At 69.5% G+C, this 222786-nt stretch carries 232 protein-coding genes, 5 tRNA genes and 1 other RNA gene (1 of these 238 cut by a window edge); 190 read left to right on the top strand and 48 right to left on the bottom strand.

Annotated features, from left to right (window positions below; translation table 11 throughout):
- On the top strand, positions 1-1386 hold the 3' portion of the coding sequence (locus CSX12_RS15215; RefSeq protein WP_124896334.1) for an MFS transporter. The gene continues 60 nt to the left of window position 1, outside the view; only the last 1386 of its 1446 coding nucleotides appear in the window; its start codon lies beyond the left edge, outside the window; its stop codon occupies positions 1384-1386.
- Positions 1387-1520: 134 nt separating this feature from the next.
- Here the strand turns inward: CSX12_RS15215 and CSX12_RS15210 are convergent, their stop codons facing one another.
- Positions 1521-2180 carry an SDR family oxidoreductase gene (locus CSX12_RS15210; protein WP_124896333.1) on the bottom strand — a complete coding sequence of 220 codons (660 nt, stop codon included), beginning with the start codon at positions 2178-2180 and terminating at the stop codon, positions 1521-1523.
- A 128-nt stretch (positions 2181-2308) separates the two neighbouring features.
- Positions 2309-3781, bottom strand: a complete 1473-nt coding sequence (locus CSX12_RS15205) for a DUF6421 family protein (RefSeq protein WP_124896332.1) — start codon at positions 3779-3781, stop codon at positions 2309-2311.
- Between the two features lie 72 nt (positions 3782-3853).
- On the opposite strand from CSX12_RS15205, the gene CSX12_RS15200 reads away from it, so the two are divergent.
- Positions 3854-4309, top strand: a complete 456-nt coding sequence (locus CSX12_RS15200; protein WP_017201655.1) for an Lrp/AsnC family transcriptional regulator — start codon at positions 3854-3856, stop codon at positions 4307-4309.
- Between the two features lie 7 nt (positions 4310-4316).
- Here the strand turns inward: CSX12_RS15200 and CSX12_RS15195 are convergent, their stop codons facing one another.
- Positions 4317-5342 (bottom strand): DUF5937 family protein, encoded by a 1026-nt coding sequence (locus tag CSX12_RS15195; protein ID WP_124896331.1) that lies wholly within the window; start codon positions 5340-5342, stop codon positions 4317-4319.
- A gap of 45 nt (positions 5343-5387) precedes the next feature.
- On the opposite strand from CSX12_RS15195, the gene CSX12_RS15190 reads away from it, so the two are divergent.
- The 3 genes from CSX12_RS15190 to CSX12_RS15180 are packed head-to-tail and all read left to right on the top strand — an operon-like array spanning position 5388 to position 7086.
- On the top strand, positions 5388-5753 hold the full coding sequence (locus tag CSX12_RS15190; RefSeq protein WP_124896330.1) for a cupin domain-containing protein: 366 nt from the start codon (positions 5388-5390) through the stop codon (positions 5751-5753).
- Positions 5754-5769: 16 nt separating this feature from the next.
- Complete coding sequence (locus tag CSX12_RS15185; protein WP_124896329.1) at positions 5770-6060, top strand: DUF4287 domain-containing protein; 291 nt, start codon at positions 5770-5772, stop codon at positions 6058-6060.
- Between the two features lie 51 nt (positions 6061-6111).
- On the top strand, positions 6112-7086 hold the full coding sequence (locus tag CSX12_RS15180; protein ID WP_124896328.1) for a 1,4-dihydroxy-2-naphthoate polyprenyltransferase: 975 nt from the start codon (positions 6112-6114) through the stop codon (positions 7084-7086).
- 381 nt (positions 7087-7467) lie between these two features.
- Here CSX12_RS15180 and CSX12_RS15175 read toward each other — a convergent pair whose 3' ends face one another.
- Positions 7468-7779 carry a DUF4229 domain-containing protein gene (locus CSX12_RS15175; protein ID WP_124896327.1) on the bottom strand — a complete coding sequence of 104 codons (312 nt, stop codon included), beginning with the start codon at positions 7777-7779 and terminating at the stop codon, positions 7468-7470.
- A gap of 9 nt (positions 7780-7788) precedes the next feature.
- Entirely contained in the window at positions 7789-8727 is a 939-nt protein-coding gene (locus CSX12_RS15170) for a hypothetical protein (RefSeq protein ID WP_124896326.1), read from the bottom strand.
- Between the two features lie 419 nt (positions 8728-9146).
- On the opposite strand from CSX12_RS15170, the gene CSX12_RS15165 reads away from it, so the two are divergent.
- The 5 genes from CSX12_RS15165 to CSX12_RS15145 all read left to right on the top strand — a co-directional run bounded on the left by CSX12_RS15165 (position 9147) and on the right by CSX12_RS15145 (position 15007).
- On the top strand, positions 9147-10127 hold the full coding sequence (locus tag CSX12_RS15165) for a glycosyltransferase family 2 protein (protein ID WP_124896325.1): 981 nt from the start codon (positions 9147-9149) through the stop codon (positions 10125-10127).
- Positions 10124-11473 carry a polysialyltransferase family glycosyltransferase gene (locus CSX12_RS15160; RefSeq protein WP_124896324.1) on the top strand — a complete coding sequence of 450 codons (1350 nt, stop codon included), beginning with the start codon at positions 10124-10126 and terminating at the stop codon, positions 11471-11473. The genes CSX12_RS15165 and CSX12_RS15160 overlap by 4 nt, the downstream gene beginning before the upstream one ends.
- Before the next feature lie 20 nt (positions 11474-11493).
- Positions 11494-12654 carry an acylneuraminate cytidylyltransferase gene (locus tag CSX12_RS15155; protein WP_124896936.1) on the top strand — a complete coding sequence of 387 codons (1161 nt, stop codon included), beginning with the start codon at positions 11494-11496 and terminating at the stop codon, positions 12652-12654.
- 92 nt (positions 12655-12746) lie between these two features.
- A complete protein-coding gene (locus CSX12_RS15150; protein WP_124896323.1) occupies positions 12747-13619 on the top strand; it encodes an N-acetylneuraminate synthase family protein in 873 nt (290 codons plus the stop codon).
- Entirely contained in the window at positions 13616-15007 is a 1392-nt protein-coding gene (locus tag CSX12_RS15145; protein WP_124896322.1) for a DUF6716 putative glycosyltransferase, read from the top strand. The genes CSX12_RS15150 and CSX12_RS15145 overlap by 4 nt, the downstream gene beginning before the upstream one ends.
- A gap of 16 nt (positions 15008-15023) precedes the next feature.
- Here the strand turns inward: CSX12_RS15145 and CSX12_RS15140 are convergent, their stop codons facing one another.
- The 3 genes from CSX12_RS15140 to CSX12_RS15130 all read right to left on the bottom strand — a co-directional run bounded on the left by CSX12_RS15140 (position 15024) and on the right by CSX12_RS15130 (position 17861).
- Positions 15024-15851 carry an SDR family oxidoreductase gene (locus CSX12_RS15140; protein WP_124896935.1) on the bottom strand — a complete coding sequence of 276 codons (828 nt, stop codon included), beginning with the start codon at positions 15849-15851 and terminating at the stop codon, positions 15024-15026.
- 187 nt (positions 15852-16038) lie between these two features.
- Positions 16039-16818, bottom strand: a complete 780-nt coding sequence (locus CSX12_RS15135) for an ABC transporter permease (RefSeq protein ID WP_124896321.1) — start codon at positions 16816-16818, stop codon at positions 16039-16041.
- Positions 16815-17861: an ATP-binding cassette domain-containing protein gene (locus tag CSX12_RS15130; protein ID WP_124896320.1), complete on the bottom strand. Its 1047-nt coding sequence runs from the start codon at positions 17859-17861 to the stop codon at positions 16815-16817. The genes CSX12_RS15135 and CSX12_RS15130 overlap by 4 nt, the downstream gene beginning before the upstream one ends.
- 63 nt (positions 17862-17924) lie before the next feature.
- Here CSX12_RS15130 and CSX12_RS15125 point away from each other — a divergent pair, with 63 nt between their 5' ends.
- The 3 genes from CSX12_RS15125 to arfB all read left to right on the top strand — a co-directional run bounded on the left by CSX12_RS15125 (position 17925) and on the right by arfB (position 19583).
- Positions 17925-18911, top strand: a complete 987-nt coding sequence (locus CSX12_RS15125; RefSeq protein ID WP_124896319.1) for a WYL domain-containing protein — start codon at positions 17925-17927, stop codon at positions 18909-18911.
- A gap of 86 nt (positions 18912-18997) precedes the next feature.
- Positions 18998-19073: transfer RNA gene (locus tag CSX12_RS18525), tRNA-Met, on the top strand.
- A 69-nt stretch (positions 19074-19142) separates the two neighbouring features.
- On the top strand, positions 19143-19583 hold the full coding sequence (gene arfB / locus CSX12_RS15120; RefSeq protein WP_017201640.1) for an alternative ribosome rescue aminoacyl-tRNA hydrolase ArfB: 441 nt from the start codon (positions 19143-19145) through the stop codon (positions 19581-19583).
- On the opposite strand, the gene CSX12_RS15115 is transcribed toward arfB, so the two are convergent.
- A complete protein-coding gene (locus CSX12_RS15115; RefSeq protein ID WP_124896318.1) occupies positions 19549-20196 on the bottom strand; it encodes a TetR/AcrR family transcriptional regulator in 648 nt (215 codons plus the stop codon). The genes arfB and CSX12_RS15115 overlap by 35 nt on opposite strands.
- Positions 20197-20267: 71 nt before the next feature.
- On the opposite strand from CSX12_RS15115, the gene tet(42) reads away from it, so the two are divergent.
- Positions 20268-21554 (top strand): tetracycline efflux MFS transporter Tet(42), encoded by a 1287-nt coding sequence (tet(42), locus tag CSX12_RS15110; RefSeq protein WP_241160479.1) that lies wholly within the window; start codon positions 20268-20270, stop codon positions 21552-21554.
- Between the two features lie 3 nt (positions 21555-21557).
- On the opposite strand, the gene CSX12_RS15105 is transcribed toward tet(42), so the two are convergent.
- Complete coding sequence (locus tag CSX12_RS15105) at positions 21558-22373, bottom strand: nucleotidyltransferase domain-containing protein (RefSeq protein WP_241160478.1); 816 nt, start codon at positions 22371-22373, stop codon at positions 21558-21560.
- A 130-nt stretch (positions 22374-22503) separates the two neighbouring features.
- Here CSX12_RS15105 and CSX12_RS15100 point away from each other — a divergent pair, with 130 nt between their 5' ends.
- Entirely contained in the window at positions 22504-22743 is a 240-nt protein-coding gene (locus CSX12_RS15100; protein WP_124896317.1) for a helix-turn-helix domain-containing protein, read from the top strand.
- Entirely contained in the window at positions 22740-23966 is a 1227-nt protein-coding gene (locus CSX12_RS15095; protein WP_124896316.1) for a HipA domain-containing protein, read from the top strand. Before CSX12_RS15100 ends, CSX12_RS15095 begins: the two co-directional genes overlap by 4 nt.
- A 46-nt stretch (positions 23967-24012) precedes the next feature.
- On the opposite strand, the gene CSX12_RS15090 is transcribed toward CSX12_RS15095, so the two are convergent.
- From CSX12_RS15090 to CSX12_RS15075, 4 genes are all read right to left on the bottom strand, one after another.
- A complete protein-coding gene (locus tag CSX12_RS15090; protein WP_124896315.1) occupies positions 24013-26091 on the bottom strand; it encodes a DUF2156 domain-containing protein in 2079 nt (692 codons plus the stop codon).
- A gap of 52 nt (positions 26092-26143) precedes the next feature.
- Positions 26144-26956 carry a tyrosine-protein phosphatase gene (locus CSX12_RS15085; RefSeq protein ID WP_124896314.1) on the bottom strand — a complete coding sequence of 271 codons (813 nt, stop codon included), beginning with the start codon at positions 26954-26956 and terminating at the stop codon, positions 26144-26146.
- Between the two features lie 124 nt (positions 26957-27080).
- The gene (locus CSX12_RS15080; protein ID WP_124896313.1) at positions 27081-27734 is read right to left on the bottom strand and encodes a thioredoxin domain-containing protein; all 654 of its coding nucleotides are present in this window, start codon (positions 27732-27734) and stop codon (positions 27081-27083) included.
- A 70-nt stretch (positions 27735-27804) separates the two neighbouring features.
- Positions 27805-28233, bottom strand: a complete 429-nt coding sequence (locus CSX12_RS15075; RefSeq protein ID WP_241160477.1) for a hypothetical protein — start codon at positions 28231-28233, stop codon at positions 27805-27807.
- Positions 28234-28308: 75 nt separating this feature from the next.
- Between CSX12_RS15075 and CSX12_RS15070 the strand changes: the two genes are divergently transcribed.
- From CSX12_RS15070 to CSX12_RS15060, 3 genes are read left to right on the top strand one after another with little or no spacing between them, the layout of a single operon-like run.
- Positions 28309-28659 carry a PLD nuclease N-terminal domain-containing protein gene (locus CSX12_RS15070; RefSeq protein WP_017201630.1) on the top strand — a complete coding sequence of 117 codons (351 nt, stop codon included), beginning with the start codon at positions 28309-28311 and terminating at the stop codon, positions 28657-28659.
- 14 nt (positions 28660-28673) lie between these two features.
- Positions 28674-30323 carry a 2-succinyl-5-enolpyruvyl-6-hydroxy-3-cyclohexene-1-carboxylic-acid synthase gene (gene menD / locus CSX12_RS15065; protein WP_124896931.1) on the top strand — a complete coding sequence of 550 codons (1650 nt, stop codon included), beginning with the start codon at positions 28674-28676 and terminating at the stop codon, positions 30321-30323.
- Between the two features lie 16 nt (positions 30324-30339).
- A complete protein-coding gene (locus tag CSX12_RS15060; protein ID WP_124896312.1) occupies positions 30340-31182 on the top strand; it encodes a polyphosphate kinase 2 family protein in 843 nt (280 codons plus the stop codon).
- Between the two features lie 37 nt (positions 31183-31219).
- Here the strand turns inward: CSX12_RS15060 and CSX12_RS15055 are convergent, their stop codons facing one another.
- The gene (locus tag CSX12_RS15055; RefSeq protein ID WP_124896311.1) at positions 31220-32473 is read right to left on the bottom strand and encodes an isochorismate synthase; all 1254 of its coding nucleotides are present in this window, start codon (positions 32471-32473) and stop codon (positions 31220-31222) included.
- 56 nt (positions 32474-32529) lie between these two features.
- On the opposite strand from CSX12_RS15055, the gene CSX12_RS15050 reads away from it, so the two are divergent.
- From CSX12_RS15050 to CSX12_RS15030, 5 genes are all read left to right on the top strand, one after another.
- Entirely contained in the window at positions 32530-33093 is a 564-nt protein-coding gene (locus CSX12_RS15050; RefSeq protein WP_124896310.1) for a hypothetical protein, read from the top strand.
- Positions 33090-33809, top strand: coding sequence for a class I SAM-dependent methyltransferase (locus CSX12_RS15045; RefSeq protein ID WP_124896309.1), 720 nt, complete (start codon positions 33090-33092; stop codon positions 33807-33809). Before CSX12_RS15050 ends, CSX12_RS15045 begins: the two co-directional genes overlap by 4 nt.
- A 46-nt stretch (positions 33810-33855) precedes the next feature.
- Positions 33856-34917, top strand: coding sequence for a polyprenyl synthetase family protein (locus tag CSX12_RS15040; RefSeq protein WP_124896308.1), 1062 nt, complete (start codon positions 33856-33858; stop codon positions 34915-34917).
- Positions 34918-34977: 60 nt separating this feature from the next.
- A complete protein-coding gene (locus CSX12_RS15035; protein ID WP_017201623.1) occupies positions 34978-36351 on the top strand; it encodes an FAD-dependent oxidoreductase in 1374 nt (457 codons plus the stop codon).
- A 70-nt stretch (positions 36352-36421) separates the two neighbouring features.
- Positions 36422-37459: an alpha/beta hydrolase gene (locus tag CSX12_RS15030; RefSeq protein ID WP_017201622.1), complete on the top strand. Its 1038-nt coding sequence runs from the start codon at positions 36422-36424 to the stop codon at positions 37457-37459.
- Here CSX12_RS15030 and CSX12_RS15025 read toward each other — a convergent pair.
- Both CSX12_RS15025 and CSX12_RS15020 read right to left on the bottom strand, forming a co-directional pair.
- A complete protein-coding gene (locus tag CSX12_RS15025; protein ID WP_124896307.1) occupies positions 37450-38082 on the bottom strand; it encodes a GntR family transcriptional regulator in 633 nt (210 codons plus the stop codon). The genes CSX12_RS15030 and CSX12_RS15025 overlap by 10 nt on opposite strands.
- 529 nt (positions 38083-38611) lie before the next feature.
- Positions 38612-38905 (bottom strand): hypothetical protein, encoded by a 294-nt coding sequence (locus CSX12_RS15020; RefSeq protein WP_124896306.1) that lies wholly within the window; start codon positions 38903-38905, stop codon positions 38612-38614.
- 96 nt (positions 38906-39001) lie between these two features.
- Here CSX12_RS15020 and CSX12_RS15015 point away from each other — a divergent pair, with 96 nt between their 5' ends.
- Positions 39002-39295, top strand: coding sequence for a hypothetical protein (locus CSX12_RS15015; protein ID WP_124896305.1), 294 nt, complete (start codon positions 39002-39004; stop codon positions 39293-39295).
- A 70-nt stretch (positions 39296-39365) separates the two neighbouring features.
- Here CSX12_RS15015 and CSX12_RS15010 read toward each other — a convergent pair whose 3' ends face one another.
- Positions 39366-39854, bottom strand: coding sequence for a YajQ family cyclic di-GMP-binding protein (locus tag CSX12_RS15010; protein ID WP_017201618.1), 489 nt, complete (start codon positions 39852-39854; stop codon positions 39366-39368).
- Positions 39855-39900: 46 nt separating this feature from the next.
- On the opposite strand from CSX12_RS15010, the gene CSX12_RS15005 reads away from it, so the two are divergent.
- Together CSX12_RS15005 and CSX12_RS15000 are read left to right on the top strand one after the other, a co-directional pair.
- Positions 39901-40080, top strand: a complete 180-nt coding sequence (locus CSX12_RS15005; RefSeq protein ID WP_124896304.1) for a hypothetical protein — start codon at positions 39901-39903, stop codon at positions 40078-40080.
- Positions 40081-40199: 119 nt separating this feature from the next.
- Positions 40200-40661, top strand: coding sequence for an NUDIX domain-containing protein (locus CSX12_RS15000; RefSeq protein WP_241160476.1), 462 nt, complete (start codon positions 40200-40202; stop codon positions 40659-40661).
- A gap of 70 nt (positions 40662-40731) precedes the next feature.
- On the opposite strand, the gene CSX12_RS14995 is transcribed toward CSX12_RS15000, so the two are convergent.
- Positions 40732-41163 (bottom strand): hypothetical protein, encoded by a 432-nt coding sequence (locus CSX12_RS14995; protein WP_124896303.1) that lies wholly within the window; start codon positions 41161-41163, stop codon positions 40732-40734.
- A gap of 186 nt (positions 41164-41349) precedes the next feature.
- Between CSX12_RS14995 and CSX12_RS14990 the strand changes: the two genes are divergently transcribed.
- From CSX12_RS14990 to CSX12_RS14895, 21 genes are all read left to right on the top strand, one after another.
- Positions 41350-42558, top strand: a complete 1209-nt coding sequence (locus tag CSX12_RS14990; RefSeq protein WP_124896302.1) for a maltose ABC transporter substrate-binding protein — start codon at positions 41350-41352, stop codon at positions 42556-42558.
- 70 nt (positions 42559-42628) lie between these two features.
- Complete coding sequence (locus CSX12_RS14985; RefSeq protein ID WP_017201614.1) at positions 42629-44233, top strand: ABC transporter permease subunit; 1605 nt, start codon at positions 42629-42631, stop codon at positions 44231-44233.
- Between the two features lies 1 nt (position 44234).
- Positions 44235-45140, top strand: a complete 906-nt coding sequence (locus CSX12_RS14980; protein ID WP_017201613.1) for a sugar ABC transporter permease — start codon at positions 44235-44237, stop codon at positions 45138-45140.
- A gap of 57 nt (positions 45141-45197) precedes the next feature.
- Positions 45198-45350 (top strand): hypothetical protein, encoded by a 153-nt coding sequence (locus tag CSX12_RS18520; RefSeq protein WP_164479593.1) that lies wholly within the window; start codon positions 45198-45200, stop codon positions 45348-45350.
- Positions 45351-45464: 114 nt separating this feature from the next.
- Positions 45465-46505 carry an ABC transporter gene (locus CSX12_RS14975; protein WP_124896301.1) on the top strand — a complete coding sequence of 347 codons (1041 nt, stop codon included), beginning with the start codon at positions 45465-45467 and terminating at the stop codon, positions 46503-46505.
- 68 nt (positions 46506-46573) lie between these two features.
- On the top strand, positions 46574-47005 hold the full coding sequence (locus CSX12_RS14970; RefSeq protein WP_124896300.1) for a hypothetical protein: 432 nt from the start codon (positions 46574-46576) through the stop codon (positions 47003-47005).
- A gap of 367 nt (positions 47006-47372) precedes the next feature.
- The gene (locus CSX12_RS14965; protein WP_026049632.1) at positions 47373-48020 is read left to right on the top strand and encodes a hypothetical protein; all 648 of its coding nucleotides are present in this window, start codon (positions 47373-47375) and stop codon (positions 48018-48020) included.
- 229 nt (positions 48021-48249) lie between these two features.
- On the top strand, positions 48250-48618 hold the full coding sequence (gene rpsL / locus CSX12_RS14960; RefSeq protein ID WP_017201609.1) for a 30S ribosomal protein S12: 369 nt from the start codon (positions 48250-48252) through the stop codon (positions 48616-48618).
- 5 nt (positions 48619-48623) lie between these two features.
- Complete coding sequence (rpsG, locus tag CSX12_RS14955) at positions 48624-49094, top strand: 30S ribosomal protein S7 (RefSeq protein WP_017201608.1); 471 nt, start codon at positions 48624-48626, stop codon at positions 49092-49094.
- Positions 49095-49205: 111 nt separating this feature from the next.
- Complete coding sequence (fusA, locus tag CSX12_RS14950) at positions 49206-51320, top strand: elongation factor G (protein ID WP_026049631.1); 2115 nt, start codon at positions 49206-49208, stop codon at positions 51318-51320.
- A gap of 169 nt (positions 51321-51489) precedes the next feature.
- Complete coding sequence (gene tuf, locus CSX12_RS14945) at positions 51490-52680, top strand: elongation factor Tu (RefSeq protein ID WP_017201606.1); 1191 nt, start codon at positions 51490-51492, stop codon at positions 52678-52680.
- Positions 52681-52797: 117 nt separating this feature from the next.
- Positions 52798-53451 carry a VanZ family protein gene (locus tag CSX12_RS14940; protein WP_124896299.1) on the top strand — a complete coding sequence of 218 codons (654 nt, stop codon included), beginning with the start codon at positions 52798-52800 and terminating at the stop codon, positions 53449-53451.
- A 255-nt stretch (positions 53452-53706) separates the two neighbouring features.
- Positions 53707-54699, top strand: coding sequence for a hypothetical protein (locus tag CSX12_RS14935; protein ID WP_124896298.1), 993 nt, complete (start codon positions 53707-53709; stop codon positions 54697-54699).
- The gene (locus CSX12_RS14930; RefSeq protein ID WP_124896297.1) at positions 54696-56504 is read left to right on the top strand and encodes a nucleoside-diphosphate sugar epimerase/dehydratase; all 1809 of its coding nucleotides are present in this window, start codon (positions 54696-54698) and stop codon (positions 56502-56504) included. The genes CSX12_RS14935 and CSX12_RS14930 overlap by 4 nt, the downstream gene beginning before the upstream one ends.
- On the top strand, positions 56501-57637 hold the full coding sequence (locus CSX12_RS14925) for an aminotransferase class I/II-fold pyridoxal phosphate-dependent enzyme (RefSeq protein WP_124896296.1): 1137 nt from the start codon (positions 56501-56503) through the stop codon (positions 57635-57637). Before CSX12_RS14930 ends, CSX12_RS14925 begins: the two co-directional genes overlap by 4 nt.
- Complete coding sequence (locus tag CSX12_RS14920) at positions 57634-58260, top strand: sugar transferase (protein WP_124896295.1); 627 nt, start codon at positions 57634-57636, stop codon at positions 58258-58260. Before CSX12_RS14925 ends, CSX12_RS14920 begins: the two co-directional genes overlap by 4 nt.
- Positions 58253-58915, top strand: a complete 663-nt coding sequence (locus CSX12_RS14915) for an acetyltransferase (RefSeq protein WP_124896294.1) — start codon at positions 58253-58255, stop codon at positions 58913-58915. The genes CSX12_RS14920 and CSX12_RS14915 overlap by 8 nt, the downstream gene beginning before the upstream one ends.
- Entirely contained in the window at positions 58912-59844 is a 933-nt protein-coding gene (locus tag CSX12_RS14910; RefSeq protein WP_124896293.1) for an NAD-dependent epimerase/dehydratase family protein, read from the top strand. The genes CSX12_RS14915 and CSX12_RS14910 overlap by 4 nt, the downstream gene beginning before the upstream one ends.
- Positions 59841-60977 (top strand): glycosyltransferase family 4 protein, encoded by a 1137-nt coding sequence (locus tag CSX12_RS14905; protein ID WP_164479592.1) that lies wholly within the window; start codon positions 59841-59843, stop codon positions 60975-60977. The genes CSX12_RS14910 and CSX12_RS14905 overlap by 4 nt, the downstream gene beginning before the upstream one ends.
- A complete protein-coding gene (locus CSX12_RS14900) occupies positions 60974-62302 on the top strand; it encodes an O-antigen polymerase (RefSeq protein WP_124896291.1) in 1329 nt (442 codons plus the stop codon). The genes CSX12_RS14905 and CSX12_RS14900 overlap by 4 nt, the downstream gene beginning before the upstream one ends.
- Positions 62299-63321, top strand: coding sequence for a hypothetical protein (locus CSX12_RS14895; protein WP_124896290.1), 1023 nt, complete (start codon positions 62299-62301; stop codon positions 63319-63321). Before CSX12_RS14900 ends, CSX12_RS14895 begins: the two co-directional genes overlap by 4 nt.
- On the opposite strand, the gene CSX12_RS14890 is transcribed toward CSX12_RS14895, so the two are convergent.
- Positions 63300-64454, bottom strand: coding sequence for a hypothetical protein (locus CSX12_RS14890; RefSeq protein WP_124896289.1), 1155 nt, complete (start codon positions 64452-64454; stop codon positions 63300-63302). The two genes, CSX12_RS14895 and CSX12_RS14890, sit on opposite strands and share 22 nt — an antisense overlap.
- Positions 64451-65704, bottom strand: a complete 1254-nt coding sequence (locus CSX12_RS14885) for a nucleotide sugar dehydrogenase (protein ID WP_124896288.1) — start codon at positions 65702-65704, stop codon at positions 64451-64453. Before CSX12_RS14885 ends, CSX12_RS14890 begins: the two co-directional genes overlap by 4 nt.
- 90 nt (positions 65705-65794) lie before the next feature.
- On the opposite strand from CSX12_RS14885, the gene CSX12_RS14880 reads away from it, so the two are divergent.
- The 33 genes from CSX12_RS14880 (at position 65795) to rplQ (ending at position 86677) form a co-directional block, all read left to right on the top strand.
- Positions 65795-67606, top strand: a complete 1812-nt coding sequence (locus CSX12_RS14880) for a DUF4012 domain-containing protein (protein WP_124896287.1) — start codon at positions 65795-65797, stop codon at positions 67604-67606.
- Positions 67603-68931 (top strand): hypothetical protein, encoded by a 1329-nt coding sequence (locus CSX12_RS14875; protein WP_124896286.1) that lies wholly within the window; start codon positions 67603-67605, stop codon positions 68929-68931. Before CSX12_RS14880 ends, CSX12_RS14875 begins: the two co-directional genes overlap by 4 nt.
- A gap of 33 nt (positions 68932-68964) precedes the next feature.
- Complete coding sequence (locus CSX12_RS14870; protein ID WP_124896285.1) at positions 68965-69177, top strand: hypothetical protein; 213 nt, start codon at positions 68965-68967, stop codon at positions 69175-69177.
- An 873-nt stretch (positions 69178-70050) separates the two neighbouring features.
- Positions 70051-70359 carry a 30S ribosomal protein S10 gene (rpsJ, locus tag CSX12_RS14865; protein WP_017201594.1) on the top strand — a complete coding sequence of 103 codons (309 nt, stop codon included), beginning with the start codon at positions 70051-70053 and terminating at the stop codon, positions 70357-70359.
- An 8-nt stretch (positions 70360-70367) separates the two neighbouring features.
- Positions 70368-71027, top strand: coding sequence for a 50S ribosomal protein L3 (gene rplC, locus CSX12_RS14860; RefSeq protein WP_017201593.1), 660 nt, complete (start codon positions 70368-70370; stop codon positions 71025-71027).
- A gap of 2 nt (positions 71028-71029) precedes the next feature.
- Positions 71030-71692, top strand: a complete 663-nt coding sequence (gene rplD / locus CSX12_RS14855) for a 50S ribosomal protein L4 (protein WP_017201592.1) — start codon at positions 71030-71032, stop codon at positions 71690-71692.
- Complete coding sequence (gene rplW / locus CSX12_RS14850) at positions 71689-72012, top strand: 50S ribosomal protein L23 (protein ID WP_017201591.1); 324 nt, start codon at positions 71689-71691, stop codon at positions 72010-72012. Before rplD ends, rplW begins: the two co-directional genes overlap by 4 nt.
- 20 nt (positions 72013-72032) lie before the next feature.
- Positions 72033-72872: a 50S ribosomal protein L2 gene (rplB, locus tag CSX12_RS14845; protein WP_017201590.1), complete on the top strand. Its 840-nt coding sequence runs from the start codon at positions 72033-72035 to the stop codon at positions 72870-72872.
- Positions 72873-72884: 12 nt separating this feature from the next.
- Complete coding sequence (rpsS, locus tag CSX12_RS14840; protein WP_017201589.1) at positions 72885-73166, top strand: 30S ribosomal protein S19; 282 nt, start codon at positions 72885-72887, stop codon at positions 73164-73166.
- Positions 73166-73564 (top strand): 50S ribosomal protein L22, encoded by a 399-nt coding sequence (gene rplV, locus CSX12_RS14835; protein ID WP_017201588.1) that lies wholly within the window; start codon positions 73166-73168, stop codon positions 73562-73564. Before rpsS ends, rplV begins: the two co-directional genes overlap by 1 nt.
- Complete coding sequence (gene rpsC, locus CSX12_RS14830; RefSeq protein ID WP_017201587.1) at positions 73564-74319, top strand: 30S ribosomal protein S3; 756 nt, start codon at positions 73564-73566, stop codon at positions 74317-74319. Before rplV ends, rpsC begins: the two co-directional genes overlap by 1 nt.
- The gene (rplP, locus tag CSX12_RS14825) at positions 74319-74738 is read left to right on the top strand and encodes a 50S ribosomal protein L16 (RefSeq protein WP_017201586.1); all 420 of its coding nucleotides are present in this window, start codon (positions 74319-74321) and stop codon (positions 74736-74738) included. Before rpsC ends, rplP begins: the two co-directional genes overlap by 1 nt.
- A complete protein-coding gene (gene rpmC, locus CSX12_RS18870) occupies positions 74738-75055 on the top strand; it encodes a 50S ribosomal protein L29 (protein ID WP_124896284.1) in 318 nt (105 codons plus the stop codon). The genes rplP and rpmC overlap by 1 nt, the downstream gene beginning before the upstream one ends.
- A complete protein-coding gene (rpsQ, locus tag CSX12_RS18865; protein WP_017201584.1) occupies positions 75055-75387 on the top strand; it encodes a 30S ribosomal protein S17 in 333 nt (110 codons plus the stop codon). The genes rpmC and rpsQ overlap by 1 nt, the downstream gene beginning before the upstream one ends.
- Complete coding sequence (gene rplN, locus CSX12_RS14810) at positions 75384-75752, top strand: 50S ribosomal protein L14 (RefSeq protein WP_017201583.1); 369 nt, start codon at positions 75384-75386, stop codon at positions 75750-75752. The genes rpsQ and rplN overlap by 4 nt, the downstream gene beginning before the upstream one ends.
- A gap of 2 nt (positions 75753-75754) precedes the next feature.
- Positions 75755-76114: a 50S ribosomal protein L24 gene (gene rplX / locus CSX12_RS14805; protein ID WP_017201582.1), complete on the top strand. Its 360-nt coding sequence runs from the start codon at positions 75755-75757 to the stop codon at positions 76112-76114.
- Complete coding sequence (gene rplE, locus CSX12_RS14800; protein ID WP_017201581.1) at positions 76114-76704, top strand: 50S ribosomal protein L5; 591 nt, start codon at positions 76114-76116, stop codon at positions 76702-76704. The genes rplX and rplE overlap by 1 nt, the downstream gene beginning before the upstream one ends.
- 184 nt (positions 76705-76888) lie before the next feature.
- A complete protein-coding gene (gene rpsH / locus CSX12_RS14795) occupies positions 76889-77287 on the top strand; it encodes a 30S ribosomal protein S8 (RefSeq protein ID WP_017201580.1) in 399 nt (132 codons plus the stop codon).
- Positions 77288-77293: 6 nt separating this feature from the next.
- Complete coding sequence (gene rplF / locus CSX12_RS14790; RefSeq protein WP_124896283.1) at positions 77294-77830, top strand: 50S ribosomal protein L6; 537 nt, start codon at positions 77294-77296, stop codon at positions 77828-77830.
- Positions 77831-77832: 2 nt separating this feature from the next.
- Positions 77833-78192, top strand: a complete 360-nt coding sequence (rplR, locus tag CSX12_RS14785) for a 50S ribosomal protein L18 (protein WP_017201578.1) — start codon at positions 77833-77835, stop codon at positions 78190-78192.
- A gap of 20 nt (positions 78193-78212) precedes the next feature.
- A complete protein-coding gene (gene rpsE / locus CSX12_RS14780) occupies positions 78213-78893 on the top strand; it encodes a 30S ribosomal protein S5 (protein ID WP_269430495.1) in 681 nt (226 codons plus the stop codon).
- Positions 78893-79078, top strand: a complete 186-nt coding sequence (rpmD, locus tag CSX12_RS14775; RefSeq protein ID WP_017201575.1) for a 50S ribosomal protein L30 — start codon at positions 78893-78895, stop codon at positions 79076-79078. Before rpsE ends, rpmD begins: the two co-directional genes overlap by 1 nt.
- The gene (rplO, locus tag CSX12_RS14770; RefSeq protein ID WP_017201574.1) at positions 79078-79725 is read left to right on the top strand and encodes a 50S ribosomal protein L15; all 648 of its coding nucleotides are present in this window, start codon (positions 79078-79080) and stop codon (positions 79723-79725) included. The genes rpmD and rplO overlap by 1 nt, the downstream gene beginning before the upstream one ends.
- A gap of 183 nt (positions 79726-79908) precedes the next feature.
- On the top strand, positions 79909-81231 hold the full coding sequence (gene secY / locus CSX12_RS14765; RefSeq protein ID WP_017201573.1) for a preprotein translocase subunit SecY: 1323 nt from the start codon (positions 79909-79911) through the stop codon (positions 81229-81231).
- On the top strand, positions 81228-81872 hold the full coding sequence (locus CSX12_RS14760; RefSeq protein ID WP_017201572.1) for an adenylate kinase: 645 nt from the start codon (positions 81228-81230) through the stop codon (positions 81870-81872). Before secY ends, CSX12_RS14760 begins: the two co-directional genes overlap by 4 nt.
- Position 81873: 1 nt before the next feature.
- A complete protein-coding gene (gene map, locus CSX12_RS14755) occupies positions 81874-82725 on the top strand; it encodes a type I methionyl aminopeptidase (protein WP_124896282.1) in 852 nt (283 codons plus the stop codon).
- Complete coding sequence (locus CSX12_RS14750) at positions 82725-83393, top strand: thioredoxin domain-containing protein (RefSeq protein ID WP_124896281.1); 669 nt, start codon at positions 82725-82727, stop codon at positions 83391-83393. Before map ends, CSX12_RS14750 begins: the two co-directional genes overlap by 1 nt.
- Before the next feature lie 160 nt (positions 83394-83553).
- On the top strand, positions 83554-83775 hold the full coding sequence (infA, locus tag CSX12_RS14745) for a translation initiation factor IF-1 (RefSeq protein ID WP_017201569.1): 222 nt from the start codon (positions 83554-83556) through the stop codon (positions 83773-83775).
- A 61-nt stretch (positions 83776-83836) separates the two neighbouring features.
- Positions 83837-83953: a 50S ribosomal protein L36 gene (gene rpmJ / locus CSX12_RS14740; protein ID WP_005050492.1), complete on the top strand. Its 117-nt coding sequence runs from the start codon at positions 83837-83839 to the stop codon at positions 83951-83953.
- A 193-nt stretch (positions 83954-84146) separates the two neighbouring features.
- Positions 84147-84521, top strand: coding sequence for a 30S ribosomal protein S13 (gene rpsM / locus CSX12_RS14735; RefSeq protein ID WP_017201568.1), 375 nt, complete (start codon positions 84147-84149; stop codon positions 84519-84521).
- A gap of 31 nt (positions 84522-84552) precedes the next feature.
- Positions 84553-84951 carry a 30S ribosomal protein S11 gene (rpsK, locus tag CSX12_RS14730; RefSeq protein WP_017829189.1) on the top strand — a complete coding sequence of 133 codons (399 nt, stop codon included), beginning with the start codon at positions 84553-84555 and terminating at the stop codon, positions 84949-84951.
- Between the two features lie 130 nt (positions 84952-85081).
- On the top strand, positions 85082-86071 hold the full coding sequence (locus tag CSX12_RS14725) for a DNA-directed RNA polymerase subunit alpha (RefSeq protein WP_017201565.1): 990 nt from the start codon (positions 85082-85084) through the stop codon (positions 86069-86071).
- Positions 86072-86104: 33 nt separating this feature from the next.
- Positions 86105-86677 (top strand): 50S ribosomal protein L17, encoded by a 573-nt coding sequence (gene rplQ, locus CSX12_RS14720; protein ID WP_124896280.1) that lies wholly within the window; start codon positions 86105-86107, stop codon positions 86675-86677.
- A 236-nt stretch (positions 86678-86913) separates the two neighbouring features.
- Here the strand turns inward: rplQ and CSX12_RS14715 are convergent, their stop codons facing one another.
- Both CSX12_RS14715 and CSX12_RS14710 read right to left on the bottom strand, forming a co-directional pair.
- Positions 86914-88488, bottom strand: coding sequence for an AMP-binding protein (locus CSX12_RS14715; protein ID WP_124896279.1), 1575 nt, complete (start codon positions 88486-88488; stop codon positions 86914-86916).
- 92 nt (positions 88489-88580) lie between these two features.
- Positions 88581-89801, bottom strand: a complete 1221-nt coding sequence (locus CSX12_RS14710) for a PAS domain-containing protein (RefSeq protein ID WP_124896278.1) — start codon at positions 89799-89801, stop codon at positions 88581-88583.
- 164 nt (positions 89802-89965) lie between these two features.
- Between CSX12_RS14710 and CSX12_RS14705 the strand changes: the two genes are divergently transcribed.
- The 12 genes from CSX12_RS14705 to CSX12_RS14650 all read left to right on the top strand — a co-directional run bounded on the left by CSX12_RS14705 (position 89966) and on the right by CSX12_RS14650 (position 101108).
- Complete coding sequence (locus CSX12_RS14705; protein WP_124896277.1) at positions 89966-90985, top strand: tripartite tricarboxylate transporter substrate-binding protein; 1020 nt, start codon at positions 89966-89968, stop codon at positions 90983-90985.
- A gap of 1 nt (position 90986) precedes the next feature.
- Complete coding sequence (locus tag CSX12_RS14700; RefSeq protein ID WP_225855737.1) at positions 90987-91556, top strand: tripartite tricarboxylate transporter TctB family protein; 570 nt, start codon at positions 90987-90989, stop codon at positions 91554-91556.
- On the top strand, positions 91556-93103 hold the full coding sequence (locus CSX12_RS14695; protein ID WP_017201559.1) for a tripartite tricarboxylate transporter permease: 1548 nt from the start codon (positions 91556-91558) through the stop codon (positions 93101-93103). The genes CSX12_RS14700 and CSX12_RS14695 overlap by 1 nt, the downstream gene beginning before the upstream one ends.
- A gap of 36 nt (positions 93104-93139) precedes the next feature.
- Complete coding sequence (locus tag CSX12_RS14690) at positions 93140-93937, top strand: sulfite exporter TauE/SafE family protein (protein ID WP_017201558.1); 798 nt, start codon at positions 93140-93142, stop codon at positions 93935-93937.
- Positions 93938-93967: 30 nt separating this feature from the next.
- Positions 93968-94438 carry a MaoC family dehydratase N-terminal domain-containing protein gene (locus tag CSX12_RS14685; RefSeq protein ID WP_124896276.1) on the top strand — a complete coding sequence of 157 codons (471 nt, stop codon included), beginning with the start codon at positions 93968-93970 and terminating at the stop codon, positions 94436-94438.
- Positions 94438-94839 (top strand): MaoC/PaaZ C-terminal domain-containing protein, encoded by a 402-nt coding sequence (locus CSX12_RS14680; RefSeq protein ID WP_124896275.1) that lies wholly within the window; start codon positions 94438-94440, stop codon positions 94837-94839. Before CSX12_RS14685 ends, CSX12_RS14680 begins: the two co-directional genes overlap by 1 nt.
- A 10-nt stretch (positions 94840-94849) precedes the next feature.
- Positions 94850-95983 carry a UDP-N-acetylmuramate dehydrogenase gene (locus CSX12_RS14675; RefSeq protein WP_124896274.1) on the top strand — a complete coding sequence of 378 codons (1134 nt, stop codon included), beginning with the start codon at positions 94850-94852 and terminating at the stop codon, positions 95981-95983.
- Positions 95980-96690, top strand: a complete 711-nt coding sequence (locus CSX12_RS14670; RefSeq protein ID WP_124896273.1) for a FadR/GntR family transcriptional regulator — start codon at positions 95980-95982, stop codon at positions 96688-96690. Before CSX12_RS14675 ends, CSX12_RS14670 begins: the two co-directional genes overlap by 4 nt.
- Positions 96691-96837: 147 nt before the next feature.
- Positions 96838-98265, top strand: a complete 1428-nt coding sequence (locus CSX12_RS14665; protein ID WP_124896272.1) for a four-carbon acid sugar kinase family protein — start codon at positions 96838-96840, stop codon at positions 98263-98265.
- Positions 98262-99152 (top strand): NAD(P)-dependent oxidoreductase, encoded by an 891-nt coding sequence (locus CSX12_RS14660; protein ID WP_124896271.1) that lies wholly within the window; start codon positions 98262-98264, stop codon positions 99150-99152. The genes CSX12_RS14665 and CSX12_RS14660 overlap by 4 nt, the downstream gene beginning before the upstream one ends.
- Before the next feature lie 39 nt (positions 99153-99191).
- Positions 99192-100613 (top strand): GntP family transporter, encoded by a 1422-nt coding sequence (locus CSX12_RS14655; RefSeq protein ID WP_124896270.1) that lies wholly within the window; start codon positions 99192-99194, stop codon positions 100611-100613.
- Between the two features lie 93 nt (positions 100614-100706).
- Positions 100707-101108: a VOC family protein gene (locus tag CSX12_RS14650; protein WP_124896269.1), complete on the top strand. Its 402-nt coding sequence runs from the start codon at positions 100707-100709 to the stop codon at positions 101106-101108.
- An 83-nt stretch (positions 101109-101191) separates the two neighbouring features.
- On the opposite strand, the gene CSX12_RS14645 is transcribed toward CSX12_RS14650, so the two are convergent.
- Together CSX12_RS14645 and ald are read right to left on the bottom strand one after the other, a co-directional pair.
- Positions 101192-102403 (bottom strand): pyridoxal phosphate-dependent aminotransferase, encoded by a 1212-nt coding sequence (locus CSX12_RS14645; protein WP_124896268.1) that lies wholly within the window; start codon positions 102401-102403, stop codon positions 101192-101194.
- Between the two features lie 81 nt (positions 102404-102484).
- Positions 102485-103579: an alanine dehydrogenase gene (ald, locus tag CSX12_RS14640; RefSeq protein WP_017201549.1), complete on the bottom strand. Its 1095-nt coding sequence runs from the start codon at positions 103577-103579 to the stop codon at positions 102485-102487.
- A 107-nt stretch (positions 103580-103686) separates the two neighbouring features.
- On the opposite strand from ald, the gene CSX12_RS14635 reads away from it, so the two are divergent.
- Positions 103687-104205, top strand: coding sequence for an Lrp/AsnC family transcriptional regulator (locus CSX12_RS14635; RefSeq protein WP_083512966.1), 519 nt, complete (start codon positions 103687-103689; stop codon positions 104203-104205).
- A gap of 26 nt (positions 104206-104231) precedes the next feature.
- Here the strand turns inward: CSX12_RS14635 and CSX12_RS14630 are convergent, their stop codons facing one another.
- On the bottom strand, positions 104232-104663 hold the full coding sequence (locus tag CSX12_RS14630) for a hypothetical protein (protein ID WP_017201547.1): 432 nt from the start codon (positions 104661-104663) through the stop codon (positions 104232-104234).
- Between the two features lie 126 nt (positions 104664-104789).
- On the opposite strand from CSX12_RS14630, the gene CSX12_RS14625 reads away from it, so the two are divergent.
- Entirely contained in the window at positions 104790-105191 is a 402-nt protein-coding gene (locus tag CSX12_RS14625) for a hypothetical protein (protein WP_017201546.1), read from the top strand.
- Between the two features lie 62 nt (positions 105192-105253).
- Here the strand turns inward: CSX12_RS14625 and aceB are convergent, their stop codons facing one another.
- Both aceB and aceA read right to left on the bottom strand, forming a co-directional pair.
- Positions 105254-106900, bottom strand: coding sequence for a malate synthase A (gene aceB / locus CSX12_RS14620; protein WP_124896267.1), 1647 nt, complete (start codon positions 106898-106900; stop codon positions 105254-105256).
- A gap of 105 nt (positions 106901-107005) precedes the next feature.
- Positions 107006-108331, bottom strand: coding sequence for an isocitrate lyase (gene aceA / locus CSX12_RS14615; RefSeq protein ID WP_124896266.1), 1326 nt, complete (start codon positions 108329-108331; stop codon positions 107006-107008).
- A 133-nt stretch (positions 108332-108464) separates the two neighbouring features.
- Here aceA and CSX12_RS14610 point away from each other — a divergent pair, with 133 nt between their 5' ends.
- From CSX12_RS14610 to CSX12_RS14575, 8 genes are all read left to right on the top strand, one after another.
- Positions 108465-109937, top strand: a complete 1473-nt coding sequence (locus CSX12_RS14610) for a helix-turn-helix transcriptional regulator (protein WP_124896265.1) — start codon at positions 108465-108467, stop codon at positions 109935-109937.
- Positions 109938-110061: 124 nt separating this feature from the next.
- Positions 110062-111615: a glucoamylase family protein gene (locus CSX12_RS14605; protein WP_124896264.1), complete on the top strand. Its 1554-nt coding sequence runs from the start codon at positions 110062-110064 to the stop codon at positions 111613-111615.
- 35 nt (positions 111616-111650) lie between these two features.
- Positions 111651-112277: a TetR/AcrR family transcriptional regulator gene (locus CSX12_RS14600; RefSeq protein ID WP_124896263.1), complete on the top strand. Its 627-nt coding sequence runs from the start codon at positions 111651-111653 to the stop codon at positions 112275-112277.
- A 254-nt stretch (positions 112278-112531) separates the two neighbouring features.
- Positions 112532-113635: an ABC transporter substrate-binding protein gene (locus CSX12_RS14595; protein ID WP_241160475.1), complete on the top strand. Its 1104-nt coding sequence runs from the start codon at positions 112532-112534 to the stop codon at positions 113633-113635.
- The gene (locus CSX12_RS14590; RefSeq protein ID WP_124896261.1) at positions 113635-114432 is read left to right on the top strand and encodes an ABC transporter ATP-binding protein; all 798 of its coding nucleotides are present in this window, start codon (positions 113635-113637) and stop codon (positions 114430-114432) included. The genes CSX12_RS14595 and CSX12_RS14590 overlap by 1 nt, the downstream gene beginning before the upstream one ends.
- Positions 114425-115273: an ABC transporter permease gene (locus CSX12_RS14585; protein WP_017201538.1), complete on the top strand. Its 849-nt coding sequence runs from the start codon at positions 114425-114427 to the stop codon at positions 115271-115273. Before CSX12_RS14590 ends, CSX12_RS14585 begins: the two co-directional genes overlap by 8 nt.
- 111 nt (positions 115274-115384) lie before the next feature.
- Entirely contained in the window at positions 115385-116764 is a 1380-nt protein-coding gene (locus CSX12_RS14580) for an NtaA/DmoA family FMN-dependent monooxygenase (RefSeq protein WP_017201537.1), read from the top strand.
- Positions 116757-117641: a ribokinase gene (locus tag CSX12_RS14575; protein ID WP_124896260.1), complete on the top strand. Its 885-nt coding sequence runs from the start codon at positions 116757-116759 to the stop codon at positions 117639-117641. The genes CSX12_RS14580 and CSX12_RS14575 overlap by 8 nt, the downstream gene beginning before the upstream one ends.
- Before the next feature lie 2 nt (positions 117642-117643).
- Here CSX12_RS14575 and CSX12_RS14570 read toward each other — a convergent pair whose 3' ends face one another.
- A complete protein-coding gene (locus CSX12_RS14570; protein ID WP_124896259.1) occupies positions 117644-118249 on the bottom strand; it encodes a PadR family transcriptional regulator in 606 nt (201 codons plus the stop codon).
- 103 nt (positions 118250-118352) lie between these two features.
- On the opposite strand from CSX12_RS14570, the gene CSX12_RS14565 reads away from it, so the two are divergent.
- Together CSX12_RS14565 and CSX12_RS14560 are read left to right on the top strand one after the other, a co-directional pair.
- Positions 118353-118907 carry a flavin reductase family protein gene (locus CSX12_RS14565; RefSeq protein WP_124896258.1) on the top strand — a complete coding sequence of 185 codons (555 nt, stop codon included), beginning with the start codon at positions 118353-118355 and terminating at the stop codon, positions 118905-118907.
- Positions 118904-119302, top strand: coding sequence for a riboflavin kinase (locus tag CSX12_RS14560; RefSeq protein ID WP_124896257.1), 399 nt, complete (start codon positions 118904-118906; stop codon positions 119300-119302). The genes CSX12_RS14565 and CSX12_RS14560 overlap by 4 nt, the downstream gene beginning before the upstream one ends.
- A gap of 80 nt (positions 119303-119382) precedes the next feature.
- Here CSX12_RS14560 and CSX12_RS14555 read toward each other — a convergent pair whose 3' ends face one another.
- A complete protein-coding gene (locus CSX12_RS14555) occupies positions 119383-120036 on the bottom strand; it encodes an amino acid deaminase (RefSeq protein ID WP_241160474.1) in 654 nt (217 codons plus the stop codon).
- Positions 120037-120153: 117 nt separating this feature from the next.
- Between CSX12_RS14555 and CSX12_RS14550 the strand changes: the two genes are divergently transcribed.
- From CSX12_RS14550 to CSX12_RS14525, 6 genes are read left to right on the top strand one after another with little or no spacing between them, the layout of a single operon-like run.
- Positions 120154-120792 carry an HAD family hydrolase gene (locus CSX12_RS14550; RefSeq protein WP_225855740.1) on the top strand — a complete coding sequence of 213 codons (639 nt, stop codon included), beginning with the start codon at positions 120154-120156 and terminating at the stop codon, positions 120790-120792.
- A gap of 42 nt (positions 120793-120834) precedes the next feature.
- A complete protein-coding gene (gene phnD, locus CSX12_RS14545) occupies positions 120835-121824 on the top strand; it encodes a phosphate/phosphite/phosphonate ABC transporter substrate-binding protein (RefSeq protein ID WP_124896254.1) in 990 nt (329 codons plus the stop codon).
- A 1-nt stretch (position 121825) separates the two neighbouring features.
- Positions 121826-122650 carry a phosphonate ABC transporter ATP-binding protein gene (phnC, locus tag CSX12_RS14540; protein ID WP_241160473.1) on the top strand — a complete coding sequence of 275 codons (825 nt, stop codon included), beginning with the start codon at positions 121826-121828 and terminating at the stop codon, positions 122648-122650.
- A complete protein-coding gene (gene phnE / locus CSX12_RS14535) occupies positions 122647-123459 on the top strand; it encodes a phosphonate ABC transporter, permease protein PhnE (RefSeq protein WP_124896253.1) in 813 nt (270 codons plus the stop codon). The genes phnC and phnE (CSX12_RS14535) overlap by 4 nt, the downstream gene beginning before the upstream one ends.
- Positions 123456-124271, top strand: coding sequence for a phosphonate ABC transporter, permease protein PhnE (gene phnE, locus CSX12_RS14530; RefSeq protein ID WP_124896252.1), 816 nt, complete (start codon positions 123456-123458; stop codon positions 124269-124271). Before phnE (CSX12_RS14535) ends, phnE (CSX12_RS14530) begins: the two co-directional genes overlap by 4 nt.
- Positions 124258-125124, top strand: coding sequence for a MurR/RpiR family transcriptional regulator (locus CSX12_RS14525; protein WP_124896251.1), 867 nt, complete (start codon positions 124258-124260; stop codon positions 125122-125124). The genes phnE (CSX12_RS14530) and CSX12_RS14525 overlap by 14 nt, the downstream gene beginning before the upstream one ends.
- Before the next feature lie 6 nt (positions 125125-125130).
- On the opposite strand, the gene CSX12_RS14520 is transcribed toward CSX12_RS14525, so the two are convergent.
- Positions 125131-126639, bottom strand: a complete 1509-nt coding sequence (locus CSX12_RS14520; RefSeq protein WP_017201531.1) for a PucR family transcriptional regulator — start codon at positions 126637-126639, stop codon at positions 125131-125133.
- A 97-nt stretch (positions 126640-126736) separates the two neighbouring features.
- Here CSX12_RS14520 and gabT point away from each other — a divergent pair, with 97 nt between their 5' ends.
- The 8 genes from gabT (at position 126737) to poxB (ending at position 137299) form a co-directional block, all read left to right on the top strand.
- On the top strand, positions 126737-128098 hold the full coding sequence (gene gabT / locus CSX12_RS14515; RefSeq protein WP_124896250.1) for a 4-aminobutyrate--2-oxoglutarate transaminase: 1362 nt from the start codon (positions 126737-126739) through the stop codon (positions 128096-128098).
- A gap of 90 nt (positions 128099-128188) precedes the next feature.
- Positions 128189-129571: an NAD(P)/FAD-dependent oxidoreductase gene (locus CSX12_RS14510; RefSeq protein WP_124896249.1), complete on the top strand. Its 1383-nt coding sequence runs from the start codon at positions 128189-128191 to the stop codon at positions 129569-129571.
- Entirely contained in the window at positions 129571-130455 is an 885-nt protein-coding gene (locus CSX12_RS14505) for a universal stress protein (RefSeq protein WP_124896248.1), read from the top strand. Before CSX12_RS14510 ends, CSX12_RS14505 begins: the two co-directional genes overlap by 1 nt.
- Positions 130455-131999: an APC family permease gene (locus CSX12_RS14500; protein ID WP_017201527.1), complete on the top strand. Its 1545-nt coding sequence runs from the start codon at positions 130455-130457 to the stop codon at positions 131997-131999. Before CSX12_RS14505 ends, CSX12_RS14500 begins: the two co-directional genes overlap by 1 nt.
- A gap of 43 nt (positions 132000-132042) precedes the next feature.
- The gene (locus CSX12_RS14495; RefSeq protein WP_124896247.1) at positions 132043-133509 is read left to right on the top strand and encodes an NAD-dependent succinate-semialdehyde dehydrogenase; all 1467 of its coding nucleotides are present in this window, start codon (positions 132043-132045) and stop codon (positions 133507-133509) included.
- A 99-nt stretch (positions 133510-133608) separates the two neighbouring features.
- Positions 133609-134973: an NAD-dependent succinate-semialdehyde dehydrogenase gene (locus tag CSX12_RS14490; protein ID WP_124896246.1), complete on the top strand. Its 1365-nt coding sequence runs from the start codon at positions 133609-133611 to the stop codon at positions 134971-134973.
- 111 nt (positions 134974-135084) lie between these two features.
- Positions 135085-135522 carry a pyridoxamine 5'-phosphate oxidase family protein gene (locus CSX12_RS14485; RefSeq protein ID WP_124896245.1) on the top strand — a complete coding sequence of 146 codons (438 nt, stop codon included), beginning with the start codon at positions 135085-135087 and terminating at the stop codon, positions 135520-135522.
- Between the two features lie 52 nt (positions 135523-135574).
- Positions 135575-137299: a ubiquinone-dependent pyruvate dehydrogenase gene (poxB, locus tag CSX12_RS14480; protein WP_017201522.1), complete on the top strand. Its 1725-nt coding sequence runs from the start codon at positions 135575-135577 to the stop codon at positions 137297-137299.
- Positions 137300-137326: 27 nt separating this feature from the next.
- Here the strand turns inward: poxB and CSX12_RS14475 are convergent, their stop codons facing one another.
- Entirely contained in the window at positions 137327-140125 is a 2799-nt protein-coding gene (locus CSX12_RS14475) for a hypothetical protein (protein WP_124896244.1), read from the bottom strand.
- Between the two features lie 25 nt (positions 140126-140150).
- Complete coding sequence (locus tag CSX12_RS14470) at positions 140151-141980, bottom strand: HSP90 family protein (protein ID WP_124896243.1); 1830 nt, start codon at positions 141978-141980, stop codon at positions 140151-140153.
- Positions 141981-142194: 214 nt separating this feature from the next.
- Between CSX12_RS14470 and CSX12_RS14465 the strand changes: the two genes are divergently transcribed.
- From CSX12_RS14465 to CSX12_RS14425, 9 genes are all read left to right on the top strand, one after another.
- Positions 142195-142267, top strand: a tRNA-Trp gene (locus CSX12_RS14465).
- A gap of 40 nt (positions 142268-142307) precedes the next feature.
- Positions 142308-142580, top strand: coding sequence for a preprotein translocase subunit SecE (secE, locus tag CSX12_RS14460; RefSeq protein ID WP_017201518.1), 273 nt, complete (start codon positions 142308-142310; stop codon positions 142578-142580).
- Positions 142581-142622: 42 nt separating this feature from the next.
- A complete protein-coding gene (gene nusG / locus CSX12_RS14455; protein WP_017201517.1) occupies positions 142623-143660 on the top strand; it encodes a transcription termination/antitermination protein NusG in 1038 nt (345 codons plus the stop codon).
- A gap of 330 nt (positions 143661-143990) precedes the next feature.
- Positions 143991-144422: a 50S ribosomal protein L11 gene (rplK, locus tag CSX12_RS14450; protein ID WP_017201516.1), complete on the top strand. Its 432-nt coding sequence runs from the start codon at positions 143991-143993 to the stop codon at positions 144420-144422.
- An 11-nt stretch (positions 144423-144433) separates the two neighbouring features.
- Complete coding sequence (gene rplA / locus CSX12_RS14445) at positions 144434-145123, top strand: 50S ribosomal protein L1 (RefSeq protein WP_017201515.1); 690 nt, start codon at positions 144434-144436, stop codon at positions 145121-145123.
- A gap of 193 nt (positions 145124-145316) precedes the next feature.
- On the top strand, positions 145317-146132 hold the full coding sequence (locus tag CSX12_RS14440) for an amino acid ABC transporter substrate-binding protein (RefSeq protein WP_124896242.1): 816 nt from the start codon (positions 145317-145319) through the stop codon (positions 146130-146132).
- A gap of 3 nt (positions 146133-146135) precedes the next feature.
- Complete coding sequence (locus tag CSX12_RS14435; RefSeq protein ID WP_017201513.1) at positions 146136-146801, top strand: amino acid ABC transporter permease; 666 nt, start codon at positions 146136-146138, stop codon at positions 146799-146801.
- Positions 146788-147591 (top strand): amino acid ABC transporter ATP-binding protein, encoded by an 804-nt coding sequence (locus CSX12_RS14430; RefSeq protein WP_017201512.1) that lies wholly within the window; start codon positions 146788-146790, stop codon positions 147589-147591. Before CSX12_RS14435 ends, CSX12_RS14430 begins: the two co-directional genes overlap by 14 nt.
- Positions 147592-147638: 47 nt before the next feature.
- Positions 147639-147995 carry a DUF1801 domain-containing protein gene (locus CSX12_RS14425; protein WP_017201511.1) on the top strand — a complete coding sequence of 119 codons (357 nt, stop codon included), beginning with the start codon at positions 147639-147641 and terminating at the stop codon, positions 147993-147995.
- Positions 147996-147999: 4 nt separating this feature from the next.
- On the opposite strand, the gene CSX12_RS14420 is transcribed toward CSX12_RS14425, so the two are convergent.
- On the bottom strand, positions 148000-148659 hold the full coding sequence (locus tag CSX12_RS14420; protein ID WP_124896241.1) for a LysE/ArgO family amino acid transporter: 660 nt from the start codon (positions 148657-148659) through the stop codon (positions 148000-148002).
- A gap of 70 nt (positions 148660-148729) precedes the next feature.
- Between CSX12_RS14420 and CSX12_RS14415 the strand changes: the two genes are divergently transcribed.
- The 6 genes from CSX12_RS14415 to CSX12_RS14390 all read left to right on the top strand — a co-directional run bounded on the left by CSX12_RS14415 (position 148730) and on the right by CSX12_RS14390 (position 152790).
- Entirely contained in the window at positions 148730-149611 is an 882-nt protein-coding gene (locus CSX12_RS14415) for a LysR family transcriptional regulator ArgP (protein ID WP_206427100.1), read from the top strand.
- Positions 149612-149779: 168 nt separating this feature from the next.
- Entirely contained in the window at positions 149780-150400 is a 621-nt protein-coding gene (locus CSX12_RS14410) for a SipW-dependent-type signal peptide-containing protein (protein ID WP_124896240.1), read from the top strand.
- 7 nt (positions 150401-150407) lie between these two features.
- A complete protein-coding gene (locus CSX12_RS14405; protein ID WP_124896239.1) occupies positions 150408-151025 on the top strand; it encodes a SipW-dependent-type signal peptide-containing protein in 618 nt (205 codons plus the stop codon).
- Positions 151026-151043: 18 nt separating this feature from the next.
- On the top strand, positions 151044-151649 hold the full coding sequence (locus tag CSX12_RS14400; protein WP_124896238.1) for a signal peptidase I: 606 nt from the start codon (positions 151044-151046) through the stop codon (positions 151647-151649).
- Positions 151646-152296, top strand: coding sequence for a hypothetical protein (locus CSX12_RS14395; protein ID WP_124896237.1), 651 nt, complete (start codon positions 151646-151648; stop codon positions 152294-152296). Before CSX12_RS14400 ends, CSX12_RS14395 begins: the two co-directional genes overlap by 4 nt.
- Positions 152293-152790 (top strand): hypothetical protein, encoded by a 498-nt coding sequence (locus CSX12_RS14390; protein WP_124896236.1) that lies wholly within the window; start codon positions 152293-152295, stop codon positions 152788-152790. Before CSX12_RS14395 ends, CSX12_RS14390 begins: the two co-directional genes overlap by 4 nt.
- 24 nt (positions 152791-152814) lie before the next feature.
- Here CSX12_RS14390 and CSX12_RS14385 read toward each other — a convergent pair whose 3' ends face one another.
- The gene (locus tag CSX12_RS14385; protein WP_017201504.1) at positions 152815-153495 is read right to left on the bottom strand and encodes a YqaJ viral recombinase family protein; all 681 of its coding nucleotides are present in this window, start codon (positions 153493-153495) and stop codon (positions 152815-152817) included.
- 292 nt (positions 153496-153787) lie between these two features.
- Here CSX12_RS14385 and CSX12_RS14380 point away from each other — a divergent pair, with 292 nt between their 5' ends.
- The 3 genes from CSX12_RS14380 to rplL all read left to right on the top strand — a co-directional run bounded on the left by CSX12_RS14380 (position 153788) and on the right by rplL (position 156067).
- Positions 153788-154753 carry a hypothetical protein gene (locus tag CSX12_RS14380; protein WP_124896235.1) on the top strand — a complete coding sequence of 322 codons (966 nt, stop codon included), beginning with the start codon at positions 153788-153790 and terminating at the stop codon, positions 154751-154753.
- Between the two features lie 393 nt (positions 154754-155146).
- Positions 155147-155635 carry a 50S ribosomal protein L10 gene (gene rplJ, locus CSX12_RS14375; RefSeq protein ID WP_017201502.1) on the top strand — a complete coding sequence of 163 codons (489 nt, stop codon included), beginning with the start codon at positions 155147-155149 and terminating at the stop codon, positions 155633-155635.
- A gap of 48 nt (positions 155636-155683) precedes the next feature.
- Entirely contained in the window at positions 155684-156067 is a 384-nt protein-coding gene (gene rplL, locus CSX12_RS14370) for a 50S ribosomal protein L7/L12 (RefSeq protein ID WP_017201501.1), read from the top strand.
- 75 nt (positions 156068-156142) lie between these two features.
- On the opposite strand, the gene CSX12_RS14365 is transcribed toward rplL, so the two are convergent.
- Entirely contained in the window at positions 156143-157147 is a 1005-nt protein-coding gene (locus CSX12_RS14365) for a LacI family DNA-binding transcriptional regulator (RefSeq protein ID WP_017201500.1), read from the bottom strand.
- A gap of 281 nt (positions 157148-157428) precedes the next feature.
- Between CSX12_RS14365 and CSX12_RS14360 the strand changes: the two genes are divergently transcribed.
- The 8 genes from CSX12_RS14360 (at position 157429) to CSX12_RS14325 (ending at position 166467) form a co-directional block, all read left to right on the top strand.
- Positions 157429-158745, top strand: a complete 1317-nt coding sequence (locus CSX12_RS14360; RefSeq protein ID WP_017201499.1) for an ABC transporter substrate-binding protein — start codon at positions 157429-157431, stop codon at positions 158743-158745.
- A 103-nt stretch (positions 158746-158848) separates the two neighbouring features.
- Positions 158849-159988, top strand: a complete 1140-nt coding sequence (locus CSX12_RS14355) for a sugar ABC transporter permease (RefSeq protein WP_017201498.1) — start codon at positions 158849-158851, stop codon at positions 159986-159988.
- Complete coding sequence (locus tag CSX12_RS14350) at positions 159985-160947, top strand: carbohydrate ABC transporter permease (RefSeq protein ID WP_017201497.1); 963 nt, start codon at positions 159985-159987, stop codon at positions 160945-160947. The genes CSX12_RS14355 and CSX12_RS14350 overlap by 4 nt, the downstream gene beginning before the upstream one ends.
- A 121-nt stretch (positions 160948-161068) precedes the next feature.
- Positions 161069-162445: a cystathionine beta-synthase gene (locus tag CSX12_RS14345; protein WP_124896234.1), complete on the top strand. Its 1377-nt coding sequence runs from the start codon at positions 161069-161071 to the stop codon at positions 162443-162445.
- A 73-nt stretch (positions 162446-162518) separates the two neighbouring features.
- Entirely contained in the window at positions 162519-163673 is a 1155-nt protein-coding gene (locus tag CSX12_RS14340) for a cystathionine gamma-synthase (protein ID WP_124896233.1), read from the top strand.
- Positions 163674-163774: 101 nt separating this feature from the next.
- Complete coding sequence (locus tag CSX12_RS14335; protein ID WP_206427099.1) at positions 163775-165172, top strand: multidrug effflux MFS transporter; 1398 nt, start codon at positions 163775-163777, stop codon at positions 165170-165172.
- A 30-nt stretch (positions 165173-165202) separates the two neighbouring features.
- On the top strand, positions 165203-165832 hold the full coding sequence (locus CSX12_RS14330) for a phosphatase PAP2 family protein (RefSeq protein ID WP_069188211.1): 630 nt from the start codon (positions 165203-165205) through the stop codon (positions 165830-165832).
- A 29-nt stretch (positions 165833-165861) separates the two neighbouring features.
- Positions 165862-166467, top strand: a complete 606-nt coding sequence (locus CSX12_RS14325) for a GNAT family N-acetyltransferase (protein WP_124896232.1) — start codon at positions 165862-165864, stop codon at positions 166465-166467.
- Positions 166468-166531: 64 nt separating this feature from the next.
- Here the strand turns inward: CSX12_RS14325 and CSX12_RS14320 are convergent.
- Positions 166532-166619, bottom strand: a tRNA-Ser gene (locus CSX12_RS14320).
- Between the two features lie 169 nt (positions 166620-166788).
- On the opposite strand from CSX12_RS14320, the gene mpaB (CSX12_RS14315) reads away from it, so the two are divergent.
- The 13 genes from mpaB (CSX12_RS14315) (at position 166789) to CSX12_RS14270 (ending at position 177512) form a co-directional block, all read left to right on the top strand.
- Complete coding sequence (gene mpaB, locus CSX12_RS14315) at positions 166789-167862, top strand: daptide biosynthesis RiPP recognition protein (protein WP_346773342.1); 1074 nt, start codon at positions 166789-166791, stop codon at positions 167860-167862.
- Entirely contained in the window at positions 167862-168908 is a 1047-nt protein-coding gene (gene mpaB / locus CSX12_RS14310) for a daptide biosynthesis RiPP recognition protein (protein WP_124896230.1), read from the top strand. The genes mpaB (CSX12_RS14315) and mpaB (CSX12_RS14310) overlap by 1 nt, the downstream gene beginning before the upstream one ends.
- Positions 168905-170164, top strand: coding sequence for a daptide-type RiPP biosynthesis aminotransferase (gene mpaD / locus CSX12_RS14305; protein WP_124896229.1), 1260 nt, complete (start codon positions 168905-168907; stop codon positions 170162-170164). The genes mpaB (CSX12_RS14310) and mpaD overlap by 4 nt, the downstream gene beginning before the upstream one ends.
- Positions 170161-171351, top strand: coding sequence for a daptide-type RiPP biosynthesis dehydogenase (mpaC, locus tag CSX12_RS14300; RefSeq protein WP_124896228.1), 1191 nt, complete (start codon positions 170161-170163; stop codon positions 171349-171351). The genes mpaD and mpaC overlap by 4 nt, the downstream gene beginning before the upstream one ends.
- Entirely contained in the window at positions 171352-171486 is a 135-nt protein-coding gene (gene mpaA1, locus CSX12_RS18860; protein WP_017201487.1) for an MpaA1 family daptide-type RiPP, read from the top strand.
- Positions 171487-171529: 43 nt separating this feature from the next.
- Positions 171530-171655, top strand: a complete 126-nt coding sequence (gene mpaA2 / locus CSX12_RS18855; RefSeq protein WP_017201486.1) for an MpaA2 family daptide-type RiPP — start codon at positions 171530-171532, stop codon at positions 171653-171655.
- 34 nt (positions 171656-171689) lie between these two features.
- Complete coding sequence (mpaA3, locus tag CSX12_RS18920; protein ID WP_017201485.1) at positions 171690-171809, top strand: MpaA3 family daptide-type RiPP; 120 nt, start codon at positions 171690-171692, stop codon at positions 171807-171809.
- Positions 171810-171873: 64 nt separating this feature from the next.
- Entirely contained in the window at positions 171874-172692 is an 819-nt protein-coding gene (gene mpaM / locus CSX12_RS14295) for a daptide-type RiPP biosynthesis methyltransferase (RefSeq protein ID WP_241160471.1), read from the top strand.
- The gene (gene mpaP / locus CSX12_RS14290) at positions 172689-174371 is read left to right on the top strand and encodes a daptide biosynthesis intramembrane metalloprotease (RefSeq protein WP_124896227.1); all 1683 of its coding nucleotides are present in this window, start codon (positions 172689-172691) and stop codon (positions 174369-174371) included. The genes mpaM and mpaP overlap by 4 nt, the downstream gene beginning before the upstream one ends.
- Complete coding sequence (locus CSX12_RS14285) at positions 174368-175090, top strand: ATP-binding cassette domain-containing protein (protein WP_017201483.1); 723 nt, start codon at positions 174368-174370, stop codon at positions 175088-175090. The genes mpaP and CSX12_RS14285 overlap by 4 nt, the downstream gene beginning before the upstream one ends.
- A complete protein-coding gene (locus CSX12_RS14280) occupies positions 175087-175815 on the top strand; it encodes an ABC transporter permease (protein ID WP_124896226.1) in 729 nt (242 codons plus the stop codon). Before CSX12_RS14285 ends, CSX12_RS14280 begins: the two co-directional genes overlap by 4 nt.
- Positions 175812-176546: a hypothetical protein gene (locus CSX12_RS14275; RefSeq protein WP_124896225.1), complete on the top strand. Its 735-nt coding sequence runs from the start codon at positions 175812-175814 to the stop codon at positions 176544-176546. The genes CSX12_RS14280 and CSX12_RS14275 overlap by 4 nt, the downstream gene beginning before the upstream one ends.
- 75 nt (positions 176547-176621) lie before the next feature.
- Positions 176622-177512, top strand: coding sequence for a rhodanese-related sulfurtransferase (locus CSX12_RS14270; RefSeq protein WP_124896224.1), 891 nt, complete (start codon positions 176622-176624; stop codon positions 177510-177512).
- 25 nt (positions 177513-177537) lie between these two features.
- Here the strand turns inward: CSX12_RS14270 and CSX12_RS14265 are convergent, their stop codons facing one another.
- From CSX12_RS14265 to CSX12_RS14255, 3 genes are read right to left on the bottom strand one after another with little or no spacing between them, the layout of a single operon-like run.
- On the bottom strand, positions 177538-179829 hold the full coding sequence (locus CSX12_RS14265) for a DUF3488 and transglutaminase-like domain-containing protein (protein WP_124896223.1): 2292 nt from the start codon (positions 179827-179829) through the stop codon (positions 177538-177540).
- Complete coding sequence (locus CSX12_RS14260; RefSeq protein WP_124896222.1) at positions 179786-180976, bottom strand: DUF58 domain-containing protein; 1191 nt, start codon at positions 180974-180976, stop codon at positions 179786-179788. The genes CSX12_RS14265 and CSX12_RS14260 overlap by 44 nt, the downstream gene beginning before the upstream one ends.
- An 11-nt stretch (positions 180977-180987) precedes the next feature.
- A complete protein-coding gene (locus CSX12_RS14255; protein WP_017201477.1) occupies positions 180988-181977 on the bottom strand; it encodes a MoxR family ATPase in 990 nt (329 codons plus the stop codon).
- Between the two features lie 146 nt (positions 181978-182123).
- On the opposite strand from CSX12_RS14255, the gene ffs reads away from it, so the two are divergent.
- The 16 genes from ffs to CSX12_RS14175 all read left to right on the top strand — a co-directional run bounded on the left by ffs (position 182124) and on the right by CSX12_RS14175 (position 201615).
- An RNA gene (gene ffs / locus CSX12_RS14250) (signal recognition particle sRNA small type) lies at positions 182124-182220 on the top strand.
- A gap of 73 nt (positions 182221-182293) precedes the next feature.
- Entirely contained in the window at positions 182294-182905 is a 612-nt protein-coding gene (locus tag CSX12_RS14245; protein ID WP_124896221.1) for a rhomboid family intramembrane serine protease, read from the top strand.
- Positions 182902-183597 carry a hypothetical protein gene (locus CSX12_RS14240; protein ID WP_124896220.1) on the top strand — a complete coding sequence of 232 codons (696 nt, stop codon included), beginning with the start codon at positions 182902-182904 and terminating at the stop codon, positions 183595-183597. The genes CSX12_RS14245 and CSX12_RS14240 overlap by 4 nt, the downstream gene beginning before the upstream one ends.
- A 62-nt stretch (positions 183598-183659) precedes the next feature.
- Positions 183660-185777, top strand: coding sequence for a phosphate acetyltransferase (gene pta / locus CSX12_RS14235; protein WP_124896219.1), 2118 nt, complete (start codon positions 183660-183662; stop codon positions 185775-185777).
- A complete protein-coding gene (locus tag CSX12_RS14230; protein WP_017201474.1) occupies positions 185774-186994 on the top strand; it encodes an acetate kinase in 1221 nt (406 codons plus the stop codon). The genes pta and CSX12_RS14230 overlap by 4 nt, the downstream gene beginning before the upstream one ends.
- 100 nt (positions 186995-187094) lie before the next feature.
- The gene (locus CSX12_RS14225) at positions 187095-187853 is read left to right on the top strand and encodes an HAD-IA family hydrolase (protein ID WP_124896218.1); all 759 of its coding nucleotides are present in this window, start codon (positions 187095-187097) and stop codon (positions 187851-187853) included.
- Entirely contained in the window at positions 187850-190357 is a 2508-nt protein-coding gene (locus CSX12_RS14220; RefSeq protein WP_124896217.1) for a glycosyl hydrolase family 65 protein, read from the top strand. The genes CSX12_RS14225 and CSX12_RS14220 overlap by 4 nt, the downstream gene beginning before the upstream one ends.
- A gap of 44 nt (positions 190358-190401) precedes the next feature.
- Entirely contained in the window at positions 190402-192618 is a 2217-nt protein-coding gene (locus CSX12_RS14215) for a DNA polymerase III subunit gamma and tau (RefSeq protein ID WP_206427098.1), read from the top strand.
- A complete protein-coding gene (gene recR / locus CSX12_RS14210; RefSeq protein WP_017201469.1) occupies positions 192618-193211 on the top strand; it encodes a recombination mediator RecR in 594 nt (197 codons plus the stop codon). The genes CSX12_RS14215 and recR overlap by 1 nt, the downstream gene beginning before the upstream one ends.
- A complete protein-coding gene (locus CSX12_RS14205; RefSeq protein WP_124896215.1) occupies positions 193208-194125 on the top strand; it encodes a DMT family transporter in 918 nt (305 codons plus the stop codon). Before recR ends, CSX12_RS14205 begins: the two co-directional genes overlap by 4 nt.
- 206 nt (positions 194126-194331) lie before the next feature.
- Complete coding sequence (locus CSX12_RS14200) at positions 194332-195612, top strand: aspartate kinase (RefSeq protein WP_026049624.1); 1281 nt, start codon at positions 194332-194334, stop codon at positions 195610-195612.
- A gap of 578 nt (positions 195613-196190) precedes the next feature.
- Complete coding sequence (locus CSX12_RS14195) at positions 196191-197261, top strand: aspartate-semialdehyde dehydrogenase (RefSeq protein ID WP_017201466.1); 1071 nt, start codon at positions 196191-196193, stop codon at positions 197259-197261.
- A gap of 88 nt (positions 197262-197349) precedes the next feature.
- A complete protein-coding gene (locus tag CSX12_RS14190) occupies positions 197350-198822 on the top strand; it encodes a malate:quinone oxidoreductase (protein WP_017201465.1) in 1473 nt (490 codons plus the stop codon).
- A gap of 8 nt (positions 198823-198830) precedes the next feature.
- A complete protein-coding gene (locus CSX12_RS14185; protein WP_124896214.1) occupies positions 198831-199484 on the top strand; it encodes a thymidine kinase in 654 nt (217 codons plus the stop codon).
- A gap of 118 nt (positions 199485-199602) precedes the next feature.
- Positions 199603-200325 carry a GntR family transcriptional regulator gene (locus tag CSX12_RS14180; protein WP_124896213.1) on the top strand — a complete coding sequence of 241 codons (723 nt, stop codon included), beginning with the start codon at positions 199603-199605 and terminating at the stop codon, positions 200323-200325.
- 9 nt (positions 200326-200334) lie between these two features.
- Positions 200335-201615 carry an alpha-hydroxy acid oxidase gene (locus CSX12_RS14175; protein ID WP_124896212.1) on the top strand — a complete coding sequence of 427 codons (1281 nt, stop codon included), beginning with the start codon at positions 200335-200337 and terminating at the stop codon, positions 201613-201615.
- Between the two features lie 25 nt (positions 201616-201640).
- On the opposite strand, the gene CSX12_RS14170 is transcribed toward CSX12_RS14175, so the two are convergent.
- The 5 genes from CSX12_RS14170 to CSX12_RS14150 form a co-directional block, all read right to left on the bottom strand.
- The gene (locus tag CSX12_RS14170; protein ID WP_124896211.1) at positions 201641-202483 is read right to left on the bottom strand and encodes a DUF1295 domain-containing protein; all 843 of its coding nucleotides are present in this window, start codon (positions 202481-202483) and stop codon (positions 201641-201643) included.
- A gap of 53 nt (positions 202484-202536) precedes the next feature.
- The gene (locus CSX12_RS14165) at positions 202537-203292 is read right to left on the bottom strand and encodes an HAD-IIB family hydrolase (RefSeq protein ID WP_124896210.1); all 756 of its coding nucleotides are present in this window, start codon (positions 203290-203292) and stop codon (positions 202537-202539) included.
- A 108-nt stretch (positions 203293-203400) separates the two neighbouring features.
- Positions 203401-203477, bottom strand: a tRNA-Pro gene (locus tag CSX12_RS14160).
- A gap of 57 nt (positions 203478-203534) precedes the next feature.
- On the bottom strand, positions 203535-204476 hold the full coding sequence (locus CSX12_RS14155; protein ID WP_124896209.1) for a metallophosphoesterase: 942 nt from the start codon (positions 204474-204476) through the stop codon (positions 203535-203537).
- Complete coding sequence (locus CSX12_RS14150) at positions 204467-207028, bottom strand: transglycosylase domain-containing protein (RefSeq protein WP_225855745.1); 2562 nt, start codon at positions 207026-207028, stop codon at positions 204467-204469. Before CSX12_RS14150 ends, CSX12_RS14155 begins: the two co-directional genes overlap by 10 nt.
- Positions 207029-207115: 87 nt before the next feature.
- Here CSX12_RS14150 and CSX12_RS14145 point away from each other — a divergent pair, with 87 nt between their 5' ends.
- On the top strand, positions 207116-207340 hold the full coding sequence (locus CSX12_RS14145; protein WP_017201457.1) for a hypothetical protein: 225 nt from the start codon (positions 207116-207118) through the stop codon (positions 207338-207340).
- On the top strand, positions 207337-207795 hold the full coding sequence (locus CSX12_RS14140; RefSeq protein ID WP_124896208.1) for a RidA family protein: 459 nt from the start codon (positions 207337-207339) through the stop codon (positions 207793-207795). The genes CSX12_RS14145 and CSX12_RS14140 overlap by 4 nt, the downstream gene beginning before the upstream one ends.
- A 112-nt stretch (positions 207796-207907) precedes the next feature.
- Here the strand turns inward: CSX12_RS14140 and acs are convergent, their stop codons facing one another.
- Positions 207908-209875, bottom strand: a complete 1968-nt coding sequence (gene acs, locus CSX12_RS14135) for an acetate--CoA ligase (protein ID WP_124896207.1) — start codon at positions 209873-209875, stop codon at positions 207908-207910.
- Positions 209876-210278: 403 nt separating this feature from the next.
- On the opposite strand from acs, the gene CSX12_RS14130 reads away from it, so the two are divergent.
- The 12 genes from CSX12_RS14130 (at position 210279) to CSX12_RS14075 (ending at position 220808) form a co-directional block, all read left to right on the top strand.
- Positions 210279-211286 (top strand): TadA family conjugal transfer-associated ATPase, encoded by a 1008-nt coding sequence (locus CSX12_RS14130; protein ID WP_124896206.1) that lies wholly within the window; start codon positions 210279-210281, stop codon positions 211284-211286.
- The gene (locus CSX12_RS14125; protein WP_241160470.1) at positions 211283-212179 is read left to right on the top strand and encodes a type II secretion system F family protein; all 897 of its coding nucleotides are present in this window, start codon (positions 211283-211285) and stop codon (positions 212177-212179) included. The genes CSX12_RS14130 and CSX12_RS14125 overlap by 4 nt, the downstream gene beginning before the upstream one ends.
- A 43-nt stretch (positions 212180-212222) precedes the next feature.
- On the top strand, positions 212223-212420 hold the full coding sequence (locus CSX12_RS14120) for a DUF4244 domain-containing protein (RefSeq protein ID WP_017201452.1): 198 nt from the start codon (positions 212223-212225) through the stop codon (positions 212418-212420).
- Positions 212420-212809 (top strand): TadE family type IV pilus minor pilin, encoded by a 390-nt coding sequence (locus tag CSX12_RS14115; RefSeq protein WP_124896204.1) that lies wholly within the window; start codon positions 212420-212422, stop codon positions 212807-212809. Before CSX12_RS14120 ends, CSX12_RS14115 begins: the two co-directional genes overlap by 1 nt.
- Positions 212809-213138 carry a helicase gene (locus CSX12_RS14110; protein ID WP_124896203.1) on the top strand — a complete coding sequence of 110 codons (330 nt, stop codon included), beginning with the start codon at positions 212809-212811 and terminating at the stop codon, positions 213136-213138. Before CSX12_RS14115 ends, CSX12_RS14110 begins: the two co-directional genes overlap by 1 nt.
- 76 nt (positions 213139-213214) lie before the next feature.
- Entirely contained in the window at positions 213215-216091 is a 2877-nt protein-coding gene (gene topA / locus CSX12_RS14105) for a type I DNA topoisomerase (protein WP_124896202.1), read from the top strand.
- Complete coding sequence (gene tmk, locus CSX12_RS14100; protein ID WP_124896201.1) at positions 216088-216717, top strand: dTMP kinase; 630 nt, start codon at positions 216088-216090, stop codon at positions 216715-216717. Before topA ends, tmk begins: the two co-directional genes overlap by 4 nt.
- 62 nt (positions 216718-216779) lie before the next feature.
- Positions 216780-217937, top strand: coding sequence for a DNA polymerase III subunit delta' (locus tag CSX12_RS14095; RefSeq protein WP_026049622.1), 1158 nt, complete (start codon positions 216780-216782; stop codon positions 217935-217937).
- Positions 217938-217945: 8 nt separating this feature from the next.
- On the top strand, positions 217946-219487 hold the full coding sequence (locus CSX12_RS14090; protein ID WP_124896200.1) for an alpha/beta hydrolase: 1542 nt from the start codon (positions 217946-217948) through the stop codon (positions 219485-219487).
- A 69-nt stretch (positions 219488-219556) separates the two neighbouring features.
- Positions 219557-219629: transfer RNA gene (locus CSX12_RS14085), tRNA-Thr, on the top strand.
- Between the two features lie 67 nt (positions 219630-219696).
- On the top strand, positions 219697-220278 hold the full coding sequence (locus CSX12_RS14080; RefSeq protein WP_124896199.1) for an isochorismatase family protein: 582 nt from the start codon (positions 219697-219699) through the stop codon (positions 220276-220278).
- Entirely contained in the window at positions 220275-220808 is a 534-nt protein-coding gene (locus CSX12_RS14075; RefSeq protein WP_124896198.1) for a DUF1697 domain-containing protein, read from the top strand. The genes CSX12_RS14080 and CSX12_RS14075 overlap by 4 nt, the downstream gene beginning before the upstream one ends.
- 3 nt (positions 220809-220811) lie before the next feature.
- Here the strand turns inward: CSX12_RS14075 and CSX12_RS14070 are convergent, their stop codons facing one another.
- Positions 220812-221036: a hypothetical protein gene (locus tag CSX12_RS14070; protein WP_017201444.1), complete on the bottom strand. Its 225-nt coding sequence runs from the start codon at positions 221034-221036 to the stop codon at positions 220812-220814.
- 25 nt (positions 221037-221061) lie between these two features.
- On the opposite strand from CSX12_RS14070, the gene CSX12_RS14065 reads away from it, so the two are divergent.
- Positions 221062-221577 carry a CGNR zinc finger domain-containing protein gene (locus CSX12_RS14065; RefSeq protein WP_017201443.1) on the top strand — a complete coding sequence of 172 codons (516 nt, stop codon included), beginning with the start codon at positions 221062-221064 and terminating at the stop codon, positions 221575-221577.
- A 9-nt stretch (positions 221578-221586) separates the two neighbouring features.
- On the opposite strand, the gene CSX12_RS14060 is transcribed toward CSX12_RS14065, so the two are convergent.
- Positions 221587-222132 (bottom strand): type 1 glutamine amidotransferase domain-containing protein, encoded by a 546-nt coding sequence (locus tag CSX12_RS14060; RefSeq protein ID WP_017201442.1) that lies wholly within the window; start codon positions 222130-222132, stop codon positions 221587-221589.
- Positions 222133-222304: 172 nt separating this feature from the next.
- Here CSX12_RS14060 and CSX12_RS14055 point away from each other — a divergent pair, with 172 nt between their 5' ends.
- Positions 222305-222778 (top strand): hypothetical protein, encoded by a 474-nt coding sequence (locus CSX12_RS14055; RefSeq protein ID WP_124896197.1) that lies wholly within the window; start codon positions 222305-222307, stop codon positions 222776-222778.
- Positions 222779-222786: the final 8 nt, after the last annotated feature.

Here is a 222786-nt window from a genome sequence, read left to right as displayed (position 1 = left end):
AACGTGACGACGAGCTTCCTCTGGTTCGCCCTCACGTTCTGGGTGTACATCGAGACGCAGTCGGTGCTGGCCACCGGCATCATCGGCGGCGCTTACATGCTGCTCGTGGCGTTCTTCGCGATGGTGTTCGGCACGATCGTCGACCGGCACCGCAAGCACCGCGTGATGCTGCTGTCGAGCGTGATCTCCGCCGCCGCCTTCCTGATCGCCGGGGTGCTGTACCTCTGGCAGCCGGAATCCGCGCTGCTGGACCTCGGCGGGCCGTGGTTCTGGCTGTTCGCCGGCGTGATCCTGTTCGGCGGTGTCATCGAGCAGCTGCGCAACATCGCGCTCTCCACCACGGTGACGCTGCTCGTCCCGGAGGAGAAGCGCGCGAACGCCAACGGTCTGGTCGGCACGGTGCAGGGACTGGCGTTCCTCGTCACGAGCGTGTTCTCCGGGCTGTCGATCGGCTTCCTCGGGATGGGCTGGACGCTGGGGATCGCGATCGTCGCGATGGCCCTCACCTTCGCGCACCTGCTGTTCATCCGCATCCCGGAGGAGGAGCCGGAGGCCGACCCCGAGGCCAAGAGCGCGATCGACTTCCGCGGCAGCGTGCGGGCCATCCGCCTCGCGCCCGGCCTCTTCGCGCTGATCGTGTTCTCGACCTTCAACAACCTCATCGGCGGCGTCTACATGGCGCTCATGGACCCGTACGGCCTGACGCTCTTCGACGCGCAGATGTGGGGGTTCGCTCTCGCTTTCGCCTCCACGGGTTTCCTGATCGGCGGCGGACTCGTGGCGAAGTTCGGCCTCGGTGCGAGACCGGTGCGCACGATGCTGCTCGTCGTGATCGCGATGGGCCTGCTCGGCTCGGTGTTCATGCTGCGCGAGTGGTGGCCGCTGTACGTGGTCGGCATGTGGATCTACATGGCGCTGGTGCCGCCCGTCGAAGCGGCGGAGCAGACCGTGATCCAGAAGGTCGTCCCCTTCGCCCGACAGGGCCGGGTGTTCGGCACCGCGGCGGCCATGGAGGCTGCGGCCGCACCGGTCACGGCCTTCCTGATCGCCCCGATCGCCGAGTTCCTCGTGATCCCGTACATGAAGACGGCCGAGGGTCAGCGGCAATGGGGGTGGCTGCTCGGGGAGGGAGAGGCGAGGGGCATCGCCCTGATCTGCCTGTTCGCCGGACTCATCATGGTCGTCGCGGCGACGCTGGCGTTCTTCACCCGGTCCTATCGCAGGCTCACCGAGCTGTACGCCGAGGCGCCGGAGCAGGAGGTCGGGCCGGACGGTGACGCCGACGGTGATGCCGATTCCGACGTCGCGGGGGAGGCGCCGTCGGACCGAGACCCGCGCCGGGAGGCCCCGCCGGTCGTGCCCGGAATGCCGCCCGAGTCCCGGTGAGCCCAGACGATTCCCCGAGCCCCGGACGATTCCCGGACGCTTCAGTGGAGAATCCTCCGCAGATCGTCGCTCCGTCGCCGGAACGTCACCGCCCGTCCGAGCCGGACTGGCCGGACCGACCTTCCGCCCGTCCGTCAGTCGAGGTCGAACACCCGGTCGTTGAGGTCGACGGCGTCCGCATCCCAGAGCGTGACCACCCGTGCGGCCAAGACCTCGGGATCGAGCGCCTTCGCCCGGAACACGACGGATGCCGCACGCAGCGGCTCGGCGGCCTCGCGGGCCGCCTTGGCGTACCCGTGTGCGACCGCGCGCGCCCAGGCTTCGCTCGCGGCCTTCACCGCGGCATAGTTCGCCCCGCCCGCGAGCGGCCTTGCGACCGCCGTCGACGACACGATCGCGAACCGGCCCGCTCCGGACGCGCGCAGCGCCGCATCGAACGCCCGACTCGTCGCTCGCACGGCATCGAGCGCCGGCAGCAGTTCGGCGAAGTCATCGTCCGACTGCCCGGCGAGCCCACCTCCACCGCGCCAGCCTCCGACCAGCGGGATCACTCCGTCCACACCGCCGATCTGCCCGGCCAGGGCCGTCATCTCGTCGAGCGAGGTCGCATCCGCGAGGAACACCTGCGCACCCGCACCTGCCAACGGCTCCAGTCGTGCGGCCGAGCGGCCGGTTGCGATCACGTGGGCGCCCGCCGCGTGCAGGGCCTGTGTCAGGGCGAGTCCCGCTGCACTGGTCGCTCCGGCGAGCACCACGGTACGTCCGTCCAGTCTCGCATCGATGGCTTCATCCATGTCGCTCACTCTTCCGGTCAGGAGTGCTTCTGCGGCCGGAACCCGCGGAGATCCGCAGAACAGGTTCCGGCCGCAGCGCGGTGCGCCCCAGCGTCACATCGGTCGCGCGCCCTCGGCGCGCGGAGTCGTCAGTCGTCCGTTCCTCGGATGCCGACCGTCGACTCGATGACGGGCTTCATCTTCTTGTCGAGGGTCTCGAAGAACATCGACAGCGGGAACTCGTCATCCAGCACGGCGTCCGTGTAGCCCTTCGGCGCTCCGGCCAGCACCTCGTCCGACAGTCCGCGTGCCCACCGCGAGGCGGGGTGCGGGGTGAGCGTGCCGCGGACCAGCTCGTAGGCGGCGAGCCAGTGCGCGACCTTGGGGCGGTCGATCGAGTGCCAGTACAGGTCGTCGATCGCGTCGCCGAGGGCCACGACGGCGTCCGGCACGTTCTCCCAGTCGAAGGCGAGCGCCGTGTCGGTCCAGTGCAGCACGCCGCGCTGGTGCAGCCACGCGAACAGGAGCTGGCCGCCCACCGCGTCGTAGTTGCGCACGCGCGTGCCGGTGATGGCGAAGCGGAAGATGCGGTCGAAGATCACGGCGTACTGCACCAGGTGCGCGTACTCGTGCATCTCCCGCTCGGTCTCCGTGAGCTCCTCGCCCGCGGCGACCCTGGCGTCCAGCGCCCGCTCGATCTTCACCGACTCGCGGAACGCCGTCATGTCGCACCGCATCTCCTCCAGCGAGTAGAGGAAGAACGGCATCCGCTGCTTGATCATGAACGGGTCGAAGGGCAGGTCCCCGCGCATGTGAGTGCGGTCGTGGATGATGTCCCACATCACGAAGGTCTTCTCGGCGACCTCCTGATCCTCCAGCATCGCCGCAGCGCGCTCCGGGAGGTCGAGGTTGGTGATCTCCGAGGCCGCACGGACCACGCGGCGGTAGCGGGCCGCCTCCCGGTCCTGGAAGATCGCGCCCCAGGTGAAGGTCGGGATCTCGCGCATGGCGACTGTCTCCGGGAACAGCACCGCGGAGTTCGTGTCGTAGCCGGGCGTGAAGTCGACGAGCCGCAGCGAGACGAAGAGCTTGTTGCCGTAGTCGCCGGCCTCGAGCGCCGCGATGAACTCCGGCCAGATGGTCTCGACGATGAGCGCCTCGACCAGGCGGTCGCTCGAACCGTTCTGGGTGTACATCGGGAAGACGACGAGGTGGCGGATGCCGTCGACGCGGTGCTGCTGCGGCTGGAACGCCACCAGCGAGTCGAGGAAGTCCGGCACACCGAAGTCCTCCGCCGCCCAGCGCTCGAAGTCGGCGACGGACGCCGCGAGGTACTCGGCGTCGTGCGGGAAGGCGGGGGCGAGCGCGCGGATCGCGGCGGTGATCTCCCCGACGAGGGCGGTCGCCCGGTCCTTGGTCGCCGAGTTTGTCGAAGCGCCAGGGATCGAACCGTCCTTGATCTGCAGCTCACGGATGGCGATCGCCGCCTGCTTGAGCTGCGCCCAGGCGGCGGAGTTCTCGACGCTTTGCGCCTGCGCTGAGCCTGTCGAAGCGTCCTCGACGACCTCGGGTTCGCCGACGATGGCCTGAACAGCGGAACTGTTGGCGGAAACGAGGGACATCGGAACCTCCGATCGCGGGAAATGGCGGAAAGATTCCGGTAATAGCGGAATCCTGACGATAATCTTACAGCTATGGATGATTCTGTCGACCGCGCGATCCTGGCCGCGATCTCCCGAGACGGCCGCGCCACGCTCTCCCAGCTGTCCGATGCGGTGGGCCTGTCGGTGTCGGCCGTGCAGTCACGGCTGCGGCGCCTGGAGACGCGCGGTGTGATCAGCGGCTACCGGGCGATCCTCGACCCGGAGCAGGTGGGCACGCCCCTGTCCGCCTTCATCGAGATCACCCCGCTCGACCCGGCGCAGCCGGACAACGCCCCCGAGCTCCTGGAGCACCTCGATGCGATCGAGGCGTGCCACTCCATCGCGGGAGACGCGAGCTACATGCTGTTCGTCCGCGTGCCGACGCCGCGGGCGCTCGAGGAGCTCGTCCGAGACGTGCGTCTGGCCGCCAATGTGAGCACGCGCACCACCGTGGTGCTGCAGACCTACTACGAGCACCGGCCGATCATCCCCGTCGCCGCCGAATAGTCGAGGCTCAGAGCACCGCGCCCACCATCGCCTCGCCGAGCGGTGTCCGCAGGTGGAGCATGCGCGCCCCGTCGCGTTCGCTGGTGACGAGCCCCGCGCCGCGGAGGACGGCGAGGTGGTGCGAGGCGGTCGAGACGGCGATGCCGGCGTCGGCGGCCACTTGCGACGTGGTGCGCGCCGTGCCGGCCGCCAGGAGGATGCCGCCGCGGACCGCGCCCAGCAGCGCACCCAGCGCGGCGGCGATGTCGGCGCTGTCGCGGGCCCACCCGGCTGTGACGCCGCGCGCCGGATAGAAGAGCGTCGGCTGCGCCGGTGGCTCGGTGAGGACCATGCATCCCCACGACGACATGACCGACGGCACCAGCACCAGCCCGCCGCCGCGGCAGTCGACCTGCTCGCTGTGACGGCGCAACGCGACCCGTACCGCCCCTCCGCCCCACGACACCTGCGGATGCAGATCGCCCGCCATGCTCGCGATGCCTGCGGTCGCGATCGTCCGCGAACGGACGGCGACGTCGGCGCGCAGGAGACGCTCGAGCTGCGGCCAGACCGGCGAGAGGGCGGCATCCCACACCGCGGCCCAGGCGTCGGCGATCATCCCCCGGGCTCGCGCGGGATGCTCCTGCATCTCCCGCAGCGCCTGCTGTCGGGCTCCCGCCGAGCGCCGCACCATCTTGCCGAAGTCGACGCGCATCGGATCGAGCGGTGCGGCGCGCAGCTCGTCGAGTTCGATCTCGGGTGTCAGGTCCCAGCGGGGCGCCGTCGTCAGGAAGTCCGGCAGGTAGCCGTCGTCGCCGACCACCGTGGCGAGGAGCGCGAAGTCGTCGCGCGGGAGGCGATCCCGCACCGCGCGCAGCCAGCCCCACTGCAGCGGGTGGGCGGCGGGCCTGCGCAGCACCCGGACCGCGTGCGCCAGTTCGTGCCCGGGGGAGATGCCGAATCGCACCGCCTCGACATCCCCGGGGCTGAGGTGGAACTCGACCCGATGGTCCGGGTGCTCGACGCCCTCGACCGGGCCGGAGTTTCGATCCACATCGAAACTCTAGGGAGCGGTCGACGTGCTGTCGAGACTGGACCCATGAACAGCAGCTCGCTCTCCTCCGGCGTCGTCGTCCCCGGCGCCGAGATCCGGATCGGCACGGGGCGCAGTCGACGATTCGTCGGCGCGGAGCACGGCGCGGCGGTCTCCTACTTCTGGGTGGAGAATCAGCCGGGAGAGGGGCCGGGGCTGCACTGGCACCCCTACCCGGAGACCTGGGTCGTCGTCGAAGGCGTTGCCTCGATCACCGTGGGCGAGGAGACTTTCCTGGCCGGCGCGGGCGACACCGCGACAGGTCCGGCGTTCGTCCCCCACCGCTTCGTCAATGCGGGTGACGGCGAGCTCAGGATCCTCGGCATCCACGCGTCCCCCACCATCATCCAGACCTTCCTCGACGAGGACTGACCCACCAGGAGCACCCGTGTCCTTCCAGGCATACCTCGACAACATCGAGACCAAGACCGGCCTCACGCCGCGCCAGTTCATCGACCTCGCTGCCGAGAAGGGGTTCGACAGCACCACCAAGGCGGCTCCCATCGTCGCCTGGCTCAAGGAGGACTATCAGCTCGGTCAGGGCCATGCCATGGCGCTCGTCCACGTGATCACCAAGGGGCCGCAGATCAGCGACAAGCACGTGGGCAGCGGCGGCACGCACGCCGATGCGTCGAACACACTGTGGCTCGACGGCAAGGACACCAACCCCGACCGCTGAGCCCGCCCCCGCGGACGAGGGCGCATCGGCGCGACGACTAGGATTCCGTGGGTGGCAGCATCCTCTCAGCGCAAGAAGAAGAACCGGCGCGCCCAGCGCACGACGAGCCGCACGAGCGGCAATCCGGCCAGGCGCCCTGTGGTCGAGGCGGGTCCGGTGACGGCATCCGACTGGATCGGCGCGGCGCGACTGCGCACCCTCCCGCTCGCGATCGCCCCCGTGGTCATCGGCACGGGAGCGGCGCGCAGCACGGGGCCCGAGTTCCACTGGGTCATCGCGCTCGCGTGCCTCGCTGTGGCCGTGCTGCTGCAGATCGGCGTGAACTTCACGAACGACTACAGCGACGGCGTGCGGGGAACGGACGCCCACCGCGTCGGCCCGGCCCGGCTCACCGCCTCCGGCCGAGTGCGGCCGCGCACGGTGCTCATCATCGGGCTGATCTTCTTCGCCCTCGCCGCCCTGGTCGGACTCGCGATCGTGGTGCGGACAGGGCAGTGGTGGATGCTGGCCGTCGGTGCCGCGTGCATCGTCGCCGCCTGGTTCTACACCGGAGGCAAGCGCCCGTACGGCTACTACGGCCTGGGCGAGGTGTTCGTGTTCGTGTTCTTCGGGCTCGTCGCGACGCTCGGCACCACGTGGGTGCAGATCTTCGACCTGCCGCAGCAGGCGTGGCTGGGCGCGATCGCCGCCGGGCTGTTCGCGTGCGCGGTGCTGCTCGCCAACAACCTGCGTGACATCGACCAGGATCGCGAGGTCGGCAAGCGCACGCTCACGGTCCTGATCGGCCGCAGAGCGACCCAGGTGCTGTTCACCCTGTTCGTGCTCGCCCCGTTCGGCATCGCCGTGCTGCTCGCGCTGCTGTTCCCGATCGCGTGGATCTCGCTCCTCGCGCTGCTGGCCGGGCTCCCCGCGATCCTGATCGTGTGGACCTACCGTCAGCCCAAGGAGCTGGTCACCGCCCTCGCCCTGACCTCCCTGACGTCCCTGCTGTACGCCGTCGCCCTCTTCTGGGCCTTCGCCGGCTGACCCGCCCCTCGCATCCCGCGATTCCCCGCACAACTTCGGAGATTCGCCGCGACATGCCGGGACTCCCCGCACAACTTCGGAGATCCGCCGCGAGACGCCGGGGTGAAGGATGGATGCCGCGGCGTGTCGTCCCGGATCTCCGAAGTTGTGCAGGCCGGGCGGGGCCGTGCGGAGCGGGAGGGGCCGACGGGGCGGGCCAGCTCGTGCCGGGGGCGGAGCGGGCCGGCGGGAATGCCGCGGCACAACTTCGGAGATTCGCCGCGACATGCCGGGGCGAAGGGTGGATGCCGCGGCGTGTCGTCCCGGATCTCCGAAGTTGTGCGTGGCGGGCGGGGCCGTGCGGAGCGGGCGGGGCCGGGCGGGGCGGAGGAGCCGGGGTGGTCAGGGGCGGGTGGGGGAGTCGCTGTCGGAGGCGGGGGGCTCGGCGTCGATGACCGCGTCCTCGGTCTCGGCGTCGGCCTGGGCGCCGGTCGTGCGGGCCTCGCGGCGTTCGTGAAGGCGCGCCGAGGCGTCCGTGAGAGGTGCACGCAGGAACAGCATCGAGATGCTGACGCCGATGAGGGCGGCGAAGATCGCGGCGAGCCACCAGAGCTCGCGGAAGATGGGGAAGAAGAGCCAGAGGATGGCGAGCGGGACGAGGAACGCCAGCAGCCGCAGCACGGAGTAGACGAGGAGGGGTGCGGACTTCTTCACCCTCCCAGTCTACGTTCGCCGAGGCGAGGGGTCCGTGCGCCCGCCGTCGATACCGAGGCGGGAGAAGGGGATGCCCCGGACGACCCGGTGCCAGGGGTGCTCTCCCAGGGACCAGAGCAGGCGGGCGTCGGGGTCGAGGGCGAGGTCCTCGCATCCGACCGGCAAGGGTACGCGGTCCTGTCGCAGCGTGTCACGACCACCGCTCCACAGGGTGCCGGGTCGCAGGTCGTCGGACTGGGACACGAAGTAGCGGTCGCCCCAGCGGACGACTCCCTGCATGCGCGGTATCGCCGGGGCGAAGCGGTCGACCTCGACGAAACCGGAGCTCGTCGTCGCGCCCTCGTCCTCGGGGAGGGTGAACTCGCCGATGCGTCCGCTGTCGTCGGTGCGGTGCTCTCCGATGAGCACGCGCGGCACGGGGGTGCCGTCGTCCGCGAACACCCGACCGAGATACGAGCAGCGCAGGGCCACCGGATGCACGCGGGTGCGCACCGCGACGAGCGCGGTCGTCCGTCCGCCGCGGCGTCGGCTGCCCGCCACGCGTTGCGCGACCGCACCGCGGACCTTCCGGATGCCGCCCAGGTCGAACTCCCAGATGCCGCGACCCGTCGCGGCGACGAACAGTCGATCGCCGAACCAGGCGAGACCACCGGCGTGGATGGGGGCCGGCCGCAGCTCCCCCTCCTCATCCGTGAGCGCGAGCAGCACGTCGAGGTGTCGGGAGCGCTCGAGGTCGACGAACGTGACGCGCGAGGCGAGGTGCACGCCGTCCAGTCTCTGCCGGAACCAGGTGACGGCGACGGTGCGGCGACCCTGCCACGTGCCGAGGTCGATGCCCTGCGGGTACCAGCGCCGGGTCCAGGTCCGCGCACTGAGCCACCGCAGGTCGACCGTGTCGCGCTGCCGGTGTCGCACCGGGCGCCAGGTCGATCCGAAGGGCCAGAGCATGCCCTCCATCGTCGCCCATCTCGACCAGGGGCGCGAACCCGCGGCGGCGGCCCGAGGCCTCCCTGGTGCGCGATCTGCGCTGACTGACATGTATCATGTTACTCGTGGTCGTGACCCTCTCGAGGGAAGCGCACGACCGGAGAGACGTCTCGGGGCCGGCTGATGGGGGTTGGCGGGTCCCGCGACGATGAGGCCACCTTCGGGCGGTCTCATCCCGAACGCCTCGCGTTCGGCAGTGCGATGCACTGGGAGGTGTGGTCCCGTTCGGGTGCGGGGCCACACCTCAACGCCGCCCCGTCTCACGCTCCTGCCTCCGGGCGTCCGGCGCCGGCCGCGAAACCCGGTGTTCACCTCCGCGTCGCCATCCGGCAAGGCGCTCCTGACACCATCCCCGGACACCACCTGTCCCCGGGAGCCCTGTGCGCACACCCCTCGTCACCGTCATTCTGCCCGCCAAGGACGCCGGGGAGTACATCGGGACGACACTCGAGACCCTCACCCGGCAGTTCGAGGACCCCTCGTCCCTGAAGCTGGTCGCGATCGACGACGGCTCGCGCGATGACACCGGCGCCCTGATGCGGCAGTACGCGGAGCGCTTCCCGCACGCGGAGGTGATCAGGAACCCCACGGCCCGAGGCCTGGCGAGCGCCCGCAACCAGGGTCTGCTGCGCGTCGAGAGCGAGGCGTTCTGCTTCCTCGACGGCGACGACTGGATGCAGCCGCGGCGCCTGAAGGTGCTCTCCTCCCGGCTCCGCGCCCTCGACGCCGACTTCCTGCGCACGGATCATGTGCGGGTCACGGGGCAGCAGCGGACGCTCGTGCGCGCGCCGCATCCCTGGCGTGAAGAGCTGCTGCCGCCGCGGGAGGCGATCCTGCCCGAGCACGAGTCGACCATGGTCGACTACCCCTACGCCTGGGCGGGCATCTTCCACCGGCGCGTGATCGACCGCGGTCTGGCCGCGTTCCCCGAGGGGCTGTTCACGGCGGAGGATCGCCCCTGGATCTGGCGGCTGCATCTGCAGGCCCGGTCGTTCGCGGTCGTCGACGCCCCGGCGCTGCTGTACCGACGCGGCGTGGCCACGTCTCTCACTCAGGCGCGGGATCGACGGCAGCTGGACTTCGTGCGGGCCATGGACGAGGTCATCGCGATGGTCGAGCGAGATGCGGAGGCCGAGCGGTTCACCCCCAAGGTCGTCTGGACGGCGCTCGCCCTCAGCTCGCACCACCTGGTGCGCGCGCGGCGGATGAGCCCGTCGGTGCGGACAGAGATGCGGGCCGGGATCGGGCGGATGCTGCGACGGCTTCCTGCCGGGGAGACGGCGGCCGTGCTCGCGCGCTTCGACGGTCCGCGGCGTCGGGTGCTGGCGCGACTGCTCCGACAGGCGGGACGGTCGGCATGACGCAGCTCTTCGCCCTGCACAGCGCGTACGGACTCGCGAGCGCCGCCGCGGCCATCGACGACGGGCTTCCGGGCGACGGCTCCGAGCGCCTCCTGGTGCCGTTCACCTCCTCGCGAGTGCCCGAGACGGCGGTCGGCATCGCGGATGATCCGGTGCTGAGATCGCTGCGTGCCCGCTTCGACCGCATCGAGCCGCTGGAGGACGTTCTCGGGCCCCAGCATCCGAGCTCCTGGCAACCGGAGGAGGCCGACCTCCCGATGCTGGAGCGGCTGCTCGTCCGCGCCTGGGGGCTCGATCCCGACGACCTCGAGGTGTTCGTGCAGAGTCCTCAGGTCGCGCCGGCCCGCACGCTCATGACGCTGTTCCCTCGGGCGCGGATCACGATCGTGGGCGACGGTCTCATGACGTACTCGCCGATGCGCGTGCGGCTGCCGTATCCGGTGGCGGCGCGCATCCGGCGTGTCCTCCACGCCGACGTGGTGCCGGGTGTGCGTCCGCTGGTCGGGTCGCCGGACGCGGAGCTCGTCCCGGTGGCGCCGGAGCGGTTCGCCGCGGTGCTCCGGGAGACGGACGAGGCCGGCAGGGCCGCGGTGCCCGGGACAGACGGGGCCTCGACCGTGCTCGTGCTCGGTCAGTACCTCTCCGCACTGGGCCTCATGACACCGGCGCAGGAGATCGATCTGCAGGCTTGGCTGGTCGACCGGGCGGCCCGCTGGGCGCCGCAGCGCATCGTCTTCAAACCGCATCCCGCCGCCCCGCCACTCGTGACGACGGCCGTGCGGGACCGCGCGGTCGCGCACGGGATCGACTTCGTCGAGTACCGGGGTCCGCTCGCGGCGGAACTGCTCGCAGAGCGCTTGGACGCGGTGGCGGTCGTCGCGGGGTTCTCCACGGCGCTGCCCACCGTGCGCGCGCTCTTCGGTCGCGAGATCGGCTCCGCGGGACTCGACGGGGTCCTGTCGGGGTTGACGCCGTTCGAGAACAGCAACCGGATCCCGGCCACCCTGGTCGACGCCCTCACCCGGGACGGCTCGCCATACACCGCGCCGGAGAGGCTGCAACTCCTGGTCGACGCCGTGGGGTACGCGATGCAGCCGGAGGTCGCGGGGCATCTGCGCGGGCGTGCTGAGGAGTTCCTCGACGGCCTGGATCCGCGGGAGCGCGACCGGTACTTCTCGGCGCGCCGACTCGGCGAGCTGCGCCTGCCCGGAGCCCCGCGGGAGAACCTGCTGCGGCGGGCGGTGCGGCCGGCGGGAGGAGTCGGCAGGATCGAGGAGTGGCGGCTCACGGCACTCGGGGCGCGAAGACGCCTCGGGCGGGCATGGCGGGCGCTGCGAGGACGATGACGATGACGAGGGAGCGGATCATGGCGGAGCACGGACCGAGGACCGTGGCGGTCATCCCGGCGCGCGGCGGATCGAAGCAGGTGCCCCGCAAGAACGTGCAGCGGGTCGGCGGGGTGCCTCTCGTCGAGCGCGCCGTGCGGACCGCGTCGTCCGCCGACGGCATCGACCTCGTGGTGGTCTCCACCGACGACGACGAGATCGCCGCGATCGCCGAGGCGGCGGGCGCCCGGGTGGTCCGTCGCCCGGCGGAGATCGCCGGAGACACCGCGACGTCGGAGAGCGCGATCCTGCACGCCCTGGATGCCCTCGAGGATGACGGCACGCCGGTGGACGTCGTCGCCTTCCTGCAGGCGACCTCGCCGTTCATCCCGAGCGACGCGCTCGCCGCCGCCGTGGCGGAGGTGCGCGCCGATCGCGCCGACAGTGTCTTCGCGGCACACGAGACCTACGGCTTCCTGTGGCGCGACGACGAGCAGGGTGCGGCGGTGGCCGTCAACCACGACGCCGCCCACCGGCCGCGTCGGCAGGACCGCGAGCCGCACCTGCTCGAGACCGGCGCCTTCTACGTGTTCCGTGCCGACGGCTTCCGCGAGAGCAGGCACCGGTTCTTCGGCAGGATCCGCGCCGCGCGCGTGCCGGAGTGGACGGCGATCGAGATCGACGACGCGGATCAGCTGCGCATCGCCAGGGCGCTCGCGGCCCTGCACGACTCCGCCCCGTCGATCCCGGTCCGCGCGGTCGTCACGGATTTCGACGGCGTGCACACCGACGACACCGCGATCGTCGACGCAGACGGCGGAGAGCGCGTGCGGGTCAGCCGGGAGGACGGCATGGGAGTCTCGCTGCTGCGCCGTGCCGGCATCCCGATGCTGATTCTGTCGACCGAGGTGAATCCCGTCGTCCGCGCTCGGGCCGACAAGCTCCGCGTGCCCGTGCTGCACGGCATCGACGACAAGGAGTCCGCGCTGCGGAGCTGGGCGGAGCAGAACGCGGTGGCGCTTGCCGACATCGCCTACCTCGGCAACGACGTGAACGACCTGCCGGCGATGCGGATCGTCGGGTGGCCGGTCGCGGTGGCCGATGCGCATCCCCTGGTGCGCGAGGAGGCGCGGGTGGTGCTGACGCGTCGGGGTGGCGACGGCGCGGTGCGGGAGCTCGTCGAACGCGTGTTGTCGAGCTGACCGCCGCCGGTAACCCGGTCGTCGCACGGTGTTCACCCGCGGCCCGTAGTCAGGAGGGAAGGGTGTCTTCCCGCCCGACGACCGGAGGAATCATGACTGTCAGCATCGGCTCACGAGTGATCGGCGGCGGCCGTCCGGCCTACGTCATCGCGGAGATCGGCCTGAACCACAACGGCGACGTCGACATCGCGAAGCGCCTGATCGACGTCGCCGCCCGCGCCGGTGCGGACGCCGTGAAGTTCCAGAAGCGCACCCCGGAGATCTCCACGCCCGAGCACATGCGCGATGTGCCGCGGGAGACGCCGTGGGGGCTCATGAGCTATCTCGAATACCGCCGGCGCGTGGAGTTCGGGCGCGCGGAATACATCGAGATCGGCGACCACGCCACGATGCGCGGACTCGACTGGTTCGCCTCGCCGTGGGATGTGCCCAGCGTCGAGTTCCTGGAGGATCTGAACGTCGTCGCCCACAAGGTCGCCTCGGCCAGCCTCACCGACACCGAGCTGCTGCTCGCCCTCCGCGAGACCGGCAAGCCCGTGATCCTGTCCACCGGGATGTCGACGATCGCGCAGATCGATCGCGCGCTCGACACGCTCGGCACTGATCGGGTCGTGCTGATGCACGCCACCTCCACGTACCCGCTCGAACCGGAAGAGGCGAACCTGCGCGTGATCGCGACCCTGCGCGACCGGTACCCCGGGATCCCGGTCGGATACTCCGGCCACGAGCGCGGACTGCAGATCTCGCTCGCCGCCGTGGCGATGGGCGCGGTCGCGGTCGAGCGCCACATCACGCTGGACCGCACGATGTGGGGCTCCGACCACGCCGCCTCGCTCGAGCCGACCGGACTGGAGCACCTGGTCCGCGACATCCGGGTGATCGAGCGCGCCGTCGGCGACGGGGTCAAGCGCGTCTTCGAGAGCGAGCAGGCCCCGATGGCGAAGCTCCGCCGCGTGCCCGCATGACCGATGCCGCCGGCATCCGGGTCGTCGCGGTCGCCGACGCCGACTCGTTCGTGAAGTGGGCGGCGTCGCTGCTGGGATCCATCCCCGGCCTGCGCCCCCACCTGCTCCTGGTGCGCACGCCGCTCACGGTCAGTGCAGCCCAGGAGCGCACAGCGCTCGCCGGAACGGGGATCGGCCAGGACGACGTCACCCGCATCGACTTCGCCGCAGCGACCGCGTGGTTGGACCGTCACCGCCCTGACGTGGTCCTGCTGGCGGGACGGGGTCCTTTCGTGCGTCTCCTCGGTCGCGTGATCGATGCCCTCCCACACCGGCCGGTCACCGTGTCCGGGCTCCCCGGCATGGCGATCCCCGCGCAGCGCGGGGCCCTCGACTACCGCAGGCACACCGACCTGCTGATCGTGCATTCGCATCGGGAGATGCGCGCGTTCGCCGAACTGGGGGAGCGGATCGGGGTGCGCACGCCCACGGCGCTCGCCACCCTGCCCTTCGCGCGGCGGCGCCAGCGGATGGTGTCCGCCGAACGGGTGCGCGTCGAAGCGACCGCGTCGGCGAGAAGCAGCGTCGCGATCGCCGAGCGTCCGTCACCGGCGGCGGCCCCCGTGCGACCGCCGGCCACCGACATCGTGTTCGCCGCGCAGGCCCTGGTGCCGGTCGCCAGGGAGGAGCGCGCGCGGATCGCGGCGATGCTCGTGCGGGCGGCGGAAGCGGATCCGGGACGACGCGTCGTGGTGAAGCTGCGATCGCGTCCAGGAGAGGCGGAGACGCACCTCGAGCGCGACCCCTACCCCGCCCTGCTTCCCCGTCGCCGCCCCGCGAACCTCGTCTTCTCCTACGTCTCCATGGCCACTGCCTTGGAGACCGCCGCCGGGCTGGTCACGGTGAGCTCCACCGCGGCGATCGAGGCCACGGCCCTCGGCGTGCCCGTGATCGCGCTCGACTCCTTCGGTGTGCGCAAGAGCCTGCTCAACACGGTCTTCGTGGGCAGTGGTCTCCTCGGCGGGCGCGACGAGGTCGTGGCAGGACGCTTCCGGCATCCGCACCCCGACTGGCTGCGCGACAACTACTTCCATCCGGAGAGCGATGCGACCTGGTGGGAGCGGGTGGAGCAGCTGGTCGCCTTGCGTCGCTCGGGGTCGCTCCCCGCCCGTCGTGTCCCCTCCCCGCGCGGGGGCGCGCTGCACGAGGCCTGGCATCGGGCGAGTGTGCTCGGTGCGGAGGACCGCACCGTGAGCGGGGCGCTGGCGCTCGCCGTCGGCACGCCGGTCACCCGGGCGCTGGCGGCCGTGCGCGGCCGGGGCGGGTCGTCGGAGGCGAGCACCTGGTCCGATGCTGCGACCGACTACACGCTCGAGCCGAACCCGTTCCACGACTCGATGCGACGGTGAGCAGACGGCGTCGCGGTCAGACCGTGCGCCAGTCGTGGCTCTCGATCGCCGCACCCGCCTGCGGTCCCATCTGCAGCATTCCTCCGTCGATCACGACGGACGCTCCCGAGATGTAGGCCGCCTCGGGCGAGGCGAGGAACGCGATCAGGGCGGCGACCTCGCGCGCGTCTCCTGGGCGTCCGAGCGGGATGCCCGGCCGGTCCTCCGCGTGCGGGTCGGTGTCGGTCTGCCCGGTCATCGGGGTCGCGATCTCGCCCGGTGCCACGCTCACCGCACTGATCCCGTACCGGCCGAGCTCGAGTGCGAGGTTCTTCATGAGCCCGCCCAGGCCGTGCTTGGCGGTGTCGTAGGCGCTGGCTCCCGCCATCGGCTGGTGCTCGTGCACGCTCGTGACGGAGATGAGCCGCCCGCCGCGACCCGCGGCGACCATGGCGCGCGCCGCCCGCTGCAGGCACACGAAGGCGCCGGTGAGGTCGGTGTCGAGCACACGGTTCCACTCGTCGAGCGTGACGTCGAGGAACGGCGTCTGCAGTCCGGCTCCGGCATTGTTGACGAAGACGTCCACCCCGCCGAGCTCCGCGATCAGACCGTCGATCACGTCGCCGCAGGCCGGGATGTCCGAGACATCGAGCCGCGTGACCACCGCCCTGGCGCCGTGGCTGCGTACCTCCTTGGCCGTCTCCTGCGCCCCGGCCTCGTCGGTGTGCCACGTGATGCCGACGTCGATGCCGGCGGCCGCCAGGGCCACGGCGGTCGCGCGGCCGATCCCGGAGTCGGCCCCGGTCACGATCGCCCGGCGTGCCTCGGCCTCGAGCCGGGCCTGCGGGTCGCCGGCCTCCGCCATCGGCGTCGGGGTCTTGTCGTTGTGCTGAGATTCGGACATGTCGGCCTCCTGCTCGGGCGTCATCGGTGCGAGCGACGCTACGGCGAGGGCCCGGAGCCGTCGAACCGGTTGACGTCGCGACGACGCCGCGCTAGCCGCACGGGTGCCCCCGCGACTCATGGCCGCGGGGTCACCTGTGCATCGGGACTCAGCTGCTGCGGCGGATCGCCCGCACCCCCACCACGAGGCCGACGACCGCGACCGCCAGGGCGGACACCCAGCCCCAGAGCACTGTGATGTCTGCGAGATCGCCCGCGAACAGGGCGCGCTCGGCCTGCACCACCCAGTTCACCGGGTTGACCGACGCGACGACCCGCATCCAGTCCGGCGCGGCGTCGAGGGGCAGCAGCATGCCCGACAGGATCAGCAGCGGGAAGATCAGCGACTGCTGCACCCCCCAGAACAGCCACTCGCGGTCCTTGGTCGCGAGCGCGAGGGAGTACGACAGGGAGCCCAGGCCCACACCGAACACGGCGAGCAGCGCCAGTCCGATGAGCAGCCCCGGGATGTCGGCCGCGAAGCCGAACGGCCAGGCGATCAGCACGATGATCAGCGCCTGCACGACGATCGGCGCGATCTCCTTCAGCGCGCGACCCACGAGCAGCGAGGAGCGGGCCAGCGGGGCCACCAGCGTGCGCTCGTGGGAGCCGGTCATCATCTCGTACTGCAGGTTCGACCCGGTCGAGCCGGTGCCGAACAGCACGATCATCACCAGGACGCCCGGGACGAACCAGGCCAACGTCTCCCCGGCCGGACGCCCGGAGTCGCCGATCAGCAGCGGAGCGAACAGGCCGAGGAAGACGAGCGGCTGCAGCAGACTGAAGATCAGGGTGAACGGATCGCGGAGCACGGGCTTGAGCTCGCGGCTCAGCACGTTCCTGGTGTCGCGCGCGAGGTTCGGGCGCACGAGGGTGTCGGTGGTGGTCATGAGCGGACTCCTGTCGTGCTGTCGTCGGAGGCGGCGGGCGCCGCTTCCAGGGCGGATGCCTCATCCGGGGCATCCGTACCCTCTCCGGCTTCGCGCAGGGTGCGGCCGGTGAGGGCGAGGAAGACGTCGTCCAGGGTGGGCGGCACCCCCGTCGCGCGGCGGACGAGGATGCCGGCGGCGTCGAGCTCACGCACGATCACCGGAAGCAGCCGATCGCCGTCCGGAACCGCGAGCGAGATGGCGGACCCGTCGATCGTGACCTCGGCCGTGCTGAGCCGGGCGACCACGGTGCGGGCGCGCTCCGCCTCGGCGGCATCGTCGAATCCGAAGGTCAGCACGTCGCCGGCGAGCGTCGCCTTCAGGGAAGCGGCGTCGTCATCCGCGATGATGCGTCCCCGGTCCATGACCATCACGCGCTCGGCGTAGCGATCGGCCTCCTCCAGGTAGTGCGTGGTGAGGAAGACCGTGGTGCCGTGCTGGGTGCGCAGGTCGAGGATGTGCTCCCACAGATTCGCCCTGCTCTGCGGGTCGAGTCCGGTGGAGGGCTCGTCGAGGAAGAGCAGCGGCGGGGCGTGCATGAGCCCGAGCGCGATGTCGAGCCGACGCTTCTGCCCGCCGCTGAGCTGCTGCACGGTCCGCGTCGCGAACGAGGTGAGGTCGAGCGACTCGATCAGCTCGTCCGCCCGCCGTGCGCTGTCGCGCTTGGACATCCCGTAGAAGGCGCCCTGGCTCAGCAGCTCGTCGCGCACGCGCTGCGAGAAGCTGCCGCTGGTGAGCTGTCCGACGTAGCCGATGCGCGCGCGCACGCCCGCCGCGTCGGCGTGGATGTCGTGACCGACCACCGTCGCGTGTCCCGACGTCGGTGGGATCAGGGTGGTCAGCATCCGCAGGGTGGTCGACTTGCCGGCGCCGTTCGGGCCGAGGAAGGCGACGAGCTCCCCGCGCACGGCGGTGAAGGAGACGTCGGTCACGGCGTGGACCGGCGTCTTCTTGACGGTGAAGACCTTGCTCAGGCCTTCGGTCTCGATGAGGGATTCGTTCATGGGAGCGAGCGTACGAACCCATGCGGACAGATCCTGTCCGCATTCTCTGGCACCCTGGGGCGCATGACCGACACCACCTCCCGCGCTCTGGCTCTGCTCAACCTGCTGCAGACGCACCGGCACTGGCCGGGGACCGAACTCGCCGCCCGGCTGGGGGTGACCGAGCGCACCGTGCGCCGCGATGTCGACCGGTTGCGGGAGCTGGGATACCGCGTGGAATCGACCCCTGGCGTCGCCGGGGGATATCGGCTGGAAGCGGGGAGCGCCGTCCCTCCGCTGCTGCTCGACGACGACGAGGCGGTGACCATGGCGATCGGACTGCGGGTCGCCGCCACCCAGCAGCTCGTCGGCGGACCCGAGGTCACCCTCACCGCGCTCGCCAAGCTGGAGCAGGTGCTGCCTGCGGTGCTGCGCCAGCGGGTCAACGCGCTCGCCGCATCCGTCCAGGCGCCGCGGATCGGTGAAGGCCCTGTGGTCTCGCCCGCGATCATCGGCGAAGTCGCCCTCGCCACCCGCGACACCGAGCGGCTGCGGCTCCGCTACATCGACGGCGCGGGGCGCGAGAGTGTGCGTCGCGTCGAGCCGCACGCCCTGGCACCGGCCGGCCGCAAGTGGTTCCTGCTGTGCTGGGACCTCGACCGGGAGGACTGGCGCACGTTCCGGGTCGACCGCGTCGTCGCGGTGGAGCACACGCGTGTGCTGTTCTCGCGACGGGACATCAGTGCGGAGGAGATCGAGGAGCGGGTGCTGGTCGCCTCGTCGTGGTCGCCGCAGAAGGTCGAAGCGGCAGCGGTGATGGAGCTGCCTCTCGCCGAGATGCAGGACGTCTTCGGTCCCTGGGGGCAGGGGGCGACACCCGTGGGCGAGGACCGCACACGGTGGCCGTTCGGCGGCTCCGACTGGCGCGAGGCGATGTACGCGCTGCTCTGGATCCCCGCAGGTGTCGAGTACACGGTGGCGCTGGCCGAACCGCATCGTTCCGAGCTGCGCGAGGCTGTGGCGCGACTGCTGCGCGCGCTCGACGCCCCGGACCCGGATGACGCCGGGTGACCGCCCTCGTCATCCGCCGACTCATGGTGTTATCCCAGGCAACGGTCCTGGCGGGTCGGATCACGGCCCGGTAACGTCGACCCCATCGCGGCGATCCGGGTGGTCCCGGGCCTCAGCTCATAACTGACGGCGTTGCGGGTTCGACTCCCGCCGTCGCGTCCACTCCCGCTCCCGTCCCCGGGTCCCGTGGCCGCGGCCGCGAGTCCGCTCCCGAGAGCGGATGATGGAGTCATGCCCTCTGCGTATCGTCCAGGACTGCGGGTCTCGGCGGGTCTCACGATCCCGGAGACCGAGCTGTCGTGGCGCTTCTCGCGCTCGTCCGGACCGGGAGGGCAGGGCGTGAACACGGCCGATTCGCGCGTGGAACTCGTCTGGGATGTGGCGAACTCCGCCGTGCTCTCACCGCATCAGCGCGAGAGGCTGCTCGACCGGCTGCACGGGCGCCTGACCGCGGGCGTGCTGACGATCGCGGCCTCCGAGCACCGAGCGCAGCTGCGCAACCGGGACGCCGCACGTGAGAGGCTCGTCGCCCTGGTGGCTGAAGCACTGCGTCCACCGGCACCGCCGCGCCGACCGACGAAGCCGAGTCGCGGATCGAAGGAGCGCCGGCTGCAGGCGAAGCAGCGTCGCACCGACGTCAAGAGTCTGCGGCGGCGTCCTCGCGAGGACTGACGCCGGCCGAGTCGTCGAGGTCGGCCTCGACCCGCGCCCAGCCGTTCTCGAGGATCGCGAACCCCGCTTCCAGCGTCGCGAAGGGATCGTCGCTCTCGTTGACGAGCAGCTGCATCTGCAGGATGAACCGCGCGTACACGCGGATCTCCGCCGTGGGCTCGTCGAGGCCCAGCTCGTCGGCGATCGCCTCCGACAGGGCGTCCTCGTGCCGGAGCCACATCTTCGCGGCGTAGTCGCGCAGCGCCGGGGTCTCGTTCAGGAAGCGCATGAAGGTGCGGGTGACCTCGTCGCCGTGCTCATCGACGTTCGCGCGCAGCTCCGTGACGTGGAAGTCGTGGATCGCCCGGTTGATGGTGCTTCCGAGCGGGCGGTCGCGGACGGCGGAGACGAGGCGGTCGCGCTGTTCGTCGTCCTCGTCGAAGACGAGGGCCTCTTTCTGCGGGAAGTGCGCGAACACGGTGGTCGGGGAGACGTCTGCGGCGTCGGCGACCTCGCGGATGCTGACGTCGTCGAAGCCGCGCTCGAGGAACAGGCGGGTCGCGACGTCGGAGATCGTCTTGCGGGTCGCGGCCTTCTTCCGCTCGCGCCGGCCGAGGGGCTGTGGGGTCGTCATGTCGAGCAGTCTACCGTGAACCGACTACAAAACTGGCTTGACACCAAAACTGGTATCACTACACTTTCGGTATGACTTCACCCAACCTCCTGACGCGCCGGGAACAGAACCGCGCGTGGATCATGCTCATCGTGCTGACGATGCTCACCGTCATCGGCATGACGGTCGTCCTTCCCGTCCTCCCGTTCGTCGTGCTGCAGTACGTCTCGCACGAGAGCGGCCTCGCCATCTGGGTCGGTGTGCTCGAGGCGGTCAACGGCCTCTGCGCCTTCCTCGCGGCTCCCTTCCTCGGACGGCTCTCCGACCGCTTCGGACGCCGCCCGGTCATCATCGTCGCCGCGTTCGGGGCGGCCCTGTCCATGGCGCTGTTCGGCGTCGGCGGAGCCCTCTGGATCCTCGTGCTCGCCCGGGTGATCCAGGGTCTGACCGCGGGAGACCTCCCCGCGCTCTTCGCCTATCTCGCCGACATCACTCCGCCGGAGAAGCGTGCGCAACGGTTCGGTCTCCTCGGCGCGCTCTCCGGCATCGGCACCATGATCGGCCCGGCTCTCGGAGGACTGCTCGCCGCCGTCAGCATCCAGCTCCCGGTGTTCCTGACCGCCGCCGTCGCCCTGACGATCGCTATCCTCAGCATCTTCCTGCTCCCGGAGAGTCTGAAGCCGGGCAACAGGATCGCCGCGATCACGCTGCGCGATGTGCAGCCCTTCGCCGTCTTCAAGGAGGCGTTCGGACGCAGGGAGCTGCGCGGGCTGATGATCGGATTCGCCCTGCTCGCCCTGCCGTTCGGCTTCTTCGTGAACAACTTCAGCGTGCTCGCCCTGGACTCGATCCAGTGGGGGCCGACGCAGATCGGACTCCTCACCGCCGCCGTGGGGATCATCGACATCCTCATCCAGGGCGTGCTGCTCGGCTTCCTGCTTCCGCGGATCGGGGAGCGCGGTGTGATCGTGAGCGGCATCGTGGCGCAGATGATCGGTCTCGCGGCGCTCGCCGTCGTGGCGTCGCTCTTCGCCCAGCCGTGGGTGTTCATCGTCGGCGCCCTCATGCTCGCAGCCGGCCAGGGCGCGTCGCAGGCCGCGATGGACGGGGCGATGTCGAACGCGGTCGGGGACGACGAGCAGGGCTGGCTCGGCGGGGCGACCCAGTCGCTGAACGCGGCGATGGGCACCGCCGCCCCGCTCATCGCCGGTGCGCTCTATGCGTTGGTCAGCCACGCCGCGCCGTACTGGCTCGGTGTCGCCCTCATGGTCGTCGCGGTGATCGTCGTCAGCCGGGCGCACATCGCGAACACCGCGAAGCGTCCGGCCGGCGAGACGACGGGCGACGCTCCCGCGGCACTCGTGGAGACGGCCGGCTGAGGTTCAGTTCGAGGGGGTTGCCGGGCGCGGCAGCCCCCTCAGCCGCGCGATCGACGCCAGCAACTGTTCCGGCGAGGTTCCGATGCTTCCGAGCACCGCCGCGGCTGTCGCGCTGAACCCCGCCGTGTCGATCGGGAGCCGTGCCACGTTCGGCACCAGTCCCTTCTCGTTCGTCACCCACTGGCCGGCGGCCGCGTGCCAGGTATGGGCGATCAGCATGGCCGTCGTGGTTCCGCACAGCGCCACGTAGGCGGCATCACCCGTCTTCGCGCCCTTCGTGGCTGCGTTCAGCAGGAAGTCGACCTGCCAGAGATCCTCGACGAACGCCGCGCGGAGGGCGTCGGGGTACGGATTCACACTGCGAGCCAGCGCGACGAGGATCCCGTCCGGGTCGCAGAGAGGCACGCCGGTCGCCACCTCACCCGCATAGGCGACGTCGAGGAAGCCGAGCGGGTGTCCCGGCTGGGAGTGGAAGGCGAACTCGCCACGGACGGCGCGGGCACACTGCTCCTCGACGCGGATCACGTCGCGGAGGATGAGGTCGACCGGTGCGCCGTCGACGATCAGCCAGGCCCCGCTGTCGACCCAGGGTCCCCATCCGCCGCGGTCGGCGATCTCAACGTCTTCACCGGTCCATCCGCTCGCCGCCTCCGCGATGGCGGTCAGGTCGACGTCGGCTTCCACGTACAGCCCCAGATCGATGTCGGAGTCGGGACGGTGCGTCCCGCGCGCGCGGCTGCCGCCCAACGCGACGGCTCGCACCCCGTCCACCCTGCCCAGGTCGTCGGCCATGGAGCGGAGGCGGTCTTCATCGAGCACGACACGATCGTACTCATGCGGATTTTCCGGTGCGGCCGCTACGGCTATCCGGAAATCGACATACCGTTGCGTTATCCGGAAAACGTAATAGCCTGGGACTATCCGGAAAACGTAATAGGAGGGAGCTCCCGTGACCGACCAGAGGATGAAGATTCGCGCGCCCGGCGACATCGGTCTCGTCATCCAGCAGGCGAGGCTCGCTCAGGGCGTGTCTCAGACGGCACTCGCCGAGAGTCTCGGGATGTCGCAGCGTGCGGTCAGCGAGATCGAGTCGGGAACGCCGACGATCTACATGCGGAAGATCTTCGATCTCCTCCGAGCGACCGGTGTGCAGCTCTCGGCGCAGTGGGAAGACGATGATGCCGCATGAAGCTCGCCGTCGAACTGTACGACACAGTGATCGGACACCTGGAGGGTCCGGATGCCCGAAGTTTCGACTTCGTCGGAGCGAGGGAAGCGACCGAGGTCTTCGGCATGAACAGTCGCGTGCTGTCCGTCGCGATCCCCCTCGTCCGCGTGCTCCCGCGCCATCTGGCGGGGAGGAGGCGGAACTGGTTCGGCGAGTTGCTTCCCGAGGGGGACCAACTCGCCTACATGCTCGCTCAGAGCGGGATCAGACGAGGTGACACTCCGGCATTCCTGGCGCGGTATGGACGCGATGTCGCAGGAGCAGTGCAGATCTGGGATGTCGAAGATCCGAGTGAACCGAGAAGGCCGGGACTCCGTGTCCTGGACGCGCGCGGCGTCCGCGACCTTCTGGAGCATCCTTTGCGCGACCCGCTCGCGAACGCCCCGGGGGTGGGGAAGTCCTCGCTCGGTGGCGTTCAGCCCAAGATCGTGTTGGCGCGCGCGGGCGAAGAGTGGAACCAGGTGGTCGGAGGGTACCCGTCAACGCATATCCTCAAGCCTCAGCTGGAGAAAAAGCCGACCGTCATCTTCGACGAGGAGTACGGGTCGCGGCTGGCTCGCGGTCTCGGCCTTGCGCGGTTCGATACTCATATCGAGGAATTCGACGGCCTTCCGGCCCTTGTGATCGAGCGATTCGATCGGACGGGGGGACAGCGTGTCCACCAGGAGGACTTCAGCCAAGCACTGGGTGCTTCGGGGAATCAGAAGTATCAGGAGATCGGCGGTGTGGTGAGCCTGGAGCGCGTCGCACAGACCCTTCGCAGCGTCGCCGGTGCAGAAGACATCCACGCGCTCGCGCGCATGACGACGCTCGGGCTCGCGATCGGCAATCTCGACATGCACACGAAGAATCTCGGCCTGCTGCATCCGCCATCTGGAGATGTATCGCTCGCGCCTGCGTACGACGTGGTGCCGATGGCACACCACATCGATACCGACGGGAAGGTGGCGTTGGCGGTCAACAAGAAGTACCGCCATGCCGACCTCACCGCCGAGGATCTCATCACCGAACTGCGTGTGTGGGGGGTGCGGCGTCCTGAGGCGTTGGTGCGGACCATGCTGGAAGAACTGCAGTCGTTGGTGCAGAGCCAGGCCCCGCTGGCGGGTGCGCACCCCGGCCTTCAGGATGAGATCCTCCGCTTCGTCGGCAACCTGCTCGACGGTCGCGCTGCAGGAGCTCGCTGACGGGCGCACTGACGGTGCCGCGCGTTCGGTGAGGATCCCGCCGGCGTCAGTCCGTCCCGCCGCCGCGGACGAGCTCGAGGCCGGCGCCGGCGAACTGTCGCAGGGTCGCATCGGGCAGGAAGGCCCGGGTGAGCGCACCGCCGATCCGCGTGAGGTCGCTCTCGTCACGGAACAGCAGGTACATGGTCTCGTAGCGGGGGTGGAACTTCTGCTTGAACCGGTGCAGCGAGCCGAAGCCGTACACCGGTTCCAGCGCATCGGCGAGCCGGTCGCTGAGCGCCGCGATCATCCCCGCGTCCGGGGGATAGTCGTGGGCGAGCGGGGCTCCGGAGAGCGACATGAGCTGCGCGCCCTCGTCGGAGAACTGCTTCGCGGATGAACCGATCAGGAACTCCATCACGGGACCGAACCCGCCCTCGCGCCGCCGCATGAGGTCGAGGGTCCAGCCGCGGATGACGCCGCCGGGGCCGTGGACGGGCAGCCACGACAGGAAGCCGTCGACGTCGCCGTTGGGAGCGATCGCGAGGGCGAGGCGGACCTCCGGATCCTCCGCCTCCTCCAGCGTCCCGAGCGTGAAGCGCATCTCGGGGAGGTCCTTGTCGCCGACCCAGGCTTCGGAGATCGCGCGGAGCTGCTGCTGCACACCCCAGGACTCCTTCTTCAGCTGCGTGAGGCGGAAGGTCATCTCCTCACGGCCCGCCCGGTTGAGCGAGGTGCGCACCGGACCCCAGCGCTTGCCCGTGAACTCGAGACCGGGCAGGTCGACGATCGTGTCGTCGGCCACGACGAGGCTGCGCCACGTGGACGGGACGGCGGCGCGCGTGTCCTCGTCGGCACTGAAGAAGCACGGCACGAGGCCGGCGAGCTCGGCGGCGTGGATGAAGTCGGCGACGGCCTCCGGGCGAGCCTGTGCCGGGCCGATCGGGTCGGCGAGCGCGAGGGCGACCCCGTTGCGGCGCTGATAGGCGACGATGCCTCCGGAGACCCTGGCGTAGCTGTTGCCCTCCCAGGTGGTCATCCACGAGAGGGTGCCGCCGCCGTGGGTGCGCAGTTCCTGCTTCATGTCGTCGACGGTCGGAGGCGGCTGGATGCCGAGCCGGGACCGCCGTCTGGCGCGGAACGCACGGCGCACCCACACCAGGTACACGAGCATGATGATCCAGAGGAAGCCGTTCGCGAGGGCGAGCTCGGTGTCGCCGTCCCAGCGGACCTCGACCTGGGCCTGGCTGAACACCGTGATGAGGATCAGCACGAGGGCGGCCACGACCACGTTGAACGCCCCGAGCAGGATCGCCAGCACCCACGACCACCGCCGTCCGCGGCGCAGGCCGTTCACGAGGACGAGGATCACGACCACGTCGATCGCCAGGTCGATGAATCCGCCGGAGACGGGGTCGGTCGGACCGAACGGCCCGTCCGTCGGCACGAGGGTCGTGATGATCTCGACCGCGCCGAGGACGAGGATCGCCATCACCGCGATGAGCCGCTGCTCTCTGACCGTGGTGTGCCGCACCCGCAGCGAGCGGTCGACGACGAGGATCAGCAGCACCGCGAGCAGGTGCTCGAGGTCGGCGACCTTGCCCCAGAAGAGCATCGCCACGAAGACGAACCCCAGGAGGATGAGCCAGCCGCGCACCCGCCAGGGCGGACGGAAGAGGCCGACCGCGGCGGCGATGCAGGCCATCGTCCCGCCGGATGCGCCGACGTCGAGGGCCTGCGCCTGCTCGGTCGCCCAGGCCCAGGGGAACTGCGACAGCAGGAGCAGCAGCAGGGCGGTCGCGAAGATCGCGAAGAGCTGTCCGATCCCGTAGTACGCGAGCGCGACGCGGGTGCCCCGGCGGAACTCCAGGAACGCCATGCCCCAGAACCCCGCGATCGTGAAGAGGTACACCCAGGGCTCGTTGACGAAGAAGGTGCCGGTGAGCGGCGTCCACCAGCGGCCGTCGGCGAGGTTGGGCAGGCCGTACGCGACCGTGGGGAACAGCTCCGAATCCTCGAAGGGCTTCCACAATCCTTGCCAGATGACCCCCACGACGAGGATCAGGCCCACCATGGTGAGGGTGGCGGGGATCCGCGCGGCGACGGCGACGACGGGGTGGGGCGACGCGGCGTGCTCCTCGGTCATGCGCTCAGCGTAGCGAGGGGTGCTGTCACCGCGGGAGGGATTCGCGGGCGGATCAGGCGTCTTCGCCGCGCAGCACCCGGCGCAGCTCGGCGATCTCCTCGTCCGTCAGGCCGCCGTGGCGCAGGTATCCGGCGACGTCGCCGTGATGCGTGGCGATCCAGTCCATCGCGGTCTCGATCGCCGATGCCGGGGCCTTGGTCGCGAGGGTGTCCAGCTCCGGGGTGAGCGGGATGCCGAGGGCGGTGATGAGGCCGGTGAGCGCTTCCGCGAAGCCGCGCGCGAGGTTGGTCTCCGTCTGGGTGTAATCCGCGACGACGGCGTCCCGGGGAACCTCAGCGAGCAGGAGGAGGAGCGCCGAGGCGAGGCCGGTGCGGTCCTTGCCCGCAGTGCAGTGGATGAGGACGCCGGGACGATCGGTGCGGGAGGCCGCCAGCACGGTGCGGGCGATGGTCGCGAACTGCGCGGAACTCCCCTCCAGGATCGCGACGTACAGGTCCTCCAGCGTCGGCACGTGCTGCAGCAGCTCCGCCACCTGGGTCACCGACATCCCGGAGCGCCCCGCGGCGGGCATCATCCGCTTTACCATCTCGTCCATCGCGCCGCCCTGCATGGGGAGCTCGAGCAGCGTCACGCTGCCGTCCTCGGGAAGACGGTCCGCCGAGCGGGCGCGCTCCGCGTCGGTGCGCAGGTCGATCACGGTGCCGATGCCGAGGCTGGCCAGGGCGCGTCGTCCGTCGTGGGTCAGGGCGCCGAGCGCGTCCGAGCGGAACAGGAGCCCGGAGGCGAGCTGCCCGCCGCCGGAGATCGGGAGCCCGCCGAGCCCGCGCGCGTTGTGCGTCACCTGCAGAACCGAAGTCACATCCATCGTCGTCCGAGCCCTCTCCCTGGTCGTGGTCTCAGCGTATCGACGACTCCGTCGCGTCTCGGGCCGGACGACGAGACCCCCTCCTGGTGATGTTCCGCCAGGAGGGGCTCTCGACTCGAGGGTCTCAGCCGTTCACGGCCTTCTCGATCGCCTCCTCCAGGTCGTCCCACTCCTGCAGCACGACCTGCTCGCCGTCGACGAAGAACGTCGGGGTGCTGCTCACCTGCAGCCGGTCGCCGTCGCTCTTGTCCGCCTGCACGCGCTGCGCGGTGGCGGGGTCGGCGACCGCGGCGTCGTAGGCGGCCATGTCGAGCCCCAGCTCCTCGGCGAACGCCCGGAACACCTCGGGGGTCTCCTCCGACTCCTCGCCCCACTGCGCCTGGGTCTCGAACAGCCGGTGGTACATGTCCTCGAAGCGATCCTGCCCGGCGGCGGCTTCTGCGGCGATGGCGGCCTGCGTGGAGTTGACGTGTCCCGGCAGGGGGAAGTACCGCACGACATAGGTGATGTCTCCGGCGTACTTCTCGCGGAGCTCTTCGACCACCGGATAGAAGGCGCCGCACGCTTCGCACTCGAAGTCGAGGAACTCCACGACGGTCACCGCGTCCTCCCCGCCCTCGTCGAGCACATGCGAGTCGGTGCGGACGGTCTGCTGCGGCTCTCCGCTCTCGGCCGGAGGGGCGGAGCTCCGCTGCGAGAGGGCGAACACGATCCCGGCGATCAGCAGGACGATGGCGACGGCGATGGCGATCAGGGTCGCCTTGACAGAGGTTTTCATGGGGTCTCCAGACACAGGGGTACGACGAGGGATGGATGCCGCCGGGACGGCTCGATGCGCGCGTCGCGGGTCAGGTGCGGGAGATGGAGAGCTGCGTGAGGGTGAGCGCGGGGACGAGGAGCAGAGGACCGGCGCGGGGCGGTGCCACCGTGCGCGGTGCGCGTGCGCCGAGAGGGCGGGACCGCCGCCCGGCGAGCCGTCGGAACAGGAGGGCGAGCGCGACGCAGCACAGCGCCGCGATCACGCACAGACCCGCGTCCGAGGAGAGGACGTCGATCACGCTCGCATCCGCCGCGGCGTCCGGGCCCGAAGCGGCGACCGCCGGATCGGAGACACCGGCCGCGAGGCACAGCGTGGCGTGCACGTCGGCGGTGCCGTGCGAGGTGGACCAGGCGCCGACGACGAGGAGGAGCGCGAGGCCGACGGCGGTGATCATCCGGGCGATCAGCCGCCGCTCGTCCCGCGCTCGCGGCATCCGTTCCGGCGATGTGGGCAGCATTTCCCGCGCAGTCTAGCAACGGCGCCTCTGCCCCTCCCGGGGCCCGTGCGTCCCGGACGTGCCTACACTGGAGGGGTGGCGAGACTACTGATCATCGGCGGCTTCCTCGCCGCCGTGTTCTGGGTGTACAGCATCGTCGACTGCGCCGTGCAGCCGGCGACGCGGCACCGGGGTGTGTCCAAGACCGCCTGGATCTTCATCGTGGTGCTCCTGCCCGTCATCGGCGGCATCCTCTGGTTCGTGATCGGCCGTCGGCGCGCGAACGATTCGGGTGTGCGTCCCGTCATCGCCCCCGACGACGACCCCGCCTTCCTCCGCAGCATCAGCAAGACCGAGCAGGACGCCCGCATCCGCCGCCTCGAGGAGGAGCTCGCCCGTCTCGATGAGGAGAGCGACGAGCCTCCGGCCACGGACCAGCGCCCGTGACCTCGTCGCCGGCGATGGATGCCGCGGCGTCCCTGATCGCCGACCTCGTCGCCCAGGGTGTGCGCGACCTCGTGCTCTCTCCCGGTTCCCGGTCGCAGGCGCTCGCGCTCGCCGCGGTGCGTTTCGCAGAAGAGGGTCCGGTGCGGGTCCACGTCCGCATCGATGAGCGCGTCGCCGGTTTCACGGCGCTCGGGATCGCCCGCGAGACCGGTGTGCCCGCTGCCGTCATCTGCACGTCGGGCACGGCCGTCGCCAATCTGCTGCCCGCCGTGATGGAGGCGTTCCACTCCGGCGTTCCGCTGCTCCTGCTCACCGCCGACCGTCCTCCGGAGCTGCGCGGCGTCGGAGCCAACCAGGCGACCATCCAGGACGGGCTCTTCCACCCCTGGGTGCGCGATCAGCTCGACGCGCCCGTGCCGGGGGACGGCGACTGGTCCGGTCTCGCCGAGCGCGCCGTCGCCGCGGCGATGGGCGCCCGTGCGGGGGAGCACGCACGGCCCGGGGTCGCCGGTCCCGTGCACCTGAACCTGCCGTCGCGGGAGCCGCTCTCCGGCGAGCTGCCATCCGTCGCGGTCACGCCGGGCGAGGCGCCCCGCCGCATCGCCGGCGAACCGTGGGTACTCGCGCGCGGACCGCGCACGGTCGTGGTCGCCGGTGCCGACGCCGGACCGGATGCCGAGGAGCTCGCGCATGCGGGCGGCTGGCCCCTGATCGCGGAGATCGTGAGCGGTGCGCGATTCGGTCGCCAGCTCGTCCACGGCTATCGCCGCCTGCTCCGCCGCGATGACCTCGGCGGGCGCATCGAGCGCGTCGTGGTGCTCGGCCACCCCACGCTCAGCCGTGAGGTCGCGGCGCTGCTGTCGCGGACGGATGTCGAGGTCGTCGCGCGCCACCGCGGCGGCGAGCAGCTCGACCTCAACCACCGCACGCGCGGTGTCGAGGCGGTCTCCGTCGCACCCGGTGCCGTCGACCGCGACTGGCTCGGGGCGTGGCTCCAGGCCTCGGCGGCCGAGGTCGTCGACCTGAGCGAGAACGCCCCGGACCCGGAGGGTCTCGCATCCACCGACTTCGCCGCCAGGCGGGAGGCCGTGCGGGCCGAGCTCGACGCGGTCCGCCGCCCGCTCGACAGGGAGCTCCTCGTCGATGCCGTCTGGCGCGCCACCTGGCCGCACGACCGGCTGGTCTTCGGGTCGTCCCGGCTGGTCCGGGTCGCCGACCAGGTGCTCGGCGGAAAGAAGGTCCCCGTGCACGCCAATCGCGGCCTCGCCGGCATCGACGGCACGATCGCCACCGCGACAGGCATCGCCCTCGCCAGCCAGGCGGCCGGCGCCCCCGGCGTGACCCGTGTGCTGCTCGGCGATCTGGCGTTCCTGCACGACGTCGGCGCGCTGCTGCTGCCGCCGGACGAGACCGAGCCGCGGCTGCAGGTGATCGTCGGCAACGACGGCGGTGGCACGATCTTCGACGCGCTCGAGGTCGCCGCCTCCGCGCGACCGGCCGACCTGGATCGGGCTTTCTACACGCCGCACAACGTCCGCATCGAGCATCTCGCCCTGGCCTACGGCTGGGAGTACCAGCGCGTCACCACCCGCACGGCGCTGGATCAGGCGCTGACCTCGCCGCGCGGCGGCCGTCAGATCATCGAGGTCCCGCTGCCGCGCTGACTGGCAGGATGTGCGTATGAACGCGCACACCTGGACGCAGACGCTCCGCGTCGGCAGCGGTTTCCGCCTCGCCGACCTCGACCCGGACAGCAAGCCGGGATACGACCACGGCAAGTCCCAGGGGCAGGCCGACCTCGCGGCAGGACTCGACGACCTCAACGGGCTGCAGGAACGGCTGTTCGCCGAGAGTCGCGTCGGCACGGCGAAGGACTCCGTGCTGCTGGTGCTGCAGGCCATGGACTCCGCCGGAAAGGGCGGCATCGTGCGCCATGTGGTGGGCGGGGTCGACCCGCAGGGCGTGGCGCTCGCGGCCTTCAAGGCCCCGACGGCCGAGGAGCGCGAGCATGACTTCCTGTGGCGCGTCGAGAAGCGGCTCCCGGAGCCCGGGTTCATCGGCGTGTTCGACCGTTCGCACTATGAGGACGTGCTGATCGGCCGGGTCAGGCAGCTCGCCCCGCCGGAGGAGATCGAGCGCCGCTACGACGCGATCAACGAGTTCGAGGCCCGGGTGGCCGCATCCGGGACGCGCATCATCAAGGTGATGCTGCACATCTCCCCGGAGGAGCAGAAGGAGCGCCTCATGGAGCGCCTGGAGCGGCCGGACAAGTATTGGAAGTACAACCCCGGCGATGTGGACGAGCGGATGCTGTGGCCGCAGTACATGCAGGCGTACCAGACGGTGTTCGACCGCACCTCGACCGAAGCGGCGCCCTGGTACGTGATCCCGGCGAACGCCAAGTGGTACGCGCGCCTCGCGGTGCAGGAGCTGCTGCTCGCCGCTCTGGAGGACATCGACCCGCAGTGGCCCGGCGCGGACTTCGACGTCGAGGCCGAGAAGAAGCGGCTCGCCGCCAGCTGACCCTGCCCCGTCCCGGTACGCCCGTCCGGGACCGGCGTCAGGCGAGAGCGTCGACGAGGGGACGGAACTTCACGCGCGTCTCCAGCAGCTCGCTCTCCGGGTCGGAACCCGCGACGATCCCCGCGCCGGCGTACGCGGTGACGCCGATCGCGTCCGCCTCGGCGACGAACTGGGCGCACCGCAGCGCGATGGCCCACTCGCCGTTGCCCTCGGCGTCGACCCAGCCCACCGGGCCCGCATAGCGTCCGCGGTCGAACGGCTCGAGGTCGCGGATCGCCGCGATCGCCGCTGGAGTGGGGGTCCCGGCGACCGCGGCCGTGGGGTGCAGCGCGCGCACCAGGTCGAGCGCGGACTCGCCGTCGGCCAGTTCGCCCTCCACGTCGGTGGCGAGATGGAACAGGTTCGGCAGCTTCAGCAGGAACGGCTGCTCGCTCGCCGCGAGCGCCCTGGTGTGCGCGCGCAGCGAGGCGAGCACGCTCTGCACCGCATACTGGTGCTCGTCGAGGTCCTTGGTGCTGGAGGCGAGGTGCGTGGACGCCTCGGTGTCGGCGTCCGCGTCGGCGCCGCGCCCGATCGTGCCGGCGAGGACCCGGGCCGTCACGGTGCCCTGCTGCACCGTCACCAGGGTCTCGGGGCTCGCGCCGATCAGACCGTCCACCGCGAAGGCCCAGGTGTCGGGGTACCCCGTCGACAGCGCTCGCACGAGGCGGCGCAGGTCGGAGCCGGCGGGGATCGTGCCGATGAGGTCGCGGGCGAGGACGACCTTGCTCAGCTCGCCGTCCGCGATGCGGGAGAGCGCGCGCCGCACGGAGTCCTGATATCCCTGCGGGCTCTGCGCCCCCGGCCCGACCGTGCCGGCCCAGTGCGGTCCATACGGCTGCGTGGCGAGCGGGGTCGCCGCCCGGGGGTCGGACGCGAGACGGATCCGGGTCTCCCAGAAGCGGTGCCCGTGCCTGCCGAGCACGCGGGTCGGCACGATGAGCACGCTGTCGGCGGCCGACTCCTCGTCGAAGGCGAACGCCCCGAACGCGACGAGCCCGGTGCCGGGCAGTCCGACCGGATCGGAGATCTCCGCCTGGGCCGAGATGCCGCGCCAGACCGTGGCCAGCGCTTGCGAGCGGGGCGTGCCGGCCGCAGGACGCGGGCGTAGCTCCGCAAGCGGCTCCCCGACGGCGACGATCCCGTCTCCGCGGCGCAGCCAGGCGAGCGGACGAGCGGGGTCGGCGTACGCCAGGAGGTCTTCGACCGGGTCGATCTCGCGGGTCTCCACGACCAGGTGGGTGGTGTGCACGTGTCCAGCCTATGCCGCGTCGCCGACCCGGAACCGCGTCGTCGTAGGGTGAACGGATGAGCGACGCGCGTCCCGCACCCGGCACCGAGATGGTCTTCCAGTGGCGGAAGTGGGACGGCTCCCCGCACTGGCGTCACGAGTGCGTGTACCTCGGCTCGGACCACTGGGGAGACTGGGTCGGCCAGCCCGCCGGATGGCACAGCATCCGTCCCGGTGCGGAGTTCCACGCGGCGGGTCCGAACGTCACGCTGGTCCCGGCGAGCGCGGACCATGCGCTGACCGTGAACCGTCGTCATCCCCGCGGCATGCGCATCTACATCGACCTCGGCTGGGACATCCGCTGGTCGGACGATCCGCTGCTCGCGACGGGCATCGACATGGATCTCGACGTCGTGCGGGTCGAGGGTGCCCGGGGCACCTGGGTCGACGACCGCGACGAGTGGGCGGAGCACAGCGTCCGCTACGGCTACCCCGCCGCCGTGATGACGCACCTCGAGGCCCTCGCGCTCGACCTGGAGGAGCGGGTGCGCGCACAGACCGCCCCGTTCGACGACGCGACGGCGGATCCGTGGCTCGACCGCCTCGAGGCGCTGAACCTCGCGCCTAGACTGATCCCGTGACCCCGAACGAGAAGAACCGCGCCGACCTCGGCAAGGACCCCGCCCGCGTGAGCGGCATGTTCGACCAGGTCGCCGCAGGCTACGACCGCACGAACACCGCGATGACGTTCGGCAACGACGTCCTGTGGCGCGCCGCCACCACGCGCGCGGTCGCTCCCAAGCCGGGGGAGCGGATCCTCGACCTCGGTGCCGGCACCGCGTCGTCGTCGGCGTCCCTCGCGCGCAGCGGTGCTCAGGTGGTCGCGGCCGACTTCTCGCCCGGGATGCTCGCGGAGGGCGAGCGACGGCACGGCGCCATGCGCAACCTGTCGTTCGTGCAGGCCGACGCCACTGACCTGCCGTTCGGCGACGGGGAGTTCGATGCGGTCACGATGTCGTATGCGCTGCGCAACGTGAACGATCCGAAGAAGGCGCTGCGCGAGCTGTACCGCGTGACCAAGCCGGGCGGCCGACTCGTGATCAACGAGTTCTCCACCCCGCCGGGCAAGCTGTTCCGCAGTGCCTACCGCTTCTACAACGCGCAGGTGCTGCCGCGCGTCGCCCGGGTCGCGGGCACCAACGGCGACGCCTACGACTACCTCAACGAGTCGATCCGCGAGTGGCCCGACCAGAAGAAGCTGTCGGCCTGGATCCGGGAGGCGGGCTGGGCCGACGTCGCGTACCGGAATCTCTCGTTCGGCATCGTGGCCCTGCACAGAGCGCGCAAGCCGGAGTGATCTCCGCGGACGAAACCGCGTCAGCCGACGCAGGTAGGCTGGGACCGTGACTTCGAGCCCCATCGCCCCGGGTTCGCGACTGGCGAGCCGTCTCGGCTTCAGCGATCGCGTCTTCATCGGCCCCGCCGCCCGCCGCGTCGCCCGCGCCATCGAAGACGGACTGGAGCTGGTCGAGACCGGACTGGCCGAGGACGTGCGCGTCGCCGATCCGCTCGCCGACGCCGCCAGCCGCTACCTGTACGAGGCGGGCGGCAAGCGCATCCGGCCCGTCCTCACGCTCCTGGCCGCACAGCTCGGCGACGGCAACACGGCCGAGGTGATCGATGTCGCGAAGGCTCTGGAGATCACCCACCTGGGCTCGCTGTATCACGACGACGTCATGGACGGCGCGGACCGCCGCCGCGGTGTCCCGGCCGCGCACGCGGTGTGGGGCAACAACATCGCGATCCTCACCGGCGACATCCTGTTCTCGCGCGCCAGTCAGCTCATGTCGCGCCTGGGGGAGCGGGCCATCCGACTGCAGGCCGACACGTTCGAGCGCCTCGTCCTCGGACAGATGCACGAGACCCTCGGACCGCAGGAGGGCGACGACCCGATCGCGTTCTACATCCAGGTGCTCGCCGACAAGACCGGTTCCCTGATCGCCGCGGCGACCCAGGGCGGCGTGATCTTCTCCAACGCCTCCTCGGCGTACGAGGAGCCGCTGCGCGTGTACGGCGAGAAGATCGGCGTGGCCTTCCAGCTGCTCGACGACGTCATCGACCTGTCGGCGAAGCCGGAGGAGACCGGCAAGGTGCCGGGAACCGACCTGCGTGCGGGCGTTCCGACCATGCCCTACCTGCTGCTGAAGGCCGAGGGCGACGCCGCGTCGGTCGACCTCGCGGCGCGCATCGACGACGGAGTGGCGCTCATCGCGGACGGAGCCGATCCGGCCATCCTCGACGGCCCTCTGGACGAGCTCCGCGATCACGCCGTGACGCAGAAGACGCTCGAGCTCGCGCATTCCTGGACGCGCGATGCGACCGACGCCCTCGATCCCCTCCCGCGCGGCACCGTCCGCGAGGCGCTGACACGATTTGCTGAGACCCTCGCCGAACGCTCCAGCTGATTCCGCGCGGGCGCCCCTCGGGCTGCCCGCCGGCTGCGTCGGCATACGAAAGGACCTCCCATGACCAAGCTCAGACTGGCCATCGTCGGTGCGGGACCCGCCGGCATCTACGCCGCGGACATCCTGCTGAAGGCCGAGCGCAAGTTCGACGTGTCGATCGACCTCTTCGAGCAGCTGCCGGCTCCCTACGGGCTCGTCCGCTACGGCGTCGCGCCCGATCACCCGCGCATCAAGGGCATCATCACGGCGCTGCGCGATGTCCTCGATCGCGGTGACATCCGCCTGTTCGGCAACGTCCGCTTCGGCGAGGACATCACCCTCGACGACCTCAAGAAGCACTACAACGCCGTGATCTTCGCGACCGGGGCGATCCGCGACACCTCGCTCGACATCCCCGGCATCGACGCCGTGGCCTCCTACGGGGCCGCGGACTACGTGAGCTGGTTCGACGGGCATCCGGACGTGCCGCGGGAGTGGCCGCTGGACGCGGCCTCCGTCGGGGTGCTGGGCAACGGCAACGTGGCGCTCGACGTCGCCCGCATGCTCGCGAAGCATGCGGAGGACCTGCTCGTCACCGAGGTCCCGGCGAACGTCTACGAGGGGCTGAAGGCCAGCGCGGTGACGGACGTGCACATCTTCGGACGCCGCGGACCCGCGCAGGTGAAGTTCACACCGCTCGAACTGCGCGAGCTCGGCGAGCTGCGCGATGTCGACATGGTCGTGTACGACGAGGACTTCGACTACGACGAGGCCTCGAAGGATGCGGTCGCCAGCAACAAGCAGGTCATGGTGATCGACCGGATCCTGCAGTCGTGGCGCAAGCGCGACTCGGTCAACAACGCCGGCGGGACGGCATCTCGGCGTCTGCACCTGCATTTCTGGGCGAAGCCGGTGGAGGTGCGCAAGGACGAGACGGGTCGCGTCGCCGCTCTCGTGTACGAGCGCACGAAGCCCGATGGTCAGGGTGGTGCCGTGGGCACGGGAGAGCTGCGCGAGGTGCCGCTGCAGGCTCTGTACCGCGCGATCGGCTACTTCGGCTCCCCGCTGCCCGGCGTGCCGTTCGACAAGAAGCACGGGGTGATCCCCAATCGCGAGGGCCAGGTGCTCGCGAAGGACTCCAACGAGCAGGTGCCCGGCATCTACGCCACGGGCTGGATCAAGCGCGGACCGGTCGGACTGATCGGGCACACCAAGTCCGACGCGATGGAGACCGTCCGGCACATCATCAACGACCAGGGGTCGTGGTGGCACCCGGAGGACCCCAGCGAGGACGCGATCCCGGCCCTCCTCGCCGAGCGCGGCGTCGCCTGGACGGACCTGGACGGCTGGCATCGCCTCGACGAGCACGAGATCGCCCTCGGAGCGCCCGAGGAGCGCGCCCGGATCAAGGTCGTCCCGCGCGACGAGATGGTGCGCGTGTCCCGAGGCGAGTAGCGCCCTCCCGGACCCGCATCCCCCTCCTGGGCGTCTGCTCGGCTAGCCTGGCGGCGAGGGGGAGGAACGCATGGCGGATTGGATCCCTGATGTGCTCGGTGACGAGTTCGAGCAGCTGACGCTCGACCTCGGCACCGACGAGCAGGGCCCGGTGGTGGCGACCCTGGTGCGCGCCCTCCCGCCCGAGCAGGAGTGGTGGGACCGGGTGCGCGGCCGGCGTCGGCTTCTCGACGGAGTCGATGTGCTGTACGTCCACGGCTGGTCGGACTACTTCTTCCAGAAGCGGCTCGCCCGGTTCTGGACGTCACGCGGCGCCCGGTTCTTCGCGCTCGACCTGCGCAAGTACGGTCGCAGTCTGCGCGAGGGACAGACGCCCGGTTACATCGCGGACCTGGCGATCTACGACCAGGACATCGGCGCGGCCCTCGAGGCGATGGGACGCGGGCTGGGCGGCAACGAGTCCGCGCGCGGCCTCGTCCTCTTCGGGCATTCCACGGGCGGGCTCACCCTGAGCCTGTGGGCGTCGCGGCATCCGGGGGTCGCAGACGCGGTGGTGCTGAACAGCCCCTGGCTGGAGTTCCAGTTCGCGCCGGCGCGCGCGGCGCTGGCTCCCGTGGTGGAGCTTCAGGCGCGGATCCGACCGATGGAGGTCGCGCCGCAGGTCGACCTCGGCTATTACACGCGCGCGCAGCAGGAGGTCGCCGACCCCGACGATCCGATGGAGATCGACACGGCGTGGCGGCCCGTGCAGACGATGGCGGTGTACGCGGGGTGGCTGCACGCGATCCTCACCGGCCACAAGACCGTGGCGGCGGGGCTGTCCATCTCGGCGCCGGTGTGCGTGCTGCTCTCGGCGCGATTCGTGCCGCCCACCCGCTGGTCGGAGGAGCTGACCTCGGCGGACTCCGTGCTCGTGGTGGACGACATCGCCCGTGCGGCGCTCCGGCTCGGCCCCTCGGTCACCGTGGAACGGATCGACGGCGCTCTGCACGACGTCTTCCTCTCCCGCCATGCCGCTCGGGAAGAGGCCTATGCGCGGCTCGAACGCTGGGTCACCGGCTGGCGTGCATCGGCCGGCCTGCGTCGGCCCGAGCCCCGTCAGACGTAGTACATCTCGCGCGCCAGACGCTCGGCCGCGTCGCCGTCGCCGCGGCGGATCGCGTCACGGAAATCGATGTAGATCTGCTGCATCCGGAGGCGGTCGCCCCGCGGGACCGCCCAGCCGCGCAGATTGCGCGACAGCACCATGCTCGCGTCGGCGATGAGGGAGCGGTGCTGCGCGTTCCCGCAGTGCTCGCCCAGGTACGAGAACACGGCCCACCGGGTGAGGGAGGTCCTCGCGCTGTCGTCGATCGACGCGTACATCGTCGCGACGAGCTCGACGACGTGCTCCCGCTGCGCCGGTGTGATCCGCGGCGCGGCCAGCCGGGCGGCGATGCCTCCCTGATGACCGGCGAACACCAGCGACTGCGCGACCGTCTCAGCGGTGACGGGCGTGACCTCGGTGTAGCGGCTGGGGTACATGGTCACCATCCCCAGGCGTTCGAGGCGTTGGAGAGCCTCGCGCACCGGTGTGCGCGACACGTGCAGCTCCTCCGCGACGTCGACGTCGCGGATGCGTTCCCCGGCGGCCAGCGTGCCGTCGATGATCCGCCTGCCGATGTAGTGGTAGACCTCCTCAGCCAGAAGCTGCTTGCTCTCGCCGATGCTCGTCGACCGAATACGCTGCATGGACCTGCCCCCAGTTGTCCTTCAATCCCGGGCGCCCCATGATTCACCCGGGAGGGAAACTACATCATGAAGTCGCGTCTGATGCCAATGAGCCCCGTCCGGCCGTGATCCGCGTGGGGGCGCGCAGCACGGGACGGGCGGGGTCCTTCTCACTCGAGGGTCTGTGGCCGGCGGGCGCTTCCGCATCCGCCGACCACAGGAGACGCACGCGCGTGGAACCGCTGTGGCCTCGTCCCCACGAGGGCTGGCTCGCAGTCCCGAAGAGCGTCGCCGGCGACGGGTGCCCGTCACGCGGTGGTTGCGTCATCGGTCGCATCGAGTCGACCGCCTCCAGTCTTGAGCACCACAACCGGTATATCGGTATGCAATCTCGCGAGAGCACGCAGAGGGGGTCGGAGGCCGTGGCATCCGACCCCCTCTCGGGCCTGGGACCGCTGGGCCCGTGAGCGTGCTCCGCACCGAGAACAGGCATTCTGTGTGGGGCGTGCGGGAACGCCCGCAGACCTCATCGGCAGGCACCGGGTCCCGATCAGGGGAGGTCGTCGAGGACGAGCTCCCCCCGAGCGTTGAGCGCCGTCATCATTCGCTCGATGCGGTGGCTGTCGACCTTCGGAAGGTCCTCGGAGTCGAATTCCAGGATCAAGGGGATGCTCGGGTGCATCCACGCGGTCATCCTGCCGGCGCGCCCCTGGGCTGCGGGCCAGGTCATCATGAAGCTCTCGTGACGACGCAGCTTCGTGCCCATCACGATCTTCAGGTGGACCAGCGTTTCGTCGTCCACTTCGATCGCAGGCCGCGAACTGTTGTACTCGAGCTTTCCCATGAGCAAAGGATACGCGCGGCGGTTCCCCGCGGTGTCCGTCGCCCCGAGCTGGACTTCAACGGGACTCGCAGCTTCGGAGGCCGTTCGTGTGCTGGGATGGGCGACATGCAGACGATGGAGCGGACCGAGATCATCATCGACGGCGACAGCACGTTTCTCGCCCAGGACCAGGACCTCGACCGCATCCTCAGATCTGTGGAGGCCGCAGCGAACGGACCGGCGGCCTTCGTGGAATTCGTCGCCGTGGGCAACCGTCGGGTGCGCGTGCTCGTCACCCCGCGTTCGCGCATCGTGGTCACGACCGCGACCGTCCAGTTCGACCCTCGTGACACCGGTGACGAGGCGACGCCGTTCGGCGGTCTCTTCGACTTCGATCCCGATCGACTGTGAGCCGTGATCAGGGGCACGCGGTCATCCCCGCGCCGCCACCTGTCTCTCGCCGACCGGCCCGACGGGCTGCTTACCGGTAGTTGATGAACTGCAGGTCGACGTCGAGGTCGGAGCCCTTGAGGAGCGCGATCACGGACTGCAGGTCGTCGCGGCTCTTGGACTGCACGCGCAGCTCGTCGCCCTGGATCTGGCTCTTGACGCCCTTGGGGCCCTCGTCGCGGATGATCTTGTTGATCTTCTTCGCGTTCTCGGAGGAGATGCCGTCCTTGAGCGTCGAGACGATGCGGAACTCCTTGCCGCTCGCGAAGGGCTCGCCCGAGTCCAGGCTCTTCAGCGAGATGCCGCGCTTGATGAGCTTGGACTGGAACACGTCGAGAACCGCCTTGGCCCGCTCCTCGGTGTTGGCGATGATCAGGATGCTCTCACCGCTCCAGGCGATCGACGCACCGGTGCCCTTGAAGTCGTAGCGCTGCTCGATCTCCTTGCGGGCCTGGTTCAGGGCGTTCTCCGCCTCCTGGTGATCCACCTTCGAGACGATGTCAAATGAGCTGTCAGCCATGACTCCACTGTAACCGGGGCGCGAGCGCGTGTCCCATACTGGCGAGATGAGCCTGCGTCGCGACAGCGAGAGCCCGAAGCGCGCAGCCCGGCGTGCCAGGGAGGCGCGCTGGCCGATCCTCAGGACGATTCGCAAGATGGATGCGAACGACTGGGAGCTCCGGGTCATCGTCCCGTTGTTCACGCTCTTGCTCGTGCTCGCCGTGATCATGGGCTGGGTTCGGTAGGAGCAAGGGAAGCCCCGGGCCCCGACGGCCGTCAACGGCTGCCGATCCACGCAGGTCGCTAGTCCGCTCGCTGTCGAGTGCTCCCCGCAGGTGCCGCGCCCATTGCTTAGACTGCCCGGATGCCGATGTCCAGCTATGTCCAGTCGATTCGCGCGCGGATCGGTCAGGACTTCTTGCTTCTCCCTGGCGTCACGGCCGTCATTCGAGACGGCGAGCGGTTCTTGCTCGCCCGGCACGCGCATTCCGGGCTCTGGAGTCTGATCGGCGGTGGGGTCGAGCCCGACGAAGACCCCGCGGACGCTGTGGATCGAGAGGTCTTCGAAGAGACGGGAGCTCGGATCCGGATCACCGGTGTCATCGGCGCCTACGGTGGAGAACCTCTGGCAGTCACGTATCCCAATGGTGATCAGGTCGGCTACGTGACGATCGCGTACGAGTGCGAACTGCTCAGCGAGGCGACGCCGGACCTCGACGAGATCATGGAACTCGGGTGGTTTCCACGTGAAGTCATCTCCGCTTTGCCGCGGCGTGACTGGATCGATCGTGTGATCCAGGATGCGCCGGGAGATGCCGGTCGCTGACGAGCGTCACCGGCTCTGCGGCCGGATGCGTCGGTCGGTTCGGCTACTCCTCCTACACCGGCGCCGGTGCTCAAGGGGTCACGGCATAGACATTGGCCGAGATCCGGGTGGCTCCGTCCGGCGTCGGATAGTCGTCCGGAACCGTCACGAAGTGTCCGGCGGGACCGCTCAGCTCGACGGGCCCCTGTTCGCCTCCGCAGGCCATGAGCCAGAGGTCGTTGTCCGGATAGGCGAGGACGCAGACCGCCCCGACCTCGACGCCGCGCAGCAGCCAGATCGATGTGCCCTCGTGCTCGCCCACCAGTCGTGCCGAGGGCAGGTCCGCGACGTCGCCGGAGTCCTCCGCCACCACCGAGTCCGGCACCATATCGGCGGGTTCGGCCTCGCGGTCCAGCACGTCGTAGCTCGTGGCGAACGCGGTGCAGCCGCTGAGAGCGACCGCGGACGCCGCCAGTGCGACACCCGCCGTCATCCGCGCGACATGGAGCGAAGTGATTGCCATGCGCCGAGTCTACGAGTCGCGTCCCGCCCGAACTGGTGGAAGCGTTTTCATGCATCGATGCCCTCGTCTCGACGGTCACGGGTTGATATCGACGCTGTCCGTCGTTGCAAACGGTGTCGTTTTCGTTGCATACTGTAAGCGCTTGCAGTACATGCAGGCCAACAGCACTGAGAGAGGCACACACCAATGAAGGTGAACAAGAGGGGCATCGTCGCCGCGGGCGCGATCGCCATCGTTTCGACTCTGACGCTTGCCGGCTGCGCCGCGGGGAACAGCGGCGATGAGACCTCCGACTCCCAGGACGGCGGAAAGCTCGTCGTCTGGGTCGACGCCGAGCGCGTGGACGCCCTGCAGGGCGCGGCGGACGCCTACGAGGAGAAGACCGGCGTCAAGGTCGAGCTCACGGGCAAGTCGGTCGACGACATGAAGGACGACTTCATCCAGCAGGTGCCGACCGGCAAGGGCCCCGACATCGTCATGGGCGCGCACGACTGGCTGGGCGAGCTCAGCACCAACGGCGTCGTCGCTCCGATCGAGCTCGGCGACAGCTCCGAGGACTACCTCCCGGTGGCGCTGCAGGCGGCCACCTACGAGGGCACCGTCTACATGCTCCCGTACGCGGTCGAGAACATCGCCGTGCTGCGCAACGCCGACCTCGTCCCGGAGGCTCCGACGAGCTTCGACGACATGGTGTCGAAGGGCACGTTCGTCGTCGAGCAGGGCGCCGAGGGCAACCCGTACCACCTGTACCCCTTCCAGACGGCCTTCGGTGCTCCGGTCTTCGGCACGGACGAGTCCGGCAGCTACGACCCGACCGACCTCCAGCTGGGCAGCGAGGGCGGCTTCGCCTTCGCCGACTGGCTGGGCGCGCAGGGTGCAGCGGGCACGCTGAACACCGACATCGACGGTGAGATCGCCAAGCAGCAGTTCCTCGACGGGACCGCGGCCTTCTGGCTGACCGGCCCGTGGAACGTCGGAGCCGCGACGGACGCCGGCATCAACGTCGCGATCGACCCGATCCCGAGCCCGACCGGTGAGACCGCGTCGCCGTTCGCCGGCGTCAAGGGCTTCTTCGTGAGCTCCGAGTCGAAGAACAAGGTCGCCGCGAACGACTTCCTCGTCAACTACCTCGGCACCGAAGACGTGCAGCTCGAGCTGTTCAAGGCCGGCAACGTCCTGCCCGCGCTGACCGCCGCCGCCGACTCCGCCGCCTCCGACCCGATCATCGCCGGCTTCCAGGCCGTCGGCGCCGACGCCGTGCCGATGCCCGCCATCCCGGCCATGGGCTCGGTGTGGCAGTTCTGGGGCGTGGCCGAGGCCGCGATCATCAACGGCGCGGACCCGACGACGACGTGGCAGAAGCTCGTCGACGACGTGACCGCCGCGATCAAGTAACAGCCGGAACCACTGACTCTGCCGGGGTGGGCGTCTTCGCCCGCCCCGGCAGGATCATGACGAGGACGACATGACAGACACCGACGAGCGCACTGCTCCTCCGACCCGACGTCAGCGCCAGGCGGCGAAGATCGCCGAAGCGGCATCCGGACCGATCGGCTGGATGCTGCTGAAGATCCTGCTGCTGGCCGTGGTCGACGCGATCGCGCTCTATGCGGCCTTCGTCCTGTTCGCGCACCAGGAATGGCTGATCCTCGGGATCGTCGTCGCGGTCGCCATCCTCGTCAACTACATCTACTTCTCCCGCAAGCGCATCGCGGCGAAGTACCTCACTCCCGGCATCATCTTCCTGGTGGTGTTCCAGGTCTTCACCCTGCTCTACACCGGGTACATCGGGTTCACGAACTACGGCACGGGCCACAACGGCACCAAGGATCAGGCCATCTCCTCGCTTCTCGCCTCGGCGCAGGAGCGGGTCGAGGATTCGCCCACCTACCCGGTCACGGTCGTCGAGCAGTTCGGCACCTATGGCCTGCTCGTCACCGACCCCGACTCGGGCGACGCCCTGGTCGGCACCGCGGAGCAGCCCCTGCAGGAGGTCGATGCCGAGTTCGAGGGCGGCAAGGCCGTCGCGACGGACGGGTGGACCACCCTCCCGCTCGCCACCGTGTTCACCCTCTCAGAAGAGCTCGAGAAGCTCTCCGTCCCGTTCAGCGACGACCCCAACGACGGCAGCCTGCGCGCACCGGACGGACAGAAGGGCTACCTGTACGTCTCGACGCTCGCCTACGACGCGGACGCCGACACCATCACCGACACGACCACCGGGGCCGTCTACTCCGACACCGGTGACGGCGCCTTCACGGCCGAAGACGGAGAGCAGCTGCTGCCCGGGTGGCAGACGACCGTCGGCTTCGACAACTTCGTCCGTGCCGTCACCGACTCGTCCATCCGCGGACCGCTCATCTCGGTCACGCTGTGGACGTTCGCCTTCGCGCTGATCTCGGTCGCGACGACGTTCTTCCTCGGGCTCCTGCTCGCGCTGGTGTTCAACAACACGCGGATGCGGTTCCGCAACGGCTACCGCATCATCCTGATCCTCCCGTACGCGTTCCCCGCGTTCCTGTCGGCGCTGGTCTGGGCCGGGATGATGAACGAGAGCTTCGGCTTCATCAATCAGGTCATCTTCGGCGGGGCCGACATCCCCTGGCTCACCGACCCCGCTCTCGCGAAGGTGTCGGTGCTGCTGGTGAACCTGTGGCTCGGGTTCCCCTACATGTTCCTCGTCTGCATGGGGGCGCTGCAGGGCATCCCGGAGGACGTGAACGAGGCCGCCGTGATGGACGGCGCGAACCCGTGGCAGGTCTTCCGCCGCATCAAGCTGCCGCTGCTGCTCGTCACCGTCGCGCCGCTGCTGATCTCGTCGTTCGCGTTCAACTTCAACAACTTCAACCTGATCTACATGCTCACCAACGGCGGACCGCGCTTCAGCGATGTGTCCATCCCGGTGGGGCACACCGACATCCTGATCTCGATGGTCTACAAGGTGGCCTTCACGGGCCAGACGCGCGACTACGGCCTGGCATCGGCCTTCACGATCCTGATCTTCATCGTGGTCGCGACGATCTCGATCATCAGCTTCCGCAAGACCAAGGCCCTCGAGGAGCTGAACTGACATGAGCACCGCCACCAGCACCTCCGAACAGCGCCTCGCCCCGCGCCGTCGCAGCTTCGGCGCGTGGTTCGCCGACACCGGATGGCGACACCTCGTCGCGATCGTCGTCAGCGTGTTCGCCCTGTTCCCGCTGCTGTACGTCGTCTCCGCGTCGCTGAACCCGAAGGGCACGCTGACCGGCTCGAACCAGCTGTTCTCCGCGATCGGCATCGACAGCTACGTGCGCATCCTGAGCGATCCGCAGAACCCGTACGGCACCTGGTTCCTCAACACGCTGCTGATCGCCGTGGTCACAGGCGCCGTGACCGTGTTCATCGGCGCCTGCGCGGCATATGCCTTCTCGCGCATGCGCTTCGCGGGACGCCGCGTCGGACTCGTGACGATCGTCGTCGTGCAGATGTTCCCGCAGCTGCTCGCGGTCGTCGCGATCTTCCTGCTGATGTCGACGTTGGGGGACTGGTTCCCGGCGATCGGGCTGAACACGCACACGGGGCTGATCCTGGTGTACCTGGGCGGAGCGCTCGGCGTGAACACCTACCTCATGTACGGGTTCTTCAACACGATCCCGAAGGAGATCGACGAGGCCGCCCGCATCGACGGCGCCGGCCACGCCCGCATCTTCTTCACGATCATCCTGCGGCTCGTGGCCCCGATCCTCGCGGTCGTCGGCCTGCTGTCCTTCATCGGCACGGTGAACGAGTACGTCATCGCGAGCGTGATGCTCGTCGACGTGGACCAGCAGACGCTCGTCGTCGGTCTCACCAAGCTCGTCGCGAACCCGCGCTATGCGGACTGGTCGGCCTTCTCCGCCGGCGCCGTGATGGCCGCGATCCCCGTGATGATCCTGTTCCTGTTCCTGCAGAAGTACATCGTCGGCGGCCTGACCGCCGGAGCGACGAAGGGCTGAGGCCGGAGCGCGGCGTTGCTCCCGGCGTCCGGGGTGCTTCGGCTCTACCGTGGGGGCATGGCACGGGTGGGTGGACGCAACCTCGGGGTGAGCTGGTTCGCCGGCGTGGTGTGCATCGGCATCGTCGGCGCGCTCGTCTGGCTCTCGCTGCCGATGCTCCCGGTGCTCGCGGAGTTCGCCGGGACCGCTCTGCGCACCGCGCTTCCCTGACCGCGGAACCTCTGCGGGCGCCGTGCGTATGACGACACGTCGGCACGCCTCCGGGGGCGGCGGTTCGTGCGGCGGTAGCCTCGCAATGCACATTTCCGATGAGAGGCGCACCCCATGAGTGACCCCGACGTTCCCCAGCCCGAGAAGCCGGCTGACGTAGACGACGTCGTCGGCAGCGCGAATGCCGGCCTCGACGCCGCCGCAGCCGCGGGTGCAGATGTCCGCGGCACGAACGATGCCGCGGAGAGCACGCCTGCCGCGCAGCCCATCGACCCCGACCTGGCCGCGTTCGAAGAGGCGGAGCGGGACCACCCCGGCACCTTCGCCGCGCCGGCCCCGGCTCCCGCCCCGCCTGCTGCTCCCGTGCAGGCCGAGCCGCAGCGCGACATCGTCCACGACGCGCGGTCGGATGCCGACGCCGACACCGCCTCGTTCTACCCTGAGGCGACCGTGGCAGCACCCGTGCCGTTCGGGCACGAGGATTCCCGCATGGCCGACGCCGCCTACTCGACGCACAGTGACGACACGGACACGCGCATCGTGCCGTCCGAGCCGCTCGTCGCCGCTGCCGCCGTGCAGCCGCAGCAGCCTCAGCCGATCTTCGTGCAGGCGCCGGAGCCGCCCCGTGACCGCGGCAACCGCGGCACCGCCGGTGCGATCGGCCTGCTCGCCACGCTCGTGTTCGCCATCCTGTACCTCGGCGCGGCCCTCGGCCTCGGCGCGATCGCGGGTGACGTGACCGGTGAGAACATCGGCCAGACCGCCATCGCGCCGCTCACCACGTGGGGATACTGGACGCCGGTCGTGGTTTTCTTCCTCGGCTTCTGGCTGCTGGGTGCGATCATCAACCGCGGTCGCTGGGGCCTCTGGGTGGTGTTCGGCATCATCGTCGGCGTCATCGCCTATGCCGGGCACATCCTCGGTCAGCTGTTCGAGGCTCCGTTCTGGAAGCTCACCGCCGCCGAAGGACTCGACGTCGTCGGCGGGCAGCTGCTCGCTCCGCTGGCCATCGCCGCCTTCGTGTTCGCGCGGGAGCTCACCATCTGGTTCGGCGCGTGGGTCGCCCGCAGCGGCGCCAGGAAGACCGAGCTCAACGCCGAGGCGCAGCGCGAGTACGAGCGCACCCTCGAAGCCGGCCCGACGCTCGCGAGGTAATCACGAACTCCACCACGCCGAACCCCCGCGGACCCGAGTCCGCGGGGGTTTCGGCTGTCCTCGCCACGGTGTTCGCGACCATCGGGTTCTTCGCTCTCGCGGTGTTCGGCCTCGGGGCGCTGAGCGTCGCGACCGACACGGACATCATCGCGGTGCCGAACCTGGGTCAGGCTCCCGGCGCGATCGGCATGCTCGTCGCGGTGATCTCGTTCGCCCTCATGCTGTTCTCCACACTGCGGCGATCGCAGCCGTCGTATGTCGCCACGATCGCGATCGCCCTGCTCGCCGGCATCCTGCACCTCGTCGCGGTCTGGATGACGGTGCTCTTCGGCACGGGCAGCTTCGTGCTCGCGACCGCCGTCGCCGGAGATCTCGTCCGCGGGGGAGCGAGTGCGATCCTGGTGCTCGCGGGACTCCTCGCCGGGTGGGGCGGCATCGCGCTGCGCCGCACCCGTGCCGAGCACCCGCGCTGGCCGTGGGAGCGCGACGACGAGGAGTGACGGCGCGCCGCTACCTCCTGACGATCCGACGACCACGACGATCCGCCGCCCCTGCGACGACCCGCCGCCCCTGCGACGACCCGCCGACCCTGCGACGATCCGCCGCCCCTGTGACGATCCGCCGCCCCTGTGACGATCCGCCGACGATTCGACGGCATCCCCTCGGCGAATCGTCGTACCTTCCGGGAATTGTCACCGGAGCCGACGGCATCCCCTCGGCGAATCGTCGTACCTTCCGGGAATTGTCACCGCAGCCGACGGCATCCCCTCGGTGAATCGTCGTGCCTTCCGGGAATCGTCCCGACGGCCACTCGCCGTGACCGCGGAAATCGCGGCGGTGACAGGCGACGCGCCGTACGCTGGTGGGGTGGAGCGCTCATTGGAGACGCAGGTGGACCAGGCCGTCGAGGCCTGGCTGCGCTGGGTGCCGCGCTGGGAGCCAGCCACCCACCGCGGCAGGGTCGCGCCGTGCCGCCGGTGCCTCGGTTCTCCGATCCTCTCGGCCGCGGGCATCGGGGCCAACACCCCGCACGGCGTGCAGCACGGACTCTCCACGCGCATTAAGACGATCGTCGATCACGCCGTGGCGGAGTACACCGCACGGAACCTGCCGATGCTGCAGCGCGAACTCGATCAGCAGGCCGCCCGCAATCGCGCGCGCAGCTACCGGCCGACGGAGGACCTGGATCCCGAGTTCGACGGACTGCCCCTCGACCCGGAACCCGTGCCTGGCGCACCGTTCCTGTTCACGATCGCGGGCCTGGCCGACGACTCCGCCGCGGAGCTGCCCGCACTGCCGCCGCTGACCGAGGAGGCCAAGGTGGCCCTGCGCCAGGAGGTGGCGCTCGCCGACGAGTACGCCAACATGGTCGGACGCGAGATCTGCGGCATCCTGCTGCGACACCGCATCCACATCCAGGCGGCCATCTCGCAGCACGTCGAGCCGCAGATCGAGGCGCTCCTCGCCGAGCTCACCGAATCCCTGGACTCCCCGTTCGACCCGGATCTGCCCTGACGACCTCGGCGCTGCCTGTCGAGGTCGCGCTCATTTGACCGGCACGTTACGCGGCATTACACTTGACCAGGTGTGTGCACGTCTCGATGTGCGCGCTGGGCGTCGGCACCATGCCGGTCCGCCCCCACGGCATACCCACCACACCAAAAGCACGTCGGTTCCGGCGTGCCGGTGGGTCATGATGTGAAACCCATCACGCTGTCACCGTGCAGCACTATGAGGAGAGAACGTGCCAACCATTCAGCAGTTGGTTCGCAAGGGTCGCTCGCCCAAGGTCACCAAGACCAAGGCGCCGGCGCTCAAGTCGAACCCGCAGCAGGCCGGGGTCTGCACCCGCGTCTACACCACCACCCCCAAGAAGCCGAACTCGGCGATGCGCAAGGTCGCTCGTGTGAAGCTCCGCAACGGCACCGAGGTCACCGCGTACATCCCCGGTGAGGGCCACAACCTGCAGGAGCACTCGCTGGTGCTCGTGCGCGGCGGTCGTGTGAAGGACCTCCCCGGTGTGCGTTACAAGATCGTCCGTGGCGCCCTGGACACCCAGGCTGTCAAGAACCGTAAGCAGGCTCGTTCCCGCTACGGCGCGAAGAAGGGTTGAGTTAGATGCCTCGTAAGGGACCGGCCCCGAAGCGCCCCGTCGTCAACGACCCGGTATACGGCGCACCGATCGTCACCTCGCTGGTGAACAAGATCCTCGTCGACGGCAAGAAGTCGCTGGCCGAGTCGATCGTCTACGGCGCCCTCCGCGGTGTCGAGGCGAAGAACGGTCAGGACGCCGTCGCCACGCTCAAGAAGGCGCTCGACAACGTGCGCCCGACTCTCGAGGTCCGCAGCCGCCGCGTCGGTGGCTCGACCTACCAGGTGCCGGTCGAGGTCAAGCCTCACCGCGCCAACACCCTCGCTCTGCGCTGGCTCGTGAGCTACGCGAAGGGTCGTCGTGAGAAGACGATGACCGAGCGTCTGCAGAACGAGATCCTCGACGCGTCGAACGGCCTGGGCGCCGCGGTCAAGCGCCGCGAGGACACGCACAAGATGGCCGAGTCGAACCGCGCGTTCGCTCACTACCGCTGGTAACCCGTTCGACGGGCTCAGGGACCGATCCGCGTTCCTGGGCCCGTCGCACCCCCTCTTCGCAGTACACCTGCTCTTCGCAGTACACCTGCTCCAAACGATAAGGACACTCCTGTGGCACAAGACGTGCTCACGGACCTGAGCAAGGTCCGCAACATCGGCATCATGGCGCACATCGATGCCGGCAAGACCACGACGACCGAGCGCATCCTGTTCTACACGGGCGTCAACCACAAGCTCGGCGAGACGCACGACGGCGCGTCGACCACCGACTGGATGGAGCAGGAGAAGGAGCGCGGCATCACGATCACGTCTGCCGCCGTGACCTGCTTCTGGAACAAGAACCAGATCAACATCATCGACACCCCCGGCCACGTGGACTTCACGGTCGAGGTGGAGCGCTCGCTCCGCGTGCTCGACGGTGCGGTCGCCGTGTTCGACGGCAAGGAGGGCGTCGAGCCCCAGTCCGAGACCGTCTGGCGCCAGGCCGACAAGTACAACGTGCCCCGCATCTGCTTCGTCAACAAGATGGACAAGCTCGGCGCGGACTTCTACTTCACGGTCGACACGATCGTCAGCCGCCTCGGCGCCAAGCCGCTCGTCATCCAGCTGCCCATCGGTGCGGAGAACGACTTCATCGGAGTCGTCGACCTCATCGAGATGCGTGCGCTGGTCTGGCCCGGCGACGCCAAGGGTGATGTCACCATGGGCGCCAAGTACGAGGTCCAGGAGATCCCGGCCGACCTGAAGGACAAGGCTGAGGAGTACCGTCAGCAGCTCCTCGAGACCGTCGCCGAGACCGACGACGCGCTGCTCGAGAAGTTCTTCGGCGGCGAGGAGCTCTCGGTCGCCGAGATCAAGGGCGCGATCCGCAAGCTGACCATCGCCTCGGAGATCTACCCGGTCCTCTGCGGCTCCGCGTTCAAGAACCGCGGCGTCCAGCCGATGCTCGACGCGGTCGTCGACTTCCTGCCGAACCCCCTCGACGTCGGTGCCATCGAGGCGCACGACCCGAAGGACTACGACACGATCATCGAGCGTCACCCCGACGCGAACGACCCGTTCTCGGCTCTCGCGTTCAAGGTCGCCGTGCACCCGTTCTTCGGTCGCCTGACCTACGTTCGCGTGTACTCGGGACACCTCGACTCCGGCTCCGCGGTCATCAACTCGACCAAGGGCAAGAAGGAGCGCATCGGAAAGATCTTCCAGATGCACGCCAACAAGGAGAACCCGGTCGACTCGCTGACCGCCGGCAACATCTACGCGGTCATCGGCCTGAAGGACACCACCACCGGTGACACCCTGTCCGACATCGCGAACCCGGTCGTCCTCGAGTCGATGACGTTCCCGGAGCCGGTCATCGAGGTCGCCATCGAGCCGAAGACCAAGGCCGACCAGGAGAAGCTGGGTCTCGCGATCCAGAAGCTCGCTGAGGAGGACCCGACCTTCCGCACGGAGCTCAACCCCGAGACCGGTCAGACGACCATCAAGGGCATGGGCGAGCTGCACCTCGACATCCTCGTGGACCGCATGAAGCGCGAGTTCCGCGTCGAGGCGAACGTCGGAAAGCCCCAGGTGGCCTACCGCGAGACGATCCGCAAGGCCGTCGAGAAGCACGACTACACGCACAAGAAGCAGACCGGTGGTTCGGGTCAGTTCGCGAAGATCCAGTTCACGATCGAGCCCCTCGACCTGGACGCTGAGAAGACCTACGAGTTCGTGAACGCCGTTACCGGTGGTCGCATCCCTCGTGAGTACATCGGCTCGATCGACGCCGGTTTCCAGGACGCCATGAACGTCGGAGTCCTCGCGGGCTACCCGATGGTCGGCGTCAAGGCGACCATCGTCGACGGTGCGGCGCACGACGTCGACTCCTCGGAGATGGCGTTCAAGATCGCGGGCTCCATGGGCTTCAAGGAGGCCGCTCGCCGTGCCAACCCCGTGCTGCTCGAGCCGCTGATGGCCGTCGAGGTCCGTACTCCCGAGGAGTACATGGGCGACGTCATCGGCGACCTGAACTCGCGTCGTGGCCAGATCCAGTCGATGGAGGACGCCGCCGGCGTCAAGGTCGTCCGCGCCCAGGTCCCGCTGTCCGAGATGTTCGGATACATCGGCGACCTGCGCTCGAAGACCTCGGGCCGCGCGGTCTACTCGATGGAGTTCCACAGCTACGCTGAGGTGCCCCGCGCTGTGGCCGACGAGATCGTCCAGAAGACCAAGGGCGAGTAATCGCTCTTCTGGGAGCCCTGGGTTGCTGAGCCTGTCGAAGCAACCCGGGGTTCCCAGGTCACCTACAACTTCACATTCCCTCTCTACTAAACTGAGAACCTAACCCGTAGAGAACCGGTCGCAAACCAGTGCCCGGTCACCCCTACAACGACGTCCTGAGGAGGACCCAGTGGCTAAGGCCAAGTTCGAGCGGACCAAGCCGCACGTCAACATCGGAACGATCGGTCACGTCGACCACGGCAAGACCACGCTCTCCGCAGCGATCTCGAAGGTGCTTGCTGACAAGTACCCGTCCGACACCAACGTGCAGCGTGACTTCGCTTCCATCGACTCGGCGCCGGAAGAGCGCCAGCGTGGTATCACCATCAACATCTCGCACATCGAGTACGAGACCCCGAAGCGCCACTACGCGCACGTTGACGCCCCCGGCCACGCCGACTACGTCAAGAACATGATCACCGGTGCGGCTCAGATGGACGGCGCGATCCTCGTGGTCGCCGCCACCGACGGCCCGATGGCTCAGACGCGTGAGCACGTGCTGCTCGCCAAGCAGGTCGGCGTTCCGTACCTGCTCGTCGCGCTGAACAAGTCCGACATGGTCGACGACGAGGAGATCCTGGAGCTCGTCGAGCTCGAGGTTCGCGAGCTGCTCGCGAGCCAGGGCTTCTCCGAGGACGCCCCCGTCGTGCGCGTCTCCGCTCTCAAGGCCCTCGAGGGCGACGAGAAGTGGGTCGACGCGATCCTCGAGCTCATGCAGGCCGTCGACGACAGCGTGCCGGACCCCGAGCGTGACCGCGACAAGCCGTTCCTGATGCCCGTCGAGGACGTCTTCACGATCACCGGTCGTGGCACCGTCGTCACGGGTCGCGCCGAGCGTGGCACCCTGGCCATCAACTCCGAGGTCGAGATCGTCGGTCTGCGTCCCACGCAGAAGACGACCGTCACCGGTATCGAGATGTTCCACAAGCAGCTCGACGAGGCCTGGGCCGGCGAGAACTGTGGTCTGCTGCTCCGCGGCACCAAGCGTGAGGACGTCGAGCGCGGCCAGGTCGTCGTGAAGCCGGGTTCGATCACCCCGCACACGAACTTCGAGGGCACCGCGTACATCCTGTCGAAGGACGAGGGTGGCCGTCACAACCCGTTCTACACGAACTACCGCCCGCAGTTCTACTTCCGCACCACCGACGTCACCGGCGTCATCTCGCTGCCCGAGGGCACCGAGATGGTCATGCCCGGCGACACCACCGACATGTCGGTCGAGCTGATCCAGCCGATCGCCATGGAGGAGGGCCTCGGCTTCGCCATCCGTGAGGGTGGACGCACCGTGGGCGCCGGTACGGTCACGAAGATCGTCAAGTAAGCACCTGCTTCCTTCGCACAGGGGTCGAGCCTTCGGGCTCGGCCCCTGTGTCGTTCGTCCGGACGGAAACCGGCGACTTCGCGGGGAATGCACGGATGCCGCCGCTAGCATCGACGGGTGACTGAGATCGTCGTCGGACCGCCGCCTCCCCGCAGCCATGCGCGCCTCTGGATCTCGACGATCCTCCTCATCTTCTACGCCGGCTTCGTGCTGCTGGTCACCATGTGGCCGCAGCCGCAGCAACTCGAGTTCGACGGCATCGCCGCCCGCGTGCTCCGGGCCCTGCACAACCTCGGGGTGCCGGAGGCGTTCGGCTACAACGCCCTCGAGTTCACCGCCAACATCGGCATGTTCGTCCCGCTCGGATTCCTCCTCGGGCTCGCCCTCGCCCGCCGCGCCTGGTGGGTGGCGATCTTCCTGCTGCCCGGCTTCTCCGCGGCCATCGAGTTCGTGCAGGGGATCGCCCTCGACGAGCGTGTCTCCACTGTGCTCGATGTGCTCGCCAACACGATCGGCGGCTACCTCGGGCTGCTGTTCGCGATGATCCTGCGCGCCATGATCCATGCGCGCGACCGCACCAAGATCGAGCGCGAGCTGTGGGAACGCCGCGCGGCCGCAGCCCAGCTGCAGCAGGAGAACGCGCGTCGCGCTGCCGCGGCGGCCGCTTCGCCCGCCCCTGCCCGGTACGTGGAACCCGATCCGGTCACCCGCGTGCTCGACGCCGACTTCTGGGACACCGGAGACGCGCCAACGGTGCGGCTGCCGCTCTGAGGGCCTGGGTGCGGTCGGCCGTCTTGACCCCCTAGGGTGGTCTTGACGGCCGCGCTGACGTGCCCCTCGGAACCGGAGCCGATCGTGGGGACAAGGCCGGAGTAATTCATCCAATAGGATAAATAGACCGCAAGGTTGCGGAGAGAATCGTCATCCCCGGTATCGGACGCGCCGAAGTGTCGTGCGACACCGATGTATTGGGATGCTGGTCAGACCATAGTCGTACCGTGCCCATGTGGTTCGAAGAGGAGAAGCATGTCGCCGGGGGAGTGGTTCGTCGCTGTCAGACGCACGTGGCTGGGAATGCTCACCGTGTTCCTCCTGTGCGTCCTCGGTTCGGGGGCACTGCTTCTCGTGACGCCGCCCGCTTACGAGGCCGAGTCGGAGATCGTCTTCAGCGCCGACCCCGGGGCCACGAACTTCGTCCCGCGGACCGTCGCGACGAATGCTGCAGTGCGGGCACGCTCGGCGAGCGTGATCGCGACCGTCGCCGAAGAATTCGATGTGAACCGGTCGGAACTCGCCGACGGCGTCTCCGCGACCTGGATCGCCGACACCTCGATGACCGCCATCACGGTCTCTCACACGGACCCCCGCCTCGCGGCCGATCTCGCGACCGCGATCGCGCAGACCGCGGCGGACCAAGCCGGATCCGACGTCCGCGCTCGCGCCTATCCGGCGGCGGTGCCCGAGTCGCCGGTGCGGCCGCAGGTCGCGACGACGCTGGCCGTGGGCGCCCTGCTCGGGATCGCCCTCGCGATCGTCTACGCGGCCCTGCGCTTCACATTCTCCCGCCGCATCCGCTCCCTCGCCGACGCCGCGGATCTGACCGGACTGCCCGCCTATGCCTGGCCGAACGGCGAGCCCACGGCCGAGCAGACCCACGAGCTCCAGCTCCTCACCGGGGTGTGGGCGGGGGAAGAGGGCACCATCGCCCTGCTGCCCGTGGACGCCACGATCGACACGGCGACCGTTGCGCGGCGCATCAAGGCCGGTGCTGCCGGACTGACGGTCGTGCGGCTGCCGCTGACCCGAAAGGGCTTGCCGGACGCAGCGGCTCTCCAGCGCGCCGGAGCGCTCGTCCTCCTCATGAAAGTCGGCGAGACGAGCAGACGTGCCGCGGACACGCTGGGGCACCTGCGACGCGAGGGTGCGACGAACCTGCGAGGGGTGATCGTCGTCGGAACCGGGACGAGACGGCGCGCGACGAGCACGATGAGTGAGCCTGCAAACGGAGAACGTGCATGAACACAGTGGAAGACGCCGGGCGTCCGAAGGTCAGCCTCTTCGCTCTGGACGGACTCGCCTGGATCGTCGCAGGGCTGCTCGTGGTGCTGCTGCGCTACGACTTCCTGGTGCCGGCGGTCGTCTGGCCGTTCACCGCGATCGTGATCGTCGGCCTGATCGGCGCCCAGTTCGCGGCAGGCTTCATCCTGCACCTGTACCGCGGACGGTACCTGTACGGCTCGATCGAGGAGGTCCGAGCGCTCGGACTCGCCGCGCTGATCGTGGGAATCCTGCTGGGGGGCGCGCTTCTCGTATGGATGCGCCAGCCCGCTGAGGCCCTTCGCAGTGCGCTGTCCGCCACGGCGATCGCGCTGATCCTCATGCTGGTCTTCCGCTACGTGCCCCTCGTCTTCAACCGGAGTTCCAAGGAGATGCCGGGTGGGGCGCGCAAGGTGCTCGTGTTCGGTGCGGGCTGGGTCGGTCAACAGCTCATCAGCCGGATGCTGAACGAGAGCCAGGAGCCGGTCTTCAGCCCGGTCGGTCTCATCGACGACGACGTGAAGAAGCGCAACCTGCGGGTGAAGGGCGTCCCGGTTCTGGGAACCCTGGCCCAGCTGAAGGCGGCCGTGGAGATCAGCGGTGCGACCGAACTCGTCATCGCGGTCGGACGCGCCGATGCCGCACTCCTCCGACGTGCCACCGATGCCGGCAACGCCGCGGGCCTCAACGTCCTCGTTCTCCCCGAGCTCGACAAGGTCCTGCAGGGCGCCAGCCGCGTCCGCGACCTGAGAGACGTGCGCATCGAGGACCTCATCGGGCGCCAGCCCGTCGACACGGACGTCAAGTCGATCGCCGGCTACGTGACGGGAAAGCGCGTTCTCGTCACGGGCGCAGGCGGATCGATCGGCGGCGAGCTGTGCCGCCAGCTGGCGCAGTTCGGACCCGAGACGCTCATCATGCTCGACCGTGATGAGAGCGGTCTGCAGGGGAGCCAGCTCAGCATCTCCGGTCACGGGCTGCTCGACACCGACGACGTCGTCCTCGCGGACATCCGCGATGTCGAGTCTCTGCGCGAGGTCTTCCAGCGCCACCGCCCCCAGGTCGTGTTCCACGCCGCGGCTCTGAAGCACCTCCCCATGCTCGAGCAGTATCCCGAGGAGGCGTGGAAGACCAACGTCCTCGGCACCCGGAACGTGCTCCAGGCGGCTCTCGATGTCGATGTCGACACCTTCGTGAACATCTCCACGGACAAGGCGGCGAATCCGTCGAGCGTTCTCGGTCATTCCAAGCGGGTGGCGGAGAAGCTCACCGTCTGGGCGGCGAACACGTCCGGGCGGCGCTATCTTTCCGTCCGCTTCGGCAACGTCATCGGAAGTCGCGGCAGCATGCTCCCGATGTTCCGCAGACTGATCGAGGCCGGCGGTCCGGTCACGGTGACGCACCCGGAGGTCACGCGCTACTTCATGACCATCTCCGAGGCGTGCCAGTTGGTGGTCCAGGCCGGCGGTATCGGCCGGCCCGGTGAGGTGCTGATCCTCGACATGGGCGAGCCCGTGAAGATCCTCGACATCGCGAAGCGGATGATCGCGATGTCCGGAGAGTTCGTCGAGATCGTCTACACCGGCTTGCGGCCGGGAGAGAAGCTGCACGAGGAGCTGATCGGCGCCGATGAGGTCGTCGAGCGCCCGTTCCACCCGCAGATCCAGCACACCTCCATCGGAAGCATCAGCCCGCAGGCTCTCGATCTCCAGGGATGGATGGGGCGGCTGCGCCCTGAGGACGCCGGCGTGAGCATCCCCGCCGGAGAAGGAGACCTGCAGCGATGAGCGACCGCATCTACATGTCTTCGCCTGACGTCGGCGAGCTCGAGGAGAAGGCGATCGTCGCCGCCCTTCGCTCGGGGTGGGTCGCTCCGCTCGGCCCGGACGTCGATGCCTTCGAGCGCGAGATGAGCGCGCGGGTGGGCGTGCGCCATGCCGTCGCGCTGAGCTCCGGCACAGCGGGCCTCCACCTGGGCCTGCTCGCTCTCGGCGTCGGCTCCGGCGACATCGTCCTGACATCGAGCTTCACGTTCGCCGCCACGGCGAACGCGATCGCCTACACGGGAGCGACGCCGTACTTCATCGACGCCGATCCGATCACGGGAAACCTGGACGTGGATCTGCTGGGCGACGTCATCGCGGAGCTCGAGTCGAAGGGGACTCCCGCAAAGGCGATCGTGCCTGTCGACCTGCTCGGCAAGGTGGCCGATCTCGAGGCGATCGATCGTCTCGCGCGTGAGCACGAGATCCCCGTGCTGACGGACGCCGCCGAATCGCTGGGCGCCCGTCGCAACGGCCGCGCCGCGGGAAGCTTCGGGCACGCATCCGTCTTCTCCTTCAACGGCAACAAGATCATGACGACCTCCGGCGGCGGGATGCTGCTCACCGACGACGCGGAGATGGCGGATCGAGTCCGCTATCTCGCGACCCAGGCGAGGCAGCCGGTCGCTCACTACGAGCACACCGAGATCGGGTACAACTACCGGCTGAGCAACCTCCTGGCAGCGCTGGGCCGCGCGCAGCTGTCCCGGCTCGACGGGATGATCGCTCGACGCCACCGCTGGCGCGACGAGTATCGGCAGCTCTTCGCCGCCGTCGACGGCGTCACGATCTTCGGAGGTGAGGACGACGCCGAGGACAACGCCTGGCTCACAGCGGTGCTCGTCGACGAGGCGGTCACGGGTTGGAACGCTTCCGAGCTCTCCGCACATCTGGGTTCGCACGACATCGAGTCCCGGCCGCTGTGGAAGCCCATGCACCTGCAGCCGGTGTTCGCCGATGCGCCTGCCGCCGTCACCGGAGCCTCCGAGCGCTTCTTCCGGTCGGGGATCACCCTGCCCTCCGGCTCGGCCCTTTCCGACGAGCAGATGGCCCGCGTGCAGGATCTGATCCGCGGTTTCCTGGCGGAGCGCGCATGATCACGGTCCTGTCCGACGCACTGAAGCGGGTGCTGGACATCGCCGTGGCCGCGGTCGTCCTGATCCTCACGCTGCCCGTGCAGATCGTCGTGGCGGCGATGATCATGGTCAAACTCGGACGCCCGGTGATCTTCCGTCAGCCGCGCCCTGGTCGGCACGGCGAGGTCTTCACTCTCTACAAGTTCCGCACCATGCGACCGCTCGACCCCGCTCGCGGGCTGGCGAGCGACGAGGCCCGGCTGACCCGCTTCGGACGTCTGCTCCGCGCCACGAGCCTCGACGAGCTGCCGACGTTCTGGAACGTGCTCTTCGGAGACATGAGCCTGGTGGGACCGCGACCGCTTCTGGTGTCGTACCTCGACCGGTACACGCCCGCGCAGGCGCGACGTCACGAGGTCCGACCAGGAGTGACGGGTCTGGCGCAGGTGAGCGGACGGAACTCCGTCGACTGGGACGAGCGTCTGCAGCTCGACGTGGAGTACGTCGATCGACGCTCGCTGGCCCTGGATCTCTGGATCCTCTGGCGCACCGTCGCGGTCGTCATCCGGCGCGATGGCGTCAGCGCGAACGGGCACGCGACGATGCCCGAGTTCCGTCCCGGTCTGCGAGACGCGGATGCATGAGCTCGTCATCCTCGGCGCGGGAGGGTTTGCCCGCGAGACTCTCGATGTCGTGGAGGCCGTCAACGCGCTGTCTCCGACCTTCGATGTGCGGGGCTTCGCCGACGACGCTCCGAGCGACCTCGCTCTGCAGCGCCTCGCGGAGCGCGGGCATCGGCATCTCGGCCGCATCGACGACGTGCTCGCCGCGCATCCGCGGGCGAGCGTCATCATCGCCGTGGGATCACCCGAGCACCGCGCAGCGATCGCCGCACGCGTGCCGAACGAGCGTGCCGCGACAGCGGTGCACCCGAGGGCCTCGGTCGGCGCCCGCACCGTGATCGAGCCGGGCACCGTCATCTGCGCCGGCGTGCTCGTCTCCACGAACGTCAGGATCGGGCGGCACGCTCACCTCAACCCCGGTGCGATCGTCGGCCATGACAGCGTTCTCGCCGACGCGGTGTCGCTGAACCCCGGCGCCGTCGTCTCCGGAGACGTCCGCATCGACGAGCGTGTGCTCGTCGGCGCCAACGCCGTCGTGCTGCAGGGGCTCCACATCGGCGCGGGCGTGACGGTCGGCGCGGCCGCCTGCGTCACGAAGGACGCCCCCGCAGGGGTGACACTGGTGGGAGTGCCCGCTCACGACCACCGAACAAGAGGAAAGAGTCAGAGCTCGTGAAGGTAGTCATCACCGGCGGAGCCGGGTTCATCGGTTCCAACCTCGTGCGGAGGTTCAACGACGAGGAACCCGATGTCGACGTGCACGTGCTCGACGACTTCAGCACCGGTCGCGACGGCAACCTGACGGGCACGAGGATGACGCTGCACCGCGGATCCGTCGCGGACGCCGACGCCGTGGCCGCCGCCACGGTCGGCGCGGACGCGATCGTTCATCTCGGCGCACTGGGCAGCGTGCCGCGCTCCATCGACGATCCGATGGCGTCGCACGTCGCCAACCTCACGGGCACTCTGACCGTGCTCGAGGCAGCAAGGCGCGAGAACGCCTATGTGGTGATGGCGTCGTCGAGCTCGGTGTACGGTGCGAACCCGGCGCTTCCGAAGTCGGAGTTCGACTGGACGAGGCCGATGAGCCCGTACGCGGCGACGAAGCTGGGCGGCGAAGCCTACGTGCTGGCCTATCAGTACTCCTACGGTCTGCCGACCCTCGCCTTCCGCTTCTTCAATGTGTACGGGCCCTATCAGCCGGCGGACCACGTCTATGCGGCCGTCATCCCGCGCTTCGTCGATGCGGCGCTGGCCGGACGACCGCTGACCATCCATGGCGATGGTCTGCAGTCACGCGACTTCACCAGCGTCGACACGGTGACGCATGCGCTGCTGGTGGCCGTTCGCGACCGGGTGACCTCGGAGCACCCGGTGAACCTGGCGTTCGGCACCAACACCACGCTGCGCGAACTCGTGTCCGTGATCGAAGAGCAGGTGGGTGTGCAGGTGGCCGTCGACCATGTCGACCCACGGCCCGGCGATGTGCGCGCTTCGCAGTCCGACGGCGTGCGGCTCCGCGAGCTGTTCCCGGACGTCCGCCCCGTCCCGCTCGAGGCGGGCATCGCGAAGACGGTCGCGTGGTTCCGGAGCAAGGACTCGTGAGCCCCGCCGGCCCGGCGCGGATACTGATCGGGGTCACAGCGGACGTCTCGGTCGGCCTGTTGTCCGGGCTGCCGCAGCGACTCGCTGCAGACGGGTGGGACGTGCACGTCGCGAGCTCGCCCGGACAGCGACTCGAGGCGCTCGGTGCGGAGCAGGGCGTGACCGTGCATCCGCTCGCGATGGCACGCGAGATCGATGTGGCCCGCGACCTCCGGGGGCTGCGCGACTGGATGGGGCTGATCCGTCGCGTGCGACCCGACGTCGTCTTCGTCGGCACCCCGAAGGCCGGTCTGCTCGGAATCACCGCCGCACGGCTGGTGGGTGTGCGGACCCGGGTCTATCACCTCCGAGGTCTGCGCCTCGAGACCGCCTCCGGGGTGATGCGCCGCGTCCTCGCATCGATGGAGCGGCTCACGATCCGCCTCTCGACGAAGACACTGGCGGTAAGCCCGAGCCTGCGGCAGCAGGTCGTATCGCTGGGGCTCGCGTCAGAGTCCCGCGTGACCGTGCTCGGTCACGGCAGCTCCAACGGTGTGGATGTGGAGCGCTTCGCCCCCGGTCGCCCGGTGGCGGAAGTGGATGGTCTGATTCCCGGGGTGCCGGTGATCGGCTTCGTCGGTCGACTCAACCACGACAAGGGGCTCGAGGTCCTCGCAGAAGCGTGTCGGCTTCTCGACGACGAGCGCGTCGACTACCAGCTCCTGATCGTCGGCGGCGTCGACGGTGCGGAGCTCACGCCCTTCTCCCGGCTCCGGCGACCGCCGATCGTGCTCGGGGCGGTCGACGACACGTCGATGTACTATCCCGTGATGCGCGCGCTCTGCCTCCCCACGTTGCGTGAGGGCTTCCCGAACGTCGTGCTGGAGGCGGGTGCGACGGGCATTGCGGTCGTGACGACCGATGCGACGGGTGCGGTCGACTCCGTGATCCCCGAGCGCACGGGACTCCTCGTGCCGGCTGGCGATGCGGGAGAGCTCGCCGTCGCCCTGCGCCGCGTGATCGAAGAACCCGATCTCGCAGCGGAGCTGGGGGCGGCGGCGCGTGACTTCGTGGTCGAGAACTTCCGTCGCGACGCCGTTCACGCCTCGGTGTCCGGGTTCCTCCGAGACGAGATGGTCCGGGACCGTCCATGAACGGCGCGCTCAACGGCCTCGGCGCGCTCATCGTGGTGGCTCTGCTCATCGGGCTCACGGTGCTGACCTGGTTCGTCGCTCGCCGCGCGTTCCTCCCCGTGGCGGTGCACAACGGGGTATGGGTGGTGACGCTGACCCTCGTGGGGTCGGGACTCATCGCGTACCACGGCGCTTCCCTCGCAGCATGGGGCGTGCTGGTCGTCGGGCTCGCCTTCTTCTCCGTCGGTGCCTGGGGCGGGGCCGCACTCGCATCCCGCACCGCGCGGAGGGCTGATCTCGCTCCGCGGGACCACGCGCTCGTGAGCAGGCGGACGCTGGTGATCCTGTCGGGCGCGTATGTGCTCGGTTTCGGCACATACCTCTGGACGATCATCCAGCGGTTCGGCTGGGAGACGTTCTGGCTGCATCCCGAGCGGATCCGAGGCGCTGCCGAGTCATACCTCGCCGATGTCCCGATATGGGCGCGGTTGCTCATGTACGTCGGCCCGCTCCTGCTCGCGATCCTCATCGTGCCGGGGTCGGTGCGTGGCGGGTTGGAGTGGTGGTGGCGCGTTCCCGCCGCGGTGCTCCTGGCCGTTTCGATGCTCGCTCTGCTGCAGCGGACCAACCTCTTCGCCGGTGTGCTCCTCGCGATCGGCGCTCTCCTCCTCCTCTACGGCAGGGCACGCGGAGCCGACGCGTCGGGCGCCTGGTACCGGCGTCCGTGGGTGCCGGTCGTGGTGATCGGAGTGATCGGTGCGGCCGCGCTCCTCGCCTTCCAGCTGCTCGCCGGCGCGCTCGGCAAGACCGGAGACGTCGGCGAGAACGTCTCGCCGGTGCTGGCCTCGTCCGGGCTCTCCAGCCCCTTCATCTATCTGACTGCCGGAGTGCCCGCCTTCCTGTCGCTGGTGGACTCGACGAACGGCGCGTGGCCTCCTGCCGGGGGCGTGCGGGTCGTGTACGGCGATTACAACCCTCAGACGTTCGGCACGGCGTTCTTCGAACCGGTCCTCAGCCTCCTTCCGGGCTTCCGCACGTGGAACCCCGTGGCACCCTTCACTGACGTGGGCACACTCACGAACGTGTACACCTGGCTGGAGCCCTTCTACCGGGACTGGCGAGTGATCGGGGTCGCCATCGGCGTCGCGCTGATCGGCGCACTCGTCGCGTATCTCTGCGCCACGCGGAAAGCGTCGGCGACTCGCTGGTGGCTCGCCGCACTGCTCGTCTCGACGCTGTTCCTCGCCACGTTCACCCAGAAGACCAACAACACCCTCTACCTGGTGACGGCAGCGATCGTGGTGGTCCTGGGTGCCGTGAACGCGCGAGGGCAGAGGCGAACATGAAGACGCTGCACACGTACACGAGTTACGGCCGGTCCGCAGGGAGTGCGCGGGTCCGTGTGTTCGATTGGCTCGACCGGGTCGACGTGCCTGCGGTCTCCCATTCGTATCTCGACAGCGCCAGCAATTCACCGCGCTCTCTGCTGAGGTCGCCGCTTCGTCTGCTCGAGGCCGAGTGGCGACTGCGCCGCGCGCCGTCCGGCGGCGCGACGGTGCTGGTGTCGCGGCAGGCGAGTCCGCTGAGTCGCGGCGGCGTGGAGGGGCGGCTGCTCCGAGGCGCCGGATTCGGCGTCTACGACTTCGACGACGCCCTCTACCTCGACCGCCGAGGCCCGCTGCCGAAGGCCGCGATCTGGCGCTCTGCCGTGGCCGCGGCGGACCGGGTCATCGCGGGCAATGCGACCCTTGCGGAGCAGGCGAGCCGAGTGAATCGCGACGTGACCGTCATCCCGAGCTGCGTGGATCCTGCGCAGTACACGCGCAAGACGGACTTCGACATCCATTCCGCACCTCGCGCGGTGTGGATCGGCTCACCAGCGACCGAGCACTACCTCCTGGACATCGAATCCGCCCTCCTCCGCGCACACGAGGAGACGGGCATGAGACTGAGCGTCATCAGCGCGGGGAGCGCGACGCTCGGCGCTCTCGACGCGATCGTGGACAGGGTCGAGTGGTCTCCGCAGACCTTCGGCGCCGCACTCGCAGGCGCTGACCTCGGGCTGATGCCGACACCGGATTCGGCGTGGGCGCGCGGCAAGTGCGGGTACAAACTGCTGCAGTACGGTGCCGCCGCCCTGCCCATGATGGGCGACCCGGTCGGAGTCAACGCGGAGATCCTGGAGCGAGGCGACGGGCTCGCGCCGCGGTCCACGGCGGAGTGGACGGATGCGCTGATCGGCTTCTTCTCCGAGAGCGCCGGGCGCCGCCGGGGACGCGGCGACGCAGGTCACCGCGCCGTGCTCGAGCATTACAGCTTCGCGGCGTGGGAGGAAGCCTGGCGTCAGGCGGTCACCGGCGTGTGACCCGAACGCCGCGCGACGAAGAGCCAGTAGAGCGAGGACAGCAGCGTGGACAGGGCGTAGGCCCAGATCGCCCCGCTCAGCCCTCCCAGCAGCGCTCCGAGCAGAGGACCGACGACGCCGAGCGCCGTCTGGACAAGTCGGGCGGCGAGAAGGTCGCCTCGTGACGCGCGCAGGCGGGACACGATGTAGAACGTGTGCCCGACCATGTTCGCCATGACGAAGACCGCCGTCGGTACGGCGAACGGCACGAGGTCACGGAGAGTTCCGAGCGGCCAGGAGGTCTGGCTCAGCAGAAGAAGCACTCCGGCGGCGGCGGCACCGAGGACGACGCCGCCCGCGATGACCGCGGTGACGGTGGTCAATGACATGCGCAGGCGGGCGATACGCGGCCGGATCGGATTCAGCAGCAGGCGCACCGGTGCGGCGACGTTCGACACGGCCCGGTACACGCCGAAGGGCCCCACACCCAGGATCGGTGCCAGGGCATAGGGGGTGCCGATCGAGGAAGCATCCATGATGAGCGAGTCGCGAACGAGCGGGGCGATGGCCGCACGACGCTCACGGACCCACCGCACGAGCGCTCCCGGTCGGCTCAGCGCCGGCCACCGCGAGAACGCGGCCGCGGCGACGCTCGACGCCGCCCAGGTACCGAGCACCCACGCGAGCTCGCCGCCGTGGAGGAGGAGCGTCACGGCGCACAGCGCGATGGCGACGACCGCGCCCACCACGTCGCCGAGGACGGAACCGCGTGTGTCGCGATTCTCGACCGCGTAGAAGCGTGCGGTCGAGCGATACGCGCTGCCGCCGATCGCGAGTGCCACGAGCCACCAGTACGGCGCGAGCGGGGAGGGGGTCACCGCGACGACGAGGCCCCCGGCCGCAGCGAAGATCAGGGCGAACTCCGTCGACGCGCCGCTGAAGTCCGACCAGGCCGCCGGCACGCCGGCTCGTGAACGGGTCGCTGCCTCGCAGATCAGCGAGAGCGCGAGCGACAGGGCGAAAGCTCCGGCGAGGTAGACGATCGAGAAGAGTCCGAAATCGGCGGGAGCGAGCGTGACGAGGCCGAGGACCTGAACGGAGAGCGTCGCGACCGCAGCGGCCGTGGACGTGAGGATCAGGCGCAGAGAGCTCACAAACGGACGACCCGCGGCCCCGTCAGACGGCCCTTCGTGTCGAGCACCGGCGTCGGCGAGTCGTTGAGCAGCGCGACGTCGAAGTCCGAGTGATCGGTCACGAGGATGACCAGATCCGCCGCCTCGATCTCTGCGGCGGAGAACTCCACGCGCTCCACGGCGGTCGGCCATCGGTGCGCCTCGACGTGCGCATCCGCACCGCGGATGGAGGCGCCGAACGACGTGAGCAGCTCGATGAGGCGCAGAGAAGGCGACTCGCGGATGTCAGCGGTGTCGCGCTTGTAGGCGAGTCCGACGAGCAGGATCGTGGAGCCGTTGAGCGAGCGCTGGTCCTCGTTGAGAAGTTCCATGGAGCGCTGTGCGACGTAGTCGGGCATGTGATCGTTGACGTCGTTCGCGAGCTCGACGAATCGGAAGCTGCGGCCGAGCTTCCGGCGGACCTGCCAGGAGAGGTAGCTCGGGTCGACCGGCAGGCAGTGTCCGCCGACGCCGGGCCCAGGCGTGAACTTCATGTACCCGAAGGGCTTCGTGGCTGCCGCGTCGATCGACTCCCAGATGTCGACCCCGAGGTCGTGTGCGAAGACGGCCAGTTCGTTCACCAGTGCGATGTTGACGTGGCGGAAGGTGTTCTCGAGAAGCTTCGTGAGCTCCGCCTCCTTGGGCGTCGTCACGGTGACGGTCTCGTCGACGAGCTGATCGTAGAAGGCCTTGACCTTGCCGAGCGAGGGCTCATCGATGCCGGACACCACCTTCGGGGTGTTGACGAAACCCCACTTCGGGTTGCCCGGGTCGATGCGCTCGGGGCTGTACCCGACCGCGAAGTCGCGTCCGGCCACGAGACCGGAGCCGGCCTCGAGAAGGGGGACGAGGATCTCCTCCGTGGTGCCGGGGTAGGTCGTGGACTCGAGGACGACCGTCGCGCCTTGGGTCAGCCGTGTCGCCAGCGACTCCCCCGCGGACTCGATGTAGGAGATATCGGGCAGCCCCTCCCGCAGCGGCGTCGGGACCGTGATCACAGCCACATCGAAGCCCTCGGCATCGTCGTAGTCGGACGAGGCGAGATACCTGCCGGTGCCGATCGCGTCCGCCAGCTGCTCGGACGAGATGTCGTCGACGTAGGACTCGCCTCCGCGCAGCGCGGCGATGCGCACTGCGTCGACGTCGAGGCCGACCACCGTCATCCCCACCTCGACCGCTCGCATGGCCACCGGAAGACCGACATAACCCTGACCGACGACAACAGCTTTCACGTGCACTCCTCCATGGTGTGGTCGAACCCCGCCATGGGCGTGCGACGCCGTCTGCGTCGTTGCTCAGGTTCCCCTCGGTAGTATATTGCGGTGACCCGAGACTCCCGACGCGCGCGTCGAGCCCAGAACGAGCAGACGAGCCGACGGCGTCGAAGGACTCGGATCATCCTGTGGATCGTGGGCGTCGTCCTGGCGCTGCTGATCGCCGTCGCCGTCATCGCGGCCATCCTGGTGCCGAAGGCCCTGGACGCCAGAGACAAGCTCGAGGCCTCCGTGCCGCTCGCGCAGAGCATCCCTGGCCTGATCGCCTCCGGCGACACGGCCGGCGCTCAGGCAGCCGCTGAGGAGCTGACGAAGACCGCCGCCTCGGCCCACGAGCAGACGAGCGGTTTCCTCTGGGAGTCCCTGGAGTGGGTGCCGGTCGTCGGACCGAACCTGCACGGTGTGCGCATGGCGACCGGTGCGGTCGACGAGCTGGCCACGAAGGCGCTCCGTCCGGCGGCCGACATCGACATCGCGTCGCTGCGACCGACCGACGGCGGGCTCGATCTGCAGGCCATCCGCGGCATCGGCGATATCGCACACGCCGCTGACGATGCGGTGCGCAACGCGTCCGCCATGCTCGCCGACGTCGATCGTGATGCGCTGCTCGGACCTGTGGCGTCGGGTGTCGATCGCATCGAGAAGGTCCTCGGGCCGGCGGGCACCACCATCGAAGGCGCCCTTCCTCTCATCGACGCCCTCCCCGAGATCCTCGGTGAGGGTGGCCCCCGGGACGTCCTCGTGATCTTCCAGAACAACGGCGAGGTCATGTCCGGAGGCGGGACCATCGGATCGCTGGCTCAGGTGCACATCGACAACGGCGCGATCTCGATCGTCAATCAGTCCTCGGCCTCCGGGCGCGATTTCCCGAACTTCATCCCGCCCGTCGGCGGGGTGACGGATGAGGAAGCCGACCTCTACGGGAACCTGTTCGGCAGCTACGTGCAGGCGCTCACCCGCTCGCCTCGCTTCGACCGCACGTTCGACATCGCACGAGACATGTGGCGGGAGGCGAAGGGCGTCGAGGTCGACGCCGTCGTCGCGCTCGACACGGTGGCGCTGAGCTACCTCCTCGTCGCCACGGGCCCCGTCGCGATTCCCGGCGGCCCCGAGATCTCCAATGCGAACGCCGTCGCCATGCTGCTCGGCGACCTCTACAACACCTACGAGCCGGCCCAGGTCGACATGATCAACCAGGTCTTCGCCGGTCTGACGCTGCAGAAGCTGATGGGTGGCCAGGTCGACTTCGCCAAGCTCGGGTCCGTTCTCGGGCTGGCGGCGAAGGAAGGACGAATCGCGATCTGGAGCGCACGCGAGTCCGAGCAGCAGCTCATCATCGGCACGCCGCTCGACCGACGCGGACCGACCGCGACGGAGGGTGCGGAGGCGTTCGGTGTGTACTTCATCGACCGCACCCCCGGCAAGATGCAGCGCTACATGACGCAGGCGATCGACGTGAGTCAGCCGGTCTGCGCCGCGGACGGGCGCCGTCATGTCTTCGTCACGGTGACGCTGGGCAACACCGTCGACCCGTCGGTCGTGTCCGCTCTGCCGGAGTATGTGACCGGCAACGGACTGGAGACGCCGAAGGGTTCGATGCAGGTCGAAGCTCTCGCGTTCGCGCCTCCGGGGTACGCGCCGCTGAGCCAGAGGACCGACACGTCCCTCACTCGCGACGAAGTGCATCATGACAAGGAGTTCACGGTGGGGACCATGCGTCTCTACCTGGCGCCGCAGGAGACCAGGACGCTCACCTACGAGTTCGTCGCCGACTCCACGGACGCCACGAAGATCGAAGTGGACACGACTCCCGTCGTCACCCCGACCACTCTGACCGAGAACGCCGTCACCTGTCAGTGACCGCCGTGAAGGGCGATTCCGGCCCCCTCCTGCGGCGTCTGGACGCGGCAGCCGACGTCATGGCCGCCGTGATCCTGGCGTACCTGATCGTCTTGCCGGTGGGGCACAACGTCCTCCTCGTCTCGCTGCTGCTGCTGTTGGGTGTCTGGTGCGTCTGGCGGTTGCTCCGTCGTCCTCGCCGGGTGCCTCCCCTCCTGCTGGCTGCGGCGGGCTGCGCCGGCGTCGCCATGATGATCGGAGTGATCGGCGGCATCGGCAACCCGGGCTTCACCCACTCGCTCATCAGCTGGGTGGCCGCCCCCGTTCTCTTCTCGGTGTGGGCCACGCAGATCGACCAGCGCATCCTCCGCCTCTTCCTGCGTTCCGCGGCCTGGGCGACGGTCGTGCTGGCCGCGCTGGTGCTCGCGTTCTGGGCGGCCGGCGCCCTGGGGATCGATCCAGCGTGGTGGATCAGGGCGCCCTTCGACGCCGACATCTCCGGCAGCTGGCCCAACGTCATCGTCGGCATGTACGGAGCATCCTCGCTGATCGCAGTCGGGCCCCTGTGGATCGTGGGGATGTTCTTCGAAGGGAAGACGCTTCCTCCTCGAAAGCTGATGATCGCCGCCGCCGCTCTCGCGACGCTCGCCGCCGTGGTGAGCACGCGCCGAGCTGCGCTCGCCCTGGAACTGCTCGTCCCCATCCTGATCTTCCTCGCGTATGTCGCTCTCGTCGGCCGAGACTGGTTCACCCGGCGCCATGTCCGCGCACTCGGCGCGACCGCTGGCGTCGCGGCGATCGCGGCGATCGCGGTCCTCGTGACGCCGGCCGGGCAGCGCATGAGCGCCGGTGTGCTGGCTCTCGTCACCGGTCAGGGAGGCACTCCGGACGAAGACCTTCGGATCGAACAGATCGGGAGGCTGTGGACGTCGTTCCTCGAGTCCCCGGTATTCGGTCACGGCATCGGCGCCGTCATCCCGGGCTACGCGCGCAGTGAAGACAGGCCCTGGAACTTCGAGATGCAGTACAACCTGCTCCTGTTCCAGATCGGCGTCGCCGGCGTGATCCTCCTCATCGCCAGTGCGGTCCTCGTGGTGTGGGCGGCTCTGCGGGTGGTGTCACGCCGGGGCGATGCGAGGCCTGCGGTCTTCACGACGAGCGCCGGCGCTCTCGCGGTACTCGCCGCGAATGCGCTCAACCCTCTCCTTCAGGCGCCGGGGCACTTCTGGGCCGTGTTCCTGTTCGTCGGTGCGGTCGCGGCGTTCTGGCCGGTCGACGGCCACGCCGAGGAGCTGTCATCGGGGGTCATCACCCCTGGTGACGACGCGGCGCTTCGTGCAGACTAGGCACACATCGCACACCGCCTCCGAAGGGGAATCATGGGTGTCGAGGACGCCGTCAACAAGGGCAAGGACCTGTACGAGCAGAACAAGGACAAGCTCGCCGAAGCCGTCAAGAGCGAGCAGGCCGAGGACATCAGCGACAAGGTGCTGGACGGGGTCGCGGACTTCGCCAAGAAGATCGCCCCGGGCGCCGCGGACAAGATCGACGAGATCCGCGAGAGTGCCGACAAGGCTGTCGGCAACGAGTAGGACGACGAGCATCCGCTGAGAGCGGCGGTCACCCGTATCGAGGGGGACCGCCGCTTCTCTGCGTGCGGGGGAGTGCCGGGCGGCAGGCCCACGGTGTGGCGGATCCACGGATGCATCGAGTAGGATCATGTCGACCGCCTGGGGATCTTGCGGTCGGGGAAGCCGAAGGGGTTCGGTTTCCCGAAGCACGCGGTGTTCCGCGTACAAAACTGGGGAATGACGATCTTGGGGATCATCGTGCGACGCGCGCACTCTGTGCGCCTGAGCGTCTCCCTGCCTGCGCGGCGGGTCTTCTTCCGCCGCGCCCTCGGTCGAGGAGTTCGGCGTCCCTTCACGCCGAGCTGCTCGCGTTCGGTGTGCCCCCTCGCACTGAACGCCCTCCCCAAGCGGGGCGAGGCATGGGGATGCCTCGCCCCGCTCTCACCGTCGTTCTGAGCTGACCAGGAGCGGTGTCGAGGGCTCTGAGCCAAGCGCGACACGCCCGGGTTTGCGGAAGTGAAATCCGTCATGGCAGAATAGACAGGTTCGATATTCCGTCGCCGCTGTGCGTGCGCCGGATCACTGCCAGGGCAGTGCATAGACGGTACTTCCTCCGGGATGGTGCAGGGTTCTAGGCCGCGGGTAGCAGAACAACACCCCGACACCCCTCTTCATGAAGGGTTCTGCCGTGCGCGGCGGAGGGTCGGCATCCGGTCGCTTCACGGCGTCCGGCTGACATGAGAACAGTGGTGCAGCCCTTCGACAGGCTCAGGGACCGAGAGGTCGCGAGTCCGAGAAGGCGAGTGCCGAGGCGCGAACAGCGCCGACGTGCGTCCAATGCCCCAGGGCCACCCGGTCCCGGACGGTAAGACGCCTAAAGAGAGAGAGCAGACAATGGCGGGACAGAAGATCCGCATTCGCCTGAAGTCGTATGACCACGAGGTCATCGACACGTCCGCACGCAAGATCGTCGACACCGTGACCCGTGCGGGTGCGACCGTCGTCGGACCCGTGCCCCTTCCGACCGAGAAGAACGTCGTGTGCGTCATCCGGTCGCCGCACAAGTACAAGGACAGCCGCGAGCACTTCGAGATGCGCACCCACAAGCGTCTGATCGACATCGTCGACCCGACGCCCAAGGCCGTCGACTCGCTGATGCGTCTCGACCTGCCTGCCGATGTCAACATCGAGATCAAGCTCTGAGGTCCGCCATGGTTGACATCAACTCCAAGATTTCCAAGGGCATGCTCGGCACGAAGCTTGGCATGACCCAGGTCTGGAACGAGAACGGCAAGCTGGTTCCCGTCACCGTGATCGAGCTGGCGCCCAACGTGGTCACCCAGGTCCGCACGCCCGAGAAGGACGGCTACAACGCCGTGCAGATCGCGTACGGCCAGATCGACCCCCGCAAGGTGAACAAGCCGCTCTCCGCTCACTTCGAGGCAGCCGGCGTCACGCCGCGCCGTCACGTCACCGAGATCCGCACCGCGGACGCCGGCGACTACACCCTGGGCCAGGAGCTCACGGTCGACGGAACCTTCGAAGCGGGCCAGCTCGTCGACGTCGTCGGCACGAGCAAGGGCAAGGGCTTCGCCGGTGTCATGAAGCGCCACAACTTCAAGGGCGTCTCGGCATCGCACGGTTCGCACCGCAACCACCGCAAGCCCGGCTCCATCGGCGCATCGTCGACCCCGAGCCGCGTCTTCAAGGGCATGCGCATGGCCGGCCGTATGGGTGGCGAGCGCGTGACCGTCCTCAACCTCACGGTGCACGCCATCGACATCGAGAAGGGACTCATGCTCGTCAAGGGCGCCGTCCCCGGTGCTCGCGGCCGCATCGTCTACGTCCGCAACGCAGTGAAGGGTGCCTGATCATGGCTGACTCGACTCTCGCGCTCGACGTCCTCAAGGCAGACGGCAAGAAGGCTGGCTCGATCGAGCTTCCCGCCGCGCTGTTCGACGTCAAGACGAACATCCCGCTGATCCACCAGGTCGTCGTCGCGCAGCTCGCGGCGGCTCGCCAGGGCACGCACTCGACCAAGCGTCGTGGCGAGGTCTCCGGTGCCGGCCGCAAGCCCTTCAAGCAGAAGGGCACGGGTAACGCCCGTCAGGGTTCCATCCGCGCGCCGCACATGACCGGTGGTGGCATCGTCCACGGCCCGAAGCCGCGTGACTACTCGCAGCGCACCCCCAAGAAGATGATCGCCGCCGCCCTGCTGGGCGCGCTCAGCGACCGCTTCCGCGGAGACCGCCTGCACGCGATCGACACGTTCGGCACCGATGGCGCCCCTTCGACCAAGGCCGCTGCGGGCTTCCTCGCACAGGTCGCCACGTCGAAGAACGTCCTCGTGGTGATCGAGCGCGGCGACGAGCTCGCGCTCAAGAGCCTGCGCAACCTCACCAACGTGCACCTGCTGTCGTTCGACCAGCTCAACGCATACGACGTGCTCGTCTCCGACGACATCGTCTTCACCCAGGCCGCGCTCGAGGGCTTCATCGCCTCCAAGTCCGGCGCCAACCAGGAGGTCTCCGCATGAGCGAGCAGGCATCTGTTCTCCAGACAGCCCTGAACAAGGACCCGCGCGACATCATCCTGAAGCCGGTCGTGTCCGAGAAGAGCTACGGGCTCATCGATGAGGGCAAGTACACCTTCCTCGTCGACCCCCGCGCTTCGAAGACCGAGATCAAGCTCGCCATCGAGAAGATCTTCGGCGTCAAGGTCGCGTCCGTCAACACGCTCAACCGCGTCGGCAAGGCTCGTCGCACCCGCTTCGGCACCGGCAAGCGCAAGGACACCAAGCGCGCCATCGTCACCCTGAAGTCGGGCACCATCGACATCTTCACGGCAATCGGCTGATCCGGGGGATAAGGACAATCATGGCAATTCGCAAGTACAAGCCCACGACCCCGGGCCGCCGCGGCTCGTCGGTGGCTGACTTCGCCGAGATCACCCGATCGACGCCGGAGAAGTCGCTGCTGCGCCCGCTCTCGAAGACCGGTGGTCGCAACAACCAGGGACGCATCACGACCCGTCACATCGGTGGTGGCCACAAGCGCCAGTACCGTGTCATCGACTTCCGTCGCAATGACAAGGACGGCGTGAACGCCAAGGTCGCTCACATCGAGTACGACCCCAACCGCACCGCGCGCATCGCGCTGCTGCACTACTTCGACGGTGAGAAGCGCTACATCCTCGCTCCGGCGAAGCTGAAGCAGGGCGACATCGTCGAGTCGGGTGCCGGGGCTGACATCAAGCCGGGCAACAACCTCCCGCTGAAGAACATCCCCACCGGTACCGTGATCCACGCGATCGAGCTCCGCCCCGGTGGCGGCGCGAAGATGGCGCGTTCGGCCGGTGCCTCCGTCCGTCTCGTCGCCAAGGACGGCCCCTACGCCCAGCTGCGTCTGCCCTCGGGCGAGATCCGCAACGTCGATGCGCGCTGCCGCGCGACCATCGGCGAGGTCGGCAACGCCGAGCAGTCGAACATCAACTGGGGCAAGGCCGGCCGCATGCGCTGGAAGGGCGTCCGCCCGACCGTGCGTGGTGTCGCGATGAACCCGGTCGACCACCCGCACGGTGGTGGTGAGGGCAAGACGTCCGGTGGACGTCACCCCGTCTCCCCGTGGGGTCAGGCTGAGGGTCGCACCCGTCACGCCAACAAGGAAAGCGACAAGTACATCGTGCGTCGTCGTAACGCCGGCAAGAAGCGCAAGTAGGAGTAAGAGAAGATGCCTCGCAGTCTTAAGAAGGGCCCCTTCGTCGACGAGCACCTGCTTCGCAAGGTGGTCGTGCAGAACGAAGCCGGCACCAAGAACGTCATCAAGACCTGGTCCCGTCGGTCCATGATCATCCCGGCCATGCTGGGTCACACGATCGCGGTCCACGACGGACGCAAGCACATCCCTGTGTTCGTGTCCGAGACCATGGTCGGTCACAAGCTGGGCGAGTTCGCGCCCACCCGCACCTTCCGCGGCCACGAGAAGGACGACAAGAAGGGGCGGCGCCGCTAATGGTCGAATCGATCGCACGCGTGAAGCACATCCGCGTGACCCCGCAGAAGGCTCGTCGTGTCGTCGCGCTCATCAAGGGCAAGCAGGCCCAGGAGGCTCTCGCGATCCTCAAGTTCGCGCAGCAGAGCGCGAGCGAGCCGATCTACAAGCTTGTCGCGTCGGCCATGGCCAACGCGCAGGTCAAGGCGGATCGTGACGGCGAGTACCTCGACGAGCAGGACCTGTACGTGAAGAACGCGTACGTGGACGAGGGCACGACGCTCAAGCGTTTCCAGCCCCGTGCACAGGGTCGCGCTTTCCAGATCAAGAAGCGCACGAGCCACATCACGGTCGTGCTCTCGACGCCTGAGACGGCTCCGGCCGCCGCGGGCGACAGCAACAAGAAGGCGAGCAAGTAATGGGACAGAAGGTAAACCCGTACGGCTTCCGCCTCGGCATCACGACGGACCACGTCTCGCGTTGGTTCTCCGACTCGACGAAGCCGGGTCAGCGTTACGCCGACTACGTGGCCGAGGACATCAAGATCCGCAACCTGCTCAAGACGCAGCTCGACCGCGCCGGTGTCTCGAACATCGAGATCGAGCGCACCCGTGACCGCGTCCGCGTCGACATCCACACCGCCCGTCCGGGCATCGTGATCGGTCGTCGTGGAGCCGAGGCCGAGCGCATCCGCGGCGACCTCGAGAAGCTCTCGGGCAAGCAGATCCAGCTGAACATCCTCGAGGTCAAGAACCCCGAGGCCGACGCTCAGCTGGTCGCACAGGGCATCGCCGAGCAGCTCTCTGCTCGCGTGGCGTTCCGTCGTGCGATGCGCAAGGGTCTGCAGGGCGCTCAGCGCGCCGGCGCCAAGGGCATCCGCATCCAGGTCTCCGGCCGCCTCGGCGGCGCCGAGATGAGCCGCTCGGAGTTCTACCGCGAGGGTCGTGTGCCGCTGCACACGCTGCGCGCGAACATCGACTACGGCTTCTACGAGGCGAAGACCACCTTCGGCCGCATCGGCGTGAAGGTCTGGATCTACAAGGGCGACCTGACCGCGAAGGAGCTCGCTCGCGAGCAGGCCAACGCGCCCAAGGCTCGTCGTGACGACCGTGGTGGCGACCGCCGCCGTGCCCCGCGCAATGAGGCACCTGTCGCAGAAGGAGCGTCGGCATAATGCTCATCCCCCGTAAGGTCAAGTTCCGTAAGCAGCACCACCCGGGTCGCTCGGGTCAGGCCACCGGCGGCACGAAGGTCTCCTTCGGCGAGTACGGTATCCAGGCCCTCACCCCCGCTTACGTGACGAACCGTCAGATCGAGTCCGCTCGTATCGCGATGACCCGTCACATCAAGCGTGGTGGAAAGGTGTGGATCAACATCTACCCCGACCGTCCCCTCACCAAGAAGCCTGCTGAGACCCGCATGGGTTCCGGTAAGGGTTCCCCCGAGTGGTGGGTCGCCAACGTCAAGCCGGGCCGCGTCCTCTTCGAGGTCGCGGGTGTCGACGAGCAGCTCGCTCGCGAGGCCCTGACCCGAGCAATTCACAAGCTGCCGCTCAAGGCACGCATCATCAAGCGCGAGGAGGGCGACGCGTAATGGCGATCGGCACCAAGGAGCTCGCTCCGGCAGAGCTCGACACATTCGAAGACCAGCGCCTCGTCGAGGAGCTGCGCAAGGCCAAGGAGGAGCTGTTCAACCTCCGTTTCCAGTCGGCCACCGGCCAGCTGGAGAGCCACGGCCGCATCCGCGCCGTCAAGCGCGACATCGCGCGTCTCTACACGGTGATCCGCGAGCGCGAGCTGGGCATCCGTGCGACGCCCGCTCCGGTCGAGGCTCCCGCGAAGAAGGCGACCAAGTCGAAGGCGAAGAAGGCGGACTCCGCCGACGACGCCGCGAAGGAAGAGGCTGAGTGATGGCCACGAAGAAGGAAGCGACTGTGGAGACGCAGGCCGCAGGACACGAGTCGTCCGAGCACGACGTCCGCGACACCGCTGCCCGCGGCTACCGCAAGGCACGTCGCGGCTACGTCGTCAGCGACAAGATGGACAAGACCATCGTGGTCGAGGTCGAGGACCGCGTGAAGCACCCGCTTTACGGCAAGGTCATCCGCCGCACCTCGAAGGTCAAGGCGCACGATGAGGCGAACTCCGCCGGCATCGGCGACCTGGTCCTGATCAACGAGACCCGCCCGCTGAGCGCCACGAAGCGCTGGCGCCTGGTGGAGATTCTGGAGAAGGCCAAGTGATTCAGCAGGAATCCCGACTCAAGGTCGCCGACAACACCGGCGCCAAGGAGCTGCTCACCATCCGTGTCCTCGGTGGCTCGAAGCGTCGTTACGCGGGCCTCGGCGACACGATCGTCGCGACCGTCAAGGACGCGATCCCCGGTGGCAACGTGAAGAAGGGCGACGTCGTCAAGGCGGTCATCGTCCGCACCAAGAAGGAGGTCCGTCGTCCGGACGGCTCCTACATCAAGTTCGACGAGAACGCCGCAGTGATCCTGAAGAACGACGGGGAGCCCCGTGGCACCCGTATCTTCGGGCCGGTCGGTCGTGAGCTTCGCGACAAGAAGTTCATGAAGATCGTCTCGCTGGCGCCGGAGGTCATCTAATCATGGCGAAGATCAAGAAGGGTGACCTGGTTCAGGTCATCACCGGTGCGACGCAGGAGCGTGGCGGCGACCGCGGCAAGCAGGGCAAGGTCCTCGATGTCCTCGCCGACAAGAACCGCGTCATCGTCGAAGGCGTGAACTACGTCACCAAGCACACCCGCGTCGGCCAGACGCAGCGTGGCACCAAGACCGGAGGCCTCGAGACCGTCGAAGCCTCCATCCACATCTCGAACGTCGCACTCGTCGACCCCTCGACCAAGAAGCCGACCAAGGTCGGCCACCGGGTCGAGGAGCAGACGAAGGACGGCGTGAAGCGCACCGTCCGCGTGCGCTACGCGAAGAAGAGCGGTAAGGACCTCTGATGAGCACCGACACTGCCGCGCCGGCTGGCAAGATCCAGCCGCGCCTGAAGCAGAAGTACAACACCGAGATCAAGAAGGCGATGCAGGAAGAGTTCGGTTACGCGAACGTCATGCAGATCCCCGGACTGGTCAAGGTCGTCGTGAACACCGGTGTCGGCGAGGCAGCTCGCGACAGCAAGGTGATCGATGGCGCGGTCGACGACCTCACCAAGATCACCGGCCAGAAGCCGATCGTCACGAAGGCTCGCAAGTCCATCGCGCAGTTCAAGCTGCGCGAGGGTCAGGCCATCGGCGCGCACGTCACCCTCCGCGGTGACCGCGCGTGGGAGTTCGTGGATCGCCTCGTCTCGCTCGCACTGCCCCGTATCCGCGACTTCCGCGGTCTCTCGGCCAAGCAGTTCGACGGCAACGGCAACTACACCTTCGGTCTCCAGGAGCAGAGCGTGTTCCACGAGATCGATCAGGACAAGATCGACCGGGTTCGCGGTTTCGACATCACCGTCGTCACCACCGCGAAGACGGATGACGAGGGTCGGGCCCTGCTCCGCCACCTCGGCTTCCCGTTCCGCTCGGAAGACGCACAGGCGTAACCCTTCGACAGGCTCAGGGACCCATGGGTTGCTGAGTGGCCCGCTGGGCTGCTGATCGGCCCCTCTGGGTCGCTGAGCCTGTCGAAGCATCGTCTCAGAGCACGTACAATTGAAAATTGCGTGTCATCGCAGGCCGTCTGTCGTGTAACGGCAGCCGGAACCTCATGAACAAAGGAAAACAACAATGACAATGACAGACCCGGTCGCAGATCTGCTGACCCGTCTGCGCAACGCGAACTCGGCGCACCACGATTCCGTGACCCTGCCGTCGAGCAAGCTGAAGACGAACATCGCCCAGATCCTCCAGCAGGAGGGCTACATCGCCGGCTGGGAGACCACCGACGCCCGCGTCGGGAAGAACCTGACGCTGACGCTGAAGTACGGCCCGAACCGTGAGCGGTCCATCGCCGGCATCAAGCGCGTGTCCAAGCCCGGTCTCCGCGTGTACGCGAAGTCCACCGAGCTTCCCACGGTCCTCGGCGGCCTCGGCGTGGCCATCCTGTCCACCTCCTCCGGTCTCCTCACCGACCGTCAGGCAGAGCAGAAGGGCGTGGGCGGAGAAGTTCTCGCCTACGTGTGGTAATTCGAAATGTCTCGAATCGGACGACTTCCCATCGACGTTCCCGCGGGCGTGACCGTTACGGTCAACGGCCGTGAGGTCGCGGTGAAGGGCCCCAAGGGTGAGCTCACCCTCACGGTGGCCAGCCCCATCGAGGTCGCGGTCGAGGAGAACCAGGTTCTGGTCTCCCGCCCCGACGACGAGCGCGAGTCGCGGTCGCTTCACGGCCTGACCCGCACGCTCATCAACAACAACATCATCGGCGTGACCCAGGGCTACACCAAGGGTCTCGAGGTCGTCGGCACCGGTTACCGCGTGCAGCAGAAGGGCAGCTCGGTCGAGTTCGCCCTCGGCTTCTCGCACCCGGTCCTGATCGACCCGCCCGCCGGCATCACGCTCACGGTCGAGGGCACCACCAAGCTCACCGTCAGCGGGATCGACAAGCAGGCTGTCGGCGAGGCAGCTGCCAACATCCGCAAGATCCGCAAGCCCGAGCCGTACAAGGGCAAGGGTGTGCGCTACGCCGGCGAGAACGTGCGTCGCAAGGCCGGAAAGAGTGGTAAGTAACCATGGCTCTCAAGTCAAAGTCTGACGCCCGCGCGCGTCGTCACGCCCGCCTTCGCAAGAAGGTCGTCGGCACCGAGGCGCGTCCGCGTCTCGTCGTCAACCGCTCGGCCCGCCACGTCTTCGTGCAGCTGGTCGACGACAGCAAGGGTCACACCGTCGCGTCGGCTTCGACGCTCGAGACCGACCTGCGCTCGCTCGAGGGTGACAAGACCGCCAAGGCCCGCAAGGTCGGCGAGCTCCTCGCCGAGCGTGCGAAGGCTGCCGGCGTTTCCGAGGCAGTGTTCGACCGTGGCGGCAACCGCTACGCAGGTCGTGTCGCCGCCATCGCCGACGGCGCCCGCGAGGGGGGTCTGGCACTGTGAGTGACAACAAGGAGAACGAAGTGACCGAAGCGGCAGCTGCCACTTCCGAGACGGCCGCCGGCACCACGCAGGCCGAGCCGGCTCGCGACTCGCGTGACGGCCGCCGCGGCGGCCGTGGCGACCGCAACCAGGGTGGCGGTCGTGACCGCAACTCTCGTGACCGCGGCGACAACCAGTTCCTGGAGCGCGTCGTCACCATCAACCGCGTCTCGAAGGTCGTGAAGGGTGGTCGTCGCTTCAGCTTCACCGCCCTCGTGGTCGTCGGTGACGGCAACGGTCTGGTCGGCGTCGGCTACGGCAAGGCCCGCGAGGTCCCCCTGGCGATCTCGAAGGGTGTCGAAGAGGCCAAGCGCAACTTCTTCCGCGTTCCGCGCGTCGGCAGCACCATCCCGCACCCCGTGCAGGGTGAGGCCGCCGCCGGTGTGGTCCTGCTCCGTCCGGCCGCTGCCGGTACCGGTGTCATCGCCGGTGGTCCGGTCCGCGCCGTGCTCGAGTGCGCCGGTATCCACGACGTGCTGTCGAAGTCGCTCGGCTCGTCGAACACGATCAACATCGTGCACGCGACGGTCACCGCCCTGAAGCAGCTCGAGGAGCCCCGTGCGGTCGCCGCACGTCGTGGCCTCGAGTTCGACCAGGTCGCTCCGGCGCGGCTCGTCCGCGCCGAGGCTGACGCCATCGCCGCACAGAAGGTAGGTGCCTGATGGCCGCGCGACTGAAGGTCACGCAGATCAAGTCCAAGGTGAGCGAGAAGCAGAACCAGCGCGACACGCTGCGCAGCCTCGGTCTCAAGCGGATCGGTGACACCACCGTCCGCCCCGACGACGCGCAGACGCGCGGTTACGTCAAGACCGTCGCCCACCTCGTCAAGGTTGAGGAGATCGACTAATGGCCGAGAAGAACGAGGCCGTCGAGGCTGAGAAGGCCCCGAAGAAGGCTGCTGCTCCCAAGGCTGCCGCCGAGAAGAAGACCGCGGAGAAGAAGCCCGCCGCGAAGAAGGCACCGGCCAAGACCGCGGCCTCCGACGCCAAGGCCGACTCTGTCGCCAAGCCCGCCGCCAAGAAGGCTGCGCCGAAGAAGGATGCCCCGGCGTCCCGTCCCGGCGTGCTGAAGGTGCACCACCTGCGTCCCGTCCCGGGGGCCAACACCGCCAAGACTCGCGTCGGCCGTGGTGAGGGCTCGAAGGGCAAGACCGCCGGTCGTGGTACCAAGGGCACCAAGGCGCGCAACACCGTTCGCGTCGGCTTCGAGGGTGGGCAGATGCCGCTGCACATGCGCACCCCGAAGCTGCGCGGGTTCAAGAACCCGTTCCGCGTGGAGTACCAGGTCGTGAACCTGGAGAAGCTCGCGGAGCTGTACCCGCAGGGTGGCGACGTCACCATCGGCGACCTGGTCGCCAAGGGTGCCGTTCGCAAGAACGAGAAGGTCAAGGTTCTCGGAAACGGCGACATCGCCGTGAAGCTCACCGTTTCGGTCGACAAGGTCTCGGGTTCTGCCGAGCAGAAGATCGTCGCGGCCGGCGGATCCGTCAAGTAACCGCTGTGCAAGAGGGGTCGGAGATTCTCCGGCCCCTCTTGTGGTTTCATTCTCCGAGACCTCGCTCTGGGGCCGCATCCGGCGGGCCTGGTATCGGTGACGAATTCCGGGAACCCTGGTTTGCGTTACCCTGGTCTTTCAGCCGTCCTTCGGGAACCGGCAACCTTTTCAGGAGGAACGTCCTTGTTTAGCGCCATCGCGCGGATCTTCCGCACGCCCGACCTGCGTCGGAAGATCGGTTTCACCCTCGCCATCGTCGCGATCTACCGACTCGGCTCCAACGTGCCGGCTCCCTTCGTGAACTTCCCGAACGTCGAGCAGTGTCTCGCGGCCAACGCGGGCACCGATGGGCTCCTCGGACTGGTCAACCTGTTCTCCGGCGGCGCGCTGCTGCAGCTGTCGATCTTCGCGCTCGGCGTCATGCCGTACATCACGGCGACGATCATCACGCAGCTCCTCCGCGTCGTCATCCCGCACTTCGAAGCGCTGCACAAGGAAGGCCAGGCCGGTCAGGCCCGCCTGACCCAGTACACCCGCTACCTGACGATCGCCCTCGCCCTGCTCCAGTCGACGACGCTCGTCACGGTCGCGCGGAGCGGTCAGCTGTTCGGGTCGACAGATCTCGCCGCCTGCCAGCAGCTCCTGACCAACGACGTCTGGTGGGCGCAGGTGCTCATCATCATGGCGATGACCGCCGGTACCGGCCTCATCATGTGGTTCGCCGAGCTCGTCACCGAGCGCGGCATCGGCAACGGCATGTCCCTGCTCATCTTCACCTCCATCGCCGCCACGTTCCCCGGCGCCATGGGCCTCATCTGGCAGACGAAGGGCTTCGAGGTCTTCCTGCTCGTGCTCCTGGTCGGCATCGTCGTGATGGGACTCGTCGTCTTCGTCGAGCAATCGCAGCGACGGATCCCCGTCCAGTACGCCAAGCGGATGGTCGGTCGCCGCACCTACGGGGGCACCAACACGTACATCCCGATCAAGGTGAACATGGCCGGTGTGATCCCCGTGATCTTCGCCTCGTCGCTGCTGTACATCCCCGCGCTCATCGCGCAGTTCAACACCCCGCAGGACGGGTCGACCCCGGCCGCGTGGGTCACCTGGGTCAGCGCGAACTTCACCACGGGCAACAGCCCCATCTACATGGCGGCGTACTTCCTGCTGATCATCGGGTTCACCTACTTCTACGTCGCGATCACGTTCAACCCCGTCGAGGTCGCCGACAACATGAAGAAGTACGGCGGCTTCATCCCGGGCATCCGCGCCGGACGCCCGACGGCCGAATACCTCGATTACGTCCTCACGCGCATCACGCTTCCCGGCTCGCTGTACCTGGGCCTGATCGCGCTCATCCCGCTCATCGCTCTCGCCACGGTCGGCGCGAACCAGAACTTCCCGTTCGGTGGCGCATCGATCCTCATCATCGTGGGTGTCGGTCTCGAGACCGTCAAGCAGATCGATGCACAGCTGCAGCAGCGTCACTACGAAGGGCTCCTCCGATGACAGCATCCACCCCGGTTCCCGAGGCCGTCGACGGCCACCGTCCCGCTGCGCGTCTGCTCATCGTCGGCCCGCAGGGCTCCGGCAAGGGCACCCAGGGTGTGCGCATCGCCGAGTCCTACGGCATCCCTGTGGTCTCGACCGGCGACATCTTCCGCGCGAACATCAAGGAGGGGACGCCGCTCGGCCAGCAGGTCACGGCCATCCTCGACAAGGGCGACCTTGTCCCCGACGAGCTGACCAGCGAGATCGTGCGTGACCGTCTGTCGCAGGACGACGCGGCACAGGGCTTCCTGCTCGACGGATACCCGCGCAACACGGCGCAGGTCGAGCACCTCGAGGCCTTCCTCGGGGAGCGGGGCGAGGCGCTCGACGCCGTCATCCTGCTCGACGTGCCTCGCGAGGAGAGCCTGGAGCGTCTGACGCGCCGGGCGACCGAGCAGGGCCGCTCCGACGACACCCCGGAGGCCATCGGCCACCGTCTCGACATCTACGAGCGCGAGACCGCGCCGATCCTCGAGGTCTACGGGGCCAAGGGCATCGTCGACCGCATCGACGGCGTCGGCTCGCTCGACGAGATCACGGCCCGCATCGACGCCGCCCTCGCCGCGCGGGGCCTGCGCCGTCCCGTCTCCGCCGCCTGAGATGTTCCGCCGGTCGATCTACAAGACGCCCGCTCAGCTGCGAGCCATGGTCGAGCCGGGGCTCATCACGGCCGCGGCCCTGGAGGCCGTGCGGCCGCTGATCAAGGCCGGCGTGACGACGCTCGAGCTCGACACGGTGGCGAACCGTACGATCCTCGCGCGTGGCGCGGAGTCCAACTTCCAGCTGGTGCGCGGCTATAGCCACACCACCTGCATCTCCGTGAACGAGCAGGTCGTCCACGGGATCCCGGGGGAGCGCGTCCTCCAGCCGGGCGACATCGTCTCCGTCGACTGCGGAGCGCAGTTCCACGGCTGGAACGGTGACAGCGCCATCACGGTCGTCGTCCCCGACCCGGAGCGCCCGGAGGTCGTCGCACGTCGCGAGGAGCTCTCGCGCGTCACCGAGGGCTCCATGTGGGCGGGAATCGCCGCGATGGCCTCCGCGTCGTCGATCGACGAGATCGGCGCCGCGATCCAGGACTACATCGAGGCGCAGGGACCATCGGCCGTCTCCGGCGAGCCCTACGGCATCCTCCGCGAGTACGTCGGCCACGGCATCGGCCGCAAGATGCACGAGGCGCCCAGCGTCTTCAACTATCGGACTCCGGACCGCGGCGAGGATGTGAAGCCCGGTCTCGTGCTCGCGATCGAGCCCATGGTCACGGCCGGGGGAGAGGCCACGTTCGTCGAGGACGACGACTGGACCGTCACCACGGTCGACGGCACGGACGGCTCTCATTGGGAACATAGCGTCGCCCTGCATGATGGGGGTATCTGGGTGCTCACCGCGCCCGATGGCGGAAGAGCCGGACTCGCCCCGTTCGGGGTCGAGCCTCGAGAGATCGGAAAGTAATGGCAGCGGCGAAGAGCAACACCAACTGGTTCGCGATCGGCGTCTCCATCGCCGTGGTCGTGGTGCTGGTGGCGATCGGCGGACTCGTGGTGTTCCTCAACAACCAGGCCACGTCGCCCGGTGCGACCCCCAAGGCCAACGACACCTTCAACTCCGAGACCGGCGCGATCACCTTCGGCGACGGTGAGGACACGGTCGCCGTCTTCGTCGACTTCCAGTGCCCGATCTGCAACAGCTTCGAGCAGCAGTTCGGCGCGCAGCTGGAGGCGGCAGCCGCAGACGGACGCATCACGCTCGAGTACCACCCCATCGCCATCCTCGACCGTTACTCCCAGGGCACCGAGTACTCCTCGCGCTCGGCCGGAGCCGCGGTGTGCGTCGCGGAGTCGAACCCCGACCTGTACCTCGACTACGCGAAGGTGCTCTTCGAGAACCAGCCCGAGGAGAACTCCTCCGGTCTGACCACCGACCAGCTCGCCGACTTCGCCACGCAGGTGGGCGCTGACGACGCCGTCTCCTGCATCACCGACGAGACGTACCGCAAGTTCGGCGTCGCGCAGGCGAAGCAGCACGAGATCGGCGGCACGCCCACGATCGACATCAACGGTGAGCGGCTGAATCTGCAGGACCAGGCCGACATGAAGAAGTTCACCGACCTCATCAGCTGACAGCGGCCCGCCGCCCCGGCGGCCGAGTTGCCGGATGGCTCCGAAGCGTCTAACATAGATCTTTGGTGCCTTGTGCCTTGATTCGGCGTGTCCGATCGGTTCGGCACCACACCACCCACCCACCGCAGATCGACCGGTCTGCAGAAGCGTCAGCGAGGCTATGGCTAAGAAAGACGGTGTCATCGAGATCGAAGGAGTGATCTCCGAGGCTCTGCCCAACGCGATGTTCCGTGTTGAGCTCAGCAACGGGCACAAGGTCCTTGCAACGATCTCCGGCAAGATGCGGCAGAACTACATCCGTATCATCCCCGAGGACCGTGTGGTCGTGGAGCTCAGCCCCTACGACCTGACCCGCGGCCGTATCGTCTACCGCTACCGCTGATCGGTCGAGAAGTAACGGCCTGCCCCTCGGGGCGGTACGAAGACAGCGAACAGGAAACATCATGAAGGTCAACCCCAGCGTCAAGCCCATCTGCGATCACTGCAAGGTGATCCGCCGTCACGGCCGCGTCATGGTGATCTGCAAGAGCAACCCGCGTCACAAGCAGCGCCAGGGCTGATCGCCCCCGCTGCGTGAAGCCGCTCACGCAATCTCACAACTCAATATGAAACGGCAGGATCAGACGCTTCGATCCTCCGACAGGCTCAGGAACCCAGGTTCTCCCACTGTCGGACGACGCGGAGCTGACACCTCGGGGCGGAGGCCCGGGCACCGATCCTGCTCCACACCTCCACAAAACCCAGGAGAACCGCATGGCACGTCTTGCCGGCGTTGACATCCCGCGCGACAAGCGCGTGGTGATCGCCCTTACCTACATCTACGGCGTTGGCCGTACCCGCTCGGTCGAGATCCTCAAGGCGACGGACATCGACGAGAGCATCCGCGTGAAGGACCTCAGCGACGACCAGCTGATCGCCCTCCGCGACCACATCGAAGGCAACTACAAGGTGGAGGGTGACCTGCGCCGCGAGGTTGCAGCAGACATCCGCCGCAAGGTCGAGATCGGCTCCTACGAGGGCATCCGCCACCGTCGTGGTCTCCCGGTCCGTGGTCAGCGCACCAAGACCAACGCCCGTACCCGCAAGGGCCCGAAGCGCACCGTCGCAGGCAAGAAGAAGGCCCGCTAAGCGCGGCCCCAGGGACTAGGAGAACACTTTCATGGCTGCACCCAAGGCCGCCGCGCGCAAGCCGCGCCGCAAGGAAAAGAAGAACATCGCGCTGGGCCAGGCCCACATCAAGTCGACGTTCAACAACACCATCGTCTCGATCACCGACCCGTCCGGCGCCGTCATCGCCTGGGCATCGTCGGGTGGCGTGGGCTTCAAGGGCTCCCGCAAGTCGACCCCGTACGCCGCCGGCATGGCAGCGGAGTCCGCTGCCCGCCAGGCCGCGGAGCACGGCGTCAAGAAGGTCGACGTCCTCGTGAAGGGTCCGGGCTCCGGCCGCGAGACCGCGATCCGCTCGCTCCAGGCCGCAGGCCTCGAGGTCGGCTCGATCCAGGACGTCACCCCGCAGGCGCACAACGGCTGCCGCCCGCCGAAGCGTCGCCGCGTCTGATTCGCGTGTCGAGCCGCTCGCCCTTCGGGTCGAGCGGCTCGACGCCCGCGTGCGGGCATCGACTTCCACAACTCAAGACCTCACCCCACCACATGTCATATAGCGGGCATGTGATCGAAAGGAACACAGAGTGCTTATTGCACAGCGTCCCACACTGACCGAGGAAAAGATCGTCGAGAACCGGAGCCGGTTCATCATCGAGCCTCTGGAGCCCGGCTTCGGTTACACGATCGGCAACGCGCTGCGCCGCAGCCTGCTGTCGTCGATCCCCGGTGCTGCTGTCACCAGCGTTCGCATCGACGGCGTGCTGCACGAGTTCAGCACCATCCCCGGCGTGAAGGAGGATGTCACCGAGATCATCCTCAACATCAAGCAGCTCGTCGTCTCGAGCGAGCGCGACGAGCCCATCACCGCGTACCTGCGCAAGACCGGTGCCGGTGAAGTGACCGCCGCCGACATCTCGGCTCCGGCCGGTGTCGAGGTGCACAACCCCGAGCTCGTCATCGCGACGCTCAACGACACCGCCAAGTTCGAGCTCGAGCTGACGATCGAGCGTGGCCGCGGCTACGTCTCGGCAACGCAGAACCGCAACGAGTACGCCGAGGCCGGTCAGATCCCGATCGACTCGATCTACTCGCCGGTCCTCAAGGTCAGCTACCGCGTCGACGCGACCCGTGCCGGGGAGCGCACCGACTTCGACAAGCTCGTCCTCGACGTCGAGACCAAGTCGGCGATCAGCCCCCGCGACGCCGTCGCCTCGGCTGCCAAGACGCTCACCGAGCTGTTCGGTCTCGCCCGCGAGCTGAACGTCGAGGCCGAGGGCATCGAGATCGGCCCGGCGCCGGTGGAGGCTGTGAACTCCAGCGAGCTGTCGATGCCGATCGAGGACCTCGACCTGTCGGTCCGCTCGTACAACTGCCTGAAGCGTGAGGGCATCAACACTGTTTCCGAGCTCGTCGCCCTGTCGGAGACGCAGCTCATGAACATCCGCAATTTCGGCCAGAAGTCGGTCGACGAGGTGCGCGACAAGCTCATCTCGCTCGGTCTGTCGCTCAAGGATTCGGTGCCCGGTTTCGACGGCGCCCACTTCTACGGCGGCAGCGAAGACGAGTCCTTCTGATACCCGACCTTTCTGACCAGGAGTTAGACGATTATGCCCAAGCCCACTAAGGGTCCCCGCCTCGGAGGCGGCCCCGCCCACGAGCGCCTGCTGCTTGCCAACCTCGCCGCTGCGCTGTACACCCACAAGTCGATCAAGACGACCGAGACCAAGGCCAAGCGCCTGCGTCCGCTCGCCGAGCGCCTCATCACCTTCGCCAAGCGCGGAGACCTGCACGCACGCCGCCGCGTGCTGTCGGTCATCGGTGACAAGGAAGTCGTGCACACGCTCTTCGCCGAGATCGCTCCGCTGGTCGCCGACCGTGAGGGTGGCTACACCCGCATCACGAAGGTCGGCAACCGGAAGGGCGACAACGCCCCGATGGCCGTGATCGAGCTCGTCCTCGAGCCCGTCACCCCGAAGGCGAAGTCGACCAAGAAGGCTGCTGCGGCTCCCAAGGCCGAGAAGCCCGCCGAGGAGGCCCCTGCCGAGGAGACCCCCGCCGAGGAGACCCCCGCCGAGGAGGCTCCCGCCGAGGAGTCCGCCGACGCCGGCGCCGAGTCGCAGGCCGAGGGCGAGGCCGCCGAGGCCGCCGCCGAGGACGCTGTCGAGAAGAAGTCCGAGTAAGGACTCCGCTCAGAACGAAGCCCGCCGCCCCACCCGGGGTGGCGGGCTTCGTCGTCCCCAGCCGTTCCCCGTCTGACGTTTCCCCGACGGACGGACGATTCCCCGACCGGACGATTCCCCGACCGGACGATTCCCCGACCGGACGATTTCCCTGACGGACGGACGATTCCCCGACGAAAGGCCACGGGGTCGTCGGGGGATCGTCCGTTGGTCGGCGGATCGTCGGCAGGGGTGGGTCAGCGGGCGCGGAGGTCCTTGCGGAGGATCTTCCCCGAACTGGACTTCGGGATCGCGTCGATGAACTCGACCTGGCGGACCTTCTCGTGCGGGGCGACCCGTCCTGCCACGTGCGTCATGACGGAGTCGGCGTCGAGCTCGGCACCGGGCTGACGCACCACGAAGGCCTTCGGCACCTCCTGGCCGTCTTCATCGAATGCCCCGATCACGGCAGCGTCGGCGATCGCGGGATGCTCCAGCAGCACAGCCTCCAGCACGGCGGGGGCGACCTGGTAGCCCTTGTATTTGATGAGCTCCTTGAGGCGATCCACGATCCGGTAGATGCCGTCGTGCGTGACCGTCGCGACGTCCCCGGTGTGCAGCCAGCCGTCGGCGTCGAGCATGTCGGCGGTGGCATCCGGGCGATTGAGATAGCCGACCATCACCTGCGGTCCGCGCACCCAGAGCTCGCCCGGCTCACTCGTTCCACCGGCCGGGGCCTCCACGTCGGCGCCCGACTCCGGGTCGACGAGCCGCGCCTCCGTGTTCGGCACCAGCGGACCGATGCTCGACCGGTCGATGTCGCCGAGCTTCTCGGAGATGAGGTTCACGGCCGGACTGGTCTCGGTCATGCCGTAGCCCTGGGTCACGATGCAGCCGAGTCGGTTCGCCACCGCAGAGGCCAGGGCGCCGTCGAGCGGAGCCGCGCCGGAGAAGACGACCTTCACGGACGAGAGGTCGTACTGGTCGACGATCGGATGCTTCGCCAGCGCGACCGCGATCGGCGGGGCGACGAAGACCCAGGTCGTGCGGTGCTCGGCGATGATGCGCAGGAACTCGGGCAGGTCGAACTTCGGCATCGTCACGAGTCCCGCACGCTGACGCAGGGCGAAGTTGAGCAGCACCGTCATGCCGTAGATGTGGAAGAACGGCAGCACGGCCAGGACGCGGTCGTCCGCCTCGACGCCGAGCACCGGCCGGCACTGCGACACGTTCGCGACGAGGTTGCGGTGCGTGAGCATCACCCCCTTCGGACGCCCTGTGGTGCCGGAGGAGTAGGGGAGCACCGCGAGGTGGGTCGCGGGGTCGAACGAGACGTCTGGGGCGGGGTGTCCTTCGCTGAGCAGATCCCGCAGCGACGGGTGGCCGTCGGCGCCGTCGAGCACGATGACGTGGTCCGCCGGGATCCCTCGCTTCGCGGCGGCTTCTTCCGCGCCGGGCAGCAGGGGGGAGACCGTGATGAGCCAGGTCGCCTGGGCGTCGGCGAGCTGGTTCGCGATCTCCTCCGCGGTGTAGAGCGAGTTGATGGTGGTGGCGGTCGCCCCGGCGCGCAGGATGCCGTGGAACACGGTGGCGAACGCGGGCACGTTCGGGCACAGGAGGCCGACCGTCGTGCCGACGCCGACCCCGCGGGCCGCGAGTGCGCCGGCGAACAGATGGATCTGGCCCACCAGCTGTCGGTAGGTGGTGGTCGCGCCGCTGGCGCCGTCGACGAGCGCGACGGTGTCGAGGGCGGCGTCATCCAGGTCGCCGAACAGGAACTCGTGGATGGAGACCGCCGGGATCTCCACGTCGGGATAGGTACTGCGAACCATGAGATCTCCTTCGATCCAGGGGTGTCGATATCGGCGTCGAATGCGATCCAGTGTCGCACAGAACGGCACCGAGTCCCACAGTTTTCCGGCGGTCAGACGGCGTCGTTGATGCGGTATCGCGTGCTGGGGCGACCCCGGGTCGAATAGTCGAGCGTGCGCGTCGCCCTGCCCGACGAGGCGAGGTGTTCGAGGTACCGACGGGCGCTCACCCGCGATATCGCGAGGTCTTCGCCGATCTCGCTCGCGGAGGCGTCGGGGCGGGCGGCGAGAGCGACCGAGACCCGGTCGAGAGTCTCCGCGCTGAGGCCCTTCGGGATGCCCAGGCGCTGTCGGAACGCGATGATCGCATCAGCGGCCTCGACTCGGCGCACGACGTCATGGAGCTCGGTGTGATCCCGCAGGAGCAGCGTCGCCCCGATCTCCCCGCCCTTCGCCTCGCTCCCGGTGCTGCGGGCGACCAGGACGTGGGATCCGACGATCACCGGGCGCCCCGCGGACTCGCCCTCGCGCAGCACGGTCATCAGCTCTTCGCCCAGTGCGTCGGCAGCGGCCGTACCGTCGAGATCCGCGGCGTCTCTGTCGAGGAAGCGCGCGGCCGCATCGTTCACGAGCGTGATGCGTCCCGCGTCGTCCACCGTGATGACACCCTCGCTGAGCCCGTGCAGGGTGGTCTCCTGGTTCTTCACCAGCGCCGCGATCTGGTGAGGCTCGAGCCGGTAGATGCGGCGTCGGATGATCGAGGTCACCCACGCAGAGCCGAAGACACCCAGGACGGCGGCGGCGAGCATGGCCGAGATGAGCCAGACGAGGTTGGACGTGAACTCCTCGTTCAGCTCGGATTCCAGAATGCCCACGGATGCCGTGCCGATGACCGCGCCGTCGTCGTCGCGGATCGGCACCTTGACCCGCCAGGACGTGCCGAGGGTGCCCGTCTGGGTGCCGACGTAGATCTCGCCGGACAAGGGGATCGACGGGTCGGTGGAGACCTTCTCGCCGATGCGCGCCGGGTTCGGGTGGGAGTAGCGGATGCCCTCCTCGTTGGCCACGACGACGTAGGCGAGGTCGGACGCTTCACGGATGACCTCGGCGATCGGCTGGATGGCCGCCGCCGGATCGGGATCATCGAACGCGGACTGCACGACGGGGAGCGCGGCGATGGACTGGGCGACGGCCTGCATCCGATCCTTGTACGCCTCGCGGAGCGCCTGCTCCTGGAACGTACCGGCCACGATGCCGGTCGCGAGGGTCACCAGGAACACGATCAGCGCTTGCAGCACGAGCAACTGCACGCGCAGCGTCATCTTCGAGGCCACCTGCTCATTCTCGCCCCTGGTCGTGCCGTGCGCGAGCCGGGGAGAGAGGTGCTCGCGACCAATAGTTCCGTAACTGCGACCAATGGTTTCCGAAGCTTGAGCGGCAGGGCGTCGCCTTCCAGGGTGGAGCGACAGCATTCACGAACGCTCAAGGAGGAGCGCACATGAAGAACGCACGCATCGGAGCCCTGGTCGCACTGACGGCCGTCGCGGCCCTCACCCTGACCTCATGCGCCGGAGGCGGCGCAGCGACGGATGCCGGCGGGGGCGAGGCCGAAGCCACGACCGTCACCGACGTCTCGATCGTCGTCCCGGCCGACCCCGGCGGGGGATGGGACCAGACCGGCCGCGCCCTCTCCCAGGTGCTCACCGAGGACGACCTGGTGAGCTCGGCGCCCGTGACGAACGTGGGCGGAGCCGGAGGCACCGTCGGGCTGGCGCAGCTCGCCAACGAAAAGGACCCGAACACCCTCATGGTCATGGGGCTCGTCATGGTGGGGGCCGTCGAGACGAACGCCTCCGCCGTGCGGATCGAGGACACCACGCCCATCGCCCGTCTCACCGACGAGCCGCTCGTCGTCGTCGTGCCCGCCGATTCGGACTACGACACCCTCGAGGACCTCGTGGAGGACATCGCCGACAACGGCCAGTCGGTCACGATCACCGGAGGCTCCGCCGGCGGCGCCGACCACATCCTCGCGGGGCTCATGCTCGAGGAGGCGGGGCTGGACGGCGCGGAGATCGCCGAGAAGCTGAACTACACCCCGAACTCGGGCGGGGGTGAGGCCGTGCCGCTGCTCATCGGCGGGAAGGTCTCGGCCGGGATCTCGGGGGTCGGCGAGTTCGCGCAGCACATCGAGAGCGGTGCGCTCCGTGCGCTCGCCGTCTCCAGCGAGGAGCAGGTGCCGCAGCTGCCGGACGTCCCGACCATCACAGAAGAGGGCTACGACGTGGTCCTCACCAACTGGCGTGGTGTCATCGCCCCTGGCGGCATCTCCGACGGGGAGAAGGAGGAGCTGGTGCGCGTGATCACCGAACTGCACGAGTCGGAGGCGTGGACCGAGCAGCTCGACACCAAGGGCTGGACCGACGCATTCCTCGTCGGCGCGGACTTCGACGAGTTCCTCACCGGGAACATCGAAGAGGTCACCGCGACGCTGAAGAACATCGGCCTGGTGCAGTGACATGACGGTCCCCGCCTCGCCGGGGACCGAGGAGCAGGGGATGCGGGCCGGCCATGACGGTCGGCCCGCACGCCGCTCGACCTCCGTCCCCGTCGGCGAGCTCGTGTTCGCCGGAATCATGGTCGCGCTCGGCGTCTTCGCCGTCGTCGGCATCTTCCTGATCCATGTCCCGGTCGGCATGAAGGCCGGCCCCACGGTCTTCCCGATCTTCGTCTCCGTCATCCTCCTCGCCTCGGCCGTGGCGGTGCTGATCGGCGTGCTGCGCGGGGAGCGCGGCGGTGCGGAGGAAGCGGAGGACATCGACGAGTCGCTCCCGACCGACTGGATCACCCTCGCGAAACTGGCCGGCCTCGTCGTCGCGCACCTGTTCCTGATCGAGCCGCTGGGATGGGCGCCCGCGGCCGCGCTGCTGTTCGGCGGCGTCGCCTGGTCGCTCGGCGCCAAGCGGTGGTGGATGGCGTTCCTGATCGGGATCGCGGTGGCGCTGGTGATCCAGGTCGTCTTCGGCGGCCTGCTCGGCTTGTCGCTGCCGTGGGGGCCTGCTCTCGGCTGGCTCGGAAGGATGTTCTGATGGACAGCTGGACTCTGCTCCTGGAGGGATTCGCCACCGCGCTGCAGCCGCAGTACCTCGCGTTCGCGTTCCTCGGCGTCTTCGTCGGCACCGCGGTCGGCGTGCTCCCCGGAATCGGCCCCGCCATGACCGTGGCGCTGCTGCTTCCCCTCACCTACACGCTCGATCCTGCCGCCGCGCTGATCACCTTCGCGGGTATCTACTACGGCGGCATGTACGGCGGCTCGACCACGAGCATCCTCCTGAACACGCCGGGGGAGTCGGCCTCGATCGTCACGGCGATCGAGGGCAACAAGATGGCCAGACTCGGGCGCGGAGCCGCCGCCCTCGCCACCGCGGCCATCGGGTCGTTCATCGCCGGCACCCTGGCGACGCTCGGGTTGACGCTGCTGGCGCCGCTGCTCGCGCAGTTCGCGGTGAACCTGGGTCCGGCGGACTACGTCGCCCTCATCGTGATCGCCTTCATCACGGTCGGGGCGCTGATCGGCAGCTCCATCTCGAGGGGGATGCTCTCGCTCGGGGTGGGTCTGTTCCTCGGACTCGTCGGCACCGACTGGCTCTCCGGACAGCAGCGCTACACGCTGGGACTGCCGGCTCTGTCCGACGGCGTCGACATCGTCCTGGTCGCAGTCGGCCTGTTCGCGGTCGGGGAGACCTTCTACATCGCCGCCCGCCTTCGGCACGGCGGTGTCGACGTCATCCCGGTCACCCGCGGGTGGCGCTCCTGGATGACGAAGGCGGACTGGCGGCGGTCGTGGAAGCCCTGGCTGCGGGGCACCGCGATCGGGTTCCCGATCGGGACGATCCCCGCCGGTGGCGCGGATGTGGCGACCTTCCTGTCCTACGCGACCGAGCGGAAGCTGTCGAAGCACCGGGACGAGTTCGGTCGCGGTGCGATCGAGGGCGTGGCGGGTCCGGAGTCGGCGAACAACGCGGCGGCCGCCGGTGTGCTGGTGCCGCTGCTGACCCTCGGCCTGCCGACGACCGCGACCGCGGCGATCATCCTGACGGCGTTCCAGTCGTACGGCATCCAGCCGGGTCCGCTGCTGTTCGAGAGCCAGTCGAACCTGGTGTGGGCGCTCATCGCGAGCCTCTACATCGGCAACGTCATCCTGATCGTGCTGAACCTGCCGCTGGTGGGGATGTGGGTGAAGCTGCTGCAGATCCCGCGGCCGTACCTGTATGCGGGGATCCTGCTGTTCGCCGCTTTCGGGGCGTACGCGCTGCACAGCTCGCCGTCGGACATCGTGATCCTGCTGATCGTCGGCATCCTCGGCTACTTCATGCGCCGGTACGGCTACCCCGTGGCGCCGCTGGTGGTCGGCATGATCCTCGGGCCGATGGCCGAGGAGCAGCTGCGCAAGGCGCTGCAGCTGAGCCAGGGAGACCTCAGCACGCTGGTCATGCAGCCGTTCGCCGCCATCGCGTACGGCGTGCTCGCGCTGCTGATCGTCGGCGGACTGTGGCTGCGGCGTCGGCAGCGCCGATACGAGCAGGCGCTGACCGAGTCGATCGCGGTGCCGATCAAGGCGGATTCGGAGGTCTGATTCGAGAGGAGAGGAGGCCGCGAGTAGGCTGATCCGGTGAGCGACGTCCAGGCCCCCGCACGAGGGCCTCGTGCCTACATCGCCTTCATCGGGATCGGTCTGCTCGCCGGTCTCCTCTCCGGGCTCTTCGGGGTCGGCGGCGGCACGGTCATCGTCCCGCTGCTCGTGCTCCTGCTGCACTTCGATCAGCGCCTCGCGGCCGGGACCTCCCTCGCGGCGATCGTCCCGACGGCCAGCGTCGGCGTCATCTCGTACGCGACGACCGGCTCGGTGGCCTGGATACCGGCGATCATCCTCGCCGCGGGCGCCGTGGTCGGCGCGCAGATCGGCACACGGCTGCTGCCACGCATCTCGCAGACCGCGCTGCGTTGGGGCTTCGTCGGCTTCCTGCTGGTCGTGATCGTCAGCCTGTTCCTGGTGATCCCCTCTCGTGACGCCGCCTTCGAGCTCACATGGCTGACCGGTGTCGCGCTCGTCGCCGTCGGCATCGGCACGGGCATCCTTGCCGGGCTCATCGGCGTCGGCGGGGGAGTGATCGTCGTCCCGGTGCTGATGCTGGCCTTCGGCACGAGCGACCTGGTCGCCAAGGGCACCTCCCTGCTGATGATGATCCCGACGGCGATCTCCGGGACGGTGGGCAACGTCCGCAACCGCAACGTGGACCTGCTCGCTGCGCTGCTCATCGGCGTCTCCGCGTGCACGACGACGGCGCTCGGAGCGTGGTTGGCGACGATCGTCGACCCGACGCTCGGCAACATGCTGTTCGCGGCATACCTCGTCGTGATCGCGGTGCAGATGGCCATCAAGGCGATCCGAGGCCGCGCGCGCGGCTGAGTGTCGGCCAGGCCTCGGTAGGATCGAGGGGTGGCAGTGAACCAAGATCTGGTCGGCCGGGAGTTCCCGCCGACGGCCCCGTACCTCGTCGGTCGCGAGAAGGTGCGCGAGTTCGCGCGCGCCGTCTTCGCCGACGCCCCGCAGCACACCGACGTCGCGGCCGCGCAGGCACTGGGCTTCGCCGACGTGGTCGCGCCGCCGACCTTCGCGATGGTCATCCAGGACCAGACGCTCCAGCAGCTGCTGGCGCAGGAGGACTCCGGGATCGTGCTCGCCCGCACGATCCACGCGGAGCAGCGCTTCACGTACACGCGCCCCATCGTCGCGGGCGACGAGCTCACGGCCCAGCTGCGCGTCACCGGGATCCGGATGATGGGCGGCAACGCCATGATCACGAGCGAGGCCGAGATCTCCGACGCGTCCGGCGCGCACGTCGTCACCGCGACGAGCGTGCTGCTGGTCGGCGCCGAGCAGAGCACGGACGAAGGGGAGGCCGCCTGATGGGCTACACCGTCGGAGACGTGCTCGCCGAGCGCACCGTGCATGTGACCCGAGAATCGCTCGTGCGCTACGCGGGAGCCTCGGGAGACTTCAACCCCATCCACTACCGCGACGACGTCGCGGCGTCGGTCGGCCTGCCGGGCGTGCTCGCGCACGGCATGCTGACGATGGGCATCGCCTCATCCGCGGTGATCTCCGCGCTCGACCCCGCCACGCGCGTCCTCGACTACGGCGTGCGCTTCACCAAGCCGGTCGTCGTCGATCCCGTCGACGGAGCCGACATCCACGTCGTCGCCACGGTCGGCGCGGTCGATGAGGAGGCCGCCCGCATCGACCTCAAGGTCACGTTCGACGAGACCACCGTGCTCGTCAAGGCGCAGCTGCGCGTCGCCGTCCGATGAGGACGCGCTGATGCCGGAGATCGATTCGATGCCGCTGGCCGAGCTGACCACGCTCCGCACCGGTGCCGCGCCGGAGCGGATGCTGGAGGCGACCACGACGCCCGCGCTGATCGAGGCGCTGCGGCAGACGTGGGAGCGCGGCGACGAGTGGTTCGTGCTCGGCGGCGGATCCAACCTCTTCGTCGGAGACGAGCCCTTCGAGGGCACGGTCATCCGGGTGCGCACCGAGGGCATCGACGAGTTGCCGTCCCCGCATCCTGGTCGCATCCGACTGCGGGCGCAGGCCGGACACGGCTGGGACGAGCTGGTCGCCTATGCCGTCGCGCACGGCTATGCGGGCCTGGAGGCGATGAGCGGCATCCCTGGCACGGTCGGGGCGTCGCCGGTGCAGAACATCGGCGCCTACGGGCAGGAGATCCAGGAGACGCTGGTCGAGGTCGAGTTGATCGACGAGTCGACCGGCGAGGTCTCGACCGTCCCTGCGAGCGAGCTCGGACTGGGCTTCCGCACCTCGGTGCTCAAGCACCACCACGGCAGCGTGCCGCAGCGTCGCGCCGTGATCCTCTCCGTGACGGTCGACCTGCTGGTCGCGAACGAGCGCGTGGTGCGCGGCGAGCAGCTGCGTCGGGCGCTCGGTCTGGTCGACGAGACGCCGGTCCCGCTCGCGTGGGTCCGGGAGCGGATCCTCGCCACCCGCGCGACGAAGGGCATGCTGCTCGATGCCGATGACCCCGACACGCACGGGGTCGGCTCCTTCTTCCAGAACGCGATCGTGACGGCGGCTGTCGCCAGGGCGCTGCCCCCGGAGTGCCCGCGCTGGCCGGTCGCCCCCGATCTGGACGCCGTGACCGTGATCCCGCTCGCCTCCTACGACGGGCATGTCCCGCCGTCCAAGCCGGAGGCCGTCTCCGACGTCAAGGTCAGTGCCGCGTGGCTCATCGAGCAGGCGGGAATCCGCAAGGGGTTCAAGCTCCCGCGGTCCCGGGCGTCGGTTTCGACCAAGCACGCGCTGGCGCTCACGAACCGCGGGGGTGCGACGGCGGCGGAGGTCGCGGAGCTCGCCCGTTTCATCCAGAGTCGCGTGCACGCCGAGTTCGGCCTCGTCCTGCAGCCGGAGCCCGTCCTGGTGGGCGTCGACCTGTGACGAAGGTCGAGCGGGTCTCGCGGACGCAGGCCGTCGTCGACGGTCTGCTGGACGAGATCATCGCGGGCCGACTCGAAGCAGGGCAGCCGCTGCCGCCCGAGGGAGAGCTCGCGCAGCAGTTCGGCGTCTCGCGCCTGACGATGCGCGAAGGGGTTCGTCTTCTGCAGGCGCAGGGCGTCATCGTCGCCGTGCCCGGCACCCGGCACCGGATCGCCCCGACCGACGAGTGGACCGGGCTCGACGCGGTCGTGCGTCATGCGCAGAGCGCGGGCGCCAGGGAGCGCTCCTCCCTGGAGATGCTCGAGATGCGCATGATGTTCGAGACCGGCGCCGCCGAGTTCGCCGCGGGCCGCCGCACCGAGGAGCATCTAGCGGAGATGGAAGCCCTGCTCGCGGACATGCATGCGGCGCACGAGCGGACCGACGTCGAGGGCTTCGTGGCGGCCGACCTCGCCTTCCACGACGTGATCATCCGGGCCGCCGAGAACCGCATCCTGGTCGCCTCGATGCGTCCGCTGACTACGATGCTGCAGGCGACGCGGAGCGAGACCAGCGCGTTCTCCGACATCCGCGAGCACGCCCTGGCCGAGCATGCGGCGGTGCTGGAGGCGATGCGCACCGGGTCCGGAGCGGCTGCGCGGCAGGCGATGCGCAGTCACATGCGGCAGACCCGAGACGACCTGCTGCACTACGTCCACGGTCGCTGATCCGCTGCCGGATCCCGGGCGTCGCCGTTTTGGCGAACCTCGGATCGATGCGGTACTCTCGTCGATATCTGATATCGGATAACGATGCAGATCCCCCTGGTCCGTGGCTCCCCACCACGGACCATCTCCCGGAACGAAGGAGTTCGTGTGCACATCGACGACCTGCTGGCCCCGCTGCCGGCACCGCTCGCCGTCACCGCCGCCGACGTGCGCGCGGAGGTCGACCCCGCCGATGTGCTCGTCGTCCTCGACGACGACCCGACCGGCACACAGTCCGTCTCGAACCTCCCGGTGCTCACCCGGTGGGAGCGGGCCGACCTCGACGCGGCGCTCGCGACCGGCGCCGCCGCCGTCTACGTGCTCACCAACACCCGATCCCTCGACGACCAGGGCGCGGCCGCACGCAACCGCGAGATCGTCGCCGTCGCGCTCGACGCCGCCGCAGCCCAGGGTCGCCGCGTCACCTTCGTGTCCCGCGGCGATTCCACCCTGCGCGGTCACTTCCCCCTCGAGACCGACGTGCTCTCCGCCGAGGTCGCCGCGCACACCGGCCGCACTCCGGCACTGACCCTCCTGGTCCCGGCGTTCCCCGATGCCGGTCGCATCACGGTCGACTCCGTGCACTACTGGGTCACCGACGGCGAGGCCACCCCGGTCGGCGAGACGCCGTTCGCCGCCGATGCGACCTTCGGGTACTCCTCCTCCGACCTGCGTGACTGGGTCGCGGAGAAGACCGACGGGCGGATCGCCGCATCCGAGGTCGCCGGCCTCGACATCCGCACCATCCGTGCCGGAGTGGACGCCGTCGCCGCGTTCCTGGCTGCGCTGCCGCAGGGCACGGTCGTCGCCGTCGACGTGGTCGAGGAAGCCGACATGCGCGTCGTCGCCCTCGCCCTGCACCGCCTCCGGGAGAAGAGCGTGCTGCTCCGCGTCGGGCCGCCCTACGTGCGCGCCCACATCGGCCAGGAGATCGCCGCGCCGGTGCGCGCGGAGGACATCCCCTTCGCGCACGACCGCGGCGGACTCGTCGTGGTCGGCAGTCATGTGCCGCTCACCACAGCGCAGCTCGAGGCCCTCACGGCAGCCCGCCCGAACACCCGCACGATCGAACTCGACGTGCGCGCCCTCATCGGCCCCGAGCGCGAGGAGCACCTCGACACGCAGGCGCACGCGGTCGCCGACGCGCTCGCCACGGGCACCGTGATCGTGCACACCACCCGCGAGCTCGTCACGGGCGCCGACGGGGACGAGAGCCTCGCGATCGCCCGCCGCGTCTCCAGCGGCGTGGTCGACCTCGTACGCCGGGTGCTCGCCATCGCACCGCCCCGCTTCATGATCGCGAAGGGCGGGATCACCTCCAGCGACGTCGCCAGCGAAGCCCTCGAGATCCGTCGCGCGACCGTGCTCGGCCCCATGCTGCCCGGCCTGGTCTCGCTGTGGCAGCCCGAGGCCGGCCCCGCCGTCGGCATCCCCTACGTCGTGTTCGCCGGCAACGTCGGCGACGCGGACTCCCTCGTCACCGTCGTCGCCACTCTCGCAGGGGACGATGGAACCCACCCGGAAGGACAATCATGACAACCACCGTCGCTGTCATCGGACTCGGCGCCATGGGGCTGCCGATGGCCAGCCGTCTCGCCGAGCGCTTCACGGTGCGCGGCTTCGACATCGCCGCCGAGCGTGTCGCCCTCGCCGCGGAGGCGGGCGTCGTGCCCGCCGCGTCCGCCGCGGAAGCCGTGACCGAGGCGGAGGCGGTGCTGGTCGCCGTGCGGACCGGCGCGCAGCTGGACGACCTGCTGTTCGGAGGGAACGGGCTCGCCCCGCACCTCGCCGACGGGGCCGTCGTGATCCTCACCAGCACGGTGGGCACGGAGGGCATCGACGCGATCGCCGCACAGCTCGCCGCCCACGGTGCGCAGCTCGTGGACGCGCCGCTGTCGGGCGGACCGGTCCGCGCGGGAGAGGGCGACCTCCTCATCGTCGTCGGCGCGACCCCCGCCGCCCTGGAGATCGCGCGCCCCGTGCTGGAGCAGCTCGCCTCCACTCTGTCCATCGTCGGTGACAAGCCCGGCGACGGCCAGGCGCTGAAGACCGTCAACCAGCTGCTGTGCGGCGTGCACATCGCCGCCGCGGCCGAGGCCCTCGCGCTTGCCGATGCCCTCGGGCTCGACCGCGCCCGCACGCTCGACGCGCTCACGGCCGGTGCCGCGAACTCGTTCATGCTCGGGAACCGCGGCCCGCGCGCCCTGCAGGCGTACGATCCCGAAGGCGCCGAGGTGCTCAGCCGCCTCGACATCTTCGTGAAGGACCTCGGCATCGTCGGCGACGCCGCCCGCCGTGCGCACCTGTCCACGCCGGTCGCCGCCGCGGCCGAGCAGCTGTTCCTCCTCGGCGAAGCGCAGGGCCTCGGCGCCCTCGACGACTCCGCCGTCATCCGCGTCGTCGCACCCGAACGACTGTCCTGAGCGCGACGTCGCGCCCTCACTGAAAGAAGAGATCCAGAGATGCTTCCTCTTCCGATCCTCATCCTGATCGGCCTGGCAGGCCTCGGCCTGCTGCTCCTGCTCATCATCCGGTTCAAGGTGCAGGCGTTCTACGCCCTCATCCTGGTGTCGATCCTCGTCGGCATCGCGGCCGGTCTGCCGCTGACCACCATCCCCGCCGACGGCGACACCCCCGAACAGCTCGGCGTCATCCAGGCGATCATCGCCGGTGTCGGCGGCACGCTCGGCTCGGTGGCCGTGCTCGTGGCACTCGGCTCCATGCTCGGCAAGATCATCGAGCTCTCCGGTGGCGCGGAGTCGCTCGCCGGGCGCTTCACCAAGTGGCTGGGCCCGAAGCGGGTCGGCATCGCGCTCGTCATCGCCGCCGGCATCCTCGCGATCCCGGTGTTCTTCGACGCCGGCTTCATCATCCTCATCCCCATCGTGTTCGCGTTCTCGAAGGTGGCGGGGCTCAACCCGATCAAGTTCGGGCTCCCGGTGGCCGGCATCATGCTCGCCGTGCACGTCGCCGTGCCGCCGCACCCCGGCATCGTCGGCGGATCCGCGATCCTCGGCGCCGACATCGGCTGGGTGACGATCTTCGCGCTCGCGATCTCCGTGCCGCTCGGTGTGCTGTCGTACCTCGTGGCGAAGTGGATCAACACCCGCGAGTTCGCGATGCTGGCCGCGACCAAGGAGATGTACGACAACTTCGGCACGGAGAAGTCGACGATCACCGGCGGGCTCGGCGAGGGGGAGAAGGCGCCCGGAGCCGGGACGGTCCTCGGACTCATCCTCCTGCCGCTCGCGCTCATCATGCTCGGCACCGCGGTCGCGCCGCTGTTCGAGGCGGGCACGTTCTGGAATGGGTTCCTCAGCATGGTCGGTCAGCCGATCTTCGCCCTCATGGTCGCGATCGCCGCCGCGATGTACCTGCTCGGCGTGCGTCGCGGCTGGTCGGCAGCGCACCTCGGCGAGGTCATGGAGTCGGCGCTTCCCGCTGCCGCGGTCATCATCCTCGTCACGGGTGCCGGTGGTGCGTTCGGCCGTGTGCTGACAGAGACCGGCATCGGCGGAGCCGTCGCCGAGGTGCTCGCCTCCAGCGGTATGCCGCTGCTGCTCGCGGGGTTCCTCATCTCGCTCATCATGCGCGCTGCCCAGGGATCCGCGACGGTCGCCATCGCCACGACCGCGGGGCTTCTGCTGCCGTCCGTCTCCGCGATGGGGCTCGACACCGTGCACACCGCGCTGCTCGCCGTCGCGATCGGCTACGGCGGCCTCGGCCTCAGCCACGTGAACGACTCCGGATTCTGGGTCGTCACGCGGTACCTCGGCCTGTCGGTCAAGGACGGTCTGCGCACATGGACCCCGCTCACCACGGTTCTCGGCGTCGCCGGCTTCGTGCTCACGTGGGTGCTCTACGCGGTGATCCCGGTCGCCTGATCGGTTCCGCTCGAACGGCCGTCGCCTCCGGGTGGCGGCCGTTCGTCGTCTCCGGTGGTGGCCGCCGCGGTCGGGCGGCGCTACGCTCGCGGCATGACCGGACTCATCCCGTACCTGCTGTTCCCCGGCAACGCCGCGGAAGCGCTCGGCCACTACCGCGACGTCTTCGGCGGCGACCTCCAGCTGGTGGACTATGCGAGCGCCGGTCGTCACGACGGTCCGGGCGACGCCATCGCGCACGGCCAGCTGAGCGGTCCGGTCGAGCTCGCCGGGGCCGACGCCGGTGCCGACGACGACGCGGTGCAGATGAGTGGCATGTTCCTCTCGCTCCTCGGCACGGCCGACGCGCTCACGCTCACCGACTGGTACGACCGTCTCGCCGCCGACGGCCGCGTGATGGATGCCCTCCAGAAGCGGCCATGGGGAGATTTCGACGGCACGCTCGTCGACCGCTACGGCATCCGTTGGCTGATCGGCTTCCACCCCGAGGATTGACCCGAGACCCCGGGTTCACGCCGAGACCCCCTCGTACCTGCGCAGGTACGAGGGGGTCTCGGCGGTAAAGCGGGGTCTCGGGGTCAGGAAGAAGAAGAGGAGAACAGGCGCTGGAGGCGCTGCACGCCCTCGAGGAGCTGGTCGTCGCCCAGTGCGTACGACATGCGGATGTAGCCGGAGGGACCGAAGGCCTCACCGGGGACGACCGCGACCTCGGCCTGGTCGAGGATGAGGTCGGCGAGCTCGAGCGAGGTGGTCGGCGTCACGCCGCCCCAGGTGCGGCCGAGCAGACCCTGCACGTCGGGATACACGTAGAACGCACCCAGCGGGTTCGGCACGACGAGGCCGTCGATCTTCGACAGCTCCGAGACGATGAGCTGGCGGCGGCGGTCGAAGGCCTGTCGCATCTGCTCGGCCTCGTCCTGCGGGCCGTTGAGGGCGGCGATCGCGGCCTTCTGGGCGACGTTGTTCACGTTGCTGGTGAGGTGCGACTGCAGATTGCCGGCGATCTTGATGGCGTCGGCGGGACCCACCATCCAGCCCACACGCCATCCGGTCATGGCGTAGGTCTTCGCGACGCCGTTGACGAGGATCGTCTGGCCCGCGACCTCGGGGACGGCCTCGACGATCGAGGTGGCCTTGACTCCCTCGTAGGTGAGGTTCTGGTAGATCTCGTCGCTGATGATCCAGATGCCGTGCTCGAGCGCCCACTCGCCGATGGCCTTCGTCTCCTCGGCCGTGTATACCGAGCCGGTCGGGTTCGACGGGGAGACGAACACGAGCGCGGTGGTGCGCGGCGTGCGGGCGGCCTCGAGCTGCTCGACCGTGACCTTGTACTCCTGGTCGGCCCCGGCGAAGACCTCGACGGGGGTGCCGTCGGCGAGCCGGATGGCCTCGGGGTACGTGGTCCAGTACGGCGCGGGCAGCAGCACCTCGTCGCCCGGGTTCACCACGGCCTGGAAGGCCTGGTAGACCGACTGCTTGCCGCCGTTGGTGACGATGACCTGGCTCGGGGAGACTTCGAGGCCGGAGTCGCGCAGGGTCTTCGCCGCGATCGCCTCGCGGAGCGCGGGCAGGCCGGGCGCCGGGGTGTACCGGTAGCTCGCGGGGTCGGCCAGTGCCTCGGCGGCGGCATCCACGATGAACTGCGGCGTCGCGAAGTCGGGCTCGCCGGCGGCATACGAGATGACGTTCTTGCCTTCGGCCTTGAGGGCCTTGGCCTTCGCGTCGACCTTGAGGGTCGCGGACTCGGCGATGGCGGACAGCTTGCGGGAGAGAGGAGCGCGTTCGGTCACGATTACGAGCGTACTCGGGTCGATGCGGCGCGTGAGGTGTGGGATGCCGCCAAGAGCCGAGGTTCTTTCGGGTTCGACAGTTCAGTCGGTGGAAAGGCCGTGCGCCTGCGCGACAGCGTCCAGCGTGATGCGCCCGCCCTGCACGTTGAGCCCCTTCGCGAGAGCAGCGTCGTCGGATGCCGCCCGCTCCCAGCCCTTCGCCGCGATCGCCGAGACGTAGGGGAGGGTGGCGTTCGTCAGCGCGCGGGTCGCGGTCGTCGGCACCGCCCCCGGCATGTTCGCGACGCAGTAGTAGATCGAGTCGTGCACCGCGAACGTCGGGTCGTCGTGCGTCGTCGGACGCGAGCCCTCGAAGCAGCCGCCCTGGTCGATCGCGATGTCGACGAGCACCGAGCCCGGCTTCATCGCGGCGACCATGTCGTCGGTCACGAGCTTGGGGGCTGCGGCGCCGGGGATGAGGACCGAGCCGATCACGAGGTCCGCGGTCGTCAGCTCCTCGGCGATGTCGTAGCGGCTGGATGCCCGGGTCTCCAGGGCACCGCCGTACCGATGCTCGAGCTCGCGCAGCCGGGGGAGCGCCACGTCGACGACGGTGACCTTCGAGCCGAGTCCGAGCGCGTTCGCCGCGGCGTGCTCCCCGGCGACGCCACCGCCGATCACCACGGTCTTGGCCCGCGGGGTTCCGGCGATGCCGCCCAGCAGCATGCCGCGGCCGCCCTGCGAGCGCAGCAGCGAGTGCGATCCCATGATGACGGACAGGCGACCGGCGATCTCGCTCATCGGCACCAGCAGGGGCAGCGTGCGGTCGGGCAGCTGCACGGTCTCGTAGGCGACGGCGGTCGTCCCTGCGGCGACGAGAGCCTCGGTCAGCGGGCGGTCGGCCGCGAGGTGGAGGTAGGTGAAGAGCGTGAGGTCGGGGCGGAGGAAGCCGTACTCCTCGGCGACCGGCTCCTTGACCTTGATGAGTAGGTCGGCGTCGCCCCATGCGTCGGCAGCGGTCGCCACGATCTCGGCACCGGCCGCGCGGTACGCGTCGTCATCGATGCTAGAACCGACGCCGGCTCCGGACTGCACGAGCACCCTGTGCCCCTCCCGCACGAGCCGATCGGCTCCGGCCGGAGTGAGGGCGACGCGGTTCTCGTTGTTCTTGACTTCGGTCGGGACGCCGATCTTCATCGATCCTCCAGGTCTGGGATGCGCAGGGTGCAGACAAGGATCGCAGAAACGTCGAAGCGACGACAGAATCAGTGAAGATGATTCGGCAGAGCGGTCGATCCTGAATAATGCTTCACATGGAACCGAATTCTGACGCCGTGGAGCCGAATACCGTTCGGGCGCCGGCGCTGGACACGCTCGACGCGAGGATCGTCCGGCTGCTCACCGCCGACGGGCGTATGACGAACGCGGAGCTCGCTGCCCGCCTGGGCGTCGCGCCATCGACCGCGCACGCGAGACTGCGTGCTCTGGTCGACCGAGGGGTCATCTCCGGCTTCCACGCGAGCGTGGACGAGCGGATGCTGGGATCCGGGCTGCAGGCGGTGATCGGCGTCACGCTGCGTCCGAGCGGACGGCGGGAGAGCATCGTCGAGTTCGCGGAGCGCGTTCGCGTGCTGCCGCAGGTCATCCAGCTCTTCTTCCTCGGGGGAGACGACGACTTCCTCCTGCACATCGCGGTCGCCGATTCGTCGGAGATGCGCGAATTCGTCCTCGAGCACCTGTCCGCGCAGAGCAGCGTGGCCTCCACCCGCACGAGCATCGTGTTCGACTACCACCGCAACTCCGTGGCCGCGTCGTTCCACTGACCCCGGGGGATGAACCGGGTTCGGGGTCAGGCGCCGTAGGACGCGGGCAGCGAGCAGTAGTCGGCGAACCGGCGCTGCGGATGCTCGGGGTCGGTCATGTCGATGATCGACCCGGCGACCGTGTGCGGCGGTTCGTCGCCGGCGAGCTGCCACACCGCGTAGTTCCACATCCCGCGGGTGCGCTCGCCGAGCAGCGATGCGGGCCCGGAGACGAGCAGGATGGTGTCGCTCTTCGGGCTCTCGCGGAACGTGGTGACGACCTCTCGCACGCCGGCTTCGTCGCCGGCTCCGGAATGCTCTCGTTCGACCTGCTGTCCGGCGGCGGCCAACGCTGCCGAGAGGTCGTCGGCCGCACGGCGTGAGCGCTCGGCATCCGCTCCGGCCACCGCGAGCAGGCGCTTGCCTCGGGGGTAGAAGTGCAGGAACTCGGTGGCGATGTCCGCCCAGGCGTCGGTCATGCCCCCAGGCTACGCCCGTCGTGCGGCGGGGGCTCCACGGGTTCGCATACCGGCGCCATCGCGCCGGTCCGAGTAGAATGTTACCCTGGCCGAGGTGGGGTCGCCGACGAGGAACGGAGGACACCCATGCGCATCAGGGAAGCCTCAGCGCAGGCCGGATATCTGATCGTCGTCGCGGTCGGCGTGGCCCTCGTCGGGCTGCCGCTGGCGGTCGTGAGGTTCGAGTGGGGTTACGCGTGCGTGGTTCTGGCGCTGGTCGCCGCTGCTGTCGTCGCGGGACGGACGTTTCGAGGACGCGCGGAATCCGATGACGCTCGACCGTGGTGGAAGATGACCACCTCGCGGCGGAACAGCATCGTTCTCGGCATCCTCTTCGCACTCCAAGGCATCTCCGCCGTGGCCACGGCTTCTGATTCCCCGAGCCCAGCGGTCGTGATCGCCGGTGGTGTCGTCCTGCTCGCGGTCGCCGCCCTCTACGCGAACTCGGCGATCCGGATCCGCCCGGGAGCGTCGACGCCCGTTGCCTGAGCCGGACGCGAACGAGCCCCTGTGCCGCAGCAGTCGTCGCGACACAGGGGCTCTGTCGTGCTTCAGTCCTCGTCGACCAGGAACCGGCTGTACGCGCCCAGGGTGAGGAAGGTCGGGAACTCCTCGCGGAGGGCGACCTCGCGGAAGATCTCGGCGGCGTCGTCGAAGCGATCGCCCTCGCGTCGCTCGACCTCGCCCAGCACCTCGCCGATCAGCCCTTCGACGTACTCGACCGTGATGGGGGTGCCGTCCTGCGTGGTGCGGTCCTGATGGATCCACTGCCAGACCTGCGAGCGGCTGATCTCCGCGGTCGCGGCGTCCTCCATGAGGTTGTCGATGGCCACGGCGCCGAGCCCGCGCAGCCAGGCCTCGAGGTAGCGGATGGCGACCGACACGTTGTCCCGCACGCCCTGCGCGGTGATCGGACGGCCGATGTGCAGGTCGAGCAGGTCGCGCGCCTCCACGTGCACGTCGTCGCGCTGACGGTCGACCTGGTTCGGGCGGTCACCGAGCACGGCGTCGAACTCGGCCTGAGCCGTGGGGATCAGGTCGGGGTGAGCGACCCAGGTGCCGTCGAAGCCGTCTCCGGCCTCGCGCTTCTTGTCGGCCGACACCTTCTCGACGGCGCGTGCCGTCACCTCGGGGTCGCGGCGATTCGGGATGAACGCGCTCATGCCGCCGATCGCGAAGGCCCCGCGCTTGTGGCACGTCTGCACCAGCAGCTCGGTGTACGCCCGCATGAACGGCACCGTCATCGTGACCTCGCTGCGGTCCGGGAGCACGAAGCGGGCGCCCCGGCCGCGGTAGTTCTTGATGATGGAGAAGATGTAGTCCCAGCGTCCGGCGTTCAGGCCCGCGCAGTGGTCGCGCAGCTCGTAGAGGATCTCGTCCATCTCGAACGCGGCCGGCAGCGTCTCGATCAGCACGGTCGCGCGGATCGTGCCGTGCGGGATGCCGATGTACTCCTCGCTGAAGGAGAAGACGTCGTCCCACAGCTTCGCCTCTTCGCTGGACTCGAGCTTGGCGATGTAGAAGTAGGGTCCGCGGCCGGCCTCGATCAGCGCCTGCGCGTTGTGCAGGAAGTAGAGGCCGAAGTCGACCAGCGACCCGGATGCCGAGGTGCGGCGGCCGGCGCGGTCGATGAAGGCGATGTGCTTCTCGGGCAGGTGCCAGCCGCGGGGGCGCATCACGATCGTGGGCGTGCGCTCCGCCGTGACGCGGTACTCCTTGCCCTCGGGGGAGGTGAAGGAAAGGTCTCCGCGGATCGCGTCGCGGAGAGACAGCTGCCCCTCGATGACGTTCTTCCAGGTGGGGCTCGTGGCGTCCTCCTGGTCGGCGAGCCACACCCGCGCCCCGGAGTTCAGCGCGTTGATCGTCATCTTCGGATCGGTGGGTCCGGTGATCTCGACACGGCGGTCCTCGAGCCCTGGGCCGGCGCCGGCGACGCGCCAGGTGGTGTCCTGGCGGATGTGCGCGGTGTCCTCGCGGAACTGGGGGTCGTGTCCGTTGCCGATCTCGAAGCGGCGACGCATCCGGTCGGCCAGGCGGTCGTGCCGGCGGGAGGCGAACCGGTGGTGGAGTTCGGTGAGGAAGGCGATCGCCTCCGGGGTCAGGATCTCGTCGTAGCGGTCGCGGATCGGTCCGGTGACCTCGATCGCCGGACCCTGCTGGGTCGTCTGGATCGGAGCCGTGGTCGTGGGAGTGGTCATGATCGTGTCCTTCGTGTCGATGCTGAGACCCCGGCTTGTCGCCGAAACCCCGGGTTGCGGATGCCGACAACACGGGGTCTCGTCGAGAACCGGGGGTCTCGCGGATCAGTGGAACTGCGCGGCCTCGGTGGAGCCGGCGAGGGCGAGGGTCGCGCTGTCGGGGTTGAGCGCGGTGGAGATGACGTCGAAGTAGCCGGTACCCGCCTCGCGCTGGTGCTTGGTGGCGGTGTATCCGTCGGCTTCGGCGGCGAACTCGGCTTCCTGCAGTTCGACGTAGGCGCTCATGGCGCGCTCGGCGTAACCGCGGGCGAGGTCGAACATGGAGTGGTTCAGGGCGTGGAAGCCGGCCAGCGTGATGAACTGGAACTTGTAGCCCAGGTCTGCCAGCTCCTGCTGGAACGTCGCGATCTCGGCGTCCGACAGGTGGCGCTTCCAGTTGAAGCTCGGCGAGCAGTTGTAGGCCAGGAGCTTACCGGGGAACTGCGCGTGGATCGCCGCGGCGAACTCCCGTGCCAGCTCGATGTCCGGCTCCCCGGTCTCGACCCAGAGCAGGTCGGCGTAGGGGGCGAACGCGAGGCCGCGGCTGATGACGGACTCGATGCCCGGACGGATCCGGTAGAAGCCCTCCGAGGTGCGCTCGCCGGTGGTGAACTCCCGGTCGCGCTCGTCGACGTCGCTCGTGAGCAGATCGGCGGCGAGGGCATCGGTGCGGGCGATGATGACGGTCGGAACGCCGGCGACGTCCGCCGCGAGGCGGGCCGCGTTCAGCGTGCGGATGTGCTGCTGGGTGGGCACGAGCACCTTGCCGCCGAGGTGGCCGCACTTCTTCTCGCTCGCGAGCTGGTCCTCCCAGTGGATCGCGGCGGCGCCGGCCTGGATGAGCGACTGCGCGAGCTCGTAGGCGTTCAGCGGGCCGCCGAATCCGGCCTCGGCGTCGGCCACGATCGGCGCGAGCCAGTCCTGCGTGATCTCACCCTCCGCGTGCTCCAGCTGGTCCTGGCGGATGAGCGCGTTGTTGATGCGACGCACGACCGCCGGCACCGAGTTCGCGGGGTACAGCGACTGGTCGGGGTAGGTCTGTCCGGCGAGATTGCCGTCGGCGGCGACCTGCCAGCCGGAGAGGTAGATGGCCTTGAGACCGGCCCGCACCTGCTGCACGGCCTGACCACCGGTGTAGGCGCCGAGAGCGCGGATGTAGTCCTCGGTGTGCAGGAGGTTCCACAGGTTCTCCGCGCCGCGGTGGGCGAGCGTGGCCTCTTCGCGGACCGATCCACGGATGCGGATCACATCCTCGGCGGAGTAGGTGCGCTCGACGCCGTCCCATCGGGGATCGGTGCCCCAGATCTCCTGGAGCTCGGCGGCCGTCTGAACCTGATCGCCGGCTCGCAGACCGGCGGGGCGGGGCGTCGGGGTGTTGGCGGTGTTCGTCATGGTGTCTCCTCGGTGGATCCGGCTGCGGTGCCGGAGTGGCGTGGTTCCACTGTGAGTGAAGTTCCGAGAGATCAGTGACCGAAATCGAGGAGAAGATCGTCCGAAATTCTGTTTCTGTGACAGAATCGGCCGCATGAGCCCTTCGACGAGCTCAGGGGCCCAAGCCTCTGACGCAGAAGAGACCGACGCCCTCACGATCGGCCGTCGCATCCGGCAGCTCCGGACGGCCAGAGGCATGACCCTCGACGACCTTGCCTCGGCGGTCGATCGGGCGCCGAGTCAGATGTCCATGATCGAGACGGGCAAGCGCGAGCCGAAGCTGACGCAGCTGCAGGCGATCGCCAGGGCGCTCGGCGTCACGATCGATGCGCTGCTGGAGGGGGAGCCGCTCGATGAGCGCAGTGCGGTCGAGATCGCGCTGGAGCGGGCGATGAAGGGTCAGACGTTCCAGGCGCTGGGCATCGAGCCGTTCCGCATCGCCAAGAGCGTGCCGACGGAGGCGCTGAAGGCGCTGCTCGCCCTGCATGGGGAGATCGACCGGCTCAAGGACGAACGCGCCGCGACACCGGAGGAGGCCCGTCGTGCCAACGTCGAGCTCCGGCACCTGATGCGGCGACAGGACAACCACTTCGCCGACCTCGAGGCGAAGGCCGCCGAGATCCTCGCCGCCGTCGGTCATCCCGGGGGACCGCTGACCCAGCGCACCGCATCCGAGATCGCGGCCTACCTCGGGTTCACCCTGCACTACGCCCCCGACCTGCCGCAGACAACCCGCAGCGTCGCCGACCTCGCCAACGGCCGGCTGTACCTGTCGAGCAGTGTGCCCGCGAAGGGCGATGCGCGCACGGCGGTGCTGCAGGCGCTGTCGAGTCGCATCCTGGGGCACTCCGAGCCCCGCAGCTACGCCGAGTTCCTGCGGCAGCGCGTCGAGACCAACTACCTCACCGGTGCGCTCCTCATCCCGGAGGCGCATGTGGTGCCCGCGCTGAAGGACGCCAAGCAGCGCAGGGCGATCTCGATCGAAGACCTCCGTGACGCGTACTCGGTGTCGTACGAGACGGCCGCGCACCGGTTCACGAACCTCGCGACCCGTCACCTCGACATTCCCGTGCACTTCCTCAAGGTGCACGAGTCCGGGACCATCACGAAGGCGTATGAGAACGATGACGTGAACTTCCCGACCGACAGGCTCGGTGCCATCGAAGGGCAGATGTGCTGCCGCCGCTGGACCTCGCGGGTCGTGTTCGACGAGGACGACCGGTTCAACCCGTACTACCAGTACACCGACACCGGCAACGGCACGTACTGGTGCACCGCCCGCGTGGAGGCGTCGAGCGAGGGGCTGCACTCCGTGAGCGTGGGTGTGCGCTTCGACGACACGAAGTGGTTCGTGGGGCGCGACACTTCGCACCGCGGGGTCTCGAAGCACTCGGTCGAGGTGTGCTGCCGCCGGGCTCCGGCCGACCTGGAGGAGCGCTGGCGCGAGAACTCCTGGCCCAACGTGAAGACCCCGCGCACGTTGCTCGCGACTCTGCCCACCGGGGCCTTCCCCGGCGTGGACACCACCGACGTGTACGAGTTCCTCGACGCGCACGCGCCCCGCTGACCCGGGATCCTGGTCCTTCCTGGCTCCGCCGCCGGGCCGGGGTTGAACCAACACTGAACGCATGTTAGGTTTTCGCGTGTCGGAGCGCCGTGATCCGCGGCGCCGTTCTCGATGAGGAGACGCGATGAAGCGGTGGATGAGCACAGTGGCGACAGTCGGCCTGGTCGCCTCGGGGTTGGCGCTCGCCAGCCCGGCGAGCGCGGGCGGCGGACGACCCGGCGATGCGGAACTGGATCGCTGGGCCCACGACACCTGGCGATCGCTGGTCGCCATGACCGATGAGGAGACCGGGCTTCCGGCCGACAACGTCTCCGGCGACTTGCAGACCTCCAGTGCCTACACCTCGCCGACGAACATCGGCGGATACCTGTGGTCCACCGTGACCGCGCGCGACCTCGGCATCATCGGCGCCGGGGAGGCGCGCGACCGCATGTCGACGACGCTCGACACCCTCGCCGACCTCGAGCGCAACGATGCGAGCGGCATGTACTACAACTGGTACTCGCCGACGACGGGCGAGAAGCTGACGACCTGGCCCGATTCCGGCGATCCCGTGCATCCCTTCCTCAGTACGGTCGACAACGGCTGGCTCGCCGCCGCCCTGCGCATCGTGCGCGAGGCCGAGCCCGCGCTCGCCGAGCAGGCGGACACGCTCTACGACTCGATGGACTTCGCCTCGTTCTTCGACCCGGCGGGCGCCGCCGGACTCCCCGCCGGAACGAATCGCGGCGGCTTCTGGGAGCAGGCACCGCCGGACTGCAGTGTCGCTGCTCCGATGTACAACGGATCCGGAGAGACCGCGTACTACACCTGCCACCATTACGACACGACCGTGAGTGAGAGCCGCATCGCGACCTATCTGGGCATCGCGAACGGTCAGCTCCCGGCGACCGCGCTGTCCGGCACGCACCGCACCATGCCTCCCGGCTGTGACTGGGCCTGGCAGGAGCAGCTCCCGTCGGGTGAACACCGCACGTATGACGGCTTCCAGGTGTGGGAGGGCGCGTACAGCTACGACGGGATGTCGTTCGTCCCGAGTTGGGGCGGCAGCATGTTCGAGTCGCTGATGCCCGACCTTCTCGTTCCCGAGACCAAGTGGGGACCGAAGTCGTGGCGGCTGAACCACCCGATCACGGTCGCAGTGCAGAAGCGGCACGGCCTCGAGGAGGCAGGCTACGGGTACTGGGGCTTCTCCCCGGCGAGCGACCCGTTCGGCGGGTACGCGGAGTACGGCGTCGACATCGCCGGCATGCGGTCCGACGGTTACACCTCCGATGCGGAGAAGACCGACGTGGACATCGACCGTCCGGGATGCGCCGAGGGCACGAACCCCGATCCCGTGTTCGGAGACGGCGTGGTGACCCCGCACGCGGCGTTCCTCGCCTTGCCGTATGACCGCAAGGGGGTGCTGAGCAACCTCGAAGGCATCGAGAGCGAACTCGGCGCCTACGGGCCGGGTGGGTTCTACGACGCCGTCGCCGTGCGCAGCGGCACGATCGCGGAGCGCTATCTCTCCCTCGACCAGTCGATGATCATGGCCGCGATCGGCAACGAACTCACGAAGGATAAGCTCAAGGACTACTTCGTGGATCGAGAGATGGAGCAGCGCCTCCGGCCCGCGATGCGGCAGCAGGAGTTCAGTTCGTCGTGGGGCGCCGGCGGTGGTCACAAGGGGTGAGCTCCCGCGCTGCGCGCCGAACGACAGGGGCAGCAGTGGGCACGGATGATCGGCCGAGCGGGGGCCGCGGGTCCCGGGGTCCCTACGCCACGGGTCAGGCCCGACGGCAGGCGATCGTCGACGAGGCGCTGGCGGTGTTCTCGCGGACGGGCTTCCACGGCGGATCGCTGCGCGAGATCGCGAAGCGCGTCGGCGTGACGCCCGCGGGGCTCCTGCACCACTTCGCCGACAAGGAGGAGCTGTTCGCCGAGGTGCTGCGTCAGCGCGATGAGGCGGTGCGCGCGGCCGCGGGCGATCCCGCCGAGCACACCCTGATCGAGCAGGCCAAGCGGGTGGTGGCGCACAACCAGACCTCGCGCGGGTTGACCTCGCTGTACGCGATCGTCTCCGCCGAGGCGACGGACCCGGAGCATCCGTCGCATGCCGACTTCGCCGCGCGCTATCGGGTCAGGGCGGACGAGGCGGCCGAGATCCTCCGCCGCGGCCAGGAAGCCGGAGAGGTGCGGGCAGACATCGACCCGGAGCACGCCGCGCGGCTGATCAGCGCCGTCATGGACGGCATCCAGCTGCAGTGGCTCCTGGACGAGTCCGTCGACATGGTCCCCCTCTTCGAGGAGTTCGTCACCCGCTATCTCGACCCCGCTGCCCCTCCCCGGTCCTGAGGGCGCCGCCCCGGTCTCGCCCCGGGCCGCCCAGTGCACGACTTCCTGCCGAGTGCACGGCTTCTCCGCGTCGACTGGCCGTGCACTCGTCGAGTTCACGTGCACTCGACGCCGACGCCGACGCCTACGCCGACGCCGACGCCGACGCCGACGCCGGGCACGGTCGTCAAAAGTTAGTTTGATCTTGCTTAGTCAAGATTGACTATGTTACTTTCATCGAGCCATCAATGACGAACGGCCGAGAAGGGACCCTCATGGCTACTTCCTCTGCGGAAACCCGATTCCGCATCGCTGCCACCCTGACGTGCGTTCTCGCCGCCACGCTGACGCTCGGAGCATGCTCCGCGCAGACGCCAGGCGGCGATACCGCCCCCACGAGTGCGAACGACAGCGACGCCTGCAAGCGGAATCAGGATGCCGGCACCATCACCTACATCTCCGGTTACGGCTACTCCGCCAGCGCCGGTCAGCTCGATGTGTTCCTCGCCGAGGAGCTGGGCTACTTCGACGATCTGTGCCTCGATGTCGAGATCAACGCCTCCGGGGCGAACGGGCAGCAGCTCGTGGCTTCGGGGCAGGCGCAGTTCACCGCGCTCGGCTCCGCGTCCGATGTGATGCTGGCGGCCGCCAACAGCAAGAACCTCACGGCGGTCGCCACCTACGGCACCACCCCGCCGTTCTCCATCTTCGGCAACGAGAAGCTCGAGAGCCTCAAGGACCTCGAGGGCGGATCGCTCGGGTACTTCATCAACCTGACCCCGATCGCCTCGGCGATGCTCGACGAAGCCGGGGTCGACGTCTCGAAGGTCGAGATGGTGAAGATGACCAACTACGACCCGACCGTCGTGGTGCGCGAGCAGGTCGACGCGATCGTCGGCTACGCCTCGAACCAGCCCCAGTCGCTCAAGGCGCAGGGTCTGCCCTTCAGCGAGTTCCTCCCCTCCGACCTCGGCGTCGAGGGAACGTACAACGTGATGGAGGTCAACTCGCGGTTCCTCGATGAGCACCGCGAGGTCGCCGCCGACTTCATGCGCGCGAGCCTCAAGGCGCTCCAGTACTGCCTCGACGAGTCGGACGCCTGCATCGACAAGCTCGCGAAGCTGGCCGAGGACAGCGGGCAGGGAGCCGCGTTCCCGCGCGAGCAGCTCGCCCGCACGTGGGAGGTGGAGTCCGCCTGGGTGCGCGAGAGCGCCGGCGGCAACCCGGGCGTGCAGAACGAGTCCATGTGGGAACCCGAGTACGCCCTCGTGAAGGAGTACGGCGACGTCAAGGAGCTCCCCGCGATCGCCGACATGATGGACGCCGACCTGGTCGCCGACCTCTACGACGGCGAGACCCTGATCTGGCAGGAGAAGTGATGACGGTCGCACACGGCGCTGGCGTCGAGGTCAGGAACGTCTCGAAGTCCTTCGGAGTCGACGGCGCGAAGGTCACGGTGCTCGACGACGTGAGTCTCACGATCGGCATGGGTGAGTTCGTGTCGGTGATCGGGCCCAGCGGTTGCGGCAAGTCCACGCTGCTCAAGGTGGTCGCCGGGCTCCTCGACGCCGACTCCGGCAGCGTCACGATCGACGGCGAGAGCGTCAGGGCGGCTTCGCGCGACAAGAAGATCGGACTCGTGCCGCAGTCGCCGGCGCTGCTGCCGTGGAAGACGGTGCGCGAGAACGTCGAGCTCCCCGTGCGGATCAACCGCGGGGCCAACGGCGACCGTGCGCTCCGCGACCCGGCCGAGCTGCTGTCGACCTTCGGCCTCGGCCATGCGCTGAGGAAGTACCCTGGGCAGCTCTCCGGGGGTATGCAGCAGCGCGCTGCGATCGCCAGGGCGTTCGTCTTCGACCCGGCGATCATGCTGATGGACGAGCCGTTCTCCGCCCTCGACGAGATGAACCGCGACCTCCAGCGCATCGCTCTGCTGGACTTCTGGCAGTCGAACCGCAAGGCCGTGATGTTCGTCACGCACTCGGTGCCGGAGGCGATCATGCTCTCCGACCGCATCGTGGTCATGGCCGCGCACCCCGGACGCATCGCCCAGGTGATCGACGTGAACCTGCCGCGACCGCGCACCGAGGAGGCCTACGCGACGGACGAGTTCCGCGAACTGGAAGCAGTCGTGCGCGGTGCGCTGCGCGCGCAGACGGAGAAGGCCCATGTCTGAGCTGACGATGAGAGACACCACCGCGACGATCGCGACCGCCCGCCTGAAGGCCCAGCCGCGTCGGGGCATGCCCGCCTGGCTGCGCTGGGGATCATGGGGACCCACTCTGATCACGTTCGTGATCGCCGCGCTGCTCTGGCAGATCGTGGCCTGGACCAACCCGTACGTGCTCCCGACGCTGGAGGCGATCGGCACCAGCCTCGTCGACGACGCCGGCATGTACTGGTCGAACTTCCTCGTGACGCTGCTCGAGGTCGTGGTCGGCGCCTCCGCCGGCATCCTCGCCGGGTTCCTCCTTGCTGTGGTGATGGCGGAGTTCCAGATCATCGAGCGGGCTGTCATGCCGCTCGTGATCATCGTGATGGTGACCCCCATCGTCGCGATCGCCCCCGCGCTGGTCGTGGCGTTCGGCTTCGGCATGGTGCCGAAGTTCATCGTGACCGGCCTCGTGGTGTTCTTCCCGATGCTCGTGAACTCCCTCGCAGGGCTCCGCGACGTCGACCAGAAGGCCATGGACGTGTTCAAGACGCTGCATGCCTCGCGGTGGGAGATCTTCCGCGAACTGCGCTTCCCCGGCAGCATGCCGTACGTGTTCGCCGGCCTCCGCATCGCCCTGCCGCTCGCCGTGGTCGGCGCCGCTGTCGCCGAGTTCGTCGCGGCGGGACAGCAGGCCGGTCTCGGCTCGCTCGTCACCACGTCGGCCGCACAGGCGAACCTCCCCGTCACCTGGGCCAGCATCGCCCTGCTGTGCCTGCTCGGTGTGCTCCTCATCATCGTCCTCGCCCTGGTGCGCAAGCGCGTGCTCTGGTGGAGCGACGGCGAGGTCACGGCCAAGGGCTGACGCGGCATCCGCCTCCCGGGACGGGATCCCCCACCCGTCCCGGGGTTCCTCCGGCGTGCCCGGAGATCAGTCCAGATCCACCAGAACCACCCACAAGGAAGGCACCCGCACATGACCGATCAGAACACCGTCAAATCGCTGCGTCTCGGCCTCTTCGAGAACGCGCAGGCGAACGACTCCGGCACCGCGACCTGGCGGCACCCCGACAACGGGCGCTACCTGTTCGACAAGCTCGAGTACTGGCGTGACACCGCGCGCATGGTCGAGGACGCCGGGTTCGACTTCCTTTTCCTCGCGGATGCCTGGGGGTGGGCCGACGTCGCGGGTGAACGCCCCGACATCTGCTCCGTCGAAGGCCTCGATCTGCCCCGGCTCGACCCGGCGATCATCCTCGCCGCGCTCATCCCCGAGACGACGCGGTTGGGTCTCGTGGCCACCGGCTCGACCCTGCTCGAGCCGCCGTACTCCTTCGCCCGCCGCATGGCGACGCTCGACATCCTCTCGGGCGGGCGCATCGGCTGGAACGTGGTCACCACGGGCACGGCCGACACCGCCGTGCAGGGCTTCGGTGTGCCGATGGTCGGCCACGACGAGCGCTACCTCATGGCCGACGACTTCATGCAGGTCGTCTACAAGCTGTGGGAGCAGGCGTGGGACGAGGGCGCCCTGGAGCGCGACAAGTCCGGTCGTTTCGCCGACCCGTCCAAGGTGCACCGCATCGCCCACGACGGTCCCTACTTCCGCTCGCACGGGTACGGCAACACCTCGCGCTCGCCGCAGGGGACACCTGTGCTGTTCCAGGCCGGGGCATCTCCCGCCGGTCGGGAGTTCGGCGGCAAGCACGGCGAGGCGATCTTCGTGGGCAGCGGGTCGGTCGAACAGCTCCGCGCGCACTCGAGTGCGATCCGCGAGGAGGCCGTCAAGAACGGTCGCGGGGCCGACGAGGTCAAGATCATGTCGGCGTTCGCAGCGGTCGTCGGCAGCACCGAGGAGGAGGCCCGCCGCAAGTACGCCGAGGTCGCCGACGCGCAGAACCCCGATGTCACGGTGGCCTCCTACGCGTGGTTCACCGGACTCGACCTCTCGGCGTACGCACCGGACACGCCGATGTCGGAGCTGAGCACCGAGCTCTCCCAGACGCAGGTCGCGCGCTTCGCCGACAAGACCGTCGGCGATGTGCTGGGGGACTGGCATGCGCACGGTGTGGGCGCCCGCCCCATCGTCGGCACCCCGGAGCAGGTCGCGGACCGGATGATCGAGCTCGCCGACGGCGCCGACCTCGACGGGTTCCTGTTCGCCCCCGTCATCCCTCCGGCATCGACCGTCGACTTCATCGAGCACGTGCTGCCGATCCTCAAGGAGCGCGGCGCGGTCGACGAGCCTTCGTCGGAGCCGCAGTCGCTGCGCGAGCGCCTGATCGGCACGCCGACGCCGGCGCTCGCCGATTCGCACACCGGATCGCAGTACCGGCGGACGATGTCGCGTGTCTGACACCCTCGCCGGTGTCGCCGTCGTGGGGAGCGCGAACCTCGATCTCGTGGTCGAGGTTTCGCGCCCCCCGCTCGTCGGTGAGACGCTCCTGGGTCGTGCCGGCGGCCGCTTCTCCGGAGGCAAGGGCCTGAACCAAGCCGTCGCCTCCGCCCGCAGCGGGGCTCCCACCCGGTTCTGCGGGGTCGTCGGGACGGACGAGGCCGGCGACGTGCTGCAGCAGACCCTCGCGGATGCCGGAGTGGAGGCGGCCCTGCGCCGCAGCGCCGCTGCTCCGACCGGGGTCGCGCACGTGCTGGCCTTCGACGACGGTGACAACAGCATCATCGTCGCGGCCGGCGCGAACGCGGAGCTCGACGCCGACGATGCGGTGGCCGGGGTCGCCGGTGCTGCGGTCGTGCTCGCCCAGTTGGAGGTGCCCGTCGAGAGCGTGGCGGCGGCACTGCGGGCTGGCCGGGCAGAGGGCGCGCTGACGATCCTGAACGCGGCCCCCGCGCACGACGCGACGATCGGGTTGCTCGGCGACGTCGACGTGCTGGTGGTGAACGAGACCGAGTGCGCCGAACTCGGCGGTATCGAGCGGCTGCACGCCGCCGGTGCGCAGACGGTCGTTCTCACCCAGGGCGCCGGGGGAGTGACACTGCACCGCGCCGGAGACGACCCGCTGCACGTCGACGCGTTCCGGATCGATCCGGTGGACACGACCGGCGCCGGTGATGCGTTCTGCGGGGCACTGGCCGCCGCGCTCGCTCAGGGGGCTGTCATCGAAGTCGCGTTGATCCGCGCCTGCGCGGCCGGTGCCGTCGTCGCCCAGCACCGCGGCGCGACGACGGCTGCGCTCTCGCCCGCGTCGATCGCGGCGCTCGTCGGCTCTCGCTGAGCTCAGTTCGAGGGTGCCGCGTCGGCCGGCGCCGCACCCTCGACCGTCTCGCCGGCGAACGTGTACTCGCCGTCGCGCAGACGATCCAGCAGGTCGAGCAGCCATTGCTTCTCGGCCGTGAGTCGGGCGGTGGAGAGGTCGAAGATCTCCCGTACGTACTTCGGGGTGGTCTCGGAGCGCAGGGTGTCCTGCACATCGAACCCGTTCTGCGTGATGATCGCGTCGCTCTTGATGAGGCGGTGCTCGAGACCGGCGATCACCTCCTGCCGGCTCAGCACGAACATGAACGAGGCCACGGTCATGATGGCCTGGGTGTCGAAGGCCGCGACGTTCCAGAGGTTCTCGCGCAGCATCCGCTGCAGCTCGACCTCGCCGGCCGGGGTGATGCGGTACGTCGTGCGCGCTGGCCGTTTCCCCTCGGCCTCGGTGCCGCTCTCGGCGATGTATCCGTCCACCTCGAGCGCCCGTAGGGCGTTGTAGATCGAGCCGGGCTGGATGTGTGCCCACTCGTCGACGTGCCACGTCATGAGTTCTCGGCGGAGGAAGTACCCGTGCACGGGCTGGAACTGCTTCACGGCGCCGAGGACGACGAGGCGGGTGGTCGACATGCCCCTCATGCTAACGGCTGACATCGCATATTCCGGTTGTTTGCATGATCAAAGTTGCCTATTATCAGAACTAGTCAAACTTGACTAACGAAAGGAAGCCGAAATGACGACTGCCGCGACCACCGCGCTGCCGACCGACGCGCTGCCGACCGGCGCGCTGCCGAGCGACGCACTGCCGCGCGATCTCGCCCTCCGCCGGGCCTTCTCGGTCTATCCGACGGGCGTCGTGGCGCTCGCCGCGCAGATCGAGGATCGCGCCGTCGGCATGGCCGTCAACTCCTTCACCTCGATCTCGCTGGAGCCCGCACTCGTCGCGATCAGCGCGGCCCGGACGTCGAAGACCTGGCCGGTGCTGCGGGCGGTGCCCGAGCTGGGCATGAGCGTTCTCGCCGCGCATCACGAGCCTCTCAGCCGCTCGCTCTCGGCGCGTGAGGGCGACCGTTTCGGTGGGCACGAGTGGCAGCGCACCGAGGGGGGAGCCGTGCTGATCGCCGACGCGGCGCTGTGGCTCACCTGTCGCCTGCACAGCACCTTCGACGGCGGAGACCACGAGATCGCGCTGTACGAGATCGCCGACGTCACGCTGTTCGACGACGTCGAGCCGCTCGTGTTCCATCAGAGCCGCTATCGCTCCATCGCCGCCCCCGAGAGCGCGTGAGCGTTCCGCCGCTCGGGACGATCGTCGGAACGGTCGTCCCCGGCGACGGGCGCGGGCGGGAGCTCGGCTTCCCGACGGCCAACCTGGCTCTGGAGCACGGAGGCCTGCCCGATGACGGGATCTACGCCGCCCGGGTGCGGATCGACGACGATCCGCAGCTCTGGGCGGCGAGCGTGAGCGTCGGGGCGAATCCGACTTTCGAAGGCGACCGCGAGCGACGTGTCGAGGTGCACGTGCATGACGCGGAGCTCGACCTCTATGGCCGGCGACTGGCTGTGTTCCTCGTCGCCCGTCTGCGCGCGACCCTGCGGTTCGACGGCGTCGACGCCCTGATCGCGCAGACCGCGGACGACATCACACGCAGCCGCGCACTCCTGGCCGCCCCTGAATCCTGACCTCCGGTCTCCGCCGGGGGCTCGTCTTCCGCTGGCGGGCGGGAGCGCGAGGTCGCGGCGCGGGGCGGGGCGGGTGCAGGCTAGGCGGCGTTCCAGCGCAGGCGCGGAGCCGCCCGGAAGTCCGTGAGGGCGATGGATGCGTCGGTGACGGGGAACATCGTGATCAGCAGCGGCGCGGCACCGGCGCGGGGTGCGACGGCGTAGGCGAGAGCGCTCGGCCCGCGCGTCGCTCCCAGGGCCAGGCGGGTCTCGCGCCCGTCGACCGCCTGGGTCGCGCCGGCCGCAGGGGAGGCGAGGAGCGCGGATGCCGCTGCCGTGGCCCGTGCGAGCAGCGTGGGTGCTTCGCGCCACGGGTGGAACGCGTCCGGGGGCAGGCGGCATGCGCGCGCGAGCGTGCTCTCGATCCAGCGCTCGCGCTTGAGTCCGTACGGCGTGGGTTCGAGGGAGAGCAGATAGCCGTAGCAGTGCAGCACTCCCGCGTTCCCGATCGGCCAGTCCGCGGCGACGCCGGCGCGGGCGTGCACCTCCTCGAACAGCGCACGGGGGATGACTGCCGTGCCGGTGTTCTCATCGATCGCCGTGGACCGACCCCAGGCGGCGAAGCGGTCGGCGTCGTGGTCGTCGTGGATCGCGGACACCAGCCACGGGAGCGCGTCGAGGGCCGCGCGCGCACCGGCGGCGGTCCCGTCTGCGGCGAGGTGAGCCGCCCGAGTGAGTCGTGCGAGTTCGGACACGGCGCTCACCATACGCGAGTCGAGTGGACGGATTGTTCACACGGCGTTCACACGCTCGGGACCTTCTGTCCACAATCGTTCCGCATGCTGGACGAAGCGTCCCACAGAAAGAACTCCGTGAACTCCATCCTCCTCTTCGACTTCGACGGCACGATCGCACTCGGCGACGGCCCGGTCCTCGCCTACGCGCAGCAGGTCGCGAACCGCCTCGGCGACGACGGCTCCCTGCTCGACGATGTCCGCGCCCTGATCGCCACCGCCGATGAGGAGGCGCTCGACGGATACGACGCGGTGCGCCGGCTCGCCGAGACCAGGGGAGCGGATGCCCGCCTCCTCAGCGCCGCCTACCTCGCCAGTCGTGCACAGCTCGCCACCCCCGATGCCCCGATCGCCGTGCCGGACGGCCTCGTGGACTTCCTCGCATCGGTCGACGCCGAGCGGGTCCTGGTCACGAACGCGCCGGCGATCCGCATCGTCGACGCGCTGGAGACGCTCGGGCTCGGCGGCCTGTTCGACCGGATCGTCACCGGTGCCGGCAAACCTGCGGGGCTCGAGACCCTGCTCGCCGCGCTCCCCGAAGACGCCCGGGTGCTGAGCATCGGCGACATCTGGCACAACGACCTGGCCCCAGCGCACGCCCGCGGCCATGCGACCGCCCTGATCGGCGGATTCTCCGACCCCGAAGCCACCCCGACCTTCCGTGCCGCCGAGTTCTCGACGCTGGTTCCCCAGCTCGAAGCCTGGCTGCGCGGCTGAGACCCGTCCCTCCCTCCACCCCCACCCCATCGAAGGATGAACATGCGTACCTCCCTCTTCCGCTCCTCCGCAGCGGGCGTCATCGCGGTCGGCGCCCTGCTGACCGTTGTGCTCGCCGGCTGCTCCAGCAGCACCGCTGCCCCCGAGGACTCCGCCGCCCCCGCGGCCGATCCCGAGTCGATCGTGCTCGCGCTCGTCCCCTCGCAGGACCAGGACGGGCTCGTCGACACCGCAGCGCCCCTCACCGACTACCTCACGGAAGAACTCGGCATCGAGGTCACCGGCGTCGTGTCGAAGGACTACCAGGCCGCCGTCGAGGCGATGGGTGCGGGCCAGGCGCAGATCGGGTTCCTGCCGTCGCTGCAGCTGTGGCAGGCGAACGACATGTACGACGCGAAGGTCGTGCTGCAGACCGAGCGCAACGGCAACATCACCTACCCCGCGCAGTTCATGACGAACAATCCGGACAAGTACTGCGACGACGAGCCGGTCGAACGCGACGGGATGCTGTTCTGCAACGGCGCCGACGCCCTGAAGGGCCCGGCCGGCCTCGACAGCATCGACAAGGTGAAGGGTGCGAAGGTCGCCGTGCTCGGCCCCGGCTCGCCCGCCGGGTACATCTACCCGATCCTGGCGCTGCAGGAGGCGGGGCTCGACACCGACGCCGACATCCAGCAGATCCCCGTCACCGCGAACGACGCCTCCGTGCTCGCCGTCTACAACGGCGACGCCGAGGTCGGCTTCAGTTTCTGGGACGCCCGCACGATCGTCGCCAAGGACACCCCGGACGTCGGCCAGAAGGTCATCGTGTTCGCGATGACCGAGGAGATCCCGAACGACGGCGTCGCGCTGTCCTCCGACCTGTCGCCCGAGCTGCAGGACCGGATCACGAAGGCGCTCGAGGACTTCTCGAACACGCCGGAGGGCTCCGAGATCCTCACCAGCATCTACTCGATCACCAAGCTCGCGCCGGCCGATCCCGACTCGCTCGACGTGGTCGCCCGTGCGGCGCAGGCTCTGGGGCTCCAGTAAATTGTCCGATCAGATCCAGCACGTGGACGCCGCAGCTCCGGCTGCGGCGTCCACGCCGTGGTCCATCCGCCTCGACGAGGTCACGGTGCGGTACCCGAACGGCACGATCGGCCTGAACCGGGTGGCACTCGACATCGACGCCGGCGAGATGGTCGTCGTCGTCGGGCTCTCCGGCTCGGGCAAGTCGACCCTCATCCGGACTATCAACGGTCTCGTGCCCGTCACGAGCGGCACGCTCGACGTGGGGGAGCACCGGGTGAGCGGCGCCTCGCCGCGCACGCTCCGTCGCCTCCGCGGCGACATCGGCATGGTCTTCCAGGGGTTCAACCTCGCCGGCCGCGCGAGCGTGTTGCAGAACGTGCTCGTCGGACGCCTCGCCCACACGCCGCTCTGGCGCACGCTGCTCGGTGTCTACCCCGAAGCGGACAAGCAGCTCGTCTACCAGGCGCTCGATCGCGTGGCCATCCTCCCGAAGCTGTACTCCCGTGCCTCCGAGCTCTCGGGCGGCCAGCAGCAGCGTGTCGCGATCGCCCGCGCCCTCGCGCAGGAGCCCCGCATCGTCCTCGCCGACGAGCCGGTGGCCAGCCTCGATCCGCCCACCGCGCACGGGGTGATGAACGATCTGCGCCGGATCAACCGCGAACTCGGGATCACCGTCGTCGTCAACCTACATCTGCTCGACCTCGCCCGTGAGTACGGAGCGCGGATGATCGGCATGCGTGCCGGGGAGATCGTCTACGACGGACCGGCGGCCAGTGCGACGGATGCCGACTTCGAGAGCATCTACGGCCGCTCGCTCACCTCCGACGACCGGCTGGACGCATGAGCGGTACTCCGTCCCCGACCGTCCTCGACATCCCCGCCCGCCCGCGCGGGGCGTGGAGAGGCCCCACCATCCTGATCGCCGTCGTCGCGGTCACGGTCGTGATGTGCCTGCCGGTGATCGGCATCGGCGTCGACTTCTCGGCCATCGCGCGGAACTGGCAGAACGGCGCCGACAAGATCGTGAAGCTGCTCCTGCCCGATTGGAGCTTCTTCCCTCGCACCGTCGCACCCCTCATCGAGACGCTGCAGATGGCCGTCATCGCCACCGCCATCGGGGCAGCCGTCTCGCTGCCGCTCAGCTTCTGGGCCGCGCGCGCCACCAACCCCCACACCCCGGCGCGCATCGTCGTGCGCGGTATCCTCAACGTCGTCCGCAGCGTGCCCGACCTGCTGTACGCGGCGATCCTGGTCGCGATGGTCGGGGTCGGCGCGCTTCCCGGAATCCTCGCGCTGCTGCTGTTCAACGTCGGCATCATCGTCAAGCTCGTCTCCGAGGCCATCGACACCAACGACCGCGGCCCCCTTGAGGCCGGACGCGCCGTGGGTGCCACGCAGGCCAAGATCAACCGCACGCTCGCCCTGCCTGATGCATGGCCGGCGTTCGCCAACCAGACGCTCTACGTGTTCGAGCTGAACGTGCGCGCCTCGACCGTGCTCGGTCTCGTCGGGGCCGGCGGCATGGGACTGCTGATCGACGCGGTGCGCACCTTCTACCGATACGACCAGCTCTCGCTCATCATACTGGAGATCCTCATCGTCGTCATCGTGATCGATCTCGTCTCGGACGCCATCCGGCGGAGGCTCGTATGAGTGCGGCTCTCACGGGCATCCCCGCCAAGCCCCGCCGGCCCTGGCTGATCGCCGGATGGGCCCTCGTCACCGGCATCGTCGTGCTCGCGTTCTGGTCCATCGACATCGACTGGTCTCGTCTCGCCGACCTTCCGGCGGAGATCGTCCGGTACACGTTCCTGATGTTCGCCGATCCGAACTGGGAGAAGCTGCCGGAAGCGCTGTGGCAGACGTGGCGGAGCATCGAGATGGCCTGGGTCGGCACGATCCTCGGCATCCTGCTCGCGACCCCGCTGAGCCTGCTCGCCGCACGCGGATTCGGGCCCGCCTGGCTGCGGGCGCTCCTGCGCAGGCTGTTCTCGCTGATCAGGGCAGTGCCGGAGATCATCATCGCGATCGTGATCCTCTCCGTCACCGGTCTGACCCCGTTCACGGGAGCGCTCGCCCTCGCGATCAACGGCATCGGCACCCTCGGCAAGTGGGGGTACGAAGCTGTCGAGGCTGTGCCGCGCGGACCGATCGAGGCGGCACGCGCGGCAGGCGGCGGTACCCTCCAGGTGCTGCGCTGGGGTGTGTGGCCGCAGGCGGAACCCGCGTTCTGGTCGTTCTGGCTGTACCGCTTCGAGATCAACGTGCGCTCGTCGGCCGTGCTCGGACTCATCGGCGTCGGCGGAATCGGCGACATGCTCACCTCGTACACCCAGTACCGTGAGTGGTCGACGGTGGGTGTCCTGCTCATCGTGGTCGTCGTGGTGACGATGCTGATCGACGCGGCATCCGGTGCGATCCGCCGCCGCATCATGGAGGGAGCCCGAGCCCGTGTTCTCGTCTAGCGCCCCGCCCACCGCACGCATCGCGGCCGTGCTCAACACCCTGCAGCCGGCCGAGCGCCGCGTCGCCGAGCTGATCGTCGAATCGGCCGACGACGTGGTGGAGTGGACGGCACAGGAACTCGCCGATCGGGCCGGCGTCGGACGGGCCACCGTGGTCCGCACCTGCCAGGGCGTCGGCTACCGGGGGTATCCGCAGCTGCGCGTGGCGCTCGCCGCGGAGCTCGGCAGCGCACCCGGAGAGGCGGCCGTCGACCACGGTCCCGGCGTGCTCGGCCGCATGCGGGGTGAGATCGATCGTCTGGCCGGCTCCCTGCCGGCCCTCGCCAGCCTGCTCGACCCGGATGCGGTCGCCGAGGCCGTGCGTCTCTCGGCATCCGCCCGTCGCCTGCTCGTGCTCGCGAACGGGCTGTCGTCGCCGATCGCCAACGACCTCGCCATGAGACTGACCGCGGCCGGACGGTCGGCGGAGTTCATCGCCGACGCCATCGCCCAGCAGATCGCGGCCCGGCACCTCACTTCCGAGGATGTGTGCCTCGTGGTGAGCGGTTCGGGTGCGAACGAGGCGAGTCTGAGGGTCGCGACGGCGGCCGCGCGGGGTGGCGCGACGGTCATCGCCCTGACATCGTTCGCCTCGTCCGCCCTGACCGAGGTCGCGTCGCTGTCGCTCGTGATCGCGCCGACCGGCGTGAGCTTCCGCGACGAACTCGAACACACCTCCCGTGTGGCGTACCTCGTGTTCGCCGAGGTGTTCGCCGCCGCCGTGACCGCCGAACGAGGCGCGGAGGCCGTGCAGGCGCGGGCCCATGCCCTCGAGGTCGTGTCCGCCAACCTCGGCGAGGGCCCCGGCGACTGACCGGCATCAATCCCTGGCGGTCTGGAGGACGGTCCAGAGCTCGGCGCGGGCGGGGAAGGTCGACAGGTCGATGTCGAGCAGTGCGCCGGCTTGGGCGATGCGGGTGCGCAGCGTGTGCCGGTGCACCCCGAGAGCGTTCGCGGCGGACTCGGCCTTCGCGTCGTGCTCGAGCCAGGTGCGCAACGAGCGTTCGAGCTCCGAGCCGGTACGGGCGTCCTGCTCCCGGATGGGCGCGAGTCGCGACTCCGCGACCAGCCGGGCCTCATCGGTCGCGAGCGCGGTGAGGATGCTCGACCCCACCGTGTCCGCGTACCGGGCGACCCCGTGCGTGCCATGCTGCCGCAGCGCCGTGAGCGCCTGCGCGTGGGCCCGGGCGAAGGAGTCGTAGCCCTCGGGGTCGGACACGCCGATGCGGATGCCGAAGCGCGCGGCGACCTCGTCGAGCAGGGCCTCGTCGCCCACGGAGAGGCAGAGCGTGACGCCGTCCTCGGACTCGGCGAGGAACACCGCCGTCCCGTGCTCGGCGCGGTGTCGCTCCCACCAGTCGGTGAGCGGGCCGGCCGGGGCGTCCGCTGCCACCGCCACCACCACGGGGGCGGCCGGAAGGGATCCCAGCACTCGACGGGCGAGGGCGGGGTCGTCGGCGAGCAGTGACCCGAGGAGCTGGGCGTGCAGGCGTCGACGGCTGCGGGCGAGCTGCTCGCTCTGCTCCAGGGCGAGTCCGGCCATGGCGATCACTGAGGTGACGACCGACCGCGCCTCGGGATCGAGCGTGTCGACGGCCAGCGCGATCACGCCGCGGAGGTGTCCGCCACGGCCCACCGTGAACAGCATGAACGAGTGGTCTCCGATGCTGAGCGACTGTCCGGCCTCGAGCCCGCGGGTCAGGATCTCCACGACCCGGGAGCCGAGCTCGTCGAGCACGCGGGCGTCGACCGCGTCCCGCGGGTGGGAGACGGTGAGGGCTCCCGCGGCGTCGAACATCCCCGACCAGACGTCGAGCCGGCGTCCGAGCTCGGCGATCGTGGCGTCGAGGCCGTGCGGACGGAGGGCTGCGAGGGCCAGGGCGCGCTGGGTGTCGAGGGCCCAGGACCGCCGGGCGTACGCCTGCGCCGCGATGGCCTCGGAGTGCGCGCGGGCGACGGCGATGAAGGGGGTGCGGTAGGGAACCTCGAACAGGGGCATCCCGTGGCTCGCGCACGCGGCGATGAGCTCCGCGGGGATGCCGGAGCGGTGCACCTCGGTGCCGAAGCCGAGGCCGAGGACTCCGCGATCGGCGAGGCGGCCCACATAGGTGTCGATTGCGACGGCCTCGTCGAACTGGGTGCCGGTCGTCAGCAGCGCGAGGTCCTCGGACAGGAAGGGCGTGGGGTCGGCGAGGTCGGAGCTGTGCACCCAGCGCAGCGGCCGATCGAGGGATCCGTGCGGGAGGCCGGTCTCGGGGGAGACCATCGTGAGCCCGAGGTCACGGCGCTGCAGCAGCGCGCGCAGGGTCGGCTCTCCGGAGATCGACATGGTGACCTGCCCTCTTGTACGTGCTGGCGAACTCGTCACCCAGATTGTACAGACCGGCGAGTGCAGCCGTCTCGGTCGCCGCCGTACGCTCGCGAACATGGCACTCCTCGACACCGCAGCTCCCGCAGTCCCTCTCGGCGGACCCGACCTCCCGCAGGAGCGTCGTCTGGTCACGGATCTTCCCGGCCCCCGGTCGGCCGAGATCCTGGCGCGCAAGGCGGACGCTGTCGCCGCCGGTGTCGGACACACGGTTCCGATCGCCGCCGTCGCCGCGGGTGGCGGAGTGGTCGTCGACGCCGACGGCAACTCGCTCATCGACCTCGGCTCCGGCATCGCCGTGACCACGGTGGGCAACGCGCACCCCAAGGTCGCCGCGGCCGTCGCCGCTCAGGCCGCGCAGTTCACGCACACCTGCTTCATGATCTCGCCGTACGAGTCCTACGTGGGCGTCGCCGAGGCGCTCAACCGCGTCACTCCCGGCGACTTCGCGAAGAAGAGCGCCCTGTTCAACTCGGGCGCCGAAGCGGTCGAGAACGCGATCAAGATCGCGCGCAAGCACACCGGTCGCCAGGCGGTCGTCGCGTTCGACCACGGCTACCACGGCCGCACGAACCTCACCATGGCGCTGACCGCGAAGTCGATGCCGTACAAGAGCGGCTTCGGCCCGTTCGCCCCCGAGGTCTACCGCGCGCCGATGTCGTATCCGTTCCGCGATGGACTCGACGGGCGCGAGGCCGCGGCTCGCGTCATCCTCCAGCTCGAGAAGCAGATCGGTGCCGACAACCTGGCCGCGGTCATCATCGAGCCCATCCAGGGCGAGGGCGGCTTCATCGTCCCCGCCGACGGCTTCCTCCCCGCGATCGTCGACTGGTGCCGCGCGAACGGCGTCGTCTTCATCGCCGACGAGGTGCAGACCGGCTTCGCCCGCACCGGCCACATGTTCGCGAGCGAGATCTTCGGCATCGAGCCCGACCTGATCACCACGGCCAAGGGCATCGCCGGGGGTCTTCCCCTCGCCGCTGTGACCGGCCGCTCCGAGATCATGGACGCCTCGCACTCCGGCGGCCTCGGCGGCACGTACGGCGGCAACCCGATCGCCTGTGCTGCGGCCCTCGCCGCGATCGACGTGTTCGAGAACGACGGCGTGATCGAGCGGGCACGGGAGATCGGCGAGATCCTGATCGGTCGTCTCACCGCCCTGCAGGCCGAGGACGCCCGCATCGGCGACGTCCGCGGTCACGGCGCGATGGTCGCCGCCGAATTCGTCGACCCCGAGACCAAGGCGCCGGATGCCGCGCTCACGGCGGCGGTCGCCAAGGCGTGCATCGCGCAGGGCGTCATCGTCCTCACCTGCGGCACCTACGGCAACGTCATCCGCTTCCTCCCGCCGCTGTCGATCGGCGACGAGCTGCTGATCGAGGGCCTCGTCGTCGTGGCCGAGGCGCTCGCCTCCGCCTGACCCCTGTCCGGTCGCGTCCCCGGATCGGGGGATTTCGGGACGCGACCGGTACTTCTTCCCCCGCATCCCCCGACGACGAAGGAGTTGCAGATGGCTGAGATCACTCGCGACGTGCTGATCATCGGCGCCGGAGCCGCAGGGCTCACGGCGGCGAACGACCTGCGGAAGGCCGGCCTGTCGGTCGCGGTCCTGGAGGCCCGAGACCGTGTCGGCGGACGCCTGTGGACCGACGTCATCGACGGCGCCATGCTCGAGATCGGCGGCCAGTGGGTCTCGCCCGACCAGGATGCGCTCAAGGACGCGATCGAGGAGCTCGGGCTCGAGACGTACAGCCGGTACCGGGAGGGCGACAGCGTGTACGTCGGCCCCGACGGCCAGGCGCACCGCTTCACGGGGGAGATGTTCCCCGTGGCTCCGGAGACCGAGGCGGAGATCGCCCGGATCACCGAGATACTCGATGCGCTGGTTGCCGAGATCGACCCCGACAAGCCGTGGGAGCACCCGAACGCCGCCGAGTGGGACTCGATCTCCTGGGATGCCTGGCTGCGCCAGCAGACCGACGACGACGAGGCCGTCCGGAACCTGGCGTTCGCCACCGGATCCGCGATGCTCACCAAGCCGACGCACGCATTCTCCCTGCTGCAGTCCCTGCTCATGGCGGCGTCCGCCGGCTCGTACTCGAACCTCGTCGACGCCGACTTCATCCTCGACAAGCGCGTCGTCGGCGGTCTGCAGCAGGTGCCGCTGCGCCTCGCCGAGCGCCTGGGCGACGACGTGCTGCTGAACCAGCCCGTCCGCAGCCTGGAGTGGTCCGACGACGGGGTCGTCGCGACGACGGACGAGCTCACGGTGCGGGCGCGGTACGCGATCCTCGCCCACGCGCCCGTCCTCTACAGCCGCATCTCGTTCGTCCCGCCGCTGCCGCGCCGCCAGCACCAGCTGCACCAGCACCTGTCGATGGGCTTCGTCATCAAGGTGCACGCCGTCTACGACCGTCCGTTCTGGCGCGAGCAGGGCCTCAGCGGCACGGCCTTCAGCCCGTACGAGCTGTCGCACGAGGCGTACGACAACACCAACCACGGCGACGAGCGCGGCACCCTGGTCGGCTTCGTGTCCGACGCCAACGCGGACGGCGTGTTCGAGCTGTCGGCCGAGGAGCGCAAGGAGCGCATCCTCGAGTCGCTCTCGCACTACTACGGCCCCGAGGCCAAGAACCCCGTCGTGTACTACGAGAGCGACTGGGGCAGCGAGGAGTGGACGCGCGGTGCGTATGCGGCGAGCTTCGACCTCGGCGGTCTCCACCGCTACGGTGCGGACCTGCGCACCGCGGTCGGGCCCATCCACTTCGCCTGCAGCGACATGGCGGGAGCCGGATACCAGCACGTGGACGGGGCGATCCGGATGGGGCACCTCGTCGCGGCAAACATCGTCGACGCGAGTCGCGACGCCGGCGCCGTCGAGAGCATCGGCTGATGACCGGCTCGATCGTCGTGGGGTACACGGCGACGGATGCGGGAGCGGATGCCGCCGCACTCGGCGCCCGCCTCGCGCGGAGCATCGGCGCGACGCTGCACCTGGTCATCGTGCTGCCCACCGAGGGCACGCGCAGCGCGGCTGTCCCGCCGGAGCGCGCGTATGAGGAGCACATCAGGAGCCAGGCGCGGAAGTGGCTCGCCGATGCCGTCGTCCGCCTTCCGCAGGAGCTCACGCGGAGCGGCCACGTCCGCTTCTCCGAGTCGTTCGCCGAGGGTCTGATCGCCGCCGGCGAGGAGTTCGACGCCCGGGTGATCGTCATCGGCGCCGCCGGCGGCGGGATCCTCGGGCGCCACCGGCTCGGCAGCGTCGCCTCCGAGCTGCTGCACTCGTCGACCATCCCCGTGGCGCTCGCCCCCGTCGGCACCGCGCAGGAGGACGACCACGTCATCCCGCGCGTGACGGTCGCCGTCGGTTCGCGTCCCGGAGCGGACGCACTGCTCGACGAGGCCGTCTCGCTGGCCGGTGACAGCCGTGTCGACCTGCGACTGGTGTCCCTCGTCCCGTTCGACGTTCCGCCCGGGCTCGACACCGGAGCGATCCGCACCGTCGGCGACAACCACGCGCAGGAGGTCCTCGCAGTGGCCACCGAGCTGCTGCCGGACGGGCGGACCGCCGCGGTCGAGAAGGCGCCGGGCGACTCCGTCGAGGACGCCGTCGCGAATCTCTCCTGGCTCCCCGGCGAGGTCGTCCTCGTCGGATCGAGCAGGCTCGCGCAGCCGCGCCGCCTGTTCCTGGGTTCCACGGCGGCGAAGATGCTGCACGAGCTCCCCGTCCCCATGATCGTCGTCCCGCGCACCCGCAACGAAGCAGGAGACCGCTGATGAGCAGCACCAACAGGGCGACGGAGCCCGAATCCGGCGTCACGACCGGCATCTCCACGAAGGGCCTCAGCGCCGGTACGGTCGGACTGATCGGCGCCGTCGTCATCGGCATCTCGTGCATCGCGCCGGCCTACACCTTCACGGCCGCCGTGGGCCCCACCGCGTCCGAGGTCGGCGCGCAGATCCCCGCGATCATCCTCGTCGGCTTCATCCCGATGCTGCTGGTGGCCTTCGGCTACCGCGAGCTCAACAACCGCATGCCCGACTCCGGCACGTCGTTCACCTGGGCCGCCCGGGCGTTCGGGCCCTGGGTGGGCTGGATGGCCGGCTGGGGTCTCATCGTCGCGACGATCCTCGTGCTGTCGAATCTCGCCGGGGTCGCCGTCGACTTCCTGTTCCTGCTGCTCTCGCAGATCACGGGCAACGCCGAGGTCGCGACGCTCGCGAGCAACACCTGGATCAACATCGGCGTGTGCCTGCTCTTCATGCTCGCCGCCACGTGGGTCTCCTACCGCGACATGCAGACGACCCAGAAGCTGCAGTACTGGCTCGTGAGCTTCCAGATCCTCGTCCTGGTGTTCTTCGCGGTCGCCGCGATCGTGCAGGCGGTGAACGGCAACGGCTTCGACTACCAGCCGTTCGACCTGAACTGGTTCAACCCGTTCGCGATCTCGTCGTTCAGCGCGGTCGCCGCCGGACTCTCGCTCTCGATCTTCATCTTCTGGGGCTGGGACGTCACGCTGACCATGAACGAGGAGACCAAGGACCCGGAGAAGACGCCCGGTCGTGCGGCCACGGTCACCGTGCTCACGATCGTCTCGCTCTACCTGCTGCTCGCGGTGGCGATGATCATGTTCGCCGGCGTCGGCACGGGCGCCCTCGGGCTCGGCAACGAGGACATCCAGGAGAACGTCTTCTTCCACCTCTCCGGACCCATCCTCGGCCCGCTGGCCTTCCTCGTCTCGCTCGCGGTGCTCACCAGCTCGGCGTCGTCGCTGCAGTCGACCTTCGTCGGCCCGGCCCGCACGCTGCTCGCGATGGGACACTACGGCGCGCTGCCCAAGTCCTTCGCGAAGGTGAGCCCCCGGTTCTTCACCCCCGGATACGCGACCATCGTGTCGGCCATCGTCGCCTCCGCGTTCTACGCCGTGATGCGCGTGGTCAGCGAAGACACCCTGTGGGACACCATCCTCACCCTGGGCATGATGATCTGCTTCTACTACGGGATCACCGCGTTCGCGTGCGTCTGGTACTTCCGCAAGCAGTGGTTCGACTCGACGCGGAACTTCTTCTTCACGTTCCTGTTCCCGCTCGTCGGCGGAGCGATCCTCGCGGTGCTGTTCTTCACCACGCTGATCGACTCCATGGACCCCGCCTACGGCTCCGGCTCGCAGATCGGCGGTGTCGGCATCGTGTTCATCCTCGGGATGCTCATCATCGTCGTCGGCATCGCGGTGATGATCTGGAACGCGGTCCGCCGGCCCGCCTTCTTCCGCGGCGAGACGCTGGGCATCGACGCACCGCCCAGCCGTCGACGCCGCTGACCGACCCTCTCAGCCACCCATCCTCCTCACGGAAAGAGAACCCATGAGCACTCAGACCGAGCAGGCGCTGCTCGACAGCATCCCCACCGGCCTCTTCATCGGCGGCGAGTGGACGGACGCCGAGACCGGCGGCACCTTCGACGTGCATGACCCGGCGACCGGTGCCGTGATCCGCACCATCGCCGACGCGACCCCCGCCGACGGCATCCGCGCGCTCGACGCCGCGGTCGCCGCGCAGGACGCGTGGGCCGCGACCGCACCGCGGGTGCGCAGCGAGATCCTGCGCCGGGCGTTCGACCTCGTGCAGGCGCACAAGGAGGATCTCGCCCTACTCATGACGCTGGAGATGGGCAAGCCGCTCGCCGAGGCGCGCGGGGAGGTCGTCTACGGCGGCGAGTTCCTGCGCTGGTTCAGCGAGGAGGCCGTGCGGATCAGCGGACGCTACGGGATCAACCCCGAGGGCACGGGTCACATGGTCGTGTCGCAGCGTCCGGTCGGACCGTCGTTCTTCGTGACGCCGTGGAACTTCCCCTTCGCGATGGCGACCCGCAAGATCGCGCCGGCACTCGCCGCCGGCTGCACCGTCGTCATCAAGCCCCCGGCACTGACGCCGCTCACGACCATCTACTTCACGAAGCTGCTCGAAGAAGCCGGTCTCCCCGCCGGCGTCGTCAACGTCGTGCAGACCTCGAAGTCCAGCGCCCTGTCGGCGCCGATCATCGCCGACCCGCGCCTGCGCAAGCTGTCCTTCACCGGATCCACCGAGGTCGGCCGCAAGCTCATCGCCCAGGCGGCCGAGGGCGTGCTGCGCGTGTCGATGGAGCTCGGCGGCAACGCCCCGTTCGTGGTGTTCGACGATGCCGACCTCGACAAGGCCGTGGAGGGCGCGCTGGCCGCGAAGTTCCGCAACATCGGCCAGGCCTGCACCGCGGCGAACCGCTTCATCGTGCACAAGGACGTCGCAGGCGAGTTCGCCAAGCGCGTGACCGAGCGTGTCAACGGCATGAAGATCGGCCGCGGCACGGAGGAGGGCGTGGCGATCGGACCGCTCATCGACGAGGACGCCGTGGCCAAAGCCGGCGAGCTCGTCGACGACGCCGTCGAGCGCGGCGCCACGCTGCTCGCGGGCGGCAAGGCGGTCGAGGGGACCGGCACGTTCTACGAGCCCACCGTCCTCACCGACGTCGTGCCCGGCAGCGCGATCCTCCGCGAGGAGATCTTCGGACCGGTGCTCGCGATCGCCACGTTCGAGACCGAGGAGGAGGCGGTCCGTCTCGCGAACGACACCGAGTACGGTCTCGTCTCGTACGTCTTCACCGAGAACCTGCAGCGCGGACAGCGGATGATCGACGGCCTCGAGACCGGCATGATGGGTCTCAACGTGGGCGTGGTCTCGAACGCGGCCGCTCCCTTCGGCGGCGTCAAGCAGTCCGGCGTCGGCCGCGAGGGCGGCTTCGAAGGCATCCACGAGTACCTGTCCACCAAGTACACGCTGATCCCGATCTCCTGATCTCCCGGGGTGGGTCCCTGAGCTCGTCGAAGGGCCCCACCCCACGAACGGCCTGGGTCCCTGAGCTCGTCGAAGGGCCCGCACACGAGAGGACACCTCATGACCGACTACGCCGTCATCAACCCCGCCACCGGAGAGACGCTGGCGTCCTTCGACACGTTCACCGACGCGCAGATCGAGGAGGCTGTCGCCGCCGCGGACGAGGCGCACCGCGAGTGGTCGCGCTCGACCACGGTCGCCGATCGCGCCGCGCTGCTGCGCCGCGCGGCCGAGCTGCACCGCGAGCGCCGCGAGGAGCTGGCCGACATCTTCGTGCGCGAGATGGGCAAGCCCCGCGAGGCCGCGCTCGGCGAGGTCGACTTCGCCGCGGACATCGCCGAGTACTACGCCGATCAGGCCGAGGACATCATGGCCGACCAGCCGATCAAGATCCTCGGTGACGGCTCGGCGATCATCCGCCGCTCGTCGCTCGGACCGCTCGTCGGCATCATGCCGTGGAACTTCCCGGCCTATCAGATCGTGCGGTTCGCGGCCCCGAACCTGATCGTCGGCAACACGATCCTCCTGAAGCCCGCGCCGCAGTGCCCGGAGTCGTCGAGCGCGATCGAGGCGATCTACCACGACGCCGGCTTCCCGAAGGGTGCGTACCAGAACGTCCTCGCCACGAACGAGCAGATCGCCGACATGATCGCCGACCCGCGCGTGCAGGGCGTGTCCCTCACGGGCTCGGAGCGTGCCGGCGCGGCCGTCGCCGAGGTCGCCGGCCGCAACCTGAAGAAGGTGGCGCTGGAGCTGGGCGGATCCGACCCGTTCATCGTGCTGTCGACGGACGACCTCGACGCGACGGTGCAGGCGGGGGTCGACGCGCGCCTGGACAACAACGGCCAGGCCTGCAACGGGGCGAAGCGCTTCATCATCGTCGACGAGCTGTACGACGCGTTCGTGGAGAAGTTCACGGCGGCGATGGCGGCGGTCGAGGCGACCGACCCGATGCTCGACGACACGGTGCTCGGACCGGTCTCCTCCGAGGCTGCCGCGGAGAACCTGCAGAAGCAGATCGACTCCGCGGTCGAGCAGGGCGCGACGCTGCTGACCGGCGGCACGCGCGAGGGAGCGTTCTTCGCGCCGACCGTGCTTGCTGACGTCACCCCGGACATGAACGTCTACCGGGAGGAGCTGTTCGGGCCGGCGGCGGTCGTGTACCGCGTCGCGGACGAGGACGCTGCGGTCGCGCTGGCGAACGACACCACGTTCGGCCTCGGATCGTACGTGTTCACGACGGACGCGGACCAGGCCGAGCGCGTGGCCGACCGGATCGAGGCGGGCATGGTCTACGTCAACCTCGTGCTGGCCGACAGCCCCGAGCTGCCGTTCGGCGGTATCAAGCGCAGCGGCACCGCCCGCGAACTGGGCCACCTCGCCGCGGACGAGTTCGTCAACAAGAAGCTCATCCGCATCGGCTGACCGTGCGACGGACGGCCCCTCGCAGAGCGCGAGGGGCCGTCCGCATGCCCGCCTCGTGCTGCGGGACTGATGCCCTGTCGGCGGAGACAGCGGGTGAGGGACAATGGCGGCATGAGCACGAATGCCGACCCGATCGAGACGCTGACCACCGAACAGAGCTGGGAGCGGCTCCGCACGCAGGAGCTCGGACGCCTCGTCACCCATGTGGGCGAGACGATCGACATCTTCCCCGTGAACTACGCGGTGGACGGGGATGGCATCCTGTTCCGCACCGCGCCCGGCAGCAAGCTGTTCGAGTTGACGGTCAACGCCGACGTGCTGTTCGAGGTCGACCACCACACCGACACCGCGGCGTGGAGCGTCATCGTCAGGGGACACGCGAGCGCGCTGGAGTCCGATGCCGATGTGCAGCGCGCGGAGGCCGCAGGGCTTCGACCGTGGATCCCGACCGACAAACGCGTCTACGTGCGCATCGCCCCGACCTCCGTGTCCGGCAGGGCGTTCCGTCGCGCTCCCGAGCCCGACCGCGACGGCCCCCAGGAATACTGAGCGGTCGTCTGCGCATCGCCCTTCTCCGCGCCTCCGGGCGTAGGGTCGGAGTATGGCCAACGTCGCTGAGAACATCGTCAAGACTCTGCACGCCAACGGGATCGACCGCGTCTACGGCATCCCCGGAGATTCGCTGAACGGATTCACGGACGCGCTCCGCAAGGACGGCACGATTCGCTGGGTGCACGTGCGGCACGAGGAGTCCGCCGCGTTCGCCGCCGCCGCCGACGCCGCCACCACGGGCGAGCTCGCGGTGGTCGCCGGCTCCTGCGGTCCGGGCAACCTGCACCTCATCAACGGCCTCTACGACGCGAACCGCTCCCGCGTTCCCGTGCTCGCGATCGCCGCGCACATCCCCACGACAGAGATCGGCACCGGGTACTTCCAGGAGACGCACCCGCAGGAGCTCTTCCGCGAGTGCAGCGTGTACGTCGAGTACGTCGCCGACCCGAAGCAGATGCCGCGCCTGATGGAGATCGCCATGCGCGCGGCGATCGAGGAGCGCGGGGTGGCGGTGCTGGTGATCCCGGGCGACGTCGCGCTGGCCGATATCGCCGACGACCGTGCCGTGGTGATCGAGCGGGCACGTCCGGTCGTGGTCCCGAGCGGTCCGGAGCTCGAGAAGGCCGCGACGCTGCTGAACGCGGCGAAGAACGTCACGATCCTCGCCGGCGCAGGGGTCGAAGGCGCCCACGACGAGGTCATCGCCCTCGCCGACAAGCTCGGTGCGCCGATCGTCCACGCCCTGCGCGGCAAGGAGTTCATCGAGTACGACAACCCCTTCGACGTCGGGATGACGGGCCTGCTCGGCTTCGCGTCCGGGTATCGGGCGATGGAGGCCGCCGACGCGCTGCTGGTGCTGGGCAGCGACTTCCCGTACGAGCAGTTCTACCCCGACGGCGCGAAGACCATCCAGGTCGACATCCGCGGCGCACAGCTGGGCAAGCGGCACCCGCTCGACCTGGGACTGGTCGGCGACGTCCGGGCCACGGCTGAAGCGCTGCTGCCGCGGATCGCCCACAAGGACGACCGCGGCCACCTCGACGACGCGATCGCGCACTACCGCAAGACCCGCAAGAAGCTCGACGAGCTGGCTGTCCCGGCCAAGGGGAAGCGTCCCATCCATCCTCAGTACCTCGCCAGGCTCCTGGACGAGTACGCGACCGACGACGCGATCTTCACCGCGGATGTGGGCTCGCCGACCGTCTGGGCGGCGCGCTACCTCTCGATGACGGAGAACCGGCGCCTGATCGGCTCGTTCACGCACGGCTCGATGGCCAACGCCCTGATGCACGGCATCGGCGCGCAGGTCGCCCACCCGGACCGGCAGGTCGTCGCGCTCGCCGGCGACGGCGGCCTGGCGATGATGCTCGGTGAGCTGCTGACGCTGACGCAGAACAAGCTGCCGGTGAAGACGATCGTCGTCAACAACTCCTCGCTGAACTTCGTCGAACTGGAGATGAAGGCCGCGGGATTCGTGACCTACGGCACGGGCCTGGACAACCCGAGCTTCGCGGCGATCGCCGAGGCCATGGGCATCTTCGCGCGGCGCGTGGAGCGCAGCGAAGACCTCCCTGAGGCGGTCAGGGAGGTGCTCGCGCATGACGGCCCCGCGCTGCTCGACGTCGTCACAGAGCGGCAGGAGCTGTCCATGCCGCCGGCGATCGAGGCCGCGCAGGTCAAGGGCTTCGCGCTGTACGCGATCCGCACCGTCATGTCCGGGCGTGGGGACGAGCTCCTCGACCTCGCGAAGGCGAACTGGCGCCAGCTGTTCTGAGCCGGCGCCGGCCGGGCTGAGCGGCGCTCAGCTCTCGACGCCGGCGCGGACCTCCGCGGCCTCGCCGTGACGGCCCAGCGCCTCGAGCACGTTGCCGAGTTCAAGCGCGGCGACCTGTACGAGGGGCGGGTGGGCCGCGCCGTGCTCGATCGCGCTCCGGTACACCGGCACCGCGTCGGACGACCGCTCGTTGCCCGCCAGGACACGGGCGGCGAACAGCTCGGATCCTCCTGCGGAGCCCAGGTCGCCGAGTTCGGCGAAGCCGTCGGCGGCCGTGAGCGCGGCCGACACGGCCTCGTCCACGCGCCCGAGCTCCGCGAGCGCCCGTCCGCGCGAGTCCGTGACATCGGCGAGGAGCCAGGCGGCGTCGTGCTCCTGCGCGAGGGCGGCCACCTCGTCGAACAGCGGGAACGCGCGCTCGTCGCCGCGTCCGCCGTAGGCCTGACCGAGGCTGTGCAGCACCTCGGTCAGCGCACCCACCGCGTCGGGCGCCTTACGCGCGATCTCGGCGGCGGACTCGAGCAGCGAGATCGCGTCGTCGTGCTCGTCGAAGCGTGCGAGGATCTTGGCCTGCTCGGTCATGGACATGGCCTGATCGGTGTGCTCCTCAGCCTGTCCGAACAGCTCGGAGGCGTAGCCGAACGCGCCGACGGCCTGACCGAACTCGCCGGAGGTGGCCAGGGCGCGCGCCAGCATCGAGGCGGTCATGGCACGGGAGCCGGCGGGCGTCTCGGCCTCCTCCTCGCGCTGCAGCACGTCGCCGAACAGCTCGGCCGCCTCCTCGGCGTCGCCGACACGCAGCATGGCGCGTGCGAGACGGAAGTCCACGCCCGTCGCGTCGCCTCCGGCCTCCCCGGCGATCCGCGCAGCCAGTCGGTACCGGGACACGGCCTTCTCCGGCTCGTCCCCGTCCTCCCAGAGGGCTCCGGCGAGGAGGTGCGCCTCGCCGAGGGCGCGGGTCGCCCCGAGTTCGGCGAGCAGACGGCAGGACTCATCCGCGTCGGCGGCGCCTTCCAGGTACGACCCGGTGCCTCCCCGCACGCGCGCGCGGGTCTGCAGCGCCTGGGCGCGGTGGCCGGTGCTGAGATCGTCCTGGGCCAGGAGGCGGTCCAGCAGCGCGGCTCCGGCCTCGAAGTCGCCCTTGCCGAGCACGGCGGAGATCGCCAGAAGCGTCGTGGTGTTGGCGAGTCGCGTGTCCTCCGCCTCCGTGAAGGAGCGCGCGGCGACCTCGGCGTGATCCAGGGCGGCGTCGGGCTCGCTCGCGCGCAGGTGCAGGGCGGCGCGGCTGATCGCCAGGTCGCCGCGCGACCAGGCGGGCAGGTCGTCGGCGTCGGCGATGGCCTCTTCCAGCGCCGCCTTCGTCTCCGGGGTGTCCAGGCCGAAGGTCGCAAGGCCCAGGCGCTGTTCGAGGTCGGCCTGCGCCTCCAGGCCGGCCGCCCGCAGCGCGGCGATGCGCTCCGGGAGCAGCTGCAGCGCCTCCTCCGCGCGGTCGAGGGCGATCAGGATGCCCAGGCGCATCGAGAGCAGCTGCGCTCGCTTCGCCGGGTCTGCGACCTCGAGGGCATGCGGCAGGGCCTCGAGCGTCTCGTGCTCCGCGCCGAACTGCGCGAGCTGCATCGCCCGCTCGAACCAGGCGTCCGCATCCGCCGGTACGGAGGACGTGACGGGAGCGACGAAGGCGTCGGAGCGGATCGGCACGTCGTACTGCTCGTCGGCGAGAGCGCGCATCCGCTCCAGGCTGCGCGCGTGCCCGTCGGTGCCGTCGCGCTCGTCGAACGCGGCCCCGATCCGCTCGGCTGCCGCCCAGGAGGCCGCGGCGAGGTCGGCGGCGCTCCACGTGCCGTCGTGCTCGCCGAAGAACGGGACGAGCGCTGCCGATTCCGCGCCGCGCACCGGGGTATCACCGTGTCCGGCGGCCGTGACGCGGTCCAGCGCCACGGCGAGGGCGGCGAGGGCGGCGAAGTGCGCGTCGACGTTCAGACCGTCGTGCGCGAGCCAGGCGATGTGCTTCTCGACCAGGGCGAGAGCACGCGCCTCGTTGCCGGTGATCGCGGCGAAGACGATGTTGTTCGCGACGATGCGGAGGTTGTCGGGGTTGTCCTTCGCCAGGCGGTAGCTGCGCAGATGCGCGGTCTTCGCCTCGTCGAAGCGTCCCGCCCGCAGGTAGGGGAGCAGGACGCGGGAGAGCGCGTGCTCCGGCTCCTCGCCGCACGAGAAGCCGCCCTCGATCATCTCCTCGACGAGGACGATCGCCTCCGCGTCGCGATCGGTGTCCGCGAAGAAACCGGCGATCTGGCTGCGTCCGCAGGCGTCGCAGTGGCTGTGGTCGTCGCGCGGGGTGGCCTCCAGCTGCACTCGGAGGCGCTCCGCGTCGTCGAGGCGGCCGGCATCCCAGGCGTCCTCGAACCGCGCTGTCAGGACGCCGCTGACGCCCAGGCCGGCGGCGCGGTAGTGCGACTCCATGTCGTCGAGCACGGCGGCGATCTGCTCCTGCGAGAACGCCGGGGAGGACCGCAGGGATGCCGCCATCCACTTGAACTGCCACATCAGGTCGGCGCCGCCGTTGTCGAGGTCGGCGGGGAAGCGCTGCGGGTCGGCGTCGTGATGGGCCAGGCACCAGGCGAACGAGTTGAGCATGACGTCGGTGGCGCCGTTCATGTTGGCGGAGGCCGTCTGCCGCATCCGCGCCTCGTACTCCAGCCGCTCGTCGCCGATCTCGACCGCGAGCGCGACGGCCTCCGTGACGAGGGCCTGCTCGGCCGGGCCCCACGGGGTGCGGTCGATCTCCTCGATCAGCTGCTGGAAGCGCTTCTTCGGACGTGCCATGGCGGGAGGGCCTTTCGGTGAGGTGTCAGCGGGCGTCCTCGAAGGGGAGCGCGTCCCCTTCGAGTCCGGCAGAGAGGGAGACGAGGTCTGCGAGAGCACTCGTCATGAGGGCGCGATCGGCGTCGGCGAGCGGATGATGCCCGGCGAGCAGCGCCTGGATGTACAGCAGCTGCACGGTCCGGGCGAAGACCGCGTCGTCCTGCACGCGGACGAGGGCCCGGACCACGCGGTTCGACCAGTTCAGGCACAGCCGGGCGCGCAGGTCGTCGTCGCGCGCGGACGATCGGGTCTGATCGATCCGGTCGAGCACCCCGCCCCAGAGTGCGCCGGTCACGCCCTTCGTGCGGCCTCGGTCGATGGCGCGGAGAACCTCGGGGTCGGCGACGTAGAGTCCGGCGAGGTCCGTGCGGGCGATCGAGCGCACGACCACGGAGCACTCGGATGCGGCGAGCACGGCCCCCGCGCGGGCCTCCAGCGCGACAGCGGCGTCGCGGTCGTCGAGGGGCGGCGGATCGAGCCTGTCGAGCTCGCCCGTGACGTCGACGCGCTCCACCGTGACATGCGGGTAGAGGTCGGGCAGCATCCGCACCAGGTCGGCGTCGTAGAGGTAGCCGCCGTTGACGAGCACCTCGTCGGCGGGCGAGATCCCCGCCACCTGCCGGAACTCGTCCACGGTCTGCGCGTAGCGCACGTGCGGATACCGTTCGACGAGATCCCCGACGCGCAGCGAACCGTGCGTGGTCTCGACCGTCAGCCAGCGCGAGATGAATCGGGCGAGCTCCTCGTCGTGCCGTACCAGCGACTTCAGGCCGACCTCGTGCACCGCGACGAACTGCGCGAGGCGGTGCGGCTCCCGCAGACCCAGCTCGAGCACCCAGCGGCGGATCCCCGCGCCCAGCTGCTCCCGTACGCGTTCCAGCGCGGCGTCCTCGACGAGCGACTCCCGGCTCGCGGTCGGAGCGAGTCCGGTGGAGTCGACCACTGCGCGCACGAAGAAGGCCCAGTCCGGCAGCACGTCGTCGACGCGCTCCGACAGCAGCATGCGGCCGAGGTACATGCGGGTCGCCTGGCGTGCTCCGGGCGGCGGCGCGTAGGGCAGCACGTAGGCGAGGCCCCGGGTTCCGGTTGCCGGCTCGCTCAGCTCGATCACGTCGAGCGGACTCGCGCCGAGCAGATCCCGCCCGTACTCCACGGCGGACTCCGGGTCCTCCGCGGCATCCAGGAACGGTGCGTCCCTGGTGATGTCGATGTCTCCGCCCGCGGTGTCGACCGTCACCCGCACGGGCAGGAACTCGCCGAAGGTCGTGGCCAGCTCGTGCACCGCTGCGGGACGCAGCAGCTCGTCGGCATCGAAGCGCGGCACGAGGTGCACGCTGGTGCCGATGGGGAGCTCCTCGTCGAGCTCGGCGACCTGGAAGGTCCCGTCCGCGCTTCCCGTCCACTCCACGGAAGCGCCGCCGCGCGCGCTTCGGGAGCGGATGACGATGGTGTCGGCGACCATGAAGCAGCTGAGCAGTCCGATGCCGAACTGTCCCAGGTAATCGCTGCGGGGGAGGTCGAAGATGTCCCGCTTGGAGCTGCGGCCGACCGTCGCGAGGAGGTCGGCGACCTCGGCGGAAGTGAGGCCGACCCCGTCGTCGCGAAGCACGAACTCGCCGGTCTCGGCGGTCAGCGGACTGATGCGGATGCGTCCACCGCCGCCGTCGACCTCGCGCCGGGCGGTGATGGCGTCCCTGGCGTTCTGCAGCAGCTCTCTCAGGTACACCCGGGGGCTGGAGTAGATGTGCCTGCTGAGCAGATCGACGACTCCTCGCAGATCCACCTGGAACTGCTGCACATCCGCGCCCACACGCATCCCTTCCCCACTGATTCCGCTCGCCGAGCCTAGCAAGAACGCCGGTTCCTGACCTCGGGTCCGGCGTCGGGTTCGGCGTCGGGTTCGGCGTCGTCGGAAGGATGCCGTATGCTTGTGGGGCAGTTGTTCTCTGCATTCTTTCGCCGTGCCTGGGACCCGAGGGTCGCAGGATCGTGACAGAGTGGGAGGACACCCCCGAGGCCTCACGGTCTCTAGGGCGGTAGCTCAATTGGCAGAGCAGCGGTCTCCAAAACCGCAGGTTGCAGGTTCGATTCCTGTCCGCCCTGCGCGTCAGCGCAACGCTGACACACGAAAGGTACATTCAGGATGGATCAGGACGAACCGCGCGGCGAGGTCGTCGCGGCCGGCGCCACCCGCGAGAAGAAGGGCAACCCCTTCTCCCGGTTCTTCGGGAGCATCGCCCTGTTCATCCGCCAGGTCATCGCCGAGCTCCGCAAGGTCGTCACCCCGACTCGCAAGGAGCTGTTCAAGTTCACCGGTGTCGTGCTCGTCTTCGTGATCATCGTCATGGGCATCGTCTACGGCTTGGACACGCTGTTCGCGTTCGTGACGCACTGGGTGTTCGGAATCCCTGGCTGATGACCCCCGCGGCTCACGCCGCAGCTATGGAGAAGAAACAACGTGTCTGAACGATATTCCGACGACGCCGACTGGGCGACCGCCGCAGAGCAGTCCAGCGAGGAGGACGAGGCCCAGGAGGGCAACGTGCTCGCCGCGGAGGAGCTCTCGGTCACCTCTGCCGAGCACGTCGCGGTCCACGTCGAAGACGAGGACGGCGAGCAGGATGCCGCGGATGACACCGACATCGACATCGACGACCCGGAGGCGGACGCGATCGTGAACGACGCTCTCAACCTGGACGAAGCGGCTGAAGCCGAGGCTGCCGCTGAGGTCCTCAACGAATCTGTGGCCGAAGAGGTCGCCGAGCAGGAAGCGGAGGCGGCCGACGAGGTCACCCCGTACGACGGCCCCGACGTGAACGGCGAGGACGACCGCCCAGCGGCCGAGGACGCCGAGTCCGAGGACGACGCGGAGGAGGACCCGTACGAGGCCTTCCGCATGGACCTCCGCATGCTTCCGGGCAAGTGGTACGTCATCCACTCCTACGCCGGCTTCGAGCGCAAGGTGAAGGCCAACATCGAGCAGCGCAAGTCGACGCTCGAGGTCGAGGACGAGATCTACCAGGTCGAGGTCCCGATGGAAGACGTGGTCGAGATCAAGAACGGCCAGCGCAAGATGGTCACCCGCGTGCGCATCCCCGGCTACGTGCTGGTGCGCATGGAGCTCACGGAAGACACCTGGTCGGTCGTGCGCCACACCCCCGGCGTCACCGGCTTCGTGGGCAACGCCCACAACCCGACGCCGCTGCGCTTCGAAGAGGCCTTCAACATGCTGAAGTCCCTCGTCGAGGTCAAGGACGTCCCCACGGCCAAGAACATCGCGTCGAAGGGCGGCGTCGCCGTCGCTCGTCCGCTGCCCGCCGAGGTCGACTTCGAGGTCGGCGAGACCATCACGATCAAGGAGGGCTCGTTCGCGGGTCTTCCCGGTTCGATCAGCGAGATCAAGCCGGAGAGCGGCAAGCTCACGGTCCTCGTCTCCCTCTTCGAGCGCGAGACTCCGGTCGAGCTGTCGTTCGACCAGGTCACCAAGATGATCTGACACCGGTCACTGAGCCTGCCGAAGTGCACGAGAACGGCCGTCCCTTCCGGGGCGGCCGTTCTGCGTTGGCGTGGGTCCCTGCTCCGGTCGCGATATGACAGCCAGAATCGGCGTTTTGGCTGTCATATCGCGACGGGAGCCGAGGGGATCCGGCGGGGACAGGCGACGCGCGCAGCTGCGCTCCGGATCGGGTAGACTTGTGTGGTTTGTGCGACAGCCCGCAGGGGTCCCTGAGCTCGTCGAAGGGCGTACAGACGACCACGGTTCGGAAACGCCGGATCAGTGGGAGAAGCGGATGCGCAGGCATCCGCCTCGATGAAAGGAAAGAGAATGGCACCGAAGAAGAAGGTGACCGGCCTGATCAAGCTTCAGATCAACGCCGGTGCAGCCAACCCGGCGCCGCCGATCGGCCCCGCGCTCGGTCAGCATGGCGTCAACATCATGGAGTTCTGCAAGGCGTACAACGCCGCGACCGAGTCGCAGCGCGGCAACGTCATCCCCGTCGAGATCACCGTCTACGAGGACCGCAGCTTCACCTTCGTCCTGAAGACCCCGCCGGCAGCGGAGCTCATCAAGAAGGCCGCCGGCGTGCAGAAGGGGTCGTCGACCCCGCACACGGTCAAGGTCGCGAAGATCACCAAGGACCAGGTCCGTCAGATCGCCGAGCAGAAGCAGGCCGACCTGAACGCGAACGACGTCGAGGCCGCCTCGAAGATCATCGCCGGAACCGCCCGTTCCATGGGCATCACGGTCGAGGGCTGAGGAGAATAATCATGGCTACCAAGTCCAAGGCTTACAAGGCTGCCGCCGAGAAGATCGAGGCAGACCGTTACTACACCCCCTCCGAGGCTGTCGCCCTCGCGAAGGAGACCGGCTCGTCGAAGTTCGACTCGACCGTCGAGGTCGCGCTGAAGCTCGCCGTCGACCCGCGCAAGGCGGACCAGATGGTGCGCGGCACCGTCATCCTCCCGCACGGAACCGGTAAGACCGCTCGTGTCATCGTCTTCGCCACCGGCCCCGCGGCCGAGGCAGCGATCGCCGCAGGTGCGGACGAGGTCGGCGGCGCCGAGCTCATCCAGAAGGTCGCCGACGGCTGGACCAACTTCGACGCCGCGGTCTCCACTCCGGAGCTCATGGGCCAGGTCGGTCGTCTCGGAAAGGTGCTCGGACCGCGTGGTCTGATGCCGAACCCGAAGACCGGCACCGTGACCCCGAACCCGGCCAAGGCCGTCGAGGAGATCAAGGGCGGAAAGATCGAGTTCCGCGTCGACAAGCACGCCAACGTGCACTTCGTCGTCGGCAAGGCGTCCTTCACCGCCGAGCAGCTGAACGAGAACATCGGCGCAGCGCTCGAGGAGATCGTCCGCCTCAAGCCGTCGAGCTCGAAGGGCCGTTACATCCAGAAGGGTGCGGTGTCGACCACGTTCGGCCCCGGCATCCCGCTGGACGTCAACTCCATCTGACGCTTCGACACGCTCAGCGACCCAGTCGCAGAGGAACGCCCCCGGGTTCTCCCGGGGGCGTTTCTGCGTCCGCGCGACCCCTCGGAAACGAATCGTCATCGGATGCGGGGAAGCGGCGCGGGCCGCGTACTGTGAGGGAGTTCCCGTGACGGTCGCGTAAACTCGCACCGCACTTCACACCCCAGGAGGGTTCATGTCCCGTCGTCTCATCGCCGCCACCGCACTCGTCGTCGCCGCCACCGTGCTCACCGCCTGCAGCGGGTCGAGCACTCCTGCGAGCACATCGGACGGCACGAGCGAGGGGTCCGACTTCGGCTTGGTGCAGGATGGCACGCTCACCGTCGCCACCGAGGGCACCTACCGTCCCTTCAGCTTCCACGACGCCGGCGGCTCCGGCGACCTGACCGGTTTCGATGTCGAGATCATCCAGGCGGTCGCCGACAAGCTCGGCCTCGAGGTGAAGTTCCAGGAGACGCAGTGGGACGCGATCTTCGCGGGCCTCGACGCCGGCCGCTTCGACGTCATCGCGAACCAGGTCTCGATCAACGACGAGCGCGAGGCGAAGTACCTCTTCAGCGAGCCCTACACCGTCTCGCCCGGCGTGATCGTCGTGCCCGAGGACGACGATTCGATCTCGTCCTTCGACGACCTCGAGGGCAAGACCACGGCCCAGTCGCTGACGAGCAACTGGTACGAACTGGCGACCGAGTCCGGGGCGAAGGTCGAGGGTGTCGAGGGCTGGGCGCAGGCGGTCGAGCTGCTGCGCCAGGGCCGCGTCGACGCGACGATCAACGACAAGCTGACGTTCCTCGACTACGAGACCACGAACAGCCCGTCCGGTCTGAAGATCGCGGCCGAGACGGACGAGGCCGGTGAGCAGGCGTTCGTGTTCACGAAGGACAAGAAGGCGCTGGTGGAGGCCGTCGACGGTGCGCTCGACGAGCTGCGCGCCGACGGGACCCTGGCGGAGATCAGCGACAAGTACTTCGGCGAAGACGTCACGCAGTAGTCGATGGAGAGTCCCTGGCAGCTGTTCTTCGATTCGCTCGGGCCGATCGCCTGGGCGGGTCTGACGGCGACGGTTCCGCTCGCGCTGATCTCGTTCGTCCTCGGGCTCGTCATCGCCGTCGGTGTCGCCCTGATGCGGATCTCCGTGCACCCGGTCGTCTCGGGGGTGGCGCGCTTCTACATCTCGGTGATCCGCGGCACGCCGATGCTGGTGCAGCTGTTCGTGATCTTCTACGGGCTTCCGTCGGTCGGGGTCACCCTCGACCCGTGGCCGAGTGCGATCATCGCGCTCTCGCTGAACGTCGGCGGCTACGGCGCGGAGGTCGTGCGGGCGGCGATCCTCTCGGTGCCGAAGGGGCAGTGGGAGGCGGCGTACACCGTGGGCATGAACCGCACCCGCACGCTGACGCGGATCATCCTGCCGCAGGCTGCTCGGGTGTCGGTGCCGCCACTGTCGAACACATTCATCTCGCTCGTGAAGGACACCTCCCTGACCTCGCTGATCCTCGTGACGGAGCTGTTCAAGGTGGCCCAGCAGATCGCCTCGACCACGCTGGAGTTCATGGTGCTGTATCTGGCCGCCGCGCTGGTGTACTGGGTGCTCTGCCTGGTGCTGTCGTTCGGTCAGAGTGCTCTCGAGAGGAGGCTGGACAGCCGTGTCGCTCACTGATCCGAACCAGGAGGCCCTGCTCGTCGCGCGCGGGCTGCGCAAGAGCTTCGGCGACAACGAGGTGCTGCGCGGCATCGACCTGACGCTGCATCGTGGCGAGGTGGTCGTGCTGATCGGGCCCAGCGGGTCGGGCAAGACGACGGTGCTGCGCGCGCTCAACGGTCTCGAGACTCCGGATGCCGGCACGATCGTCGTCGCCGGCGGCCCGGAGATCGATTTCGCGCCCGAGGTGAAGCCTTCCCCGCGGCTGCAGAAGCAGAAGCGGCTCGCGCTGCGGGACCGCTCGGCCATGGTGTTCCAGCACCACAATCTCTTCCCTCATCTCACGGTGCTCGAGAACGTGATCGAGGGTCCGTGGCGGGTGCAGGGTCGTCCCAAGGACGAGGTGGTCGTCGACGCCCTCGCGCTGTTGGACAGGGTCGGTCTGGCGGACAAGGCCGATGCCCGTCCGCACCAGCTCTCGGGCGGACAGCAGCAACGCGTCGGCATCGTCCGGGCGCTCGCCCTCCGGCCGGACGTGCTGCTCTTCGACGAGCCGACCAGCGCGCTGGACCCCGAACTCGTGGGGGAGGTGCTGCTCGTGATCAAAGAGCTCGCGGACGAGGGATGGACCATGGCGGTCGTCACGCATGAGCTGAGCTTCGCGCGCGAGGCCGCCGATCACGTGCTGTTCCTGGACGGCGGCGTCATCGTGGAGCAGGGGCCGCCCGCCGACCTGTTCCGTGCGCCGACCCACGAGCGCACGCAGCGCTTCCTCACCCGCATCATGCGTCCGCTCGACGGCGCCTGACCCGCGCATCCCTCGACGCGGGGGTCGCACCGTGACAGGATGCCCCCGTGGGAACCATCGACGACTACCTGACCGACCTCGACCCCGCCGATCGGGAGACGATCGCCCGGGTCTACGCCCTCGCCCGCGACGAGGTGCCGGATGCGGAGCAGGGCAAGGGCTACGGCATGCCCGCCCTCGTGCACCGCGGCAAGCCTCTTCTCTCGGTGATGCGCGCGAAGAAGCACATCGGCGTGTACCCGTTCAGTCCGGAGGCGGTCGCGACGGTCGCCGGGCTCCTGGACGGGCATGAGGGTGTCAGCGTCGACAAGGGCACCATCCGGTTCCAGCCCGAGCATCCCCTCCCGGACGACGCACTTCGCAGTCTGGTGCGTGCGCGACGGCGTCAGATCGACGGCGACTGACCCGTCAGGCGCTCAGCACCGGGATCACGAGGCTCACGGCGATCGCGATCATGACGACCGCGATAACGGCGTCGAGGATGCGCCACGAGCGCGGTGTGCGCAGCCAGCGGCCGAGGTAGCGGGCGCCGAAGCCCAGCGCCGTGAACCACAGGATGCTGGCGGCGATGGCCCCGCCCGCGAAAAGCCAGCGCTCCTCGCCGTGGGTGGCCGCGATCGAGCCGAGCATGAGCACCGTGTCGAGGTAGACGTGCGGGTTGAGCCAGGTGAGCGCCAGGGTCGTCAGCACCACCGGGGCCAGGCGTGTGCGGGTGAGGGTGCCGCTCGCGCTCGTCGTCGACGCGACCGCTGCCGGTTCGTCCGCCGTGTCGACGGCCAGTTCCTCGCCGCCGCGCCACGCGCGTCGAGCCGCGAGGACCCCGTAGGCGAGCAGGAAGGCGGCTCCCGCCCAGCGCGCCACGACCACGAGCCATGGCGCGGCGGTGAGGACGTAGCCCAGCCCTGCCACGCCGGCGGCGATCAGCGCCGCGTCGGACAGTGCGCAGACGGCGACGACGGCCAGGACATGCTCGCGGCGGATCCCCTGACGCAGCACGAAAACGTTCTGCGCGCCGATCGCGACGATGAGGGAGAGGCCGAGTCCGAGACCGGCGAGAACCGTGAGCATGGCCCCAGCCTAGGAATCCGGGGCCATGATGAGAAGCGAAGATTCCTTTCGAACCATTAGCATCGCTTATGTGAGAATCGACCCGGAGCTCGCGGCCACGCTGGCGGCGATCGTGGACGAGGGAACCCTCGACGCGGCTTCCCGGCGGCTCCGGATCACGCCCTCGGCGGTGAGCCAGCGGCTGAAGGCCCTCGAGCAGCAGTTGGGACGCATCCTCGTCGTGCGCAGCAAACCGGCGCGGCTGACCGAAGCGGGCGAGGCGGTCGTGCGCCTGGCGCGGCAGATCGCCCTGCTCGAGCACGATGCGCTCGTGGGGGTCGGGATCGATGAGGAGGGCGCCGCTCGCCGCATCACCGTGCCGCTCGCGGTGAACGCCGACTCGATGGCGACCTGGTTCCTGGCACCGCTGGCCCGACTCTCATCCGGCCACGACATCGACTTCGATCTGCACCGCGACGATCAGAACTTCACCGCCCGCCTGCTGGAGTCCGGAACCGTGATGGCGGCTGTGACGAGCGAGGAGACCCCGGTCGCCGGATGCTCGGTGGCGCCGCTCGGTGTGCTCGAGTATCGGGCGATGGCGGAGGAGGCATTCGCCGAGCGGTGGTTCGCCGACGGTGTGACGCCTGGCGCCCTGGCGCTCGCCCCGTTCGTCGACTTCGATCGCCGTGACACCCTGCAGCACGAGTGGCTGCGGGCGATGGGGGTCTCGCCGGAGGGGGTACCGCGGCACTACGTCCCCGCCTCCCACGACTATGCCCTCGCGGTGCGGCTCGGTCTCGGCTGGGGGATGGTCCCGGTGCCGCAGGAGGCTCCCGACCTGGTCGCTCTGGGCGGACCGACCCTCCGGGTGCGGCTCCACTGGCAGCAGTGGAACCTGCGCTCCGATCTGCTCGACACCATCGCCCAGGAGATCGCCCTCGAGGCGCGTCGCGTGCTCGGCGCCGTCTGAGGCCCCGTTTCCGGTCTGCGCGGGATGAGCGAATCTCCTGCGCGAAATCGCCTTGTCCTTCCGGAAGGGCTCGGAGAGGATGGCGCAAACGCGCGGGTGCGGGGTCGTTGAGGGGTGGCCGGAACACCGGCATCCACGTGGTTCACCGATTCCTGAGGGGGAAGCGACATGGTAACCAAGGCAACGCAGCGCAAGATCGGAGCGGTGCTGGCGGGTGGACTGGTGCTCGGCATCGGCACCGCGGCCACGCTGGCGGCGTGGAACGACTCCGAGTTCGCGAACGGCACGTTCACCGCCGGCGCGTTCAATCTGGAGGGCTCGACGGACGGCACCACGTACGCCGACCACAGCACCGCGGGCACGGCGGCGACGCTCGCGTTCACCCTGCCGGCAGGCCTCGTGAGTAACATGTCGCCGAGCAGCACCGTCTACGCGGGCTTCTGGGTGCGGTTGGCTGCCGGCACGACCTCCGCAGCGAACCTGACCGCCTCAGGTGCAACGGCAGACCCCGCCGCGACCTCCAACTCGGATCACCTGTCGTACGCGATCTACCAGCTCGCTCCCGGGGCGACGTGCAACGCCGCCTCGGCGACCGGCACACCGGTGGCGAGCGGGGCGACGCTGGACGCGCTGACCGGAGCGACTGCTATCCCGCTCACCGCCGGGGCCACGGCCACCGATCCGGGAACGGCCGTGCAGCTGTGCTTCCGCGTCACGGCGGACGCGGCGCTGGAGCCCAGCCTGGTGACGAACGCCACGTGGAGTTTCACGGCCACGTCGACGAACTGAGCGCGTGATGCAGACCCGCAGAGATGTGCGGGAGAGGCGACGGCTGCACTCCCGCCGAGTCCGCGCCGTGCTCGCGGGCGGCCTGGTGCTGGGCATAGGGGCGGCCGCGACCCTCGCCGCCTGGAACGACTCCGAGTTCGGAGCCGCGAGCTTCACGGCCGGCCGGTTCGACATCGTCGGCGCGACGGACGGGACCACGTTCTCGAGCCACGCGACCGCAGGCACCGCCGCGACGCTGAACTTCCAGCTCGCCCCCACGGCGATGGCGCCGGGAACCACCACCTATGCGCTGTTCAGCGTCCGCACCGCGAACCCCTCGGTGGCCGGGACCGTGCAGCTCACCGCCGGCACCCCCGGGGGCACGGGGCTCGCGACGTACCTCACGTACGGCGTGCGGACCATCTCCGGCACCACCTGCAACGGGACCACGTACCCCGCGGGGACCTCGGTGGTCACCGACGGCTCGGCGCTGACGGCCGGAGGGGCGTCGACCCAGACGGTCACGGCGAACGGCGCGTCGCAGGTGAACTACTGCATCGCCGTCACGCTGCCCACCACCGCGCCGAACGCCGCGCAGGGCCTCACGATGTCGCAGACCTGGCAGTTCCAGGGGACATCGTCCTAGATCGGAAGGAGGGTCGAGATGACGCCCATCACGCGACGCAGCGTGCGCGAGCAGCCCGTCGCTCCTCCCGAGGAGGAGACCGGAAGCGCCCCCTCGTCCCGGTCGCGGGCGGGCAGCGCGATCGGAGACGTGCTGCTGTGGCTCGCCGCCGGGGCCGGAGCGGTCTGCATCGTGCTCGTGGTGCTCGCGTTCACGGCGCAGATCACCCTCATCATGTTTCGCACGGGCTCGATGTCGCCGACGATCCCCGCCGGATCGGTGGCGGTGGTGCAGCGCGTCCCGGCGAGCGAGATCGAGGTCGGCGACATCGTCACCGTCGACCGGGACGGCGAGCTCCCCGTGACCCACCGGGTGACCTCCGTCGCGCCGGGCGCGAGCGACGGGCAGCGGACGATCACGATGCGCGGCGACGCGAATGCCGCGGACGATCCCACCCCGTACTCCGTGGCATCCGTCCGGGTCGTCCTGTTCTCCGTGCCCGGCGTCGCCGCCGTGATCGCCGGCATGGGCGATCCGCTCGTGCTCGCCGGGCTGACGGTCGCCGCGGCGCTGCTCGTGGTCTGGGCGTTCTGGCCGCGCTCGCCGCGCGCGAGGGAAGCCCGGGAGAGTCGAGGGTCGTCATGAGACGGCGTCTCGCATTCGGACGGTGGCTGGCGGTCGGGCTCCTGGCGATCGCGGCGGTCGCGACGCCGAGCACGGCCTGGGCGGCGCCCGCCACGCAGGTGATCCAGGGAGACGTGCTGCGCCTGGTCTCGGTGGCCGACTGGGATGCGGCTGCCGGGATGCTCCCCGGCCAGCCCCTGCGCTGGGACGTGGCCGTGAGCGCGCAGGCACCCGATCCGGGTGTGATCCGCATCGGGATCAGCGCGACCGGCGGCGCCGCTCTCGTCGTCGACGTCGCGATGTGCCGTCAGGCGTGGGCGGGGACGGACTGTCCCGGGGGAGCGACCACCCTGCGTGAGGACTGGCGCATCCCCCGCGACGGTGCGGAGACGCCTCTCGCCGAGATCGCGGACACCGAGACCGCGCACCTCCGTCTCGCGATCACCCTGGACGCCGGCGACGCGGCAGGGAGCACCGAGGTGCGCATCCAGGCGCGAGGGGCGGGGGAGACGGTCGCCGTCGGGCCGGAGGGGGGCCTCGCCGTCACCGGCGCCTCGCCCCGCACGGCGTGGCTCGCCGCCGCGGGGGTGCTGCTCGCGCTGGCGGGGGCGGCACTCGGGCGGGGGCGCCGCGTCCGGGCGGAGCCCCAGCGGAGGACGCGCGCATGATGCGCCAGGTCGTGCGGAGGGTGCTGGCGGGGGCGGTCGGCATCGCGGCGCTCGTCGGCATCGCGGCCGTGCATCCCGTGGAGCAGACCGATGCGCGCTTCACCGACAGCGAGTACGGCTCGGGGGTGTTCACCGCAGCGACGCTCGCGGCTCCCGTCGTCGCTTCGTGCACGGTCACCAGCGTCCTCGGCACGTTCACGGGCTTCACCATCACGTGGACCTCGCCCTATCCCCGGGTGCAGCAGCGACTGTCGATCAACAACGTCGCGGTCGACAACACCAACGTCACCCAGAGTGGAACGGGCCCGTACTCGTACTCGGCGACCATCAGCTCCGGGCTGCTGAACACGCTGCTGGGCAGCCTGCTCGGCTCGACCAACACGGTGCGGGTCGAGGCGATCTACGCGGGCACGGCCTGGGCGTCCCCTGCTGCGACACGGACGCTGTCGGTCGGCGGACTGCTCGGGCTGGGCGGCAACAACACGTGCACGTGACCGGGAGCGCGGTCGGCCGAATGGTCAGTCGGCCAGGGCCAGAGCGCGGAAGGCGTCCCGCTCTCGGAGCTGCTCGCGGCGGCTGGCGACGGCATCCGGCGTCCTGCTCGGAACCTGTCGGCCCGTGGTGCGGCGGTAGAGCTCGTCGATGAGGTCGGTGGCGAGGGTGACGAGCTTCGCGATCTCGCGATCGTCGCGGTCGATCCAGACGCATCGGGGCTCATCGTGGATCGGGGCGAAGTCCACGTGCTCCTCCCACACGAACAGGGTCCGCTCGGCGCCGAGCACGTGCTGCTGCCACCACACCTGACGCAGGTACGTGCGGGGGATGCCGCGGAACGCCTTGTTGGTGGTCTTGATCTCGGCGAGCTTGACCCGACCCTGCGCGTCGACGGCGATGCCGTCGGGGGTGGCGAGGTGGCGGTGCTCGACCTCGGCCCGGAACAGGGCGGAAGAGGGGAGGATGCCGTGGGTCGCCGCGACCCAGGCTGCGATCTCGGGCTCGCGCCGGCGGCCGTGGTCGGTGTAGGCGTTGCCGCCGAAGCGGGGTCCGCCTCCGAGCTTGGAGTCCGCGGCCCGGGCGATCGACTTCTCCGACGTGAGCCCGGCGACATCCGTGGCGGTGATCCCGCGCGAGCGTGCGCGCATCCACGCCACGCGGTCGCGCGAGTCCGCGACGATGCGTGCGGCGAGTTCCGGGGTCACCCTTCGACCCTAACCCCGTCCGCCGACCCTCATCCGCCGCCTGCCCGGCTTGTCGCCGACTGCGCCCGCCGCAGCACCGCCCCCGAGCGCACGGGATGTCGCCGAGCGCACGGGAAGTCCCCGAGCGCACGGGATGCATACGTGGCTACCCCGTGCACTCGGCGCGAACCCGTGCTCTCGCGATCGAAGTCTTCTCCTGCACGGGAGGCGGGGTGAGGGGAGAAGTGCAGAGAGTGCGGGGCGGGGCGAGGGAAAACTCAGGAGGAGGGGAGGAAGCGGGAAACATGGGGCGATGATGAACGCGCTCGACAGCCTCATCCGATCCCGGACGGACCTCCTGCAGCGGGGGTGGACGGAGCGCCGCATCGCGGAGGCCGTGCAGACCGGAACCCTCGTCGCGCTCCGACGAGGCTGGTACATGGATGCCGCGGACCGGGCGGAGCTGTGGCCGGAACAACGGCATCACGCGCATGTCATCGCCGTGGACCGGGATGCCCGCGGCTCGGCGGTCATGTCTCACACGTCGGCTGCGGTGCTCTGGGGACTGCCGCTCTACAAGGTGCGGCTCGCCCGCGTGCACATGACCACGCCGACGCCGACACGGATCTCCAGCGCACCCGACGTGTTCCGCCACGTGGCGCCGCTCACGCGCGAGGACCTCGCACTCCGCCACGGAATCCGCTGCACCTCCCTGTCCCGGACGGTGTTCGATCTGATCCGCTCGGTGCCGGCGGCAGCGGCCGTGGCTGCGGCCGATGCCGCGGAGCGCGAAACGGGACGGCGTCAGGGGCAGTGGGACGCGGACGCAGTCCTCTCGTGGCGCCGCGATCTCTCGCAGCGGGTGGACGAGGCGACGGGAGCCCGGGGCATCCGGCAGGCGAGGTGGGTCGCGGCGTTCGCGGATGGCAGGGCGCAGCTGCCGGGGGAGAGCGTGAGCCGGTTGCACCTGCACACGCTCGGCTTCGCCGCCCCCGACCTCCAGGTGCACGTCCCCGGGCCGGGTGGTCGGGACTACTTCGTCGACTTCGGCTTGGACGACGTGCAGAGCTTCGGTGAATTCGACGGCAAGACGAAGTACCTCGACGAGGCGCTGCGGTCGGGTCGCACGGTCGAGGAGGTCCTTCTGGAGGAGAAGCAGCGTGAGGACTGGATCCGCGGCCTCACCCAGCGCCGGTTCGCCCGCTGGGGCTCCGAGCACATCGCCACTCCCGAGGCGCTCGCCGCCCGCCTCGCCTCCTTCGGCATCACCCCTCCCTGACCCGCCGCCTCGCCGCCTCGCCGGGTCGCCGAGTGCACGGGAAGTCGCCCAGTGCACGGGAAGTCGCCCAGTGCACGGGAAACCCACGTGGCCAAGCCGTGCACTCGGCGCGAACCCGTGCACTCGGCGGCGGAGGGAGGGAGGGAGGGAGGAAGGAGGGGGCGGGGGATTTGGGGGAGAGGGAGCGTGGGGTACAGTGGTCCTAACCGAAGACCGCTGGTCGTCGTGTGCGTGCAAGCGCACAGGATCGAAGCTCTGCATCGCAGGGGCCCGCGCAGGTGTCACGAACTTTCTGAGCTCCGTGCGCTTGCGCCGGAGCTCTTCTCTTTTGCAGGGGGTCGGAGGCCGGCGCCCCACCACCGTGCGGCGCCTCGTACACACCAAGGAGTGACCATGGCGCAGAAGGATGCATCGGTCGCCGAGCTCACGAAGTCATTCGAGAACTCGAACGCCGTCCTGCTGACCGAGTACCGCGGTCTGACGGTTGCCCAGCTCAAGGAGCTGCGCAACAGCATCCGTCAGGACGCCGAGTACGCCGTGGTGAAGAACACGCTGACCAAGATCGCCGCCAACAAGGCTGGCATCTCCGCGCTGGACGACGACCTCAAGGGTCCGTCGGCTGTCGCGTTCGTGCACGGTGACTTCGTCGCCACCGCCAAGGCTCTGCGTGACTTCGCCAAGGCCAACCCGCTTCTCGTGATCAAGTCCGGCATCTTCGAGGGCAACGCCCTCACCGCGGACGAGGTCAACAAGTACGCCTCGCTCGAGAGCCGTGAGGTTCTGCTGGCGAAGGCTGCGGGAATGATGAAGGCGACGATGGGCAAGGCTGCCGCCACCATCGACGCGCTTCGCGAAAAGCTCGAGACCGCCGAGGCCGCGTAAGCGTCCGACGTTCTCGTACAACAACCCCATCTATCTAGGAGATACATCATGGCGAAGCTTTCCACTGAGGAGCTGCTCGAGCAGTTCGCTGGCCTGACCCTCGTCGAGCTCAACGACTTCGTGAAGGCGTTCGAGGAGAAGTTCGAGGTCACCGCTGCTGCACCCGTCGCCGTCGCCGGCGCTGCGGGTGGCGCAGGCGCTGCCGAGGCTGAAGAGGAGAAGGACTCCTTCGACGTCATCCTCGAGGCTGCTGGCGACAAGAAGATCCAGGTCATCAAGACCGTGCGCGAGCTCACCTCGCTGGGTCTCGGCGAGGCCAAGGCCGTCGTCGACGGTGCTCCCAAGGCCGTGCTCGAGGGCGCGAACAAGGAGACCGCCGAGAAGGCCAAGGCTGCTCTCGAAGAGGCCGGCGCGACGGTTACCCTCAAGTAATCACGCTTCAGCGTTCTTCACGAAGGCCCCGGGTTCGTCCGGGGCCTTCGTGCGTTCCGCGGTCGTGCGGGACGCTCAGCGCGGCGGAGCGGTGGAGTTGCGGACCACGAGAGCGGATGCTGCGGCGACCTGCTCCAGTGGAGCATCCGGGTGGTCCATCTGCTGCGTCAGCAGCCGCACCGCGACGCGTCCCTGCTCGCGCGGGGACTGCCCGATCGTGGTCAGGGCGAACATGTCCGCGTGCTCGTGGTCGTCGATGCCGACGACGCTGAGCTCGGTCGGCACCGCGATGCCGAGCCGACGGGCCGCGATGATCGCGCCGATCGCCGCCTCGTCGCACACGCCGACGATCGCGGTGGGTCTGTGCCGGCGGTCCCCGAGCAGACCAGCCGCCGCGGAGTACCCGCCGGGCATGGTCGGATCGGCCGCGACCGCACGCACGTGGGCGGAGAGTCCGGCAGCTCGCAGGGCGTCGCGATAGCCGTCGAGACGTCGGGCGTCGCCGAAGCTCAGCTCCGCCGCACCGGTCGAGCCTCCGACGAAGGCGATGTCGGTGTGGCCGAGCTCGATCAGGTGCTCGGTGGCGATGCGGGCGGCGTCGGTGTCATCGATCGAGACGGCGCTGGACCCCTCGCTGTAGGGGCCGACGCTCACCAGGGGCCGGCCGGTCTGTTTCAGCCGTTCCAGTTCCCGAGCGCTCGGCTGGATGCCGACGGCGATGATCCCGTCGAAGCGGCGCCCGGGGAGCACGCTCTCGAACAGACGCTCCCGCGTCTGGCTGCCCTCAGGGACGCCGTAGAGCGAGAGGTCGTAGTCGAGCGCGAACAGGGACTCCTGCACCCCCGCGAGCAGTTCGGCGAAGAACCAGCGGTCGATCGGCGGCATCACGACGCCCACGGTCTGGGTGCGTCCCGTCGCCAGGCTCGTGGCGGAGGAGTGCGCGACGTACGACAGGTCGCGCGCGGCGTCCTCGACGCGGTTCCTGGTGTCCTCGGACACGTAGCCCCGACCGCTCAGCGCGCGGCTGGCCGTGGCTTTCGACACCCCGGCGCGAGCCGCGACGTCCGCGATCGTGCTCATCGGTCCTCCTCGACCTGTCACGCCGTGGCGTGGCCGGCGCCCCGCGCGCCGCGTCACAGCGTAGTCCGACATCCCTGAAAAAGGAACCGGTTCCACAGCCGGGGCGAGGGAGCGCTCCCATGCACCAGGAGGGCGATCGGCGAATGGTTGCGAGCTTGTGACCCTAGCGTGTTGTGCGGGGATGCGGATCGCCAGTAGGTTGGCCTGGAATCGGTTCCCTAACGATGCCCCGGGGTGGCGTCGTACGAGGCGGGAACCTGTACTCGAAGAGGAGAATTCACATGGCTCTGTCACAGCGTTCCCGGCGTTACGCGCCGCTCGCCCTGCTGGGGGTCGCGGGCATCGCGCTCGCCGGATGCGGAGCTCCCGGCGGCGCGCCGGGTGGCGACGGAGACGGCGGCGGCGACGCCACCGTCACGATCTACGGGACGATCGTCGACTCCGAGGCAGAACTCCTCCAGGAGTCCTGGAAGGACTGGGCCGACGAGAACGGCATCACCATCAAGTATGAGGGCAGCCAGGACTTCGAGACGCAGCTCGGCACGCGCGCCCAGGGTGGCAACCCGCCCGACATCGCGATCTTCCCGCAGCCCGGTCTGTTCGCCGACTTCGCCGACCGGGGCTTCCTGAAGCCCGCACCGGAAGAGGTCGAGAAGAACGCCAACGAGTACTGGACCGAGGACTGGGTCAACTACGGCACGGTCGACGACACGTTCTACGGCGCGCCTCTCATGGCCAACGTCAAGGGCTGGATCTGGTACTCGCCGGCGAAGTTCGCGGAGTGGGGCGTCGAGGTGCCGAAGACTCTCGACGAGATGTCGGCGCTCACGGACAAGATCCAGGCGGCCACGGGAACTCCGGCGTGGTGCGCCGGGTTCGAGTCCGGAACGGCCACCGGCTGGCCGGGCACCGACTGGGTCGAGGACTACGTGCTGCGTCAGGCCGGTCCCGACGTGTACGACCAGTGGGTCACGAACGACGTCAAGTTCACCGACCCGCAGATCAAGCAGGCGTTCGACTCGGTCGGCGAGATCCTGCTGAACCCGGCCAACGTCAACGCCGGATTCGGTGACGTCCGCTCGATCAACTCGACCGCTTTCGGTGACGTCGCGCCCAAGCTCGCCGGTGGCGAGTGCGCGCTGACCCACCAGGCGTCGTTCCTCTCGGGCTTCTTCCCCGAGGGTACGAAGGTCGCCGAGGACGGCGACGTGTGGGCGTTCATGCTCCCCGGCGAGTCCGCGGATGACTCCGCGGTCACCGGTGCCGGCGAGATCGTCGGCGCGTTCAGCGACTCCGAGGCCACGCAGAAGGTGCTCGCGTACCTGTCGAGCCCCGAGTGGGCGAACAGCCGCGTCAGCCTCGGCGGCGTCACCTCGGCCAACAACGGCCTCGACCCGGCGAACGCGAAGGACCCGATCCTGCAGGAGACCATCAAGATCCTGCAGGACCCGGAGACGACCTTCCGCTTCGACGCGTCCGACCTGATGCCCGGTGCCGTCGGCGCCGGCACCTTCTGGAAGGGCATGGTCGCGTGGGTCAACGGCAGCCCCACGGATGAGGTGCTCACGCAGATCGAGACCGGCTGGCCGTCCAGCTGATCCGAGGAGAGGGGCCGTCCCGCAGCGGGACGGCCCCTCTGCTCCCTCGGTGCGCCCCGCCGGGTGCACCGTCGATCCGGTCCGCGTGACGTAAGGGGATTCCGTGAACGCGACAGTTTTCTTCCAGTGGGTCGGCTCGCTGCCGCCGATCCTGCAGGCCGTCGCCGTGGTCATCGCGTTCGCGGTGGTCGTGGCGATCATCCTGCTCCTCGTGGACATCGCTCCGCGCAAGGGAAAGCAGTACACCGTCATCCGGCTGGCGATGTGCCTGCTGATACCGCTCGCCGTGATGCTGTTCTTCAACTCGTACTACTGGGCCATGGGAGTCGCGGTCCTCGTCGGCGCCCTGTTCTTCTGGCTGGACTACCGATCCCGCGATGGCGCGGGCTACCTCATCCAGCTGGTGGCGTTCATGGCGCCGGCCCTGCTGCTGCTGCTCGTCGGCCTGATCCTGCCGTCGATCCAGACCATGTACTCGTCGTTCCTGAACTCCTCGGGGAAGGAGTTCGTCGGCCTGTCGAACTACCTGTGGATCTTCACGCAGTCCGACGGCATCACCGCCGTCGTGAACACGATCATCTGGGTCCTGCTGGTGCCGACGGTCTCGACGATCGTCGGTCTCGCGTACGCCGTGTTCATCGATCGCACCCGCGGCGAGAAGATCTACAAGGTCCTCGTGTTCATGCCGATGGCCATCTCGTTCGTGGGCGCCAGCATCATCTGGCGGTTCGTGTACGAGTACCGCGGACCGGAGTTCGAGCAGATCGGTCTGCTGAACCAGATCCTGGTGTGGTTCGGCGGCACTCCGCAGCAGTGGCTGCTGAACCAGCCGTGGAACAACCTGTTCCTCATCGTGGTGCTCATCTGGGTGCAGACCGGTTTCGCCATGGTCGTGCTGTCCGCGTCCATCAAGGGCGTCCCGGCGGAGCTTCTGGAGGCGGCCGAGCTCGACGGCGCGAACGCGTGGCAGCGGTTCATCTCGGTGACCGTCCCGGCGATCCGCCCGGCACTCATCGTGGTGCTGACCACGATCTCGATCGCCTCGCTCAAGGTGTTCGACATCGTCCGCACCATGACCGCCGGAAACTACGGCACCTCGGTTCTGGCGAACGAGATGTACACGCAGTTCTCGAAGTTCGAGGCGGGACGCAGCGCAGCGCTCTCCGTCATCCTGTTCATCCTGGTGCTGCCGATCGTGATCTACAACGCGCGCCAGATTAAGAAGCAGCGGGAGATCCGATGACCGACACCGTCAAGACCGAGACCTCGGCCAGCACCCGCGCGATCACCACCGGCGGCGGATTCGAGGGAGCCGCGGGGAGGACGCGCAAGAAGCTGTCGCGCCCGTGGGCATCCGTCGCGTCGATCATCATCGCGTTCCTGTGGACGATCCCGACGCTCGGCCTGTTCATCTCGTCCTTCCGCCCGCGCGACGACATCCAGTCGAGCGGATGGTGGACGTTCTTCGCCGACCCTCAGGTGACGCTGGAGAACTACGTCGACGTGCTGCAGTCCGGCACGACGCAGCTGACCATCCTGGAATCGTTCGTCAACTCGATCGCGATCACCATCCCGGCCACGATCATCCCGCTGATGATCGCGTCGATGGCGGCGTACGCGTTCGCGTGGATCGACTTCAAGGGCCGCAACGCGCTGTTCATCTTCGTCTTCGCGCTGCAGATCGTGCCGATCCAGATGGCTCTGGTGCCGCTGCTCAGCTCGTTCTCCCGAGGCCTGAACCTCTTCGGGCTGCAGGTGACCCTGCCCCTCGGAGCATCGGACGGGTACGCGCAGGTGTGGATCGCGCACTCGATGTTCGCGCTGCCGCTGGCCATCTACCTGCTGCACAACTTCATGTCGGAGATCCCGGGCGAGATCATCGAGGCCGCGCGCGTCGATGGAGCCTCCCGCGGGCAGATCTTCTTCCGCGTGGTGCTGCCGCTGACGATGCCGGCGATCGCGTCGGTCGCGATCTTCCAGTTCCTCTGGGTGTGGAACGACCTGCTCGTGGCCCTGGTGTTCGCGGATGGCGCTGCCGCGCCCATCACGAAGCTGCTCGCCGAGATCACCGGAACGCGCGGCAACGACTGGTACCTGCTCACCGCCGGCGCCTTCGTGTCGATCATCGTGCCGCTGATCGTGTTCTTCGCCCTGCAGCGCTACTTCGTCCGCGGGCTGCTGGCCGGGTCGACCAAGGGGTGACGCGCCCTTCGACGGGCTCAGGGACCGATGGGTCGCTGAGCCCGTCGAAGTCGTGGGTCGCTGAGCCCGTCGAAGCGCAACACAGCCCCGCACGCGGCATGCGCGCGTCTACCCTGAAGTCATGAAGTATGCGGACTCCATCGTCGATCTCGTCGGCGACACCCCTCTCGTGAAGCTCAACCGCGTCACGGAGGGCATCGCGTGCACGGTGCTCGTGAAACTCGAGTACCTGAACCCCGGCGGCTCCTCCAAGGACCGGATCGCGGCGCGGATCATCGACGCCGCCGAAGCCGCGGGTGACCTCGAGCCGGGCGGCACCATCGTCGAGCCGACGAGCGGCAACACCGGCGTCGGACTCGCCCTGGTGGCGCAGCAGCGGGGCTACCGCTGCGTGTTCGTGCTGCCGGACAAGGTCGGCGAGGACAAGATCGACGTGCTCCGGGCCTATGGCGCGGAGGTCGTGGTCACGCCGACCTCGGTGGCCCCCGACAGTCCGGAGTCGTACTACAGCGTGAGCGATCGGCTGGCGCGGGAGATCCCCGGGGCGTTCAAGCCGAACCAGTACGAGAACCCGAACGGTCCGCGCAGCCACTACGAGACCACCGGTCCTGAGATCTGGCGCGACACCGACGGCGAGATCACGCACTTCGTGGCCGGGGTCGGCACGGGCGGGACCATCACGGGAACCGGCCGTTTCCTGCGCGAGGTGTCCGATGAGCGCGTCCGCATCGTCGGCGTCGACCCGGAGGGCAGTGTCTACAGCGGTGGGACGGGTCGCCCCTACCTCGTCGAGGGAGTGGGCGAGGACATCTGGCCCGGCGCCTACGACCCCACCGTCCCGCACGAGATCGTGGCGGTGGGCGACGCCGAGTCGTTCGCGATGACGCGCCGGCTCGCCCGCGAGGAAGGCATCCTCGTCGGTGGATCGAGCGGCATGGCCGTGGCCGGTGCGCTGCGCGTGGCGCGCGAGCTGCCCGCGGAGGCCGTGATGGTCGTGCTGCTCCCGGACGGGGGGCGCGGCTACCTCGGCAAGATCTTCAACGACGGCTGGATGCGGTCCTATGGGTTCAGCGATGTCGAGGACGGGGAGACCGTCGCCGACGTCCTCGCCGCCAGGGCGACCCGCCAGGGGGAGAGCATCCCGGACCTCGTGCACGCGCATCCGACGGACACCGTGCTCGAGGCGATCCGGATGATGACCGAGTACGACGTCTCGCAGCTCGTCGTGCTCAGCGCGGAACCTCCGGTGATGATGGGCGAGGTCGTCGGCACGGTCGACGAGAAGGGGCTGCTCGACCTGCTGTTCCGCGGCGAGGCGAATCCGACGGACGCCGTGGGCGCGCATGTGGGGGACCGGCTTCCGCTCGTCGGCATCCATGCCTCCGTCGCCGACGCCCGCGCCGCGCTCGCCGACGCCGACGCCCTGCTGGTCACGGAGGACGGCAAGCCGCACACGGTGCTGACGCGCCAGGATCTGCTGGCCTACCTCGCGCGCTGAGCGGCGCCACCACCGGCGACCTCGGACGTAACGGGACGGCCCCGGCGGCGACGGCCGACGTAGGCTGAGAGACATGTCCGACCACGCTTTCGCCACTCGAGCCATCCACGCGGGACAGGCGCCCGATCCGACGACCGGGGCGATCATCCCGCCGATCTACCAGTCGTCCACGCACGTGCAGGACGGCATCGGAGGGCTCCGCGACGGTTACGAGTACAACCGCTCCGGCAACCCGACCCGCTCCTCGCTGGAGACGCAGCTCGCCGCGCTCGAAGGCGGCGAAGGGGCGCTCTCCTTCGCGTCGGGACTCGCCGCGGAGGACGCCCTGCTGCGCGGGATCCTCACCCCGGGCGACCACGTGCTCCTCGGCAACGACGTGTACGGCGGCACGTACCGACTCCTCACGCGCGTGCTGTCGACGTGGGGGATCGAGACCACCACGGTCGAGCTGTCGGACGTCGATGCGCTGCGGGCGGCGATCCGTCCCGAGACGAAGATCGTCTGGCTCGAGACCCCGAGCAATCCGCTGCTCAAGGTCGTGGACATCGCGCTCACCGCCGAGATCGCGCACGCCGCCGGAGCGATCGTCGTCGTGGACAACACCTTCGCCTCGCCCGCCCTGCAGCAGCCGCTCTCCCTCGGCGCCGACCTGGTGGTGCACTCCACGACCAAGTACCTCGGCGGTCACTCCGACGTGCTCGGCGGCGCGGTCGTCTTCGGTGACGACCGCTTCTTCGAGCAGGTCAAGTTCCAGCAGTTCGCCGTGGGTGCCGTCTCGGCACCGCTCGATGCGTGGCTGACGACGCGCGGCATCAAGACGCTCGCGCTGCGGATGCGACAGCACTCCGAGAACGCGCAGGCCATCGCGGAGTGGGCGCAGCAGAGGCCCGAGATCGCGCAGGTCTTCTATCCGGGTCTCGCCTCCCACGCCGGGCACGACATCGCGGCGAGGCAGATGAGTGGCTTCGGCGGGATGCTCTCGCTCGGACTCGCCGCCGGCGCGGATGCAGCGCGATCCTTCGCGGAGAGCACGTCGCTGTTCCAGCTGGCCGAGTCGCTCGGCGGGGTCGAGTCGCTCATCGGGTATCCGCCCGACATGACGCACGCGTCCGTCCGCGGCACCGAGCTCGCCGTTCCCGAGAACATCGTCCGACTGTCGGTCGGCATCGAAGACGTGAGCGACCTCATCGCCGATCTCGAAGACGGGCTCGGCCGCATCGGGCGCTGACGCTGCGTCCGCCCGACCGAACGGGGCGTCGCGGCGGTAACATGGGGGTTCCCCCGATCGAATCGATTCGATCATGCTTCCCCTGATTCTGGAAGGACGTCGTGTCCGACGCTCCCCGCACTGACTCCCTGCCCGTCGCAGACGCCTCGTCGCACCCCGAGACTCCCGCCGTTGCCGCGCCCGCGCGCACGGCGACCGGCAGCATCCGCACGTCGACGGCGACCGGAGCGATCCGCACGCTCGGATCGAACCCCGCCACCGCGCCGATCATGCTGCACCCGGGAGACGCGATCTCCCTCGGTCGCCGGACGCTGTACATCATCCTGCTGGGCGCTCTCACCGCGCTCGGCCCGTTCACGATCGACCTCTACCTCCCGGCCTTCCCGGTGCTGGAGGAGGACTTCCAGACCACGGCAGCGGCGATCCAGCTGACCCTGACCGGCACGATGATCGGCTTCGCCCTCGGTCAGCTCGTCGTCGGCCCGCTCAGTGACAAGGTCGGCCGTCGCGTTCCGCTGATCGTGGTCACGGCTCTGCATGTCCTCGCGAGCGTCGGAGCGGCCTTCGCGCCCGATCTGGCGCTGCTCAGCGTCGCCCGCGTGCTCATGGGTGTCGGCGCGGCGGCCGGTGGTGTCGTGGCCATGGCGATCGTGCGCGACCTGTTCGGCGGGCGTCGCCTGGTCGTCATGCTGTCCCGCCTCGCCCTGGTCTCCGGAGTCGCACCCGTCGTCGCGCCCCTGATCGGGTCGTGGCTGCTCACGCTCATGCCCTGGCGGGGCATCTTCGCGGTGCTCGCGGCCTACGGGATCGTGATGCTGCTGTCGACGATCCTCTTCATCCCGGAGACGCTGCCCGTCGCCCGTCGCCAGGACCGCGGCGGCGCCACCATGGTGCAGCGATACCGCTCCGTGCTCTCCGACCGCGTGTTCCTCGGCGTCCTCGTGATCGGCGGCATGACCTTCTCCGGTCTGTTCTCCTACCTCTCGGCCTCGCCGTTCCTGTTCCAGGTGACCCACGGACTCGATGCCCAGCAGTACGGTCTGCTCTTCGCCGTGAACTCGCTCGGTGTGGTGCTCGGCGTGCAGACGGCTTCGCGGCTGGCCGCCCGATTCGGGCCGCAGTGGGTCATGGCCTACTCGACGGCCGTGCTGCTGCTCTCCGCGGTCGCGATCGTCGTCACCGACCAGCTCGGGCTCGGCCTGTGGGGCACCGTCATCCCGCTGTTCGTCTTCATGACCGCGTGCGGGTTCACGATGCCCAACGTGCAGGTGCTGGCCCTCGACCGCCACGGCAAGGCGGCGGGGACGGCGGCCTCGATCATCGGGGCGGCCAACTTCGGCGTCGCGGGTCTCATCTCCCCGGTCGTCGGCTGGCTCTCGCACGACGCCGGGATCACCGCGACGACCATGGCCTCCGTCATGGTCGGCTGCTCCGTCGTCGGCATCCTCGCGCTGTGGCTCGTCGTACGACCCCGCACGGTGGGCATGCTCACTCCCTGATCTTCAGGAACCATCGGCCACAATGGGACGATGGGCAGACGGACGCTGTTGTGGTGGGGAGTGAGCCTCCTCGTGCTCGCAACGGCTCTCGGCGCCGTGGTGGTGTTCGTCTACCCGCAATCGCCCGGCTTCGACCGGTGGTGGAACGAGACGATCGCCGCGGCCAGGGCCGACTGGATGCTCGACTTCGCCCTCGCCCTGAACTGGATCGGCGGTGGCTGGGTCGCGATCCTCGGTGTTCCCCTGCTCGCGATCCTGGCGCTGGTGCTCGCGCGCCGGTGGCGCGGTGCGGTCTTCGCGGCGGTGAGCTTCCTGGCGAGTGCGGGGGCGGTGCAGCTGCTCAAGACGCTCTTCGGACGCGCGCGACCGGATGACATGCTCGTCGTGAGCGACTACGGGTCGTTCCCCTCGGGGCACACCGCGAACGCGGCGACCATCGCCCTCGTGCTCTGGGTGCTGTTCCCGCGGGTGTGGGTCGCGATCGTCGGGGCGCTGTGGGTGCTGGCGATGGCGCTCTCGCGCACGTTCCTCTCGGTGCACTGGGCGACGGACACGCTCGGCGGCGCTCTCGTCGGGGCCGGTGTGGTGCTGGTGCTCGCCGCGTGGCTGCTGCCGTGGGTGCAGCGGAAGAAGCACGCGCTCGACGCGCCGATAGGCTGATCGGGCCCGTCCCCGTCGAAGGAGTCCCCGTGTCGCGCATCCGTCCGTACCGCCCCGCCGACCGCGCCTCGCTGTACGAGGTCTGCGTGAAGACGGCCGACGCCGGAGGAGACGCGACCGGCATCCTGTCGGACGACGACCTGTGGGGGAACCTGTTCGCGGTCCCCTACGCCGAACGGCATCCGGATCTCGCCTGGGTCGTCGAGAGCGACGACGAACGGACGATCGGGTACATCGTCGCGACCGACGACACCGACGCGTTCTACACCTGGTTCCGGGACGAGTGGTGGCCGGCGCTGCAGCAGCGGTACCCCCGCCCCGTCGAGGTCGTCACGCGCGAGGATCGGATGGTCGACTACGGATACACCCGCGCGCCGGGCATCGAGCCGAACGCGGCGGAGTGCCCCGCGCACCTGCACATCGACATGCTTCCGGAGACGCAGGGCCAAGGACTCGGGCGACAGCTCATGCAGACGCTGTTCGCCGAACTGACCCGCCGCGGCGTGCGGGGACTGCACCTCGGGATCGACCCGAACAACACCGGCGCCGCCGCGTTCTACGAGCGACTCGGAATGACCCGCCTGCCGGCCGAGCCCGGCGGGCAGATCTATGGTGTGCGCTTCGACAGCGACTGACACCCTCATCCCGAGCTCGACGAACGTCGAAGGCCCCCGCTGATGCGAGGGCCTTCGACGTTTCTGGCGGTGACGGCGGGATTCGAACCCGCGGTTGCTTGCACAACACACGCTTTCCAAGCGTGCTCCTTCGGCCGCTCGGACACGTCACCAAGGAACAACCTGTCCATCCTATCCGATCGACCGGGCACGCAGTGACAGTCCCTCTCGGCGGCGAGCGGCGACGCTTGAGCTGAAATATTGCATGTTACCCGAGGTGTCTATAGCTTCGTGTGCAGACGTATCCACCTCGAATGGGTACACCAGGTCAGTGGGGGAAGCATGCAGGGGAGTTCGACGACGACATCACGGCGCTGCCCGCGTTCGGTGAGGGCGTTCGAGCAGTACGTGAGCGGTCGACGCGAGCTCGTCGCCGGGACGGTGTTCTTCCTCGAGTCCGGCGAGCATCTCGGCGACGTGCTCCGGGCGGCGAGGAGGAGAGACATCGTCCTCGCCCCGCCGGGTTCGGTCCGGCGCGGCGATGCCAACGTCATCGGCTACCGCGGGCGCTTCCGCGAGCCGGGCGATCGGCTGGTGCTCGACGGGCACCACGTCATCGAGCTGCAGGACTACGTCGCGGCGCCGTTCCTCTCGATCGTGGCGCGCACGGTGCTCCGACAGCGCAGCGCCGAAGGCGTGGCGGCCCTGCTCAGTGACGCGGACACCGCGCGCGACTACGGGATCTTCGTCGACCAGCTGCTCAGCCGCGCCGTGCTGCTGGAGTCCCGGATGTCCTTCACTCCGACCCCAGCAGCCGCCGGGACCGTGGTCCGCGTGCATGTGACGGCGGATGGAGAATATCGCGACGGTCCGGACGGACTGCTGCTCGGGCACGTCGGCGACGAGCGTGCGGAGATCGAAGCGGCAGCGGTCGCCGGTGCCGGGCGCGGAAGATCCTTCGCGCGGATCGTGGACCGCCGCGTCCTCGAAGCCGACCTCGACGACCGACCGTGGCTCGGACGGTACCTGGCTGCGCTCGATCTGCTGCGCGAGAGGCACGGCGGACCCGGACGCCCGACCGTCTCCGGCTTCGGCGGACACCTCGTCAGAGCCCTCGATGAGAGCGCCGCGTTCCCGATCGTCGTGTCGGCGGACGCGCCCTTCCTCGTGACCGGCGAGGGCGACGAGTACCTCGTCCTGGATCCGGTCGGCCATCGGCGCCTCCGGCTCGGGCTCGAGGCCGCACGCGCCGCCGAGTGCCTCATCGCGACGGAGGACGAATCGTCGGCCACGGCTCTGCTGGCGTTCGAGCTCGGCGTGCGACCGACCACCGTCGCTCCCACGATCCACGAGGTCCGGAACGCACTGTCCTCGGCCGGGTTCGACCTTCCGGCGGATGCGCGAGGAGCGGCCTGATGTCGGACGACGCGGACGTCGGGGGAGCGGACCTGCTCGGGGCGCGCGCACTCCGCGAGTGGCTCACCGGCGAGCGAGAGGCGTTCTCGCGGGTGTTCCTCGTCGAGAGCGGGGCGGCGGTCGAAGCCGTCCGGGAGGTGGTCGCACCCGACGACGTGATGCTGCTGCCGGCGAGCAGTCCGCCGGATGGAGGGCCCGCTGCCGTCGCCCGCTACACCGGCGAGCTGCGGGCGGTCGGCGACGAGCTCTTCTTCGGGGAGCGCGGCGTGGAGCTCCAGGACTACGTCGCCGCGGCCTTCGTGCAGATCATCGGTCCCACCGCCATCCGCTTCTTCGATGCCGCCGGCTGGCGCGCTTTCCTCGACGACGCCGACCTCGCTCGGCGGACCGGAGTGTTCCCCACGGCCCTGATCGACCCGCGGGTGCTCCTCGCCGACCGGAGCGCTTTGGAGAAGCCGGGAGAGGTGGTGACTCCGAGCGCCGTCCGGGTGGCGGCCGACGGCTCCGTGAGCGTCGGCGTGCAAGGGGAGGTGATCGGCACCGTCGACGACCTCAGCGCCGCGCTCGACACTCCTCTTCCGCGGTCCACGGCGCTGGGAGAGGTCGCACCGCGACACGAGGTCGCGGCCGAATCGGCGCGACTCGCCGGGATCAGGCGGTACCTCAGCGCGACCGACCTCATGAAGATGCTCCACCTCGTCAACGGTGACGCGCGGATCGCGGGCTTCGGCCGGGCGCCGATCGACGACCGGCTCGCCGACGCCGAACCCCTGACCGCCGACCCCTTCCTGCTCGACACCGCCGACGGTCTGATGCTCGCGGACACCGGGACTCTGCGCCGTCAGCTGCTCACGCCGCTCACCGCGACGGTCGTCGCGGCCACGCAGACGTCGAGCACGCTCGAGCTCGCAGCGCAGCGGCTCGCTCGGGAACTCGGGACGCCCGTCTCCCACGCGAGCGCCCTGTGCCTCGAGGCGGTCGCAGCCCTCGGCGTCCACTTCGGTGAACGAACGAGCGGCGATCCGACGACGGGGGTGAACGGGTGACGGGACCGCACGCGCTGTGGACGTCGATGCTCCCCGCCGACACCACGTTCTCGCCCTCCCAGGTCGCGGTCGCCGCCACCGGACATCGCATCGCGTTCGCCGACGGTTCCACGCGACTCTGCGCGACGAGCGGACTGTGGAACGTCCCCCTCGGGTTCGGGAACCCGGCGGTCGCGGAGGCGGTGAGCAAGGCCGCACGCGACGCGTCGTACCTCTCCCTGTTCCGCGCGCCGCATCGACAGGCGGAGGAGGCAGCTGACGCGCTCATCGACCTCGCGAACCCCGAGAGGTACGCCCGCGTCGTGTTCTCCACGTCGGGAGGGGCGGCGAACGACGCCGCCATGAAGCTCGCGAGGCAGTACTGGGCGCAGCACGGAACGGCATCCCGCTCGCTCATCGTGGGTCTGCGCGGGAGCTATCACGGCACGATGTACGGCAGTCATGCGCTCAGCGGCGATGATCTGCTCCAGTCCGCGTACGCGGTGGACCGCCGATCCGTGCGCCATGTGGCGCACGACGACGACGGGGAAGAGCTGTCGGCGCTGCTGCAGCGCGAAGGCGACAGGGTCGCCGCGGTCGTGGTGGAGCCGGTCCTCGGCACGGGCGCGCACGCGCTCGCCCACGCGTTCATCCGTCGACTGCTCGCCCTGCGGGAGCACTACGGCTTCCTGCTCGTGGCGGACGAGGTCGCCACGGGGTTCGGTCGCACCGGGAGGATGTTCGCGACGGACGACTGGGCGGCCGCCCCGGACGTGCTCATCCTGTCGAAGGCGCTGACGAACGGCGCCATGGGCGCCGCCGCGCTTCTGGTGGGCCCGCGCATCGCCTCCGCCTTCGTGCGCGGCGGGTGGACCTTCGTGCACGGCGAGACCCAGGCGGGGACGCCGGCGTGCGTCGCGGCCATCCTCGCGGTGATCGCCGAGCTGCACCGCATCGAGGTCGAGTCGACCACGCAGGCGCTGGCGGCGGAGCTGCTCCGGCTCGCGATGCGGTGGAAGGCGGAAGGCGTGGTCACGGAGGTGACGGGAAGCGGCTGCTTCCTCGGCCTGGGGCTGCGCGCGGCGGACGGAAGTCCGCTCTCGGGCTTGCACGTCCTGCAGATCGTCTCGGCCATCGCGGACGACGGCGTGCTGGTGCATCCCGGTCCCAGCTCCATCGAGCTGATCCCCGGGTACGGGTTCGCCCGGGAGGACCCTCTCGAAACGGACAGGGCGGTGCGGGCCGGGCTGGCGCGGATCCGGGAGGTGACCGCATGACCGGGGACTTCCGCGGTCGGGTCCCGACGCTGTGGCACGGCCGGGGCATCGCACGGCAGACGACCACGCGCCTCACGGCGGGACGCGACACCCTCGTGTTCGCGGATTCGGCGGTGGCGCCCTCCTTCCTCGTCGGGCCGCCGGCGCGGACCATGCTGGTCGAGGCGCGCGCGGTCGATGTCGCGGTCGTCCAGGCGATGGCGCGGGAGATCAGCCGCCGCCCTCCGCACACGATCGTGGCCTTCGGTGGAGGGACGGTGCTCGACGCCAGCAAGATCGCCGCGCTCGCGCTCGCCCGGGGGCGGGTGTTCGACTACGCGATCGGGCACGCGGCGAAGGCGGCCCTGACGTTGCTGCCCGATGCGCCGCCTCCCGTCGACATCGTCGCCGTCCCGACCACGCTCGGCACCTCGTCGGAGACGAACAGCGTGGCCGTTCTCCAGAACGAGCACGGCTACCGGCTCCTCGTCGGGCGCGCGCTGAGGCCGCGCCATGCCGTCCTCGATCCGTGCAACCTGGCGACGCTCTCGTCCGCCTCGGTCAGAGAGGGGGCGCTGGAGGCGCTCCTGCGTCTGGCCGGCGCCTCGACGAGCCCGCGCGGGGACAGCAGGGGGAGCAGAGACGCGTCCGCCCTCGGCGCGGCGCTCCTCACGGCGGTCGCGCAGGGCACCGCATCCGCCGCCGCGCGATTGCGCCTCGCGCGGCTGAGCGCGGCCACCCAGCGCACGGCGGCGCTGCGGGGGAAAGATCCGTACAGTGCCCGCCATTGGTACGTCGCGAACGAGGTGGCGTTCCGGCTGGGGGTGCGCAAGATGGTCGCCACGGCGGCGGTGATCGCCGCGGTATGGGACCGGATCGGCGCAGGAGACCCGCGCTGGGGAGACCGCGCGAGTCTCCACGGATTCTGGTCGCACGTCGCGGCAGCGGCGGCGCTGCCCGACGACCCGTCCGCCGGCATCGCCGCGCTCATCGACCGCTGGGCGATCCCGCGCCCGCCGCGCCCGCCGGATTCCGAGATCCGCCGCATCTCCGCCGCCATCGAGACGTCGTGGGGGCACCGCCGGCCGATGCTCCCCGGCCTCGTCGAAGAGGACTTCCGAGATGTGCTCCGCGATTCCCGCTGGAGTGCACCGTCGGTCGGTGAAGATCACCGGCCCCCGATGTTCCGGAGGGAGGAGGTGAAGTGAATGAACGAACCCGCAGAGAAGCGGATCCGGTTCCAGGAGCTGGACGCGATGGAGGCACCCAGCTGGGACAGCTTCTACAAGGGCGTGATCGGCGCGCTGGTTCTCATCGGAATCGGCGCGGCTGCCGCGACGTGATCGCCTCGAAGGAGAGGAGATCGAGACCGGAAAGGAGGTAAGCATGCACGCTGCAATGCCGACGCTCGAGTTCACCGAGCTCGAGGCCATGGATGCGTTGAACGACACCGATGACTACATGCGGGGCTTCGCCTTGGGCGTCATCATCGGAATTCTCGCTCTGACCTAGAAGACCGTCCGCAGACCTGACAAGGAGGTGCAGATTGCAGACGACATCACTGGAGTTCCTGGAACTCGAACAGATCGACGCCCCACTCGAATGGTGGGAGCACGCGAGCTACATCATCGCCATCATCGGCGGGGTGGCAGCGATCGCGACCTGACCGAGGGTGCGGGCGGGCCACCCGCCCGCACTCCTCTTCCTTCCATCGAGAGGCGATGCCGGAAATGCCAGCTTTGATCACCGACGCCGTGGCGGCGCGGCTCGACGGTGTCGGCGCGGTCGCGCAGGAGCAGGATCTGTATGCCGGATCCGGGACGGACTTCTACGAACGCCTGGTCGGTCCTGATCGCGCCGAGATCCGCGAGGTGCTGGCGCTCGCGAGAGCAGCCGCCGGTCCCGTGCTCGACGTCGCCGCAGGCAGCGGCAGACTGACGATCCCGCTGGTGCGAGCCGGCAAGCGGGTCACCGCGATCGACATCTCCGATGACATGCTCGCCCACCTGCGCCGCGCACTGCCCGGCGATTCCCGGCTGGAATGCGTCGTGGCGGACATGCGCGACTTCACCCTGGAGAGTCGCTACGGGCTCGTGGTCCTCGGGGCGACGTCCATCACGCTGCTCGACCGCACGGAGAGGTCGCGTCTCTACGCGAGCGTGCGGCGCCACCTCGCCCCCGCCGGCGTCTTCGCCCTGACGGTGGCCGGAGGGTCCGCCGCGGAGAGCCTTGCAACGGACTGGGAGCTGGAGATCACGGTTCCCGGCCCGCTCGGCGAGGAGAGCTACGTCTTCGCGCAGCAGATCGAGGCCGCGGGCTCGGTGCGCCTGGTCAACTGGGTCCGCGTCGCCGACATCGTCGCCGGAGCCACCGTGCCGGTGCTCACGAGTCGCCTGCACGTGCTCGACCACGAGACTCTCGCGCGCGAACTCGTCGAGGCCGGGTTCACCGAACCCACGGTCTCTCCCGTACGCACGCACCCGGGCGCGGAGATCCTCCTCCTCACGACGGGCCGCGTGGGATCCGGAGAAGCGGGAGGACGACGATGACCCCGCTGCGCTCCGCCCGGCGACGGCCCTCGGGTGCGACGGCACCGCTCACCGCCGACACCTGCCCGCTCCTCGCCTCCGAGGTCGTGTTCGAGAAAGCCGGGGAGGGAGAGGTCTGGATCGCTCTGGTCCACGGCGTGCCCTCGTCGCGGGTCTCGCGGACGGTCGTCGAGCTGCTCACCGCGATGGACGGCAGAACGACGCTGCACGTGCTGCATCGGCGCTTCGCCGCGTCCGAGTCGGCGGAGAGCTTCCTGCAGCTGGTCGGACGCTTCCGCGACAGCGGTCTCCTGGAAGGCGCAGCGAAGCCGCCACCGGGCCGAGTGAGCTACCGGCCTCCGTTCACCCTGCAGCTCGCGACGCTGCGTGCGCCGGCCCTCTTCGGCCGTCTCGACCGGCTGATCGTGCCGCTCCCGCCACGAGTCCTCCTGGTGTCCGCCGCCGTCGTGCTCGGCTCGGGATGTCTTGCGGCGATCCTGCAAGCGGAGGAGCTGTGGGAGGTCGTCACCCGGCCCCTGCCGCTGAGCGGCTTCGTGGTCCTCGTCGCGGCGCTCTCGCTCACGACCCTGCTCCACGAGAGCGCCCACGGGCTCGCCCTCACGAGGTTCGGGGGCCGGCCTCGCCGTGCGGGATTCATGCTCTTCTATCTGACCCCCGCGTTCTTCGTCGACGTCACGGACGGCTGGCGGCTGTCCGACCGCAGACAGCGCGTGGCCGTGGCGCTCGCCGGACCAGCGGTGCACGCGCTCGTGGCGGCGATCGCGCTCGTCGGCGCGCTCGCCGTGCCGCAACCGGCGGTGCGCCAGACGCTGCAGCTCCTCGCGCTCTCCTGCGCCGTCATCGTCCTGCTCAACCTGATCCCGTTCGTGCGGTTCGACGGGTACATCGCTCTGATGAGCGCGCTGGACGAGCCGAACCTCCGGGGGAGGACCATCCGCGACGGAGCGGACTCCCTGAGCCGGCTCCTGTTCGGCGGGCCGCGGCGGAGCAGAAGCCTGCCGGTGTGGTGGAGCGTGCCGTTCGGCCTCGCCAGCCTGATCGCCCCGGCCGTGCTCGTGCTGTTCGCCGTCGCACGCACCGTCCAGGCGCTCGCCGGAGGTGGACCCGTGCTGGGGCTGTTCGTGGTCGCGCTGGAAGCTGTGGTGCTCGCGGCCGGGGTCGTGCTGCTCGCGCGTGCCCTGCGCCGAGTGCTCCGATCGGGCGTGTCCCGGCTCCGGTTCCTCTCCGTGTGCGCGCTGCTGGTCGCGGGCGGCGTCGCCGCCGGGGTCCTCATCCCCGTGCCGGCCACGGCGTCGTACGGCTTCTCCGTCGAGGAGGACGGAGTGGTTCTCGTGCGTGCGGACGGAGAGGGGCCGGGCGCCGTGCCGGACGGCGCCCGCGTGGTCCTGCTCAGCCGGGGCATCCTCGCGAACGAGGAACTCGGGAAGGGGCGGACCCGGCACCGGCGCGCGGAGCGGACGACGGTCCCGCTCGACGCGCTCTTCCCGGTGCGGGCCGACGACCTGTCGGTTCCCGCCGTGATCGTCGCCGGAGTGGACGTCTTCGGGGGGCGCGAGATGCTGCCGCCGACGGGGCTGGCGCGCGTCGACATCGGTGTGAAGAACCTGTGGCAGACGCTCTGGGCGGTGGGCGTGGTCGCGCCGTTGTCGCCGCTGCGGAGTGCGGAGAGGAAGGGATGACCATGAACCAGGACGCGATCGAGGTCCGAGGACTCACGAAGAGGTTCGGCCGTCGGACAGCGGTCGAGGATCTGTCGTTCGGCGTGGCGCGGGGGTCGATCGTCGGCCTCCTCGGGCCGAACGGCGCGGGCAAGTCGACGACGCTCCGAGCCATCGTCGGCCTGCTCAGGCCGACGGCCGGAGACTGCCTCATCGACGGCGCCCCGTTCTCCGCCCTGGAGAACCCCGCGACGCACGTCGGCGTGCACATGGACGGCTTCGGCTTCGAGACGGGCATCACCGCCCGACGGCACCTGGAGATCATCCGGCTCGCGGCGGGAGCGCCGCCAGGACGCGTCGACGAGGTGCTCGAGGAGGTGGGGCTCGCCGACGATGCCGGCCGTCGCGTGAAGGCCTTCTCGACGGGGATGGCTCAGCGGCTCGGGCTGGCCGCCGCGCTCATCGGCTCCCCTCGCACCCTGATCCTCGACGAACCGGCGAACGGGCTGGATCCCGACGGCATCCGCTGGTTGCGCCGATTCCTCCGCGGGTTCGTCGAGCGCGGCGGCACCGTGCTGGTCTCCAGCCATCAGCTCGCCGAGCTGGAGCAGGTGGTGGACGAGGTGATCGTCATCAAGCGCCGCGCGCTCTTCGCCGGACGCCTCGACGATCTCATCCGGAACGATGTCGACTCGCTGGAGAGCCGGTACTTCGACCTCGTGGAAGGGGCGCAGGCATGAGGGGCGTGATCCACAGCGAGGTGCTGCGGTCGGTGAGCGGGCCCTCGGTTCTGGCCGTGTACCTGGTCGCCGTCCTCATGCCCGCTTTCGTGCTCTTCTCGGACGGCTCGCGCTTCGACCTCGCCGGCCTCGACCCCGCGGTGGCGACCGCGCGTCTGCTGGAGCCGCTCGCGTGGTCCGTCATCTCCGCCGCGTTCGTCGGCTCCTACGCGGTGACCCGCGAGTACTACTACGGATCGATGGACCGCACCCTCGCCGGAGTCGGCTTCGCCCGCGCGTTCGCGGGGAAGCTCGTGGCCGGTGCGCTGATCGCGGTCGCCCTGTCGATCGGCGTCTTCGCACTGTGGACGGCCGGAGTGTCGGTCTACCTGGCCCACGAAGGTCTGGCCCTCGCCCTCACCCCGGAGGCCTGGCGCACTTACGCGGGCGCCGTGGCCGGAGCCGTTCTGGGGGCGCTCATCGGCGGGGCCATCGGCTGGATCACCCGGAACTACTATGCGACGGCGATCATCGTCCTCGTGTTTCCGATGGCCTTGGAGTTCGCGCTGCTGCGGACCGCGCCCGAGGTCGCGAAGTTCTCACCGGGGATGGTGATCGCGGCGCTGAGCGTTCCCGGATATCAGGATCGGCTGCTCGCGTTCGCCGCGGCCCTCGGGCTGGGCCTCGCGTGGACGGCGGCTCTGGTGGCCATCGCCTGGGTCCGCGGTCGCCGGAGCGTCGCGTGATCCGTCGGGCACTGCGCGCGCAAGCGCGTGGCGTCGCGGGGGACGTGGTGCTGCTCGGGGTGGCGGTGGCGGCGTTCGTGATGTCGCTGTCGCTGGCCACGAGCATCCCGCCCGAGTTCGCCGACGCCCCGGCGGGCATCCGCCGAGAACTCACGGCGCCGTTCAGCACCGTGCTCGCGACCTACGGGGCCGTTCTCGCCGCCGTGTACGGCTCATTCCGCTACACGATCGATCGCCGCGACGGCGTCGTCGCCCAACGGCTGATGCTGCAGTCCCGGTGGGCGATGTTCCTCGTCCGGCTGCCTACATCGGCGTTCGGCGGAGCAGTCGTGGCGTTCGCCGCCGTGATCGGCGGCCACACGGCGCTGCTCGTCGCGATGGGCGGCATCCCGGTGGACGGGCCTTCGGTCGGCTCCACCGTCGCGCTCGGCGCCGTCGCAGGACTCTGGGGGATGGGGGTGGGTGTCGTCGTGCAGGCGCACCTCGCGGCTCTCTTCATCGCCTCCCTGTCGATGGGCGCGGCGATGCTCGTCGCGATGTTCTGGAGTGCCGGCGCCGTCTACCTCCCGCTGCTCGCCATGCTGGAGACGTTCCGCTTCGATGTGACCGCCGTGGGGATCACGCCGTCCGACGGGCTGGACGCCGGGCCGGCGGTCCTGGTCTCTGCCGGCTGGGTGCTGCTCGTGCTCGGCGCCGGCGCCCTCTCGTTCCTCCGCCGCGATGTGACGTAGAGCGCGGACGGCGACAGCGGATGCCGAGGGGCGAGCACGGTCCGTCCGGTCAGACTGCCGACGTAGGATTCCTGGGTGGCAACACCCAAGATCGTCCTCTTCTACGCGTTCACCCCTCTCGCCGATCCGGAGGCCGTCCGCGTCTGGCAGCGTGACCTCGGCCAGGCTCTCGGCCTGCGCGGGCGTCTGCTCATCTCGAAGGACGGCATCAACGGCACGCTCGGTGGCGATATCGGCGTGCTCAAGAAGTGGGCGCGTTCCTTCCGCTCGTACGCCCCGTTCGCGGATGCCGACATCAAGTGGAGCGAGGGAACCGGACTGGACGCCGAGGGACGCAGCCTCGACTTCCCGAAGCTCAGCGTGAAGGTCCGCGACGAGATCGTGTCGTTCGGAGCGCCGGGGGAACTGCGGGTCGATGAGCACGGCGTGGTGGGCGGAGGCACGCGGCTGACACCCGAGGAGCTGCACGAGCTCGTGGACGCCCGCGGAGACGAGGTCGTGTTCTTCGACGGCCGCAATGCCCTGGAGGCTCAGATCGGCCGCTTCCGCGGGGCGGTGGTGCCCGACACCGAGACGACCAGGGACTTCGTCCGTCTTCTCGACTCCGGCGCCTACGACGACCTCAAGGGCAAGCCCGTGGTCACCTACTGCACCGGCGGGATCCGTTGCGAGGTGCTGTCGAGCCTGATGACCGCCCGCGGCTTCGGCGAGGTGTACCAGCTGGAGGGCGGCATCGTCCGGTACGGCGAGAAGTACGGCGACGACGGCCTGTGGGACGGCTCGCTGTACGTGTTCGACCGGCGCGGCTCGGTGGACTTCTCCGACCATGCCCGCGTGATCGGGGAGTGCGTCGGGTGCGGGGCGCCGACGAAGCGGACCGCGAACTGTCCTGATCCGTCCTGCCGCACGCAGTTCGTCGTGTGCGAGGACTGCGAGTCGGTGCGCTGCGCGGAGCACGCCGCCTGAGCGGGCGGCGCCGCCCGGGTCTCCGTCACACAGCCACGCCGGGCTCGGCAGCCCGCGTCGCATACAGCGACCGCGGCAGCACCGCGGCGCGGAACCGCGTCGGGCCGTCCACGCTCCGCCGCAGGCCGATGAGCACCTCGCGCAGAGGTTCGGCCAGATCGTCGTCGACCGTGCCGGAACGCGCGTAGTTCGCTTGTTCGACCGCGTCGGTCAGCCGCCGCAGCGCCCGCGGATCCGCACCGGAATCCCGCACCAACCCCGCAGCACGGACCCTCGGGGTGTCCGCATCCGACACGGGGATGCGCAGATCGATCAGGGTGTCGCGGAGCTCCACCCAGGCGGCGGCCGGATCCCCGCGGCGGGAGCGCGCGATCCGACGGCTGCGCTCGACGAAGCGGAGGAGGGCGGGGATCAGGAGGATCACCACCGCGCCGAGCGCGGTGAGCAGCACCGGCATCGGGTCCAGGCGGCGCAGCTCCTCGCCGCTCGCGGAGTCGCCGCCGGCGTCGCTGCGGTCGATCTCCGGCCCCGACGTCTCCTCGGTCTGCGGCGCCGTCGTGGGGGCGGGGGTGGACGGACCGCCGGGACCGCCGCCCTGCGCCACGGCGGCGCGGAATGCGGTGGGAACGCCGAGGGACGCGGTGGGTTCGAACGGGACCCACCCGACACCGGGGAACAGCACCTCCGGCCAGGAGTGCAGCTGATCGCTGGTCACCGAGAACACGGACTCGCTGCCGCGCTTCTCATCCGTCAGCGAACCGGGGAGGTATCCGACGACGATGCGGACCTGCATGTCCAGGCTCTCCGCCATCAGCGCGAACGCTCCGGCGAAGTGCACGCAGTACCCGGAACGCTCCTCGAGGAAGCGGGCCACCGCTTCGGCGCCCGTGCCGTCGAAGCCCTCTTCGACCGGCGTCTCCAGGGAGTACGCGAACTGCGCGCGGAACCAGTTCTGCAGGACCACGAGGCGGTCGTAGTCCGTGTCCTCGTCCGCCGTCACGTCGGCGGCCAGCTCGGCGATGATCCCCGGAAGCTCGACCGGCTCGGCGTCCGGATCGGCGGCGGGCGGAGCGGCATCGATCGCGCGGATCTGCTCGAGCGTGGGGATGGGGCGCGAGGCCGTGACGGTGTAGTCGTTGCCGACGGCGTCCGCGCTGCGGGAGAACAGCGTCCGATTGTCGGGGGAGACCCGCCACGATCCGCTGAGACCCTGCACGGCTGTGGCCGGGTAGGGGACCGGGAGCCAGGAGCTCGACATCCGCAGGATCCGCACCGACGTGTTCTGCTCCTCGGTCGGGATGTCCTCGCCCCACTCCGGTGCACCGAATCCGTCCTGCTGCGACTGGAGATCGCCCTCGTCCGGATGCCAGACGCGGCCGTCGAAACGGGAGAGTGTCGTGAGCCGCAGGTAGGGGGCGGTCTCTCCCTCGGTGGCGACCGTCAGCACCTCGACGGGGTTCGGCTGGCGCAGATCGTCGCCGAGACGCAGCGACGCGTCCACCGTCACGCCCACGCCGCTCCCGGCAAGACTGGTGCTCAGCGGCAGGACCGGCGCGATGGCCACCGTCGCCGCCAGCGCGGCGGCGCCGACACCCAGCGCGAGAGAGGTCGACGAGCGGAGCGGCGCCTCCGGATGCCGACGAGCGGTGAATCGGAACACCAGCAGGGCGACGACGCCGAACAGCACGAACCAGACGACGTTGGTGTCGCCGAGCGTGATGATCATCGGCACGGCTCCGACCGCACCCATGAGCAACACGGCGAGCACCGCGGAGCGATGGGCCACGAGCTGATCGAGCAGGATCGCGACGACCGCGAAACCGGCGCCCATGGCGGCCGCCAGGGCGGGTGAGGGGTCCAACGGGGCGGATCCGAACACGACCGCCTCCCAGGCCGCGGGTGCGAGCGTGCCGAGCAGCGCCGCCGTCGTCGACGTGGGGATGAACCCGAGGACGGCGGTGTCTCCGGCGATGAGCTGGGTCAGGACCGCGACGGCGATGAGGACCTGCGCGGCGAACGCACCCAGATCGCGGAGCACCTCGCCGTGTCGGCGCAACAGCCACCGGGCGAGCATCCCGGTGCCGGCGACGGCGAGGACGACGACGAGGACGGTGAACGACCACGCGCCCGGGGCGATGACCGAGGTGTACGGCCACACCGCGACGAGCGCGGAGACCGCTGCCAGGGCTCCGGGTGCGACGACCCCGGTCGGATCCTCGTGGTCCCGGTGCCACCGCGGCGGCGTCCGCGGCGGTGCGGACGCCGGGAGACGCTCAGCCCGGAACATCGCCGGCCCCCGTCCGTGCGGAGACCGCATCCGCCCACGCCTCCGCGATGTCGGGCCCCAGCGGCGTCACGGTCCATCCGTGCCGGACGGAGGCCTCGCCGGCGCCGGGCAGCAGCCCGGTGCTGAAGAGCATCGCCGCGGCCGCCCCTGCCGGTCGCAAAAGGGCGGCGTCCTCCTCGTCGAGGCTTCCGGTGATGTAGACGAGCGGTCCGGGTGGCGTCCCGCCGATCAGCGTCGCGAGGTCCCTGCTCTCTCCGCGCGGAGTCACCATCGCCAGGGCGACGAGCAGACCGTCGCGGTCGTCCTCATGACCGCGCAGCGCTCCGAGCAGGACGCCCGCGCTGTCGACCACGTCGACGCTGTAGCCCTCGGCGGCGAGATGCACGGCCGACGACGCGCACAGCGACACGGCGGCCTCGAACGCGGGGTCCGGCTCGGCCCCCGGGGCGTCCCATCGACGGCTGCTCCGGTCGAGCACGACCACGGCGTCGGGGCTCGACTCCTCCTCTTCCTGACGCACCATCAGCTGACCGCGGTGCGCGGTGGCCCGCCAGTGGATGCGGCGCATCGAATCGCCCGGGATGTACCCGCGCGGCGAGAGGTTGTCGCTGCCCTGCCCGAGGCGGGTCGAGGACGTGTGGGCGGTGCCGCCGGCCGCTCCCACCCGCACGGCCAGGGGTGCGAGGGACAGGACCTCCGGCACGACCGTGATGCTCCTGGTCTCGCCGAAGGACTGCTCCCGCTGGGCGAGTCCGAACGGGTCGACCGTGCGCAGCATCAGCGGACCGAGGGGCCACACGCCACGGCGCACACCGGTGATCGCGTAGTTGAGCTGGCCGGACTCCGGCGGGTACTCGCCGCCGGAGTCGCCGCTGACCGCATCGGGCAGCACGTCGTGCCAGAGGCCGCGCGGGATGCGCAGCGAGCGCAGCGTGAACCGGACGGTCACCCGAGAGGTCTCCGACACCGTCAGCAGATCGGTCGAGATCTGCCGTGTGACGGTCCCCGAGCGGCGCGGGAGCCGGACCGCGAGGAGCGACAGGAGCGTGAGCACGGCCAGCAGCACGCCGATGTAGAGCAGGATCCGGGCTCCCGCCACGTTGGCCGCGATCAGGCAGCCCAGTGCCGCGATGAGCGCGCCGGCTCCGCGAGCGGTGAGGGATCGGCGGGTGCGCATGGCGGGCTCGGTCAGGATCGCGTCGCGACGGGCACGCGCACCCGTTCCACGATCTGGGTCAGTGCGGCCTCCACCGGCTGCGCCCCCGCACGGTGCGCGCCCCGCGCCGGGAGCAGGCGGTGGGCGAAGACCGGGATGAGCAGCGCGGTGAGGTCATCCGGGATGACGTAGTCGCGGCCGTCGAGCGCCGCCCACACCTTCGCGGCCCTGACCAGCTGCAGCGTGGCGCGCGGGCTCGCGCCGAGGTGCAGGTTCGGGTCGGAGCGGGTGGCCTGGGCGAGGGCGACGGCGTACTCCTCGAGCGCCGGAGCGACATGGACGGCGCGCGCCCAAGCGATCAGCTGCGCGATCGAGGTCGCGTCCGCGACCGGAGCGACCGCGGCGAGCGGATTCACCACGTCCCGCTGGCGGAGCATCAGAGCCTCGGCGGCGGCATCCGGGTAGCCCATCGAGATCCGCATCATGAACCGGTCCCGCTGCGCCTCCGGGAGGGCGTACGTGCCCTCCATCTCCAGAGGGTTCTGGGTGGCGACGACGAGGAACGGGTCGGGCAGCGGGTGCGTCGCTCCGTCGACCGTGACCTGGCCCTCCTCCATGGCCTCGAGCAGGGCCGACTGCGTCTTCGGCGACGAGCGGTTGATCTCGTCGGCGATCACGATGTGCGCGAACACCGCACCGCGCTTGAACTCGAACTCGCGGTCGACCGGGTTGTAGACGGAGACGCCGGTCACGTCGCCCGGAAGCAGGTCGGGCGTGAACTGGATCCGGCGCACGGTCGCGTCGACGCTGGCGGCGAGAGCGCGGGCGAGCATCGTCTTGCCCACCCCGGGGACGTCCTCGATCAGCAGGTGACCCTCGGCCAGCAGACAGACGAGAGCGCTGCGCACGGCATCGGGCTTGCCGTCGATGACCTGGCCGATCGAGGAGAGGATCGCGGAGGTCTGCGCGGCGAAGCGCTCGGCGTCGATCGTCACCGGGGTCAGGGGGGAGTTCTCTGGCATGCGTTCCCTCTCGCGTCGGCGCTGCGATGCGCGTCCCTCGATCGTAACCCTGTCGCAGGACGCGCTGGGCTGGCAGATCTCCCTGAGATCGGACGCTCCCGGCGGTGACCGGATTCGAACCGGCGCGCGCATCGGGTTAGGATGGTCACGGCTCTCCGCGTGGCGGCATCCAGGCCAATTCCCCCAGGGCGGAAACGCAGCAAGGGTAACCGGGCTCTGCTGGGTGCGCGGAGGGTCATTTTCTTCTCCGGCGGGTCGGTGCGGTGAGAGCACCCGCACACAGTCCCCTCCTGGTCGGACCTGCGACAATCGTCCGGTGACCGTCGCCCCGCCCCCGAAGCCGCAGCACCCGCTGGGCCGATTCGCCTCTCCGGTGCTGCTGGTCGTCGCGATGTGGGTCGTGCAGCTCGCGGACGCCGTCCTGCCCGGCTCGTTCACCGGCTTCGGACTGCGGTCATGGGATGTCGCCGGGTTGGGCGGCATCGTGCTGGGTCCGCTGCTGCACGCGAGCTGGGCCCACCTCATCGCGAACTCGGTGCCCCTCCTCGTGCTCGGATGTCTGGTCGCAGTCGAGGGGACGCGGCGGTTCTGGGCCGTCACGGCCGTCGTCGCGGTCGTCGGCGGCCTCGGCACCTGGGTGGTCAACGCACCGGGCACGCTGACGGTCGGGGCCTCCGGGCTCGTGTTCGGCTACTTCGGCTACGTCGTGATGCGCGTGTTCGCCCCGGGACGTGTGGCGCACCGCATCCTGTACGCGGTGATCGCGCTCATCGTCATCGCGGTGTACGGCGGCTCCATGCTGGCCGGGGTGGTCGGCGTCGCCGACGGCGTCTCCTGGCAGGCGCATCTGTTCGGCGCCATCGGGGGTGCTGCGGCCGCGCTCGCCGGCCGGCGTCCTCGCGCGGACCGCGGAGCGCTGCGGGTATGAGCGCCGCGCGCACGCCGGCCAGGGCGAAGCGCAAGCCAGCGGGCACGCGGCCGACGTCGCGACGGAAGCCCGCGGCGCGCCGGAGGAAGCCGACCAGGCGGCAGGCGGCCATCCGTGCGCGGCGGCAGCGGATCCTGCAGCGCCTCCTGCTGTCGGCGGGAGCCCTCGTGGCGGTCGTCGGTCTCTTCGTGCTCATCCCGCTGAGCCTGGCGCGCGACCCCGCGCCGATCTGCATCGACGACCCGCGCACCTTCCCCGCCGCGGGTGTCGAGGGATGGAGCGGCGAGCAGCTCGAGAACGCGGCGACCATCGTGCGCACCGCCGCCGCGATGGGCTTCCCTCGTGACGGGCAGATCCTCGGGGTCATGACGGCGATGGGGGAGAGCAGCCTCCGGAACATCGACTACGGCGACTGGGAGACCCGCGGGTTCACCAACCCCGACGGCTCCCGCACCAGCAGCATCGGTCTGTTCCAGCAGCAGGACTGGTGGGGCACCGTCGAGCAGCGGATGGATCCGGCGACCTCGGCGACGCTGTTCTTCGACCGCCTGGGCCGGCTGCCCGACTGGCAGGCGATGGACCCGTCGCATGCGATCCACCGGGTGCAGGTGAACACCGACCGCGACTACTACGCGCGCTTCCAGGCGGATGCGACGGCCGTGGTCGACGCGCTGTCCGGTCCCTGCACCTGACGCCGCAATTGTCACGGGGACGAGCCTCCCTCCCGGCCGGGGACCCCACCTAAGCTGGGGTCGTGGCGCGAAGCATCTACATCACCTCGGCCGAAGGCCATACCGGCAAGTCGACGATCGCCCTCGGGGCGCTCGACGCCCTGATGCGCGTCTCGCCGCGGGTCGGCGTGTTCCGCCCGATCGCCCGCTCGGTCGAGGAGCGCGATGAGATCCTCGAACTCCTCCTCGCCCATGACGGCGTGCAGCTGGCGTACGACGACTGCATCGGCGTGACCTACGACGACGTCAGGGCCGACCCCGACGCTGCGCTCGCCACGATCGTCGCGCGCTTCAAGGCCGTCGAGGCGCAGTGCGACGCCGTCGTGATCGTCGGCAGCGACTACACCGACGTGGGCAGCCCCGCCGAGCTCGGGTTCAACGCCCGGATCGCCGCGAACCTCGCCGCCCCTGTGCTCCTCGTGCTGAGCGGTCGCGACCAGCAGCGCCAGGCGGAGCAGCTCGGCACCACGACGGCGAGAGCCGCCGCGGCCGTCGGCCAGATCGGCGCCCTCGCCCTGTCCGAGCTCGCCGCCGAGCGCGCCGAGCTCTTCGCGGTCGCGGTGAACAGGGCCGACCCCGAGGCGCTGGACGAGGTGGTCGATGCGGTCAGGGCGATCCTCCCGGAGCCCCGCACACCGGTGTGGGCCATCCCGGAGGACCGCGCGCTCGTGGCTCCCTCCATCCGCGGCATCCTCACCGCCGTCGACGGCACGCTGCTGAAGGGAGACGACGATCGGCTCACCAGGGAGGCGCTGAACATCGTCGTCGCCGGCATGTCGATGGTCAACGTCCTTCCCCGCCTCACCGAGGAGGCGGTCGTGGTGATCCCCGCCGACCGCACCGAGGTGCTGCTCGCGGCCCTGCTCGCCGACTCCTCCGGCACGTTCCCGCGCATCGCCGGCATCATTCTGAACGGCCCCTTCCCGCTGCCCGAGCCGATCGTGCGGCTGCTCGACGGCTTCGCCTCGTCGGTGCCCATCATCACGACCGACCTGGGCACCTACGACACCGCGGTGCGCGTGATGAGCACCCGAGGCCGTATCTCCGCCGACTCGCGCACCCGCTACGACCGGGCCCTGGGACTGTTCCAGGAGCACGTCGACGTCGCCGAGCTCACCACGCAGCTCGGACTCGCGCAGTCCCACGTGGTGACGCCGCTCATGTTCCAGTACGGGCTGATCGAGAGGGCGCGCGCCGACCGCAGACGCATCGTGCTGCCGGAGGGCGACGACGACCGCATCCTGCGCGCCGCAGCGACCCTGCTCGCCCGTGACGTCGCCGACCTGACGATCCTGGGCGACGAGACGGCCATCCGCGCCCGTGCCGCCGAGCTCGGCGTCGACCTCACCGCCGCGCAGGTGCTCAGCCCGAACGATCCCGAGCTCGTGGAGCGCTTCGCCGCCGAGTACGCGCGGCTGCGCGCCCACAAGGGCATCACCGTGGCGCAGGCGGCCGACACCGTGACCGACGTGTCGTACTTCGGCACGATGATGGTGCACCTGGGCCTCGCCGACGGCATGGTGTCCGGCGCTGCGCACACCACGGCGCACACCATCCGTCCCTCGTTCGAGATCATCAAGACCAAGCCCGGCGTGAACGTGGTCTCCAGCGTGTTCCTGATGGCGCTCGCCGACCGCGTGCTCGTGTACGGGGACTGCGCGGTGATCCCCGACCCGACCAGCGAGCAGCTCGCCGACATCGCGATCTCCTCCGCCGAGACCGCGCGCCAGTTCGGCATCGATCCGCGCGTCGCCATGCTCTCGTACTCGACCGGGGAGTCCGGATCCGGCGCCGACGTCGACAAGGTGCGCGCCGCGACCGCCCTGGTGCGCGAGCGCGCTCCTGAGCTGCCGGTCGAGGGCCCGATCCAGTACGACGCGGCCGCGGACGCCGCTGTCGCGAAGGCCAAGCTCCCCGACTCGACCGTGGCGGGACGCGCGACGGTGTTCGTCTTCCCCGACCTCAACACGGGCAACAACACCTACAAGGCGGTGCAGCGCTCCGCCGGCGCGGTCGCGATCGGACCCGTGCTGCAGGGGTTGAACAAGCCCATCAACGACCTGTCCCGTGGGGCGCTGGTCGACGACATCGTGAACACGGTCGCGATCACCGCGATCCAGGCCCAGGCGGATCAGAGATGAGCGCGATCCTCGTCATCAACAGCGGGTCCTCGTCGCTGAAGTACAGCCTGATCGACATCGAGCAGGAGAACCTGCTCGCGAGCGGACTCATCGAGCGCATCGGGCAGGAGGCCAGCCCGGTCTCGCACACCGTCCGTCCGGAACCCGGTGGCGGTGCGGTGCCCACCGTGCTCGACGCCACCCATCGCAGCGAGCGCCCGATCGCCGATCACGCCGCCGCGTTCGAGATCATGCGCGAGCAGTTCGCGACGCACGGCCCGTCGCTCGAGCGGCACCGCCCCGTCGCGGTCGGGCATCGCGTGGTCCACGGGGGCGCCCGCTTCTACGCGCCGACGCTCATCGACGCCGACGTGGAGCGGCAGATCGACGAGCTGGCGGTGCTCGCGCCGCTGCACAACCCTGCGAACCTCGCCGGGATCCGCGCGGCACGAGAGGTGTTCGACCAGGTGCCGCATGTCGCCGTGTTCGACACAGCGTTCCACCAGACGCTCCCGCCGGCGGCGTACACGTATGCGATCGACGCGGCGCTCGCCGCGGAGCACCGCGTGCGTCGTTACGGCTTCCACGGCACGAGCCACCAGTACGTGAGCGAGGCGGCGGCGGCGTTCCTCGGCCGCGACGTCGCCGATCTCCGGCAGATCGTGTTCCACCTCGGCAACGGGGCCTCCGTCACCGCGATCGACGGCGGGCGATCCGTGGAGACCTCGATGGGCCTGACCCCGCTCGAAGGCCTCGTGATGGGCACCCGCTCCGGCGACCTGGACCCCGCCGCGCTGGTGCACCTCTCCCGCAGGGCCGGCTACTCGATCGACGACCTCGACGCGCTGCTCAACACGCGCAGCGGGCTGGCCGGACTCGCCGGGCGCAGCGACATGCGCGACATCCTCGCCGGCATGGCCGCAGGGGAGGACGACGCCACCCTCGCGTTCGACGTCTACGTGCACCGGCTCCGCGCCTATGCCGGCGCGTACATGGCACAGCTCGGCGGCGTCGACGTCATCTCGTTCACGGCAGGAGTCGGCGAGAACGCGGCGGCGGTGCGCGCGGCGGCGCTGGCCACGCTCGGCTTCGCCGGCGTCGTCGTCGACCCCGCACGCAATGAGGCCAGGGAACGCGGCATCCGCCGTATCTCGGCCGACGCATCGACCGTGACGGTGCTCGTGGTGCCGACGGACGAAGAGCTGCAGATCGCCAGGCAGACCGCCCAGCTGCTCTGATCCGCTCGCGGGGGTTACCGCGTGGCGCGCGACCCCATTACGCTGGCACAGTGGCACGGAGAGGTGCCGACCCGACAATCGCCCTTCTCCTGGAGGCTCTGTGCCAGAAGCACTGCCCGACCTGTTCCGCGCCGACGGTGTGCTGTTCGATCTCGACGGCGTTCTGACCCCGACAGCCGAGGTGCACATGCGCGCCTGGAAGGCCGTCTTCGACGACGTCTTCGAGCGCTGGGGGATCACTCCGCCCTACAGCGACGCCGACTACTTCGACTACGTCGACGGCAAGAAGCGCTACGACGGCGTCGCCAGCCTCCTGCACAGCCGCAACGTCGAGGTGCCCTGGGGCGAGGTCGACGACGACCCGTCGGCCGAGACGATCTGCGGCATCGGGAACCGCAAGAACGCGGCCTTCGCGGCATCGCTGCGCGGACAGGGGATCGCGCCGTACCCCGGTTCCCTCGCGCTCGTCGAGAGCCTGCACGAGGCGGGCATCCCCCTCGGCGTGGTCTCCAGCTCCAAGAACGCCGAGGAGGTGCTGGCGGCCGCCGGCATCCGCTCGTTCTTCCGCGTCGTCGTGGACGGCGTGGTCGCCGAGCGCGAAGGACTCGCCTCGAAGCCCGCCGCCGACATGTTCGCGGCCGGCGCCGCCGCCCTCGGCGTCGATCCGACGCGGTCCGTCGCCGTCGAAGACGCGACCTCGGGTGCGGCGTCCGCGGCGGCCGCCGGATTCGCGACCGTGGTCGGCGTCGACCGCGGTGCCGGGGCTGACGCCCTGCACGCTGCCGGCGCGACCGTCGTCGTCGAGGATCTCCTCGTCTTCGTCCCCTCCGCACAGACCGATACCCCGGAGACCGCATGATCGACCGCGACCGCTTCCCCGTCGACCCCTGGCGCCTGATCGAGACGCGCTACTCGGAGGAGGGCGTCGGCGAGACGCTGTTCTCGGTGGGCAACGGCTATCTCGGTCTGCGCGGCAATCACATCGAGGGCCGCGGTGCGCACGAGCACGGCACCTTCATCAACGGACTGCACGAGACGTGGCCGATCCGCCACGCCGAGCAGGCCTACGGCTTCGCCGAGGTCGGACAGACGATCGTCAACGCCCCCGACGCGAAGGTCATGCGCGTGTACGTCGACGACGAGCCGATCTCGCTCGACGACGCCGACGTGCGGGAGTTCGCCCGCTCGCTCGACATGCGCACCGGCGTGCTCGAGCGCCGGGTCGTCTGGGAGACGCCGTCCGGCAAGCGGGTCCGGATGCGCGACCAGCGGCTGGTGAGCTTCGAGGAGCGCCACCTGGCCGTGCTGCGCCTCGAGGTCGTCGTGGAGAATGCCGACGCCCCCGTCACGATCAGCTGCCAGCTGCTGAACCGCCAGGACGGCGCCGGCGTCTACGCCGGAACGCCCCTCGGGACGAAGGGAGCGGGCTTCGACCCGCGGAAGGCCGAGAAGATCGCCGACCGCGTGCTGGAGCCGGCCGAGCACTGGCAGGACGGCATGCGCTCGGCGCTGTCGTATCGCGTCGCGGATTCCGGCATGACGGTCGCGGTGGTCGCCGACCACATCGTGGAGACGGAGAACTCCTACAACCACCGCACGCTGGTCGAGCCGGACATCGCGAAGGACGTCTTCCGCGTGCAGGCCAAGGCGGGCGTGCCGATCACCCTGACCAAGCTCGTCAGCTACCACACGTCGCGCGGCGTGCCCCCGCGCGAACTCGTCGACCGCTGCCGTCGGACCTTGGACCGCGCGGCGGATCAGGGCGTCGAAGCGATCTTCCGGCAGCAGCGGGAATGGCTCGACGCGTTCTGGGAGCGCAGCGACGTCCGCATCGACGGGCGCGACGACCTGCAGCAGGCCACCCGCTGGTGCCTGTTCCAGCTGGCGCAGGCCTCCGCCCGTGCCGACGGCGCCGGAGTGCCGGCGAAGGGCGTCTCGGGCTCCGGCTACAGCGGCCACTACTTCTGGGACACCGAGATCTACGTGCTCCCCTTCCTCACCTACACGTCGCCGCGCTGGGCGTACAACGCGCTCCGCGCCCGCGTGAAGATGCTGCCGGCCGCACGTCGTCGCGCCGCGCAGCTCAACGAGGCCGGCGCGCTCTTCCCCTGGCGGACCATCAACGGCGAGGAGGCTTCGGCCTACTACGCCGCGGGCACCGCGCAGTACCACATCAACGCCGACATCAGCTTCGCTCTGGGCAAGTACGTCCGCGCGACGGGCGACGAGGCGTTCCTTCGTCGGGAGGGCGCCGACATCGCGATCGAGACGGCCCGGCTCTGGGCGACGCTCGGCTTCTGGCGCGGATCGCGCCTGGTCGGCGAGTCGGGAGCGGGCGACGGCATCGAGACGTTCCACATCCACGGCGTGACCGGTCCGGACGAGTACACGACCGTCGTGAACGACAACCTCTACACGAACGTCATGGCCCGCTACAACCTGCGCTACGCCGCGAAGGTCGTGCGCGAGATCCGCGAGAGCTTCCCGGAGGACTACGTCAAGCTCGTCGAGCGCACCGGTCTCGGCTCGGGTGAGGCGGAGTCGTGGGAGCGCGCAGCGGAGGCGATGTACATCCCGTACAGCGAGGCGCTCGGCATCCACCCGCAGGATTCGCTGTTCCTCGAGCGCGAGGTCTGGGATCTGGCGAACACCCCGGCGGATCAGCGTCCGCTGCTGCTGCACTTCCACCCGCTGGTGATCTACCGCTTCCAGGTGCTCAAGCAGGCCGATGTCGTGCTGGCGCTGTTCCTGCAGGGCAACCACTTCACCCCCGAGGAGAAGAAGGCCGACTTCGACTACTACGACCCGCTGACCACGGGCGACTCCACGCTATCGGCTGTCGTGCAGTCGATCCTCGCCGCCGAGGTGGGCTATCAGGACCTCGCGCAGAAGTACTTCGAGCAGTCGCTGTTCGTCGATCTGCACGACCTGCACCACAACGCGGCGGACGGCGTGCATGTGGCATCCGCCGGCGGCGTGTGGACGGCGCTGGTGTGCGGCTTCGGCGGCATGCGCGACTACGCGGGGGATCTCAGCTTCGACCCGCGGCTTCCCGCTGCGTGGCCGTCCCTGTCGTTCCCGCTGCAGTGGCAGGGCTCCACCCTGCAGGTGACGGTGACGAAGGACGAGCTGCGGGTGCAGGTGCGCACCGGCCCTCCCGTGCCCTTCAGCGTGCGGGACACCGCGTACATCGCCACCGTCGAGGACGAGGTCGTCGTGCGGCTCGCCGATCAGGGTCCGCTGCTGCCGGGGCGTCCGACGCTGCGCCAGCTGACCGAGGCCTGGCGCGAGGACGGCACACGCATGTCGGCGTCCGTTCCCGTGATCACCACCTCGATCCCGGTGATCGAGCCGATCGACTGAGGCCGGGCCCGCCGAAGGTCGGTGGCACGCCGTAGGCTGGTCTGGTGACCACAGCCCTCTACCGCCGCTACCGACCCGAGGCCTTCGGCGAGATGATCGGGCAGTCCCAGGTGACCGATCCGCTGATGACGGCGCTGCGCGGCGACCGCGTCGGTCACGCGTACCTCTTCTCGGGTCCGCGTGGCTGCGGCAAGACCACTTCGGCGCGCATCCTGGCACGCTGCCTGAACTGCGCCGAGGGGCCCACAGACACCCCGTGCGGCACCTGCCCCAGCTGCGTGGAGCTCTCCCGCGCCGGCGGAGGTTCGCTCGACGTGGTCGAGATCGACGCCGCGAGCCACAACGGCGTCGACGACGCGCGCGACCTGCGCGAGCGCGCCACCTTCGCCCCGAGCCGCGACCGCTACAAGATCTTCATCCTCGACGAGGCGCACATGGTGACGCCGCAGGGCTTCAACGCGCTGCTCAAGCTCGTCGAGGAGCCGCCGGAGCACGTGAAGTTCATCTTCGCGACGACCGAGCCCGAGAAGGTCCTCGGCACGATCCGGTCCCGCACGCACCACTACCCGTTCCGACTGGTCCCGCCGGCAGCGATGCTGGAGTACGTCGAGAAGCTCTGCGCCGAAGAGGGCGTGGTCGTCGAGCAGGGCGTGCTCCCGCTCGTGGTGCGGGCCGGCGGCGGCTCTCCTCGTGACACCCTGTCGCTGCTCGACCAGCTGATCGCCGGCTCCGACTCCCCGGCGGGGTCCGAGACCGTCACGGTCGGCTATGCGCGCGCGGTCGCCCTGCTGGGCTACACGCACGCCGCGCTCCTCGACGAGATCGTCGACGCACTGGCGGCCGGAGACGCCGCTGCCGCCTTCCCCGCGATCGATCGCGTGGTGCAGACCGGCCAGGACCCGCGTCGCTTCGTCGATGACCTGCTCGAGCGGCTGCGCGACCTGATCGTGATCGCCGCCGTGGGTGCCGGCGCCTCCGCCGTGCTGCGCGGCGTCGCGGAAGACGACCTGGAGCGCATGCGTCGCCAGGCCGAGGAGTTCGGGGCCGCTCGTCTGTCGCGCACCGCCGACGTGGTGAGCGCGGCGCTCGACGACATGTCCGGTGCGACATCGCCCCGGCTGCATCTCGAGCTGATGGTGGCGCGTGTGCTCTCCGCTGCGACCCAGACCCCCGCGGCGGTCCCTGCACCCGAGCGCGTCTCCGCCCCGGTGTCGGCGGCTGCAGCGCCTGCACCGACCCCGGCGCCGCCCGTCGTGACGGCGGCCCCTCCGACGCCCGCACCCGCCCCCGCGCCTGCTCCGGCGGCTGCTCCGGCGGCTGCTCCGGCGGCGGCGGAGACCCCCGCTGCGCCGGCGTCCGCCCCGACCGCATCCGCGACGGAGCCGACCGCGTCCGCACCGGAGGCCGCTCCGGCGCCTGTGGTTCCGCAGGGCCCGGTCACCGTGGAGCGCATCCGGAAGGTCTGGCCTGCGGTGCTCACCCGCCTCGAGGGCATCAGCCGCACATCCTGGCTGCTGGCCACGGCTGTGCAGCCGCTGGCGTACGACACCGACACCGAGGTCCTGACCCTGGGCTTCACGAGCCAGCACGATGTCGCGAAGTTCAAGGGCACGACTCCGGGGTCTGGGCCGTCCGACCACCTGCGCTCGGCGATCGAGCAGGAGCTCGGTGTGCGGGTGAAGTACCTTCCCGCGCCCATGCCGGCGGGGGGAGCGCCACGGCAGCCCGCGTCGAACGGTTCCGCTGCCCCGGCCGATCCGGCTCCTGCATCGGAGCCTGCGTCAGCGGGTTCTCCGCGCTCGCAGGTCCGCGGGGCGTCCGCTCCCGCCGTGACGGAGTGGGCGGTCGCGCCCATTCCCACGACGCCGGAACCCGCTTCGCCCCGCCCCGCCGCGCCCTCATCGCCGCTCCCGGTCGACGAGGAGCCGGAAGAGGTGGAGGCGGCCGCCTCCGCTCCGTCCCCGCCCTCCGACGGCGCGGTCGACCGCGACGAGCCTCCGCTCCCTGGTGACGACGAGGCGCCGGCGTTCGACGACGAGCCGCCGTACGATCCGTCGTACGAGCCGCCGATGCCTCCGCACACGCCCGCCGCGCCGCGCTCGGCACCCGCGCAGCGCGTCGCGACAGTTCCTCCGGTCGTCATCGAGCGTTCGCCCTCCGTCGGAGGAGTGCAGCGCTACGGTGAAGCTGTGATCCGCCAGGTCCTCGGCGCGACGTTCCTGCGCGAAGAGCCCTACGAGCCCCCGACGAGGTTCTCCTGATGTATGACGGCATCGTTCAGGAGCTGATCGACGAGTTCGGTCGGCTCCCCGGCATCGGACCGAAGTCCGCCCAGCGGATCGCATTCCACATCCTGCAGACGCCGACGTTCGACGTGGCGCGTCTCGCCGAGCTGCTCAGCGAGATCCGCACGCGCGTGCGGTTCTGCGAGATCTGCGGCAACGTCGCCGAGCAGGAGCGGTGCGCGATCTGCCGAGACCCGCGGCGCAGCCAGGCGCTGATCTGCGTGGTGGAAGATGCCAAGGACGTGGCCGCGATCGAGCGGACGCGCGAGTTCCGCGGTCTCTACCACGTGCTCGGCGGGGCGATCAGTCCCATCGCCGGCATCGGACCGGACGATCTCCGCATCGCGCAGCTGATGACCCGTCTCGCCGACGGCACAGTGCAGGAGGTCATCCTCGCCACCAACCCGAACCTCGAGGGCGAGGCCACGGCCAGTTATCTGAGCCGCCTCCTGACGACGATGCAGATCACCGTGTCGCGCCTCGCCTCCGGGCTGCCGGTGGGCGGCGACCTCGAGTACGCCGACGAGGTCACCCTCGGCCGGGCGTTCGAGGGCCGGCGCGTCCTGTGACCCCGAACGCGGGCTTCTCGCGTCGAGGGTGGCTGCTCTTCGGGGCCATGGCCCTGCTGTGGGGTGTGCCCTACCTGTTCATCAGCGTCGCGGTGGAGTCGTTCTCGCCGCCCGCCATCGTCGCGGGGCGCACCCTCATCGCGGCTCTGCTGCTGCTGCCGTTCGCGCTCCGCAGCGGCGCCCTGCGTGCGGCGCTGCGGCACTGGCCCTGGGTGCTCGCGTTCGGCGCGGTCGAGATGGCGGGGCCGTTCCTGCTGCTCGGGCATGCTGAGATGACGCTCCCGTCCGGGATGACCGGCCTGCTCGTGGCCACGGTCCCGCTGTTCGCCGCCCTGATCGCGCTCGGCGGTGGCGACCGCGGGGTGCTCCGTCCCGCCCGCGGGATCGGTCTCCTCGTGGGGTTCGCCGGTGTCGCGATCGTGGTCGCCGGCCCCGGTCTCTTCGGTGGCGAGGTCAGTCTCCTCGCTGCTGGTGAGGTGCTGCTGGTCGCCGTGCTCTACGCGATCGCGCCCTTCATCGTGGCGCGCAAGCTCACCGACGTGCCGTCGCTCGGCACCATCACGCTGTCGCTGCTGATGATCGGGATCCTGTACCTGCCGATCGGCCTCCTGACTCAGCACGAGGTGCCGACGCTGCCGTCGATCGCGGCGCTGCTCGCTCTCGCCGTGATCTGCACGGCCGTCGCGTTCCTGGCCTTCTTCGCGCTCATCCGCGAGGTGGGTCCGGTGCGTGCGCCGCTGTTCACCTACGTGAATCCGGTGGTCGCGATCCTCCTCGGCGCGATCGTCCTCTCCGAGCCGCTGACCCCTGGCCTGCTCCTGGGGTTCCCGCTCATCATCGTGGGCTGCTGGTTCGCCGCCACGGGAGGCCGCCTCCGCCCCGTGGCCCCCACCGCCCTCCCGCCCGCCCTCTGACCCCGCCCCGCCCCCGACCCCTTCGCCGAGTGCACGGCTTGCCGCCGAGTGCACGGCTTGCGCGCGCCGCGTTCCCGTGCACTGGGCGCGAACCCGTGCATTCGGTGACAGCCGAGAGGGGAGGAGGGGTCACATGCGCGGCGGGGCATACGCGCCGATCGTAGAATGAGCGTGGGCGGATCCGCCCGACATCCCAGGGAGTGATCGTGGCCCTCATCGTGCAGAAGTACGGCGGCTCATCCGTCGCCGACGCAGAGAGCATCAAGCGCGTCGCCAAGCGCATCGTCGACACGCGTCGTGCCGGACACGACGTCGTGGTCGCCGTGAGCGCGATGGGCGACACCACCGACGAGCTGCTCGACCTCGCGAACGAGGTCGCACCCATCCCGGCTCCGCGCGAGCTCGACATGCTCCTCTCCAGCGGTGAGCGCATCTCGATGGCGCTGCTGGCGATGGCCATCCACTCCATGGGCTTCGAGGCGCGTTCGTTCACGGGCAGCCAGGCGGGCATGATCACCGACTCGCAGCACGGCGCTGCGCGCATCGTGGATGTCACACCCGTCCGTCTTCGTGAAGCCCTCGATGAGGGCGCGATCGTGATCGTCGCCGGTTTCCAAGGCTTCAACCGCGACACCCGTGACATCACCACGCTCGGGCGCGGCGGTTCGGACACCACGGCGGTCGCTCTGGCAGCCGCCCTCGGCGCCGACGTGTGCGAGATCTACAGCGACGTCGACGGCATCTTCACCGCGGACCCGCGCGTGATCCCGAAGGCGCAGAAGCTCGATCACGTCTCCAGCGAGGAGATGCTCGAACTCGCCGCCAACGGCGCCAAGGTGCTGTACATCCGCGCCGTCGAGTACGCCCGCCGTCATGGCGTCCTCATTCACGCTCGGTCGACGTTCTCGTCGGCCGAGGGCACATACGTTCTGGGCGAGGGTATGAAGAACCCTCGCGAAGCCGAGGGAGCAGTCATGGAAGAACCGATCGTCGCCGGCGTCGCCACCGACTTCAGCCAGGCCAAGATCACGGTCGCGGGTGTGCCCGACGTTCCGGGCAAGGCCGCCGAGATCTTCAAGATCGTCGCGAAGTCCGGCGCCAACGTCGACATGATCGTGCAGAACGTGTCGGCCACCGGGCGCACCGACATCTCCTTCACAGTCCCCAAGGCGGATGCCGCGGCGGCACTCAAGGCCCTCGCCGGTGAGCAGACCGAGGTCGGCTTCCAGAATCTGATCCACGACGACCAAATCGGCAAGCTGTCCGTGGTCGGCGCGGGGATGCGCACGCACTCCGGCGTCTCGGCGACGCTGTTCGAGGCGCTGTCCGCCGGCGGCATCAACATCGAGATGATCTCCACCTCGGAGATCCGCATCTCGGTGGTGCTGCGCGACACCGACCTGACCGAGGCCGCCCGCACGGTGCACACCGCCTACGGCCTCGACGGCGACGCGGAGGCCACCGTCCACGCCGGCACCGGCCGCTGACCGCCCGCCGCATCAGGCGCTCCGCCCACATCAGGCACCTGGGCTGCGTTCCTGCCTGTTCTCGCGGATCTGCCTGATTCCGCGCGTCGAGTGCGCCCGCGTCGGGCAGTCCACCCGCATCTGGCAGTCCACCCGCATCAGGCAGTCCACCCACATCAGGCAGTCCACCCGATTCAGGCAGCCCACCCACATCAGGCGGTCCGCCCGCATCAGGCACCTGGGCTGCGTTCCTGCCTGTTCTCGGGCTATGCCTGATTCCCCGCGACAGGGGCTCAGCCCGCGTCTGACGGCAAGCCCGCATCAAGGCGCTCCGTATCAGGCAGCCTGCCCGCATCAGGCAGCCTGCCCGTATCAGGCAGCCTGCCCGCATCAGGCAGGTGGGCCGCGTTCCTGCCTGTTCTCGTGGGATTGCCTGAACCGGCGGCGGTGCGAGCGGCGGCGCGTCACGAATGACCCGGCGGTACTCGGGGGCGCGATAGACTCGCCGAAACCCTGACACCGGCGCCAGGCGCAGCATCAGCATCCCGACGCCGCGCCCGAAGCCTCGTACGCAGTACCGCACGACGCCAAGGAACATCATGACCCGCATCTCCGAATCAGGACTCTCCGTCGCCATCGTCGGCGCCACCGGCCAGGTGGGCACCGTGATGCGCGAGATTCTCGCGGAGCGTTCGTTCCCGATCCGCGAGCTGCGGCTGTTCTCCTCGTCCCGTTCTGCGGGCACCGCGATCGAGTTCGGGGGAGCCACCGTCATCGTCGAGGATGTCGAGACCGCGGATGCGGCCGGCATCGACATCGCGCTGTTCTCGGCCGGGGCCACGGCCAGCCGGGCCTACGCCCCGCGGTTCGCCGAGGCCGGTGCGGTCGTTGTCGACAACTCCAGCGCCTGGCGCATGGACCCCGAGGTCCCGCTCGTGGTGAGCGAGGTCAACCCGCACGCGATCGACGACCGCCCGAAGGGCATCATCGCCAACCCGAACTGCACCACGATGGCTGCCATGCCGGTCCTCAAGGTGCTCGATGCCGAGGCCGGACTCGAGCGTCTGATCGTCTCCACCTACCAGGCCGTGTCCGGGTCGGGGCTCGCCGGCGCGCAGGAGCTGCTCGGTCAGGTCGAGGGAGTCCTCGCGCAGGGGGACACGCTTCGGCTGGTGCACGACGGCTCCGCGATCGACTTCCCCGAGCCCGAGAAGTACGTCGCGCCGATCGCGTTCGATGTGATCCCGTTCGCGGGCAACCTCGTCGATGACGGGGACAACGAGACCGACGAGGAGAAGAAGCTCCGCAACGAGAGCCGGAAGATCCTCGAACTGCCCGATCTCCGTGTCGCAGGCACGTGCGTGCGCGTCCCGGTGTTCACGGGCCACTCCCTGACGATCCACGCCGAGTTCGCCCGCGACCTGACGCCGGAGCGCGCCCGCGAGATCCTGAGCGCGGCGCCCGGCGTCGTGCTGGATGAGGTGCCGACGCCGCTGCAGGCCGCCGGCAAGGACCCGAGCTTCGTGGGTCGCATCCGCGCTGACCAGTCCGCACCGGAGGGGAAGGGACTCGTGCTGTTCGTCAGCAACGACAACCTCCGCAAGGGTGCGGCGCTGAACGCCGTGCAGATCGCCGAGGTGCTGGCTCAGCGTCTGGCCGCCGTCGCCTGACCGCTGGGCTCGTGCGGTTCCGCAGCGCCCAGGCCGTCGCCTGACCGCGATGGTCTGCGGTGCCGTGGCCGCGAACTAGACTGTTCGGGTGACTGAAAACGTCGATGTCGTCCTGATCGGCGGTGGCATCATGAGCGCCACCCTGGGTACTCTGCTGCACGAGCTGCAGCCGGAGTGGAAGATCGTCGCCTTCGAGCGACTCTCCGATGTGGCTCAGGAGAGCTCGAACCCGTGGAACAACGCCGGCACGGGCCACGCCGCCCTGTGCGAGTTGAACTACATGCCCCAGCAGGGGGATGCGCCGCTGGACCCGGCCAAGGCCGTGTCGATCAACGAGCAGTTCCAGCAGAGTCGCCAGTTCTGGTCCTCTCTCGTGGAGAAGGGTGTGCTCGACGCGCCGTCCACGTTCATCAACGCGACGCCGCACATGACGTTCGTGCGGGGCGAGAAGGACGTCGCCTACCTCAAGAACCGCTACGAGGTGCTCAAGGAGCAGCCTCTGTTCGCGGGGATCGAGTACAGCGAGGACTCTCGCGTCATCAACAAGTGGGCGCCGTTGCTGATGCAGCAGCGACGCAAGGGCGAGCCGTTCGCCGCGACGCGCGTCCCCGCCGGGACGGACGTCGACTTCGGGGCCCTGACCCACCAGCTGTTCGATCACCTCCGGAAGTCGGGCGTCTCGGTGCGGACGAATCACGAGGTCAAGTCGCTCAAGCGTCAGAAGGACGGATCCTGGCTGGTCAAGTACCGCACGACGATCGGTCGCACGCCGAACGACATCCGCGCGAAGTTCGTGTTCGTCGGAGCGGGTGGCTGGGCGCTGAAGCTCCTGCAGAATGCCGGCATCCCTGAGATCAAGGGCTACGGCGTCTTCCCGATCGGCGGCCAGTTCCTGAAGACCACCGATCCCCAGATCGTGGCGCAGCACAAGGCCAAGGTGTACTCGCAGGCGTCGGTCGGCGCCCCGCCCATGTCGGTGCCGCACCTCGACACCCGCGTGGTCGACGGCGAGGCGTCCCTCATGTTCGGACCGTTCGCGACGTTCAGTCCGAAGTTCCTCAAGAACGGCTCGATGTTCGACATCGTGTCCCAGGTGCGGGCGCACAACCTGCTGCCGATGCTGCAGGTGGCCGTGAAGAACCCCGATCTCATCACGTATCTGATCAGCGAACTGCTGAAGAATCACGCCAAGAAGGTCGACAGTCTGCGCACGTTCATGCCGACGGCGAAGGACGAGGACTGGACGCTGATCAACGCCGGTCAGCGCGCCCAGGTCATGAAGAAGGACCCCAAGAAGGGCGGAGTCCTGCAGTTCGGCACCGAGGTCGTCGCCGCGGCGGACGGCTCGATCGCGGGTCTGCTCGGCGCCTCGCCTGGCGCATCCACCGCGGTTCCGATCATGCTCGACCTGCTGAAGCGCTGCTTCCCGGACGAGTACCCCGGCTGGGAGCCCGAGCTCCGTGCGCTGATCCCGACCTTCGGCAAGAAGCTCAACGCGGACCCGGCGCTCGCGGAGCAGTCGACCGAAGCCACCGCGGCCGCGCTCGGCATCAACGTCTGAGGCGCGCCGTGGCGAAGCTCTACTTCCGCTACGGCGCGATGAACTCGGGCAAGTCGACCGCCCTGCTGCAGGCCGCCTACAACTACGAGGAGCGCGGCCAGCACGTGCTGCTCGCGAAGCCCGCCATCGACACGAAGGGCGCGGGGGAGATCGAGAGCCGGTTGGGCGTCACCCGCCCCGTCGACTTCCTGATCGCACCGGAGGAGGACGCGCGAGCCGTGTTCGCTGAGCACCGCGCGCGCATGCAGCAGGCGTCGGACGACGAGCTGCTGCCGGAGGGGCCCAGCGATGTGGCGTGCCTGCTGATCGACGAGGCGCAGTTCCTCACGCCGACGCAGGTCGACGATCTCTTCCGCATCGCCGTGGAGGACGGCATCCCCGTGATCGCATACGGCATCCGCAACGACTTCCTCACCCACGCGTTCCCCGGCTCGGCGCGACTGCTCGCGATCGCGCACTCGCTCGAGGAGCTCAAGACGATCTGCCGCTGCGGTCGCAAGGCGGTGTTCAACGGACGTGTCGTCGGGGGACGCTTCGTCTTCGACGGCGACCAGGTCGCGATCGACGAGGGTGCGACCGGATCGGCATCGCCCGAGGTGACGACGTACGAATCGCTCTGCGGCACGTGCTACCTCGAGGAATCCGGCGGGCGCCTGGGCTGACGCCGTCGCGAACACTCCCGACCCTCGTACCGCCGCTCGGGGGCGTCCTGATGAGCGCGCCCCGTTTGCGTGGTCTGACCACAGGGGAGTACGCTGTGGTCTGACCACAGGAGGCCGCATGTCGGAGCAGCCAGCGCGCGCATGGCGACTCGTGCTCGAGCACATCGAGCGCGACCTCCTCGAGGGGCGCCTCGGGCCCGGCGACCGGTTGCCTTCCGAGCGTGACCTGGCGACGGAGCTCGGCGTCGGCCGATCGAGCGTGCGGGAAGCCTTCCGCGTGCTCGAGGTGATGGGACTCATCCGCACCGCGACCGGCTCCGGCCCCCAGTCCGGCGCCATCGTCATCGCGACCCCGACCGGCGGCATGTCGGCGCTGCTGCGGCTGCAGGTCGCCGCTCAGGGCTTCCCGCTGGACGACGTCGTACGCACGCGCCTCGTGCTCGAGGACGCGGTCGTCGCAGCGATGGCCGGTTCCCCAGATCGGGACACGACGCGAGCGCACCGGCTGCTCGAGGCGATGGATGCCCCCGGCCTGACTCCTGCCGAGTTCCTCGCGCTCGACGCGCAGCTGCACCTGTCCCTGGCCGAGGCGAGCGGCAACACCGTCATCGCGGCGATGATGGCGGGCCTCCGCTCCTCGATCGAGTCGTACGTGCAGTCCGGTGTGGCCGCGATCGAGGACTGGGAGGCGATGGCCGCCCGGCTCCGCGCCGAGCACCGCGCCCTGGTCGCCGCGATCGACGATGCCGACGTGCCGGCCGCTCGACGCCTCGTGCACACCCACATCACCGGCTACTACACGTCAGCGGGTCTCACCCGCGCCGCCCATCCCCACGACTGAGAGGTCCCCATGGTCCAGCGTCAGGTCCCCAACCCCCGAGAGCTCCTCGAGCTGATGAAGTTCAAGAAGCCCGAGCTGAACGGCAGGAAGCGTCGTCTCGATGCGGCGCTGACGATCGATGATCTCCGCATCATCGCCAAGCGCCGCACCCCGAAGGCTGCCTTCGACTACACCGACGGTGCAGCGGAGGGCGAGCTGTCGCTGAGCCGCGCGCGCCAGGCGTTCCAGGACGTGGAGTTCCACCCGGGCATCCTCAAGCCCGCTCCCGACGTCGACACGAGCATCGAGATCCTCGGTGGGCCCTCCGCGCTGCCGTTCGGCATCGCGCCCACCGGATTCACGAGGCTCATGCAGACCGAGGGAGAGGTGGCCGGTGCCGGGGCCGCGGCGGCCGCCGGCATCCCGTTCACGCTCTCCACGCTCGGCACGACCTCCATCGAGGGTGTGCGAGACGCGACCCTCAGCGAGCCTCGCGGACCGGTACTGGGACGGAACTGGTTCCAGCTTTACGTCATGCGCGATCGCGAGATCTCGTACGAGCTCGCACGCCGCGCTGCGGCCGCCGGATTCGACACGCTGCAGTTCACGGTCGACACCCCCGTCGCCGGCGCCCGCCTGCGCGACAAGCGCAACGGCTTCAGCATCCCGCCGCAGCTGACTCTGGGCACGATCATCAACGCGATCCCGCGTCCGTGGTGGTGGTATGACTTCCTCACCACACCGAAGCTGGAGTTCGCTTCTCTCAGCACGACCGGCGGCACCGTGGGAGAGCTGCTGGATGCGGCGATGGACCCGACCATCAGCTACGACGATCTCGCCGTCATCCGCGACATCTGGCCCGGCAAGATCGTCATCAAGGGTGTGCAGAACGTCGAGGACTCCGTACGCCTGCGCGACGCGGGGGTCGACGGCATCGTGCTCTCCAACCACGGCGGCCGTCAGCTCGACCGTGCGCCGATCCCGTTCCACCTGCTGCCCGAGGTGCGGCAGGCCGTGGGCGACGATTTCACGGTCATGATCGACACCGGCATCATGAACGGCGCCGACATCGTCGCGGCCGTGGCTCTCGGCGCCGACTTCACGCTGATCGGACGCGCCTACCTGTACGGACTGATGGCCGGCGGACGCCAGGGCGTGGATCGGACGATCGCCATCCTGCGCGGCGAGATCGAACGCACCATGCGACTGCTCGGCGTCTCGTCGCTCGCCGAACTGGAACCGGGACACGTGACGCAGCTCACCCGCCTCGTGCCGGTCACCCGCGCCGCCACCGAGGCCCGCGTCCGCTGACGGCCTCCCGGCGCCGTGGCCCGCGTCAGGACTGCGGAGCCACGGCCCGGGAGCGCGGCGGCCACGGGATGAGCATCGACGTGGTGCGCCGGTACTCCGCGTACGCGGGATACTTCGAGGCGGTGATCGATTCGGTGAAGATCGTCGAGCCGATGAACAGGACGGTGAGCAGGACCGCGCCGACGATCGTCGGATTGAACACGCCGCCGATGACACCCGCTCCCGAGGCGACGGCAGCTGTGGCGCCGATCGCGTAGAACGCCCACCACTGCGCCTGCTCGAAGAAGAAGTTCGGGTGGCGGCTGTAGCGGAAGAGCCCGTCCGTCGCGAAGCCGGGAGCCAGGGTGCCGCCGGCCTGCTTCTTGCGCTGGTGGAAGTTCCACTGCTGCTGGTCCGCGACGGTCTCGCCGACGAGGAAGGCGAGGAACGCGGCGATGAACACCGCATCCCCGACCGTGAGCGCGGACGGATGCTCTGCCGCGACGAGAGCGGGCAGAGTGATGAGCACGAGCAGCGTCATCTGGTAGCAGACGATGAACAGCACGTTGAACACCTGGAACTGCCAGGGGCGCATCCGCTGGCGCAGGATCGCCCACCGGTAGTCCTCCATGCCGGTGTAGCCGCCCTTGCGGGCGAAGTTGAACGTCAGCCGCGCTCCCCAGGCCGTTGCGAGCACACCCATCAGCACCACCCGTGCCGAACCCCGGTCGTCGGCGAAGGCGCCGGCGACGAAGATCCACACGTAGACGACCGGCACGATCGACCACGCCCGGTCCACCCATGAGGTGTCCCGCGTGATCAGCGACAGCACCCAGCACAGAGCGCTGGCGACAGCTGCGACGACGATGACGACGAGGAGCGCATCCATGACGCCATGCTAGGGGCACGCGGGCGAATCGGGGTGCTGCGACGCCCTCGGGGTCACAGCGTGCGCAGCAGCTCCTCGAGCTTGGCGGCGGTGTCCTCCCAGCCCTCGACCGCCACGGACGGAACGCCGATCGCGAGGACCGGATAGTCGTTGCCGCCTTCATCGAGACGGTCGCCGTAGAACAGCATGTCGGTGAGGGGGATCCCCGTGTGGGTCGAGAGCTGCCGCATGCCGAAGGCCTTATCGATGCCCGCCTGCGTGATGTCGATGGACGTGGAGCCGCCGGAGCGCACCTCGAGCCCGGGGAGGCGGGCGGCGACCGCGTCGCGCAGGGCGGCACGCTTGGCGCCCGTCGGGTCCCAGTCGTGCTTCGCCTCGCGGGGGGCACGCTGGCCGAGCGCGGAGAACGTGATCTGCGAGCCGCGGTCCTCGAGGATGTCGCCCCAGGGCTCGGCTTCCCAGAGTCCGAGCCGCTCGGCTTCTTCCCGGAGCGCCGTGAGCGCGGCCCGCTTCTCCGCGGCGCTGAGATCGTGCGCGTACACGGAGGTGAAGTCCGCGCCGTCGTGGCGCAAATACCGGGTCCCGCAGGTCGGCAGGAGGTGCAGGCGGGCGAGATCGGCGGCATCCGCATCGCCGAGACGAGCCACCACCTGGGTGCGGAACTGCGTCTCATTGCCACCCGAGATGATGGCGACGTCGACCGAGCGCAGCAGCGCCACGAGCAGGTCGGCGATCCGAGGGTCGATCAGGCCCTTGGACGGAGCGAGCGTGTCATCGAGGTCGAAGGCGACGAGTGCGGGCGCGGTCATGGTGTCTCCAGCCTAGAAGGTGCACGCCGAGAGGAGCGCGAGGGGAGCGACACGGTCGCGATCCCGATACAGAGAAGGCCGCCCCTGCGGGCGGCCTTCTCGTGTCACTGGTCGGGGTGACAGGATTTGAACCTGCGACCTCTTCGTCCCGAACGAAGCGCGCTACCAAGCTGCGCCACACCCCGTTTTGCAACCCTCCGAGTCTACAGGGAAATGCTCCCTGCGCCGAATCGAGAGTCCGATCAGCTCCGTGCCGTGAGCGTGAGCAGCGTCGCCTCCGGTCGACACGCGAAGCGCACCGGGGCGTAGATGGAGTGTCCGCAGCCGGCGCTCACGTTCAGCGGCACGGTCCGGCCGTCGTGCGACCAGGTGCTGAGCCCCTTCGCCTGGGAGAGCGGGATGTCGCAGTTCGCGACGAGGGCTCCGTATCCAGGGAGGCACACCTGACCGCCGTGCGTGTGTCCGCCGAGGATCGCGTCCGCACCCAGGTCGATGAACCCGTTGAGCACACGCTGGTAGGGCGCGTGAGTGACACCGAGCATCGCCGTTGCGTCGTCGCGCGGGCCCAGGGCGGCGATCGCGTCGGGGAGGTCCTCGAGGCGATCCCAATCGCGGTGGGCGTCGTTGACCCCGAAGAGAGCGATCTCGCGCCCGCCGACGGCGAGCCGGGCTGCGGCGTTGTTCAGATCGGTCCAGCCCAGCTCGTCCGTGAAGTACGCGTCCATCGCCTCGGTGTCGAGGAGCGGCGGATCCTGCTTCTTCTTCGACGGGCCGAGGAAGTAGCGCAGCGGGTTGCGGGGGGAGGGGGCGGTGACGTCGTTCGAGCCGTGCACGAACACCCCGGGGATGCCTGCGAGCGGAGCGAACGCCCGGCGGATGCCGTCGAGGCCGTCGCGGTGGCCCAGGTTGTCACCCGTGTTCACGATGAGGTCGGGCTTGAACTCGGCGAGCGAGGCCAACCAGTCCTGCTTGCGGTGCTGCCACGGTGCCATGTGGGCGTCCGAGACGTGCAGGATGCGCAGCGGAGCGGAGCCCGCCGGCAACGCCTCCGCGGACACCTCGCGCACCGTGAAGAGGTAGCGTTCGATGCCGATTCCCCAGACCGCTGCGGCCACACCCGCGGCCCCCACCGCGCCGAGCGCGATGAGGGCCGGGTGTGCCGTGCGGCCTGCGTCTAGTCGCATGAGACCTTGACCGGCGTCGACTTGGTCGCCGCGGTGTTCGCCGCGGGATCCGTCGCCGTCACGGTCGCGCCCTTCGCGTTGCAGGAGCCTTCGAAGTCGATCGACGTGAAGCCGGCGGCGATGAGCGCAGCTCCCGCAGCGGCCTGCGATTGACCGGTGACGTCGGGCACCGAGGCTCCGAGGCCGTTGCTGGGCGAGATCGTGATGGTCGCGCCTGCGGCCGCCTGCCCCGAAGGATCCTGCGCGACGATGATGTTGGTCGGCTGGTCGCTGTCGGTCGGCTGACCCACCGACACCGAGAACCCGGCACGGTCCAGCGTCGCGGTCGCCTCTTCCACCGTTTGCCCGATGACGTTCGGAACGTCGACGCGCACCTGACGGATGAGGTTGTTGTCCGGCTGCGGGAACGGGTCGCCGCCGTACGCCATGTTCGCCGCGTGCTGGGCTGCCTCCGCGAGCGGGTACCGCACCTCGTTGAGCCTGTGGCTGCCGGTCCACACGTTGAAGACGTTGTCGTGGTTTCCGTTCGAGCGCCCGGCCCACACGGCGGTGGCGACCTTCGTGCTCGACTCGATCATCATCGTCGACCAGAGGTCGTGCGTTCCGGTCTTGCCGATCAGTGGGGTGCCGTCGAACGGGTTCGCCCGAGCTCCGGTTCCGCCGCTGGCCATGACGCCCTGCAGGGCGTACGCCGCGGTGGCCGCGACCTCCTTGCTCAGCACGCCCTCGGTGCAGCTCGACTTCGGGAGCGGTCGCTCCTTGCCGTCGGCGTCGATCACCTTGTCGATCGCGCGCGGTGTGCAGTACGTGCCGCCGCTGGCGACCGTCGCATACGCGTTCGCCATCGCGATGGGCGAGATGTTCTTCGGTCCCAGGATGTCGTACGGCACGTTCTCATCGGTGACCTTGCCGCCGTTCGCAAGGGTGACACCCATCTTGTCGGCGACCTTGTTGATGTCGCAGACGTCGAGCTTCGAGGCCATCGCGAAGAACCCGCTGTTGAGCGACTGGGCGGTGAAGTTCATGACGGAGCCCGTGTAGCCGCGGGTGCGACCGAAGTTGCCGATCTTCGACGTGTCGGTGGTCTGTGGGACCTCGCAGACCGGGATCTTCAGGTTCGTCTGCACGGCGCCGTTGAGCACCTCGCGCACCGAGTGCCCCTTCTCGAGCCAGTCGATGAGGGTGAACAGCTTGTACGTCGATCCGACCTGGAAGCCGCCCGAGTTGCCGTATTTCTGATCGCCGGCGAACACCAGGGAGGAGTACGCCTGATCGTCGGTCGGGGTCTCGAGGAACTGGGTGTTCTGCGTGATCGACAGGATGCGGCCGGTGCCGACCTCGATCGACACGCCTGCGGCGCCGAAGTACTTGTTGTCGAAGTTCGCGGGGACGACGTCGGCCATGGTCTGGGCGGCCGGGTCCTGGACGCGGAAGTCGAGAGAGGTGTAGATCTTCAGGCCACCGCGGCGCAGCAGATCGCTGCGGTCCTTCTTGGTGGCGCCGAAGGCCTCGTCGTTCTCGACGATCGACTTCACGTACTGGCAGAAGTAGGCGTTTCGGCCGGCGCCGGCGCAGCCCTGCGTCGGCGTCGTGATCGTCGGGGTGATCTCCGATGCATCCGCCTCGTCGTACTGCGCCTGCGTGATCTTTCCGTCAGCCAGCATGCGGCCGAGCACGTAGTGGCGACGGTCCTTGGTGTCCTTGTATCCGTCCGCCTCGCCGTTGTGCGCGACACCTTCCTTGTCGGTGTAGGTGCCCTCGCGCTTGTCGATCCGGTAGGTGTTCGGGTTCTGCACGATGCCGGCGAGCGTGGCGGCCTGCGCCACGGTGAGGTTCGCGGCCGACGTGGAGAAGTAGTAGCGCGCGGCGGCCTCGATGCCGTACACCGTGCCGCCGAAGTTGGCGATGTTCAGGTAGCCGAGGAGGATGTCGTTCTTCGAGACGTCCTTCTCGATCTGGATCGCGTAGCGCATCTCCTGCAGCTTGCGCTCGATGCCCTCAGCGCCCTTCGCCTGTGTGGCCTTGGTCCAGCACGCCTGCAGGTCCTCGGAGTACGTGTCGGAGGAGGTGTCCACGTCCTTCTCGCACTCCTGGATCAGCACGTTCTTCACGAACTGCTGGCTGATGGTCGAGGCGCCGCGACTCGAGGTCTGGCGCACGTTGTCGACCAGTGCCTTCACGGTGGCGCCGATGTTGATGCCGCCGTGGCTGTAGAAGTTCTTGTCCTCACTCGAGAGGATCGCGTCGTACAGCACGGGAGCGACCTGCTCGTAGGTCACCGGGACGCGGTTCTGCTCGTAGAAGGATGCCAGTTCGACCGTCGAGCCGTCCGGTGCCGTCGCGTAGATCGTCGACTGCTCCATCGGCGTGCCCGGGTTGAGGTTCTCCGGGAGCTGATTGAAGAGGGTGAGGGCCTGGGTGCCTGCGAGACCGGTCATCGCGAGGACCGGGGTGACGCTGGCCGTGACGAGGAGTCCGGCGACGGCGCTCAGGCCGACGAGCCCGACGAGACCGCCGAGCACGCCTCTCACCGTGCGATTCTTTTGGGGCATACGCTGATCGTAGGGGAGTTCCCTGAATACCGCCTTTGACGAGGCGCCCCGGAATTCCGGTGTCGCGCCCCGACCGACAGGAGTGCCATGACCACGTGGGAGTACCTCACCACGCCGCTGCTGATCCACAACACGGCAGCCATCCTCAACAACTGGGGCAAGCAGGGCTGGGAGCTCGTGCAGGTCGTGCAGGGGCCGGAGGGCGGTCTCGTCGCCTACCTGAAGCGCCCGGTCAGCACGGATGCCTCGGCGAACGCCGGTCTCGCCGCCGCCGAGCAGGCAGCGCGTCAGTTCGAGGGAGGCCAGGCATGAGCGTCGCCGCCCGCCTCACCGAGCTCGGCATCGAGCTCCCCGCCGTCGCCGCTCCGGTCGCCGCGTATGTGCCCGCGGCCGTCCACGCCGGACTCGTCTACACGTCGGGACAGCTGCCCTTCGTCGACGGCGCGCTCCCGGCCGTCGGCAAGGTCGGCGCCGAGGTCTCCGCGGAGGATGCGAAGTCCTACGCCCGCACCTGCGCCCTCAACGCGCTCGCAGCCGCAGCCGACGCCGCCGGTGGCGTCGACCGCATCGCCGGCGTGCTCCGGGTCGGCGGATTCGTGGCGTCGGCAGAGGGATTCACGGGTCAGCCGGGTGTCGTCAACGGCGCCAGCGACGTCCTGGGCGAGATCTTCGGCGACGCGGGACGCCACGTGCGTGCGGCCGTCGGCGTCGCGGAGCTTCCGCTCGGCAGCCCGGTCGAGGTCGAGGTGACCTTCCTCCTCGCCTGATGCTTCGACAGGCTCAGCAACCCACGGTTCGCTGAGACCCCGGGCAAATGTCGAGACCCCCTGTTGCAGACGTCTGCAGCAGGGGGTCTCGGCGTTGACCCGGGGTCTCGCGTTACTTCACCTGCGCCGAGATGATGCTCATCACCGCGGTGTCGGCGAGAGTCGTGGTGTCTCCGACCTCCCGGCCTTCCGCGACGTCGCGCAGCAGGCGGCGCATGATCTTGCCGGAGCGGGTCTTCGGCAGCTCGCCGACGATGTACACGTCGCGCGGACGGGCGATGGCGCCGATCTGCTCTCCGACCCACAGTCGCAGCTGCTGGGCGAGCCCGGCCGGCTCGTGCTCGGCGAGGTAGCTCTCCTTGATGATGACGAAGGCGACGACCGCCTGGCCCGTCGTCTCGTCGGAGGCGCCGACGACGGCGGCCTCCGCTGTGGCCTCGTGCGCCACGAGCGAGGATTCGATCTCCGCCGTCGACAGCCGGTGTCCCGACACGTTCATGACGTCGTCGACGCGGCCGAGCAACCACAGGTCGCCGTCCTCATCCAGTCGTGCCCCGTCGCCGGCGAAGTAGTAGCCCTGGTCCTCGAACTTCTCCCAGTACGTCTCGCGGAAGCGCTCGGGGTCGCCCCAGATGCCGCGCAGCATGCTCGGCCAGGGTTCGGTGACCACGAGCAGTCCACCGCTGCCGTTGCCCACCTCGACGCCCTGCTCGTCGACCACGTCGATCGAGATGCCGGGAAGGGGCACCTGCGCGGAGCCGGGCTTCGTGGCGGTCACGCCGGGCAGGGCGGACACCATGATGGCGCCGGTCTCGGTCTGCCACCAGGTGTCGACGATGGGGGTCTTTCCGGCGCCGATCACCTCTCGGTACCACATCCACGCCTCGGGGTTGATGGGCTCTCCGACCGATCCGAGCAGGCGCAGCGACGACAGGTCGAACTTCTTCGGGACGCTGCGGCCGATCTTCATGAAGGAGCGGATCGCGGTCGGCGCGGTGTAGAAGATCGAGACCCCGTACTTCTCGATGATCTCCCACCAGCGGCCGGGGTGCGGGGTGTCGGGGGTGCCCTCGTAGAGCACCTGGGTCGCGCCGTTCGCCAGCGGGCCGTAGGTGACGTACGTGTGACCAGTGATCCACCCGATGTCCGCCGTGCACCAGTACACGTCCGTGTCGGGCTTGAGGTCGAAGACGTACTTGTGCGAGTACGCGGCCTGGGTGAGGTAGCCGCCCGAGGTGTGCAGGATGCCCTTCGGCTTCCCGGTGGTGCCCGAGGTGTAGAGGATGAACAGGGGGTTCTCGGCGGGGAAGGCCTGGGCGGTGTGGTCGGGGGAGGCCGCGGGGACCACATCGTGCCACCAGACGTCGCGTCCCTCGGTCCACTCGACCTCGTTCTCGCCGCGCTTGACCACGAGCACGTGCTCCACGGTCTGCTGCTCGCCGTCGCCGCGGTCGGCGAGGGCCTGGTCGACGGCCGGCTTGAGCGCCGAGACCCGTCCCTTGCGGTAGCCGCCATCGGCCGTGATGACGAGCTTGGCGCCCGCGTCGTCGATGCGCGAGCGCAGGCTGTCTGCGCTGAACCCGCCGAACACGACGGAGTGGATCGCGCCGAGGCGCGCGACCGCGAGCATGGAGGCGATGGCCTCCGGGATCATCGGCAGGTAGATCGCGACCCGGTCGCCCTGGCCAATGCCGAGGCCTTCGAGCACGTTCGCGACGCGCTTGACCTCGTCGGTGAGCTCGGCGTAGGTGATGCGTCGGGAGTCGCCAGGCTCACCCTCCCAGTACAGGGCGACGCGGTCGCCGTTGCCCTCCTCGACATGACGATCGAGGCAGTTGTAGGCGACGTTCAGCTCCCCGTCGTCGAACCACTTCGCGAAGGGCGGGGTCGACCAGTCCAGGACCTGCGTGAAGGGCTTGTGCCAGTGCAGCAGTTCGCGGGACTGCTCCGCCCAGAAGGCCTCGCGGTCTGCGGCGGCCCGTTCGTAGAGCTCGGGGGACGAGACGGACTGGGCGACGAATTCCTCCGACGGCGGGAACTTGCGGGTCTCGTCGAGAAGGTGGTCGATCTGGCTGCTCATCGGCAGGCGCTCCTTTGCGGCATACGGGTCTTGCGAGCGTGGTCGAGGGGGGTGGGTCGACCAGGTCAGGGCGAATCTATCCTCGGCTCCCTGCGCCGCATACTGCCGAAAGTGGGTACTCCTCCCGGTTTTGTCAGGACGGTCGCCTTGCGTACACTCGACGACAGCCGAAATCTCATTCCGGCCTTGGCGCGCCCGATTCCCCCGATCGCGGCCCGCCGTGGGCGGCATCTCATTCCCCCCGTGAGATGCCGCCCATTCCATTGGGAGCGCTCTCGGTCTCTGGTCGTCTGTGCGCACCGGGTCCCTGCACCGCGCGACGGGGAAGCGGCTTCTGCACAGTCCTCGGCTCGAGCTCACGGACCGCGGCTCTTCGTGCACGCAGCCTGCGTAGCGTCGCGGCATGGCACACTCGTTCGTCATCCAGCCCCGGGGAGCGGAGCACGCCGTCACGGCGCCGACGGCCCCCAGCGCGCGTCCGCACCTGGACCCGGCCTTCGGTCCGCTCCTGGCGCACATCGACGAGTCGGTGACGGACGTCTTCGTGAACGGGGCGGGCGGATTGTTCCTCGATCGGGGCGCCGGCGCGGAGTCGGTGCCCGGCTGGCGCGCGTCAGAGCGCGAGGTCCGCGACCTCGCGGTGTCCCTCGTCGGTCTCGGCGGACGGCACCTCGACGACCAGGCGCCGTGCGTGGACGTGCGTCTCGCGTCGGGCATCCGCGTGCACGCGGTTCTCGCGCCCGTCTCGACCACGGGCACCGCGCTGTCGATCCGCATCCCTCGTGTGCGCGCGGCCGACCTCGGGGCGCTCGCGGCGCTGGGAACCTTCGAGGCCCCGCAGCAGCGCTGGCTCCTGCGGCTCGTTGCGGAGCGCGCGAACATCCTCATCACCGGAGGAACCGGGACGGGCAAGACCACGCTGCTCTCGGCGCTGCTGTCGGAGGTCCCTCCGGGCGAGCGCATCGTCACGATCGAGGACGTCGCCGAGTTGCGTCCGCGGCATCCCCATCACGTCGCCCTCGAGGCGAGACAGCCCAATCTGGAAGGGGCGGGTGGCATCGCCCTCGCCCGCCTGGTCCGCGAGTCGCTCCGGATGCGACCCGACCGGCTCGTGGTGGGGGAATGCCGTGGCGAAGAGGTGCGCGAGCTGCTCACCGCGCTCAACACCGGCCACGACGGCGGCGCGGGAACGCTGCACGCCAGCGGGCTGCACGATGTCCCCGCCCGGCTCGAGGCGCTGGGCGCCCTCGCCGGGATGGACGCCGTTGCGCTGGCGCGGCAGGCGGTCAGCGCGTTCACGGTGGTCCTCCACCTGGACCGCGCGCCCGGGGGCGGCCGGCGCATCCGGCAGGCGGGACGCCTGGTCATCGTCGACGACCGCCTCGACATCGAAGAGGTGCGACCGTGGTGAGCCGTCGCGCCGTCTCGACGTCGGAGCGTGCGGCGACGACCGACGCGGCCGCCTCCGTGCAGACGCTGGCGGTGCTGCTGCAGGCCGGTGCTGTGCCGCTCGTGGCGTGGCGTCACCTCGCCGACACCGGGGATCCGCACGCGATCGCCGTGATCGAGCGTGTGGACGAGGGGACTCCCATCGTCGCTGCGATCGAGGCGGAGAAAGGGGTGTGGGCAGAACTCGCCGCCGCGTGGGAGATCGCCACGATCGTGGGTGCGCCGCTCGCCGAGGTCCTCCGGATGATCGCGGAGACGCTTCGGGACGCGGCGTCCGCGGCCGACGACGTGCGCATCGCCCTCGCCGAACCGGCCGGCACGGCGCGCCTGCTGCTCTGGATGCCGCTCGCCGGTCTCCTGCTCGGGTTCGCCCTCGGCTTCGACAGTGTGGGAGTCATCACCCGGAACCCGCTGGGACTCGCGTGCGCGGTCTGCGGCCTGCTCCTCGTGCTGGCTGCCCGGGCCTGGACCGGGCGACTGCTGCGCAAGGCCGCCCCCGCTCCGGGGACGCCGGGGATGCGCGCCGAACTGGTCGCGGTCGCGCTCGCGGGTGGCGCATCCATCGACCGCGCTCTGCAGCTCGTCTCGCAGACCGCCGCGCCGGGAGAGGGCGAGGGGCGGGTCCGCGCCGTGCTCGATCTGTCGCGGGCGGCGGGTGTACCCGCCGTGGAGCTCCTCCGCGCCTCCGCCGCCGAAGACCGTCACTCCGCCAGAGTGCAGGGTCGGCTGCGCGCGGCCAGGCTCTCGACGCAGCTGCTGCTCCCGCTCGGCGTGTGCACGCTGCCCGCCTTCCTCCTGCTCGGGGTGGCGCCGCTGCTGCTCAGCGTCCTCGCCGCGACCCCTCTGCCGTCCTGACCCCATCCCGATGCGCGAGCATCCGACAGAAAGAAGGAACACCATGAACGCGATTCCCCGGTTGGATCGCCGCCGCGCCGCCGCCCTGTTCGACGACGAGACCGGAGCCGCCACCGCCGAGTACGCCATCACGACCATGGCCGCCGTGGCCTTCGCCGGTCTGCTCGTCGCCATCATGAGATCCGACGAGGTGCGCGGCATCCTCACGGATCTCGTGCGACGGGCGCTGACGGTGTCGTGATGCACCGCAGGACGGCGACGAGAGGACATCGCGGACGACGCGGCCCCGCGGCCGGGCGCGCAGACGAGCGAGGGGCCGTCGCTGCCGAGCTCGCGCTCGCTCTTCCGGCGGTCGTCCTGGCTCTCCTGCTCGGGGCGGGGGCGCTCGGCGCAGCATCCCGACAGGTCCTGCTCCAGGACGCATCCGCGGACGCGGCGCGACTGCTGGGTCGCGGTGAGGGCGCCGGCTCCGCCCAGCGCGTCGTGCAGGCGGCCGTTCCCGGCGCGGCGGTGTCGTCCTCGATCTCCGGCGATGTGGTGTGCGTGACGGCCTCGGTCGAGGTGGCGGTCGGAGCTCTCGTCCGGGTTCCCCTCTCGGCGCACAGCTGTGCGCTCGAGGGGGGACTCTGATGGCGGGCTCCGCCGTGGCCGCCGGGGTGCTGGCCGTCGCGGCGACTCTGTCGCTCGGGCTCGCCGCTGTCGGCGGCGCCGCCGTGACGGCGCAGCGCGCGGCCGGTGCCGCGGACGCCGCAGCGCTCGCCGCGGCCGACGTCGCCAGCGGTGCGGTGCCCAGCGCGGAGGCCCCGTGCGCCGTCGCCGAACGGGTGGCGCGAGCAGGAGGCGCCGCGCTCACGACCTGCGTCTTCCAGGGCTTCGTGGCGACCGTGCAGGTGCAGTCGGCGTACGCTGGACTCGCAGCCGTCTCCCGAGCCCGTGCCGGGCCACCCGAGGGACAGTGACGGCCGCGCGACCTCCCTCACTGTGAACGACCCCACACAGTGGTGTGTATGGTGTGCTTCGAAGAAAGGACGCCCCTTGGCTGAAGGCAAGAAGCTCGTCATCGTCGAGTCCCCGACGAAGATGCGGTCTATTCAGGGATACCTCGGCGACGGCTACGAGGTGCTCAGCTCCGTCGGCCACATCCGCGACCTGGCTGACAAGAAGGACATCCCGGCCGACGACAAGAAGGCCTATGGGAAGTACTCGATCGACATCGAGAACGGCTTCGACCCCTACTACGTCGTCTCGGATCGCAAGACCAAGACCGTCGCGGAGCTCAAGCGTGCGCTCAAGACCGCCGACGAACTCCTGCTCGCCACTGATGAGGACCGTGAGGGCGAGGCGATCGCCTGGCACCTGCTCGAGACCCTGAAGCCCAAGGTTCCCGTCAAGCGCATGGTCTTCCACGAGATCACCAAGGACGCGATCCAGGCCGCTGTGGGGAACACCCGCGAGCTGGATCACGCGCTCGTCGACGCGCAGGAGACCCGCCGCATCCTCGACCGGCTGTACGGCTGGGACGTCTCGCCCGTGCTCTGGTACAAGGTCAAGACCGGCATCTCCGCCGGACGCGTGCAGTCCGCCGCCACCCGCCTGATCGTCGACCGCGAGCGCGAGCGCATGGCCTTCGTCTCCGCCGACTACTGGGACGTCGACGCGGCCGCCGCGGCCGCCGGCACCTCCTTCCGCGTCCGCCTCGTCCGCGTCGACGGGGGACAGCTCGCCCGCGGCACGGACTTCGACGACACCGGAAAGCTCAAGAAGGCGGTGGTCGTCCTCGACGAGGCCACGGCGACCGCACTCGCCGACGCCGTCGACGCCACCGGCGCCGGCACCGTCACCAAGGTCGAGGCCAAGCCGGGAACGCGCAGCCCCTACGCCCCGTTCACGACTTCCACGATGCAGCAGGAGGCCGGTCGCAAGCTCTCCATGGGCGCGAAGCAGGCGATGAGCGTCGCGCAGCGTCTGTACGAGAAGGGGTACATCACCTATATGCGTACCGACTCCACGGCGCTGAGCACCCAGGCGGTGCAGGCGGCGCGGAGCCAGGCGGTCGCGCTCTACGGCGACAGCGCCGTGCCGCTCAAGCCCCGTGTCTACAAGTCGAAGAGCAAGAACGCCCAGGAGGCGCACGAGGCCATCCGCCCCTCCGGCGAGACCTTCCGCACCCCGGCTTCGGTGTCGTCGGAGATGGACCGTGACGAGCAGCGCCTCTACGACCTCATCTGGAAGCGCACCGTCGCCAGCCAGATGGCCGACGCGAAGTACGAGACCACCACGGTCACGATCGCCGTCGACACGGAGAAGCACGGCGCCGGCGCAGCGAAGCTCGCCGAGTTCACGGCGTCCGGAACCGTCTACACCTTCAAGGGCTTCCTGGAGGCCTACGAGGAGGGGCGCGACGAGAAGCGCGGCGATGCCGATGCGGCGGAGAACCAGTCTCTCCCGGCCGTGGCCGTCGGCGACGAGCTCGCACTGTCGGAGGCTGAGGCCAAGGGGCACCGCACGACGCCCAAGCCGCGCTACACCGAAGCCTCGCTGGTGAAGGTGCTCGAGGAGAAGGGCATCGGGCGTCCCTCGACGTTCGCGACCATCCCCGAGACCATCCTCGATCGCGGCTACGCGGTCAAGCGCGGGCAGGCGCTCGTGCCGACCTGGCTCGCCTTCAGCGTGGTCCGGCTGCTCGAGGAGCACTTCGCCGAGCTCGTCGACTACGACTTCACCGCCGCGCTGGAGGACGACCTCGACACGATCGCTCGCGGCGAGCAGAACCGCGTCGAATGGCTCAAGTCGTTCTACTTCGGCTCGGACTCCCACGTGGGTCTGCGTCAGGTCGTCGACAACCTCGGTGAGATCGACGCCCGCGCGCTGAACTCCACGCGCATCACGGACACGGCCACGCTGCGCTTCGGCAAGTACGGCCCGTACCTCGAGGTCGCCGACCCCGAGAACCCGGACGCCAAGCCGCGCATCGTCAACGTGCCGGAGGACCTCGCGCCCGATGAGCTGACCGCGGAGAAGGCGCAGGAGCTCATCGATGCTCCCGTCGCCGGTGACCGGGTGCTCGGCGAGAACCCCGAGAACGGCAAGATCATCGTCGTCAAGGACGGCCGCTTCGGGCCGTACGTGCAGGAGAACGACCCCGTGCCCGATGATGCGGCCGTGGACGAGGCGACCGGCGAAGTCGTGGAAGCCAGCGCGAAGCGCAAGCGCGGCGCGAAGAAGGAAGCGGCGCCGAAGCCCCGCACGGCCTCGCTCTTCCGGTCGATGTCGGTCGACACGATCGAGCTCGACACCGCGCTCCAGCTGCTGAGCCTGCCGCGAGTCGTGGGCGTCGACCCCGAGACGGGCGATGAGATCACAGCCCAGAACGGGCGGTTCGGACCGTACCTCAAGAAGGGCACCGACTCGCGCTCGCTCGAGAGCGAGTCGCAGATCTTCGATGTGACGCTCGAGCAGGCGCTCGAGATCTACGCGCAGCCGAAGTACGGCGCCGGTCGCCGGGCGTCGAGCGCGCTCGCCGAGTTCGAGGCCGACCCGGTCAGCGGCAAGCCGATCCGCATCCGGGACGGTCGCTTCGGGGCATACGTCACCGACGGTGAGACGAATGTGACCATCCCGCGGGGCCAGAAGGTAGAGGACATCACGTTCGAGATCGCGGTGCAGATGCTGGCCGACAAGCGCGCCAAGGGACCTGCTCCGAAGCGCGGCGCGAAGAAGGCGCCGGCGAAGAAGGCTCCAGCCAAGACCGCCGCGGCCAAGAGCGGTGCCGCGAAGACCACGGCCAAGAAGGCGCCGGCGAAGAAGACCACGGCGGCGACGTCGGCGGCCCGCTCCGCGGCGGCGAAGAAGGCCGCGGCCACCCGCGCGGCGAACGCAGCGGCGAAGGCCGCGGAGAAGGCGGACTCGTGACCTCAGGTCGCGGCGTGTGGATCACTCTCGAAGGCGGAGACGGCTCGGGCAAGACCACGCAGTCGAATCTGCTCGCAGAGTGGCTCGAGGGCGAGGGGCGCACGGTCGTGCGCACCCGTGAGCCCGGCGGCTCGGAGGTGGGTCAGCTGATCCGAGACATCGTCCTGCACCACCGCGGCGACATCGCCCCGAGGGCGGAGGCGCTGCTGTACGCCGCCGATCGCGCGCACCACGTCGCGACCGTCGTCCGTCCGGCGATCGAGCGCGGCGACATCGTGCTGCAGGATCGCTACCTCGACTCGTCCGTCGCGTACCAGGGCGCCGGCCGGGTGCTCGACGCGACCGAGGTCCGCGACCTGTCGCTGTGGGCGGCCGAGGGAGCGCTTCCCGACCTGACGCTGCTGCTCGACCTCGACCCGGCCACGGCCCGCACCCGGCTCGACGCCGACGACAAACCGTTCGACCGGCTCGAAGCCGAGCGCGAGGAGTTCCATGGCCGCGTCCGCGACGCCTACCTGGCGCTCGCGGAGGCGGAGCCGGCGAGGTTCCTGGTGCTCGATGCTGCGGAGCGCCCCGAGGCGATCGCCGACCGCATCCGCGCCCGCGTGGGTGCGCTGCTCGGCTGACTCGGACGCGATCGGGAGAGCGGGGCGCTGTGCGCGTCGGCGGTCCCGATTAGGCTGAGTGCATGCCCCAGACCGTTCCCGCTCCTTTCCCGTGGGCGGATGTGTGGGGGCAGGACGCCGCCGTCGACACGCTGCGCGCCGCGGCCTCCGACCCGGCGGCCCTGTCGCACGCGTGGCTGATCACCGGTCCGCCCGGCTCGGGCCGCTCGACCCTGGCGTACGCCTTCGCGGCGGCGCTCATCGCCGACAGCCCCGACGACGAGACGGTGATGCGGCAGGTGCTCGCCGGCACGCACCCCGATGTGACCGCGCTGCGCACCGACAAGGTCATCATCACGATCGCCGAGGCCCGCGCGCTCGTCGAACGCTCCTACTTCGCCCCCTCGGCCGGCCGGTACCGGGTCATCGTGGTCGAAGACGCCGACCGCATGGTCGAGCGCACCTCGAACGTGCTGCTGAAGGCGCTCGAGGAGCCGCCGGAGCAGACGGTGTGGATCCTGTGCGCCCCGAGCGAGGCCGACCTGCTGCCGACCATCCGCTCCCGTGTGCGGTCGCTGCGGCTGCGCGAACCCGACGTCGCCGACGTCGCGCGTCTGATCAGCCTGCGCACCGGTGTCGACGAGGGCATCGCGGAGCAGGCGGCGCGGCACGCGCAGCGTCACATCGGCATGGCGCAGCGTCTCGCGACCGATGACGCGGCGCGGCGCCGACGGGACGAGACGCTGCGCTCGGTGCTCGGGGTCCGCGGTGTCGGAGACGCCGTCGAGGTGGCCGGGCGCATCATCCAGGCGGCGACCGAGGACGCGAAGGCGCTGACGGCCGAACGCGACGCCGCAGAGCGCGCCTCGCTGCTGCGGACGATCGGCGTCGCGGAAGGGCAGGCCGTGCCGCCGGCCCTGCGCACGCAGCTCTCCGCCCTCGAAGACGATCAGAAGAAGCGTGCCACTCGAAGCCTGCGGGACGGCATCGACCGGGTGCTCACCGATCTGCAGTCGCTGTTCCGCGACGTCGTGATGCTGCAGTTCGGACGCGGCGACGACCTCATCAACAGCGAGCTCCGGGCCGAACTGACGGCGCTCGCCTCCGCCTGGCCCGACACCCGTACCCTTGTCGTCCTTGACCACCTTGCCGAGACGCGGCAGTCGCTGGAGCGCAACGTCGCCCCTCTGCTCGCGCTGGAGAGCTTGCTCGTGACCATCGCGAGCGGGAGGAAACCGTGAAGAATCGAATGACGTCCCGCCTGCGTCGCGCCGCCGCCGTCGTCGCGGGGCTCGCCGCCGCATCGGTCGCCCTGTCCGGGTGTCTGTACGCGATGATCCCCGAGCAGTCGACACGTCCGTCGACGACGAAGACTCCCGACACGGCGGGTGTCTCCGAGGAGCTGATGCCGTTCTACACGCAGGACCTGGTCTGGAGCGACTGCGGTCCGGGCTTCGACTGCACGGAGGTCACGGCGCCCCTCGACTGGGAGAACCCTGGCACGGGGGAGATCACGCTGTCCGTCGTCCGGCACCGCGCCGAAGGGACGGCGGTGGGGTCGCTGCTGACCAATCCCGGCGGCCCCGGATCGAGCGGCGTCGACCTCGTCCTGAACAGCCTCGACTTCGCGGTCGGCCCCGACCTCATCGAGAACTTCGACGTGATCGGCTTCGATCCCCGCGGCGTCGGCGCCTCGACGGCGGTGACCTGCTACGACGCCCCCGAGATGGATGAGTATCTCTACGGCATCCCCGCCGCCGCTCGCGGCACCGCGGAATGGGAGGCCGAGCTGCTCGACGCGCACAAGGGCTTCGCCGAGGCATGCGAGGCCAACAGCGATGGCATCCTGCCGTACATCACGACGATCAACGCCGCTCGCGACATGGACCTGATCCGCGCACTGCTGGGCGATGAGCAGCTGAACTATCTCGGCTACTCGTACGGCACGTTCCTCGGCGCGACGTACGCCAAGCTGTACCCCGAGAAGGCCGGACGCCTCGTGCTGGACGGCGCGATCGACCCCTCGGTTCCCGGGCTCGAAGTGGGGGCCACGCAGGCCCTCGGATTCGAATCGGCACTCCGGGCGTACATGCAGAGCTGCCTGGATTCCGGCGAGTGCCCGTTCAACGGCACGGTCGACGAGGCGATGGCCGACCTGGGAGCACTGCTCGCGAGCGTCGACCGCACGCCGCTGAAGAACGGCGACGGTCGCCTCCTGGGCGCGGACTCGCTGATGACCGGCATCATCGCGGCGCTCTACTCGCAGGACAGCTGGGACTACCTGACGCAGGCGTTCGACGAGGCGCTGCAGGGCGATCCGACCACGGTGTTCCTGCTCGCCGACTTCTACAACGGGCGCGAGAACGGCGTCTACACCGACAACTCCGCCGAGGCCTTCCGGGCCTACAACTGCATGGACTATCCGGTGGAAGACGATCCGGCCGCCGAAGCGGCGACGGATGCGAAGATCGCGGCGGGAGCTCCGACGATCGCGCCGTACTGGAGCGGCCCGGACTCCTGTGAGGTATGGCCCTATCCGCCCACGGGTACGCGCGAGGAGATCCATGCCGAGGGAGCGGGTCCGATCCTGGTCGTCGGCACGACCAACGATCCCGCGACTCCGTACGAGTGGTCGGAGTCGCTCGCCGACCAGCTGGAAGAGGGCGTCCTCGTCACCCGCGTGGGCGAGGGCCACACCGGATACAACAAGGGCAACGTCTGCGTCGACGACGCGGTCGAGTCCTTCCTCCTCGACGATGTGGTGCCGGAGGACGGCCTGCGCTGCGAGTGACTGCGCCTCGATTCGCGAGCGAGCGCGAGACAGGGTAATATCGGTGATCGCGCCGCTCACGCGTCGCACGCCGCTTTAGCTCAGTCGGCAGAGCATTTCACTCGTAATGAAAAGGTCGTCAGTTCGATTCTGACAAGCGGCTCCGAAGGCCCCGTGATGCGAAGAACATCACGGGGCCTTTCCCGTTCCCGACGGCGTACGCTCGAATCATGAGCAGAGCCCTTCTCATCGTCGATGTGCAGAACGACTTCACCGAGGATGGTGCCCTCGCCGTCGCGGGCGGTGATGCCGTGGCTGAAAGGATCACCGCGTTCCTGGCCGCGCACGCGGCGGCATACGAGGTGATCATCGCCTCCCGCGACTGGCACGATGCCGACGGCGACAACGGCGGGCACTTCGCCGAGGCCCCGGACTTCGTCGACTCTTGGCCGGTCCACTGCGTCGCCGGCACCGAGGGCGCAGAGTACGATCCGCTGCTGGCGACGGACACCGTGACGCACCACGTTCGAAAGGGGCAGGGCAAGCCGGCCTACTCGATGTTCGAGGGCGTGACGGATGACGGGAGCAGCGTCGCCGCGGTGCTCACCGCTGCGGGTGTCCTGAGCGCCGATGTCGTCGGCATCGCAACCGACCACTGCGTCCGCGCGTCGGCGCTCGACGCGATCGCGCACGGCGTCCGGGTGCGGGTGCTGACGGATCTGATCGCCGGCGTCGCCCCGGAGCCGAGCGAGGCGGCTCTGGCCGAGCTGGCGCACGCAGGGGCCGAGCTGGTCGAGAGCTCCGCCGCGTGAGCCGCAGCGTCCTGCTGCTGCGCGCCGTGAACGTGAACGGCCGGAACAGCGTCCCGATGGCGCGCCTGCGGGAGGTGCTGGCCTCCGACACCGACCTCGTCGACGTGTCCACCTACATCGCCAGCGGCAACATCGTGTGTCGGACGCCGCGGGATCCGGTCGCGACGGCCGGAGTCGTACGCGCGGTCATCCATGCCGAGTTCGGGGTGGACACTCCGGTCATCCACCGGTCGCATGCGCAGCTGATCGCGTCGGAGTCCGCTCAGCCCTTCCCCGAGGGGGACGTCAAGTTCGTGCACGCGATGTTCCTCGAGGGCACTCCGTCGCCCGGCGCCCTGGAGATCCTGGAGCCGCGGCTCCAGCCCGACGAGCGTCTCGCGCTGGTCGGGGACGACCTGTGGATCGACTACGGGGCGGGCGGCGTGCACTCCACGAAGCTCACGAAGGCGATCCTGGATCGTGCGCTCGGGGTGTCGGGAACGGCGCGCAACCTGCGGACGACCCGCACGCTGATCGAGCTGACGGCCTGACGCTCACGCGGCTCCGTCGTGCGGGCGATCTGTTCCGCGGCTGACGGCCGTCGGCGGGAGGGACGCGTGCGCCTGGATGTCGACGCGGCGCACGTGGCACTCCGCGCAGCGCACGTACAGCACGACGCCTTCGCTGGTCGGATGCCGGGACTCCACGAGCCAGGCATGCTCGTGCGATGCGTCGTCGAGCCGGATGCGGGGGAGCGGGAGGGTGTTCAGCGAGGTCATGATCCCAGCGTGATGTAATGGTCTTATGCATCTCAACCCTTACGGCGAGTACGCGGTGCTCCTCGCCGCCTCTCTCGCCAACGACTGGCCGGAGAATCGCGCGGGGATCGAGGAGCGCACCCTCGCCCTGGGGATGACGCAGACCTTCCCGCCCGCTCCCGACGACCACGAGAAGGTCCGCGCCGTGATCGACGACTGGCTCCGGATCGTGGACGAGGCCGACCCCGACGAGAGGGCGCTGCTGCTCAATGCCCAGCTCGCCACGGCGGCCGCGTACCCGCGCCTGACCAACCACGACGGCGAGGGCTGGCACCTGCACTACCGCGACGACGTGCCGTCCCTGCCGTATGTGCTCCGGGCGATCATCAGCCTCGGCACCTCCCTGCACCTCGTCACGCGCGGGATGAATCGGCTCGGGCGGTGTCAGGCGGCCCCGTGCACGAACGTCGTCGCGGATGTGACACGCAACGGCCGGCAGCGCTTCTGCTCGGTCCGCTGCGCCAACCGCGCCGCCGTCCGTCGGCACAGGGCTCGCGCCTGACAGCCTCGGTCAGGCGGTCTGGCCCGCGTGCTTTCCCTCGCCGATCTCCTCGACGAGCTTCGCGTTGAAGGCAGGAAGGTCGTCGGGAGTCCGGCTGGAGACCAGGCCCTCGTCCACCACGACCTCTTCGTCGACCCAGGTCGCCCCGGCGTTGCGGAGATCGGTGGTGAGGCTCGGGTAGCTCGTGAGGGTGCGTCCGTCGACCACGCCGGCCTCGATGAGGATCCAGGCGCCGTGGCAGATCACGCCGACCGGCTTGTGCTGTTCGAAGAAGGCCCGGGCCAGTTCGATGGAGGGCTTGTCGAGCCGCAGGTGGTCGGCGTTCACGACGCCGCCCGGGAGCACGAGGGCGTCGAACTGGTCTGCCTTCGCCTCGGCCGCCGTCAGATCCACGGCCTGCTCGTGGCCGTTCTTGCCCGTGATCGCGGCGCCGTCGGGAGCGATGAGCGTGGCGCTCGCCCCCTCGGCCGTCACCGCTTCCCAGGGGCTGGTGAGCTCGCTGTCCTCGAATCCGTCCGTCGCCAGGAATGCCACTCGGTTGCCGGTGAGAGTCATCGTTCTTCCTTTCGTGGGGGAGTCGTCCGCCGTTCGGGGACATCTCGAGCCTCTCTCGGGACCGCAGGGGAGGGAAGGGGGTGGCCGGGATCGGAACGCGGTGATACAGGAGAAGTGGCGCTGCGCCGCGAGGTGTGCGGCGAAGGCGCGAGCTCGTCGCTAGCATCCAGATATGCGCCTCCGCCCCGCTCTCGTGCTGCTGCCCGTGCTCGTCCTGCTCGCGGGATGCGCGCCGACGCCGGCGTCCACTCCGACGCCCAGCACCACCGCGCCGCCCTCGCCGAGTCCGACCCCCACGCGATCGGCCACGCCCGCGCCGACGCCGACCGAGACGTCGGAGCCGCCGCAGTCCGGCGCCGAGTTCACGAGTGCGCAGCTGGTCGAGCTCTGCACCGCGAACACGAAGGCGCTCGCTCCGGATGCGACGTACTTCCCCGACATGGCGACCGCCGAGTGGCTCGATCAGCCGTCGCTGTGGTTCGTGGTGATCCCCAAGACCCTGAACGGTCAGGACAGCGTCGCCGTGTGCGGCATCGGCGGGAGTCCGGATGCTCCGGACGTCTCGATGCACGGCGAGTCGCTGCCGGACGGCGTGGCCGAGATCCGTCAGGAACTGCTGACCGGCACGTCGGAGGGCGATTCCTGAGGCGACCG

Source organism: Microbacterium sp. Y-01 (genome assembly GCF_003856715.1).
GTDB classification, from domain to species: Bacteria; Actinomycetota; Actinomycetes; order Actinomycetales; family Microbacteriaceae; genus Microbacterium; species Microbacterium algeriense.
The sequence above is the reverse complement of the archived record's forward strand: the minus strand, read 5'-3'. Positions and strand labels throughout refer to the sequence as shown.

Excerpts from the sequence above, each read along its gene's own strand:
- CSX12_RS15210 (WP_124896333.1), bottom strand. The coding sequence starts at position 2,180 with ATGGATGAAGCCATCGATGCGAGACTGGACGGACGTACCGTGGTGCTC.
- CSX12_RS15205 (WP_124896332.1), bottom strand. The coding sequence starts at position 3,781 with ATGTCCCTCGTTTCCGCCAACAGTTCCGCTGTTCAGGCCATCGTCGGC.
- CSX12_RS15200 (WP_017201655.1), top strand. The coding sequence starts at position 3,854 with ATGGATGATTCTGTCGACCGCGCGATCCTGGCCGCGATCTCCCGAGAC.
- CSX12_RS15190 (WP_124896330.1), top strand. The coding sequence starts at position 5,388 with ATGAACAGCAGCTCGCTCTCCTCCGGCGTCGTCGTCCCCGGCGCCGAG.
- CSX12_RS15170 (WP_124896326.1), bottom strand. The coding sequence starts at position 8,727 with ATGCTCTGGCCCTTCGGATCGACCTGGCGCCCGGTGCGACACCGGCAG.
- CSX12_RS15160 (WP_124896324.1), top strand. The coding sequence starts at position 10,124 with ATGACGCAGCTCTTCGCCCTGCACAGCGCGTACGGACTCGCGAGCGCC.
- CSX12_RS15155 (WP_124896936.1), top strand. The coding sequence starts at position 11,494 with ATGGCGGAGCACGGACCGAGGACCGTGGCGGTCATCCCGGCGCGCGGC.
- CSX12_RS15150 (WP_124896323.1), top strand. The coding sequence starts at position 12,747 with ATGACTGTCAGCATCGGCTCACGAGTGATCGGCGGCGGCCGTCCGGCC.
- CSX12_RS15145 (WP_124896322.1), top strand. The coding sequence starts at position 13,616 with ATGACCGATGCCGCCGGCATCCGGGTCGTCGCGGTCGCCGACGCCGAC.
- CSX12_RS15140 (WP_124896935.1), bottom strand. The coding sequence starts at position 15,851 with ATGGCGGAGGCCGGCGACCCGCAGGCCCGGCTCGAGGCCGAGGCACGC.
- CSX12_RS15135 (WP_124896321.1), bottom strand. The coding sequence starts at position 16,818 with ATGACCACCACCGACACCCTCGTGCGCCCGAACCTCGCGCGCGACACC.
- CSX12_RS15130 (WP_124896320.1), bottom strand. The coding sequence starts at position 17,861 with ATGAACGAATCCCTCATCGAGACCGAAGGCCTGAGCAAGGTCTTCACC.
- CSX12_RS15125 (WP_124896319.1), top strand. The coding sequence starts at position 17,925 with ATGACCGACACCACCTCCCGCGCTCTGGCTCTGCTCAACCTGCTGCAG.
- arfB (WP_017201640.1), top strand. The coding sequence starts at position 19,143 with ATGCCCTCTGCGTATCGTCCAGGACTGCGGGTCTCGGCGGGTCTCACG.
- CSX12_RS15115 (WP_124896318.1), bottom strand. The coding sequence starts at position 20,196 with ATGACGACCCCACAGCCCCTCGGCCGGCGCGAGCGGAAGAAGGCCGCG.
- CSX12_RS15095 (WP_124896316.1), top strand. The coding sequence starts at position 22,740 with ATGAAGCTCGCCGTCGAACTGTACGACACAGTGATCGGACACCTGGAG.
- CSX12_RS15090 (WP_124896315.1), bottom strand. The coding sequence starts at position 26,091 with ATGACCGAGGAGCACGCCGCGTCGCCCCACCCCGTCGTCGCCGTCGCC.
- CSX12_RS15085 (WP_124896314.1), bottom strand. The coding sequence starts at position 26,956 with ATGGATGTGACTTCGGTTCTGCAGGTGACGCACAACGCGCGCGGGCTC.
- CSX12_RS15080 (WP_124896313.1), bottom strand. The coding sequence starts at position 27,734 with ATGAAAACCTCTGTCAAGGCGACCCTGATCGCCATCGCCGTCGCCATC.
- CSX12_RS15075 (WP_241160477.1), bottom strand. The coding sequence starts at position 28,233 with ATGCTGCCCACATCGCCGGAACGGATGCCGCGAGCGCGGGACGAGCGG.
- menD (WP_124896931.1), top strand. The coding sequence starts at position 28,674 with ATGGATGCCGCGGCGTCCCTGATCGCCGACCTCGTCGCCCAGGGTGTG.
- CSX12_RS15060 (WP_124896312.1), top strand. The coding sequence starts at position 30,340 with ATGAACGCGCACACCTGGACGCAGACGCTCCGCGTCGGCAGCGGTTTC.
- CSX12_RS15050 (WP_124896310.1), top strand. The coding sequence starts at position 32,530 with ATGAGCGACGCGCGTCCCGCACCCGGCACCGAGATGGTCTTCCAGTGG.
- CSX12_RS15035 (WP_017201623.1), top strand. The coding sequence starts at position 34,978 with ATGACCAAGCTCAGACTGGCCATCGTCGGTGCGGGACCCGCCGGCATC.
- CSX12_RS15030 (WP_017201622.1), top strand. The coding sequence starts at position 36,422 with ATGGCGGATTGGATCCCTGATGTGCTCGGTGACGAGTTCGAGCAGCTG.
- CSX12_RS15025 (WP_124896307.1), bottom strand. The coding sequence starts at position 38,082 with ATGCAGCGTATTCGGTCGACGAGCATCGGCGAGAGCAAGCAGCTTCTG.
- CSX12_RS15020 (WP_124896306.1), bottom strand. The coding sequence starts at position 38,905 with ATGGGAAAGCTCGAGTACAACAGTTCGCGGCCTGCGATCGAAGTGGAC.
- CSX12_RS15015 (WP_124896305.1), top strand. The coding sequence starts at position 39,002 with ATGGGCGACATGCAGACGATGGAGCGGACCGAGATCATCATCGACGGC.
- CSX12_RS15010 (WP_017201618.1), bottom strand. The coding sequence starts at position 39,854 with ATGGCTGACAGCTCATTTGACATCGTCTCGAAGGTGGATCACCAGGAG.
- CSX12_RS15005 (WP_124896304.1), top strand. The coding sequence starts at position 39,901 with ATGAGCCTGCGTCGCGACAGCGAGAGCCCGAAGCGCGCAGCCCGGCGT.
- CSX12_RS15000 (WP_241160476.1), top strand. The coding sequence starts at position 40,200 with ATGCCGATGTCCAGCTATGTCCAGTCGATTCGCGCGCGGATCGGTCAG.
- CSX12_RS14995 (WP_124896303.1), bottom strand. The coding sequence starts at position 41,163 with ATGGCAATCACTTCGCTCCATGTCGCGCGGATGACGGCGGGTGTCGCA.
- CSX12_RS14990 (WP_124896302.1), top strand. The coding sequence starts at position 41,350 with ATGAAGGTGAACAAGAGGGGCATCGTCGCCGCGGGCGCGATCGCCATC.
- CSX12_RS14985 (WP_017201614.1), top strand. The coding sequence starts at position 42,629 with ATGACAGACACCGACGAGCGCACTGCTCCTCCGACCCGACGTCAGCGC.
- CSX12_RS14980 (WP_017201613.1), top strand. The coding sequence starts at position 44,235 with ATGAGCACCGCCACCAGCACCTCCGAACAGCGCCTCGCCCCGCGCCGT.
- CSX12_RS18520 (WP_164479593.1), top strand. The coding sequence starts at position 45,198 with ATGGCACGGGTGGGTGGACGCAACCTCGGGGTGAGCTGGTTCGCCGGC.
- CSX12_RS14975 (WP_124896301.1), top strand. The coding sequence starts at position 45,465 with ATGAGTGACCCCGACGTTCCCCAGCCCGAGAAGCCGGCTGACGTAGAC.
- rpsG (WP_017201608.1), top strand. The coding sequence starts at position 48,624 with ATGCCTCGTAAGGGACCGGCCCCGAAGCGCCCCGTCGTCAACGACCCG.
- CSX12_RS14935 (WP_124896298.1), top strand. The coding sequence starts at position 53,707 with ATGTCGCCGGGGGAGTGGTTCGTCGCTGTCAGACGCACGTGGCTGGGA.
- CSX12_RS14930 (WP_124896297.1), top strand. The coding sequence starts at position 54,696 with ATGAACACAGTGGAAGACGCCGGGCGTCCGAAGGTCAGCCTCTTCGCT.
- CSX12_RS14925 (WP_124896296.1), top strand. The coding sequence starts at position 56,501 with ATGAGCGACCGCATCTACATGTCTTCGCCTGACGTCGGCGAGCTCGAG.
- CSX12_RS14920 (WP_124896295.1), top strand. The coding sequence starts at position 57,634 with ATGATCACGGTCCTGTCCGACGCACTGAAGCGGGTGCTGGACATCGCC.
- CSX12_RS14915 (WP_124896294.1), top strand. The coding sequence starts at position 58,253 with ATGCATGAGCTCGTCATCCTCGGCGCGGGAGGGTTTGCCCGCGAGACT.
- CSX12_RS14900 (WP_124896291.1), top strand. The coding sequence starts at position 60,974 with ATGAACGGCGCGCTCAACGGCCTCGGCGCGCTCATCGTGGTGGCTCTG.
- CSX12_RS14895 (WP_124896290.1), top strand. The coding sequence starts at position 62,299 with ATGAAGACGCTGCACACGTACACGAGTTACGGCCGGTCCGCAGGGAGT.
- CSX12_RS14870 (WP_124896285.1), top strand. The coding sequence starts at position 68,965 with ATGGGTGTCGAGGACGCCGTCAACAAGGGCAAGGACCTGTACGAGCAG.
- rpsJ (WP_017201594.1), top strand. The coding sequence starts at position 70,051 with ATGGCGGGACAGAAGATCCGCATTCGCCTGAAGTCGTATGACCACGAG.
- rplC (WP_017201593.1), top strand. The coding sequence starts at position 70,368 with ATGGTTGACATCAACTCCAAGATTTCCAAGGGCATGCTCGGCACGAAG.
- rplD (WP_017201592.1), top strand. The coding sequence starts at position 71,030 with ATGGCTGACTCGACTCTCGCGCTCGACGTCCTCAAGGCAGACGGCAAG.
- rplW (WP_017201591.1), top strand. The coding sequence starts at position 71,689 with ATGAGCGAGCAGGCATCTGTTCTCCAGACAGCCCTGAACAAGGACCCG.
- rplB (WP_017201590.1), top strand. The coding sequence starts at position 72,033 with ATGGCAATTCGCAAGTACAAGCCCACGACCCCGGGCCGCCGCGGCTCG.
- rpsS (WP_017201589.1), top strand. The coding sequence starts at position 72,885 with ATGCCTCGCAGTCTTAAGAAGGGCCCCTTCGTCGACGAGCACCTGCTT.
- rplV (WP_017201588.1), top strand. The coding sequence starts at position 73,166 with ATGGTCGAATCGATCGCACGCGTGAAGCACATCCGCGTGACCCCGCAG.
- rpsC (WP_017201587.1), top strand. The coding sequence starts at position 73,564 with ATGGGACAGAAGGTAAACCCGTACGGCTTCCGCCTCGGCATCACGACG.
- rplP (WP_017201586.1), top strand. The coding sequence starts at position 74,319 with ATGCTCATCCCCCGTAAGGTCAAGTTCCGTAAGCAGCACCACCCGGGT.
- rpmC (WP_124896284.1), top strand. The coding sequence starts at position 74,738 with ATGGCGATCGGCACCAAGGAGCTCGCTCCGGCAGAGCTCGACACATTC.
- rpsQ (WP_017201584.1), top strand. The coding sequence starts at position 75,055 with ATGGCCACGAAGAAGGAAGCGACTGTGGAGACGCAGGCCGCAGGACAC.
- rplX (WP_017201582.1), top strand. The coding sequence starts at position 75,755 with ATGGCGAAGATCAAGAAGGGTGACCTGGTTCAGGTCATCACCGGTGCG.
- rplE (WP_017201581.1), top strand. The coding sequence starts at position 76,114 with ATGAGCACCGACACTGCCGCGCCGGCTGGCAAGATCCAGCCGCGCCTG.
- rpsH (WP_017201580.1), top strand. The coding sequence starts at position 76,889 with ATGACAATGACAGACCCGGTCGCAGATCTGCTGACCCGTCTGCGCAAC.
- rplF (WP_124896283.1), top strand. The coding sequence starts at position 77,294 with ATGTCTCGAATCGGACGACTTCCCATCGACGTTCCCGCGGGCGTGACC.
- rplR (WP_017201578.1), top strand. The coding sequence starts at position 77,833 with ATGGCTCTCAAGTCAAAGTCTGACGCCCGCGCGCGTCGTCACGCCCGC.
- rpmD (WP_017201575.1), top strand. The coding sequence starts at position 78,893 with ATGGCCGCGCGACTGAAGGTCACGCAGATCAAGTCCAAGGTGAGCGAG.
- rplO (WP_017201574.1), top strand. The coding sequence starts at position 79,078 with ATGGCCGAGAAGAACGAGGCCGTCGAGGCTGAGAAGGCCCCGAAGAAG.
- CSX12_RS14760 (WP_017201572.1), top strand. The coding sequence starts at position 81,228 with ATGACAGCATCCACCCCGGTTCCCGAGGCCGTCGACGGCCACCGTCCC.
- map (WP_124896282.1), top strand. The coding sequence starts at position 81,874 with ATGTTCCGCCGGTCGATCTACAAGACGCCCGCTCAGCTGCGAGCCATG.
- CSX12_RS14750 (WP_124896281.1), top strand. The coding sequence starts at position 82,725 with ATGGCAGCGGCGAAGAGCAACACCAACTGGTTCGCGATCGGCGTCTCC.
- infA (WP_017201569.1), top strand. The coding sequence starts at position 83,554 with ATGGCTAAGAAAGACGGTGTCATCGAGATCGAAGGAGTGATCTCCGAG.
- rpmJ (WP_005050492.1), top strand. The coding sequence starts at position 83,837 with ATGAAGGTCAACCCCAGCGTCAAGCCCATCTGCGATCACTGCAAGGTG.
- rpsM (WP_017201568.1), top strand. The coding sequence starts at position 84,147 with ATGGCACGTCTTGCCGGCGTTGACATCCCGCGCGACAAGCGCGTGGTG.
- rpsK (WP_017829189.1), top strand. The coding sequence starts at position 84,553 with ATGGCTGCACCCAAGGCCGCCGCGCGCAAGCCGCGCCGCAAGGAAAAG.
- rplQ (WP_124896280.1), top strand. The coding sequence starts at position 86,105 with ATGCCCAAGCCCACTAAGGGTCCCCGCCTCGGAGGCGGCCCCGCCCAC.
- CSX12_RS14715 (WP_124896279.1), bottom strand. The coding sequence starts at position 88,488 with ATGGTTCGCAGTACCTATCCCGACGTGGAGATCCCGGCGGTCTCCATC.
- CSX12_RS14705 (WP_124896277.1), top strand. The coding sequence starts at position 89,966 with ATGAAGAACGCACGCATCGGAGCCCTGGTCGCACTGACGGCCGTCGCG.
- CSX12_RS14700 (WP_225855737.1), top strand. The coding sequence starts at position 90,987 with ATGACGGTCCCCGCCTCGCCGGGGACCGAGGAGCAGGGGATGCGGGCC.
- CSX12_RS14695 (WP_017201559.1), top strand. The coding sequence starts at position 91,556 with ATGGACAGCTGGACTCTGCTCCTGGAGGGATTCGCCACCGCGCTGCAG.
- CSX12_RS14680 (WP_124896275.1), top strand. The coding sequence starts at position 94,438 with ATGGGCTACACCGTCGGAGACGTGCTCGCCGAGCGCACCGTGCATGTG.
- CSX12_RS14675 (WP_124896274.1), top strand. The coding sequence starts at position 94,850 with ATGCCGGAGATCGATTCGATGCCGCTGGCCGAGCTGACCACGCTCCGC.
- CSX12_RS14660 (WP_124896271.1), top strand. The coding sequence starts at position 98,262 with ATGACAACCACCGTCGCTGTCATCGGACTCGGCGCCATGGGGCTGCCG.
- CSX12_RS14655 (WP_124896270.1), top strand. The coding sequence starts at position 99,192 with ATGCTTCCTCTTCCGATCCTCATCCTGATCGGCCTGGCAGGCCTCGGC.
- CSX12_RS14650 (WP_124896269.1), top strand. The coding sequence starts at position 100,707 with ATGACCGGACTCATCCCGTACCTGCTGTTCCCCGGCAACGCCGCGGAA.
- ald (WP_017201549.1), bottom strand. The coding sequence starts at position 103,579 with ATGAAGATCGGCGTCCCGACCGAAGTCAAGAACAACGAGAACCGCGTC.
- CSX12_RS14635 (WP_083512966.1), top strand. The coding sequence starts at position 103,687 with ATGCTTCACATGGAACCGAATTCTGACGCCGTGGAGCCGAATACCGTT.
- CSX12_RS14630 (WP_017201547.1), bottom strand. The coding sequence starts at position 104,663 with ATGACCGACGCCTGGGCGGACATCGCCACCGAGTTCCTGCACTTCTAC.
- CSX12_RS14625 (WP_017201546.1), top strand. The coding sequence starts at position 104,790 with ATGCGCATCAGGGAAGCCTCAGCGCAGGCCGGATATCTGATCGTCGTC.
- aceB (WP_124896267.1), bottom strand. The coding sequence starts at position 106,900 with ATGACCACTCCCACGACCACGGCTCCGATCCAGACGACCCAGCAGGGT.
- aceA (WP_124896266.1), bottom strand. The coding sequence starts at position 108,331 with ATGACGAACACCGCCAACACCCCGACGCCCCGCCCCGCCGGTCTGCGA.
- CSX12_RS14610 (WP_124896265.1), top strand. The coding sequence starts at position 108,465 with ATGAGCCCTTCGACGAGCTCAGGGGCCCAAGCCTCTGACGCAGAAGAG.
- CSX12_RS14605 (WP_124896264.1), top strand. The coding sequence starts at position 110,062 with ATGAAGCGGTGGATGAGCACAGTGGCGACAGTCGGCCTGGTCGCCTCG.
- CSX12_RS14595 (WP_241160475.1), top strand. The coding sequence starts at position 112,532 with ATGGCTACTTCCTCTGCGGAAACCCGATTCCGCATCGCTGCCACCCTG.
- CSX12_RS14590 (WP_124896261.1), top strand. The coding sequence starts at position 113,635 with ATGACGGTCGCACACGGCGCTGGCGTCGAGGTCAGGAACGTCTCGAAG.
- CSX12_RS14585 (WP_017201538.1), top strand. The coding sequence starts at position 114,425 with ATGTCTGAGCTGACGATGAGAGACACCACCGCGACGATCGCGACCGCC.
- CSX12_RS14580 (WP_017201537.1), top strand. The coding sequence starts at position 115,385 with ATGACCGATCAGAACACCGTCAAATCGCTGCGTCTCGGCCTCTTCGAG.
- CSX12_RS14570 (WP_124896259.1), bottom strand. The coding sequence starts at position 118,249 with ATGTCGACCACCCGCCTCGTCGTCCTCGGCGCCGTGAAGCAGTTCCAG.
- CSX12_RS14565 (WP_124896258.1), top strand. The coding sequence starts at position 118,353 with ATGACGACTGCCGCGACCACCGCGCTGCCGACCGACGCGCTGCCGACC.
- phnD (WP_124896254.1), top strand. The coding sequence starts at position 120,835 with ATGCGTACCTCCCTCTTCCGCTCCTCCGCAGCGGGCGTCATCGCGGTC.
- phnE (WP_124896253.1), top strand. The coding sequence starts at position 122,647 with ATGAGCGGTACTCCGTCCCCGACCGTCCTCGACATCCCCGCCCGCCCG.
- phnE (WP_124896252.1), top strand. The coding sequence starts at position 123,456 with ATGAGTGCGGCTCTCACGGGCATCCCCGCCAAGCCCCGCCGGCCCTGG.
- CSX12_RS14520 (WP_017201531.1), bottom strand. The coding sequence starts at position 126,639 with ATGTCGATCTCCGGAGAGCCGACCCTGCGCGCGCTGCTGCAGCGCCGT.
- gabT (WP_124896250.1), top strand. The coding sequence starts at position 126,737 with ATGGCACTCCTCGACACCGCAGCTCCCGCAGTCCCTCTCGGCGGACCC.
- CSX12_RS14510 (WP_124896249.1), top strand. The coding sequence starts at position 128,189 with ATGGCTGAGATCACTCGCGACGTGCTGATCATCGGCGCCGGAGCCGCA.
- CSX12_RS14505 (WP_124896248.1), top strand. The coding sequence starts at position 129,571 with ATGACCGGCTCGATCGTCGTGGGGTACACGGCGACGGATGCGGGAGCG.
- CSX12_RS14500 (WP_017201527.1), top strand. The coding sequence starts at position 130,455 with ATGAGCAGCACCAACAGGGCGACGGAGCCCGAATCCGGCGTCACGACC.
- CSX12_RS14495 (WP_124896247.1), top strand. The coding sequence starts at position 132,043 with ATGAGCACTCAGACCGAGCAGGCGCTGCTCGACAGCATCCCCACCGGC.
- CSX12_RS14490 (WP_124896246.1), top strand. The coding sequence starts at position 133,609 with ATGACCGACTACGCCGTCATCAACCCCGCCACCGGAGAGACGCTGGCG.
- CSX12_RS14485 (WP_124896245.1), top strand. The coding sequence starts at position 135,085 with ATGAGCACGAATGCCGACCCGATCGAGACGCTGACCACCGAACAGAGC.
- poxB (WP_017201522.1), top strand. The coding sequence starts at position 135,575 with ATGGCCAACGTCGCTGAGAACATCGTCAAGACTCTGCACGCCAACGGG.
- CSX12_RS14475 (WP_124896244.1), bottom strand. The coding sequence starts at position 140,125 with ATGGCACGTCCGAAGAAGCGCTTCCAGCAGCTGATCGAGGAGATCGAC.
- CSX12_RS14470 (WP_124896243.1), bottom strand. The coding sequence starts at position 141,980 with ATGCGTGTGGGCGCGGATGTGCAGCAGTTCCAGGTGGATCTGCGAGGA.
- secE (WP_017201518.1), top strand. The coding sequence starts at position 142,308 with ATGGATCAGGACGAACCGCGCGGCGAGGTCGTCGCGGCCGGCGCCACC.
- rplK (WP_017201516.1), top strand. The coding sequence starts at position 143,991 with ATGGCACCGAAGAAGAAGGTGACCGGCCTGATCAAGCTTCAGATCAAC.
- rplA (WP_017201515.1), top strand. The coding sequence starts at position 144,434 with ATGGCTACCAAGTCCAAGGCTTACAAGGCTGCCGCCGAGAAGATCGAG.
- CSX12_RS14440 (WP_124896242.1), top strand. The coding sequence starts at position 145,317 with ATGTCCCGTCGTCTCATCGCCGCCACCGCACTCGTCGTCGCCGCCACC.
- CSX12_RS14435 (WP_017201513.1), top strand. The coding sequence starts at position 146,136 with ATGGAGAGTCCCTGGCAGCTGTTCTTCGATTCGCTCGGGCCGATCGCC.
- CSX12_RS14420 (WP_124896241.1), bottom strand. The coding sequence starts at position 148,659 with ATGCTCACGGTTCTCGCCGGTCTCGGACTCGGCCTCTCCCTCATCGTC.
- CSX12_RS14410 (WP_124896240.1), top strand. The coding sequence starts at position 149,780 with ATGGTAACCAAGGCAACGCAGCGCAAGATCGGAGCGGTGCTGGCGGGT.
- CSX12_RS14405 (WP_124896239.1), top strand. The coding sequence starts at position 150,408 with ATGCAGACCCGCAGAGATGTGCGGGAGAGGCGACGGCTGCACTCCCGC.
- CSX12_RS14400 (WP_124896238.1), top strand. The coding sequence starts at position 151,044 with ATGACGCCCATCACGCGACGCAGCGTGCGCGAGCAGCCCGTCGCTCCT.
- CSX12_RS14395 (WP_124896237.1), top strand. The coding sequence starts at position 151,646 with ATGAGACGGCGTCTCGCATTCGGACGGTGGCTGGCGGTCGGGCTCCTG.
- CSX12_RS14390 (WP_124896236.1), top strand. The coding sequence starts at position 152,293 with ATGATGCGCCAGGTCGTGCGGAGGGTGCTGGCGGGGGCGGTCGGCATC.
- CSX12_RS14380 (WP_124896235.1), top strand. The coding sequence starts at position 153,788 with ATGATGAACGCGCTCGACAGCCTCATCCGATCCCGGACGGACCTCCTG.
- rplJ (WP_017201502.1), top strand. The coding sequence starts at position 155,147 with ATGGCGCAGAAGGATGCATCGGTCGCCGAGCTCACGAAGTCATTCGAG.
- rplL (WP_017201501.1), top strand. The coding sequence starts at position 155,684 with ATGGCGAAGCTTTCCACTGAGGAGCTGCTCGAGCAGTTCGCTGGCCTG.
- CSX12_RS14365 (WP_017201500.1), bottom strand. The coding sequence starts at position 157,147 with ATGAGCACGATCGCGGACGTCGCGGCTCGCGCCGGGGTGTCGAAAGCC.
- CSX12_RS14360 (WP_017201499.1), top strand. The coding sequence starts at position 157,429 with ATGGCTCTGTCACAGCGTTCCCGGCGTTACGCGCCGCTCGCCCTGCTG.
- CSX12_RS14350 (WP_017201497.1), top strand. The coding sequence starts at position 159,985 with ATGACCGACACCGTCAAGACCGAGACCTCGGCCAGCACCCGCGCGATC.
- CSX12_RS14345 (WP_124896234.1), top strand. The coding sequence starts at position 161,069 with ATGAAGTATGCGGACTCCATCGTCGATCTCGTCGGCGACACCCCTCTC.
- CSX12_RS14340 (WP_124896233.1), top strand. The coding sequence starts at position 162,519 with ATGTCCGACCACGCTTTCGCCACTCGAGCCATCCACGCGGGACAGGCG.
- CSX12_RS14330 (WP_069188211.1), top strand. The coding sequence starts at position 165,203 with ATGGGCAGACGGACGCTGTTGTGGTGGGGAGTGAGCCTCCTCGTGCTC.
- mpaB (WP_346773342.1), top strand. The coding sequence starts at position 166,789 with ATGCAGGGGAGTTCGACGACGACATCACGGCGCTGCCCGCGTTCGGTG.
- mpaB (WP_124896230.1), top strand. The coding sequence starts at position 167,862 with ATGTCGGACGACGCGGACGTCGGGGGAGCGGACCTGCTCGGGGCGCGC.
- mpaC (WP_124896228.1), top strand. The coding sequence starts at position 170,161 with ATGACCGGGGACTTCCGCGGTCGGGTCCCGACGCTGTGGCACGGCCGG.
- mpaA1 (WP_017201487.1), top strand. The coding sequence starts at position 171,352 with ATGAACGAACCCGCAGAGAAGCGGATCCGGTTCCAGGAGCTGGACGCG.
- mpaA2 (WP_017201486.1), top strand. The coding sequence starts at position 171,530 with ATGCACGCTGCAATGCCGACGCTCGAGTTCACCGAGCTCGAGGCCATG.
- mpaM (WP_241160471.1), top strand. The coding sequence starts at position 171,874 with ATGCCAGCTTTGATCACCGACGCCGTGGCGGCGCGGCTCGACGGTGTC.
- mpaP (WP_124896227.1), top strand. The coding sequence starts at position 172,689 with ATGACCCCGCTGCGCTCCGCCCGGCGACGGCCCTCGGGTGCGACGGCA.
- CSX12_RS14285 (WP_017201483.1), top strand. The coding sequence starts at position 174,368 with ATGACCATGAACCAGGACGCGATCGAGGTCCGAGGACTCACGAAGAGG.
- CSX12_RS14280 (WP_124896226.1), top strand. The coding sequence starts at position 175,087 with ATGAGGGGCGTGATCCACAGCGAGGTGCTGCGGTCGGTGAGCGGGCCC.
- CSX12_RS14265 (WP_124896223.1), bottom strand. The coding sequence starts at position 179,829 with ATGCGGTCTCCGCACGGACGGGGGCCGGCGATGTTCCGGGCTGAGCGT.
- CSX12_RS14260 (WP_124896222.1), bottom strand. The coding sequence starts at position 180,976 with ATGCGCACCCGCCGATCCCTCACCGCTCGCGGAGCCGGCGCGCTCATC.
- CSX12_RS14255 (WP_017201477.1), bottom strand. The coding sequence starts at position 181,977 with ATGCCAGAGAACTCCCCCCTGACCCCGGTGACGATCGACGCCGAGCGC.
- CSX12_RS14240 (WP_124896220.1), top strand. The coding sequence starts at position 182,902 with ATGAGCGCCGCGCGCACGCCGGCCAGGGCGAAGCGCAAGCCAGCGGGC.
- CSX12_RS14230 (WP_017201474.1), top strand. The coding sequence starts at position 185,774 with ATGAGCGCGATCCTCGTCATCAACAGCGGGTCCTCGTCGCTGAAGTAC.
- CSX12_RS14220 (WP_124896217.1), top strand. The coding sequence starts at position 187,850 with ATGATCGACCGCGACCGCTTCCCCGTCGACCCCTGGCGCCTGATCGAG.
- recR (WP_017201469.1), top strand. The coding sequence starts at position 192,618 with ATGTATGACGGCATCGTTCAGGAGCTGATCGACGAGTTCGGTCGGCTC.
- CSX12_RS14195 (WP_017201466.1), top strand. The coding sequence starts at position 196,191 with ATGACCCGCATCTCCGAATCAGGACTCTCCGTCGCCATCGTCGGCGCC.
- CSX12_RS14180 (WP_124896213.1), top strand. The coding sequence starts at position 199,603 with ATGTCGGAGCAGCCAGCGCGCGCATGGCGACTCGTGCTCGAGCACATC.
- CSX12_RS14175 (WP_124896212.1), top strand. The coding sequence starts at position 200,335 with ATGGTCCAGCGTCAGGTCCCCAACCCCCGAGAGCTCCTCGAGCTGATG.
- CSX12_RS14170 (WP_124896211.1), bottom strand. The coding sequence starts at position 202,483 with ATGGATGCGCTCCTCGTCGTCATCGTCGTCGCAGCTGTCGCCAGCGCT.
- CSX12_RS14165 (WP_124896210.1), bottom strand. The coding sequence starts at position 203,292 with ATGACCGCGCCCGCACTCGTCGCCTTCGACCTCGATGACACGCTCGCT.
- CSX12_RS14155 (WP_124896209.1), bottom strand. The coding sequence starts at position 204,476 with ATGCGACTAGACGCAGGCCGCACGGCACACCCGGCCCTCATCGCGCTC.
- CSX12_RS14150 (WP_225855745.1), bottom strand. The coding sequence starts at position 207,028 with ATGCCCCAAAAGAATCGCACGGTGAGAGGCGTGCTCGGCGGTCTCGTC.
- CSX12_RS14145 (WP_017201457.1), top strand. The coding sequence starts at position 207,116 with ATGACCACGTGGGAGTACCTCACCACGCCGCTGCTGATCCACAACACG.
- CSX12_RS14140 (WP_124896208.1), top strand. The coding sequence starts at position 207,337 with ATGAGCGTCGCCGCCCGCCTCACCGAGCTCGGCATCGAGCTCCCCGCC.
- acs (WP_124896207.1), bottom strand. The coding sequence starts at position 209,875 with ATGAGCAGCCAGATCGACCACCTTCTCGACGAGACCCGCAAGTTCCCG.
- CSX12_RS14130 (WP_124896206.1), top strand. The coding sequence starts at position 210,279 with ATGGCACACTCGTTCGTCATCCAGCCCCGGGGAGCGGAGCACGCCGTC.
- CSX12_RS14120 (WP_017201452.1), top strand. The coding sequence starts at position 212,223 with ATGAACGCGATTCCCCGGTTGGATCGCCGCCGCGCCGCCGCCCTGTTC.
- CSX12_RS14115 (WP_124896204.1), top strand. The coding sequence starts at position 212,420 with ATGCACCGCAGGACGGCGACGAGAGGACATCGCGGACGACGCGGCCCC.
- CSX12_RS14110 (WP_124896203.1), top strand. The coding sequence starts at position 212,809 with ATGGCGGGCTCCGCCGTGGCCGCCGGGGTGCTGGCCGTCGCGGCGACT.
- CSX12_RS14095 (WP_026049622.1), top strand. The coding sequence starts at position 216,780 with ATGCCCCAGACCGTTCCCGCTCCTTTCCCGTGGGCGGATGTGTGGGGG.
- CSX12_RS14090 (WP_124896200.1), top strand. The coding sequence starts at position 217,946 with ATGACGTCCCGCCTGCGTCGCGCCGCCGCCGTCGTCGCGGGGCTCGCC.
- CSX12_RS14080 (WP_124896199.1), top strand. The coding sequence starts at position 219,697 with ATGAGCAGAGCCCTTCTCATCGTCGATGTGCAGAACGACTTCACCGAG.
- CSX12_RS14070 (WP_017201444.1), bottom strand. The coding sequence starts at position 221,036 with ATGACCTCGCTGAACACCCTCCCGCTCCCCCGCATCCGGCTCGACGAC.
- CSX12_RS14065 (WP_017201443.1), top strand. The coding sequence starts at position 221,062 with ATGCATCTCAACCCTTACGGCGAGTACGCGGTGCTCCTCGCCGCCTCT.
- CSX12_RS14060 (WP_017201442.1), bottom strand. The coding sequence starts at position 222,132 with ATGACTCTCACCGGCAACCGAGTGGCATTCCTGGCGACGGACGGATTC.
- CSX12_RS14055 (WP_124896197.1), top strand. The coding sequence starts at position 222,305 with ATGCGCCTCCGCCCCGCTCTCGTGCTGCTGCCCGTGCTCGTCCTGCTC.